Genomic DNA, 230,686 nt, shown 5'->3' with positions numbered 1-230,686 from the left:
GTATTTGTATTCCATCTGAATGGCATGACTCTTAATGGTAATTCCACGCTCGCGCTCCAGATCCATGTTGTCAAGCAATTGTGCTTTTTCTTCACGAGCTGTAACGGTTTGTGTTGCGCCTAGTAATCTGTCCGCCAATGTACTTTTACCGTGGTCAATGTGTGCAATAATGCAAAAGTTACGTATCTTCTTCATTTTAATATATCGGTTCTCTAATCGATTTTAAGTCTTTTTTCGGGAATAATATGCCTCAAAGCAATTGCTTTAAAGCATGTTATTAAGGCGCAAAGATAGCGCAAAGTTTTGGATTCTGGAATGCTGATCTTAGATAGTTGAAAGATGTGAATTAAAATTGGCGTTAAAATTCAAAATTAAACCCTTTTTCAGTTAATTTTTTGTACATCTGATCGTCAAATTTATAAAGTTTAGCAGCTCGATGCGAAACGTCTTTTTGCTTTTCATCCAGCTCTGTCAGGAGTTTCATGTGAAGAATTTTTCGTCTGAAATTGGATTTGTCCAATTCGATTCCAAGAATTTCTTCATACAAATGCATCAACTGCAGTAAAGTAAACTTTTCTGGAAGAAGATTAAACCCAATTGGCGCCTGACGCACACGGTTTCGAAGCTGTAATAAACTGAAATTTAAAATTTCATTGTGGTCAAAAATCAGCTCAGGAATTTCATTTATCTTAAACCATTTTGCTTCAAAAACCTTTAAGCTGGCTTTAATATTATAATCTTCTCTATTGACCAAAGTATAATAACCAATAGTAACCACGCGTCTTTCCAGAACACGCTGCGGATCTGTAAAGGCTTTTAACTGTTCCAAATAGATGTTTTCAAGACCAGTAAGTTCTTGTAAAATGCGTTGGGCAGCATTATCTGCACTTTCGTCTATTTGAAGCCATCCGCCGAGAAGTCCCCATTTGCCTTTACTTTCGCCTTCGGCGTGCTGCACCAAGAGCACTTCGAGACTTTCTTTGTTAAATCCGAAGAAAACACAGTCAATCGTGATGCCGTCTACGGCTGGTTTGTGGTGGTTAGTAGTTATTTCAGTCAATTTGTTGTTGTCGTGTTATTGTTGTGTAATGAAAATCAGAATTCAAAATTGAATCCTTTTTCAGTTAATTTCTCATAGATTTCAGGATCAAATTTATATAGTTGAGCCGCTCTGTGCGATACATCTTGTTGTTTTTCGTCTAAAGCAACCAGCAGTTTCATGTGTAGAATTTTTCTTCTAAAGTTGGGCTTGTCCATTTCGATTCCTAAAATTTCTTCATACAGTTGCATTAACTGCAATAAGGTAAATTTTTCGGGAAGTAGATTGAATCCGATTGGTGTTTGGCGAACTTTATTTCTAAGATGTTTGATGCTATACTCTAAAATCTCATTATGGTCATAAATCAAATTCGGAATACTATCAATTTTATACCATTGGGCATCTGAAGCTGTAAAACCTGCTTTAATGTTATAATCTTCTCTTTTTACAAGAGCATAATATCCGATTGTGATAACACGTCGAAGCGGAAAACGATCTGGATCTCCAAATGCTTTCAGCTGTTCCAAATAAATATTATCAAGACCAGTAAGCTCATTCAATAAGCGGTGAGCCGCATTGTCTGTGCTTTCTTTTTTATAAATCCATCCACCCGGAAGTCCCCATTTTCCTTTACTGATACCTTCAGCGTGCTGCACCAAAAGTACCTCAAGACTGCCTTTGTCAAAACCAAAAATAACACAGTCAATCGTGATGGCATTCATCGCGCTGTTTTCGTTTTTTTGGGCAGTTTTGTCGTCTACATTTTCAACCATATATGAGATAAATTTTGACAAATTAAATAAATAAAATGATTATTAGCCTTTTTGAAAGCCTTATATTTTTTTTAACGAAACAAAAATTTGATAATCAGTCTTTTATAAATAAGTAAGAAAAGCTCTTTAATTCAGATAATTTCTTAAACGACTGATTGTCAATTTTATAAATCCTTGATTTTTCTATATTTTTTATTTCAATTCTGCTTCAGATTTTACAACATTAATAAAAATGGATTATGATTAATCAGAATCAAAAAAAAATAACCCTAATATTTTGTTAATATAGAAAATTTGTTTTACACTTGTAGTCAAATTTACCATAAGATAAATTCAAATTGACCATAAGCAAAAAAAGAACAAACTTACACTTAACTTAAACTTACCACAAATGTTTTTTCTAAAAATTGATTTAAATAGCTTTTTGATGAGATTACCATCGTCAAATTTTGCCAAAAGAATTGATTTTGAAGTTTTAGAAATGCTTGTTTTTAAAACGCCTGTTTATAGTCAGCAAGTACTAAATGTTGGAAATGAGATTCAGGCCCTCATTTTTGGCATGACCTGCTTGGGAAGTTTTCCAGATTTCTCTTAGGGTAAGAAACACTAACTATAACTTAAACTTAATCAATTCTTATTATGAAAAGCAAAAATTGTATTAAAACAACAAAGCTTCCATATTTTATGGCGGTGCTGCTTAGCGTATTTATGATGCAGTTTGGATTTGCTCAAGAATCTAAAACTGTAAGTGGGACAATTACCTCTTCCGAAGACGGATTTGGAGTTCCAGGTGCAACTGTACAAGTACAGGGAACAAAATCGAGTACTGTTACCGATTTTGACGGAAAATACAAAGTTGAGGCTAAAACAGGAGATGTTTTGGTAATCACTTTTGTAGGTTTCAAGGCGCAAAATATTACGGTTGGAACTCAAAAAGTAGTCAACGTGGTTTTGCAGCCAGAAACGGCAGAACTTAAAGAAATTGTAGTAATCGGTTACGGTACTCAAAAGAAGAAAGTAAATACTGCGGCAACTTCTTTGGTGTCTGGAAAAGACATTCAGCAGGTTGCGAGTCTTGATGTTGTAAATGCTTTACAAGGTCAGGCTTCTGGGGTTTCTGTAACTTCATCTTCTGGACAGCCAGGTGCGAATATGGTGGTAAATATTCGTGGAGCAGGTACAGCAGGAAACAGTGATCCGCTTTATGTGGTTGATGGTGTAGTGGTTGATAACGGAATCGGATATCTTGATCCATCTGTTATTGAAAGGGTTGACGTTTTGAAAGATGCTTCTGCAGCTTCTATCTACGGAGCAAGAGCAGCAAATGGGGTTATCTTGGTTACTACAAAAAAAGGAAAAGACGGTAAAATGAATGTGTCTTTCAGTTCTTATACAGGTTTTCAGCAGATTGCTAAAAAACTGGATTTGATGAATACACAAGAATATACTACAATCATGAACGAAGCTCGTGTAAATTCTGGATATGCACCATTATATACAAAAGAGCAAATTGCTTCATTTCCTGATCATGACTGGCAAAAAGATTTATTCAACGAAGGTGCAATGAAACAAAATCACTCTCTTTTGATTACTGGAGGTGACGAAAAATCTACCATTGCAACTGGTTTATCTTACTACGGACAAGAAGGTATGATTGGAGGTTCTACAAACCAATCTCAATACGATCGTGTTACTTTTACAGTAAACTCTACTTCAGAAGTAATTAAAGGATATTTAAAAATTGGTGAAAACTTCACTTTATCAAACATCAAATCTAGCGGTGTTGCAGATGATGGTATTTACAGCAACGCAATTAGAAGTTTCTTAAACGCGGCTCCAATCGATCAGGCGTATGACGAAAATGGAGATTTTGCACATTCAATTATTTCTCAAGATATCAGCAATCCAGTTGGATCTTTATATTACAACAACTTCAATCAGACAAAAACAAATCGTTATGTAGGTAACATTTTTGCTGAATTAAAATTTGCAAAAAACTTTACTTTCAGAACTAGTTATGGTGTTGATATGACAGATAGCAATTACCGTTCTTTCAGACCAGTTTATTCGCTTTCTTCAAATGATAACAATACAGTTTCTAGCGTAACTCAAAGCGCAACAAAATCTTTAGGATGGATTTTTGAGAATACACTTCAATATAAATTCAACATCGCCGATGCTCATAACTTTGATGTATTAGTGGGTACTTCTGCTAAAAAGAATACTTCTGATTATATGGAAGGGCAAGGAAGAAACTTAATTTTTGATGATTTCGAACATGCTTATTTAGATAACGCAAAAGACCCGACATCAAATGTGGTAAAAGGAAATCGTAAAGATTACTCAATCCAGTCTTACTTCGGACGTTTATTGTACGATTACAACAATAAATACTTATTCTCTGCAACAGTTCGTCGTGACGGTTCATCAGAGTTTGGTCCAGATAACAAATATGCTATTTTCCCATCGTTCTCTGCAGGATGGAATTTAGATAAAGAAGCTTTCTTCAAGGAAAATAAAGTTTTAAATACTTTCAAATTAAGAGCAAGCTGGGGACAAAATGGTAATGACCAATTTGCTAGAAGATTTGCTTATATGTCAACTGTTAACTCAACAGACAAAACATACCATTTCGGAACTGGCGACGAAACTCTTTTAGTAGGTTCAAGCCCAGATCAATTAGCAAACCGTAACTTAAAATGGGAAACTTCTGAGCAGTTAGACTTAGGTTTTGATGCTACTTTGTTTACCAACTTTACTTTGACTTTTGATTACTATGACAAGAAAACCAAAGATTGGTTAGTATTGGCATCTATCCCAACGTATGCTGGAGCAACTGCACCTTACATTAATGGTGGTGACGTAAGCAATAAAGGTTTTGAAATTGGGTTATCTTACCGCACGCGTTTTGGAAAAGATTGGAATTTTGCCATCAATGCAAACCTTTCTCGTAACCAAAACGAAGTGTTGAAAATTGCTAACAACGAAGGAATCATTCACGGAGAATCAAACGTATTGTTCCAAGGTTTAGACGAGATGAACCGTGTTGAGGTTGGAAAACCAATGGGTTATTTCTACGGATTAAAAACAGACGGAATTTTCCAAAATGCTACTGAAGTTGCAGCAGGTGTTCAGCCAAATGCACAGCCAGGAGACGTTCGTTTCGTAGACTTAAATAATGACGGAAAAATCGATGCAAACGATAAAACACAAATTGGAGATCCAAACCCAGATATTAACTATGGTGTTAATTTAGAATTATCATACAAAGCTTTTGATTTCTCTATCAATACTTACGGTATCGCAGGAGGACAAAACGTTTTTGGAGTTCACGATTATACTCGTGCTTACACAAACAACACTACAGAAGTGTTAGGAAGATGGACAACTGAAGGAACTTCTAACAAAATTCCTAGAGTAACTTACGGAACTGATGCAAACGGGAATTACACTAAATTCTCAGATTTATATATTCAGGATTCAGATTTCTTCAGAATTAAAAATGCTACAATCGGATGTGATTTAACGAAGCTAACAACAAAACTTAGTTTCTTCAGTAAATTCAGATTATATGTTGCAGGAAACAACCTTTATACATTCACAAAATACAAAGGAATGGATCCAGAAATTGGTTTCGGAAACGTAAATCAGTCTTGGGCTAAAGGAATTGATGTTGGATATTATCCTCAGCCAAGAACCTATTTAATGGGTCTGAATGTTAACTTTTAAAATTTGAAAATCATGAAAAGATATATAAAATTATTTGCGCTTTCAAGCTTACTTACTTTAGGTGCTTGCTCGCAGGATTTCTTGGAAAACGAACCATATACAGATAAGGTAACTGACAATTTTTATAAAACACCTTCTGATGCTTTTGAAGGTCTTGTAGCAGTTTACGATGTTTTGCAGCGCGAGGCTTACGGCGGACCTTTATTAATTAGTGAACAAGCTTCTGATGATTGTTTTGGAGGTTATGGTATTGCCGATGCTCAGACGGATATTGAGTGGGATCGTTTCTTGTACGTTTCAGACAAAGACATGAACAAAGATGTTTGGGCTAATGCTTACTTAGGAATTTACAGAGCTAATATTTTATTAGAAAATATAGATAAAGTAAACTGGGGTTCTGATACAGCTTTGAAAACTCGTTACGAAGCTGAAGCACGTTTCTTAAGAGCGCACTTCCATTTTACAGCTGCTAAAATGTTTGGAGATATTATTCCGTTAGATCATACTGTAACAACAAGCGAATTTGAATTGCCAAGACAAGCTCCAGAAATTACTTATGCTTTAATTGCAAAAGATTTAAAATTTGCTGCAGATAATTTAGGTCCAGAAAACTATTCACAAGCAGGAAATGCTAATTACGGACGTATTACAAAATGGGCTGCAGAAGCATATTTGGCTAGAACATTCTTGTTTTATACAGGAACTTATGGCAAAGCAGATTTAGCTGGTGTGGTTTCTAAAACAGAAGCAACAGCTTATATTAATGATGCAGTAAACAATAGTGGACATGGTTTAGTGGCTGATTTTGCTAATCTTTGGTTAGCAGCTTCTTTTGAAAACTTTGCTGGAGAAGATAATACAGAAATGGTTTGGGCAGTTCGTTTTAACGGTTCAGGAAAAGGAAATTGGGATCTTCACGAAGGAAACCGTTTCCAAGTAAACATTGCGCCACGTGGAGGTTCAATTGGAAAATATGCAACAGGATGGGGAGGAGCTACAGTTAATCCTGCTTTGGTAAATGCATATGAAGCCGGTGATACTAGAAAAGCAGCTTCATTTATTGACTATGCTGGCGAAGGTTTAAATTTTGATGCACAAGCTAGAGAACAACGCCAGTATACAGGATATTCTTGGAAAAAATATTGTCCAATTACTAACGCGGCAGGAACAGCTGTTGTAGAGGCAAACGGAGGAAATTTCCAAATTGACAACTACCAAGATTATGCTATTATTCGTTTCTCTGATGTATTGCTAATGGCTGCTGAGTTGAATTTATCTTCTAACCCAGCTTTAGCACAAGCAGATTTTGACAGAGTACGTGATCGTGCCTTTAAAAATACTACTCACAGAAAAACAGCTAGTATCGAAAACATCATGAAAGAGCGTCAGTTAGAATTGGCTCTTGAAGGACTTCGTTACTTCGACTTAATCAGACAAGGAATGCCTGCAATGAAAGCAGCTATTGATAACACTGCTGGAGGTTCTCAGTTTGCAGTTACTTTTAGAACAGAGACTCAAGGTTGGTTGCCATTACCGCAATCGCAAATCATTCTTTCAAATGGTACTATAACTCAAAATCCAGGCTGGAATTAATTCAAAACAAAATGACTATGAAACGTATATTATATATTTTAATAGCAGCTGTTACAATTGGTTCGCTGTTATTTTCTTGTGAGGCAATTGAGGATCGCGAAAGCCTTCCGGCAGTTACCTTGACACCAGAGACACTTAAGTTTTCTATCACGCAAGATGCTACAAACAAAAATCTTGTAAATTTTAAAAGTGACGACCCGACTGTTATTCCATTTTGGAAATATGTAGATGCAGCAGGAAATGAATTAGGACATTCTAACAAAAGCAGCGATCAAGTAATTCTTCCTTTTGCCGGAAAATATACTATTTATTACACTGCTTACACAAGAGGAGGTTCTGTAGAAGCTGCTCCAGTTGTGGTTAATGTTGCCGAAAATGACGAAACTTATTTTAGAGATCCAAAATGGCAAATGCTTACAAATGATGTTGACGGAAAAACTTGGGTTTTAGATTTTACAGATCCAGTTGGATGGGCTGGTTTAGACTACCCAGCTACATCTGGCGATTACTGGAGCTGGCTGCCAGATTACGCAAGCAACTCTTGGGTAATGGCTAATAAAAACTGGGGAGAAATGTATTTTGATTTAAATGGAAATTACAATACATCGGTTACTCAAACAGCGATTGCAAACAACAATCAAACAACAAAAAAAGGAACCTATTCATTTGATATTGCAAATAATAAATTGGTTTTTAACGGTGGAGTACAAATGCTTTACGGTGGAGACTATTATGGAGACTGCAGCAACTGGATCAGCGTAAAAGTGGTTGAGCTTACAGCGACATCTTTAAGATTAGCAGTAGTGCGTGACCAAAGTAGAACTGGTGAAGGAGTTTGTCTAATTGTATTCCACTACAAGCCGAAATCGTAAGTTAGTTAGTTTTGAAGTCTCAGTCCTAAAAGCATTTCGTAATGTTCTTTAAGACTGAGACTTAAATTATTTTATGAGGAAATAAATGAAACCGTTTTTTATTTCTATCTTCAAATTCCAAAAAAATAAAAAGTACCTATGCATATTAGAAAAAACATAAAAAATATAAGTTTATGGGCAGTTGCAGCTGGAGTTTTTTTTCTGAATTCCTGCACTAAAAAAGAAGATGCATTTGTAAACCGAAAAGTTTCTTTTAATGCAGATTGGAGCTTTCATCTAAATGATAGTATTGTTGATAAAGATACTATCGGAACTTCAACAAAATGGAGAACTTTAGACGTTCCTCACGATTGGAGCATCGAAGGAAAATTTGATGAAAAAAGCCCTGGCGGTTATGGCGGAGGATCTCTTAACGGAGGTTTAGGCTGGTACAAAAAAACATTTAAAGTTGCTGCAGAAGACAGCACAAAAATAACTTCAATCACTTTTGACGGCGTTTACAAAAACAGTGAAGTTTGGGTAAATGGTCATTACTTAGGAAAACGTCCAAACGGATACATTGGTTTTCAATATGATATGTCACCTTATTTAAATTACGGAGACAAAAACAACGAAATAATTGTTAAGGTTGACAATTCAAAACAACCTAATTCACGCTGGTATTCGGGTTCAGGAATTTTTAGAAATGTCTGGATCGAAACTACAGATAAATTGCATGTAGAACATTGGGGAACTTATATTACAACTCCAAAAGTTACAGTTGAAAAAGCTTCTATAAATATTGAAAATCGAATTCAAAACGATCATTCAGAATCAAAGAAATTCACATTAATAACTACTATTTATAAAGAAGATAAAAAAGTAGGATCAGCTAGTGTTATAGAAATGACTCTCACTCCCAAAAGTGGCACATTGTTAAATGTAAAGGCTGAAATTGAATCGCCAATTTTATGGTCAGTTGAAAAACCGGAACTCTACACTGCAGTTACTGAAATTTCTGTTGATGATAAAATCGTCGATCAATACAAAACCAATTTCGGAATTAGAGATTTTAAATTTGATTTGAACAAAGGTTTTATTTTGAATGGAAAACAAGTCAAAATAAAAGGAGTTTGCATGCATCATGATTTAGGGCCGTTAGGTGCTGCTATAAATACGCGCGCGATTGAACGCCAATTGGAAATTCTAAAAGAAATGGGCGTAAACGGAATCAGAACTTCGCACAATCCTCCCGCTCCAGAACTTTTAGAACTTTGCGACAAAATGGGTTTCATTGTTATGGATGAAGCTTTTGATATGTGGAAACAAAACAAAACCAAATACGATTACGGAAACGATTGGGATAAATGGCACAGAATAGATTTAGCTGATCAACTTCGACGTGACCGTAACCATCCAAGTATTTTTATGTGGAGTATTGGGAATGAAATTCCAGAACAATGGAACGAATCTGGAGTTGAAATTGCAAAGGAATTGGCAGAAATTGTTCGTATAAACGATAAAACGCGTCCATTGACTGCAGGAATGAATCCGCCAGTAAATATGAATATTGATGAAGTGACTTTACAGTTCGAAAAGAAGAATGTTCAGTTTAATGCCATTGCAAAATCTGGAGTTTTAGATTTAATTGGATACAATTATGCACATCAAACTTTTGAGCATCATTTGGAAAACTTCCCAAAAACACCTTTTATCGCGACGGAAACGACTTCAGGTTTGCAGACTAGAGGTTATTATGACGCCGTTTCAGACACAATAAAAAAGTGGCCAGTAAGATGGGATCTTAAATTTACAGAAGGAAATCCAGGAAATACCGTTTCAGCTTACGATCAAGTTCAAACTCCATGGGGATCTACGCACGAAGCCACTTGGAAAATCATTAAAAAACATGATTTCTTAGCAGGCATGTACGTTTGGACAGGTTTCGATTATATCGGAGAACCAACGCCGTACGAATGGCCATCGGTAAGTTCGTATTTCGGAATTGTTGATTTAGCCGGTTTCCCGAAAGACGTCTATTATATGTACCAAAGCGAATGGACAGACAAAACCGTTCTTCACATTTTTCCGCATTGGAATTGGAAAGCAGGACAAACGGTTGACGTTTGGGCATACTACAATAAAGCTGATGAGGTGGAGCTTTTCGTAAACGGAAAATCAGTTGGAAAAAGAAGCAAAAAAGGAGACGATTTACACGTAATGTGGAGAATTCCTTTTGAAGCAGGAACTCTAAAAGCAGTTTCTCGTAAAGACGGAAAAGTAGTTTTAGAAAAAGAAATTAAAACAGCTGGAAATCCTTCTCAATTAAAACTGACTGCGGATAGAAGTACCATTAAAGCAGACAAAAACGATTTGTCATTTATCACAGTTGATATTTTAGATGATAAAGGAACGATTGCACCAAATGCGAATAACGAAATAAATTTCTCTTTAAAAGGAAATGGAAAAATCGTAGGTGTTTGCAGTGGAGATCCAGTTAGCCACGAATCGTATAAAGGAAATAAACATACCGCTTTGGCTGGAAAATGTTTGGTGATTGTACAATCTGGAGATAAATCGGGAAGATTGGAATTGACCGCTAAAGCGAATGGATTGAAACAATCTACAATTGTAATTACAGCTGAATAATGATTATAATACGTTAAATTTTAAACACATAGAAACATAGATTTTTTGTTTGTGAAAAAGAAAATTAAAAGAAACTAGTTTCTAACACATAGCTATGTGAATTTAAACAAGTGAAACGCCTTTTTAAAGACTCCGATGAGCTATGACTCTATGTGTTTAAAAGATTTTAAGATATATAAAGAATAAAACTTACTCATGAAAAACAGACAACTAACCACATTGTTTTCAGCTTTTATGCTTGGATTTGTTTTGATGCCAAAAGTATCAGCTCAAATTCAGAACGCAGACGTGCTGAACGCACCAATAGATATCAGCAAAGATTTTCAGAACTATCTGAACACTTTTTATTTTGCAGACGAATTGGCTTCTTTTGATCCTGCAACAGGAAAAGGAACCATCAAATATTTGAGATACAATTATAAAACTCGTCAGGCTTTCAACAATATGATGATGAAACCAGATGTAGAAAAAGCAAATGAATTCCCGACAACAGAATACGCAGAATCTCCTGTTTTGCCATTCGAAATTCAGTTTGTTTCAGATCGAACAGTTAGAATTAAAACGACTTCTGGACCACAATTTCATCCTCAAAAAGAATCTCTAATGTTGGTTGATGGCGTTGCGCCAAATCATCCTGAATTATGGAAATATTCTAAAATCGAAGGTGGTCACAGTTATACAAGTAAACACGGAAGAGTTGAAATTTTGACAAAACCTTGGCACGTAAAAATCTATGATGAAAAAGGAAAATTGCTGACAAGCACACTTCACGATACTGACTTTAAAAATACCTATACGCCAACACTTCCATTTTCTTATGTTCGCAGAAATAGCGACTATTCTAGAAGTATGGGCGCGGCTTTCAGTTTAGAACCAGACGAAAAAATATTTGGCTGTGGTGAATCATTCACACAATTCAACAAACGCGGTTCAAAAGTAGTTTTATGGACGGATGACGCCAACGGAATCCAAAATGAAACAATGTACAAACCGATTCCGTTTTACATGAGCAGCCGCGGTTACGGAGTTTTCATGCACCACTCTACACCAATTACAGTTGACTTCGGAAAATACTTTTCAAGTGCCAACGAAATGTACATTGGAGACGACGAAGCCGATTTGTTTTTCTTTATCGGAGAACCAAAAGATATCTTGGATCAATATACGAATTTGACTGGAAAAGCTGCAATGCCACCACTTTGGTCATTCGGTTTCTGGATGAGCCGTATTACGTATTTCTCTGAAAAAGAAGGGCGCGAGGTGGCAAGAGATTTGCGTAAATATAAAATCCCAACCGATGTAATTCACTTCGATACAGGTTGGTTTGATGTAGATTGGAGAAACAACTACGAGTTTGCAAAATCTCGTTTTCCAGACGCTACAAAAATGATGTCTGATTTAAAGAAAGATGGTTTCCAAGTTTGTTTATGGCAGTTGCCTTATTTCACGCCAAAGAACACTTTGTTTCCAGAAATCATGGATAAAAACTTGGCTGTAAGAGACAGAAAAGGAAATCTTCCGTATGAAGATGCTGTTTTAGATTTCTCAAACCCAGAAACAATTTCTTGGTACCAAGGAAAATTGAAAAAGTTATTTGATGAAGGCGTAGCAGTTTTCAAAGTAGATTTTGGAGAAGCCGCTCCGCCAGAAGGAATTTATCATTCTGGTAGAACAGGTTTCTACGAACATAATTTATATCCATTACGATACAACAAAGCAGTTGCAGAAATTACTCAGAAAGAAAAAGGATATACTTTAATCTGGGCCAGAAGTACTTGGGCAGGTTCTCAGCGATATCCGTTACATTGGGGAGGAGATTCTGAAACTACCAACGGAGCAATGTCGGCAGAATTACGTGGTGGACTTTCATTAGGTCTTAGCGGATTCAGTTTCTGGAGTCATGACGTTGGAGGTTTCGCAACCAAATCGCCTGAGAATATTTACAGAAGATGGACACCATTCGGAATGTTCACGTCACACGTAAGAAGCCATGGAGAACCTCCTCGTGAACCTTGGTTGTACAGCAAAGAATTCTTAGAAGGATTTAGAAAAGCAGATAATATGCGTTACGAGTTAATGCCATATATCTACGCTCAAGCAAAAGAAAGTTCTCAAAAAGGATTACCAATGATGCGTGCTCTTTTTGTAGAATATCCAAACGATCCAGGAGCTTGGTTAGTGGATAATCAATATTTATTCGGATCAAGTATGTTGGTTGCACCGCTTTTTGAAGAAGTTGAAGAAAGAGACGTTTATCTTCCAGAAGGAACTTGGATTGATTATCAAACTAAAAAAGTATATCAATCGGGCTGGCATAAAATCAAAGCGGGCGAAGTGCCAATCGTAGTTTTAGTAAAAGACGGAACTGCAATTCCGCATATCGGTTTAGCGCAGTCTACAAAAGATATGGATTGGAGCAAATTGACATTAAAAGTTTTTGCTAGCGACAAAACTACTTCGGCTACAGCCAAAGTATTTTTACCAGAAGGCGATGCGGTTCAAGAAATAAAAGTGAACAAAAACGGAAACAATTTCGACTTAGCAGCAAATCCGTTAAACGGAAAAACCACTTTTAAAACCGAGTGGATTAAATAAAAAAAGCAAACACGAATTCCACGAATTGCACGAATTTCCAAGAATTAAATTTGTGATAATTTGCGGAATTTGTGGTGAAAAAAAACAAAATTTTTTAAACACATAGAAACATAGATTTTTGTTTTTGAATAAAAGAAATTGGAAAGAAACTAGTTTCTCACACATAGAAAGCTATGTGAATTTAAACAAGTGAAACGCCTCTTTTAAAGATTCCAATAAACTATGTTTCTATGTGTTAAAAAATATAGCCAGCATTTAGGCAAAAAATATAATACCAAAAAACATGAAAAACTATCTAATTCTCCCAGCCGCATTGTTTTCTATAGCAATAGGCTACAGTCAAAAAACGAAAAACGCTTACGAACTGGCGTCGCCAAATGGAAAGAATACAATCAAATTTGAGTTAGTAAAAAACGCTCCAAAATATGCCGTTTCTCACGGAAAAACTGAAGTAATTTCTCCGTCAGATATGGGATTTGTATTAAAAGGAAACGAAGACTTAAGTTCAAACTTTGAAATAAAAGGAGCAAAAACTTCTACGTTTGATGAAACTTGGGAACAAGTTTGGGGAGAAAAGAAAAATATTAGAAATCACTACAATCAATTGGTAGTTGATTTACAGCAAAAAACTGGAAACAAAAGAAAATTACAAATTCAGTTTCGTGCTTTCGATGACGGAGTGGCTTTTAGATATGTTTATCCAAAACAAAATGTAAAAGACAGTATTTTCATCATGGATGAAAAAACGACTTTCAACTTAAAAGAAGATGGAAAAGCATGGTGGATTCCAGCAAACAGAGAAAACCGTGACGAATATCTTTTCAAAGATGCGCCAGTGAGTACTTTGGATACGGTTTTGACTCCCTTAACAATTGAAAGCAAAAGCGGATTAGCGTTAAGTTTCCACGAAGCAAACTTGATCGATTTTGCAAGTATGACATTGGTAAACACTAAAGGGACAGAGTTAAAATCAGATTTAGTGCCGTGGGCGGACGGAGTAAAAGTTCGTGTAAAAGATTCGTTCACTTCTTCTTGGAGAACGCTTCAAATTGGAGAAAATCCGGGAGAATTGATTACTTCTTATTTGGTTTTAAACCTAAACGAACCAAACAAATTAAAGAATACAAACAGTTATTTCAAACCATACAAATATTTAGGAATCTGGTGGGGAATGCACATCGGGAAATATACTTTCTGGGAAAGCGACAAACAAGGTGCAACTACAAAACACGCCGAAGAATATATCGACTTTACAGCAAAAGAAGGTTTCCACCATTTATTAATAGAAGGTTGGAACAAAGGTTGGACACCGGGTTGGTATGAAAACCGTATGCACATGTTTAGCTTCACGAAAAGTGCTGACAATTTCGATTTAGAAAAAGTAGTGGAATACGGAAAGAAAAAGAACATCGAATTAATCGGATATCATGAAACAGGTTCAAACTTAATCAACTATTTAAAAGAAGTTGACGAAGGTTTTGCTTTATACAAAAAACTTGGAATCCATACCGTAAAAATCGGTCACGTAGGTTCTAAACTGAATATGAAACAAATGCACTTTGGACAATTTGGAGTAAATTATTTCAGATACATTTTAGAAAAAGCGGCGCAATATGATTTAGCGGTTTTATACCACGAATCAATAAAAGATACTGGAGAAAGAAGAACGTATCCAAACATGGTTTCCAGAGAAGCAGCGCGCGGACAAGAATATAATGCTTGGAGTGAAGGAAATCCGCCAAACCATTTAAGTATTATTCCGTTTACAAGATTGCTTTCTGGTCCAATGGATTTTACACCTGGAATTTTTGATGTTGAGGTAAAACAAGGTTATCCAGGAAAAAGAATTCAAGGAACAGTTGGACAGCAATTGGCATTGTATGTTACGATTTATTCTCCAATCCAGATGTTAGCCGATCTTCCAGAAAATTACGAAGGAAAACCAGCGTTGCAATTCTTAAAAGATGTTCCAACAGATTGGGAAGACACTAAAATCTTAGAAGGAAAAATTGGTGAATACATCACAACTGCAAGAAAAGACAGAAATAGTGCCGATTGGTATCTAGGAACTTTAACAAATGAAAAACCAAGAAATGTTGAGGTTTCATTATCATTCTTAGATCCAAGTGCGACTTACGAAGCTCAGATTTATGTTGATGCCGAAGGAACAGATCAAACGCATAATCCGGAAGCAGTAGCAATTTCTAAGAAAACAGTGAAAGCTTCAGATAAATTACAATTGAAATTAGGAGGAGCTGGCGGTGGAGCAGTGAGATTCAAGAAATTATAATCCACAAAGATTTTCCGTAGAGACGCAATTCATTGCGTCTAACATAAAGTTGAAAACAAATTATTTAGCCACAGATTACAAGGATTAAAATGATTATTACTCTCGCAGATTTAGCAGATCATGCAGATTTTTTTAAATTTTTAAATCAGCTTAATCAGCGAGAGAAAAGAAGAAAATCCTTTAGAATCCTTTTATCCCGATAGCTATCGGGAGTGGCAAAAAATAAACAAAACCATTTCCAGATGAAAAAACTTTTAATAGTAGCAGTTTTATTTAGTTCAGTCCATTTGATGGCACAAAACCGAACGATAAAAGTGGATTATAAAAAAGAAGCAGGAAAATTAAACACCATGTTCAAAGAATGCATCGGCGCTGGAAGAGCAAACGAAGGTCTTCGTGCAGATTGGCAGCAGCAATTGGCATTGGTGAAAAAAGAATGCGATTTTAAATACATCCGTTTTCATGGTTTATTGTCTGATGATATGGCCGTTTATCGTGAAGACGAAAAAGGAAATCCAGAATACAATTACCAATATGTAGACGTTTTATTTGATTATATTGTAAGTCTGAAAATGAAACCGTTTGTAGAATTAGGTTTTATGCCGAATGCTTTAGCAAGCGGAAAAGAAACGATTTTTTGGTGGAAAGGAAATGTAACGCCTCCAAAAGATTATAAAAAATGGGAAGATTTAATTAAAAACTTAACCCAGCATTTTAAAGAACGTTACGGAGACGAAGAAGTAAAAACATGGTATTTTGAAGTTTGGAACGAACCGAATTTATCACCAGGTTTTTGGAGCAGCACGCAACAAGAATATTATAAATTATACGATTATGCAGCTCGCGGTGTAAAAGCAGTAAATCCAGCTTACAAAGTCGGCGGACCAGCAACGGCAGGTTCTGCGTGGGTTGCTGAAACGATTGATTTTTGTGCGAAGAATAACGTTCCAATGGATTTTGTTTCAACACATACTTATGGAGTAAAACACGGATATTTGGACGAATTCGGAACTTCGGGAACAATTTTAAATCAGGACGAATGGAGTGTAAGTGGTGAAATTATCAATTCAAGAAAATTGATTACGGAATCGGCTAAATCGAATTTAGAATTGCATTATACAGAATGGAGCACATCGTACACGCCAGCAGATCCAATTCACGACAGTTATCATTCGGCAGCTTATATTTTGCAGAAAATAAAACAAGTTGGCAATGCGGCAAACTCAATGTCATATTGGGTTTTTACCGATATTTTTGAAGAAGCAGGCCCAAGATTTACACCATTTCACGGCGGTTTCGGATTATTGAATACACAGGGAATTAAAAAACCAGCTTATTTCTCTTATTATTTCATGAATAAATTAGGAGAAACAGAACTTCAAAATTCGGATAAAGCTTCTTGGACTTCTAAAAATGCAAAAGGAGATGTTCAGGTTTTATTATGGGATTTTACGAATACGCATCCAGGAGATAAAGAGTTGAATCAAACGTATTATATAAAAGATCTGCCATCAAAAGAAAAAGGAAAAGTGAAAGTGGAAGTTGATGGAATGCAGAAAGGAAATTATCTTTTAGAAATATATAAAGTGGGTTATAAAGTGAATGACGCTTACGCGGATTATCTAGCGATGAATAAGCCTAGTCAGTTAACACGCCAGCAAGTGAATTCGATAAAAGAGAAAAATAACGGCGCACCCATTTCGACAGAAAAAATTACAATTGACGGAAAAGGAACTTTCAGCAGAGAATTTAAAATCAACGAAAATGATGTTTTTTTTCTCAATCTGATTAAACAATAAACTACAAACAAAAAACCACAAACATAAAAAATAGTATTAACGGTATTTGAAGATGATGCGTGAGGAATCAGAAATCTTTAAATCAAAAAACACCTAACTATCTATGAAAAACAAAATGATATTCCTTTCATCAGCTCTTGTTTTTGCATTCTTTACTTCATGTAAAAACGATGCCCAGACAACAGCTTCAAATTCTACGCAGACCGAAGAATACGTCGGAAAAGAAATAAGCACAGATCATGATGCCGAAATCGACAAACTGATTTCGCAAATGACATTAGAAGAAAAAATCGGAATGCTTCACGGGAACAGTATGTTTGCAAACGCAGGCGTAAAACGTTTAGGAATTCCAGAATTAAAAATGGCCGATGGTCCGTTGGGAGTTCGCGAGGAAATCTCAAGAGACAATTGGGCTCCGGCTGGTTGGACAAACGATTTTGCAACGTACTATCCAGCAGGAGGCGCTTTGGCAGCAACTTGGAATGCTGAAATGGCACATACTTTTGGAACCAGTTTAGGAGAAGAATTACGAGCAAGAGACAAAGACATGTTACTTTCGCCTGCTATTAATATGGTGAGAACACCGCTTGGAGGAAGAACTTACGAATACATGTCTGAAGATCCGTTTTTGAATAAAAAAATTGCCGTGCCTTTGATTGTTGGTTTACAAGAAAAAGATGTAATGGCATGTGTAAAACACTACGCAGCAAACAATCAGGAAACGAATCGTGATTTTGTAGATGTACAAATTGATGAACGTACACTTCGTGAAATTTATCTTCCTGCTTTCGAAGCTTCGGTAAAAGAAGCAAAAGCCTATAGCATAATGGGTGCTTACAATAAATTCAGAGGAGAATATTTATGCGAGAACGATTATATGCTGAATAAAATCCTTCGTGACGAATGGGGATTTAAAGGTGTTGTGGTTTCAGATTGGGCTGCCGTACATTCTACAGCAAAATCTTTGAAAAGCGGTTTAGATATTGAAATGGGAACACCAAAACCTTTCAATGAATTTTTCTTAGCCGATAAATTAATCGCTGCAGTTAAATCGGGAGAAGTTTCTGAGAAAGAAATTGATCTTCACGTAAAACGTATTTTAAGAGTTTTATTCCAAGTAAAAGCAATGGGCGGCGGCGAGCGTGCCAAAGGAAGCATCGCAACTGAAGCACATTACCAAGACGCTTACAAAATTGCAGCAGAAGCGATTGTATTGTTGAAAAACGAAAATAATGCGCTTCCGCTAAAAGTGGACGGAGTAAAATCTATCGCTGTAATTGGAAACAACGCAACAAAGAAAAATGCTCTTGGCGGATTTGGAGCGGGAGTTAAAACAAAAAGAGAAGTTACGCCTCTTGAAGGTCTTAAAAATAGATTGCCTTCATCAGTTAAAATCAATTATGCAGAAGGATATTTAGAGCGTTACGATGAGAAAAACAAAGGAAACTTAGGAAATATTACGGCTAATGGTCCTGTTACAATCGACAAATTAGACGATGCAAAAGTTAAAGAAGCAGTTGATGCAGCTAAAAACTCAGATGTTGCGATTATTTTTGCAGGTTCAAACCGTGATTACGAAACTGAAGCTTCAGATCGTAGAGATTTACACTTGCCTTTTGGACAAGAAGAATTAATCAAAAAAGTGTTGGCTGTAAATCCAAAAACAATTGTAGTTTTTGTTGCTGGTGCTCCATTTGATATTAATGAAATAAGCAAAAAATCGCAAGTTGTAGTTTGGTCTTGGTTTAATGGATCAGAAGGAGGAAATGCTTTGGCTGATGTGATTTTAGGAAAAGTAAATCCGTCAGGAAAATTACCTTGGACAATGCCGGTTGCTATAAAAGATTCTCCTGCACATGCGACAAACAGTTTCCCGGGAGACAAAACAGTAAATTACGCAGAAGGACTTTTAATTGGATACCGTTGGTTTGATACTAAAAACGTAGCACCATTATATCCTTTCGGTTACGGATTATCATACACGACTTTCGCACTTGATAATGCCAAAACAGACAAAACTTCTTACGCTCAAAATGAGGTAATCGAAGTTACTGTTGACGTTAAAAACACTGGAAAAGTAGACGGAAAAGAAGTAGTTCAATTATATACTTCAAAATCTGATTCTAAAATTACACGTGCAGCACAAGAATTAAAAGGTTTCAAAAAAGTTGCTGTTAAAACTGGAAGTTCAGAAAAAGTAATCATTAAAGTTCCTGTTAAAGAACTGGCTTACTACGATGTTGCTGCCAAAAAATGGACAGTTGAACCTGGAAAATATACTATTAAGTTAGGAACTTCTTCAAGAGATATTAAAAAAGAAATTCAGGTAACAGTTAAATAAATTGTTATTGCTATAAAATAACCAAACTCTCAACGCCAGCCCATAAAAAGCTGGCGTTGGTTTTAAAAACTTACACTTAACTTAAACCAAACCAAATGAAACAAACAATCAAAGATTATGTCTTGAGCTTTATTTTATGTTTTGTTTTCCTAGGAGTTTCAGCCTGCAGTTCAGACAAAGAAGAAACTCCGGTAAGTATAAAAATGCTTTCTGCGAGTACCAATAAGATCGATTTTGAAAGTAAAGAAAATACAATTGAAGTAACGGTTAATTCCAATGGAGTTGCTTGGACATTGAGTAATTCTGTGAGCTGGATAAAGCTAAGTTCGACTGCTGGAACTTCGGGAAGTACAATCATAAAAATTACAGCTTTAGAAAACACCACTACGGCGCTGCGAAATGCGGTGATTACTTTAACGGGCAGTGAAGTGCCATCCACAACAATTTCAGTTTCTCAAGCTGCAGGAAGTTTATATCCGAGTTATAATACCAATCCGATTGCGGCTGATGCAAGTGGAATGGGAAGTTCTGCTGTTGAATTGGCAGCAAAAATCAAATTAGGCTGGAATATCGGAAATACATTAGAAGCAACCGGAGGCGAAACCGCTTGGGGAAATCCAAAAGTAACCAAAGCATTAATTGATGCTGTAAAAGCAAATGGTTTCAATGCCATTAGAATTCCGTGTTCTTGGAATCAAAATTTAGAAAATACAGCAACAGCAAAAATTAAAACTGATTGGTTAAACCGAGTGAAAGAAGTCGTGCAATATTGTGTTGATAACGATATGTATGTTGTAGTAAACATTCACTGGGACGGCGGGTGGCTAGAGAATAATATTACCGAAGCTAAAAAAGTAGAAAACAACGCCAAACAAAAAGCTTTTTGGGAACAAATCGCAACACATTTAAGAGGTTTCGACGAACATTTGCTTTTCGCAAGTGCCAACGAACCAGCGGTTGAAGATGCAGCGCAAATGGCAGTTTTAACTTCGTATCATCAGACTTTTATCGATGCCGTTCGTTCTACAGGAGGAAAAAACGCAACCCGTGTTTTAGTTGTACAAGGTCCAACAACAGATATTGAAAAAACAAATAAATTAATGACTACATTGCCAGTAGATAAGGTTACAGGTAGAATGATGGTAGAAGTACATTATTATTCTCCATGGAATTTTGCTGGTTTAACCAAAGACGAAACTTGGGGTAAAATGTTCTATTATTGGGGAACAGGATTTCATTCTACAACAGATACAGAACGAAATGCAACTTGGGGAGAAGAAGCCGATTTAGAAAAGAATTTCAAATTGATGAAAACCCAATTTGTTGACAAAGGAATTCCGGTTTTATTGGGAGAATTTGGAGCCATCCGAAGAACCACTTTAACTGGAGATGCGCTGGCTTTGCATTTAAACTCAAGAGCGTATTATTTAAAAACGGTAGTCAAAACAGCAAAAGCAAACGGATTATTACCTTTTTATTGGGACGAAGGAAGCCTAGGAAACAACGGTTTCGGAATCATGAACAGAAGCAATAATACAGTCTTCGACACACAAGCTTTAAACGCTTTAATAGACGGATTAAAGTAAAAAAATGTAGTTAAACCATATAAGTGATATAAGATAATTTAAGTTTAATCTGTTTTAAGAATTTATATTTACTTATATCACTTATATGGTTTCAAAATATTTAAATTAGAAAAAATGAAAAAATCAATAGTTTTTATTTTATTGATATTTAGTGTAATATCTAGCGCTAACGTAAGAATGCCTTTAATATTCTCTGACGGAATGGTGCTCCAAAGAGACAAGCAAATTCCGATTTGGGGTTTTGCTGATGCGAATGAAAGCGTAGAAATTCATTTCAATAAGCAAATCAAGAAAACAACAGCCGATAAAAACGGAAAGTGGACGGTAAATTTGAATGCTGAAAAAGCCGGCGGACCATTCGAATTGATCATTATTGGAAAAAATAAAATCACGATCAAAAATGTTTTGGTTGGTGAAGTTTGGATTTGCAGCGGACAATCGAATATGGAATTTCAGGTTTTCAAAACCATGAATTCAGAAAAAGAAATCAGCAGTGCAGATTATCCAATGATTCGTCATTTTGGTGTTGCCCAAGATTTAAGCGGTACTCCAAAAGATGATTTAAAACAAGGTAAATGGGAAGAAGCTAACAAAGAAAATGTAGGCAATTTTACAGCGGTTGGATATTACTTTGCTAGAAAACTTTATTCAGAATTAAAAATCCCAATTGGAATCATCAATACTTCTTGGGGCGGAACCAATGTTGAGACTTGGACAAGCCGCGAAGCTTTCGAAAACAGCCCCGATTTTAAAGCCATGATTGCCGATGTTCCAACCGTAGATATCAATGCTATTTTTGAAACCTATAAAAAATCGGTTTTAGATAATCTGAAAAAAGTGCAAGGTTTTGATGTTTCGATGGAAAACGAAGAACAATTTAAAAACCCAAATTTCCAAGACAAAAACTGGCCAGAAATAAAAGTGCCATCGCTTTGGGAAAATCAGCAGATTGGCAATATCGACGGAATTGTCTGGATGCGAAAAACCGTTGTTTTAACAGCAGAACAAGCCAAAAAAGAAGCCGTTTTACATCTAGCAAAAGTAGATGACGAAGACAAAACCTTTGTAAACGGAGTAGAAATTGGAACAAACAATCTTTGGGATGCCAAAAGAGTCTACAAAATTCCGGCAAATGTTCTAAAAGAAGGAACAAACGTAATCGCGGTTAGAATTACAGATTACAGCGGCGGTGGTGGAATTTACGGCGATCCGCAAGATTTAAAAATCGACTTTAAAGATTCGAGTCTTCCGTTAGAAGGACTTTGGAAATTCAACGTAGTAAAAGTGAGAATCGAAGTTTCACCAAACAGTTATCCGTCATTATTGTACAATGCTATGGTAAATCCGTTGGTTCCTTATGCGATGCAAGGCGTTTTATGGTATCAGGGAGAAGCAAATGTTTGGAGAGCAGCAGAATACAAAAAGTCATTTCCGTTAATGATTAATGACTGGAGAACGAAATTCAAACAAGGAAATTTCCCTTTTTATTTCGTTCAATTATCCACTTTTGATGAATTTGGAGGAAACAGTCAAAAAGGAAGCCGTTGGGCAGAACTTCGTGAAGCACAATCGGAAACTTTAAAATTGCCAAACACGGGAATGGCGGTTACAACGGATATCGGAAACGCAAAAGACATTCACCCAACCAATAAACAAGACATTGGTTTGCGCTTGGCAGCGATTGCAATGAATAACCTTTACGGCAAAAAACAAGTTCACAGCGGCCCAACTTATAAATCTCAAACAATGAAAGGAAACGAAATTATTCTTACTTTCGATAACGTCGGCAGCGGATTATCAACGCCAAATAATGAGGAATTAAAAGGTTTCGAAATTGCGGGTGCAGACAAAGTTTTTCATTCCGCGAAAGCGATAATTAAAGACAATAAAATAATCGTTTCAAGTGATAAAGTTCAAAATCCCGTAGCAGTTCATTACGGGTGGGCAGACGACGATACGGCAATTAATCTTTTCAATAAAGAAAAATTTCCTGCATCGCCATTTAGAACTGATAATTGGGAAATGCTAACGGCGAATGAGAAATATAAAGTGAGTAAATAGTTTGGGCGTGACCCCGATAAGATAAGTGGGCAAACATACTTTATCTGTATTCGCCCACTTATCTTATCGGGGTCGGGCTATCCGCGCTACTTCGGTAGCTTGCTCCTATCCCTCACGCGCATAAAATGGCTATAAATCTCATTGATGTTTTTTATCCTAACAGGTTTTCAAAACCTGTTAGGTGTCAAATAGTTTTTTTATTAGTTTAGATAAAAAATAAATACCTAACAGGTTTTGAAAACCTGTTAGGATAATATAACCAAATATGATTAAAAAAACATTTTTCATTTTACTTCTCACATCTTACTACACGAACATTTCGGCGCAATCCAAAAATGTTTTATGGTACAAACAGCCCGCAGAATTCTTTGAAGAAAGCTTAGTTTTAGGAAACGGAAAAATGGGAGCAACCGTTTTTGGAGGAGCCAATTCAGATAAAATTTATCTGAATGACATTACACTTTGGTCGGGCGAACCCGTAAATGCCAATATGAGTCCGGAAGCGTATAAAAACATTCCAGCAATTCGTGAAGCTTTACAAAAGGAAAATTACAAACTGGCAGAAGAACTCAATAAAAAAGTTCAAGGAAAAAATTCCGAATCGTATGCGCCTTTAGGAACATTAGAAATCAATAATTCTGAAAAAGGCAAAGCAGTAAATTATCATAGAGAACTGGATCTTTCGAACGCCATTTCGAAAGTAAGTTACGAAATGGCGGGCATAAAATATACGCGTGAATATTTTGTGTCGGCTCCAGATAAAGTTATGATTATCAAATTGACTGCCGATCAAAAAGGAGCTTTAAATTTTGATATCAATCTGAAAAGCCTTTTAAAATCAAATGTTGAGGTAAGAAATAATATTTTGGTTTTAACAGGTTCTGCACCAATTCATGAAAACGCGGGATATAATGTACCTCAAAAATATTTGAGCTTAAAAGATAGAGGAACACGATTTACAGGTTTAGTCCAAATTAAAAAAACAGACGGAACGGTTACAAGCTCTAGAGAAACGTTGACTTTAAAAGACGCAACCGAAGCGATTATTTACGTTTCTGTCGCAACAAGTTTTAACGGTTTTGACAAAAACCCAGCATCGGAAGGTTTAGATGATGTAGCAATTGCAGCCCATAATCTTACTAAAACTTATGCAACACCATTCGATAAATTAAAAGAATCTCATATTGCCGATTATCAAAAATTCTTCAATCGCGTCAATTTAGATTTAGGAAAAACAACCGCTCCAGATTTACCGACCGACGAACGTTTATTACGTTATGCAGACGGAAAAGAAGATAAAAACCTAGAAATTCTATATTTCAATTTCGGACGTTATTTATTAATAAGTTCGTCAAGAACTTTGGGAGTTCCAGCCAATTTGCAAGGACTTTGGAATCCGTATGTGAATCCGCCTTGGAGCAGTAATTATACGATGAATATCAATTTGGAAGAAAATTACTGGCTGGCAGAAAATACCAATCTTTCTGAAATGCATTCGTCACTTTTGAGCTTTATTAAAAATCTTTCGGTAACAGGAAAAGTTACAGCGAAGACTTTTTATGGAGTAGATAAAGGCTGGGCTGCGGCGCACAATTCAGATATTTGGGCCATGACCAATCCGGTGGGACAGTTCGGAAAAGAAGATCCAATGTGGGCATGCTGGCCAATGGCGCAAGCGTGGTTGAGCACTCATATTTGGGAACATTATACTTTTACACAAGATTTAGGGTATTTGAAAAAAGAAGGATATCCGTTAATGAAAGGTGCAGCTGAATTTTGTTTAGGTTGGTTGGTTACCGATAAAAACGGAAACTTAATTACATCGCCTTCAACTTCACCAGAAAATCAATATAAATTGGCAGATGGTTTTGTTGGAGCAACATTATACGGAGGAACTGCAGATTTAGCCATGATTCGCGAATGTTTTGATAAAACCATAAAAGCTTCAAAAGTATTAAATACGGATGCCGATTTTAGAAAAAAACTAGAAACAGCACTTTCAAAACTGCATCCGTATCAAATTGGAAAAAAAGGAAATCTACAGGAATGGTATTTTGATTGGGATGATGATGAACCAAAACATCGTCATCAATCACACTTATTCGGACTTTTCCCTGGCGATCATATTACACCTTTGAAAACTCCTGATTTAGCCGAAGCTTCAAAGAAAACATTAGAAATAAAAGGAGACGAAACCACAGGCTGGTCAAAAGGTTGGAGAATTAATCTTTGGGCAAGACTTTGGGACGGAAATCGTGCGTATAAAATGTATCGAGAATTATTACGCTACGTAGATCCTGACGGAAAGAAAACAGAAAAACCAAGAAGAGGAGGAGGAACGTATCCGAATTTATTTGATGCGCATCCGCCATTTCAAATTGATGGTAATTTTGGGGGTGCCGCTGCTGTTGCTGAAATGTTAGTGCAATCAGACGAAAATGAAATTCGATTACTACCTGCTTTGCCAGACGCTTGGGCAGAAGGTTCTGTGAGCGGCATCTGCGCAAGAGGCGGATTTGAAATTGAAATGAATTGGAGTGATAGAAAAATACAAAGAGTAATTATTTCTTCTAAAAATGGAGGAAAAACAACTTTGATTTATGGAGATAAAAAACAAGAAATTGTTTTAAAGAAAGGAGATAAAAAAGAAATCAATTGGTAAATATAGAAGCCTAACAGCATATTCAAATTTTAGAAATGATTTGCGTCCAGCTTTAGCTGGATGAAAATAAAGGAATAAGGAAAGGGCTTTAGCCAAACAATCGCTGTTTGGCTAAAGCCCTTTCTTAATAGTTCAAATATATCCCCCAGCTAAAGCTGGAGGCAATTCAAAAAACAAACCCGACAAGTTTCAAAAACCTGTCGGGTTTAATTCAATTTTGAACGACCAAAATATTATTTTTCTGTCTGTTCTTTTTCTTCTTCTGGTTTCTCAGAATGTTCCTTTTTAAACGTTTCGTACCATTTTTCAATCGATGGGTATACAAAAGCAGCCACTTTTTTCACCGGATTATAAAAAATATAACTGTCTAAAGTTTCCTTTTTGGCGAATGTATTATTGAAATTGATTTTCTCAAACAAAGCAATAAAAATACTCAGTATTAAAATCGTTTTTAAAATCCTGAAAAATCCACCACCGAGTTTATTCATCCAGCCAAGCATGGCAAAATCGGCAATTCCAGTTAAAATTTTTGCCAAGAAATAAACGCCAATGACAACTAAAATAAAAGTCAGGATAAAAGCCGTAATTTGAATATTGGTCGGATTCCAAGAAACATGTTTTGAAATCCATCCTGTCATTAAAGATGAAAATTTAATGGCAAGATAAATTCCTAACAACAAGGAAATAAAAGAGGCAACTTCTACAAAAAGTCCATTTTTAATGCCTTTATACAAACTGTATCCTAAAAGCGCGGCTACAATAATATCAAAAAAACTCATTTTTTACGGGTGTTTAATAAAGGCGCAAAGATATATCTTTTTTTAAGGTTCAAAGGTGCAGAGAGACAAAGGTTCGTAGGTTTTACAACAGCTGTAATTTTATGGGTTCATTTTTTTTTAGGCACATTGAGTTCGAACTCTGTATCTTTGCAAATCAAAATTTAGAATATAGATTGCGATTCTGCCCCCTCAGAATTGATTTTTAATCAGCAATCTAAAATCTACAATCAAAAAACATAAATTAAATGTCTAGAGATACACAATTAAAAGAGCGATGGGAAAAGCTCGTTGATATACTTTCCAATCAATTTTCGCAAGGCGAAGATTTAGATTTGGATGCTATAATTTACCTAATCGGAGTTCAGGAATACGGAAAAGTGCACCGTGAATACAAGAAAGACGAAAAACTGAATTTAATGCACATTGCAATCTGTCGATTGCTGGAGCCATACGGTTTTTACGAATTCGAATATTTCGACGATGAAGGCTGGCCTCATTACAAAGTAAAAGAAAATTTGCCACCGTTAAAAGCAGGTGAACAATCGGTTTTAATGAAAGAAGCGATTGTGAGTTATTTTTTGGAAAGGAAACTTATTGAATAGATTTTTTTAGTGTTCAGTCTTCAGTTGCCTAGTGTTCAGTGTTGTAAACTGTGACTAAGTAAGCGGAAACTGAACACTAATAACCTGATCACTGACTACTGAAAAAATGTGCAGATACGCCATGACATCTTATAAACCTCATTATGCTTGTTTTAATTGTCGAAAAACATTTAAAAGAAGATTGATGGTTGATATAAAAAAAGGAGAAGCATCGGTTTTTGAAGCCAAATGTCCGCAATGTGGTGAATTTATGGCCAATATGGGACTGGATTTCGAATCGCCTAAAAAAGACGATGTCAAAATGTGGGAACATATTAAAAGTTTGTTTTCTGTTGGTCTTACATTTCACTCTTGCGGATGCAGCGGGCCCGGTTATATTCCGAATTCAAAAGAAAAATTAGTAGAGTATTTTGAAGGCATAAAAAAAACCTATTTTAAAAATATGGATTTTTGGCGCACCAGAATTGAACCTGCTACAAAACAAGAAAAAGAACGGGATTCAAATAAAAACTGGCATGAATTAAATCGTATTTCTTCGAATTTTAGAAAGGAAACCGTAACCAATCAGGAAGGTTTAGATTATTGGCATGTAAAGATTAAACAAATTGAAGAAAAGTTAAATCTGATAAAATAATTTACAGAAAACCGAAAACTGCGACTGTGACCGCACAGTTTCAACTAAAAACACTAAATTTGTACTCTCAATTATCGAAGGAAAATGATAGATAAGATAAAACAGCACATAGAGGAAGCTAAAGCCTTTAATGAGAAGAATAAAGAATCGTTAGAACAATTCCGTATTAAATATTTAGGAAGTAAAGGTTTGCTGAAAGAACTTTTTACTGAATTTAAAAATATTCCAAACGACCAGAAAAAGGATTTTGGACAAGTAATTAATACTTTAAAAGCTGTTGCTGAAGAAAAAGTAAGAGTTATTCAGGAAGAGCTTGAAAGCAAAGAAGAGTCTAAAGGAATTTTTGGAGATTTAACACGTGCTGCAGAACCAGTGATTATTGGTTCGCGCCACCCAATTTCTATCGTTAAAAATCAGATTATAGATATTTTTGCTAATATCGGATTCAACGTTTCTGAAGGACCAGAAATTGAAGACGACTGGCATAACTTTACAGCATTGAACTTACCAGAATATCACCCAGCGCGTGATATGCAAGATACGTTTTTCATTCAGACCAATCCTGATGTGTTGTTGCGTACGCATACATCATCTGTTCAGGTGCGTTATATGGAAAATCATAAACCGCCAATTCGTACGATTTCTCCAGGACGCGTTTTCCGTAATGAAGCTATTTCATCTCGTTCGCACTGTATTTTCCATCAAGTGGAAGGATTATACATTGACAAAGATGTGTCTTTTGCTGATTTGAAACAAACATTGCTTTATTTCACAAAAGAAATGTTCGGAAAATCTAAGATTCGTCTTCGTCCGTCATATTTCCCATTTACAGAGCCAAGTGCCGAAATTGATATTTATTGGGGACTAAAAACAGAAACTGATTACCGTATCACAAAAGGAACGGGTTGGTTAGAAATTGGAGGTTGCGGAATGGTTGATCCAAACGTTTTGAAAAACTGTGATATCAATCCAGATGAATACAATGGTTTTGCTTTCGGAATGGGAGTAGAGCGTATTGCGATGCTTTTATACCAAATTGGAGATATTCGTATGTTCTACGAAAATGATGTTCGTTTCTTAGAGCAGTTTAAAGCAAATATTTAATTTAAGTCATAAAGTTGTAAAGTCGAAAGTCAAAAGTCTCAGAGTGATGGCTTTTGACTTTCGACTTTCGACTTTAAAACTTTTGACTCATATGAAAAAAGATATAATTATTCCAGAAGTTGAAAACGTATTTCTTGCTGCTGTGCAGGAATGGAGCGACGATTTTATGGAAAAAGTGTGGTATGCTTATTTGGTTAATGATAGTGATTTTAACTTAGATAGCGTAATGGTAGTTTCAAAAGCATTTGGAACTATTGATGGAGAAATGAAAAAAACTTCCATTCTGCGTCATGCGTTTGTTGAGGTTCCTTCTGTTTCTGTCGTTAAGATAGAATTGGTAGAAAAAAGCCTTTTAGCGCTTAATAATGAGTTTATGGTGACTTTCTTCATCGGAAATACTTTGTACGATAAGAAGTTTATTTTTAAAGCCAATTCGCTTGACGAAAATAATACGGAAGAGGTGCCGATTTTGTTTGTTGAAGGGATTATGGTGAAATAGTATTCAGTGGTCAGGTATTTAGTGTTCAGTCGCAGTCTCAGTATTCAGCTTACATTTGGAACCTGAAAATATTAAAAAAACAAAAAGTCCGAAAAAATATATTTTTTCGGACTTTTTGTTTTTATTAAAACTGAATACTGAGACTGAACACTAAATACCTGACCACTGGCTACTTAATCTAAAGACTCAGTCAATTTCTTGAAAACTGTTTTAGCGTCTTTTCCTTCATATAAAACAGCGTAAACAGCGTCTATAATTGGCGTTTTTGCTCCGTAACCTTGATTTAGTTTATAAGCACTTTTTGTTGCATAGTAACCTTCAGCAACCATGCTCATTTCCATCATGGCACTTTTTACAGTATATCCTTTTCCGATCATATTTCCGAACATTCTATTTCTAGAGAAAACAGAATATCCTGTAACCAACAAATCGCCCAAATAAGCCGAATCGTTGATGTTACGTTTCATTTTATGCACTTTTCTAATGAACTTCTTCATTTCGCGAATCGCGTTACTCATTAAAACCGACTGGAAGTTGTCTCCATAACCTAGACCATGTGCAATTCCGGCTGCGATTGAATAAATGTTTTTTAGCATTGCGGCATATTCAGTTCCGATAATGTCGTCTGAAATTTTGGCTTTGATATAATTTCCTGAAAGAGTTTTTGCTACAGTACAAGCTTTTTCTGGATCACCACATGCAATTGTTAGGTAAGAAAGTCTTTCTAAAGCAACTTCCTCTGCGTGACAAGGTCCTGTAATAACTCCAATGTTGTAATATGGAATGTCGTATTGAATATGGAAATGTTCGCCGACAATTAAGCTCGTTTTTGGAACGATACCTTTAATAGCAGAAAAAATAATTTTATCTGATAAAGAAACCGTCATGTTTTTTAATTCGGCATCTAAGAAAGCTGAAGGAATAGCAAAAATGATGTAATCTGCATATTCTATTGCTTCGTTTATATTGCTTGTCAGTTTAAGTTTGTTGGTGTCAAATTCAACAGAACTTAAATAGTTCGGATTGTGTTTGTATTTCTGAAGATGTTCAATTGCAGATTCATTACGCATATACCACGCAATTTCTGAAAGATTCACACATAACATTTTGGCAATTGCCGTTGCCCAACTTCCTCCTCCAATTACTGCAAATTTTAACTTTTCGCTCATTATTTTATTAATTTGAAACAAAAGTACTTAATAATGTGCTAATAAAGCAAAATCTGCTTTAAGAAATTTGGCAAACCTCTTTAATTGCAATGACTTTCAAGAAGTTTAAGCGTAAAATATTTTTTTAAAATGCGATACAATAAAAAATAATCACCTTCCGTTATAATAGTTTATAAATTAGAATTTTAATGAATTTAAAAAAAATTGAGTTAGTTAGTTTTGTTTTAGTATTTTGAAAAGGCGTTCCTAAACTTGTTAAGAACGCCTTTTTTATGAAATTCCAAAATTTTAAAAATTAAAATAAAGAAATTCCAAATTCCAATCTTAGACGTATTGGAATTTGGAATTTTTTAAAATTTGGAATTTATTTTTAGTAACTAAGTTCAACAATTGATTTTACTTTATCTAAAGTCACTAATTGATTTTCTCCTAAACCTTTCCAGCCTCTTTCTTCAAAGCGATTTACGATAAAATCTGCTGTTTTAGAATAGTCTTCTGTGTATTGAGAAAGTTTAGTGTCCATTCCCATTGTATGGAAAAATTCAACGGTTTTGTTAATGGCTTCTTTTGCTACTTCTTCATCAGAACCTGTTAAGTTGAAAATTCGTCTTCCGTATTGTGCTAATTTTGCTTTTTTAGTTTCAAACATTACATGGTACAGACTTGGCCCAATTATCGCCAAAGTTCTAGCATGATCAATTTCGTACAGTGCTGTCAATTCGTGACCAATCATGTGAGTCGCCCAATCGCTTGGAACACCTTTCTGAATCAATCCGTTCAAAGCCATTGTACAGCTCCACATAAAATTAGAAGCCAAAGTATAATCGGTTGGGTTTTGTACAACGCCAGGACCAACTTCAATCAATGTTTGTAAAATTCCTTCAGCAATTCTATCTTGAAGAAAAGCATCGGTTGGATACGTTAAATATTGCTCCATAACGTGTGTGTACGCATCTACAACGCCATTTTCGATTTGTCTTTTTGGTAAAGAAGAAATTACAGTTGGGTCACAAATAGAGAATTTTGGAAACAAAGCACTTCCGCCAGAAGATAATTTTTCCTGAGTCGCTTCAATCGTTACTACATATCCTGAGTTCATTTCGCTTCCTGTTGCTGGAAGTGTCAAAACAGTTCCAAACGGCATAGCATTTTCTTTAATTAAAATTCTTTTTTGAAGAATGTCAATCGGATTTCCTTCAAAATGAACTGCGCCCGAAATAAATTTCACGCCGTCAATTACAGATCCACCACCGACAGCCAAAATAAAATCGATTTTTTCTGCCTTAATCACATCAACAGCTTTCATTAAAGTTTCAAATCTTGGGTTTGGTTCTATTCCGCCAAATTCTACGATTTCAAAACCTTTAAGATTATTGATTACTTGGTCGTAAATACCATTTTTAAAAATACTTCCGCCACCGTAAGCCAAAAGAATTTTTGCGTCTTTTGGTACTAAAGTCGAAAGTTTTTCAATTTGTCCTTTTCCGAAAACTAAGTTCGTCGGATTGTATAATTCAAAGTTGAGCATGTTTTTAGAGTTTCTGAGATGCTAAGCTGCTAAGATTCTAAGTTTTTTAGCATCTGGTTAATTTTATTATTTTAATTTTTGATAAAAATCTAAGTTGCTAAAAGAAAACTTAGTCTCTTAGCAACTCAGTCCCGATAGCTATCGGGATAGTACCTTTTAATTCAATTTTTGTAACAATTTATCAGCTACGAGTTTTGATGACGCTGGATTTTGACCTGTAATCAAAAGTCCGTCTTCAACAGCGTATGGCTGCCAGTTTGGTCCTTTAGAAAAAATTCCTCCGTTTGAAGCGAGAGCATCTTCCAATAAAAACGGAACAACTTTTGTTAAACCAACCGCTTCTTCTTCGTCATTTGTAAATCCGGTTATTTTTTTACCTTTTACTAAATATTCGCCGTTTACTTTTACATTTTTTAAAACGGCAGGAGCATGACAAACAAACGCTACTGGTTTATTGTGGGTGTAAAAAGATTCGATTAAAGCGATAGAACTTCTATCTTGGACTAAATCCCAAAGCGGACCGTGGCCTCCTGGATAAAATACAGCATCATAATCTTTTTGGTTTACTGTCGAAAGTTTTAAAGTGTTTTTTAGTTTTTCCTGTAAAACCTTATCAGCATCAAAACGTTTTGTGTCTTCAGTTGCCGATGCCGGATCAGCGCTTTTAGGATCAATTGGTGGCTGACCTCCAAGCGGAGATACAATTGTAATTTCTACTCCTTGATCTAATAATTCGTAATATGGTGCAGCAAATTCTTCTGACCAGAATCCTGTTTTTTCTCCTGTATTGCCCAGTTTATCATTGCTGGTAACAACAAATAATACCTTTTTCATACTCTTCTTGTTTGATTTTTGAGCCTCAGCTGAAATGCTTACAGCTGTAAATGCAGTTATTGCGAATAGCGTTATTTTCTTCATAAATATTAAATTTTGAACAAATTTACGCCGAAAGTGATATCAGTAAAAATAAAATAAACTATGTTTGTTATAAATAAAATTATATCATGGTAAATCTAGAATGGTACAGAACATTTAAAGCGGTTTATAAAAATGGTAATTTTTCGATCGCTGCAAAAGAGTTGTTTATGAGTCAGCCTGCCGTAAGTCAGCAGATTTCAATGCTTGAAGCGCACGTTGGAAATAAATTATTTAATCGGAAGTCAAAAGGGGTAGAGCCAACCGAATACGCTAAGTTACTGAATAATTTGATAATAGATGCGCTTGATCGTCTGGAAAGTGTCGAAACTGGTTTTCGTGCAAAGGCGGAAGATGCTACTCGGTTAATTTCTGTTGGAGTCTCAAAACATCTTTTTGACTGCATTGGAAATCTTTTAATTTCGAAGTTTGATTTAATCGATTTTACTTTTGCAGAAAACGATGAGCTTTTTGCTTTAGTAGACGCTAAAAAATTAGACTTTGCAATTACCACAAAAAGATTTGACACTTTTGATACAACTTATGAAATCGTAGGGAAAATTAAATTGATTCTGGTTGCTCCAACCTCTTTGGACATAACGGAATTCCGCCAGAAATTGAAAGCAGATAATTACAATGAAATAGAGCAATGGCTTAATGCACAAAAATGGTACAGCCATGATGCCCGAATTCCGCATATAAAACTATTTTGGCTACACGCTTTTAATAAAAAAAGACCTTCGATGGTTCCAAACTATATTATTCCTTCAGAATCTGAAATGCTTAGACTTTTAGCTAAAAATGAAGGAATCGCTGCGACTTGGAATTGCAATGCAAGAAATTATATTAAAGAAAATAAGCTGCAACTGGTTTGGAATAGTTTTCATGTTCCCGAAGAATTTGTGTATTTATTGACCCCAAAGAATAATAACTTAAAGTCCTTTTTTGATATTATTGAAAAAGAATTAAAGCTATTTTTCGGAAATAGATTATGATTTAGATCATGTATTTGCGTACCTTAAAAGTGTAATTTTGATATATAAACCACTAAAATTTTCAAAAATGAAAAAGATTGCAACAATGTTAGTTCTTATTGCAGCTGTACTGATAAGTAATTCGTGTAGTAAAAGCGATGATGAAGCGATAGTAGATTGTCTTGCAGAATCTATTTACGTTAAACTACATAATTCTACAGATCCTAATAATCCGAAATTGATGAATTATTCAGTTGAGTATTCAGGAACAGGAACTTTGGTTTCTGTAAAATGGACTTTTGGAGATGGAACTTCAGGCACAGGAACAACAGTTACACATACTTATGCTGCAGCAGGTACATATGAAGCTAAAGCTGAAGTTACGGTTAAAAAAGATGGTGGAGAATGTACTTCAGTTCCTAAAAGAACTGTAACAGTAAATTAGAGGAAGAAATAGCAAATAATATTTGAGAGTCAATTTTATAATTTAAGCTTTTGCATTAGATTATAAAATTGGCTCTCATTCGTTATATTTGTTTGATAGGATTTAGGATTATGGAAAAATTGCAAAATATTAGAATTGCTGTAGATGCAATTGTTTTCGGATATAAAAACAATGGTTTATATGCGCTTTTGATTGAACAGAAATTTGGTTCGGCAGAAAAATATTGGGCATTGCCTGGAGGTTTAGTTCAAAATGATGAATCTTTGAGTGATGCTGTTATTCGCGAATTGCATGAAGAAACCAATGTACAATTGACTTTTATGGAACAGTTGTACACTTTTGGAGATGATATTTACAGAGATTCTAGAAACCGAGTTATTTCAGTGGCATATTATGCTTTAGTTGATGCCTCGAATTTGGAGATTAAAGCTGATACAGATGCCGAACGAGTACAGTGGTTTAAGATAGATGAAATTCCACCTTTGGCATTCGACCATAATTTGATCTTAGAAAAAGGAATAGAAAGGCTCAAAGCCAAATTGACATACGAACCAATTGGTTTCGATTTACTTCCAGAAGAATTCTTGTTTTCAGATCTTGAAAACCTTTACTGCACGATTTTAGAAAAAGAAATCGACCGCAGAAACTTTAGAAAAAAAATACTGAGCTATGGTATTTTAGAAGAAACAGAAAAATTTTCACCAATTAAAACAGGCCGTCCGGCAAAGCTTTTTAAGTTTAATAAATTGAAATATAATGAGTTAATTGATAAAGGCTTTCACTTCGAAATAAAGTTTGCGTAATTTTTACACAAAACAAATTGTTTATTTAAAATTTAATTCTACATTTGCGTATAATTAACGCAAACTAAAAAGCTATGATACTAAATCTCGATCCAAAATTCGCTCCATTTCAAAATCAGGAAGAAATCAAATTTCAAAGTTTTACATTTTCTGGCGGAGAACCACACATTAAAATTGCTCCAGATTTTGATGCCAATAGAAAAGTGACTATTACACATAGACTAAATTCATTCAACGATTTAGGTTTGTTGTGTGTTACAGTAGATGCGTTACGTAGAATGGATGTTAAAATCATAGATCTTTTTATTCCGTATTTTCCAGCTGCTAGACAAGATCGTGTTATGATTCCTGGCGAACCGTTATCTGTAAAAGTGTATGCTGATATTATAAATGCAATGCAGTTGAACAAAGTTTTTGTTTTTGATGCGCACTCTGAAGTTACTCCGGCTTTGTTGAATAATAGTACAGTGATTCCGAATTATACTTTTATAAAAGCAGTTTTAGAAAACATTGGAAATGATGTGAAACTAATTTCTCCAGATGGAGGCGCTTTGAAGAAAATCTACAAAGTATCTGAGTTTTTAGGAGGTGTTGAGGTTGTAGAATGCAGTAAAAGCCGTGATGTAAAAACAGGGAAATTATCTGGTTTTAAAGTTTACAATGATGATTTGCAAGGAATGGATTGTTTGATTGTAGACGATATCTGCGATGGAGGAGGAACTTTCGTAGGATTAGCGGAAGAATTGAAAAAGAAAAACGCTGGTAAATTATACTTAGCCGTAAGCCACGGAATTTTCAATAAAGGGTTTGAAGTTTTAAACTGTTTCGACGGAATTTATACTACGAATTCTTTTAAAGATTTTGAAGGAGAAAGCGTTAAGGTGATTGGATTGGATCAATTAGTTTAAATGTTTCAAGTTTAAACAAAAACACTAACAAAATGAAATACAATATAGATACTATAGCTCCAGAAAGTAAATTTTTACTTTTCTGGGGACATCAGCCAAGTAAAGACGGAACAGTTACTAAAACATGTTTCAGCCAATGGTGGTTAAGTTCTTTTGAAGTTGATGGCGTGACTTATAAAACAGCTGAACATTGGATGATGGCAAAAAAGGCTGAATTGTTTAATGATCGAGAAATTTTAGAAAAAATCATAAAGTGTAATTCTCCTGCCGAAGCCAAAAAATTAGGTCGTAAAGTGAGAAACTACGATGATAAAATCTGGTTAGAAAACCGATTTGAAATCGTAAAAGAAGGAAACTTTCACAAATTCAGTCAAAATCCAGATTTGAAAACCTTTCTTTTAAGCACAAACGATAGAGTGATTGTAGAAGCAAGTCCTGTAGATCCAATTTGGGGAATCGGAATGGCTAGCGATCATACAGATGCATCAAATCCTAAGAAATGGAAAGGTTTGAATCTTTTAGGTTTTGCTTTGATGGAGGTTAGAGATGAATTGAGATAAATTTTGAGAAATGAAAATAGAACTTCTAAAAGCAGATATAACAGAAATTGAAGTTGATGCGATTGTTAATGCGGCAAATACTTCCCTGTTAGGTGGAGGAGGAGTTGACGGAGCAATTCATAGAAAGGGAGGAAAAGCTATTTTAGAGGAATGCATCCAAATCCGAAATAAACAAGGAGGATGTAAAACAGGTGAAGCCGTTATAACAACCGCGGGAAATTTGCCATCTAAATATGTTATTCATACTGTTGGTCCTGTTTGGAATGGCGATAAAGAAGAAAAATCTAAATTACTGGTTGATTGTTATAAAAACAGCTTGAAACTTGCTATTGAAAATGGAGTAAAATCTATTGCTTTTCCGAATATCAGTACTGGAATTTATCATTTTCCAAAAAATAAAGCAGCAGAAATTGCTGTAAAAACCATAAAAGATTTTGAAAAATCTGTTGAAATAGAAAAAGTGATATTTGTCTGTTTCGATGATGAAAATTATAAGATTTACAAAAGTCTTTTGCAGATCGAAGATGTTCCGTAGGAACATTTCATCGGTAGAAAAAAAATATTAATTATGAATGAAAATATAGCAAAGAGCGTCAGCAAATTTTTGAGTTTGGTGCTCAGACATTCGCCAGAAAAAATCGGATTGAAATTAGACGAAAACGGTTGGGCAGATGTCAATGAATTAATAGAAAAATGTACTAAAAAAGGGAATCGTCTCGATGCCGAACTTTTAGATTACGTAGTAGAAAATAACGATAAAAAGCGTTTTGCTTATAACGAAGATAAAACTAGAATCCGTGCAAGTCAGGGGCATTCGATTTCGGTGGAATTGAATTTAGCCGAAACAGAACCTCTAGAATATCTGTATCACGGAACTGTTGGGAAATTCATGGAAAGTATTCAGAAAGAAGGCTTAAAGAAAATGAGCCGTCAGCATGTGCATCTTTCCAAAGACAAAGAGACCGCAACAAAAGTGGGAAGTAGAAGAGGAGTTCCGCAAATTTTGACCGTTAGAAGCGGTGCTATGCATAGAGACGGATTTAAATTTTATTTGTCTGAAAACAATGTTTGGTTGACAGATGAAGTTCCAGCAAAGTATATCGAATTTAAATCTTAAATAATCAAACACAACAATTATGATTTTAGAAGCAGCAATAGGCGACGCATACGGTGCAGGTTTTGAATTTAGAGATTTAGATTTTATTTCTAAAAACAATAATCTGACTCAGTATGATAAACACGGAATGTATACAGAGATTTATAAAAAATATACTGATGATACTCAAATGGCAATTGCGATTTCAGAATTGCTGCTTGAAGATGATAATTGGAACGAGATAAAAGTAGCAGATAAGTTTGTTGAGGTATTTCATAGAGATAAAAGACGCGGTTATTCAGACCGAGTTTACAATGCTTTAGATGCCAGTAAAAATGGCTCCGATTTTATCAAAATAATTGATAATGGAAGCAGCGGAAATGGCTCTGCAATGAGAGCATATTCAATTGGACATTTAAAAGATATCAAACAAATACTCGAGTTCTGTGAGATTCAGGCAAAAACTTCTCATAATACGGTTGAAGGAATAAGCTGTGCGAAACGCATTGCTTTGGCAGTTCATTATTTTAAGTATAATCTTGGTGATGGATCTACTTTGACAGATTTTTTGAACGAGACTTTAAAAGAAAATGAAAACTATAGAATAACTTCTCCAATTGATATGCATGGCTATCCAACCACGCAAGCTGTAATTAAAATGGTTTCTGAAGCTGTTTCGATGAAAGATTGCCTAAAAACAGGAATTGGTTATGGTGGAGACACTGATACAGTTGCAGCATTGTCTATGGCAATTTTAAGTCAGAAACAGAATTGTGAGAAGACATTGCCTTTGTTTCTATATGAAGAATTGGAAAATGATAAATTCGGAAAAGATTTTCTCATAAAACTGGATGTAGCTCTGAACAACAAGTTTAGTTAATCATGAAAAGAACCTTAGTTTTTGGAGATATTCACGGCGGATTAAAAGCCTTAATTCAGTTATTGGAAAGAATTGATTATTCAGAAAATGATCGTTTTATTTTTCTGGGAGATTATGTTGACGGTTGGAGTGAATCGAAACAATTGATTGATTTTCTTATTGATTTATCTCAAAAGCAGGAATGTGTTTTTATAAAAGGAAATCATGATGCCTGGTGTCAGGAATGGTTAGAGAATGATGTTGTAAATGATATTTGGTTTTTGCACGGAGGAAAATCGACTATAGAAAGTTATAAAGGAATTGATTCTTTAGATAAAGAAAAGCATCTCGAATTCTTCAACGGAATGAAAGATTACTTTGTAGACGAAAACAATAATTTGTTTATTCACGCTGGTTTTTCATCCATGCATGGTCCAGAAAAAGAACATTACAAAACCAATTATTCCTGGGATAGAACACTTTGGGAAATGGCTTTGACGATGGATAAAAGAATCCAAAAAGATTCACTTTCTTATCCAAAGCGATTATTGCTTTTTAATGAAATTTATATCGGCCATACGCCAACACTTCATTATGATGTCGAAATTCCGATGCAAGGTTGCAATGTTTGGAATATTGATACAGGAGCAGGTTTTTATGGTAAATTAACTTGTTTGGATGTTCAAACAAAAGTCTTTTGGCAAAGTGATGTTGTGCAAACATTTTATCCAAATGAAAAAGGAAGAAATAAATAGTCATGAAGAAAATTTATAAAGCGCCGGAAGAAATTCCCTTGCAAATTGATTTAAAAACCATTTTCTTAGCAGGTTCTATAGAAATGGATAAAGCGGTTGATTGGCAGAAAAAATGCGAAGAATTGCTGCAAGATCAATATGTTGTTTTTAATCCAAGAAGAAATGAATGGGATAGCAGCTGGTCACAAACCATAGAAAATATTCATTTTAAGGAACAGGTAAATTGGGAACTTGATGCACTTGAAAAAGCAGATATTGTTATCATGTATTTTGCAGAAAATACAATGTCGCCAATATCGTTGCTAGAGTTTGGACTTTATGCGCAATCGAATAAAATGAAAGTAGTTGTTGAAGAGAATTTCTGGCGAAAAGGCAATATTGATATTGTTTGCGAAAGATATTCAGTACAACAATTTAAAACATTAGAAGAGTTGATTCAAAATTTATTAAATAAAAATATATGAACCCACTATTATTAACCGATGGTTACAAAGTTGACCACAGAAGACAATATCCAGACGGAACAACATTAGTATATTCTAACTGGACTCCTCGTAAATCTAGATTAGAAGAAGTTGATGAAGTTGTGTTTTTCGGATTACAGTATTTCATCAAAAAATATATTATTCATGACTTTGAAGAGTATTTCTTTAAAAAATCAAAAGAAGAAGTTGTTGCAAAGTATGCTCGCAGAATCAATAATTATTTAGGCGAAAACCAAGTTGGAACTAAACATATTGAAGATTTGCATGATTTAGGATACATTCCGATGGTTTTTAAAGCTTTGCCAGAAGGAGCAAGCGTTCCTTTGAGAGTGCCAATGTTTACAATGTATAATACCATTCCAGAATTTTTCTGGCTGACAAATTATTTCGAAACTTTGCTTTCTGCTGTAATCTGGCTTCCTTGTAACTCGGCTACAATTGCAAAAGAATATAGAAAAGTTTTAGATAAATACGCAGATCAGACTTCATCTGTTCCAGAATTTGTAGATTGGCAGGCGCACGATTTCTCAATGAGAGGAATGGGCGGAATCGAAGCTGCTGTAACTTCTGCTGCTGGGCATTTATTAAACTTCACAGGTTCTGATACTATTCCAGCAATAGATTTCTTAGAAGAATATTACAATGCCAACTCAGATCAAGAATTAGTTGCAGGTTCAGTAGCCGCGACAGAACATTCTGTTATGTGCATGGGAACTACGGAAGGCGAATATGAGACTTTTAAAAGATTAATTACAGAAGTTTATCCAAAAGGAATTGTTTCTATCGTGTCTGATACTTGGGATTTATGGAAAGTTTTAACGGATTATCTTCCAAGATTAAGAGAAGATATCGTTTCAAGAGAAGGAAAGGTCGTAATTCGTCCTGACAGTGGTGATCCTGTTGATATTATCTGCGGAAATCCAAACGGAAAAACAGAACAGGAGAAAAAAGGAGTTATCGAATTGCTTTGGGATGTTTTTGGCGGAACAACAAATGCGAAAGGATTCAAAGAATTGGTGCCGCAAATTGGCGCTATTTACGGAGATAGTATTACGGTAGCAAGAGCCACTCAAATTTGCGAAAGATTAAAAGAAAAAGGTTTTGCTTCTACCAATGTGGTTTTAGGAATCGGATCTTTTACTTATCAATATAATACCAGAGATACTTTCGGATTTGCGATGAAAGCAACTTACGGAGAAGTAAACGGAGAAGGAAGAGCGATCTTCAAAGATCCAATTACAGATGACGGAACCAAAAAATCGGCTAAAGGATTAATGAAAATTGATTTAATAGACGGCAAGTATCATTTAACTGATAATGTTTCTTGGGAAGAAGAAAAACAAGGCGAATTGAAAGAAATTTTCAGAGATGGAAAACTTTTGATTGATCAATCGCTGAGTGAAATCAGAACTAGAGTAAAAAGTGAAGTGAGTATCGAAGCTTAATTATAAAACGAAAGCCTGAATTTTTAAATTCAGGCTTTTTTTGTGATTTGAGTTTTTTACGTTCTGTTTGTCATTTCTCCCTTTGGTAGAAATGACAAGATTGTGTTTAATTACTTCTTATAAAAATTATTATGATCAATATATTCCCAAACCTTTGGCGGCAATAAAGGCTGAATGTTTTTACCTTCTTTAATGCTGTTTCGAATAAAAGTCGAAGAAATCTCAACAATAGGCGCATCAATTACATGAATTTTTGGATGCGATTTTAATTCGACATTTTCGGGTTCATCAGATATTCTTGGATACACATAAATATCATGATTTTCTAGAATCACTTCGTAGTTTCTCCATTTATGAAGCGTTTTCAAATTATCTTCTCCCATAATTAAAGAGAATTCATGGGTTGGGTATTTTTCTTTAAGATGAGCAAGTGTAATTATGGTGTAACTAGGCTGAGGTAGCTTAAACTCGATATCTGATGGTTTTATCTTCGTGTAATCTTCTGTTGCCAGATAAACCATTTGCAAACGCTGCTGATCGTCTAATAATGTCGATTTCTTTTTTAACGGATTATGTGGTGTCACAACCATCCAAATCTGATCTAAATCTGCAAACTCTGCCATATGATTGGCAATGATCAAATGACCAACATGAATGGGATTGTAAGTTCCGAAATATAAACCTATTTTCATTTTCTAGAGTTTCATAGGGAGTTGCTAAGATAGCACAAAGATTCGCAAAGTTTTATTTCAACTTGGCGAATCTTTGCGTTTTTCTTTGTGTATCTCTGCGGAATAAAATTATTTACTTATGAAGTCCTTAACCAATTGATGAGCTTCTTCCAAAGCTACAGGTAAATCATAATTTTTGATAATTACATCAAATTGGGGAGCAGTTGCCAATTCAACAGATGCTTTTGCGATACGCATATTGATTTTGTCATCGCTTTCTGTAGAACGCTGCTTCAATCTGCGCTTTAGTTCGTCAACACTTGGTGGTTTTACGAAAACGGCTAAAGTTTGTTCTGGAAATTTATGTTTAATACGTAATCCTCCAGCGACATCAATATCAAAAATTACATTTTTGCCCATAGCCCAGATTCTTTCAATTTCAGATTTTAAAGTACCGTAGAAGTTATCTCGATACACTTCTTCCCATTCCAAGAAATCCTCTGCCTTAATGTGTTTTTTGAATTCTTCCAACGAAATGAAATAATAATCCTTTCCGTGTACTTCTTCTCCACGTGGTGCACGTGATGCTGCCGAAATCGAAAATTCAAGATTTAAATCTTCTTGACCTAATAAATGTTTTACGATAGTTGTTTTTCCCGAGCCTGAGGGTGCTGAAAAAACAATTAATTTTCCTTTGTTCATTATTGTGTGCTTTAGGCTTTAAGCAGTATGCTCTAAGCTTTTTTTATGCTCTAAGCTTTAGGCGGCATGCCTTAGGCTTTAATTTGATTTCGTTTTTAGCTTATTGCCTATAGCTTAAAGCTTATGGCGTTTTTATAAAACGTTTAAAACTTGTTCTTTAATCTTCTCCAATTCATCCTTCATCATTACGACCAATTTCTGCATTTGTGCGTGATTTGATTTAGATCCCATTGTATTGATTTCACGCCCCATTTCTTGAGTGATAAAGCCAAGTTTTCTTCCGTTAGCTTCGGTTCCATTTAGGGTTTCTATAAAGTAATCTAAGTGATTGCCTAAACGAACTTTTTCTTCGGTAATATCTAATTTCTCTAAATAATAGATTAATTCTTGTTCAAAGCGGTTTTCATCAACATTAACCTGTAATTCTGAAATTGCAGTCTGGAGACGATCTTTAATGGCTTGTACGCGTTCTGGATCAAGAGCCAATGTATCGTTCATGAATTGACGAATGTTTCCAATTCTTAAGTTGAATTCTTTTTCAAGAGATTCTCCTTCGTCTTTACGGAAATTTAAAATATTTTGAAGCGCTTCATCAATGATAACTTGAATCTGCTCCCAGTCATTCTCGTCAATTTCTTCGCGTTCTGTTTTTAATGTGTCAGGCATACGAACAGCCATTTTCATTAATTCAGTTTCATCGGCATCTGGATTTACCTCTTTTAACTGTGCGATATAATTTTTTACAACAGGTACGTTTACTTTAGTTGAAGTTTGTTCTGCAGTACTTTCTACATAGATTGCAAAATCAATTTTTCCTCTTTCCAGCTTAGTCGAAATAAGAGTACGTAATCCAAGTTCCATCTCGCGGTAAACCGATGGCATTCTTACATTCAAATCTAAACCTTTACTGTTTAGGGATTTTACTTCAACGGTAATTTTTTTTGTAGGCAATTGCAAAGAAGCTTTGCCAAACCCTGTCATAGATTGTATCATATAATTGAGTATAAAGGCGCAAAGATAAATAAAAGTTTGCTCTATTTACTTGGAAATTAGTATTCAGTCGCAGTTTTCAGTTTAACAGAAAAGAAAATAGCTTTTTAGCTTAAAGCATTTATCACTTCGGCTACATTTTTTTGGCTGTTGCCGATGTAAATTTTACCATCAATGATAAAAACTGGACGGCTTAAGAACGTGTAATGTTCTAAAATGTATTTTTTATAATCGGCTTCTGTTAGAGTTTGATCTTTAAGTCCCATTGATTTGTATAACTGTGCTTTTCTGCTGAATAAAGCCTCGTAGCTTCCAGCAAGTTTGTGCATTTCTTCCAATTGTTCTTCTGTAATTGGATCTTGTCTGATGTCTTGAAAGACTAAATTGTTTTCAGGTAAACTTTTGATGATTTTTCTACAAGTGTCGCAAGACGATAAATAGTATATTTTGTTCATTATTTTATGAATTTGTTAGAATGCAAAGAAAATTCATTTGAAACTTAAAAATGACTAATTTTAGAAAAAAAATAAAATTATGAGTTCAGTTTTTGATGTACAAAAAACAATAAGAGAAATTCTCTTGAAAATTTTAGATGGTCATTCTTTAGAACAATTAAACAAAGTTCCGGATGGTTTCAGTAACAATATTATTTGGAATATAGGCCATTGTATTTCTTCACAACAGCTTTTGGTTTACAAGCTATCAGGTCTTCCAACAATGGTTTCTGAAGAGTTCATTAACAAATACAGAAAAGGAACCAAACCAGAAGGAGATGTTTCTCAAGCTGAGGTTGATGAGATAAGAACATTACTTTCAACAACTCTAGAAAAAACAAAAAATGATTTTGAAAGTGGTTTATTTGTTGACTACAATGAGTATACTACAAGCGTAGGTTTTACGCTTCGTCATGTTCAGGGAGCCTTAGATTTTAATAATTATCATGAAGGACTTCATACAGGAGTTGCAATGGCATTACGAAAATTGGTTTAAATAAAAAAATCCCGCTTAAAGCGGGATTTTTTTTATTCGATTATGGTTTCGATGGTAACCTTCATTGCTCCGGCACCTTTACTTTTTGTAATGTCCATAAAAGCTCTTTTAGACAAATCGATTTCGCGGGTTTTTACAAATGGACCGCGATCTGTAATTTTTACGATGACAAATTTGCCATTAGCTTCATTGGTTACTTTTACTCTTGTTCCAAAAGGAAGCTTTTTGTGAGCTGCTGTGTAGCTGTTGTTGTTGAATCGGCTTCCGTTAGCGGTTCTTTTTCCATTAAAACGATCTGCATAGTAGGAGGCATGAGCGTTTTTCTTGTATGGTCTAAGTTTTAAACCTTTGTCTGTAAAAACTGAATCCGGCAATGGGATAATAGTTGGTTTTACATTTTTAACAGTATCTTGAATGATTTTAGGTTCTGTTGTAGGTTTGGTCTGGCTTATCATGTAGGTAAAGCCGCTAATTAAGGTTAAAGCGATTGTGGCGAATAAAATGTTTTTTTTATTTCTCATGGGTTATTCTTTTTCAGACTTGGGGGGAGTTTGTACAAATAATATGCCGAGATAAAAAAAGCCCCGATATAGGGCTTTTAATTGGTATTTTTTAGAACCAAAGGTTCCATGGAATTCTACTTAAAATAAGCAATAATCCTAATGTGTAAAAAATAGCAAAGGTTTTAAATTTAGCTTCGCTATTAGCTAATTTTTTATGTTTAGACCATCCAATAGTAATTAGGATGATAGCAATAATGTTAATTAGAGGGTGCTCTAATGATGTTAATCTTAATGCTGCATTAGACATTTGTCCAAAAGCATCTTTTCCAAGCGGAGAAACAAAATATAAGATTAAACCAATCAATAATTGAGTGTGTGTTCCAATTAAAGCAAATAAAGCGATTTTACGATCTTTGGCTGTAAATTCTTTTTTTGAAGTTACTCCAATAATGGCATTAACAACAGCTACTAGTAGAAGAAGCAATGCTAAGTATGCCCAGCCAGAGTGAAATTTTTGTAGAAAATTATACATAAGGGGTGTTTTTTGTTCAAAAACAAATATAACAAAAAAGGCTATAAAAAAACGGCATTAAACTTAAAAGTCAATGCCGTTTTTATTATTTATTTAGATTCTAAATTTTAGAAATCGTAACGTAAACTAAAGTTCCAAGTTCTTCCGTAACCAAAGTAAACTCTGTTTGCAGTAGCAACTCCGTTGTAAACTTCTCCAGCTTGTGCATAAGTTACACCAGCAGGGTTTGCTGTAGTAGGAGCAGTTTTGTAATCACTTGTAAAGATGTTTGTAAATGATTCGTTGATGAAAATTTTATCAAAAACGTTGTTTACATTTAATCTAAAGTTTAATGCACCGATCTTAGGAGAGATGTTCCATTTGTATGATACACCAGCATCTGTAGTTGCGAAACCTGGCAATTCCATTGCTCCTTTGTTGTTTGCAGCTGAAAATTTAGATACATCGATGTTTCCAAATAACTTCTCAGAATAGTTAAGGTTTGCATCAACATTAAGACCGTTTAAGATTTCGTAAGCAGCTCCAATTGCCATTGTAGTTTGAGCATTGTTTCCAACTTTAACTCCGTCTAGGTATAAAGGTTGGTCTCCACTAATTGGGTTGTTAGCAACATCAAAACGGCTACTTGTAGCATTTCCGCTGTATTTCCAGTCACCAATAGAGATCATCCCGTTTAATTTTAACTTGTCAATTGGTTTCGCTGTAACATCTAACTCTACACCTTTATGTATTTCATTAACACCTTGGAAAGTGTAGTATCCGCTTGGGTTAGTTGGTGCTTGATCTATTGCAGTTGTAAATCTGTCATCCCAAGTTGTGTAATAAGCATTTAAGTTTGCATTGAAGATTCCAGAACGGAAACCGTAACCAACTTCAACTGCTTTGATTTTTTCGTTTGTAAGGTTAGGGTTAACAATTGAAGCATTGTTAGGGTATACTGCATTGAAAAACGGTTGTTTTGAGTATATACCTCCATTTACAAATACATTGTGGTGCTCATTAATGTTGTAGTTAGCTCCAGCTTTAATATCTCCACCAGTAATAGTTTTGAAACCTGTTTTAGCAAGAGGGCTATCATAAGTATACTTGAAATGGTCAATTCTTTGGTAAGCTTGTTGAGAAATAGCTCCTTGAAGGAAAGCAGTAAAGTTACCAGTAGTATATTCTAATTGGGTAAATGCTCCGTAGTAATTAACTTTACTGTCATTCCAGTAGTTAATTCTATCTTGATAGTCTGTGCTAACAAATGGATTTCCATTTGGTCTTGGAGCATAAGTAGTGCTAAAATAACCAGGATTGTTATTTACGTCAGCAACGTTTTTGTAAACATCAGCTCCAAGTAAATCAATTAAGTTTTGGAAGTGGATACCTTGGTACATTCTTCCCTCAACTCCAAAATCAAATGTAAGGTTTTCAGAGAATTTTTTATCTAAATTGATTACTGCACCATACCAGTTGTGTGAGTTAACAGAAGCAATTTGAGATAAACCATTTGTTAAGTTTGTTGCGTTACCAGTTGATGCAACGTTCTCATATCTACCATTAACAGGAGTTCTTGTTCCTAATGTTGTTGGTTGTCCAGAGTTCCAGTTTTCAATTAAGTCAAAATTGATTGTTCCGTCAGCAGCATTTCTTAAAGTATTACCATTGTATGGTGTGCTACCTTTAATACCACCTGTTGAAGTAGTTCCTCCTCCACGTCCCCATGAAGCATAACCTACTGTAGATAATTTTGTAGTAGAGTTGATATCGTAATCCCAGTTAAGAGACATTACAGGTTTGTGGTAATAATTTGTTTTTAAATTATATTCCTCACCATTTCTCATACCCCAATCAGAGTTGTATTTAATGTTTGGGTCACCATTACTTCCGTATTTTAAGAAATCGCTTAAAAGAGGAGATTGAGATCTTTGGTCGTGCCATTGAGGTGCTCCTGTAAATGTAAATTGGAAGTTATGTTTGTCGCTAGCTTTGTAACCTAAAGCGATGAAATAGTTGTATCCTTCAAATTGAGTACCGTTAACGTATCCGTCTCCAGCTGTTCTACTAAATAAAACAGAAGCAGAAAGTCCGTTTTTCATAATTCCTGTATTGTAAGAAGCTTGTGCTTTTAAGTAATTATTGTTACCAAAGCTTGAAGAAACAGATCCACCTTCTTTCATATCAGATGTTTTTGTAACGATATTGATTGTTCCTCCAACAGAAGAAATAGCCAATTTAGAAGCTCCAAGACCTCTTTGAACTTGCATTGCAGAAGTTACATCAGAAATACCTGCCCAGTTACTCCAGTAAACAGAGCTGTTTTCCATATCATTGATTGGCACACCGTTGATCATAACGGCAATGTTTTTTTGGTCAAATCCACGAATCGCAATTCTTGAATCTCCATATCCACCACCTGCTTTTGAAGCATATACAGATGGAGTGCTTTTTAAGATTTCAGGAAACTCCTGAGATCCTAATTTTGCTTGAATTTCAGCGGCTTTAATTGTAGAAACTGCAACAGGAGTTTTTCTGTCCTTTGCAACGTCAATAATGCTGCTTGTAACTACAACTTCACTTAATTCGTTAGAATTTGAAGCTACCAAAGTGATAGTTCCTAAGTTTGCAGTAGAGCCATTTGTTACTGTAAATTTTACAGTTTGGTTGTCATAACCTAAAAAAGAGATTACAATCTCTCCTGTGCTTGATGTTGAGGTAAGGGAAAAATTACCATCAAAGTCTGTTGAAGTTCCTGTAGTAGACCCTTTGATCACTACATTTGCTCCTGGTAATCCGCCTGTTCCGTCGGTAATTTTACCAGTAACCTTTCCTTGAGAAAATACGGTCGAAACTATCATAAAAAATAGTCCAGTCAGTAACCAATTTTTCATTTTCTTCATTTTGTTATTGAGTTTATTGTTTTTGGCAAAATTATAACAAATAACTCAGATAATGTTATCGAAATGTTAAGAAAAAACAGTTTTGTCTTTTGTGTTGCGCATTAAAATGAATATTTCTTTTTTCGTTAAAAAAAATATTGTTTTCTTGAATTTATACGAAGCTTTTTTGTTAAAAATGTAATTATTTGAATAACGTTGTAAGTGTAAACAGGCAAATTGGCGAATAATTCTGCTTTTTGTCGGTATTTTATGTAAAAAACGTCCTAATTTTACTAGAAATTAGGACGTTTCAAAAGTTATAGAATATTTAAATAAATGTTTCTATTTATTTTTTAAGAAATGATTTAACAAAAATGAAGTTGAACTATCATGACTCTTAACAGTCTTAGAATTGATTTCGTTTAAGATAGAATTTGCCAATTGTTTGCCTAACTCAACTCCCCATTGATCAAAACTGAAAATGTTCCAGATAACACCTTGAACGAAAATTTTGTGTTCGTATAATGCAATTAATGATCCTAAGCTTTTTGGTGTAAGTTTTTGAATCAAAATAGTATTCGTTGGTTTGTTTCCTGTAAAAACTTTAAACGGTCTTAAGTAAGATGCTTTGTCAGCAGAAAGTCCTTGTTTGTCAAACTCTGCCTGAACTTGCGCCTCTGTTTTCCCATTCATTAAAGCTTCGGTCTGAGCAAAGAAGTTAGACATTAATTTATCGTGATGATCTTCGTTACCATAAAGAGGTTTTACAAATCCTACGAAATCTGTTGGGATTCTTTTTGTTCCTTGGTGAATTAATTGGAAGAAAGCATGTTGTGAGTTTGTTCCTGGTTCTCCCCAAATGATTGTTCCAGTTTGATAGTTAACAGGTTTTCCATCACGTCCAACACTTTTTCCGTTACTTTCCATAAAAGCTTGTTGTAAATAAGGAGCAAGTTTGTGTAAATATTGTGTGTATGGAATCAAAGCTTCGCTCTCAGCGCCATAAAAATTATTGTACCAAACACTTAACAAAGCTAAAATAACTGGAATGTTTTCATCAAATTCTGCCGATTTGAAATGTTCATCCATTTCATAGGCACCACTTAATAAATCATTATAATTGTCAAATCCAACAGCCAAAGCAATGCTTAAACCAACTGCACTCCAAAGAGAAAATCTTCCTCCAACCCAGTCCCACATTGGGAAAACGTTGTCTGGATTAATTCCGAATTCTGTTACATTTTTAATGTTTGTAGAAACCGCTACGAAGTGTTTTGCAATGTCTTCTTGAGAAGCCGATTTTAAAAACCATTCTTTTATAGTTTCTGAATTCGAAAGCGTTTCCTGAGTAGTAAAAGTTTTAGAAACAATCACGAAAAGTGTCGTTTCAGGATTTAGCTTTTTGATAACTTCATTTACGTGGTCACCGTCAACATTTGAAACGAAATGTGTGTTTAGGTGATTTTTGTAAAATTGCAAAGCTTCAACAGCCATAACAGGACCAAGGTCAGAACCGCCAATACCAATATTGACAACATCAGTAAAAGCTTTTCCGGTATATCCTTTTCTTTGTCCAGAAATAACTTCTTCAGTAAAATTTTTGATTTTATTTTTTACTGCGAATACTTCTGGAATTACATTTTCTCCGTCTACTTTAATAACTGCCGATTCTGGAGCACGTAATGCTGTATGTAAAACTGCACGGTTTTCTGTCTGATTGATTAATTCTCCTCCAAAATATTGTGCAATTGCATCTTTCAATCCAATTGAGTTTGCTAATTCTAGCAAAAGAGAAACCGTTTCCTGACTAATATTATTTTTTGAATAATCTACTAAAAAATCATTCCATTGTAAATTGAATTTTTCTGCACGGGCACTATCTTGTTGAAACAATTCTTGTATTGTGGTTTCGTGAATTGCGTTATAGTGGTTTTGTAGATTTTTCCACGCTTCAGTCCCAGTTGGGTTTGTTGTGTTTAAAGCCATTTTTATCTATAATTGAGTTTGTTTTCTGAAACACAAAAATACTGAAATAACTTTTAAAAGGGGAGCGGTTTGCAATTATATAACAATTAGTTACGAAAACGTTTTATGAAAACTTCATCATAACTTTTTCCAGACAACTTCAGCTGTTACCGATTTTCCGCCTTGCGTAGTATTGGTTACAGCATATTTAAGTTCGTTCTTTGCAAAAGTGTACGACCTCTTTTGAATTGTTCCTTCCCAGTTTGGAAAAGATGCCGTTTTTATTTTAAAAGTTATTGTCTTATTTGTTTCGTCAATTTGATATTCGCCAAAATGCGAATTGCTTCCTTGTACAATTGCAGCGTTTTCTTCGGGAGTGCATTTGTTTTTATCTCCAGATGCAATTTTTGCCCTTTTATCTTTATAAATCTGAATCGCATAGTTTCCTTTTTCATCAAAGAATAAAAAGCCCTTTGGATTTGTATCGTAAGGAAGATTTTTTGTCCCGTCAGAATTGGTGTTTTCAACCGAAATCAAAGTCCATGAACCTGTAAATTCAGATTTTTTTTGAGCATTGATTGAATTTAAAATCAAAAGCAATATCATCAAAATTGCGTTTTTCATCTTTTAAAAATTTAATAGTTTACTTTAATAATTTCTCCATTTATAGTTTCTTCAATACTCTTCGCATAAGCGTTTATTAAATCTTCAGTCGGAATATCTGCGACTTTTGCCGGACTAATAGCATTAAGTCTAATTCCTCTTTCCAGTTCCAGAGAAGCTGCAAGAATAAAACTGTTGATTCCGCCATTTACAATAGCTTTACTTATATTATTCTTAACCGGTTTATCGCCCATTTTTCCTGAAGTGAGTGTAAATGATCCGTTGTCGTTTAAGTATTTTTGCCCAATTAAAACCAGATTAATTTGTCCAAGCAATTTGTTCTGAATGCCAATATTTAGTTTTTTTTCGTCAAGCGAAAGCAAATCTCCTGTGTAACAGTCACCCGCAACACAAATACAAGCATCGATGTTTTTGACTTCTTCGAATAATTTTTCAATCGAATTTGAATCTGATAAGTCGATTCGGAAATCTCCGCTGTTTCTTCCAGCCGAAATTATTTCATGATTTTTTGCGAAAGCAGGAAGCAGTATTTTGCCAATTTCTCCATTTGCTCCAATTAAAAGTATTTTCATTTTGCAGAATTTTAATTTGTTATCTGAAACAAAATTAAGAAGTTAGCTTTCGTTGAAAATTGTACTTATTGGTACTAAAATTGTATTTTTACATAATGACAAACAAGAATTTATATCTTCCTTTTGAAGTTGATTTTAAAGAATTGGAGCAGTTTCCGAAAACAGTTCGGAAAAACAATTTCTTTGAATTGATTTATATTGTTGATGGAACAGGAATTCAAGTTATTAATGACAATAAGTTTCAATATCGAAACGGAAATTTATTTTTGGTGACGCCGCAAGATGTGCATTCATTTGAAATTACGACACCAACAAAATTCTTTTTTCTTCGATTTAATGAATATTACGTAAAAACAGGTTCTCAAAATGGACAATCTGAAGCAGTTTTGCGAATGGAGTATATTCTGCAAAATGCAAGTCATCGCCCAGGTTGCATTTTGAAAAATCAAATTGACAAACCTTTAATTGCTTCATTAATTGGCAACATAATCAGTGAGCAAAACAATCAGCAGATTTACCATCAAAAGATTATTGAACAGATTGTAAATACTATTATTACAATTGTGGCGAGAAACATTGCTTTGAAGCTCCCAAAGAAAATCAAAGAAACAACTGGAGAAATGGTTCTTGAAATTCTACATTATATTCAAGAGAATATTTACAATCCAAAAGAGTTGAAATCAGAAAAAATAAGCGACCATTTCAATATCGCGCTTAATTATTTGGGTAAATATTTTAAAAAGCAAACGGGTGAAACACTGCAAGAATATATTGCAAACTATAAATTGAGATTAATTGAAGCGAGACTTTTGAATAGTGATATGCGAATTAATGAAATTGCAGATGAATTAAACTTTTCTGACGAAAGCCATTTAAATAAAGTCTTTAAAAAACATAAAGGAATGAATCCTTCGGAATTTAGAAAAAAATATTCCTAGTAATTAAGAGGTTTAATTACCAAAACTTCCACCAAGGTTTTTTATTAATCTCTATGATTTTCTTCGAAACATCGACATCAATTCTTTTTGGAGATTCAGCTTTAATTTTAGAATCATCAAAAAAAAGTTCGCCATTATCACTCATTCCGAGTGGAGATTTTGTTCTTTCTTTCCAATTTTCGGTCTGTAATTCCGGAATTAAGTCAACATCAATTTTTTCGCGAAAGCGTTTTTGAGCTTTTTCTATAATTTCTTCTTCTAAGTTTGAAGACGAATTTTTGAAAAGTGAAATCGAATTGTCTGGAATATTTAAAAGAAAAATTTGGGTTTTATCACCGATTTTCTGAATGTCCAATACTTTAAAATAAGCAATTGAATCTAAAAGAAAATGTCCAATTTTTGCCGAATCAGGATTAAATTTCGACAAATCTTTGGCATGCGCGCTTGCAATCAAATATCTCAAATTTCCCGAAAGTCCTCCACCAATCGAACTCATGTCGGTAAATCCTTTTTCTTGAATAATCTGTCCGACTTTATAATTTAAAATGAAACTTTCAGAGAGATTAGTATCTCTATAAAATAATTTTAGACCAGAAAAAGTTTCATGGTAAATGGTTTTGAGGCGTTCATTTTTCATGACTTTCAATTCAAAAAGATGATTTACAGATTTCCAATACTGTCCAGCTCTCTTTTCAGAGGTTCAATCTGTGTCATAAAACGAGTTCTGTCGCTTCCTGCTAAAGATTCTCCAGTCGGAAGATTCAAACGAAGCGCATCAACTTGTACGCCGTTTTTCCAGAAACGATAGCAAACATGCGGGCCAGAAGCTAAACCTGTACTTCCAACTAAACCAATTGTCTGACCTTGAGTAACGCGTTGTCCGCGGCGAACCAAGATTTTAGACATGTGTAAATATTGAGTAGAGTAGGTTCCGTTGTGTTTTACTTTTACAAAGTTTCCGTTTCCAGCAGTATATCCTGTCGTTTCGACAACTCCAGAAGCAGTAGTAGAAATTGGTGTTCCTGTTGGAGCCGCATAATCGGTTCCTTTATGTGCTTTCCAAGTATGCTGTACTGGATGAAATCTATTCATGGTAAATCTAGAAGTGATTCGACTGAATTTGATTGGCGTTTTTAGGAAGAAGTTTTTAAGCGTTTTTCCTTGATCGTCATAATATTCAATCTTTCCAGAAGTAGTGTCTCTTTCAAAAGGAAAAGCATAAACGATTTTACCTTTATATTCAAAAAATGCCGCTTCGAGTTCTTCAACTCCATCGTAAGTTTTTCCGTTGATGAATCGTTCTTTGAAAATTAATCCGTAACGATCTCCTTTTTTAAGTTTGAAGAAGTCAATAGACCAAGAAAATACTTTTGTAATTCTGCTGGCCAAGGCGGCTTCGACACTTTCGTTTCCTAAAGTTTCAGAAAGTGAACTTTTTAAAACGCCACCAATCATTTTTCTTTTTAAAGTAACAGGTTTTATTTTTTTATATGCTTTTGCAATGCTGTCTCTTAGATCAATAACATAATAGCTTAAGGCATCTGGCTGATAAATAAAAACCTCCAAATTGTTGGTTTTATTTTTGGCGCGAAGTAAAGTAAAAGGTTTACCGTAACGAATGCTTCTAACATTGAAAGAATCTTTTACCTGCTCAACAATATCATGCACTTTTTTGTCTCCAATATTTTGGCTTTGAATGATTGAGCCAAAAGAATCTCCTTTTGAAATAGTATCATTAACAACATTAAAGTCTGCGTAATTAAAACCGAATTCTATTTTTTTGGTTGCTGGTTTAGTAATTTTTGCTTCTATTTTTTCTTCTTCTTTTTTACATGAAAAAATAGAAAACAAGACAATTAAAATTACGACTGCTTTTTTCAAACTTTATAAAATTTTTGTGGTGAAATTAAACTTCGGTTTCATTTCCCCAATTGGACAATTCTTCTTCGGTCCACAATTTAGGAAAAAAGATGCGTCTTTGGTATTTTGGGTGCATATATTTTTGCCAGTCGCTTCCGCCTGTAGCTTCTCCATTACCTTTTCCACTTTCCAAAATGTATTTTCTGGCAGTATTAAGGTGTTGCATTACCCAAGTAATATTTACTGTTTTGTCGTAATGGCGCATAGCAGCGATCAGTTCTGTATTTTGCTGATCTTCAACTGGTAATTGAGTGAATTTTTGCCAAATATTTTTCGTTTTAAACGAAGCCATTTGTCTTAAAAACTGCTCTTTGTATTTCTTTTCAAACTCATTTAATAAATATGATTTTTCGCCAGTGTGATAATCTTTTCCGGCAGCTTGCCAATAAAGGTGTTCAAAACTGGTTTCCAGATCGGTATTTTCGTCAAAATTTGCTTTGTATCTGCGGTCTGTCAAATTGATAACATCAGTCGAAGCAAATTCTATCATTCTATATTGAGCGCTTTGGAATCCGCTTGCCGGAGTAAGAGTATTTCTAAATTTCATGTATTGATCTACTTCCATTCCGTTTTCCATAATACTGAACGAATTGGTAAGCATGTCAAAATATCTGGTGATTCTTGATAATCTTTCGCTGAAAAAATCAACCTGAATGTTTTCTGTTTCGGCAATCTGGTCAATTTCCCACAAGATCATTTTAAAGATTAATTCGTTTACCTGATGATACATGATAAAAACCATTTCGTCAGGAAGTGTAGTGCGCTGAATTTGTAAATTTAATAAGGCGTCTGTTTGAATGTAATCCCAATAAGTAATTGGTTTAGCCCAAAGCAATCCTTCTAACTGAACATCAGTTTTTTGATTTATGGCTTGAAATTTTAGGCCAATTTCTTTTAAAATTGCTTCAGAATGATCTGTAGGGTTCATTATTTTTTTGCTTTTAGTGGACTTTTTAATCCTTTATATTCATCGAGATCGGCTTTAAGGGATCCTACCGCCAAATCTGCTTTAATTCTAATTGGAACTTTGTTTACATCGTCTGTTATCCAGAGCGTTAAGCTTTCTTTTTCTTTAAATACTCTGCCTGTCTGCACCAATGGTTTGAAGACCATCGTAGAAACCGTTCCAAATTTAGTCGTAATATCTTGACGACCTACATATTTTAACTTAAATTTTGTGATTTCGTCATCAAAAAACATGTCGATTGTGATGGCTTCACCCGATTTAAGTTTGTTGATATTTGGATGGTTTCTCAGAAAATAAAATGAAGAAACAATATCCTGCACTTCTTCTGAAACCATGATGGTTTTTTCTGATTTGCGTTTGTAGTCTTTTACTAAAACTTTATTTTCCGCTTGATTAAAAAAACCTTCTTGATTTTTGGTGTAACCGCCTTCATCAATTTTTCTAACATATCGGTATGGTTTTCCTGTTTCTTTGTCAAAATAACTTTCATATAAATCTTCTACTTTAAAGAAAAATTTGGACATTCCAGTTGTGTAACCTTTTCCAACAGAGTGATATACCTTTTTGTTATTTATGACAGCATCTTTAACTTCAAGAGTAGCATAACCTGCGTTTACAAAACCGTAATGTATTCTAAATTTGAAATATTCTCCTGTGTCGAAAGCATCTTCTTTTTGAGGGCTGAAAGCAAATAGAGTTAGTGCTAATATAATGAGGATGAGCTTTTTCATAGTACAATCTTTACATTTAATTATAAAGGTAGATAAATGCAAATTCTATTCCAAATGTACCAAAACAAAAAAACTCAGTCAAAGATGACTGAGTTTTTATGCTATTAACTAACCAAAAAACTATAAATTATGAAATTTATATCAATTCGGAAGGAAACCACCCCTTCCTGATTTGCGAGTGCAAAGATAGATAGAAAGTTCAAAAATCAAATAGCGAAAGTCAAGTTTAACATAACATTTGCAAAAAAATCATCGTTTTTTGGAGAATTATGCGGTTTTCTATATGAAAATTAACAATTTACAGCGTTCCTCTCAATTCTTGCTCTCTTTCGATAGACTCAAAAAGGGCTTTAAAGTTACCTGCACCAAACCCTTTTGCACCCATTCTTTGAATAATTTCGAAGAAAAGCGTCGGTCTGTCTTGAACTGGCTTTGTAAAAATCTGTAATAAGTAGCCATCTTCATCGGCATCAACCATGATAGCTAGTTTTTCGATTTCATTCAAATCTTCTTTCATCATATCCATGTGAACTCCTAATCTTTCAGGAATTGCTTCATAATATGTATGCGGAGGAGCCGATAAAAATTCAACACCGCGAGCTCTTAATTGTGATACTGTTTTAATAATATCATCTGTAGCGATAGCGATATGCTGAATTCCAGGTCCGCCGTAGAAGTCTAAATATTCTTCAATTTGAGATTTTTTCTTTCCTTCTGCTGGTTCGTTGATTGGGAATTTAATTCTTCCGTTTCCGTTTGACATTACTTTACTCATCAAAGCAGAATACTCTGTGGTAATTTGTTTGTCATCAAAAGATAGAAAATTCACAAATCCCATAACTTCTTCGTAGAATTTTACCCAAGTGTTCATTTCGTTCCAACCCACATTTCCAACCATGTGATCAATGTATTTTAATCCTGTTGGTTCTGGATTGTAGTCCGATTTCCATTCTCTATAACCTGGTAAGAAAACGCCATTATAGTTTTTTCTTTCTACAAAAATGTGAACTGTTTCTCCGTAAGTATAAATTCCAGAACGAACTACTTGACCAAATTCATCTTCTTCAACGGTTGGTTCCATAAAAGAACGCGCTCCACGTTTCATAGTTTCTTCGTAAGATTTTGTAGCATCTTCAACCCAAAGAGCTGCAACTTTTACTCCGTCTCCATGTTTTTTCAAATGTTCGTTGATTGGAGAATCTGCTGTTAAAGGAGTCGTTAAAACAATTCTGATTTTGTCTTGTTTCAAAACATAAGACGCTCTGTCTCTTACTCCAGTTTCCAATCCGGCGTAAGCCAATGATTGATATCCAAATGCAGATTTATAGTAGTGTGCCGCTTGTTTTGCATTACCTACATAAAATTCTACATAATCTGTTCCTAATAATGGAAGGAAATCTTGTGCTCCTTCAAATATTTTTTCTAATCCGTATTCTACTGATTTTACTTCTTTACTCATAATTAGATAATTTGATAATGAGAAAATGAGATAATTCTTGAAATGCGTTAATTTTCTAATTGACACATTTTCTAATTTTCTAATTCCTCCTTGATGTTGATATTATTTTATTTAAAATTTTTAAAATTTCTGAAAGATCATTTAATAAACGTTTGCAATTTGGATATTCTCTATGAGCATCACATAAAAACAGCCAATACTCTGTTTCGTCTGCTTCCTTGATTGCAATTTTTAGTTTATGAATAAAATCAGCTTTGCTTTCTGCATTTTGTGACTCTTTAGAATTTGCTCCAATAGATGTTCCGCTTTTTAATAACTGATTTGCAATTACGAATTTCTTTTGATCTTGAAGTTCTGTTGTGTAATCAATTATGTTTAGTGCGAAATTGAAAGTTTTAATTAAAAGAGCGTTGTCTTTGTATTTTTCGTTAAAAGTCATTTTGGGCAATTAGATAATTAGTCAATGTGTTAATGAGATAATTTTTATTTTGTAAGTTTAAAATTACAATAATTATTTGAATTATTTAATTTATGCGCTTTGCAAAGTATTATCTAATTGACAAATTGCCACATTTTCTAATTATTCAGTCCAAGATTTGTAGTACTGACCGTCATCAAGTCCCATCGCTTCTTCAGTAACCATTAACGGACGGAAAGTATCCACCATAACGGCTAATTCCTGAGTTTCTTTGTGACCGATACTGCGTTCCATTGCTCCCGGCGCTGGTCCGTGTGGAATTCCTTTTGGGTGTAAAGTGATATGACCTTGCTCGATATTATTACGGCTCATAAAATCACCATCTACATAATACAGAACTTCGTCAGAATCTATATTGCTGTGATTGTATGGTGCTGGAATAGCTTTTGGATGATAATCGTAAAGTCTTGGGCAGAATGAACAAACTACAAAAGTAGCTGTTTCAAAAGTTTGGTGTACTGGTGGCGGTTGGTGAACACGTCCAGTTATAGGTTCGAAATTGTGAATTGAAAATCCGTAAGGGAAATTGTAGCCGTCCCAGCCTACAACATCAAACGGATGTGTGGCATAAACCACTTCGTGCATCATGCCTTCTTTTTTGATTTTAATTAAAAAATCGCCTTTTTCGTCATGTGTTTCCAATTCGTTTGGCAGAATAAAATCACGCTCGCAAAATGGAGAATGCTCTAAATGCTGCCCAGATTGGTTTTTATAACGTTTAGGAGTATAAAAAGGAGAGTATGATTCTACATAAAATAGTCGGTTATCTTCGGTTTCGAAATCGATCTGATAAATAATGCCGCGTGGAATAATCAAATAATCGCCATATTCAAACGGAATATTTCCTAACATGGTTCTTAATTTTCCTTTTCCTCTATGGATGAAAAGCATTTCATCGGCGTCGGCATTTTTATAGAAATAATTTCGAAGCGATTCTTTCGGCGCAGCCAAACCAATAATACAGTCTTTATTGATTAACATTGCTTTTCGGCTGTCTAGAAAATCATTTTCAGGTTTTAATTCGAAACCTTTAAAAAGAAGTGATTTTATATTTTTTCCGATTGCAATTTTTGGTTCAACCGAATAAGAGTTTAAAATTTCTTTAACCTGTGTTGGTCTATGTACATGGTATGATAGCGACGAATGTCCGTGAAAACCTTCGGTTCCGAACAATTGTTCGTAGTAAAAACCTCCATTTGGTTTTTCAAATTGGGTGTGTCGCTTTTGAGGAAAATCCCCAAGTTTATGATATAGTGGCATGGCTTTTTCAATTAGATAATTAGTAAATTAGATAATTCGAAAATTTGAATTGCAGAGATAATAATCAGTTCAATTTTTGCAATTGACTGATTATTTCAATTCGATAGAGCCATTACTCAGGATTTCTCTTAATGAGGAATTGAAGATACTCTAATAAACCTGTCCAATTTGTTTTCATTATAACAAATGTCGTAATTTTTTCGGAGTAAAAATAAAAATTATATTATTTATAACTATAAAATAACTTAGTTTTTTTGATATAATTTTTATGATGTAAAAAAATAGGCAGAATTTATTGAAGTATTCTCGATTATAGTACTAAAATTGAAACCCAATGCTAAACCACGTAAAGCTTTTTGACATTTCTGGAGACCAAGATTGTTTTACTTCGATAGGACCAATGATGGTTTCTAAGCCATAGCCAACTGCATATCCTGTATATTTTGGCATAGAAATCCAATCGACAGAAGAGAAAATATCATCTCCCAAATTGGCAAAATTTGCTGATACATTGATGTGGTTTTTTTTGAAGATTTCGTAATCAATATTAATATCAGTTTTAATATAACTGTTGCCAGCAATGCTTAGAAAGTCGTATCCGTAGAAATAATTAAAATTGTTTATTTTGTTGTAGCCATACCCTCCAAATATAAAATCAAAAAACGGAACGCTATCGCTGCCAATATTAAATCCCGCATCGGTTCCAAATTTTATAGTTGCTTTTCTAAATAGTGGCCTTACAATTGATATTTCGGCTTTCGCAATTGAGAAAGGTTTAAATTGTTTCGTATAATCTGATGATGCCATATAGGTTTGCAAATCTGTAGAAAAATATAATCCAGAATTTGGGTAGTATTTTTCGTCTAGCGAATCGTATTTTAAATAAGCAAAGGCACTAAAATAATTGCTTTTCTCAATTATGTTATCTTCATTGGCGAGTGTAGGCGAATTGATTTTTAAATATTTGTATTCTAATCCGCCACCCATTAAAAATTTCTGTACAAAAATAGTCTGGAAATAGGCCTGATTGGTTATATCCATGAAGTCAACATTAATAAGGTTAACATTTGGATTCTCTTTGAGAACGCCACTCAAACTAGTAGTTACATTTCGATTAAATTGATTCAATCTCGAGCGGAAACCAAAACTGATGTTAAAACCATTTTCAACATAATAGTTAAAATCATATCTGAAATTATCTCCCAAAATGATATCGAGAGAAGTAACATCGTTTTTTAAGAAAGTCTTTTTATGAGTTAGGTTTAATAAAACCGCACTTTTGTAGAGACCATCATAATGAAGTCCAAGTTTTAGATAAGTCTGAGTTGGGTTTTCTCTTAAAACTAAGTCCAAGTCGTCTTTATCGCCATCTGGTTGAAGGCAATATGAAATTGTACTAAAGTTTTGTGTTGCGTTTAAGTTGTTTATTCCAGCTTTAAGGCCATCATAAGTTATAGTGCTTCCTGGTTTAAAACGAAGTTTACCTCGAATATATTCTTTGGTGTAATTTTCTAATTTGTCAGTATTTATATCTTGAATATGAAGAGTATCTGAAGCCAGTTTTAGTTTTGGTTTTTTGTAGAAATTATTTTCATCTGTCAAGGTTTTGAGTTTTTCATAAACGGCAAAAGATGCTTCTTCGCCTTTTCTGATGATTTCTTCTCCTCGATCAAATGAAATAACACCAAAGTCACGAATATCTGGTTTGATATAAACATCGGTATCTTTTCTTTTGTTTTTCATTTTTTCGATAGATTGCAGATTGGTAATCTGAACCAAAATTCTCGTGGCATTTTTTAGGTTTTTTCTTTTTAGCAAGTCGTCTTGAACGTCAACCCCAATAATAATATCAGCACCAAGATTGCGAACTTCCTGTATTGGGTAATTATTTACCACGCCACCATCAACCAATAAATTTCCATCAATTTCTACAGGAGTAAATAGGGAAGGAAAAGCCGCACTTGCCATCATGGCTTGAACGAGATTTCCTTTGTTTAATAAAACTTCTTCGCCCGTTTCGATATTAGTTCCGATGCATAAAAATGGAGTTGGCAGTTTGTTGAAATCACGAATATGACGCACATTTCTAGTTAAACTGCTTAACAAATTATAATTGTACATTCCTTTTGAAAGAGCTTCTGGAATGCCAATTCTGAAATTACTAAAAGGTAAAACAATCGCATATAATTCGTCATTCTTTTTGCCGTAGAAGTTTTTGGATGAACGCGGAATATAATCGTTTATTAATTCGTCAAAATTGGTTTGTTTGAAAATAGAATCGATTTGCGAGGCATTATAACCAGAAGCATAAAGTCCGCCAATTACAGATCCCATACTGGTCCCGCCGATATAATCAATTTTGATTCCAGCTTCTTCCAATACTTTTAAAACTCCGATATGTGCAAAACCTTTGGCACCTCCACCGCTTAAAACCAATCCGATTTTGGGTCTTTTAACACTGTCTTTTTTTATTTCCTGCGAAAATGCTTCCTGCGAAAATAAAAATGCCATTATGAAAATGAGTGTTGACACGCCCCAGATGGAAATGGAAAACTGCGAGAGGCAAAAGGTTATTTTTTCCTGCCAAAAAAGAGCGACCCAAGAAGCTCCTTTTTTGGGATTGGAAAAAAATCCTTTTGACCGAGTATTTGAAATGGACAGCTGGTTTAGGCGCATAAACTATTAGCTAATTGTTTTTGTAAAAGTCGGCAATTTTTTGACTTTAATATGTTGTATTACTCTTATTTACTTTTTAGAAGTGTTAACTTATTGTTTTTGTCAAATTTCCATCTGTCAGTGTGCCATCTTGCGGCGCCTCTGCAGGTAGATTCAAATGTTTTATCTTTCTTATTTATTTCTACATCACAAAATTCACTGCATTCAGGACTAGAGTCTGATGGTATCTGTGCTTCTTTAAACAAGCCATTTGTCGGATTGTAAATAAAGATTTGGTAAACCCTATAAACTCCCATTCCATCATCTGTATGGTAAACGGAAAAATCTTTGTAACCATCAAAATTATAATCTTCTATTATGATATTTGTTTCTTTACCTGTAATCGAACCTGAAATTTCGATGTTAAGTATAACTTGCGACTTATTGTTTTTAGAAGTGTGCACTTCTAATTTTTCAGAATCTTTTGGTAGATTTATTTTTATTTTTGTTTGATCTTTTTGATAAAACTCAATATTCTTTTGACTGAAACAATTTGCAGAAACTAAAATAAGGATGTACAATATTGCTGTTTTCATTCTTAAGATTGATTATTGTGATAAAATTCGACAATTTTTTTGGCTTTAGAAACACCTACAACGGCTGAAATTTCTTTTTCTGTAGCCAATTTCAATCTTTTAACACTTTTGAAATGTTGTATTAATGCTGTCATGGTTTTTTCGCCAATTCCAGGAATGCTTTCAACCGAAGAATTAAGTGCCGATTTACTTCGTTTATCTCTATGAAATGTGATTCCGAATCTGTGTGCTTCGTTTCGTAAATGCTGAATTACTTTTAAGGTTTCTGATTTTTTGTCGAGATATAACGGAATCGAATCGCCAGGATAGAACAGTTCTTCCAAACGTTTTGCAATTCCGATAATAGCCACTTTTCCGCGTAAGCCTAAATCATCAATACTTTTTAATGCTGCCGAAAGCTGTCCTTTTCCACCATCAATAATAATCAATTGCGGAAGCGGTTCATTTTCGTCCAATAATCTTTTGTAACGGCGATATACGATTTCGGTCATCGAAGCAAAGTCGTTTGGACCTTCAACAGTTTTGACATTAAAATGGCGATAATCTTTTTTGCTTGGTTTCCCATCTTTGAAAACGACACAAGCCGCAACAGGATTTGTCCCTTGAATGTTCGAGTTATCAAAACATTCTATATGTCTTGGTTCAGACGGAAGACGTAAATCTTTTTGCATCTGTGCCATAATTCTATTCACATGACGATCGGGATCTACAATCTGCAATTGTTTTAATTGTTCGATTCGATAGAATTTCGCATTTCGAATCGATAAATCCAGAATCTGTTTTTTGTCTCCAAGCTGGGGAACAGTGATTTTGATATTTTCGCCCAAATCCATTTCAAAAGGAACAATAATTTCTTTTGATAATAATTGAAAACGCTCACGAAGTTCTACAATAGCTAATTCTAATAATTCTTCATCACTTTCGTCCAATTTTTTCTTCATTTCTAAAGTATGCGAACGAATAATTGAACCATGAGAAATCTGTAGAAAATTGACATACGCGGCACTTTCGTCAGAAATAATCGAGAAAACGTCAATATTGGTAATTTTCGGATTGATGATTGTCGATTTTGATTGATAGTTTTCTAAAACCTCAATTTTCTCTTTTATTTTCTGCGCTTCTTCAAATTGTAGATTCTGAGCATAGTTGTTCATCAATTTCTTAAAATCCTTTAAACTTTCTTTGAAGTTTCCTTTCAGGATTTCGCGAATAGCATTGACTTGTTTTTGGTATTCTTCCAGGGGTTCCAAACCTTCACAAGGTCCTTTGCAGTTGCCAATGTGATATTCAAGACAAACTTTAAATTTTCCTGAATTAATATTCGATTCGCTCAAATCGTAATTGCAAGTTCGAAGCGGATATAATTCTTTAATTAAATCTAAAATAGTATGTACTGTTTTGAAACTGGTGTATGGACCAAAATATTCAGAGCCATCTTTTACCATGTTTCGAGTTGAAAATATTCTCGAAAAAGGTTCTTTTTTAATACAAATCCAAGGGTACGTTTTGTCATCGCGAAGCAAAACGTTGTATCTCGGCTGAAGTGTTTTAATTAAATTGTTTTCTAATAAAAGCGCATCGGTTTCGGTTGGAACTACGATGTGTTTTATCGTCACGATTTTTTTTACCAGAACGTTAGTTTTGGCAGTATCGTGAATTTTATTGAAATAGGATGAAACCCTTTTTTTTAAATTTTTGGCTTTTCCGACATACAAGATTTTCCCGTCTTTATCATAATATTGATAAACGCCAGGATTATCGGGTAAGGTAATAATTTGAAGTTCAAGAGGACTCTGCATAATTACAAAATTAAACTATTGAGCTTAAAGTTTAAAATTCTTTTGAGTTTCTTCTTCAAAAAAAAAGAGCCCTTTATATTGTAAAAGGGCTCTTCTGTAAAACATATTTTATTTGATCGAAAAATATTCTGTTTGCAGTAAATGTGTTCTTTCGTCAAAAGTAAAATCTACATATTTAGCATCATCTTTTTTAATGTCGACTTTTAATCGGCTTCTTCCAATTTCTTTTTTATCAGCATTGAAAGCTTTTAAAATTAGATCGCCTTTAAAGTCATTTTTAGCTATTAAATAAATAGTTACTTTTTTTTCTTTGTCTTCGCTAGAAGCATAAATTTTTTCGGCTTTGCAATCTTCAAAATTTGTTTTAAAAGAGGCTTCAGCAATTACATCAGATTGATTTATGCTTTCATTCATTCCAGAATTTATTCCTTTTATCACATCTCCAATACCTTTGGAAGCGCTTTTTGCCGCTGCTTTCCCTTCATCTTGAAGCGCTTTTCCAGCACCTTCAATTAATTTAGATTTTACAGCAATTGCTTCATTTCCATCTTCTTCCGCTTCTTTCATTTTTTCTTCCTTGCTCATGCATGAAACCATTAGCATCAGTGCGCTAAGTAATATTAAAGTCTTTTTCATTCTTTTGGTAAATAGGTTATTGTTTTGTTTATATAGGAATTTGTGTATTAAATCCAAAAGTATGAATTTAAAATATAATTTCTATATTTAGATTTTATAATTCACATGAAAAATAATGCTCCATTGGTTATTTTCGGCGAATCGATTTTGCCGGGAGAACACAGAACCATAAACGTCGAAATTGCCCGACTGCATACTACAACTAAGTTGAATATTCCTGTTATTGTTCGTCGTTCAAAACACGAAGGGCCGACTGTTTTATTTTCTGCTGGAATTCATGGTGACGAAATTAACGGAGTTGAAATCGTTCGTCAGATTATCAGTAAAAAAATAAATAGACCTGCACGTGGCACAATAATTTGCATTCCAGTAATCAATATGTACGGTTTTGTGAACAAATCTAGAGAGTTTCCAGATGGTCGTGATTTAAACCGCGTTTTTCCAGGAAGTAAAAAAGGTTCGCTTGCTAGCCGATTTGCTTATCATATTGTCGAAGAGATTTTACCAATTTTAGATTACGCAGTCGATTTTCATGCAGGTGGCGCAAGCCGTTTTAATGCTCCACAAATTAGAATTACCGAGAATAATCCCGAACTGAAAGTTTTAGCCGATATTTTTAATGCGCCATTTACATTGTATTCTAAAAACATAAACGGTTCTTTTAGAAAAACTTCTGAAAGTGCCAATGTGAAAATGCTGCTTTTTGAAGGCGGAAAATCATTAGATATCAATAACGAAATTGCCAATCAAGGTGTTTTAGGGACAAAACGTTTGCTTCATTATTTAGGAATGCTGGATTCGAAACAAATTATGGAACCTGCATTAACACCTTCAATTTACATTAAACAATCAGTTTGGCTTCGTGCGAAATGTTCTGGACTGCTGCATGATTTTAATTTGGTTGGAAAGTTCGTAACCAAAGGCACAATCTTGGCCATAATTACAGATCCGTTTGGGAAATTTGAACAAAAAATCAAAGCACCACATGATGGTTATGTAATTAATGCCAACCATTCGCCGATTGTTTACGAAGGTGATGCTATTTATCATTTATCTAAAACTCCAGACAATGCCGACGAGTAAAAAAGAACTTCGCACAGAATATAAAAACTTTCGCAAAGCGCTTTCTTTTGATGAAATAGAAGAGAAAAGTCTGGAAATTGCCAATCAACTGATTCAAATGCCAATTTGGGATAAAACGTATTATCATGTTTTTCTTCCAATTGAAGAGCATAAAGAAGTAAATACTGAATTTATCCTGCATTTGCTTTCTGGAAAAGACAAAGAAATTCTGATTTCGAAAAGTGATTTTGAAACCAGAAAAATGACTCATTTTCTTTTAACAGACAATACCAAAATCAAAAAAAACGAATATAATATTCCAGAACCAGTTGACGGAATCGAAGTGCCTTCTTCTAAAGTGGAAGTGGTCTTTGTACCGCTTTTGGCTTTTGATATTCATGGAAATCGAATTGGTTACGGAAAAGGTTTCTACGATAAATTCCTTGTCGAATGCAAACCTGAAACCTTAAAAATTGGGCTTTCATTTTTTAAAGCCGTAAATCAGATTGATGATGTTTTCGAATCAGATATTAAATTAGATTATTGCGTTACGCCTGAGAGAATTTATCAGTTTTAATTTTACATTCCGGTATTCTGTAGAGACGCACTGCAGTGCGTCTAACACATAGAATATAAATTACTGCCACAGATTACAAGATTAGAAAGGATTAATCTTTTAAAATCATTTAATCTGTGGCAAAAAATAAATATTCATTCCAGTGCATCTGACACAATGTTTGTCGATATGCTTGACGTAGACGCACTGCAGTGCGTCTCTACAATTCTGTATGGACAAAAGATAGAATTGCATTTCACTTCTCACATTTCTCATTTTACAAAAAAACAAAAAAATATTTTCAGCTAAAAATCCCTTTAAAAATAAGGGTTTCTCATTTTATTTTCACGTAAGAAAAATATTTGTAAAAAATTTGGCACGATTTTGATACTCGAAAAATTGCAAATAATCGCCTCTAGTAAATCCGGAATGCTAGTCCTTATTTGAAGCCTATAACCTTTTATTAATTTTTTAAAAACTTACTTTATGAGAAATCTTAATTTCTTTATGATGGCATTCCTCGCACTTACTATTTTCGGCTGTAAGAAAGCTGATTACTCTGCCGCGGAGGCTGTAGATTCTACCGCAGTTGCGGTTGCGACGACCGATTTAATTGAAGAGGAAAATTATATTCCTGATGCAAATACAGAAAGCTATGCAGGATTAGAAGAAAATCCGTTTGAATCTCCACTAAAAGAACCACTATCCACTTTTTCTATCGATGTTGATAATGCATCGTATACCAATATTCGCCGATTTATAAACGAAGGACAGAAAGTTCCAAAAGACGCAGTTCGCGTGGAAGAAATGATAAACTTCTTTAAATACAAATATCCACAGCCTGATGGCGAGCATCCGTTTGCGATTAATACAGAATATAGTGATTGTCCTTGGAATAAAAACAGCCGACTGCTTAAGATTGGTTTGCAGGGAAAAAATATTCCAATGGCAAATTTGCCGGCTATTAATCTGGTTTTTTTAGTGGATGTTTCGGGTTCTATGGATGAACCAAACAAATTGCCATTGCTGAAAGAATCTATGAAGGTTTTAGTGAAAGAGCTAAGAAGCACTGACAAAGTTTCGATCGTAGTTTATGCGGGATCTGCAGGAGTAGTTTTGGAGCCAACTTCTGGAGATAATAAAGACGAAATTATGGATGCTTTTGACGATTTGCACGCAGGCGGAAGCACGGCAGGCGGAGAAGGAATCGAATTGGCGTATAAACTAGCACAGCAAAATTTTATTAAAGACGGCAACAATAGAGTAGTAATAGCTACAGATGGTGATTTTAATGTTGGCGCTTCTTCTGATGATGATATGCTGAAATTGATTGAACAAAAAAGAGAGTCTGGTGTTTTCTTAACTGTTTTAGGATTTGGAATGGGAAATTACAAAGACAGCAAAATGGAAATTTTGGCTGATAAAGGAAATGGAAATTATGCTTATATCGACAACATTCAAGAAGCGAATCGTTTTCTTGGAAAAGAATTTAAAGGATCAATGTTTGCTATCGCGAAAGATGTAAAAATTCAAATTGAGTTTAATCCAAATCATGTTCAAGCATATCGATTGATTGGTTATGAAAACCGAAAATTGAATGCAGAAGATTTTAAAAATGATAAAATTGATGCAGGAGAATTAGGTAGCGGACATTCGGTTACGGCTTTGTATGAGATTGTTCCAGTAGGTGTGGAAAGCGATTATGTTCCTTCAGATTTAAAATATACTAAAACGCAGAAAGTTGCTGAAAATCATAGTGATGAACTAGCAACAGTAAAATTTAGATATAAAAAACCTGATGGCAATAAAAGCATTGAAATCGTAAATGTTATAGCAGATAAGAAAACTGACTTAGAAAATAGCTCTCAAGATTTCAAATTTACAACTGCGGTTTCTTGGTTCGGACTAAAATTACGCGAATCAAAATATATTGCAAACAGCTCAAGTTCTGATATTAAAAGATTAGCAAAATCTGGTTTGTCAAATGACGAAGACGGTTACAGATCTGAGTTTGTACGATTGGTTGATGCGGTGAATTAATTATTAAATTCCAAATAATTTAAATTCCCAAATTCCAAAACAGTAATTGGAATTTGGGATTTTTTATTTGAATATAAATTATTGCAATTTAAAATATTGTAATTTTTGATTGCCACAGACCAATTCTGATATTCCGTCTTCATATTCTTCTCCAATATAAAAAGCGACCAAATTACCTGAAGTTTCATCAATATAATAACGCCAAACTTGTTTATTTGAGTAGACTATTAACAACGGATCGGAAGTTAAACTTTTTTTATCTGAAAAGATGATTTTTTCTGTTTTGGCTAAGTTCCATTTTTTTGCTTTATCATAAAGTTCATAAAACAATATTTGGTCAGGATCAATAGTAATCATTTTTCCAACGATAGTATCAGAAGGATCTCTCATTGCCCAAGAGTCAGGAATAAGCAGTTTCCAATTGCCAATAATTTCTTGTTTTTGTTCTGCTCTTACAATGACTTTTAAAGAATCAGTCTTTTTTCTCGATTTGGCTATAATTTCTTTGTCTGGACAAAAACCAGTTTGAGCTAAGGAGAAAAAACCATGGGCGCGGTAAAAATTCTTTTCTTTTAGAGCTTTTTGTCCTTCTTCAAAGAAATATTTTTGTCCTTTCTCCAGATTTAATTTTTCTTCTTGAGAATAGATTGAAGAAGATAAAGTTAAAAGTATAATTAAAAGTTGTTTTTTGATCATTTGAATGTGATTTTAAATTATTTCCAATTCGCATTCTAATAAAAAAAACTATTTCACCTCTTTAATAGTTGAAGAATCAATCCAGCCTTGAGTTCCGTCTGTTAGTTCGATTTTTTTCCAGCCAGCAACAGTTTCTAAGACATAAACTTTTGCTCCTTCATGCAATAAAATAATTCCATTCGAAGATTTTTGAGGTTCATGTCTCACTTGGCTTAATTCAGAAAAAACAATGGCAACACGATCGTTTTCAAAATGACTTTTTTCAGACATTCCAGCTGAAATGCTTAAGGCAAAAGCAACTAGAACAATAAACATTCCGACAAAATAAATTCTTTTTGCAATTGTAGCGCTCGAAAAATAATATCCAATAAAACTCAATAAAAACACAAAACCAAGTGTAACAGAGATTTTAGCCCACACATTATAGTCAAAAATTGAAGTAAAGTTCTGAATCAGTTTGGCAAAACCTACTTTAGGAACTTCTTTGATTTCGTCAATTGTCAGTTTTTTGGCAAACTTTAAATTGTTTAAAGTCTCCGGATCGTTTGGTTTAAGAACCAAAGCTTTTTCATAATTATAAATCGAAGGTGCAACCTGATTTAGTTTGTAATAACAGTTTCCAAGATTAAAATACACTTCGGCAGAATGTAATTTATCTTCTTTTATAATGTTCTCATAAACTTGCGCAGCTTCTTTATATTGCCCTTTTTGGTACAATGCATTAGCCGATTCAAAACGACCTTGCGCAAAGAAAACCTGCGAGATGAATAAAAAGAGATATAGTATGTTTTTCATCTTATTTTGTTTAAACCTAACAGGTTTTTAAAACCTGTCAGGTTTGTTTTATTACGTTTAAACAATCTGTTTTTCTAATTCAGAAATAATCATAACCGCTTTATCATAATCCTGCTGAATCGAAGCGCTCGATGCTGGTGCATAACGTGCAAACTCGCAGTTTTCAGTCAAAGCAATAAAATTCTGAACCGTTTCTGCATTGGCATTTCTAGACAATAACAATTCTCTAATATTGTCTTTGCTCATTTCTGAAGTTTCAATATGCAGTTTTGCTTTCAAGAAATTATGCATTGCTTTTTCTAATGCGATATAGAAAGGCTCTTTGTTGTTAAGATGTTTCTTCGCTTGCGATAAATATTTCTTAGCCAGCTTATTGTTCATTCTAATTCTATTTCCAGTAACATCACTATCCATAGCCTCTTTTTTCTTTCTAGCTAAAATGATGATCGGAATAATGATAAATGGAGCAAACAGTAATCCTAAATACAGATTTGAATCATAAAAATCTTTTTTCGTAATAGGAATTAATGCTGTTTTAGATTTAATATTTTTAAATTGATCCGCTTTGGCCACAACATTTTTAGTAGCCGTTCCCGTATTTGCTTCTGCAGGCGTTGGTCCATCTAAAACATCAATCATAATTTCTTTTGAAGTGATGGTTTTATATGTACCCGTGCTCAAATCAAAATATGAAAACTGCATTGGCTTGATGGCATATTTTCCTCTGTACTGTGGTACAATCGTATATTTATCTGTAATTCTTCCAGACATACCTGTCAAAGAAGTGGTTACGTTTTCATCATGAACAGGATCATACATTTCTAATGCATTTGGTACAACTGGTTTTGGAAGTGTGAATAGCTTCATGTTTCCAGTTCCTTGTGCACTCACGATTAGATCAAGACCTTCACCATTTTTAAGCGTTGTTTTTGATGGAGTAACAGTAAAATTGAATCTTCCGACAGCGCCAGTAAATCCTTCTGGTTTATTGGCTTCAGGAAGCGGTCGCACATTGATAGTTTTGGCGCCAGCAGAAACCACTTTATTGTCTTCTGTAATGATCATTTGACCAAACATATCACGACGATTTGTTGGCAATTGTACGCCAATATCTAAAGAAAGAGGTTCAATAGTAAGTCTTCCTGATTTCTGAGGATATAAAATGGTCTTTTTTAAGATTACGTAGTAAGCCTGCTGACCTTGATATGATCCTTGTTGTACAGAAAGTTGTTTTACATCAATATTCTGATTCCAGAAATCATTGTATTTAGGTTTTGCCAATTCTTTAAAACCAGTAACGCCAATGTTATTAAAATACAGTTTATAAACTACTGTAATAGGTTCGTTTAAGTATGGATTTGTTTTTGAGATTTCGGCAATGAGTTCCAATAATTCATTTCCAGATCCTTGAGGTCTGTCATTTGGATCTCTTTCTTGAGCAACTGCATTGGTTACTGTAACCTTTATCGGATTGGTTTTGTAAACCTGCCCATTGAATTCTATAGCTGCCTGTTTTATTGTTAAGGCACCTTTTCTCTCAGGCTGTAAGATATAAGAATAGATTTTTTGAAAAGAACTGCGTCCATTTATCCACGACTGGCTAATCTGTTGGCTTGGTCCCGCAACCATTTTAAATCCATCAAAAGAAGGTTGCTCGAAATTATCTCCGTCCACATTCATGATGAAGTCAATGCGGAGTCTTTCATTTATTCCAAGCGAGTTTTTGCTGACTCTGGCTTCAAATTGTACTTGAGCCATAAGTCCTTGAAAAGTGATTAGAAATAGAATTAAATATCTTTTCATTACTTGTTTTAGTCGTTGTTTGTTTAACTGTTTAATCGTCTAACCGTTTTGTGTACTAACAAATAAACGATTAAACGATTCAACTTATTTTACCAGTCTTTTTCTGTTTTCTTAGGACTACCTTTTACTTTTTGAGCGTTTACTTTGTCCTGAATTTTCTTTTCTTCATTATTAACAGCATCTAATAAATTCTGAACACGTTCTTTTGATATTCCTCCAGGCTGTGGTTTTGGCTGGCCTTGATTGTCTGATTTATCGTCTTTTTTAGGATCATTTTGGCCATCTTTTTTGTCTTTGTCTTGATCGCCTTTATCGTCTTTTTTATCCTTGTCCTTATCTTTATTTTTGTCCTTGTCTTTATCTTTGTTTTTATCCTTATCCTTGTCTTTGTCCTTATTTTTATCTTTCTGATCGTTTTTAGGAGGATTCTCTTTTAGCTTTTGTTTAGCGTAAGCATAGTTGTAGCGCGTTTCTTCATCTGTTGGATCGTTACGAAGTGCTTGCTTATAAGCTTCAACTGCTTGCGTATAATCTTTCTCTTTCATGAAAGTATTTCCAAGATTATGATAAGCCTTGTGTTTTTCAGGTCTCGTTTTGGCATTTTTTATCGCTTTCGCGTAAGCAAATTTAGCTTCCGAAATCTGATTTTGTCTATAAATGGTATTTCCTAAATTATAAGGCGCTGCTGATTTTTTAGGAAATTTTGATTCCGAAATTCTATAGTTTGCCTCAGCATCAGTAAATTTATTCTGCTTATATTCTTCATTCCCAACAGGCAATGATTTGTCTTTTTCTTGTGCAGCAACTGCAAAAGAAACGGTTAGTAAAATATAAAGAAGTAAATTTTTCATTCTAGTTTTATTTTTTTTCGCCACGAATTTGCTTCGCCTGTTCACTATCGTTCGGGTCACAAATTGGCACTAATTTTTTTATCATTATTTTTGAATTTCACAAATTAAATAATTGTCTTTCGTGTAAATTCGAGTAATTAGTGGCTGACTTTTTTATTTCTTTTCATTAAATAAATCCAACTCTTTGATCCAGTTTGTTTTTCTTTCTAATAAGAAAATATCTAGGAAAAGCAGTAAAAATGCAAATCCGATAAACCATTGAAACTGCGATTGAAATTCTGCCATTTGCGTAGCTTCAAATTCTGTTTTCTGAATATTGTTTAAAGCATTTTTTACATATTCTAAAACCTCTTTTGTGCTTCCGCCGTAAACATAACCACCTTTTGTTGCTTTTGCAATTGTTTTTAAACCTTCTTGATTTAATTTGGTGATTACTGTTTCTCCGTTTTGATCTTTCTGATAGCCTCTTACAACACCATTTTCTTTTAACGGAATTGTTCCTCCTCGTTCTGTTCCAACACCAATTGTGATAATTTTCATTCCTAGTTTATTGGCCTCTTCTGCCGCAGCAGTCGCACCTTCAGAATGGTCTTCACCATCAGAAATAAGAATTAATAATTTGCTGGTTTTACTTTTTTCATCAAAATAAGTCGAAGATAATTTAATCGCTTCATCTAAAGATGTTCCTTGAGAAGAAACCATTCCTGGACTCATGCTTTGCAGGAACATTTTGGCAACACTATAATCTGATGTGATTGGTAAAACAGGAAAAGCACTTCCTGCATAAGCTACGATTCCGATTCTATCACTTCCTAAATTGTTGATTATCTGCGAAACCAACTGTTTGCTTTTATCCAAACGGCTAGGAACAACGTCTTCTGCCAACATACTTTTAGAAACGTCGACTGCAAAAACAATATCGATACCTTCTCGTTTTACGGTTTCCATTTTGGTTCCAATCTTCGGATTTACCAAACCAATAATCAAACAGGTAAGAGCTAGAAGAATTACTACAATTTTTAAAACAGGTTTAAAAACCGATTTCTCCGGACTCAATCTTTTCACCATTTCCAAATCGCCAAATTCACGCTGTGTTCTCCTTTTCCAATACATGTTGAAAAGAAAAATACACACCACAATCGGGATGAGTAATAAGAGATATAAATATTTTTTTTCGTCTAATTCCATAAATATTTTTAAAATTCCAATCTCAAATGACTGTTGAGATAAATTCCAAATTCCAAACTTGTTTTAAACTCCAATTCTAAAAATTCCAAATTCCAATTTGTTATTTGGAATTTCATTTTTGGAATTTTTTAATTTTTTCAAAATTAAATGAAGCTTCTATAAACCGTATTTCTTAATCCAACTTCTAGTAACAGTAAAAAGCCTGCAAATAAAACAAAAAACCTGTATTTTTCGTCATAATCGTAGAATTTCAATTCTTGAATTTCTGTTGTTTCTAGTTTATTGATTGAGTTGTATATTTCTGCTAATTTATCATTGCTTGTTGCTCTAAAATAAGTCCCATCGGTTTTTCTGGCGATGTTTCTCATTAGTTTTTCATCGATTTCAACTTTCTGCATTTTGAATAAGAAACCGCCATTTGGAGCATATGCGTATGGAGATTCTGCCATTCCGTTTGTTCCAAGACCAATTGTGTAAACTTTAATTCCGTATTGTTTTGCAATATCAGATGCCGTTTCTGGCTCAATAAAACCAGCATTATTTACACCATCGGTAAGTAAAATGATAACACGGCTTTTTGCTTTACTGTCTTTCAAACGATTTACAGCAGTTGCCAATCCCATTCCGATTCCAGTTCCGTCTTGTAAAACATTATCATATTTAATGCCTTTTATAGCTTCAAGAATAATGGCTTTGTCACTTGTAACCGGAGTTTTGGTATAGGCTTCAGAAGCATACAAAACCAATCCGATTCTATCATTTGGTCTTTCTTCGACGAAATCTGCAGCAACTCTTTTTAAAGCTTCCATACGGTTTGGCTTTAAATCTTTTGCCAACATAGATCCAGAAACGTCAATTGCCATTACAATATCAATTCCTTTTGTTGTTTTAGTCTGGTTACTAATGTCTACTGTTCTTGGTCGAGCCAAAGCTATAATCAAAGAACATAAAGCAAGAATTCTAAAAACGTATAAAGCAGGTTTGAATTTTGTCCAAAACGATTCGCTATTTTGGAATCCCGCAGTCGAACTCATTTTTAAGGTAGCCGATTGCTGGTTGCGTTTCCAGAAAAACCAGATTATCGCAATCGGAATTAATAGAAACAACCAAAGAAATTCTGGATTTAAAAAAGTGATCTTGCTCATTAGTTGTTTGCTCTTTGAAGTTCAACAGAATTTAGTATTCGGGTCGTGATTTCATTGGCATATGTATCGCCTTCTTCGTGTAGAATCATGATTTGCTGTAAACCTTGATCTTGTTTGAATAATAACAATTCATAGTATGCTTTTGTACTCGTTTTGGTTGCCGGATTCAAAACAGTCATTGTTCCGTAACCTTTTATTCCCTGAATACCTTCGTTTGTTTGAAAATCTTCTTGTTTTACAATAATATTTTGTCCGCCTTGAGCTTCAATAATTTTTAGTGTCCCTTCAAGCGTTTTGTTTAAATCAATATCAGTTGGCTGTTTAAATTTTGATGTTGAAACGGTTACATAGAAATTGTCAATCATGCTTCCGTATGTAAAAAGCTGCATTTCTTTGATAAGTGCCATTGCTTCTTTTGGCAACACTTTTTGTGCGTCCATTCTTTTTAAAACCTTTGGAGTTTCAATAAGAACAGCTGGACTTCCGTAAGCGCTTTTTACCCATTCGCCTTCCAATAATTCTTTTGAAGGATGACCAAGTATATTGTCTTTTACGTAATTGAACCCTTTGGTAACCACAAAGAAAGTTGTTGTAGCAAACAATAAAAGTATGATAGCTGCAACTGCATAACCAATTCTTGCATTGCGCTGTTTTTTAAGCTGTGCCTGAATTTGTTTTTGTCTTTGCGCTTCGTTTAATAATTGATCTTCGATATCCTCAGGAACTTCAGTAGGAATAGCATTGTCAAGCGTCAAAATTACTTTCTGAATTTTGTTTCGGTCATCTGTAATTTCAAAATCAAGTGGTTTAGATTTTGCAAATTTTACTAAATCGGCCTGACGTAAAACGCGCTCCAGATTTTCAACCGTTTCTGGCGTAAGCGTCATTTTCTTTTGTGTTGATGCTATTCTAATTGCTTGAATTAACTCGGAAGTTGTACTTTCCATTGCTGGAATATGAATCGCTTCTTCGATATAATTTCTAGCGATATCAGTTAATTCACTATAGTATTCTTTAATTTCACCTTTTTGAACCAGTTCTTTTTGCTCTAGATTATTTAGTAAACTAGTCGCTTTTTCGATAGGTGTTTTATAAACTTCTTCTTCGATTTTTTTCAGCTGACGCTTTTTAACATACCAATAAACAAAAGCTCCGATTCCGATAATAGCTAAAGCAATTAAAACATAAATCCACAAATTGCCGATTCCTTCGTCAACAGTGGAAATATCTTTAATGTCGTACATTTTTTGCTGTAAAGTGTCCACTTTTACATTGGCAACTTCAACTTTAATCGAATCGCTGTAAAAAGGCTTTTTATCTATTAAAATCTTAACACTTGGAATTGTATAACGGCCAGAATCAAACTGCGTTAAACCATATTTTTTTATAAGTTCGTAATTAGTAGCATCTTTCTTAACCGTATCAATTGGATACGATTGAATAACTTCTAACGGACCAATGTTTTTAAGTTTCGGAAATTCAACTTTTGCTGTTGAAGTTACAACTGTTTTCAAGGTCAGTTTGAACTCGGCACCAATTTTATTTTTGGTAGTATCAATACTTGTTTCCACTTGTTTCTGCTGAGCAAAAATCATAGTAGAAAAAAGCAATAAAAATATATAAAGTTTAAATTTCATTTGATTAACGATTGTTGATTTTAGATTAACGATTTTTGATGGTTAATCAAAACTGCCAAATTTTTATCGTGATTTAAAATAGCCTAATAGTTTAGTAACGTAATTTTCGTCTACTCTGGTATTTACAATTCCTGCTCCAGATTTACGGAAGGTATCTTTAAAGTAATTTAATTTCTCCTGATAGTGCTTCTCATAATTCATTCGAACTGCTTTAGAGCTAGTGTCAACCAATTGTATTTTTCCTGTTTCAGAATCCAGCATAGAGACCATTCCTAAATTTGGAATTTTTTCTTCGCGCATATCATAAACACGAACTCCAGTAATATCATGTTTTTTAGAAGCAATTTTTAAAGTATGCTCGTAAGAATCAGACATAAAATCGGAGATCATAAAAACGATGGCTTTCTTTTTTTGAGTTCCAGATAAAAACTTCAAAGCTTGAGCGATATCTGTTTTGTAGCTTTTTGGTTCAAATTCAATCAATTCACGAATAATTCTAAGTACGTGAGAACGCCCTTTTTTTGGCGGAATATATAATTCTACTGTATCAGAAAATAAGATTAAACCAATTTTGTCATTATTCTGTGTAGCCGAAAAAGCCATCGTTGCCGCAATTTCGGTTACGATGTCTTTCTTGAATTGATTTTTTGAACCAAAAGATTCCGAACCCGAAATATCAACCATTAAAACCATGGTTAATTCGCGTTCTTCTTCAAATACCTTAACGTGAGCTTCGTTGTAGCGTGCGGTTACATTCCAATCGATGTTACGAATATCATCTCCGTATTGGTATTGACGCACCTCGCTAAACGTCATTCCTCGTCCTTTAAATGAAGAGTGGTATTCTCCCGAAAAGATATGATTACTCAGTCTTTTCGTCTTGATTTCTATTTTCCGTACTTTTTTTAAAAGCTCTTTTGTATCCATTTTTTTTAGTGTTCAGTGATCAGTTAGAAAGTGATCAGTCAAGTCCAAATTCCAACAGGTCTTTCTGTCTTTATTAGTGTTCAGTTAAAAGTATTAGTAGGGAACTGAATACTAAAAATCTGAACACTGAGCACTTTTTTTAAGGTACTTCAATCTCGTTAACGATTTTGTTGATAATGTCTACAGAAGTAATGTTTTCTGCTTCTGCTTCGTAAGTGATTCCAACTCTGTGACGTAAAACATCGTGGACAACTGCACGAACGTCTTCAGGAATTACATAGCCACGACGTTTGATGAAAGCATAGCATTTTGCAGCATTAGCCAAGTTGATACTTCCACGAGGAGAAGCTCCAAAACTGATAAGCGGTTTTAAATCGGCTAATTTGTATTTTTCTGGGTAACGCGTAGCGAAAATAATATCTAAGATGTATTTCTCGATTTTTTCATCCATATAAACTTCACGAACAGCTTCTTGCGCACGTAAAATCTGATCTACAGAAACTACAGGATTTACTTTTTCGAAAGATCCTTTTAAGTTTTGACGAATTACGAAGCGCTCTTCATCAATTTTTGGATAATCGATAACAGTTTTAAGCATAAAACGGTCAACTTGCGCTTCAGGAAGTGCATAAGTACCTTCTTGCTCAACTGGGTTTTGTGTTGCTAATACTAAAAACGGACGATCTAATTTGAAAGTTGAGTCACCAATTGTAACTTGTTTCTCCTGCATCGCCTCCAAAAGTGCTGACTGAACTTTTGCAGGAGCACGGTTAATCTCATCGGCAAGTACGAAATTGGCGAAAATCGGTCCTTTTTTAATTGAAAACTCGTTTGCTTTAATGTTGTAAATCATGGTTCCGATAACATCGGCTGGCAATAAATCTGGTGTAAACTGGATACGGCTGAAAGAACCTTGAACCGCTTGAGAAAGCGTATTGATGGCTAAAGTTTTTGCCAGACCAGGAACTCCCTCCAATAAAATATGCCCTTGTCCAAGTAATCCGATCAATAGACGCTCGACCATATGTTTCTGACCCACAATAACTTTGTTCATTTCCATTGTAAGAAGGTCTATAAAAGCACTTTCTCTTTCAATTTTTTCATTTATCGCTCTAATGTCTAAAGTCGTTGTATTTTCTTCCATATAAATATTTTTAAAACCTTGATTTTTACGCCTAATTTTTGAGAGTGCAAATTGAATATTTTTTGATAAGTAAGATGTTAAAGAATGGTTAAAACTTCGACCAATGACTTAATTTTAAGGACTAATTGTGAATCTATTTTTATATTTTTAAGAACTTTGATGATTATGTTTTATAAAAGCATAATTATTACCAAAAATAACGCATAATTATTATGAGCAAAACAGTCTTATCGCCTATAATTTCGGGCACTATGAATTGGGGAGTTTGGGATAAAAACCTTACAACCAAAGAAATGGAAAACATGATACAGGTAAGTATCGAAAACAAAATTACGACTTTTGATCACGCGGATATTTACGGTTCGTATACGACCGAAGCCGATTTTGGAAAAGCCTTTCACGCAAGTAAAATTGATCGTGAAAAATTACAACTAATTACCAAGTGCGGAATTCAGATGATTGCTGAAAAACGCCCTGAAAACAAAATCAAACATTATGATTATTCTAAAGACTATATTATTAAGTCTGTAGAAACTTCTTTGAAGAATTTAAAAACAGATTATGTAGATGTTTTTTTACTTCACAGACCAAGTCCTTTAATGCAGGCTGACGAAATCGCAGAAGCAGTTGAAAAGTTAAAAGGTGAAGGGAAAATTATCGATTTTGGTCTTTCAAACTTTACAAGTTCTCAAACCGAATTAATCCGCAGTAAAACAGAAGTAAGCTATAATCAGGTACAGTTTTCGGCAACGCATTATGAAGCAATGACAGATGGAAGTTTAGATTATATGCAGACGCATGGAATTCGTCCGTTGTCTTGGAATCCGCTTGGAACTGTTTTTAGAGAAGACACCAAAAAAACACGTCGTCTGAAAAAACTGTTCTCTGAGTTGGTAGAAAAATACCATTTAGGTTCTGACACTTTATTATTGGCTTGGATTTTAAAACACCCAGCAAAAATAATTCCGATTGCAGGAACAGTGAACATTGCCAGAATTCAATCTTTAATGAAAGCCGTAGAATTGGAAATGGATAACCAAGACTGGTTTGCTATCTGGACAGAAAGTATGGGCGACGATGTGCCTTAATTTATACTATTCTGAAAAATGATATACCTAGAAAATTTTGAAAAAAAAGATTATTCAGAATTGATCGATTCTGTCAAAAATGCCAAAGATTTAATGCAATTTGGCGGACCAGAATTTGCTTTTCCTTTAACAGAAGAGCAGATCGATAAAACGCTTTCTGATAAAAATAGAATTGCTTTTAGAGTTGCAAATATTTCTAATGGTAATACTATTGGACATTGTGAGATTTATTTTTACGATGGTTTTGCAAAATTAGGTCGAATCTTGATTATGGATCAAAACCAAAGAGGAAAAGGAATTGGCGAGCAGATGGTGACTTTATTGCTGCAATATATTTTTGAAAACAGAAAAGAAAGAAATATTGAGTTGAATGTTTTTGATTTTAATATCGGAGCTCAAAAGTGTTATGAAAAAGTTGGGTTTACTTTAAATCCCGATAAAAAATATTTAAGGGAGGTAGATGGAGAAACTTGGACGGCGCTCAATATGGTATTGAATTTAGAGGAATGGAAAAATAAGAATTAAAATATTTTACAGATTTAGAAGTAATTTTTTAATTCCTTAAAAGAATAAACATAAAAAAAACAGCTATTCTACTTTTTAGAATAGCTGTTTTTTATGTTTTAAGGAGTCTTTATTTTAAAACGAGAGTGTTCATGTTTGTGATTTGCCCGTTTACGACCACCACATTAGGAACAATTAAAGCAGGCAATTGTGAACTTACATCAGGTGTAATGGTTACAGAATAAGTTCCCGCCGGAATACCATTTAGCTGAAACACTCCTAGTTCATCTGTATAAGCTGAAACAGTTGTGTCTCCTATTTGAACTGATACTAAAGATTGGAAAGTAAAAGGTGTTACAATTCCTTTGATTATTCCAGATGTTGCATTTGTAGAAACTCTAATTACAGGATGTAAATTGAAGTTGCCAGAATTACCAGCTTCTACAACTACAGAATGCTCTACATCAAAATCTAATAAAAAGTCATAAGTTGCACCAGCTGTCAATGTTTGGTTAACTTTTAATTTTAAACCCGATTGTTGGGCGCTTGGTGTTTTTAAAGGATAAGTTGTACCGTCTTTAACAACAGTATTGTGTTCTCCAAGAATTAATCGAATTTGACCTAAATATCCAGATGGCACTTCGTTATCTGCCAAAAGCACATTTACGCCACCAGTTAAATCCAATAAATTATATACTCCAGGTTTAATATTTCCTATACTAACCCATCCATCTTCGCCAGTTTCAGAATTGCTTTTAATTTTAACGTCTAAAACTTCAACGTTTACCTGATCGTAATCACCCGGTGCATCTGTCATTCGTACACTTACTTTTGAAGTTTGTGAACCATCATTACTATCACTACTGCTACAGCTTGCTAGAAATAGAGTAGATAATGACGCCAAGAGAAAAATTCTAAATTTGAGGTTTACAGCTTTCATAAGTTTCTTTGTTTTTAAATTAGTAAATTTATAACGCAGAACGAACTTCATTTAGTGTTTTTATGCCGTAATTTTGTGTTGAATTAATTAAACCTTAAGGAAGAGGTAGGTTGATTAAACACGATTTTAATCCTAAAAAAATGATGCATTATTTTAATCTGTATCAAAAAAATAAATAGTTTAAAATGAAAAAGACAGTTTTAATTACTGGAGCAACAAGCGGAATTGGAAAAGCGACTGCTCAGATTTTAGCAAAAAACAATTATAAAGTGGTTCTCTGCGGAAGACGTACAGACCGCTTAGAAGAACTTCAAAAAGAACTTTCAGCTTTTACTGAAGTGCATTCTTTAGCATTTGATGTTCGAAACAAAGAAGAAGTTTTAGAAAAAATAGGTTCTCTGCCAAACGATTTTTCTACAATCGATGTTTTAATTAATAACGCTGGAAATGCTCACGGTTTAGATCCAATTCAAAATGGAAATTTGGACGATTGGGATGCCATGATTGATATTAATGTGAAAGGACTTTTATATGTGTCAAAAGCAATAATTCCGCAAATGGTCGAAAGACAATTGGGGCATATTATTAATATAGGTTCAACAGCGGCAAAAGAAGTTTACCCGAACGGAAATGTATACTGCGGTTCTAAGCACGCCGTTGATGCCATTACAGCAGGAATGCGAATTGACTTGAATCCGTTTGGAATTAGAGTTGGCGGTATTCATCCAGGAATGGTAGCAACAGAATTTAGCGAAGTCCGTTTTAAAGGAGATGTTGAAAGAGCGGCAAATGTTTATAAAGGATTTGATCCGCTGCAGGCAGAAGATATTGCGGATATTATTCACTTCGTGGTTTCAAGACCTTATCATGTAAATATTGCCGATTTGGTTGTTATGAGTACGGCACAGGCGTCTTCGACTATTGTAAAGAAAAATATTTAAATAAAATCGAATGTATAGACGCACAGTAGTGCGTCTTTTTTTTAATTTTAAGTTTTAATAAATTAAATTAGTGCGAATTAGTGCAATTCGTGGCAAAATAAAACCGACATGATTAATAAGCGCCTTTTAATTAAAAATCTCCTCGCTCATAATGACGAAAGCAGTTTTTATGATAAGAAAAGGCAATTGAATCTTCATTCCAGAGAAGGAAAAGGAAAGTTCTTAAAGCACATTTGCGCATTATCCAATTCAAATCCAAACAATAATTCTTATATCGTAGTTGGAGTAGAAGATCAGGATAACGAAATTGTCGGTGATGACTTCTTTGATGATAGCCGAATTCAAAATCTGGTCAACGCTTTCTTAGAAAATCCACCGAAAATTCAATATGAAAACGTTCCTTTTCCCAATCTTCCAAAAGACAAAGTAATCGGTCTGGTTACCATCAAACCTAAAAGCAAAATCTCTTACTTTAAAAAAGGAATTCACACTATTCTTGCCAACAGCATTTTTATAAGACGTGGCAGTAATTCGATCCCTCTAGAAGAACACGAAGAAATCGAAAAAAGCAATCAGAATACGGAAACGGTAATCGGGATTGAAAATAGTTCTCGAAATAGTATTCAATATACTTTAGACGGAGTTATCGATTTTATGAATTTCCGACATAAAGATATGTCTCCGAAATATCATGTTTTTAAAGAATTGTTTGTAATCTGCTGGGCTGGAGTTCCTAAAAAACTGCGTGATAAAACATATCTTTCAAGAGTTGACATCGAATTGATAAACGAACAGATTAAACTTTTTTATTCTGCACAAGATGTGGTTACGATCGATTATAATGATGATACTTTTACCATAACAGAATATGTTCCTTTAGGCTTAAATGACAAAACGAGTTATTATCCGCTAGAAGAGCAAACGATTTATTTTTTTGATAACGGATATTATAAAATTGATCGACAAATGCTTTTTCAGCCACCTGAGTTTAACCGAAAAATGCTGCATCATATTTATAATTCTAATATAGCGCTGCTTAGAAAACTGGAGAAAGAAATTTCTCTATCTGAACGCGAAATGAAAGATCTGGAAAACCTTCCTTCTACTTTTATGATTTGTTATTTGAATGGTTTTGAAGATGCCAGACAGAAGTTAATTGATGCAAAATTATTACTGAAACCTTATAAAAATATCTATTCTTCTTTTAAAGAGGCTTTGAGAGTTTTGCGTAAGATGAAGTATGATGTTCAATAGAAAGGTGCAAAGGTTCAGAGAAACAAAGTGACAAAGGTTTTCCAGTAGAGACGCACTGCAGTGCGTCTAACTCATGTTGAAATTATTATTGAAAATTCAAATACTTTTTTACTTCTTCATACGGAAATACAAGTTCTTTTGGGCCGTCTGCGTAAGATGCGGCTTCGTATGAGTTATAGTATAAAAGTAAACCTTGAGAAGTATAAAAAATGTTTTGAGGCAACTGAAATTTATCATTTTCAAACATTAAACCCGTAGCATTAATATTGGCTTTTTCTGGAATTTTATATTTTGATCTAAAAGTTTTTTCGGCGAAAGCTTTAAACTCATTTTCGTTTTTAAATAACTGTTTGTTGAAAATGGTTTTTCCTGTTTTTTTATCAAACAATAATGATCGGTAGCCTTGATAGCCGTGAGCGCCGCCAGTAAATGTATAATGGTCGATTTTAAGGTTTAAAACTTGATCGGATTCAAATTCGACATTTCCAATAATTTTTGCTTCCCATCCAAAAGTGTCATTTGGGAATTTTTGATGCATTTCTTCGTATGAGGTAATAAACGATTTTGCCAACGATTTATAATCATCAACTTTTACTGAATCTTCTTCGAAAAATACAATCTCTTTTATAACAGCAAAAACTTTTTTATTAATGCTGTCTGATGTTACTTTAATATTTTTAGCAATTGGAACTTCTATCGTGATTTTCGGGCAGTCATTTGCACACGGGATAGTAGATTTCTCTTCAAACGTTTCATTTTCAAATGAAAGCTCTTTTTTGCAACTTGTAAAAATCAAACACAAAAAGATTATAAATAAGTAATTTTTCATATCAAAAAGTGTTAATTATCTACAAAGGTAAGAAGTTGTGTCGCGATAAAATAAATTAAGCGGTAAATTTGTAAAAGAATTAAGGAATTTAAATTTATAACTATATGAAATTCAATACAAAAGTAATACACGGCGGGCAGCATCATGATCCAAGTACAGGTGCAGTTATGCCGCCAGTATATCAAACTTCAACATTTGTGCAAACAAGCCCAGGGAAGCCTTTGGCAGATTACGAATATAGTAGAGCTTCAAATCCGACGCGTACTGCTTTAGAAGACGCTTTGGCAAGTATTGAAAACGGAACCCGCGGATTGGCATTTTCGTCTGGTCTTGCAGCTACAGATTGCGTTTTAAGATCGTTTAAAGCGGGAGACGAAATCATTGCAATGGATGATTTGTACGGAGGAACTTACAGAATGTTTTCTCGTGTTTACAAAGATTCAGGTATTAAATTTCATTTTGTTGATATGACGAATATCGAAAAATTGAAAAGTTTAATCAATGAAAATACTAAACTGATTTGGGTAGAAACACCAACCAATCCGTTGATGAAATTGGCAGATATTCAGGAAATAGCTAAAATCACTCAAGAGAAAAAAATTCTTCTTGCTGTAGATAATACTTTTGCAACTCCTTATTTACAGAAACCTCTTGATTTAGGAGCTGATATTGTAATGCACTCTGCTACAAAATATTTAGGAGGTCATTCTGATGTTATTGCTGGAGCTTTAATTGTAAAAGACGCAGCCCTTGGAGATCAATTGCATTTTCAACAATTTGCAACAGGAGCAACTCTTGGGCCAATGGATAGTTTTTTGGTTTTAAGAGGAATTAAAACTTTGGCTTTAAGAGTTCAGAGACACTGTGAAAATGGAGAAAAGGTGGTAGAATACTTAAGTAATCACCCAAAGATTAAAACAGTTTATTATCCAGGTTTAAAAAACCATCCGTTTCACGAAATTGCAAAGAAACAAATGAAAGCTTTTGGAGGAATGGTTTCGTTTGATTTCAAATCTGGTAAAAAAGAAGATTCTATTGCGTTTTTAGAAAAACTGAAAGTATTTACATTGGCTGAATCTTTAGGCGGAGTAGAATCATTGGCCAATCACCCGGCATTAATGACACACGCGTCAATTCCTGCAGATAAAAGAGCAGAGGTTGGTATAACTGATGATTTGGTTCGATTGAGTGTTGGTATCGAAGATGCAGAAGATTTAATCGCAGATTTAGAGCAAGCGCTTTCTTAAAAAAGAAATTCCAATAAACTAAAATCCCAAATTCCAATTTTGATTACTTTGGAATTTGGGATTTTTATATTTTAGGATTTAAAATTTTTTAGAATATTCAGATACTAAATATGTCTAATGAAAAATCCCAAATTCCAGTTTAATAGTTTTGGAATTTGGGATTTCATATCTTGGTTTTTAATTCTTTTTAGAATTCTAAATAGTAGATGTATCCAAAGTTAAACCAAACCTGCCAGTCGTTAGCTTTGTTTTCTTTGTAAATATCTTTATTTGGGTTTAATCCGTCGATCCAATCTGTGCTGTACATATGAAAACGAGTTTCAAACATTAAATCACTCATGTCAGTCAGTTTGTAATGTACACCAACTGCTGCTGTTGCTGCTAAAGCCACGCCAGTTTCAGTAGAAAATCCGTGTGCACGTCCATCAGAAGGAGTTAAATATTTTCCTGGAGTATTAGCAGGAAGCGTCATGTCTCCTAAACGAGATCCAATCTTTGCAGAATAATAGCTTGCTTGGATACCTAAAGCTCCGTACGGACTGAAGCTACCAACTGTGTTTTCAAAATCGTGAATTTTCATAAAAGGAGAAAATTCAATCTGTGCTCCCAAACTTACTATACTTGAGCTTGCGTGCATGTTTCTTAATTGCGTAGCAAATAATCCATTAGGTTTATGTTCAACCCATTGGCCATGATGCTTTAAAGTAGTTTTGCTATAAGACAGATCAGATCTTACTTTAAAATGTTCTGTGAAAAAGTTTTCTCTATTGTTATTGGCAGAGAAGTTAATAAAGTGCATGACTCCAATGCCAAAACCTGTGTTTCCAACATTATTATCAAAGTTGTTTCTCTCTCCAAAATCGGACTGTAAAGTTACTGGTCCTGCATAGATTCCGATCTCTTGGGCTATTCCTTGTGCTGATACAGCAGTTGAGATGCCCAATAAGGCAAATAATGTGATAAATAGGTGCTTAGGCATTTTTTTGGGGCTTACAAATCGAGGCAAATATATAAAAAACCTAATCGATTCAAAATATTAAATTGCTGTATTGAAAAATAAGTAACAAAATACTTAATTTACTAACTTTTAAAAGGTGATTTGCATGTAAACACCTACATGAAAAATGTGTTTTTTTTGGAATGTTTGAAAAAACCACAAATCGTTTCAAAAAAGTGAAAAATGTAACATCGAATCATTATTTGCTATATCTTTGTCAGTTAAAACGAAAACGTTTTCTTAAACGGGTTTTCTTATTTTTATAAGAGTAAAAATTAAATCTAAATTATCTGAAAATTTATTTCAAAGATGGAACAAAAAATAAATGAGTTTATGGCTCTTGTTGAGTCAAAAAATCCAAATGAGCCAGAATTTCTTCAAGCAGTTAGAGAATTTGCAGAAACTGTAATTCCGTTTATATCTGAGCGTAAAAAATATGATGGAAAGAATATTCTTTTAAGAATCGCTGAACCAGAAAGATCAATAATATTCAGAGTTCCGTGGGTAGACGATAAAGGAGAAATTATTGTAAATAGAGGTTTTAGAATTCAGATGAACTCTGCAATCGGACCTTATAAAGGAGGAATTAGATTTCACCATACAGTAAATCTATCAGTTTTAAAATTCCTTGCTTTCGAACAAGTTTTCAAAAACAGTTTAACAACTCTTCCAATGGGTGGAGGTAAAGGTGGTTCTGATTTTGATCCAGAAGGAAAATCTGATGCAGAAATTATGCGTTTCTGCCAGTCATTCATGACAGAATTATGCCGTCATATTGGTCCAGATCTTGACGTTCCAGCTGGAGATATTGGTGTTGGAGCAAGAGAAATTGGTTATTTGTTCGGACAATATAAAAGAATTAGAAATGAATTTACTGGAGTTTTAACTGGAAAAGGTTTGGCTTACGGAGGTTCATTAATCAGACCTGAAGCTACAGGATATGGAGTGGTTTATTTTACAGATCAAATGCTTCGTACTATCGGACATGAGATTAAAGGTAAAAGAGTAGCTATTTCAGGATTCGGAAATGTAGCTTGGGGAGTAGCTTTAAAAGTAAATGAATTAGGAGGTAAAGTAGTTACAATCTCTGGACCTGACGGATACATTTATGACGAAGAAGGTATCTCTGGAGAAAAAATTGACCATATGGTTGAAATGAGAGCTACTGGAGATAATAGAGCAGAAAGATATTTAGAGAAATATCCAAACGCGATATTCCATAAAGGGAAAAGCCCTTGGGAAGTAAAAGTAGATATCGCTATTCCATGTGCTACTCAAAACGAATTAAACGGAGAGGATGCTAAGAAATTAATCGATAATGGTGTTTTATGTGTGACTGAAGCTGCAAACATGCCTTCTACATTAGATGCTATTAAACTTTTCTTAGATAATAAAGTATTATTCGCGCCAGGAAAAGCTGCAAATGCTGGTGGTGTTGCCGCTTCTGGATTAGAAATGACTCAAAACTCAATCCGTTTAAACTGGACAAGTGAAGAAGTTGACTTGAGATTGAAGGAAATCATGATCGGAATTCATAACCAATGTAAAAAATACGGTGCTGAAGAAGACGGATATGTGAACTACGTAAAAGGAGCAAACATTGCCGGATTTGTGAAAGTTGCCGATGCGATGCTTGCACAAGGTGTTGTTTAAGATTTACTTACTACTATAAAAAATACCCTCGATTATCGTCATAAGATATCGAGGGTATTTTATTTGTGCTAAAAATTAAATAAAATCTTGTTTGTAGTATATTTGCCCTAATCGAATACATTAAATGATGAAAAAAGTATTTTTCTGCAGTTTGTTTTTACTTCTCATTCAGTTGTGCGAGGCACAAGGCAAACTGTCTTGGCAGGGATATTTTTCATTTAATGAAATAAAAGATATTTCTGAGTCGGCTACGAGTGTATTTGCTGCTTCAGAAAATGCATTGTTTGCAAAAAATACGGCGACAAATATTCTTAAAACCACGACCACCGTTGACGGGCTATCAGGTCAGACCATTTCTGCGGTTTATTATAGTGAGACATTCAAAAAAACAATAATCGGCTACGAAAATGGCTTGATGATTTTGATTAATGATGTTGACGGAAGTATTCTAAAAGTAGTTGATATAATTAATAAACAACTGCCAGCAAACACAAAAAAGATCAATCATTTTATGGAAGATCATGGGCTGGTTTATGTTTCTTGTGATTTTGGAATTGTGCAATTTAATTTGAAAACTTCTCAGTTTGGTGATACTTATTTTATTGGTGATAACGGCGCTGAAATAAGCGTTAAACAAACCACTATATTTAACGGATTTATTTTTGCAGCAACATCGAGTGGTATTAGAAAAGCAGATAAGACGAATGGCAATCTTATAGATTACAAGCAATGGTCGGTTGTAAATGGCGGAAATTGGTCTAGTGTAGAGGCTTTAGATACTGAGCTTATTGCGATAAATGATTCTGGATATATTCATAGATTCAATGCAAATACATTTGTTGGGTTTTTGCAATTGCCTCAGACAGCTGTAGATACAAGAGCAAAAAATCATAGTTTATTTGTTACCACTGCCAATACGGTTTATGTTTATAATAATCAGATGGTACTGAACCGACAAATTACAAATTCTCAGGTTTTAGATAATACTTTAAATTTTAGCTGTGCAACGGCAGTTGGAAATCAGATTTTTATTGGAACAAAAGAAAAAGGATTGTTTGTCTCTTCTCTCAATACTATTGCCGCTTTTGAGAATAATACGCCTGCGGGGCCTGTTCGAAACAATATTTTTGCCATAGATGCAGGTTCAAGTGTTTTATGGGCGGTTTATGGCGATTATGATGTTTCCTATAATCCTTATCCTTTAGATAATTACGGAATCAGTAAGTATAATGCTTCAGGATGGCTGAATATTCCGTATTCTGAAGTGTATGATGCAAAATCAATTGCAAAGGTTCTTATTAACCCAAACAATGAAAAACAAGTTTATGCAAGTTCATTTTTTTCTGGTTTGGTGAAAGTTGAAAATGATGTTCCGACTTTTTTATACAACGAAAAAAATAGCGGTTTAGAATCCTTAACAACAGGAGATCCAAATTATATTGATATCCGTATCAATGCAACAGCATTTGATAAATCTGCAAATCTTTGGGTAACAAACAGCCGAATTAAAAATGGGCTCAAAGTTTTAAAGGCAAATGGACAATGGGGAAGTTATGCTATGACTGCTATTTTAGACAATGCTGGGGAAAGTAATTATTCGAGTTTGGTTATTGACCGTAATAATGTAAAATGGATTGGAACCAATAAAGATGGAGTTGTTGGTTTTAATGAAAGTGGTAATGTCTTCAAAAAAATGACTTTTGGAGTTGATACAGGAAATCTGCCTATTGCAGATATTAGAGCTTTAGCTTTAGACACAAAAAATCAGCTTTGGATTGGGACAACAAAAGGTTTGAGAGTTTTATCAAATATCGGAAGTTTTCAGTCGGAAAGTCAGCTAAAAGCAAATGCAATTATTATTACAGAAGACGATTTGGCTCAAGAGTTATTATATGAGCAGTTTATTACTTCTATTGTAGTTGATGGCGCAAACAATAAATGGATTGGAACTGCCGATTCTGGAGTTTTTATGGTTTCGCCAAATGGTCAGGAAACCAAATATCATTTTACCATAAATAATTCTCCGTTACCAAGCAATTATGTAAACGATATCAAGATAAATGCTAAAACGGGAGAAGTTTTTATTGCAACCAATAAAGGATTAGTTTCATTTAACGGAATTGCAACAGATGCAAACGATGATTTGAGTAATGTATATGTTTATCCAAATCCGGTTCGCCCAAATTATAACGGAACAGTAAAAGTTGCTGGATTAATTGATAAAGCAAATGTTAAAATTACTGACATTGCAGGCAATTTAGTTTACGAAACAACTTCGGAAGGCGGAACGATCGAGTGGGATACAACTGCTTTTGGAAAATACAAAGTAGCTTCTGGAGTTTATATGGTTTTTATTTCTGCAGAAGATGGTGGGGAAACTAAGGTTAAAAAAATAATGATAATTCGTTAGTATTCAGTCGCAGTTTTCGGTCACAGTCACAGTTTTTAGTTTTGGATAGAAATCTAAAATCTAAAATCTACAATCTAAAATTAAAAATGCTCGTCAAAACAAAAGCCATAGTAATTTCAGCATTAAAATTTCAGGAAAAAAGCTTGATTGTAAAATGCTTTACACTTTCAAGCGGACTGAAATCTTATTTTGTGCGTGATGCTTTTTCTAGCAGAAAGGCAAGTCAGAAGATTGCCTATTTTCAGCCGTTTTCGATTTTAGAAATTGAAGCTGTCCATAAAAATAAAGGCACGCTTGAAAATTTTAAAGAAATAAAAACGGCCGTTCCATTTCAAAGCATTCACACTGACATTGTGAAAAGTACAATGGTAATGTTTCTTTCAGAAATGCTCCATTATTCCATTCAGGAAGAAGAAAAAAACGAACAGCTTTTCTTGTTTTTAGAAACGGCGCTAACTTGGTTAGATCATCATGATGAAATTTCTAACTTTCATTTAATACTCCTCTTAGAAATTACAAAATACCTCGGTTTTTATCCTGATTTGTCAGAGGTTAATCTTCCTTTTTTTGAAATGAATGAAGGGATTTTTACTCTTTTTCAGAATGGGAATGTACTTTCGGAACATGAAACCAATCTGTTTAAAAAACTCCTTGAATTAAAATTTGATAATGATCAAAAAGTTTTTCATGTTTTGGAAAGACAAATTCTACTGAGAATTCTGATTGATTATTACAGTTTACATTTAGAAGGATTCAAAAAACCTAAATCTTTAGAGGTTTTAAAGGAAGTTTTCTCTTAAATCAATAAAAAAGATATTATTTGTTGCGGAATCTACTCAAAATTTCCTTGAATTGGTCTTTTTTACCTTATCTTTTATCTATTTTCCTCAAAATTCCTTACTTTCGCACCTCGTTTAAGAAAAGGATAAAATGAGTACAAAATTTACTGAATACAAAGGACTTGACTTGCCAACTGTAGCGTCTGAAGTTCTTGATTTTTGGAAGAAAGAAAATATATTTGAAAAGAGTGTAACAACTCGCGAAGGTGCTGAGCCTTTCGTATTTTTTGAAGGTCCGCCTTCAGCAAACGGATTGCCTGGTATTCACCACGTAATGGCACGTGCGATTAAAGACATTTTTTGCAGATATAAGACTCAGAAAGGTTTTCAAGTAAAAAGAAAAGCTGGATGGGATACTCACGGTTTGCCTGTGGAATTGGGTACCGAAAAAGAATTAGGAATTACAAAAGAAGATATTGGCAAGACCATTTCTATCGAAGAATATAACGAAGCGTGTAAAAAAACCGTTATGCGTTATACGGACGTATGGAATGATTTGACCGAAAAAATGGGGTATTGGGTTGATATGGATGATCCGTATGTGACTTATAAACCAAAATATATGGAATCTGTTTGGTGGCTTTTGAAACAAATCTACGATAAAGGTTTGTTGTACAAAGGATACACGATTCAACCGTATTCTCCAAAAGCAGGAACTGGATTGTCTTCTCACGAAGTAAATCAGCCTGGAGCTTATAGAGATGTTACGGATACTACAATTGTAGCGCAATTCAAAACTTTATCAGAAACACTGCCGAACTTTTTACAAGGATTTGGAGATATTCACATTTTAGCTTGGACGACAACGCCTTGGACACTTCCGTCAAATACAGCCTTGACAGTTGGGCCAAAAATCGATTATGTTTTAGTTAAAACTTTCAATCAATATACTTTTGAGCCAATCAATGTGATTTTGGCTAAAAACTTAGTTGGAAAACAATTCGGAAAAGGATATTTCGTAAGTGAAGACGATGCTGATTTTGACAATGTAAAAAATGGCGACAAAAAATTGCCATACAAAATCTTAACAGAAGCGAAAGGAGCAGATTTAGTAGAAATCCGTTACGAGCAATTATTGCCATACGTATTGCCATACCAAAATGCTGAAAATGCATTTAGAGTAATTTCTGGAGATTTCGTTACAACAGAAGACGGAACAGGAATCGTGCATACGGCTCCGACTTTTGGTGCAGATGATGCTAAAGTAGCAAAAGAAGCTAAGCCAGAAGTACCGCCAATGTTGGTTTTAGACGAAAACGGAACAGCAGTTCCTTTAGTTGATTTGCAAGGAAAATTCACTTCTCATGTAGGTGATTTGGCTGGTAAATATGTTAAAAACGAATATTACGATGCAGGACAAGCTCCAGAGAAATCTGTAGATGTTGAAATCGCTATTCGTCTTAAAGAAGAAAACAAAGCTTTTAAAGTTGAAAAATACGTGCACAGTTATCCACACAGCTGGAGAACAGACGAGCCGTTATTATACTATCCTCTAGATTCATGGTTCATCAAAGTAACCGATGTAAAAGATAGAATGTTCGATCTGAACGAAACTATCAATTGGAAACCTAAATCTACTGGTGAAGGACGTTTTGGAAATTGGCTTAAAAATGCTAATGATTGGAACTTATCTCGTTCTAGATATTGGGGAATTCCGTTGCCAATTTGGAGAACAGAAGATAAAACAGAAGAAGTTATTATCGGTTCTGTTGAAGAATTGTACAATGCAATCGAAAAGTCAATCGAAGCAGGTTTCCAAAAAGAAAATCCGTTTAAAGGGTTTGAGATTGGAAATATGTCTGAATCAAACTATGATTTAATTGATTTGCACAAAAATGTTGTTGATGCTATCACTTTGGTTTCGGCTTCTGGAAAACCAATGAAGCGCGAAAGTGATCTAATCGACGTTTGGTTTGATTCTGGAGCGATGCCTTATGCACAATGGCACTATCCTTTTGAGAACAAAGATAAAATTGACGGAAACAAAGATTTTCCAGCGAATTTCATTGCCGAAGGAGTAGATCAGACTCGTGGATGGTTCTATACCTTACACGCTATCGGAACTTTAGTTTTTGATAAAATAGCGTACAAAAACGTAGTTTCAAATGGTCTTGTTTTGGATAAAAACGGAATTAAAATGTCTAAGAGTAAAGGAAATACCATAGACCCGTTTAAAACCATTGCAGAAAACGGCCCAGATGCTACACGTTGGTATATGATTATGAATGCAAATCCGTGGGATAACTTGAAGTTTGACCTTGAAGGAATTGCTGAGGTGAAACGTAAATTCTTCGGAACACTTTATAATACCTATTCGTTCTTCTCGTTATATGCAAACATCGACGGATTTAAATATGCTGAAGCCGAAATTCCGTTAAACGAAAGACCTGAAATTGATCAATGGATTATTTCTGAATTACATTCGCTAATCAAATTTGTTGACGAATGCTACGAAGATTATGAACCAACAAAAGCGACAAGAGCCATTTCTGACTTCGTTCAGGAAAACTTAAGTAACTGGTACGTTCGTTTATGCCGTCGTCGTTTCTGGAAAGGAGAATACGCTAAAGATAAAATTGCGGCTTACCAAACGCTTTATACTTGTTTACTTACAATCAGTAAACTTAGCGCTCCAGTAGCTCCATTTTTTATGGATAAATTATACAGAGATTTGACAGCTTCTACGGGAACCGAGGATTTTGCTAGTGTTCACTTGGCAGAATTCCCAAAATTTGTCGAAAACTTTGTTAATAAAACGTTGGAAAGCAAAATGCAGAAGGCGCAAACGATCTCATCTTTGGTGTTGTCACTACGTAAAAAAGAGATGATTAAAGTTCGTCAACCTCTGCAAAAGGTAATGATTCCAGTACTTGACGAGAATCAGCGTGCTGAAATCGAAGCAATTTCGGACCTTGTAAAAGCCGAAGTGAACGTGAAAGAAATTGAACTTTTAGACGATGCTTCAGGTATTTTAGTGAAACAGATTAAGCCTAATTTTAAAGCTCTTGGACCACGTTTTGGTAAAGATATGGGTCTGATTTCTAAGGAGATACAAGGTTTTTCTGCAGATCAGATTAACCAGCTAGACAAGCAAGGGACGCTAGATATTGTTATTGCAGGAAATAGTGTAACTTTATCATTAGAAGATGTGGAAATTACATCACAAGATATCGAAGGATGGTTGGTTGCTAATTCAAACGGAATAACAGTTGCGCTTGATATTACTCTTACCGAAGAATTAAAAAATGAAGGTATCGCTAGAGAATTAGTTAATAGAATACAAAACATTCGTAAAGATTCAGGATTTGAGGTTACGGATAAGATTAAAGTTCAAATAAAACGAGACGGTATTTTAGAAGATGCAGTTTCAAAAAATGAAGACTATATTAAGTCAGAAACATTAACAGACGAACTGGTTTTTGCTGACACGTTAGAAAACGGCACAGAAATTGAGTTTGATGACATTAGAACCATTATATTAATTTCAAAATAGTTAGAAAATGATAGATGAAATTACAAGATACTCTGACGCAGATTTAGCAGAGTTCAAAGAGATAATCCAAGCAAAAATTAAAAAAGCGCAAGAAGATCTTGATTTGATCAAAAGTGCCTATATGAACGATTTGAATAACGGAACTGACGATACTTCTCCAACTTTTAAAGCTTTTGAAGAAGGAAGTGAGACCATGTCAAAAGAAGCGAACTCTCAGTTGGCTATCAGACAAGAGAAATTCATTCGCGATTTAAAAAATGCTTTATTCCGTGTAGAAAACAAAACATACGGTATCTGCAAAGTAACAGGTAAATTAATTAGCAAAGAAAGGCTTAAAATCGTTCCTCATGCAACAATGAGTATCGAAGCTAAAAACTTGCAGAGATAATTATAAAATATCTTTAGATAGAAAGAAAACGCTCCTAAAAAGGGAGCTTTTTTTTTGTTTAATGTTCACTGAAATTCAGATTTGATGATGTAAATTACTATTGAAAGAAATTATTTATAATTAATCAAGATAAGCTAATTTTAAGGTTGTTTTTTTTGTAAGAATTAAGCAGGTGAAATTACCTAAGATTTTTTGCAATAAATAAAAAAAAACCGCCTTGGTTAGGGGCGGTGTTTTTTAAAAGTAAAATTGTTGCATAATTACGCTAGATTTTTTTCAACGTCTGCTTTGTGTTTTCTTAAAATAGCTCTTGTCATACCTAAATTTGCTTTTGAAGCGTCAGCTGCAAGATAGATCATGAATTTTTTGTTAGGAGAAATATCGATAATGTGAATTTGATTCGATAATGTAATCAAAATATCTTCGATGTCCTGGTTTAAATTAAGTGCTTTTACAGCGCTCAATTTAGCTTTTACAACTTCTAAGTTGTACGCAGCGGCTAATTCAGGATCAAAACTAGGATCGACTGTTAGGTTTCCAAAGCTTAATCCAGATTCAATCTCTGTTACTGCTACAGCGATAAAGCCGTTTACGTTAGTTTTCATTTCATTTAAAAACACGTTTAAAAAATCATTGCTCATAGTTCATTTGGGTTATTTGTTAATAGAATTTTATGTTATTTCAATAGAGAATTTTTGCTTAATTCAACAGAAACTTCTTCTGTAGAACGCATTAATAAGGCCAGATTACTTCCTTCTTTAGAAAAAGCAACGATAAAGTTAGAGCCGCTTATTTTGTTTCCAACAATAACGCCTTCAGCACTTTTTAGGTATAATTGTTTTAGAGAGCCTTTTTCTAAATCAATTAAAAATTTTTCGCTCATAGATAAAATAGCTGCACTCATTGCGGCAATACTGTCGCCGTAGTCAAGATTTAAGGAAGTGATAAGTTTTCCTTTTCCGTTCAAAATTAATGCAGCAGTAGATTTTGTGCTGACAAGAAAGTCGTTTAGTGTAGTTGTGATTTCATTCATGATTTTGTAGGATTTTGGGAGGAATGTTAAATTTAGTTTGTGTTGGTATTCGTTTTCAAAAATTAATGCAAGTTATCCTAAACAAGTGTTAATTTTTATTAACAAATATAAATTAAATTATGTATCATTGTAGTACCAAATCAGTAATAATTTTAATTATTTACGACGAAAAACTTACATTATGGCTAAAGTATTGAAATTCAAAGAAGTAAACTCTGATGTAGAACGCAGAATGAAAGAATTTGAAAAACTGCGTGTTAAATTTAAAGCAGATGTAAAAAAGGGTGAAGCTAAGAAACTGGCTGCCGGAAAAGAGAGCAAAGGAATCTTTAAATCGATTTCAGATTTTTTCTCCGACAGTCCGAAAGCGCCAGCAAAAGCAGCTGTAAAAAAGTAAACTTTACTACGTTTAGATTAGCAGATAAACTTGTTTGGTTTGTTGCAAAAGAATTAACGCTCCTTTAGGAGCGTTTTTTTTGATTTAATTGTTATTTTTGCCCATCAAAAAATCATAAAATGTCATTACGAAAAGCGTATTTCCTTATATTTCTAGTTTTAATTGTTGATCAGCTTTCTAAAATTTATGTCAAAACAAATTTTGTTCTTGGTGAAGAAGTTGTAATTGCTGATTGGTTTAGAATTCATTTTATTGAAAATGAAGGAATGGCTTGGGGAACAAAAATACCAGGAGAATACGGAAAACTGATTCTGACGGTTTTCAGAATCTTTGCTGTTGTTGGAATTGGCTGGTGGCTTTCTGATTCTATAAAAAAACGTCACTCTACATATTTAGTGGTTGCTATTGCTTTGATCTTTGCAGGAGCGGCAGGAAATATTATCGATTCTGTTTTCTATGGAGTTATTTTTGATGACAGCACGCACAACCTTGCAACAATTTTTTCTCCAGCTCCTTATGGAACATGGTTTCATGGATTAGTCGTAGATATGTTTTATTTCCCTATTTGGGAAGGAAATCTTCCAGAATGGCTTCCATTATTCGGTGGAAAGCATTTTGCCTTTTTTAATGCTATTTTTAATATAGCCGATGTTGCAATTTCTACAGGTGTAGGGATACTTTTGGTTTTTAACAGAAGAGCTTTTCCTAAACACGCATAAATTCCAAAATTTTCCAAATTCCAAATTCCAATATTTAGAGCATTCGCAATAAATAGATATTGGAATTTGGAATTTTTCATTATTGGCATTTAATATTATTGTATTATTTTTACAATACTAAAAACCAAACTTATGCAAAGTCCGTCTTTTTTCATTTATGATGCTTCTGCGGGATCAGGAAAGACGTATACATTGGTAAAAGAATATTTAAAAATTATTCTTTCTTCTCCAAAAAACGATGCATACAGAAATATCTTAGCCATAACTTTTACCAATAAGGCTGTTCATGAAATGAAAAGCCGTATTGTTGGAAATTTATCTGAATTTGCAAAAGACGATCCGTCTCCAAAAGCGGCTGATTTAATGGAAGATCTTTCACGCGATACTGGACTTTCGATCATTAAAATTAAAACCAAATCGCAGCAAATCATTAAGCACTTAATTCATAATTATGCTGCTTTTGATATTTCTACTATTGATAAATTTACACATAAAGTTATTCGTGCTTTTGCACATGATCTTAATCTTCCAATGACTTTTGAGGTGACTTTGGATACCGAAAACTTATTGGTTGAAGCTGTTGATGCTATTATTGCGCAAGCGGGTGAAGATGAAACTTTAACCAAATTGCTCATCGATTTCACAATGGAAAAAACCGATGACGACAAAAGTTGGGATATTTCTCGTGAAATTCTCGATACAGGTAGATTGGTTTTGAATGAAAACAATCGAAATGAAATTCTGCATTTTCAAAATAAAACAATCGGAGAGTTTGTTGAGATTAAAAAGAAAATGCAAGGGCTTTGTAAAGAATTGGAAGAAACCAATGAGGGTCTTGCGGCTAAGGCAATTGAATTAATTGATAAAAACGGAATCGACCCAAAGTCATTTTCAAGAGGAACTTTTCCGAACCATTTGCAAAGTATTAGTGACGGGAAATTTAATCCGAAAAATAAAACCTTTCATGAGTTTGATGATATTGCGATTAATAAAACGGCTAAAGACCGAGCGTTAATCGAAAATATTATTCCTGAATTACTTCAAATACTGAAAGAGATTTATCAGAATTTCGAAAAAAGAGATTTTTACAAAGCCTTTCTAAAAAATATTACGCCACTTTCTTTGTTGAACACCGTAAGTAATGAACTTGCAAAGATTCAATCAGAACAGAATATCTTATCCATTTCAGAATTCAACGCAATAATTCACCGCGAAATTCAGAATCAGCCAGCGCCGTTTATTTATGAGCGTTTGGGAGAGCGTTATCGAAATTTCTTTATTGATGAATTTCAAGATACATCAGAAATGCAGTGGCAGAACCTGATTCCGCTGATTGATAATTCGCTTTCTGGTTTGGATGATTTTGGAAATAAAGGAACTCTTATGATTGTTGGAGATCCGAAACAATCTATTTATCGCTGGCGCGGAGGAAAAGCAGAGCAATTTATAGAACTGAGTAAAGAAGAGGTGGCTTTTTTTCATCATGAAAAAGTAGTAAAACATCTCGATACAAACTATAGAAGCTATAGCGAAGTCATTGAGTTTAACAACGCTTTTTTTAAATTGATTTCTAGTGAATTTTCAAATGAAGATTATAAAAATCTGTACGAAAATCATAGTTTTCAAAATATAAATTCGAAAAAAGGCGGTTATGTAAACATTTCATTTCTTCCAATTATTGATAAAAATGATTTTGCAGATGAAGACGATGTTGTAGAAAAATCAGATTTGTATGTTTTAGCAACTTTAAATACGATTCAAGAAGTAGTTAAGCAAGGTTTCGAATATAAAGACATTGTAATCCTGACTAGAAAAAGAGATCAAGGAATTGCAATTGCTAACTATTTGACGGAACAGGGAATTCCGTTGCTGTCTTCGGAAACATTAATGATTCAGAATGCGTCAGAAGTTCGTCTGATCATTCATCTTCTTAGATATTTAAATAATAGCTCAGATCTAGAATCAAAAGCTAACTTTTTGCATTTCTTGGCTTCAACGAAAGATTTGTCAATGCCAGTTCATGATTTTATTGCGATGGGAATGAATCATCGATTTGAAAAAGAATTTGAAGAATGGCTTTTAACTTTTGATGTTTCTTTTTCTTTTGAAGATGTTAGAAAGAAATCTCTGTATGAAGCGGTTGAAATTATCATTTCTAAATTCATTCTTCCATCAGAAGGGAATGCTTATGTGCAGTTTTTCTTGGATATTGTTTTGGAAAGGGATATTAGAAATCAGGCAGGAGTTTCAGATTTTTTAGTTTTTTGGGATAAAAATGCGGAAAAATTTAGCATTCCATCTCCTGAAGGAAATAACGCTGTTCGAATCATGACTATTCATAAGTCTAAAGGTTTGGAATTTCCAGTCGTAATTATGCCTTTTGCAGATGAAGATTATAATCGAAAACCAAAAGATAAGTTGTGGCTAGACACAGAAGAAATAGATTTGGGAGTTCCAAAAGCTTTAGTTGATAATAGTAGTGCGGTTGAAAGTTTTGGAGAAAACGCATCGGCAGTTTTTAATTTAAAAAAACAAGAAGAGCTTTTAGATAATATAAATGTGCTTTATGTTGCTCTTACTCGCGCTGAAGAACAATTGTATGTTATTTCTCAATCGCTAAAAGCTAAAAGTGATGGTGAATATCCGAACAATATGGCTTCCTTTTTTATTAAATTTTTGATTCATGAAGGAGTTTATGATGAAGAAAAATTGAATTACGAATTTGGAAATAAGGCTAGATTGTCAAAAGCGTCAAAAATTATTGATATGGTTAAATCTATTCCAATAGTGAAAGAAGTTTTAAATCCTAAAAATATTAAAATTGCTCAGCGCGAGGCTTTAATGTGGGGAACACATCAGCAGGAAGCGATTTCCTATGGAAACATTGTTCATGAGATTTTGGCTTTTGTTAAAGATAAGTCAGATATTGATTTGGCTGTTACAAAATCGCTCGAAAATGGTTTGATAACTTATGATCAAAAGGATCAAGTACTGCAGACTTTGAAAGAAATTGTAAATCATCCAGAGCTCAATATGTGTTTTGATGGAAATCATACGGTTCTCAATGAGCAGACGATCGTTCAGAAAGAAGGAAGAATTTTAAAGCCAGATCGGATTGTGTTTCTGGAAAACAAAGAGGCTTATTTGTTGGATTATAAAACTGGAGTGTCTAATGCTAAATATCTGCAGCAAATTCAGGAATATCAAGATGCAATTGAAGATTTAGGGTACACAGTGTTAAAAAAAGCTCTTGTATATATAGGAGAGGAAATTGAAGTAGTAAATTTGTGAAAAAATTAATCAGATGTTAAAGAAAAAACGAAGCTTAATTTTGGTTAAGTTGTTAATTTTTAACGTTTTAAATAAATAAAAAATGTACGGTAAAATAAAAGAACATCTGCAGAAAGAATTGCAGACGATTGAAGAAAATGGAATTTTCAAAAAAGAGAGAATTATTACTTCTCCACAAGGTGCTGAAATCACAATTTCGACAGGAGAAACAGTATTGAACTTTTGTGCTAACAATTATCTAGGGCTTTCTTCGCATCCAGAAGTGGTGCAAGCGGCAAAAGACGCGATGGATACACATGGTTTTGGAATGTCGTCAGTACGTTTCATTTGTGGAACACAAGATATTCATAAAACATTAGAGAAAAAGATTGCTGATTTTTACGGTACAGAAGACACTATATTATATGCGGCTGCTTTTGATGCAAACGGTGGGGTTTTTGAACCTTTATTAGGAGAGGACGATGCTATTATTTCAGACAGTTTAAATCATGCTTCTATTATTGATGGAGTTCGTTTGTGTAAAGCAGCTCGTTATCGTTATGAAAATAACAATATGGAAGATTTAGAGCAGCAGTTAATTAAAGCAAATGAAGCTGGTGCTCGTTTTAAATTAATTGTAACTGACGGGGTTTTCTCTATGGATGGTTTAGTGGCGCCATTGGATAAGATCTGTGATTTAGCTGATAAATATGATGCAATGGTAATGGTGGACGAATGTCATGCTGCTGGTTTTATTGGAGCGACAGGAAAAGGAACTCTTGAAGCAAAAGGAGTAATGGGAAGAGTAGATATCATTACAGGAACTCTTGGTAAAGCTTTAGGTGGTGCTATGGGAGGATACACCACTGCGAAAAAAGAAATTATAGAATTACTTCGTCAGAGATCTAGACCATATTTGTTTTCAAATTCATTGGCACCTGCAATTGTTGGGGCTTCGATAAAAGTATTTGAATTGTTAGAAAAAGATACAACGCTTCGTGATAAGCTAGAATGGAATACCAACTATTTTAAAGAAGGTATGAAAAAAGCAGGTTTTGATATTATTGACGGAGATTCTGCAATTGTTCCAGTTATGCTGTACGATGCAAAATTATCTCAGACAATGGCAAACGAACTTTTGAAACAAGGAATATATGTTATTGGTTTTTTCTTTCCGGTAGTTCCTAAAGAGAAGGCTAGAATACGTGTACAGCTATCTGCAGCACATGAAAAAGAACACTTAGATAAAGCAATAAATGCCTTTACAGTTGTAGGTAAAATGTTAAAAGTTATATAATTACCACTTTGGTTAAATTTTTGTAGGTTTTTTTTAACATTTCATTTTGTATTTAAAAAATTTGGTGTTACTTTTGCTTGTAATTAACTAAATTGTAATTAAAAAAATTAAGTATGAAACATCTTAACAAACTTTTAGTTGCTGTATTGATGGCGATGGGTTTAAGTTCTCACGCGCAAGACAGTAACAATCCATGGGCGATCTCTTTCGGGGTTAATGCTGTGGATACTAGAACAAGTTCAGGTGCTGGTCATGGTTTCTTTGACCAACACTTTTCTCAGCCATTTGCTGTAAAAGACAACTGGAATATTCTTCCATCTTTATCTTACATTGGAGTAAATAGATATGTAGGGCATGGTTTCTCAGTTGGTTTACAAGGATCTGTAAACAAAATTGATAAAGCGGTTTATTTTAGACCAACTGCTCCAGGGCACGATGGAAGAGGTAATGTGGTAACTAATCCTGGTGATTTAATGTACTACGGAATTGATGCTACTATCAAATACAGCTTCCAAGAATTAATTAAATCTAAAGTAATCGATCCTTCGTTATCTGTTGGTGGAGGTTATACTTTCCTAGGAGATGATAGTTTCGGAACTGTTAATCCAGGTGCTGGAGTTACTTTCTGGTTTACAGATGCAATTGGTCTTGAGCTTGCTACAAGATATAAATGGGCTGTTGCAGCAGGTTCAGGAGATAATCCTGGTAGAAATGATCGTAATGGAGAAATTGATACTCCATCTCATTTCCAACACACTGCTGGTTTGATTTTCAAATTCGGAGGTAAAGATACTGACGGGGACGGAATCTATGACAAAGACGATGCTTGTCCAGATGTTGCAGGTTTAAAACAATTCAACGGATGTCCTGATACTGACGGAGACGGAATCGTTGATGCTTCTGACGCTTGTCCAGATGTATTTGGTTTAGCTGCATTAAACGGATGTCCTGATACTGACGGTGACGGAATCGCTGATAAAGATGATGCTTGTCCAGATGTTGCTGGTTTAGCTGCTTTAAAAGGTTGTCCTGATACTGACGGTGACGGAATCGCTGATAAAGACGATAAATGTCCTACAGTTGCTGGTCCTAAAGAAAACGGTGGTTGCCCATTCTTAGATGCTGATAAAGATGGTGTTGCTGACAAAGATGACGACTGTCCTACAGTTGCAGGTCCTGCTAGTAACAGAGGATGTCCAGAAGTAACTTCTGAGGCATTAGAAGATCTTAAAGTTCAAGCTAGAGCAATCTACTTCAACTCAGGAAAAGCTACTTTCAAAACTGGTGACAAAGAAACTCCAGCTAGATTAGATGCTATTAAAGAAATCCTTAAAAACTATCCAAACGCGAAATTCTCTATCGAAGGACACACAGATAGTACAGGTTCTGCTAAAATCAACCAAAAACTTTCTGAAGAGAGAGCTAAAGCTGTATTAGATGCATTAGTTCAAAGAGGTGTTAACCCAGAGAACTTAGAAGCTAAAGGATTTGGATCTAGCCAACCAGTTGCAAGTAACAAAACTGCTGCAGGTAAAGCACAAAACAGAAGAACTGAAATTAGACACATTGGTTCTAAATACCAAGGTAAACTATAATTAGTTTTCTAAATAAATATGAAAAGCCATTCTTAATTGAATGGCTTTTTTTATTTTTATACTATGATAAATGATTCTTTTCTTCAAAAAATTGCCTCTGTTGTGATTCAGGATTATGTTGGAAAACTTTCTGAAATAACTATAATTCTTCCTAATAAAAGAGCAAAGGTTTTCTTGATTGAAGCACTTAAAAATGCAACTTCAAATACTATAATTGCGCCACAGATTACTAGCATAGAAGATTTTGTTCAAGATGTTGCGTCAATTCGTGCTATAGATTCAATTGAACTATTGTTTGAATTCTACGAGGTATATTTATCTATTACAGAAAAAAATAATCAACAGTCATTTGAATTATTTGCAAATTGGGCAAAAACTCTTCTTCAAGATTTTAATGAAATAGACAGATACCTTTTAGATCCTTCACACATTCTGTCTTATTTAAAAGATATTGAAGATATAAAAAGATGGGGACTTGAAGTGGATCAAAAAACGAAGCTTCTTGAAAATTACATTGATTTCTGGAAATTACTTCCTGTTTATTACGAGTCGTTATATAATCATTTGCTGTTCAAATCGATTGGATATCAAGGGCTGATTTATAGAGAAGCAGTAAATAACTTGAATCATTTTTCAAATACTATCGGAAATCGCACTTTTATTTTTGCAGGATTCAATGCTTTGAATGCCGCCGAAGAAAAAATTGTGCAGCATTTATTAGCGCTAGATCAGGCAAAGATTTATTGGGATGCAGACCAAGCCTTTCTAAATGATCCGTATCATGATGCTGGACTTTTCTTAAGACGATTTAAAGAAAGTTGGAAACACTATAAAGGAAATGTTTTTGAATGGATTGTGGACGATTTTTCGCAGTCCAAAAACATTCAGGTAATTGGAACTCCTAAAACAATCGGCCAAGCCAAATTTGCTGGAAGTATTATTGAGAGTTTAATTGATCAAAATCCGGATGCTTCTTTAGATAAAGTTGCAGTTGTGCTTGGTGAAGAAAATTTATTAGTTCCTGTTTTGTATTCTCTTCCTGCGTCTGTTGGTGCTTTGAATATTACAATGGGATATTCGGGAAAGAACAATCCGTCACAGATTTTTGTTGCTAAATTGTTTAAAATGCATACCAATGCGCTTTCTCGTAAAGGGGGCAGTTATGTTTTTTATTATAAAGATGTGCTTGATATTTTAACGCATCCATTGGTGGAGCCGTATGCCAATGCACAAAAACTGGTAAGGATTATTAAAGAAAACAATTATACTTTTATTACGCATCATAAAATTTTAGAACTCCATCCTGAGTCCTCGAGTTTTTTTAATTTGTTGTTTGAAAAATGGGAAAATGGTTCAATTGCTGTTCTAAAGAATATTTCTACATTGTTAATTACGATTAAAGATCATTTTAGTAATGATAATGAAGAAGAAAAAATCGCAAAAGCATTTGTATACGGAGTTTTTAAAGTAATTAATAAGCTTATTAATTATTATTCGAAACATCATCATATTGATAATATCGATACGCTTTATTCGATTTATAAACAAATTATAGACTTGGCCGAAGTATCTTTTGAAGGTGAACCATTGCACGGTCTTCAGATTATGGGGGTTTTAGAAAGCCGTGTTTTAGATTTTGAAACCGTGATCATAACTTCTATGAATGAAGGGAAATTTCCTGCTGGAAAATCTCAGAATTCGTTTATTCCATATGATGTCAAAAGAGAATTGGGGCTTCCGACATTTAAAGAAAAGGATGCGATCTATACCTATCACTTTTATCATTTGCTTCAGAGGGCTAAAAATATTTATTTGATTTATAATACTGAAAATGACGGATTGGACGCTGGTGAAAGGAGTCGTTTTATTACGCAATTGGAAGTTGAGAAAAAATCAAAGCACAGCATAACGTTTGATATTTATAATCCGGAATTGCCAAATACGGCTTATGAACCCATCTCTGTTTCTAAATCTGAATTGGTAATGGAAAGATTGAAAGAAATTGCTATTAATGGTTTTTCACCTTCTGCTTTGACTAGCTATATACGAAATCCGATTGAGTTTTACTTTCAAAAAATATTGAGAATCCGTGAAGTAGAAGAAGTTGAGGAAAATATCGCTTTGAATACTTTGGGAACAATTATTCACGAAACCTTAAAAGCACTATATGAACCTTTTATTGGGAAATTTATTTCTGAGACCGATCTTCTAAATTGTTTCAAATTGTTGGATGATGAAGTTTTGAAGCAGTTTAAGCTTGTTTATAAGGAAGGAGAAATTAAAAAAGGAAGAAATCTTCTAGCCTTTGAAGTGGCAAAACGAAATGTTTCTAATTTTCTGAAAATGGAGTTGGAATCTGTGAAAAATAATGAAGCGATTCAGATTGTTGCTTTAGAGCAGACTTTTGAGCGCGAATTTACTCATCCAAAACTGCCATTTCCTGTTTTAATTAAAGGTAATGTAGATCGTATAGAACGCAGAGACGGAAGAATTAGAATTATTGATTATAAGACTGGAAAAGTAGAGAAGTCTAATGTAATCTTGAAAACTTGGAACGGATTAACACAGGAGCTTAAAAACGATAAAATTATTCAGGTCTTGGCTTATGCTTTCATGTTTGAGAAAGAAGCAGGGGGACTTCCGATAGAAGCAGGAATCATTTCGTTTAAAAACTTAAAATCTGGATTTTTGCCTTTTGGCTTCAAAGAAGAAAAAGAGTTAGATGTTGTAGTTACATCTCAGGTATTGGATGATTATTTGGAAGAAATTGCCAATTTACTGGGAGAAATTTTTGATGTTAATATTCCTTTCGAGGAAAAAATCTAGACTCTTTCTATCAGAAAATTTCAAAACATATTTGAGTTTTACAAGTCAACTTTGATTGTGAATTTGACGGTCTCTGTTATTGCATTTCTTTTTGGGGGAGTTGATCATTTTTTATTGATGATAGCCACACTAGGTTTTGCATCAAGTATTGGGTTTAAAGAAATGTATCGCCAAAATGAATATTTATTTTATATGAATAATGGTTTTTCGAAAAGAAGGCTTTTGTTTTACTGTTTCTTGCTCAATTTTGCGCTTGTATTTTTGTTTGCTGTCGCGTTAATTTCAATTCAAAAAATATCTTGAAAAAGCATATTCTTGAAATAAGTGGTATTCAAAAAAGTTTTAATGATAAATTATTGCTTTCAGATATTTATTTGAAATTGGAAACGGGTCAAATAATTGGTCTATTTGGTAGAAATGGCTCTGGAAAATCTACATTATTGAAGATTATATTTGGGATAGTGCCTGCTTTAGATAAAAGTATTTTTATTAACGGAATTTCAAAGAATAATTCTTCTGTGTTGTTAAATGAAATTAGTTATCTACATCAAAACCAATTTATTCCAAATCATTTTTCGGTTTTTCAAACCATTCGGTTGTCTGTCGATAAACAAAAAATATTTGTTTTTTGCGAAGATGATTTTTTAAAACCTCTCTTGAATCAAAAAATTAAGGATTTGTCTTTTGGAGAATTACGTTATCTTCAGATTAAATTGATGTTTTTTAATCAATCAAAATTTGTATTGCTGGATGAACCGTTTAGTGGTTTATCTCCAAAAATGATTGAGATTGTAATGCTATTAATTAAAGAAAATTCTGAAGAAAAAGGAATAATCCTTACCGATCATAATTATAAAAGTGTGATAGGAATTGCAACAGATCTAAGAATGTTAAAGGAGGGTAAGTTGCGGGTAATCAATAAAAAAGCCGAACTTATCAGTGAAGGTTATCTGGCAAATTCGACAATTTTTTAGACGCTATTAGCTGAATATTTTCTTGAAAAAACCTTTTTTAGATTTCTCTTCAGAAGCCGTAGTATTAATGTGTCCGTTTTCAATACGAAATCTTCTAAACTTCTCCAATTTTACATTTAAGTCAAAGCGTAATTCGTCAACAGTTTTCATTTTTAGTAAATTTTTTTGCAAAGCTATAGAAAAACTTTTGTGAAATGCAATAATCTGCAAATGTTAATTTTAGAAATGAGTTTTGTTAAGTAAAATGTTACGTTTTTAGTATTATTTGCTTTTTATGTTAATTTTTTTTGCGTTTTTTTTGCAAAAAAATGGGATTAATTAAGTGATAAATAAAAGTGTGCCAGTACGTTATATTGCATCTTTTTTTAACAAGTGTTTATCGCACAATTGCTAATATTAAAATATCTTTGGCGCTTCCAAAAACATGACAAAATAAGAATATGATTGATTTACAAACACTGGTGCAAGAGACTGGCGCAGAGTCTGGGCTAAGTTTTAATATTGATGGCATCTTAAACGAGTCTGTGAATTTAGAATATGACGGAAATGTAGCAGCAATGATCGGAATGATCTTGAAGATGTGCCTTGAAATGTCTGAAGACGTTAACAATGGAGATCTTAAACAAGTTATGATCAAAAATAATGACGGAATTGTTGTGGCAAGCAAAAATCAAGATGATAATTGCGTCGCGTTGCTTTCTAAAGATTTAAGTAAAATGGGGCTATTGCTGAGAAGAATGGATTCTGTTTTTAACAATTAATTTAAAACCAAATATTTTAATACACATGTCAGATTTTTTGCAAAACTTTCAAAACGATTTAAAAGAGAATATTAACGGATTTATTGCTGTTTCTGTTACAGAAGTTGAAACAGGAATGTCTTATTGTTCGTTAACAGTAAAATCAGATTTTGATCCAGAATTAGCTTCTGCTTATAATTTAGAAGTTGTAAAAGCAAAATTAAATGCGATTAAAGCTTTAGGATTAAATCAAAAAATTAATGATATTTTAATTACCCTGACAGATCAGATTCATATTATTGATGTTTCTGAAGACGGAAGATACTTTATCTACTTGGCAGTAGATTCGACTAAAGCAAATCTTGGTTTGACAAGAGCGACTTTATCCAAATACAAAAAAGATATTACTTCAAAGTTATAACGATATTTTGCCCCCAAGAATGAGAAAAAGGCTGTTTCAACCCTAGGTTAGAAATGGCCTTTTTCGATTTTACTATTTAGATTTTTATTCAAAGAAATGTGACAAAGCTGTTTTTAATTCTTCTTTGTTTTCTATTTGGCTCATGTGTCCGTCCTCAAAAGAAATTAATTCTGCAGTTGTGTCCTCGATTTGCGAAAGGCTTTCTTCGTAGTTTAAAACAGGATCTTTTTTGCCTAGAATCAATAAAACTGGAAAACGGTTTTCTTTTAAAAGCCATTCTCTATCTTTTCTGATTTTCATACCTTCTTGAGAAGCAATAATTCCTTGTAAAGGTGTTTTCAAGGCTTCAGTTTTTACTTCTTCTATTTCTTTCGCTAATCGTGTTCTATTATTTTCGCTGAATAAATTAGCAATTGCTAAACTTACAAAGCTAACGTAGTTTTGTTTTACGGCTTTAATTGCTCGAGTTCTGTTTAGTTTTTTCTCCGCGCTGTCTTCTTTTGAAGTTGAATTTAATAAAACCAATTTCTGAATTTTCTGCGGATACAATTCGGCGAAAGCCAAGCCAACATAACCACCCATCGAATGTCCAACAATTGTAGCTTTTTCAATTTTTAAATATTCCAAAACTTCATTTACTGCATTGGCATTATCTTCCATTTCGTGAACATAACCCAATGGTTCAGATTCGCCGTGGCCTAATAAATCGATGGTGACTACTCGATATTTTTCTGAGAAAAAATCAACATAATCTTTCCACATTTTTTTGTTTTCCAGAAAACCATGAAGTAAAACTATTGTGTTTCCAGTTCCCGAATCTGAGTATGATATTTTAGTATTTTTATATAAAAGCGTTTTCAAAATGAAAGATTTTTTGTTCTGAAATACAAAGTTAAGAAAGCTGAACTAAAATATCGTGATGTCTTGATTTAATTGGGAAATCTTTAAAATAGCTATAAATTTATTTATAACAAACTGATGCCTGAAGAATAATAAAAAATGGCTTTCGTCTCTGAAAGCCATTCTAATTAAAATCTATTGTCACCGTCCAAGAGATTTCCTAATCCGCCAAGAAGACTCCCTTCTTCGCGACTGTTTCCGCCAGATCTTGGCGCCGAAGCAATAATTCTGTCAGCCAATCTAGAGAAAGGGAGCGATTGAATGTAAACCGTTCCAGGACCTTTTAAAGTGGCATAAAATAATCCTTCGCCACCAAAAATTGAATTCTTAATTCCTCCAATAAATTCAATATCATAATCTACATCTTTGGTAAAGCCAATAATGCATCCCGTATCTACTTTTAGGACTTCTCCATGAGCCAGTTCTTTTTTGGCCATTGTTCCTCCAGAATGTACAAATGCCATTCCGTCTCCTTCAATTTTTTGCATGATAAAACCTTCACCGCCAAATAATCCGCGACCTAATTTCTGAGAGAATTCTATTCCGACAGAAACGCCTTTGGCAGCGCATAAAAATGAACTTTTTTGACAGATAAACTTGCCTTGAAATTGGGTTAAATCAATCGGAAGAATTTTTCCAGGATAAGGCGATGCAAATGAAACTTTGCTTTTGGTATTGCCTTGATTTAAAAATGCGGTCATAAACAAACTTTCACCTGTAAGAACTCTTTTTCCTGCATTTAAAAGTTTGCCAAACAAACCTGAGCCTTGTTGCTGAGAACCGTCTCCAAAAATGGTTTCCATTTGGATATTGTTTTCCATCATCATAAAACTGCCGGCTTCGGCAATTACAATTTCTTGTGGATCTAGCTCTATCTCGACATATTGCATTTCCTCTCCAAAAATCTGGTAATCTATTTCGTGCGCTTGCATAATTTCTAATTTTTTTGTTTTTAGAATTAGACTAATAATGCTGAATAATGTTACAATCTTTAGCGTACTTAAGCTGTTTTTAAGAACATTATATGATTTTGTTATTTTAAATTAGTCTTAATTATGTATTTAATTGCTTTAAATTCTATATTTTTGCACCGTTATTATATTTTATCAGAATGGCATTAGTTAGTGATTTGACCACCAAAGTATTATTTGAAACCGAAAAAGGATACAGTTATCAATGTGATTTGACCAATAGTATAATTATCAATTTTGTTGATACAGTGTCAAGTTATAAAATTCAGGATTTTTTGATTTTTCAAAGAAAGGTTAATAGCGTTGACATTCTTAACATGCTTTATGACTTGTCTGATCAGTCAGATGCTCAGTTAATTGAAACTACTAAAAGAAATTTTTCCAGAAATCTTACTATCTGCGAAATAGTGCAGTTAAGAGATTTATTAAACGGAACTAAATTTACCCTTACATTGCATTCTATGCTTTGCAATATTGTTAACGTAGAGCTTATTTAGATTCTTACTTAGATTAAATCCAAATTTTCAGGCAGTTAGAGATGCCGTCTTTAATTTTTGTAATTTTACACGTATAAAAATTAAAGGTTATGAAAGATTTACTAAGAACAAGTACTTCATTAGTTGAAGGAATCGAAAATATATTGAACTTACAGGCAAAAATAGAAAGCGACGCTTCAAACAAATATTTAGCTATGGCAGCATGGTTAGATAGAAACGGTTACGCAAATACAGCGTCTTATTTGTACAAGCAAGCCGAAGAAGAAAGAGAGCATTTTCTAAAAGTTTTCAAATATATTACCGACATGGGAGGGATTGCAATAACACCATCTGTTCCAGAAGTGCAACAAGAATTTGCTTCTTTTAGAGAAGTATTTGAAATTGCCTTGCAAAACGAAATTGCAGTTACTCAAGCAATCAATAAAGTAATCGCAAAATGTAGAGCGGAGAATGATTATGCTACTGAAGACTTTATGATGTGGTATGTAGCTGAGCAAAGAGAAGAAGAGAAAAACGCAAGAAGAGCTTTAGAGCTTTTTGAATTAATCAACGGAAATGAAGCTGATGGAAAGTTCCAATTGGATGTTCAGATTTCAAAAATCGGATAATAAACGATTTATATAATTTTAAAAGGAGCTGTCTACAAAAGGACAGCTCTTTTTTGTTTGTCTTATTGTAATTCTATAAATATTTCACCCCGCAGGGGTTTTTACAGTTAGAATAAATTTTGTAAAAATTTCGTCCAACAAAAAAGCTGTCCTTTTGAGACAGCTTTTTTAAATTTTTATGATTTTAAAAATGAATTAATATCCGAGAAATACTTTTCTCTTGCATCGAGCCATCCGTAATGTTTGGAATGTTCCAATAAAATCAGTTTCGAATTTGGAAAAGTCTGCTTTGCTAATTCTCCAATTTCATTGCTAATAATATCTTCTTTTCCTTGAATAATTAAAACAGGGTTTTTGAAATTCTTCAGTTTAGATTTACAATCAAAATTCATTTTCTGCATATCAGACCATAACAAACTATTAATTGTCGAATTTCCCTGAGTTAATCTTTCGGCTATAATCGGAATAAATTTCTGATCGTAAACATAAGCTGGTGCCATCGCACGTCCGCGTCCTAAACGGGCTTTATGCGAAGTGTCACCTTTTTCAATTTTATCGTTCCAATAATTCATAGAATCTTTTTCGATTTGAGAAAGACTAGATTCAATCAAGTTCGGACCTTTTAATAAAGATAAATCGATACCTCCCGAAGAAGATAAAACCAATTTATTGATACTATTCGGATAGATTGTTGCGTAATATGAACCGAGCATTCCGCCAAAAGAATGTCCGAGAATATTCCATTTTTTAATTTTAAGATGTTTTCTTAAGGATTCAATATCATCGGCCATTATTTTCATAGAAATGGTCTTGGCGTCTAATTTTGAAAGTTTCGATTTTCCGGTTCCTCTTTGGTCGTAAATAATCGTTTGCTGGCTTTCGCCCAGAACTTTCGCCATATCTTCAAAACCATTACTGTTCATTCCAGGGCCTCCATTTATAATTAAAAGCGGTTCGCCTTTTCCGAATGTTTTGTAATAGGTTTTACTTCCATCACTATTCAGCGCAAAACCTTCAGCCTGAGCAAAAATATTTGAAGCAATGAATAAAAAGCCAATAAGAAAAATCTTTTTCATCAGAATATTATTCATTCATCAACGTTTCGATCTCGTCTGCTTCAACAGGAATGTTTCTCATTAAGTTAAACGGCTCTCCTTTTTCTTGAACCACAACATTGTCTTCTAAACGGATTCCGAATTTTTCTGCTGGAATGTAAATTCCTGGCTCAACTGTGAAAACCATATTCGCTTTCATTGGTTCGTGAAGCAATCCGTAATCATGCGTGTCAAGTCCTAAATGGTGAGAAGTTCCATGCATGAAATATTTTTTGTAAGCTGGCCATTCTGGATTTTCGTTCTGAACATCGGCTTTGTCTATTAAACCTAGACCAAGTAATTCAGAAGTCATAATTTTACCTACTTCAACATGATATTGTTTCCAAAGCGTTCCAGGCGTAAGCATTTTTGTAGCTTCGTTTTTTACTCTCAAAACAGCATTATAAACTGCTTTTTGACGATCAGAAAAACGTCCAGAAACTGGAATTGTTCTTGTCATATCGCTTGAATAGTTAGCATATTCTGCAGCAACATCAAGTAAAATCAAGTCGCCTTCTTTACATTGCTGATTGTTTTCGATATAGTGTAAAACATTTGCATTGTTTCCAGAAGCAATAATTGGCGTATAAGCAAAACCTTTAGAACGGTTTCTGATGAATTCGTGAGCCAATTCAGCTTCGATTTCATATTCGGTAACATTTGGTTTTACGAATCCTAACAATCTACGGAAACCTTTTTCTGTAATATCGCAAGCATGCTGAATCAAATCGATTTCTTCGCTTTCTTTTACAGAACGAAGCCTTTGTAAAATCGGGTTGCTTTTTGCAACGTTGTGTGCTGGATAACGTTCTTTCCACCATTTTACAAAACGAGCTTCGCGAGTTTCAGTTTCAACTGTAGCGCGGTAATGTTCGTTGGTATTGATGTACATTGTATCGGCATACGTCATCATTTCATTCAGAACTTTATGAAAATCTTGTAGCCAATAAACCGTTCTAATTCCAGAAACCTGAAAAGCACGTTCTTTAGTTAGTTTTTCACCTTCCCAAACCGCAATGTGATCATTGGTTTCTCTCAAGAAAAGCATTTCTCTTTGGTGCTCGTAAGGAGCATCTGGAAACAAAAGCAAAACGCTTTCTTCCTGATCAACACCACTCAGGTAAAAAATATCTCTGTGTTGTGCAAAAGGCAAAGTACTGTCGGCACTAACTGGATAAATGTCATTTGAGTTGAATACGGCAACAGAGTTAGGTTTCATTTCAGCCATGAACTTTCTGCGGTTTTTTACAAAAAGAGCGCTGTTTATTTGATGATATTTCATAATTATTTCGTTTTTGAACTTCGAATTTCAAAATTAATGATTTTTGAATTAGTGGCGTATAGCAGATTTATTAAAGTTTTCTTATTTGTTGTTTTTGCCACAAAGACTCAAAGGCACAAAATTTTTCATCCTGCTTTGTCTTCCTGAGCGAAGTCGAAGGATCTGCGCAAAGTAGGATTCAAACTTTGAATATAAAAAAATCAGAAGCTTTCAATTCAAAGCTTTTGGTTTTTCTTTTCATAGCATAGATTCTTTTCGTTCTCATAATTATCTACAACGATAAAAAAAATGATTTTCATAGAATACGGTTTCCCGTAATTAAATTGTTTTATAAATAATAATATTTGTAGAAAAAATAAACTAACCTTAAATTTAATGAAAACTAAAATTAATCTCTTTGCAATTTTCTTTTTTGCCTCCCTTTTAATGACATCTTGCGTATCAGAAGCAAGTTTAAGTGGCGATAATACAATTCAATCTTTTAGCATAACAAAAGAAAGTGTTACCAAAGAATTTCCAATTGAAGGCAACTCGATAAATGGTATCGTAGAAAGTACATTCGAACTAGAAAACATAAGTTTAGAAATTTCAATTCCTAAAGGCGCAAATATAAACCCAGATCCAGCAACAATTAAGTCTATTAATGGGCCACTGACTTTTGTAGTTACGGCAGAAAATGGAGATGTAAAAAGTTACTTGGCCGACATAAGAAGAGAGCCAAGTACTGATAATTTTATCTTAGAATTGAATGTGAAAACTCCAAATTTGGTATTGAGTGCTGATATTAATAATGAAAGAGGATTAATAACCAAAAGAATCCCTGAAATTAATGATCTTAAAAATTTGGATGTAGAATTAAAGTTTTCAAAACATGCAACTATAACGCCAGATCCTAAAACGATAAAAGATTATTCTGAGCCAGTAAATTTTACTGTTAAATCAGAATCTGGGGCAGAAAAAATCTACCAAGTAAAATTAGAGTATATGAATAATTACATATCTAGATCATGTTCTGAATCAAATGCATCAAAATGGTTTGGTGGAGATAATAGAACAAATGCTCCAGATATTTTACCTTTCGATAGAAATATTGGAACTGGGCAAACTGTAATAGTTGATAAAAATTTAGTTCCTTCTACTTTTAGAATTCACCTTCAGGAAGGATTTGTATATTATGAAGGTAGACAAAAATATAATAAACCAGTAACTTTGAAATTAATTGTCAAGGATGCAAATCGTAATATTTTAGCCACTACAACTACAGAGGTTTCTGAGTCTTTTAATGGAGGATTTATTCCGTTTGATCTGCAAGCGCTAAATCTTTATTTAGAAGCTAATAAGAAATATAGTTTTTATTGGTATTTAGTTGACGGAGAAAAATTAGGTATTTATGCAGCTAGTTCAGCTAACACTAAAGCTGGAGATGGATTCTGTTTTACCAGTGGTTATTCTGGAGAGTCTAGAATTAGTAAAAAAAATAGTCTAGAAGATGCAAATGTTTGGTTTGACCATGATTGGCATTTTAATATAGAATTGGAAGGAAAAGAATAAATAGAATCTGAAAAAACCGAAGTCAATATAAGGCTTCGGTTTTTTCTTTTAAAGGTTGTAGGTAGCCACAATCTTGTTATTTCGATGAGAAAAAACATTTTATAGATTATGGTGTTTTGTATATTGGTATTCTACTTTAATTTAAAATGATATATGGAAAAAACTAATGATTTGATTTTTGACAGTTTGCTGGAAATTGAAAAAAAAGCAAAAGAAGTTATTATAACAGATTTAAAAGATTCACAAAATGAAGCATATAATTCATTTTATAATTTATGGGAAAGACAAAATAGAGAAGAACATGATAATTTAATGATAGAGGAATTAAAAAATAATATTGAAAAATACTGGCTTGCAGAGAAATATAATAGCGATATTGATAAAAGTTTCAATATGATCTATTTTGAACATGGTGGTTTGTATGGCGGAGAATTAGAAGCTTTTGCCGTTGATTTTAATGATTCAGGTCGAAAAATATCAGAACTTGAAATCGATGACAATCAAATGGAATATTTGGATACTATTTCTTGTCTTCCAGCTTTTCTGTCACCGACTTTATATCATTTAACAGAAAAGATACAAGGGGAAGAGGATAATTTTGATGATTTTCTGGATGTGAATAATATTTATGAACTATTTGAAGCTACAGCATTAATAGAAATGAATAAATTGTTTAAAAGAGCTGATAAAGAAAAAGTATTCCAAAAATTAAATTTGAAAAAACCTTTTTATTTAGCTGTTGCAGAACATGATGCTGGCACTCCTAAATTAATTTATGTTATTGAATAAATTAGAATTCTATTTCAAAAATCAAAAAAATAGGATGAATATGTTCAATAGTACAAGTGGAAATTTAAAAGGCTTTAAAAATGAAAGAATTAGTAATAGAAAGCGAAGGAATAAGAATCAAAGAGTATTTTATACCACCTTTTGAGTTAAGAGAAGGGGAGTTACTTGTTTTATATTTGTATGAAGGGGCTCATTTTCAAGGTATCAAAACGGAATTAGTTAATATTTTTACTGGAAAAATAAAAAATGAAAATGTAACTGTTATTAAGCCATTGACTTATGTAGATTACTTTAGAGAATCAAAATTTAGAAGTTTGTTTTTTCCATTAAGAGTTGGCGAATATTTAAAGAAAAAAGCAAATCTAGAAAGCAAATTTATCCAGAAAATTTATGAAATTCCGTGGATTAATAAAAAGACGAAAATAAATGAACTTCATTGGAATTCTAAAAGACTACTTTCATTGTATGCAACATTCTCTAAAACAAAACATATCGTTTTTGAATTAGCGGGACAAGGACCTGTTGATGCAAAAGAAACATATGATATTGTTAGAAATGAAATTAGAAATGGAGGCTCTGCGATACTTATTGATTGGGTTGCCGATATGAAAAATGATTGTGATAAATTTATAACTTTAGAATGGCTGTCAGTGTAAATTGATGTGGAAAACGTGAAATCAAACCAGAAAATAAGAAAAATAGAACCTAAAGATTTAGACTTCGTCTACAAAGCAATCTGCGAACTCGAAAATGAAATTTTGGATTTTGAAGTTTTCGAAACAATATTCAATGAAAACATTTCAAACCCTAAAAACCTTTATTTGATTGCTGAAAACGAAAATGAAGGTTTAGGTTTTATTAGCTTTCATACTCAAAATTTGCTGCATCATTGTGGATTGGTTGGTGAAATTCAGGAGTTTTTCATTCACAAAAAATATCGCGGTCAAGGCGTTGGAAGATTATTGATAAATGAGATTTTAGATTTTGCTGACAAAAATAGTTTGAAAAGTATTGAAGTGACGACAAATAAAAAGCGTGTAGAGAATGTAGCGATTTATGAGAATCTTGGTTTTACTTTGAGTCATAATAAGTTTACGATTTATAAATTATAAAAGTTGAGAAAACAAACTATGAGTACAAAACAACGTTGCTTGATCGGATTAGTGTTTTTTCTAATCAGTTATTTATTCTTTTCTAAACTTTTACCAAGTTTAAGCGAATCGATAGATTTTGCGCATTGGTTTAATTTAATAGGAGCTTGTTTTTTATTGTCTTTTAATGATGTGTTTCCAAAAACTAAGACAAATAAAGTTGCTTCTGTTTTGACAGCTTTGGGCGTTATTGCACATATTGGTCTTTGCACAATCGATTTTATAATGTCGAGCTACGGAAATAATGAAATCGAAAAAGCCGAATTAAGTCAGCATATCAGCAATTCTCCATTACTTTTTTATCCGTTTGTGGCTGTTGGTCCGTCTTTGCTTTTTCTGGGTTTAGCAGTTCATGCATTTACTTTTATAAAGACGGAAACTTTAAAATCTTTAATGGTAATAATTGGTGCGGTTGCTGTTGGAGTTTCCTTTTTTGCTTTGAAAAACGGAATTTTGATGGTTTTAAGCTGTTTGATTTTTGTTTTAGGATTGGGATTGTTGCTTTATAAAAAAGAAACAGGAAAAGTCTGAAAAGAATAAAAATTGTATTTTCGTTCAATAATTAAAATCAAAAAGATTTGAAAAAACATATAAAATACCTAATTGCACTCTTTCTGACTTTGGTCGTGATTGTGGGCGATGGTGCTTTATATTCTAAATCTGAATCGGCAGAATATTACGAATCTTCATTTGTAATTTTAAGAAGAGAATCAAATCTCAAAAGTTCTCGTTTATATAAATTCGGACAAGTTGTTTCTTGGAATCAAATAAGGTTTTCGATTGTTTTGAGTTTTCTTAAAATCGAAAATGTCTTTACTTTTCAAATCAAAAAACTGCTGAAGCTTCAAAATTTCCTTCATCAGAAACTAACATCATTTATAAATCAATCTGTTTTTATAAATGAAATAATCATTTCAATTCATTTCAGTAAAAGTTTATACAGCGCTTAAGAAAATTTATTTCTAAGCATAGATGATCAATAATGTCTAATCATTTATCATTTTTAAAATGTATAAACAAAATAAAAATTCTCGTTTGGAGCAATCTAAACGACCACTTCTTCATTGGATAAAAAGAAAATTTATAATTATTATAACGGCTTTTATGTTAGGAATGTCTAACGGAATAAATGCCAAAGATCGCTCAATTAATGGAAGTTTTGTGCAAACAGAACAACAGGATAAGAAAGATTGATTTTTTTTGCCAAATGGCAAATCGAGTAAAAATAACTTTAAGTAACTTGCAGTTATGAAAGAGTTTATAGATTATATTTTGCAGTATGGCGATTTGAACCAACAGCAAATTGATTTAATTACCAAAAAAGCGGATGTGCTTGAACTTCCAAAAGATGAATATTTTTCGGAAGCAGGAAAAATTGCGCAACAAGTTGGTTTTGTATTGGATGGTATTGTTCGAGTTTGTTATTACAACAACAAAGGCGATGAAATTACCAAATATTTTATTGATGAAAACAATATGGTAGTTGATTTGGAAAGCTTCAATAATGATATTTGTTCCCATTGTTATGTACAGGCGGTGACAGATTGTAAACTTATCGTTTTTTCTAAAAAAGACTGGAAGGAACTTTTGGATATCATTATTCCGTGGAATACTATTGTAAATAAAATTATTTCAAGAGCCTTAATACAGAAAGTCGAAAGAAGAAGTCCTATGGTTACAGAAGATGCTGCGACACGCTATCTGATGTTTTTGAAAATTTATCCCAATGCAATCAATCGTATTCCGCTTTCTTATGTTGCTTCCTATTTGGGTATGACACAATCTTCGTTGAGCAGAATTAGAAAGAGCATTCGATGAAAATTGCTTTTTGCCAAATGGCAAATGATTTCATTCCTAAACCAATCACCTTTGTGTTATTAATTTTAAATAGTAAAAAATGAAGTCAGTATTAATAACAGGAGCCAACAGGAGTATTGGTTTGGAATTAGTAAAACAGCTTTCTAAAAAAGGATTATTTGTATATTTAGGAAGCCGCGACCTAGAAAAAGGTAAGGCTGTGGTAAAAGAATTAAAGGAAAATGGTTTTGAGAATATTCAGGCTATCGAAATTGATGTTACAAATTCTGATTCAATTTTAGGAGCAAAGAATATTGTTGAAATCGAGCAGGGGAAATTGGATATTCTGATTAATAATGCCGGGATTAGTGGAGTGTTTCCTCAAAAGACTTCAGATGCATCAATAAAAGATATTCAAAATGTTTTTGACACCAATTTCTTTGGTGTAATTAGTGTTACACAAGTGTTTTTAGAATTGCTTAAAAAGTCGGAAAGTCCAAGAATCAGCAATATTACTTCTGGTCTTGGATCTTTAACATTGCACAGTGACCCAAGCTGGAAATATTACGATTACAAGGCGACTAGTTATGTAACTTCGAAAGCGGCCTTAAATACTTACACAATTATATTGGCTTATGAGTTGAAAGATTTACCATTTAAGGTAAATGTAATTGATCCGGGTTATACAGCAACTGATTTTAATCATCATAATGGGCCTGGAACCGTTGAAAGTGCTGCGTCTTTTATTATTAAACACACTTTAACAGATGACAATGCGCCAACTGGAAAATTTTTCAGTAATGATATTGAAGATGAAACGGAAGAAAGTCCTTGGTAAAAAGTAATTCTGGGAAAAGTCAATTTTCAAATTGATTTGCAATAATAAAACAAAAAAACCGAAGCAAATAGCTTCGGTTTTCTATTGGAATTTGGTCCCGATAGCTATCGGGATCAAAAATTAGAATTTAAAAATTTAATCCATCCATTTATAATATCTCGCTCCAATCAGAACAGGAATTTCTTTTTCAATTCGGTCTAAAACCCATTCGTTTTTTGGAGTTCTTATGCTTTGTTTTTGTTCTTTTTTATGAAGATTTTCGTAAGTATTGAAATCAATTTCTACGCTTTCAGCCAGGTTTTCGAAAAGTTTTACGTTTGCTAAAGCTGATTTCCATTCTGGTTGAATCGTTCCTTCAAAAACTTTCGATTTTGATCCGCTTCCATAAGCTAAGAAACCGAATTTAGTTCCAACTACTTCTTTATTAGTGTCATAAAAATGAGCTAGAGTAGATAACAATCCCATGAAAATAGAACCTGTATATAGGTTTCCAATTATTGAAGAAGCCAATTCTGCAGGTTGCAATTTCTCAGTTACAAAACTTCTGTAATCATCAGATTTTGCTACTTCCTTAATTTTTGTCTGATAATCTGCTGGTGCAATATCATCGGCAATAATTTTTTCGGCGCTGTCTAAAGCGTAGATTTCAGATAACATTCTGCGACCTTGGAAAGAATATGGCAAGTGCATTACGATACTGTGCCAAGTGTTATATAAAGTTTCAGTAGTATTTTTTAGTTTTTTGAATGAAAAATAAGCATTTCGCGTACGATCCATATAACATTGATTCGAATATTGTCCATCAAAAACAGGTTGGTCTTTATGGATTTCGATTTCGGCTTCTAAATTGTCAAACCAAGAATCGTTGTTGCTGTTTTTTGTAATTTCTTCCTTAGAAATAGTTCTGTATGGTTTAAAGAAATCGAAAACACCTTTTGTACTCGTTGCCCAATTGTCATTAAAAGCAATGATTTTTGGGTTTGCAGCGATTAACATGGCAACAGCTCCAGCGCCTTGAGTGTATTCTCCGCCTGAGTTTAAATCGTATTTTGCGAAATCAGAAGTAACTACAATTGCTTTTTTAGTCGGATTCAGTTTTACGAAATCTAGGCAGTTTTGCATCGCATCAACTCCGCCAATACAAGCAAAAGTAAAGTCAACAACATCGCATTCTGCAAGAGAATCTTCGCCAAACTTCTGCTCCATTAAACTAATTAAATAAGAAGCGATTGGTTTTGAACTGTCAACACCACTTTCGGTACCAACATAGATTCGGCTTATTTCTTTTAAGTCAATTTTATTATCGATGATAAGCTTGGTTAAAGCATTTGCTCCAAAAACAACTGAGTCCTGGTGAACGTCTGGAAAAGTCATTTTTAGTAATCCAAGACCTTTTTCTAATTTTTCTGGTTCAATATTTCTGGCAATTGCCAAAGTTTTTATGGGTAAATGTATGTTTGCTACATCAAACGAAATAGCATCAATTCCTGTTTTCATTCTTATTTTTTTGAGCCGCTAAAGGTAAAACTATGTTACGGAATGACAATTTTTTACTTAGACAAAATTGCTGCTCAAGAGCACTTTTGAAGAAAATAAATCAAAACTTTGAATAAAATAACAATATGATAAATTTTTGGTAATCTACTTAGAATTGAATTCCCTTGTTATTGGTTAAAAAGCAGTGTTTTGAGATTTGCTATAGTGAATTATTTTTTAGTAGCTTTATTTTTGTACGTAAAAGTACGTAGAACAAGGCTATTTTAAAATCATTATAAATAAGAGCGAAATGGTTGTAGTTCTTTTGTAATTGAATTATTTTTGTGTAATTTTTTAAAACAAACTACTTAACACTTATGGCACAATCTGCACTATTGAATGCTTCCATCTTAAAGAAAGTAGCTATGGCTCTTTCGGGAATATTCTTAATCACGTTTTTAGCGCTGCATGTTTCCTTAAATTTTATTTCTATTATTAGTGAAGACGTTTTCAATGAAGCTTCTCACTTTATGGGATACAATCCGCTGATTCAGTACGTAATGCAGCCAATTTTGGCAATTGGAGTAATTTTCCACTTTGTAATGGGATTTATTCTTACGGCTCAAAACAGCGCAGCACGACCAATCGCGTACGCTAAATACAACGGAGCTGCGAATGCTTCTTGGAGTTCTAGAAATATGATTATTTCTGGATTGGTTATTTTAGCTTTCTTAGGATTGCACTTTTATGATTTCTGGTTTCCTGAAGTTACCTACAAATATATTGCAGGTACAGCGCCAGATGCTACAAGGTATTATGGTGAGTTAGTTCACAAATTTCACGACCCAATTCGTACGGCATTGTACTGTGTGTCTTTCATCCTTTTAGGATTCCACTTATGGCACGGGTTTGCATCTTCTCTTCAATCTGTAGGGATGCACAACAAATACTCAAGATTTTTATCAAAAGTAGGTTACTGGTTTGCAGTTGTAGTTCCAGCGCTTTTCGTAATTATCGCTTTATTTCATCATTTCAATAATTAATATCAATTATAATGGCATTAGATTCAAAAATTCCAAATGGTCCTATAGCGGACAAATGGACAAATTATAAAGATCATATTAATTTAGTAAACCCTGCTAACAAACGTAATTTAGATATTATCGTTGTTGGTACAGGTTTAGCTGGAGGTTCGGCTGCGGCTACTTTGGCTGAGTTAGGATATAACGTAAAAGCATTCTGTTTCCAAGATTCTCCACGTCGTGCGCACTCTATTGCAGCACAAGGGGGTATCAACGCGGCAAAAAACTATAAAGGTGACGGTGACTCTATCTACAGATTGTTTTACGATACTGTAAAAGGTGGTGATTACCGTGCTCGTGAGGCAAACGTTTATCGTTTGGCTGAAGTTTCAGGTAATATTATTGACCAATGTGTGGCTCAAGGGGTGCCATTGGCTCGTGAATACGGCGGACTTTTAGATAACCGTTCTTTTGGAGGAACTTTGGTTTCTCGTACATTTTATGCGCAAGGACAAACTGGACAACAATTATTGTTAGGAGCTTATTCTGCAATGAACCGTCAAATTGGTCGTGGAAAAATTAAAATGTACAACCGTCACGAAATGCTTGACATTGTAATCGTGAACGGAAAAGCGAGAGGTATTATCGCTCGTGACTTGATCACAGGAAAAATAGAAAGACATTCTGCTCACGCGGTAGTAATTGGTTCTGGAGGATACGGAAACGTATTTTTCCTTTCAACAAATGCTATGGGAAGTAACGCAACAGCAGCTTGGAAAATTCATAAAAAAGGAGCATTTTTTGCAAATCCTTGTTACACACAAATTCACCCAACATGTATTCCGGTTTCAGGAGATCATCAGTCAAAATTGACTTTGATGTCTGAGTCTTTACGTAATGACGGTCGTATTTGGGTGCCTAAAAAATTAGAAGATGCTCAGGCTATCCGTGAAGGAAAGAAAAAAGCAACTGATTTATCTGAAGACGAAAGAGATTATTTCTTAGAAAGAAGATATCCTGCGTTTGGTAACTTAGTGCCTCGTGACGTTGCGTCTCGTGCGGCTAAAGAAAGATGTGATGCTGGTTTTGGTGTTAACAAAACTGGAGAAGCAGTTTACTTAGATTTCGCAGCAGCAATTAAACGTTACGGAACTGAAGATGCTTATGTAAAAGGTTTAGATGATAAAGATGCTGCTTTGGTAACTAAATTGGGAGCTGCAATCGTGAAAAGTAAATACGGAAACTTATTCCAGATGTATTACAAAATCGTCGACGAAGATCCTTATACTACACCAATGATGATTTACCCAGCGGTTCACTACACAATGGGTGGAACTTGGGTTGATTATAACTTAATGACGACAATTCCTGGATGTTTCTCAATTGGAGAGTCTAACTTCTCTGACCACGGTGCAAACAGACTTGGAGCTTCTGCTTTAATGCAAGGTTTAGCTGATGGATATTTCGTATTGCCATACACTATCGGAGATTATTTAGCTCCAGATATTAAAATGGGAGAAATTTCTACTGACTTGCCAGAATTCGTTGAAGCTGAAAAAGCGGTTGTAGATCAAATTAATAAATTCATCAATAACAACGGTAAACATTCTGTAGATTATTTCCACAAAAAACTTGGAAAAATTATGTGGAATAAAGTAGGTATGGCTCGTAATGCTAAAGGTTTAACTGAAGCTATCGAAGAAATTGCTGCTTTACGTGAAGAGTTTTATAAAGATGTAAAAGTTCCTGGAGGTGCTTACGAATTTAATCAGGAATTAGAAAAAGCAACTCGTGTTGCCGATTTCTTAGAATTAGGAGAATTGTTCGCGAAAGATGCTTTACACCGTAACGAATCTTGTGGAGGTCACTTCCGTGAGGAATACCAAACAGAAGAAGGAGAAGCACTTCGTGACGACGAAAACTTTGCATACGTTGCAGCTTGGGAATACAAAGGAAAACCAAGTGATGCAGTGTTACACAAAGAACCTCTTAATTACGAAAACATTAAATTAGTTCAAAGAAGTTATAAATAAGAATTTGGTCGAAAGCCCAAAGTCTTAAAGTCAAAAGGCAAAATGTGCCGAGCGACTTGCGACTTTCGACTTTATGACTTTCAAACGAAAAAGGTATGAAACTTACATTAAAAATATGGCGTCAAAAAAACGCTCAAGATAAAGGAGGGATTGTAGAATATCCTATCGATGGAATCGAACCAGACATGTCTTTCCTTGAAATGTTAGACGTTCTTAACGAAGGTTTAATCAATAAAGGAGAAGAGCCTGTAGCATTTGATCACGATTGTCGTGAGGGAATCTGCGGAATGTGTTCTTTATTCATCAACGGTGAAGCGCACGGGCCAGACAGAGGAGTTACAACTTGTCAGTTACACATGCGTATGTTTAAAGATGGTGATACAATTTTTATCGAGCCATTTAGAGCAAAAGCTTTCCCAGTAATTAAAGATTTAGTTGTAGATAGAAGTTCTTTTGACAGAATCCAACATGCAGGAGGATTTATCTCTGTAAACACTTCAGGAAATACAATTGACGCGAATACTATTCCAGTTCCAAAAGACGATGCAGATAAATCATTTGATGCGGCTGCTTGTATTGGTTGTGGAGCTTGTGTTGCAACTTGTAAAAACTCTTCAGCAATGTTATTCGTTTCTGCAAAAGTTTCTCAATATGCACTATTGCCACAAGGTAAAGTTGAGGCAACAGATCGTGTTTTACACATGGTTCACCAAATGGATTTAGAAGGTTTCGGTAACTGTACAAATACAGGAGCTTGTGAAATCGAATGTCCAAAAGGAATTTCGCTTGAAAATATTGCACGTATGAACCGTGAGTATTTAGCAGCGAGCTTAAAAGGATAATACACAATTTAGTATAATTTTAGAAAAACGCATTCATTGATTTGAATGCGTTTTTTTATTTATATGGGCAAGATGCTGTTTTGTCTTCAATTCTTTCTCTAAACAAGCCTAATACGCCTATAAAAAGTCTTTTTTCAGGTTTGATAGCTTCTCAGGCTACATTTAAATTCTTATTTTTGTAAGAAGAAAAAAATAATTGGCATGAGCACTGAAAATGAAGTTTTAAATTACAGCAAAGAAGAACGTAAAAATCATATCCTAAAAGAGATCAACTTGCATACGCGTGTGAGTTTTGAAACTCTTTCGGCTAAACTTGGTGTTTCTGAGGATACCGTTCGACGTGATATAAACGAACTTGATGCCGAAGCACTTATTATTAAAGTAAAAGGTGGTGCTATGACCAAAGGTTATCACTATTCTTCCTTGAATCAGACTTATGCCGTAGAAGCGAAACAAGTTATTGCACAAAAAGCAGTCGATCTTCTTCATGATGGTATGGTTTTAATTGTTGACGGAGGAACCACCATTCGTGAATTTATCCGTTTAATACCAAACGATCTTAATCTGACTGTTTTTACTATTACTGCTTTAACGGCTGTTCAGCTTTTGGATAAACCTAATATTAAAACCATTATGATTGGCGGAAGTATTTCTTCTTACAGTCAAATGTGTGTGAGCGGAGAAGCTTTTCAGCAATTAGCGAGCATAAAAGCAGATCTTTTGGTTTTAGGAACCAATGCTCTTGATGTTGAGGGTGGTTATTCAGATTCTGACTGGGAAACAGTTCAGGTGAAAAAAGCGATGATTAATGCTTCTAGAAAAACAGCGGTTTTGACCATTACTGAAAAATTGAATACGGTTCTTAAAATGAAAATTGCGAATTTATCTGAGGTAAATTATGTAATCACAGAAGTAGAGCCGAATCACGAAAAACTGCAGGCTTATAAAAGTGCTGTTCCAAGTCTTATTGTGGTATAATTTCAAAGTGTTTTTGACTTTCATACAATTATAAAAATGAAAATAGCTTTAATCCAAACCGATCTTTTTTGGCAGAATGCCAGTAAAAACAGAGAAAACTTCGATTCAAAAATTAATGAGATTGATTCGGAAGTAGATTTGATTGTACTTCCAGAAATGTTCTCAACCGGATTTACAATGAATGCTCCTGAAGTTGCTGAAACTATGCAAGGTGAAACAATTGGTTGGATGAAGTTTAAAGCAAAACAAAAAAATACTGCAATTACAGGAAGTGTAGTCATTGCAGAAAATGGGAAGTATTATAATCGAATGATTTTTGTTTTTCCGTCTGGCGAAATTCAATATTACGATAAACGTCATTCATTCTCTCTGGCAGGCGAAGATAAAGTATATACGCGCGGGAATCAAAAAGTGATTATAGATTATCTAGATTGGAAAATTTGCCTTCAGATTTGTTACGATTTGAGATTTCCTGTTTTTGTTAGAAATGCAGAAAATTACGATCTAATTTTGTATGTGGCCAATTGGCCAAAAGTACGTACCAATGCATGGGATGCTTTGCTAAAAGCTCGAGCAATAGAAAATCTTTCTTATGTAATTGGAGTAAACAGAATAGGGAAGGATGCTCACAATTTTGAACATATTGGCCATTCGCAGGCAATAGATTTTTTAGGCAATTATATTTTAGAGCCACAAGAAAAAAATGGTGTCTTTGTCGTAGAACTAGACAAAAACGCCATGTATGAAACGCGTAAAAAGTTAGACTTTTTAAGCGATAGAGATCAGTTTGAAATTAGGCTTTAAAAAGCTTTGCGTTTCTTTTCTGCTTCTTTTCTCTTTTTATCGTCTTGTTTTTTCTCCACCTCTGGATTAAACGGAATGCTTAGGTCAATGGTTTCGTTTCGATCCCAATTGGCACGGACATCAAATTCCTCCTGATTGTAAAATACTTCTTCAGAATATCTTTTTTCTAAGAAACTACCAGTATCATATTGTTTGTTTTTGTTGTCGTCATAAATAATGCGAACGGTAAAAACGTCAGGTTGCAATAAATTGAATTCTAGAGTAGTTGCGCCTTCAGAATATCCTTCGGCTAAAACAACATCACCTTTTTTATTGGTCAATTCGACAATGATAGGAAAACGTTTTACATTTTTCAGATTCAATATAATATTTCCGTAATCGGCATATTCTTTAGTGGCGAGTTTATACGATAAAGTATCGTTTGCTTTTTCATAAAAATCGGTCAAAGCGCCTGGTAAGAAAGTAAAACTATACTTGTCTAAAGGTTCTTTTTTGAAATCAATGTACAGTTTCTGGTCAAATTCGTCATATTCTGTAGTGTAAGGAACGGCAACAGAATCTTTGTTAACCAATCTGATTTTAGATTTATCAAACTTTACTAAAGGAGTTTCGCTTTCCAATGTAAAACGCTCTCTAAAATTAAGCTGGCCATTTTGTACCGCTTTAATGTTTAAAGTGTCTTTTTTGAGAGCTTTAATTTTGAAAGAAAACTTTTTGTTGTAGCTTCCTTTTTCAACTTCCATTGATAACGAGTCAGCTTTGACAGGTTTATACCAAACTTGAAGTGAATCTTTTTTAGGAAATTGAGTTACAATAGTTTCTAAAACCTCATTGCCATTTTTTAGTGTAATTTTTGGTTTTGAATTCTTGAAATTCTGTTTCCCTTCATACGGAAGATACAAACGGTTTCCAGAAGCCTGAATTGGTTTGAAAGTTTTTAGCGGGAGCGTTTCCTTAAACAATTCTAACTCGTAAACAGTATCTGTTGGAATTGTGATATAGCTTTTTAAAAATCCGATTTTATCATCTTTCGGATTAAATTTATTGTTTGATCCTTTGTCTTTTAAAGCAACCAAAAGATATTTTCCTTCTTTTAAATTTTCAAACTGAAAAGTTCGCATACTATCCAAAGTGTTGGTAATATATCGCGGAAACTCTTTGTAAATGGTTGAATCTTTAAATTTATCATTTACTTCGTACAGCATAACAGAAACAAAATTGTCAACATATTTTCCGTAAGAATCTTTTATTCTTCCGCTCAGTTTAAGCGAATCAATGTAGGCTCCTGTAGAAAACACATATTTAAATTGATTTAAAGCATTTCCTTCGTTATTATCCTGAATCGCTTGCCCAAAATTTAAACTGTAAGTAGTGTTTGGCTGTAAAGTATCTCGAATTTCGATCTTTATAAATTTACTAACACTCTGAGGTGAGATTAATGGCTCGTTTTTAAACGGAGGAGAAATGATTAATTGTTTATTGGTGTTTTTCAGTTTGATATATTCGTCAAAATTCAAAGTGATGGTCTTTCCTTTGAAATTTGTACTGTAGTTTTCAGGAAAACTCGAAATTAAAACTGGAGCAAGTGTGTCTTTTAAACCGCCGGTAATGCTGCCTCTTTTGGCGCAGCTTATCATTGATATTAAAATTATAAATGCAATATATTTAAGGGTGTTTTTCAACATAACGGTTTTTCAGTTTGATTGCACAAAATAACGATTATATTTGCTTTAATTGAAATTTTTTATCCATTTATTAGGATTTGCAGTTTTTGCGAATCTTTTAAAATTTTGGTGTTTCAAACATTTTAAAATGATATAATTTCTTACTTTTGAACTAAAATATAATTTTCCTAAGTTTTGTTCAAGCGACTTTTTCCAGTTTTGTTTCTCTTTTTAATGTTGTCATGCACTAAAAATGAAAAACCTGTAATCTCTTTTTATTACTGGAAAACAGTGTTTAAATTTTCTGAAGCAGAAAAAGAAGCTTTGAATGAAAACAATGTCAAAAAACTCTATGTAAGATATTTTGACATTGGACTTCATCCAGAATCAAATTTTCCTATTCCTATAAGCCCCGTGCGTTTTCAAGAAAATCCAAAAGAATACACGATTGTTCCCGTGGTTTTTATTCAGAACAAAGTCATGTTGCAACCCAATCTTGATGTAAAAGATCTGGCTCAAAAAACGTTTGATTTTATAGAACAAATCAATTCGAAAAATAAAATTTCTTGTCAGGAAATTCAAATAGATTGCGATTGGACATTAAAAAGCAAAGAGAATTATTTGAAATTTATAGAGGTTTTTAAAAAACTTTCGAAAAAGAAACTTTCAGCTACCATTCGTTTGCATCAGGTGAAATACTTCAAAAAAACAAAAATCCCAAATGTAGATTCTGGAGTTCTGATGTATTACAATATGGGATCGATTGCTCCAGATTCGCTAAATTCTATTTACGATCAGAAAGTAGCAGAGCGATATCTTAAAAGTTTGAAGAAATATCCGCTGCATCTCGATTTTGCATTTCCAATTTATTCTTGGGGAGTTCACATCAGAGAGAATAAAGTAATTGGGCTTCGTTCTAAAATGAGTATCGCAGCATTAGAAAAGGATTCTAATTTTGAAAAAACAGGTCCGATTTTTTTCAGGGCAAAACATTCCAATTATAAAAATGGTGTTTTTTATGAAGAAAATGATCTTCTGAAAATAGAGGAAATTAAAACAGAAGATTTAAAAGAAATGGCAGAAGATTTGCAAGATAATCTTGTCGAAAAGCCAAACGAAATTATATTTTACGATTTAGACGAATTCAATTTAAATAATTATGAAAAGAATATTTTTAAGCAAGTTGTTTCTTGGTTTTAGTGCCGCATTCCTTTTTGCTTGCGGAATCATTTATGCCTGCGCAGATGGAGATTGGGATTATTTTGGTGCTTATAATTCAAATTTTACTCCAGAAACTTTTGCCGACAAATCATACTCGCCTTTGTTTTTATCAGGTGGAATTTTCTACGGAATTGGTTTTGATACTCAGCACAATTCTCGTTTTAATAAAAATATAAAATCAGATTGGGCAGATTATCTTAAAGGAAAAGCAGATACAACAACAGTCAATTATTTTTTGATTGGTGATGAAAAGCCGAGATATTATTCTGATGAAAAAGATGCTATCAAAAACAAAGAAGAAATTGAGGGTTTGCATGTTTACTATAAAACAAAAAAGGAAAATAAAAGTTCTCAGAAATGGGGCAAAAAGCTGAATTTGAAAGATGAGAAAGTAAAAAACTTTGTCGAATTTTTGTATTTAGCGCAAAAGATAGAAACGGTTTCGATTGGAGATGATTATTGGAGTTATGATCCTGTTGTGGCAAAAACTTTCAATGACGCTAAAATGATTCAATCTATTGAAAATGTGTACAATACTTTGTCAGATCCATTTTTGAAAAACAGATATTGGTTCTTAACCATGAAAGCGCGTTTTTATAGTAACGATAAACAAAAAGCAATTGACTTTTTTAATAAAACCGAAAGTTCTGTTGCAAAGAATACTTTGTATTATCGTGCTTTGGCGTATGTTGCTGGAATTAATTATAAGCAGAAAAAATATGCAACTTCAAACTATTTATACGCTCAAGTTTTTGATAAATGTCCAGAATTAAGAGTGGTCACAGCTTATAGTTTCAAACCAAAAAACGAGTCAGATTGGACTAAAGCTTTGGCAATGGCCAAAACCAACAAAGAAAAAGCAGCGCTTTGGGCAATTCATGGATATTATAAAGATGAAAAACAAGCGATTGAAAAAATCTACGAGTTAGATCCAAAAAGCGAACATTTAAATTATTTAGGGACAAGATTGGTTAATTCGCTGGAACAAAAAATAAACAACTCATTTCAGGTGAGCAGTGGGGATTATAGCAAGCCTCCTACACCGCAGACTGTTGCCGAAAATAAAACAGAAAACAAAGCAAAAGTAGACAATAGCGCTGTTGATTTGATAGCGAAAATTTCTGCCGCAGGAAATACCTATAAACCATATTTATGGGATATTGCACTTGGATATCTTCAGACCTTAAAAGGAGATTATACTAATGCAGATAAGAATTACAGCAAAGCCGAAAAAACACTTCCGAAAACAGAATTGGCAGGAATGCAGCTTCGTTTATTGCGTTTTGTAAACAATTTAAGCAAGATTGATAAGCTGACAGATAAAAATGAGAAAACAATCCTAGCTGATTTGAATTGGCTGTATTATGAACTTCCTAAAAATTATAAAGGAAACGAATTTCGTTACCAAAATGCTTCTTCATGGAGCAGAAGCTATTTGTCACATCTGTATAAAGAAAAAGGAGATCAGGTTATGGCCGAGATTTATGGCGAATCACGCTATAGTTATTGGAACGATGGAAATGCATATTATGACAATGAAAAGAATTTGCTGGCATTAAAAAGCTTTTTGGAAAAATCTAATAAATCTGAAATCGAAAAAATTGGTGCAGGAATTTATAGTTTGAAACTGAAAGATATTAATAATTTTCAGGCGGTTCAGGCGACATTTAAAAATAAAATTCCAGAAGCGATTGAATTTATGAAACAAACTGATTCTGTTCAGTATGTTAAATTCTTAGGAAATCCGTTTAACGGAAATATTAAAGATTGCCACGACTGTGAACATGCGGCGTACCAGAAAAGAAAATATACTTTCATGGATTTCTTAACTACAATAAAAGAAATGCAGGATAAACTGGCTCAGAAAGAAGATGTTTACACGAACAGTCTTTTGTTAGGGAATGCCTTTTATAATATTTCTCATTTTGGAAACGGAAGAACTTTTTATGAAATAAGTATTGTGGGCTATGGTTCAAGTCCTTATTCATTTAGAGATTCGATGAAAGAGATGATTACAAATAATTCGGTTTCTAAAATGTATTACCAAAAAGCATTTGAAGCAGCTTCGAACAAAGAGCAAAAAGCAAAATGTTTGTATTTGATTTCGAAATGCGAAAGAAATGATTACTACAATAAAAAATACAATACCGTAAATAGCTATTGGGAAATTCAAGATGATAAAGTTAATTTTATTGCCTGGAACTCATTCAAAGCTTTAAGAAAAGACTATTCTGATACCAAATATTATCAGGATGTAATTGCAGAGTGTGGTTACTTTAATACTTATATAAATCAATCAAGATAAGAGAAATGGTAAATAAAATAGAGCATATCGGGATTGCAGTAAAAAACATGGATGACGCGAATGTTTTGTTCGAAAAAATGCTTGGCGTTCCGTCTTATAAAATGGAAGCCGTAGAAAGCGAAGGCGTATTGACTTCTTTCTTTCAAACGGGAAATAATAAAATCGAACTTTTGGTGGCAACAAATCCTGAAAGTCCGATTGCTAAGTTTCTAGAGAAAAAAGGAGAAGGAATTCATCACATTGCTTTTGATGTTGATGATATCGAAGCTGAAATTGCTCGTTTAAAAAGTGAAGGTTTTGTCTTGATTAATGAAGTTCCAAAGAGAGGTGCTGATAATAAATTGGTTGTTTTTCTGCATCCGAAGAACACAAATGGTGTTTTGGTCGAGCTTTGCCAAGAAATTAAATAAAAAAATGTCATTTTAATTTTTGAATAAGACGTTGAAAATCAATTTCGTTTTTGAGATTCAAAAAAAGATTTAAAATAAAATACAAATGATGTCTTAAAATATTTGGAGTGAATGAAAAATAGTAGTAATATTGCATCCTCTAAACCGGTCCTATAGCTCAGCTGGTTAGAGCACCTGACTCATAATCAGGTGGTCCCTGGTTCGAGCCCAGGTGGGACCACTTTTAGAATCAAGCCTTTACAGCAATGTAGAGGCTTTTTTAATTTTATGTCTGAAACATATCTGAAACATTTTTAAGTTTTCAGGTCATGTCATAAATTTTTAATAGCCAATTTTCTTGGAGTTTTAGAAAATGGATGTAACTTTGCATCTGATATTCAAAAATCACTACGTTTTATTCGTACCTATTCTTTGGTACATTAATCAACAAATCTTGTTGATTGAGTTTTCTGGTTTTTTATAATTAAAAATAGAAAAAGATGGAAAAAATCACTTTTAACAAAGGTGAAGATTTTCAGAGCGTAGTACTATTACCTCAAAAAGAAATCTTGAGTTTTAACGAAGCAGTTAATTATTTAGATGTATCAAAATCATTTTTGTACAAATTAACTTCATCAAACAAAATTAGTTTTTCAAAACCAAACAACAAGCTAATCTATTTTCAGCGTATTGATTTGGATAATTGGATGCTTCAAAACAGAAATGAAAGCATCGGAGTTTTACAAGAAAATTTAAACAATTATCTAAAATCTAAATGAAATGGAAACAGATAATAAAAAACTTGTTATTCTTAAAAACGAATACATTCCAGAACTGGTATATAAAAATTTACCAAGAGTATTAAAAAATGTTACTGATATATTTTCAGGGAGAGAAAGAGATATTGTATTGCTTTCATCACTTGGTGTACTAAGCTGTAGTATTCCGAATGTATATGGTATTTATGATGGAGATAAAGTTTATCCTAACTTATTTGTTCTAATTATTGCTCCTCCTGCATCTGGCAAAGGAGTAATGAATTTTTCCAAAATATTAGTCCAAAGAATTCATTCTAAAATATTAGAAGATAGTAAACTTCAAAATTCAATTTGTCAGGCTAAAAAGAAAAAAGATAAAGACAAGGATTTTGTGGAATGTCCACAACTTGAATTAAAAATAATTCCTGCAAATATTAGTACTTCAGAAATGTATTCCTATTTGAATGTTTCAAAAAATGGAGTTTTAATTATCGAATCTGAAGCAGATACTTTGTCAAATATGCTTAAAAATGATTGGTCAAATTATAGTGATTTACTACGTAAGGCATTTCATCATGAGAGTATATCATTGAGCAGGCAATTGGATAGTAGGTATATTGAAATTGATGAGCCTAAAATGTCAATGATTGTAAGTGGTACGCCAGATCAGTTACAACCACTAATCAAATCAAAAGGGAATGGGCTTTTTAGTAGATTTTTAATGTATTCGTTTGATGAAGTTTCTGGTTTTAAAAATGTCTTTGCACCTCAAACACACAATTACAAAGAAATTTTTGAAAAATCAGGAAACGTGGTGTATGATCTCTACGGTAAAATGTTTCAATTAAAAGATGAATTATTATTTAAACTGACAGATAATCAATATAAAAGATTTCTTAAAGATTTTATGTTTATTCATAAAGACATTTTAGAAAATCATAGTCATGATGTAATTTCAAGTTTACATAGGCATGGTTTAATTATGTTTAGATTGTGTATGATTTTAACAGTCTTAAGAAATGTAGAAGAAATATCCGAGAAGTCTGAATTAGTATGCTCTAACAGAGATTTTATTACAGCTTTAAAAATAATTAAAGTTGTTTTGAAACATGCAATTATAAATCATAATTCATTAAATGATGGTGGTTTATCAGACCAGGATGAAGAACTATTGTTTTCATTAAATCCGAGTTTTACAAGAAAAGAAGCAATCAAAGTGGGTGAAGAACTTAATATTCCCCAAAGAACTATTGACGATAAATTAAAACAATGGCAAAAAAAGAAAGCCATAAAAAAAGTCGAGCAAGGTAAATATAAAAGATTGTAATATGTAAGGATGTAATTCCTGCAAAACATGTAAAAACTGCCCCTATTCAGGGGTAATTTGCTATTTAAAAATATTGATTATGAAAAGTACAAGCGTAAAAATTGTATTGCAAAATAAGCCTAATGCTGAAGGTCTTCTTTCTGTAGCATTAAGAATAACAAAAGATAGGAAGAAGAAAGAAATAGGTTTGGGGTTTAGAACTAAAGTTGATGAGTTTGAAAATGAACGTTTTAATAAAAAGCATAAGCTACATAAAAAAAGGAATTTAATTCTATCGGAACAAGTTTTAAAAGCTTTGTCAATTATAGATGACTTTGAAGCTAATAAAATAAATTTTTCATTAATTGATTTTGAAAATAAATTTATAGGTAAAACAAAAGAGTATGTTCTTGTTTTTGAATTCTTTGATGAGGTTATTAAAGATGAAATTAAATCTGGGAAAACTGGAAATGCGAGAGTTTATAAAGACACTAAAAATTCAGTATTAAAATTTTCAAAAAATCCGCATTTAAGATTTAATGATATTACAGTGACCTTTTTAGAAAAATATGAAGTTTATTTAAGATCAAATAATAATAATGATGGTGGAATAGCAGTTAAAATGCGTCAATTAAGAGCATTATACAATGATGCACTTAATAGAGGAGTTGCTAGTGAAGAGTTTTATCCTTTTAAGAAATATAAGATCTCTAAATTAAAAGGCAAGGTAACAAAAAGAGCATTGACAAGAGATGAAGTAAAAAAGATTTTGAATGTAAATATGTTAGAATATCCGTATTTGCAGAATTCATTTAATTATTTCGTGTTTTCATATTATTGCAGAGGCATGAATTTTATAGATATAATGAAATTGAAATGGTCAAATATCCTAGGAGAAAATATTTATTATACTAGGAGTAAGACAAATAAGCAATTTGTGATAAAAATACTCGAGCCAGTAAAAAAAGTGTTGATCTACTATAAAGATTTGCAATATAATTCAAATTATGTTTTTCCTATAATTGTCAATTCAAACATGACACCAACACAATTGGAAAATAGAAAGGCAAAAACGTTGAAGAAGTTTAATAAAGATCTTAAGGAGTTAGCAAAAATTGCTGGTGTTGAAAGTAATTTAACAAGTTATGTAATTCGTCATTCTTACGCTACAAACATGAAATTTCTGGGGGTATCATCGGATATTATTTCTCAGTCAATGGGACATTCTAATGTAGAAATTACACAAGCTTATTTAAAGGAATTTGAAAATGAAACGCTGGATAATGAAAATGAAAAATTATTGAATTTATGATGGATTTTAGTAAGCTTAGTTCCAATTTAGATGATATAGTTGGAGAAATGAAATTTTACACTTTTAGTGAGGCTGCTAAAATTATTAATTGTAAAGGTTTAGGTCAAAAGAATCTTTTTAAGTTATTGAGAGAAAAGAATGTCCTTAATGAGTATAATGAGCCATTAGATAATTGGAGGAATGCTGTCTTTTTTAAAGTTGCGGATAACAGATATGAAACTCCTTTAATATCGACTTATGGTATAAACCATATTAAAAAATATTTTTTGTAACTGTCTACAATCCTTTTTTTAGGCTAACCTCTTTTTGAGGTTAGCCTTTTTTTATTTAAAAATTTAAGCGTTCAGAAAAATATTAAATAAATTAAATATTAATATTATGCAATTAAGAAAATCAGAAAGAAAAAAAGCTAAAATAAAAATGGCTGTTCAAGGTAGTAGCGGATCAGGCAAGACATATTCTAGTTTATTATTAGCGCAAGGTTTAACTAATGGAGATTTTAGTAAAGTCGCTGTTATTGATAGCGAAAATGGAAGCGCAGATTTATATGCTCATTTAGGGCAATATAATGTGCTCTCATTAAAACCACCATTTACACCAGAAAATTACATTAAAGCAATTGAAGTGTGCGAAAAGGCAGGTATGGAAGCCATAATTATTGATTCTATTTCTCAGTCATGGGAAGAGTTATTGGATTATCATAGCTCATTAGCAGGGAACTCATTTACTAATTGGGCAAAAGTTACACCAAGACAAAATGCTTTCATTGATAAAATTCTACAAATAGATGCTCACATTATTGCAACTATGAGAACAAAACAGGATTACGTCTTAAATCAAAAAGACGGGAAGTTTATTCCTGAAAAAGTTGGATTAAAAGCCATTCAAAGAAATGATTTAGATTATGAATTTACCTTAGTTTTTGAAATCGACATAAAGCATTTTGCTATCTCAAGTAAAGACAGGACTGGTTTGTTTATGGGAAAACCTGAGTTTATAATAAATTCTAATACAGGTAAAAAGATATTGGATTGGTGTAATAGTGGAACTAATTTACAAGATGCTAGAGAAAGAATTAAAACAACTAGAACAGTTGAGGAATTAAAAGTTCTTTACAATCAATATAGCAATTGGAGAGAATTATTGGAGTATGATTTTAAACTTCAAAAAGATACTATTAACTCAAATGAACTATTGTTAAACCCTAAAACATTTAGTACTAATGGAAGCGCTAATTACAACAATTGAGCAAAACAACAATCAAGAACCATATAGATTAATACCTGTAAAGCATAATGGGGTTACGTTTCCTGGCAATGTTCAATCTGAAAGACATATTATACCAATTGTGACACAATTTCCAAATAAACCTTTTATTGAAGCCAATACTACAGAAATTAACCTAGATCAGTTGAAGAACAACTGCGTTATACCTGTATTTTCAAAAGATAATGAAAGAACAATTGCTCATCAGGAATTTATAGAGATTGCTCAGGAATCGCTTTCAAAAGTGTTTCCAAACACCAATTTTGACAAAACAGAAATTAGAGTAAGCCATCAAATTAAAGGTAGAACACCAGGAGCCATTCATAAAAATGTTAATGATTTATTGGAACATGAGAGAACTCAGTATTTTGAAAGAATGGCTTTCATTATTAGAGTTCCTAGTATTCTAGAAACTATCAATGGTAATGAAATTGCTCTTACTATCGGTGGAGTAAGAAGCTATAATTTGGAGAATTTATACAGCAAAAAGACATTTGAAAAATTCAAGTTTTTCATTGGATTTCAAAATAAAGTTTGTTGTAATTTGTGCGTTTGGAGTGATGGATTTGTGGATGACATGAAAGTTTATTCATGCCAGGAACTGCAAAGCAAGGTTTTATCTGTTATACAAAATTACAATGCTGAAAAACATTTGTTAGGGATGAAAGAGTTATCACAACAGTCTTTGACAGAAAATCAATTCGCTCAATTAATAGGGAGAACAAGATTATATCAACATTTACCAAAAACAGCAAAGTCTTTAATTCCAAATTTAAACTTCACGGATAGTCATATTAATACTATTGTAAAAGATTATTATGAAGATGAAAGTTTTAGTAGAAATCAGCAAGGAGATATAAACTTATGGAATGTATATAATCTCTTTACACAAGCAAACAAAGGCAGTTATATTGATACCTTTCTTGATAGAAATGTGAATGCTTTTGATTTTACTCAGGGTATTCAAAAAGCACTAATTGGTAATGGAGATTATCATTGGTTTTTGAATTGAGAAAAAACCAACTCCTAGTGTGGAGTTGGTTTTTTTAATTCTTGCTTATTATTTTTATCAATATTATTTTTGTGGTCTTTAGATTTTTCCTTGATGTTTTCTTTCTCTATTACGTTTTCCAAAGTCTTCATACTAATAATTAGCAAAATAATTGCAGAAAATAATACGATCCAAGTATTTGCTTTTTTAAAGCCCCGAGTAAATAAAAATATTAAAGAGACCATTAAAAATAATGAGCAACCAATAATACCTGTAAAAAGTAATGCTTGATTAAAATCTTTAACAAACGTAAAAGATGGAATACTTGCTAAAATAAATGCTGTAATAGCAGTAAATATACCAATAATTTCAAGAGTTTTTATTTCATTGGATTTTATATCTTTAATAGTATCAAATTCTTTACCTAATGAAGAGACTGACAATACCAATTGGTTTAATCTTTTGTACTTGTCACTAATGATTTGAAAATTATTTTCACTTTCTTCTAAGGAAAGAGGTAAGACGATTGAAGATGCATAATATATTGATAAATCATTTATACTTGATTCTACTAAGCTTTCTTTGTAAGGAAGTTGATAAAGTAAATTATGATTGTTTTTTGACCATCCTAATTTATGCTTGTAAGATTTTATAGCTGTCTCAAGGTTGTCAAGTTCTGTTTTTTCTTTTGCAAAATCTTCGAATTCTTCTCTTTTTTCAAATTTTTTATTTAATTGATCTAATTTGTAACTAATGTACTTAAAGTCAATAAAAAAGTTGTCAATATTGCATTTGCTTTGAATTTTTTCAATTTCTTCTCTAAGTTCATTGATTTTTAAATCTGTTATTGAATTTTGCATTAACAATAAAGAGAATTGATTGTTAAGTGCATAAAGATATATTTTGTTGTAAATATATCTTTGCTCTGTATGCTCATTTTTGATAAATCGACGATGAAATTCATTAACTACTTCTGATAAGTTATAAATATTAGAATCTACATCTTTATAGAATTTTAACAACTGCAATAATTGTAAAATACATAAAACATCAAATTTTTTATGCTTAAATAAATTGACCTGACTTCTTAAGTTATTCTTCCAATTGTCTAATTCGTAGTAAGATTCAATATATTTTTTCCACTCTTTTATTTTTTCACTTCCTGAATGGAAATTTATTACATCAGTAGTTATGAACAATTCGTTATTTACAATATATGCCTTAATTGAATTTTTATTATAGCTTTTTTGTCTTACTTCCCATTTAAATTTTAAAAAATGTATTTTGTCTTTTATTAGAACAGTATATCTTATTGCGGAAAAATCATTTATGTTTCTTTCTAATTGGAGTAAGTTTTTGTAGACAATATCCGTGTCATTAAAAAAATGATCAAGTTTGAATAAAAAGATAGTTAAATCAAAAAGTCTTATAGAATCTTTGTTGGTTTCATTTATTTTTTCATAATATGACCTCGTGTCATAATCGACATCAAAAAGAATGTCTAGATTTGGATTTTTATTTTGAAGTTCAATTAACTTTATAAAGTTTACGTATAAATTTGAATAAACTTTTATAACATCTGTAAAGCCAACTTTAACATGTTTGATAACCATTTCTTGCGATTCTTCATTCTCTAGAAGAAAAGAAAATTGATCATTTATAAAGTCAGATAAATCTTTTAATTCTTTGATTTTTTTTCCTGTATTAATTATATACTCACCCCTTAGAAGTGACAAGAAAAATGAATCCACAACCTTTTTTAAAGTATTGGAAAAAAGTTTTTTAAAAGCCTTTCTGTTGATGATTTTATCATCTTCACCTAAATAGGCACTAAGCCAATCATTAGGAAATGAATTTTCAATATCACCTTTTAATTTGTGTATCTCAGATGCCAATTTTCTTAAATTTGATAAATTTTATCTTCTTTCTTAATTTCATCAACGGGTATAACAGTGCTTAATTTTCCTTTAGATTTAGCTTCATTAAAATATTTTTGCCAAGAATACCATGAATGACTCAGGTCAACTAAATCAAAAGAGGAGAGGTTTATTAATTCAGGATTTATTTCCTTTAACAACTGTACTGACTTGTCTATTTTATTTCTCACATTACTATCATAGTTTAATATATTAAACGATTCAGACAGTTTTGAAGTGTTGTTATTTATTGAGACATTAGATAGTAATCCATTTTTTATATATTTATATACATCACTTTCTACATGTCCATATGGCATTGCTACAAAATTGTTAAAAATATCATCTAGTAATGTTTCTTTAGAATTTTGATCCGTTCCAGCAGCTGATACAAAAAAAGTAAGTTTTAAAACTTTTAAAATGCCAAGATCATTATTATTTGAATATTGGTTTTTCCAATCAATTAACCGTGATAAAAGATATTCGAAAGCTTCTATTTTAATGTCCTTGCTCATAATTATAATAAATTGCTTTTTTACAAAAGTATATAAAATCTATTTAAATAGAGTTATGTATTTGTTTTGTTGTTCTATAGTTGATTGTTTTAGATATATTATTGGATTTGTCGAAATAATTGAAGAGTTATGTTGTTAAATTATCTTTGTTAAGTATGTAGACACAAATTGTTCGCTAAGAAAGTTGTATGAATTAAATTCAGCTTTGATCTGTTGTTCTGATAAATTATTTAATTGATTTTTTGATAGAAAATCTGTAAATTTTAATAAAGAACTTTTTATCTTCTCTAAACTTGTATTATCTATAGATCGTAATCTTTCGTTTAGGACTACATCTCTTTCTTTTCTTTTATTGTATTGTACTGTAACTCCGTAATATATTATATTGTCATTCAGATACTTTTCATTGAACCAATTTATTGAATTCATTATTTGTCCAATATTATCCTTGCAAATCAAATTTTGATGTAATTTTTCGGACTTTGACTCCATAATTAAACATGTGTTGTTTTCCATTAACCATAAATTATCACAGCCTTCATTTTTTTCTTTTTCAGGCCTGAAAGACGTAAAACCTAAAATTTTTCCAAGGGACTTAATTGCCGCTTCAAATTTTTCTGATGGGTTATTAGGATCAAATCTTAAGTCATTTATGGTTTCATTAATAGAATGAATTGCATCATTTAAAGTTGAAAAAGATTGTAAATATTTTAATGATTTTGAAATTTGGTTGTCAAATTTTAATTGTTTTTTAGCAAATTCTTGCGATAGGAAAGGATCAAAAGTATGTCGAGAGAAATCTCGAGCTTTAATAATCATATCGTTAGATAGATTCTTGTCTATTAAATATGCTATATTAGAGTATAGTGTTGTATAAATCGCTCTTTCTGGAGAAGAAATGTTTTTATTCAATATTTTTTGAATTAGATCTAGTGATTTTTGAATTTTCCCATTAATAAACTCTAAAATGGCTTTCTTTTCTAAATCTTTTATTTCTAATATTTCTTCTCTATTCAAATCTAAATTGTCATTTTCTGTTTCATTCATGAAGTTTTGGTAGGTCACAAGCCAATGATCATCTTGTGAAAGACAGTAATCTGCAGTTTCGCATATTAAATCATTAAATTGCTCACTGGTAAGCTCTTCTTCTTCCTTACCTTGTGTTAATAAATCTAGTCCGATTTCTATTTGCTTCCTTGTGTGTTTATTTAGATATTTGAAATTCTCTTTATATCTTAAAAATCTTAATATATTTTTGCCAAGAAGATAAATGACGCTATAATCATTTCCAGATCTAACCGTTCTACCTAATCCTTGTTCGATAGTTTGGGCTATAATATTAGTGTTAGTTTTATGTAGAATTGTTTCATAATATCTATCCTTAATAAATTTATATTTTGGGTGTTCATGAATAATTAAGACATTACATGAATCTCCTCCTAAATCTATACCATCATATCGATTTGCTAAGACAACAAAATTTCCTTTTGAATTTTTAAGATTATCAATTTCATTCTCAATATTTTCATTGATAATTGTAGCTCCAATATCTTCCCATAATCTTGCTTCTCTGTAAGATGGAACTAATACTAGTACATTCTCACTATTTTTTAAATGGTGATCTACAATTTCTTTTATGTTATCAACACCAAACCCTTGAAAATATCTTTGCGGAGTCAGAATTAATCTTTGTCCATAATCTTTTCTGTCTTTAGGTTCTATAGGATTGTTTATAGCATCTAAAGAGAAATCCAAATCGTATAAGAGGTCAGAATCATTTTCAAATGTGGCAGATAGAGCATATTTATATTTCGCATTTGAATATGTAATAATATTTTGCGTAAAGCATTTAATTGGTGAAATTTCAATTTGTGACCCTTTAATGTATAATTCATATTGGTTATAATTATTGTGAAATAAATCCCATTTAAAAAGTAATGTATCTAATTCTCCTAAATAATTTGAAAAGATTTTAATAACGGATTCTTTATTATCAATCCAACTCCAAAAAGGTAGTTTCATATAGTAATCCGGTTGCTCAGTTTTAATTGCTTCATAAGAACCAGGAGCTTGTCTTTTTAATTCAGCAGAAAAAAGATTGAGCAATGCTTCGTACATTTTGTGCTCTCTAGGTATTTTAATGGTAAAAGACTCTTGGACTTTTTCGATACACTTATGAGCATCGTCTATTACAATTGATTCAACTTCAATTTTATATTTGTCAAAAATATTTTTACCATTAAATAATTTATGAACTGTTGTAATTAAGATGGATTTGTTGTTTAAAAAATCTTCAGGAAACTCATTATCATTTCCTATGCAACATGTAGGTATATTATATTTTTTGGATTGCTCAAAAACTTGGTTTACTAATTGTTTATCAGCGCATAAAAAGATTGATCTTTTTTTTGTTTCAATCATTTTGGAGTATAAAATTAATAACCCTACAAGTGTTTTACCAGCACCTGTATTCATTTTTAATAAAAGATTATTGTTATTTCTTTTACTATGCCAGATTGTTAGTGCTTCTTCTTGAATACCTCTTAGATATGAATATTCTTTTTCCTTTTTGAGACTATAAAATAATTCATTTGGGTCAATAGGAAGTTCTATGTCCTTTTGCTTTTGCTCATTTATTTTCTTAAAAATATTCATATATAATTATTAAGATTAAAAAGTGTTTATAATTGGTATTGATAAAGATATATTTTTTTTGGTAATTTTTTTCTGAAAAAAAAATCAAGAGTCCAAACTTCCTTCTACAAAGCTCCACCCTTACTTATTAATGAGAGTAACCCCGCCCATTTTTATTTGAATGTAACTTCTTTACGCCTGTAGTAAATAATTCGATGAAATTTCAGACTTAATTGTGAGCAAAAAATGAATAATTTTTGTCAATGATTATTATTTCAATTACTGCAATTGTTTGTTAATTATTCTATTCGATATAGTTTGAATATGATAATTTTTAAAACTTTCTTAGACAACTATCTTAAAAACCCTCACTTATTTGGAGCAATGATAATCATTGTGCTAAATAAATAAGGAGTTTGCACAAAATTCAAGGTGATAGCTGAAATCTTTAAGCAATCTTTAAATATCTATTTAGCAAAGATCAATTCAAAAACTCAAAAAAAATGGTAACGATTATTAATTTTAAAGAAAGACAAACTGAAGAAGGAAAAATATTCTTTGTTTTAGAAGCTCAAGGCGGAATTGAAATGATCCAAAGTAAGGTTACAGGAAATTTCTATGCCACAGCAAAAAAAGCTTTTATTCCTGCGACTTTTGATGAAGCTACTTGTAAAGCTCTTATTGGAACTCAAATGCAGGGACAAATCATAAAAGAAGAATGTGATCCTTACGAGTATGTAAATAAAGAATCGGGAGAAGTTATTATGATGTCTCATCGATATGTTTATAAACAAGAAGAAATAGGGTTAAACAGAGGACATGAACCCTTTGGCAGTTTTGGATCTAATCAAGATGTATTTTCTAAGAATGGAAAATTTGAATTAGAACACGCTTAAGAATGGATTAACCTACTTTATATTGAATTTCATTTCAGTACTAAGTAGGTTTTCTTTTTAAAAATTACTTATGGAAATAGCAGAAATAAATGTTAGTTACTCAACTAATCAACCGAAAAAAATCGCTTTAAATAATTGTAGACAAACTTTTGATTTTATATTATCTCAATGGAATTTAGATATTATAGACTTTCAAGAAGAGTGTAAAGTTATTTTGCTAAATAGAATGAATAACGTATTAGGGATTTATAGTCTATCAAAAGGTGGTAGCTCAGGAACTGTAGTTGATATTAGAATCATTTTAGGTATTGCTTTAAAATGTAATGCTTCAGGAATAATTTTAGCGCATAATCATCCAAGTGGAAATCTTAAACCAAGTGAGGCAGATAGAAGAATTACCAGGAGGTTAAAGGATTCTTGCGATTTGTTAGAAATTACTTTACTGGATCATATTATAATTAGTAGATCAAGTTTTTTTAGTTTTACCGAAGATGGAAGTCTTTAATTTTTTTTTGCTTCTTATACTTTCGAAGTTTTGAATAGGTGTACGTGCTTAAATCTTTAGAATACTCCATTGAATTTTAAGCTATAATGAAGTTGCTGATTAGTATTAATAGCTTTTATTTTTCTGAAGTTAAATTAAAATTTAGTAATTCAGATGCTTTTACCTGTAGTTTTTCAGAAATTATATAGAGTAAGTAGCTTGAAGGATTTGTATTTCCTGCTTCAATTCTGTTCATATTAGTCCTTTCAATATTACACAAGAGTCCTAATTCAGTTTGAGAAATATTTCTTTCTTCTCTCAACTGTCTTATTCTATTACCTAATGCTATTTGAAAATCCTTTTTATTCAACCTTTAATTATTATGTAATCAAAAGTTGTGATATTTGATAAATTTATTGTTATCAAATTTGATACTATCTATATTTGTAACTATTAATTAAATCTTATTATTCTATGATAGAAACAAAACAAAGAAAAAAAGTTAGGGATGTTCTGTTTAAAATATTTGCGATAGTTCTTATTACATCCTTTACAGGTATTGTAAATGGATTGATTATTTTCTTAATACTGATGGTATTCTATATTGTTTATGAAATAATATGGAATAATATTAGTTGGGGGAGATTTTCTTGTGATAGTTGTATTATAGACGAGGATGTTACATTTCAACGGAGTAGTGATAAAGAAAGAGATGAAAATAGTATCAAATTTTAATGTGAAGAACAAAAATTATGTATTGTAAAAAAAGATTAAACAGGTTGTTGTGCTTTATTTTGGTTAGTATTTGCAGTATAATGAATGCACAAAGGAGTACAAAAATTGATGTCAGTTTTAGATTGAAGCCTGATAGGAGTATCGCAAAGGAAAATATCAGCTTCTATTTTGATGTTGAGAATGGAAAACTTCTTATTACTGATATTGACATACAATTAAATAATAGTTATTTAATCAGATTTGATAAGACATTTTATGATAATGCAGGTTTATACAATATGGTCTTTTCTACAGACATAGTAAATCATACTTTGGAAAAAAGACCAAAATCAGACATGGGGTTGTTTTCAATTATTTATGATGAGAAAAACGGAAATATAGTCGGAGTAAAAACAGTTTTCCAGAATAGTGATTTGGAAACGTATTTAACACAATACGGTGCAACATTCTTAAATAAAAATTGATTTACTAACAGTGCTCTTCTTTCTATAGATGCTCTGTATAGACTGGTAAACTAAATCTTAATAATATTTATATAGTATAGAATTCAAACTTAATAATAATGAAAAAAATAAAAAAAGCAGTATTAGCTGTATTTATCTGTATTCTACTAACAAGTTGTGTAGTAGGAAGAAAAGTAAAATATAATGACCTTAAATTAGATTTGTTTGATGTTAAAACACAAAAAATAGACTTCGCTCTTTTAGACCATAGAGAGGCTGTCATAGATGGCTCTAGAAAACCAGATTTTGTTGGTTACATGAGAAGTAATGTTGGTATAGCTTATCCAATAAGCACAGAAAGCACAGAAAGCTTTATGAATGATCTGTCAAATAGTATAATCAATTCATTAAAGAGGTATGATATAAAAGCTACAAGCCTTTCGACTAAATGGGAAGATGACGAAAAAACAGTAAAAACAGAGTTGCTAAGCCAAACAGGAGATAAAAAGATTCTTTTAGTATTTGATCAATTAAATACAGATGGTTACATGATTCAATTCTTATACTCTAAGATAAACCTTTATGTTTATGATAAAGAAGGAGTTTTGTTAAAGTACAAATTTTTTGAAGGAAAAGAAAAGTTAGGTGGAAATGTAGCATTTGGTGCGGGTGATTTTAAAACTTACATGCCAGAAGCAATGAAAAAGTTATTTGAAACTATCTTTAAAGATAAAGAAGTAATTGAAGCAATAAATAAAAGCTAGAATAACACAGGAAATTACATGTTTTGCAAGTTTTACATCCTTGCAAGAAAAAGAAAACTTGCAAAGTGGTCTGAAACATATCTGAAACATTTAATCTATAATATGAAATAATATATAAATAAAAGAAAACAGAGTTTTAGCTAATTTGTAGTGTTTCAGTTATAAGAAATAAAAAGAAAAAGAAAGAAAATTAAAAGCCTCGGTCTCATAATCAGGTGGTCCCTGGTTCGAGCCCAGGTGGGACCACTTCTATTTAGAACAGAAGCCTTTACAGAAATGTAGAGGCTTTTTAGTTTTCAGCACTTTTTGAAATGTGAAAATTGAAATTTTTGATACCTAATAATTAAATTCCCGTTTCTGTAAAATACCTTAACTTTATCCATCCAAAACAAATTTAATCTTCAGATGGATAGATTAACTCCCGAACAAAGGAGTAAAACTATGCGGGCAATAAAAAGCACTGCTACAAAAGGCGAAGTAAGACTGGCTAAAGCCTTATGGAAATTGGGCTACAGATATCGAAAAAATAATAAGAAGATATTTGGGAGACCTGATCTTACTTTTGCCAAATATAAAATTGCCATTTTTGTTGACAGCGAATTTTTTCATGGAAAAGATTGGGAAACGCAACAGCTGAGAATTAAATCAAATCGCGAATACTGGATTCCGAAAATTGAAAGAAATATAGAACGAGACGAAGAAGTTAACGCTTTTCTTATTTCTGAAAATTGGACGATTTTGCGGTTCTGGAGTAAAGAAATTGAGAAGAATCTAGAGGTTTGTCTCGCTAGAATTGAAGGGACAATAATGCTTTTGAGTATTTAGACCTTTTCTGCTTTTAATTGTTTGGCTTCGATTTTTTCAATGCATTTGAATATTTCTGAGGCAAGCCTTTCGATAACGGGCATACTTACCGAATTTCCTGCTTGCTTGTAAAGGCTAGAATTGGAAATTTTAGGTAATTTGTAACTGTCAGGAAAACCTTGAAAACGAAAGCATTCTCTTGGAGTTAATTTTCTAAAGCCGAATTCAGTTGTGATAATTGGGACATTGTGTCCGCCAGTTCCCATATTGGCAGTTAAAGTAGGGCAAACTTCTTTTTTGTTTTCTCGTACATATTGTCTCCTAAACTGATAAATTCTGTCTTCTCTCACAACTGCTTCTTTCAGCATGTTGTACATATATTTATCTTCGGTATAATAGAATTTTTTATCGACTTTTTCTTTTGTGATTAAATCGGTAACTTTTTGCGTTAATTCTTCTTTTTCCGGAAAATTGAATTTAAAACCTTTTTTGACGAAATCTTTATTAAAAGCAACCATAAAAATACGTTCCCGATTGTGCGGAATATTTCCAAAATCTTTGGTATTCAGGATTGCGCTGTCAAAAGTGTAATTGCGTTTTTTGATTTCGCGCTGAATTACTTTCATGGTATTTCCTTTGTCGTGTCCTTTAAGATTTTTGACATTTTCAAGGAATACTACTTTCGGTCTCATTTCGTCAATAAAATCCAATATCTTGAAAAAATGATTTCCTCTACTATCATTAAAACCTTTTCTGTGGCCGGCGAGAGAAAAAGGCTGGCATGGGAATCCAGCGGTAAGAATGTCTATTTTGTTGAGTTTTTTTACATCAAGCTGCATTACATCGCCTTCAATAAGTTTGTGCTCGAAATTGTTTCTATAAGTAACACAGGCTTTTTTGTCAAATTCATTTGCCCACTCTAATTTGAATCCTGCATTTTCAAAACCTAAACAGATACCGCCTACGCCTGCATATAAACTTCCGACTGTATATCTGTTTTTCATGTGTTTAATTCTGGTTGTAATAGGTTTGAATTGTGCAAATATATTAATTTGAGGATATTCTATTGCGTGGTTAGAATTGAATATGAAGTTCTTCTTTGATATAAATTGAATGTGTTGGTTTTATGAAAAAAGAAGGGTTTTTAAAATCAGGAAATTCTTACAAGTTTGTGGTTCTTGTAAATAATAATAAAAAGGAAGATTGTCACTTAGGGCGTTTTCTAAAAAGGATTAATGGAATTTGAAAATAAAAATGTTAATATTTGTTTTGTCTTTTTCAAATTAAAAGTTGCTTTTGAGCAAAAAACTTATACTTTTGTTCCAAGATTTTAGAGGTAGAATTTTAGTTGTAGGGAATTTCTATCGAAGAATATTTTGTAAATAATTATTAGACTTGCTGTTTGTAATAGCTTGAAATTATGAAAAATCTAAAAGCCCCATTTTTAGTAATTGCCTTATTGTTATTAAATGTTTCATTGGTTAAAGCGGAAGGTAAAGATATGCCTGTTCCTGGTGATGCCAATAAAACGAACGCACAAGCTAGTGCTCAAGCTTGTCCATCATGTCCAGAAGGTTTTCCTATAAATCAAAATATTGGTTTTCTTCTTGTCGCAGGCTTAGCTTTAGGTGCTGTGGCCATATATAAAAATAAAATAAAAAAAGCTTCAATTTAATATTGAAGCTTTTTTTATGGAAAATCTAGGTGTTATTTGTTTATCGAATAAAGTCGAGAAATATACTTTCCTACTACATCAAATTCAAGGTTGATTTTTGTTCCTACTTTGAAATCTTTAAAATTAGTGTGTTCGTAAGTATACGGAATAATTGAAACGCTAAATTCATTTGTCTTAGAATTAACAACCGTAAGACTAACTCCATTTACTGTTATTGAGCCTTTTTCGATTGTGATGTTGTTTTGGTTTTTATCGTATTCAAAAGTATAATTCCAGCTTCCGTTTGCTTCTTCAATTTTAATGCAAGTTCCAGTTTGGTCTACGTGACCTTGAACGATATGACCGTCTAAGCGGTCTCCAAGCTTCATCCCTCTTTCCAAATTAATTATATCGCCAGTTTTCCAATTGCCGATATTGGTTTTTAAAATTGTTTCGTCAATAGCTGTTACAGTATAAAGAGAATCTTTAATGGCTACAACCGTAAGGCATATTCCATTATGTGAAACGCTTTGATCTATTTTTAATTCGTGTGTTATGGATGAGTCAACTGTTATGTGAAGATTGTTTTGATCTTTTTTGATTTCGTGAATCTTGCCGAGTGTTTCTATAATTCCTGTGAACATTGTGGTTTTATTTTACTAAATTTGCACATCAAAATTAGTAATAAATAAACTGAGCTCATGAATAAAAAAGCAGAAAATATAATTGTTGGAATTTCAGTAGGAGATTTAAACGGTATTGGAAGCGAAGTTATACTGAAAACATTCGAAGATTCTCGTATGTTGGAATTGTGTACGCCGGTTATTTTTGCAAATGCTAAAATCCTTTCTTTCGTTAGAAAAAGCTTTACATCGACAATTCAATTTCACGGAGTTGATAAAATAGATCAAATTATTCCAGGGAAGGTAAATGTTTTGAATCTTTGGAGAGAGGGTGTTGATATCAATTTTGGAGTAAATGATCCTAAAATAGGAGAATATGCAATTAAATCTTTTGCAGCGGGAACAAAAGCGTTGAAAGATGGCGAAATAGATGTTCTAGTTACAGCTCCTATTAATAAATATAATATACAGTCTGAAGATTTTAAATTTCCTGGGCACACCGATTATTTGAATCAGGAATTAGAAGGAGATGCTTTGATGATGATGGTGCAGGATAATTTGCGAGTGGGTCTAATTACAGATCATGTGCCATTAAACGAAGTTGCTTCTCATTTGACAGAGGAACTGATTACTAAAAAAATAGAAACTATTAGAAAATCTTTAATTCAGGATTTTAGTATAGTGAAACCAAAAATTGCAGTTTTAGGATTAAATCCGCATGCTGGTGATGGTGGAGTGATTGGAAAAGAAGATGAATTGGTTTTAAAACCTGTTCTTAAAAAATTATTTGATTCTGGAACTATGGTTTTTGGGCCATTTCCTGCAGATGGTTTTTTTGGAAGCTCTCAATATGAAAAATATGATGCTATCGTGGCAATGTATCACGATCAAGGATTAATTCCGTTTAAGACGCTTTCTTTTGGAAAAGGAGTGAATTATACAGCAGGTCTAAATAAGGTTAGAACCTCTCCAGATCATGGCACAGCTTACGATATTGCAGGAAAAGATATGGCAGATTACAATTCATTTAAAGAAGCAGTCTATCTTGCGATCGATATTTTTCGCTCGCGTAATCAGTATGAGGAGATTAGCCAAAAACCTCTTAAAATAAAAGAAAAACAGTTATAAACAAAAAAAGGTGAATAAGATTATTAGATTTGTAATAATTTTATATCTTTGCACCCCAATTCAGATATCTAGTTTTAGAATTGAATTGATCAAATTGATGTTGAAATGAGCAAAACAAAAGAATTTTTAATTCCTTTCGTAGGATTAAAACTAGGAAAACACCATTTTGAGTATCAAATAAATAACACGTTCTTTAAGGACTTTGAGTACGATGAGTTTCAAAGTTCAGATATTAAAGTCAATTTGCTTTTCGATAAGAAGAGTAATATGTTAGAGTTAGAATTCAAACACAAAGGAACAGTAAATGTGCCTTGTGATCTGACGGGCGAGGATTTTGATTTACCTATAAAAGGGAAAATGAAACTGATTGTTCGCTTTGGAGAAGAATTTAATGATGATAATGAAGAGTTGTTGATTTTGCCACATGGTGAACATGAAATAGATATTGCACAATATATTTATGAAATGATCGCGCTTTCTGTTCCGCAGAAGAGAATTCATCCAGGTGTTAAAGACGGAAGTCTGCAAACAGAAGCTTTGACAAAACTGAATGAGTTAAGTGTAAAAGAACAAAAAGAAGAGAGTAACAAAGAAGAAGATATTGACCCGCGTTGGGAAAAATTAAAGAAACTATTAACGGATAAATAATATAGTAAAATGGCACATCCTAAGAGAAAAACCTCGAAAACAAGAAGAGATAAGAGAAGAACACATTACAAAGCTACTGTAGCTCAAATCGCTACATGTCCTATTACAGGTGAGGCGCATTTATACCACAGAGCTTACTGGCATGAAGGTAAAATGTACTACAGAGGGCAAGTTGTTATCGATAAATCTGAAGCGGTTGCTTAATACGTTTTTGTAAATTATACTAGAACTCTCACATAGTGAGAGTTTTTTTTGTTGGTTATAATTTTCGTTTTTTAGGAAAATATAGACAAATTCGTTACGTTTTTTTTTGTAATTTTCGGGTCTTTTAAAAATTTTTCAAATTAATCACAATTTGAAAAGAAAATAATAGAATATAATGAATACAATCACAGCCGCAATTACCGCTGTTGGAGCTTATGTTCCTGACTTCGTTCTTTCGAACCAAGTACTAGAAACAATGGTTGATACCAATGATGAGTGGATTACCGCTCGAACAGGAATTAAAGAAAGAAGAATTCTTAAAGACGCTGATAAAGGTACATCGTACCTTGCGATACAAGCTGCAAAGGATTTGATTGCAAAAGCAAATATTGATCCGCTAGAGATTGATATGATTATAATGGCAACTGCGACACCAGATATGATGGTGGCTTCTACAGGAGTATATGTTGCTACAGAAATTGGAGCAACAAACGCATTTTCATACGATTTGCAGGCTGCATGTTCAAGTTTCTTGTACGGAATGTCGACTGCTGCAGCGTATGTTCAGTCAGGACGTTATAAAAAAGTACTTTTAATTGGTGCCGATAAAATGTCATCAATTGTAGACTATACAGACAGAGCAACTTGTATTATTTTTGGAGATGGAGCTGGTGCAGTTCTTTTCGAACCAAATTATGAAGGTTTAGGATTGCAGGATGAGTATTTAAGAAGTGACGGTGTAGGGAGAGATTTTCTTAAAATCCCAGCAGGAGGTTCTTTAATTCCACCTTCAGAAGAAACTATAAAAAACAGACAGCACAATATTATGCAAGACGGTAAAACTGTTTTCAAATATGCTGTGACTAATATGGCAGATGCCAGCGAATTGATTTTGCAAAGAAATAATTTGACAAATCAAGATGTTGACTGGTTAGTGCCACACCAAGCTAATAAACGTATTATTGATGCTACTGCTGGAAGATTAGAATTAGACGAATCTAAAGTTCTAGTAAACATCGAAAGATACGGTAATACTACTTCTGGAACTTTGCCATTAGTATTGGCTGATTTTGAAAGTAAACTTAAAAAGGGAGATAACATTATCTTTGCCGCTTTTGGTGGTGGATTCACTTGGGGATCTATCTATTTAAAATGGGCTTACGATAAGAAATAAATTAAAACTAAAAACGAATCATTATGGATTTAAAAGAAATTCAAAACCTAATCAAATTTGTTGCAAATTCGGGCGTTGCAGAAGTGAAGTTAGAAATGGATGATGTAAAAATCACAATCAGAACAACTTTAGAAACTAATGTAACTGAAGCAACTTACGTACAGCAATTACCAGCTCAGGCGGCTTTACCTCAAGCTACAGCTCCACAGGTTACAGCTCCAACAGTTGTAAGTGTAACTCCAGAGGCGCCAGCTGCTAACGATTCTAAATATGTTACTATAAAATCTCCAATCATTGGAACATTCTATAGAAAACCATCTCCAGACAAACCTGTTTTCACAGAAGTAGGAAGCACTGTATCTAAAGGTGATGTTCTTTGCGTAATTGAAGCAATGAAATTATTCAACGAAATCGAATCTGAAGTTTCTGGTAAGATTGTAAAAATTCTAGTTGACGATATGTCTCCAGTAGAATTTGATCAACCTTTATTCTTAGTAGATCCATCATAATTTTTAAAAATTCCAATAGACAAGTCACAAAATCCAATGAGTTGGAATTTGGAGATTGGAATTTGTAATTTTTAATTTAAATAAGATGTTTAAAAAAATATTAATTGCGAATAGAGGAGAAATTGCACTTCGTGTAATTCGTACATGTAAGGAAATGGGAATCAAAACTGTTGCAGTTTACTCTACAGCCGATGCAGAAAGTTTGCATGTTAAATTTGCAGACGAAGCGGTTTGTATAGGCCCTCCTCCGAGTAACTTATCGTATTTGAAAATGTCAAATATTATTGCAGCTGCAGAAATTACAAATGCAGATGCAATTCATCCAGGTTATGGATTTCTTTCTGAGAATGCTAAATTCTCTAAAATCTGTCAAGAGCACGGAATTAAATTTATCGGTGCTGCTCCAGAAATGATCGACCGTATGGGAGATAAAGCTTCTGCAAAAGCTACAATGAAAGCGGCAGGAGTACCATGTGTACCAGGTTCGGACGGATTATTAGAATCTTACGAACATGCACAAAAAGTAGCTAAAGAAATTGGTTATCCAGTTATGATGAAAGCTACTGCTGGTGGTGGTGGAAAAGGTATGCGTGCCATCTGGAAAGAAGAAGAGCTTCAAAAAGCTTGGGAAAGCGCACGTCAAGAAGCTGCTGCAGCATTTGGAAATGACGGAATGTACATGGAGAAACTTATTGAAGAGCCACGTCATATCGAAATTCAAGTTGTTGGAGATTCTTATGGAAAAGCATGCCACCTTTCTGAAAGAGATTGTTCTGTTCAAAGACGTCACCAAAAACTTACTGAAGAAACACCTTCACCTTTCATGACAGATGAACTTCGTACAAGAATGGGAGAGGCTGCTGTAAAAGCTGCTGAATTCATTAAATATGAAGGAGCTGGAACTGTAGAATTTTTAGTGGATAAACACAGAAATTTCTACTTCATGGAAATGAATACTCGTATTCAAGTTGAGCACCCGATCACAGAACAAGTTATCGATTACGATTTGATCCGTGAGCAGATTATGGTTGCAGCTGGAATTCCAATTTCTGGTAAAAACTACCTTCCACAATTACACGCTATTGAAGTTCGTATTAATGCAGAAGATCCTTATAACGATTTTCGCCCTTCACCAGGAAAAATTACTACGCTTCATATGCCAGGAGGACACGGAGTTCGTTTAGATACTCACGTTTACTCAGGATATAGCATTCCGCCAAATTACGATTCTATGATTGCTAAGTTAATTACAACTGCGCAATCTCGTGAAGAAGCTATCAGCAAAATGCGAAGAGCTTTGGATGAATTTGTAATTGAAGGTGTGAAAACTACAATCCCTTTCCACAGACAATTAATGGATGATCCAAAATATATTGCAGGAGATTATACGACTGCATTTATGGATACATTTAAAATGAATAGTCCAGAATAATTATAAAGGCTTCCAGATTTGGAAGCCTTTTTCTTTTATAAGCCTTTATAAAATCCAATATTCAAATTCCAAATTCCAATATTGGAAACCTAAACTTTGGAATTTGGAATTTACAAAAATTGGAATTTCTTCCAAGGTTACACTATAAGTGTTTACTTATTACACACTTATTTTCTCTTTTACACACCTTTCACTGTATTTCTTTTTTTGGTATATTTGATATAAAGTCTTTAAAAACAGGATTTTATGGTCTTTGGCACAGCTCTTTTTCTTTACGGCATAATAATTTCATTACTTCAAGCGTAAACAACTATTAATTAAAATATATACGTTATGAAAAATTTATTTTTATCAGCCGCAATTGTTTTAGGAAGTTTAACTTCATTCGCTTCAACTACACAAGTAACAAATACTACTGTAAAAACGATTTCTATTGAAGACGAATACACAGAAATCAAATTAGAAGAATTACCAGCAGCGATTACTGATGCTTTGAAAAAAGCATATCCAGAAGCGGTAATTACTAAAGCATACAAAAACGAAAAAGCCCAGTATAAACTTGATGTAACTGTTGGTGACAAGGTGGGTAACCTTTTTGCAAATGCAGACGGAACTTGGATTAAACAATAATCTTAAACTAAGGTCTCGTGAAGATCCGGATCAAGAATACTAAGATCAAATTAACTATATTAAAAAACAACTATCATGAAAAATTTATTTTTATCAGCCGCAATCGTTTTGGGAGGTTTAACATCATTTGCTTCAACTTCGCCAATTTCAAATACAATCGTAAAAACAATCTCTATCCAAGATGATTATACAGAAATTAAATTGGAAGAGCTTCCAACAGCTGTAACAGACGCTTTGAAAAAAGCATATCCAGATGCGGTGCTTTCTAAAGCATTTAAAAATACAAAATCTGAATACAAGCTAGAAGTAACTGTTGGAGATAAAACAGGAAATCTTTTTGCTAACGCAGATGGAACTTGGATTAAAAAATAATGAAGTCTAACCCTTAAACTATAACTATGAAAAAGTTAATCTTATCGGCAGCAATTGTCTTAGGCAGTTTGTCGATGCATGCAGAAACCACTGCTGTAACTAGCCGAATGGTACAGACAGTTAATGATCAGGATGGATATAAAGAAGTAGACGGAGTTCCGGCAGCTGTAAAGAAAGGCTTAGATGAAGCTTATCCTGGTGTAGTGCTTGAAAAAGCATGGGTAAATGATAAAAAGGAGTATAAAATTGAGATAACCGTTCGAGGAGAAAAATCGATCGTTTATACAGATGCTTCTGGTAATATTCTTAAAAAATAATTTAAACCACAAATATTATGAAAAAGTTAGTTTTATCAGCAGCGATTGTTTTAGGAAGTCTTTCAGTAAATGCTGCAGTTCTTCCAGCAATCTCAATTACTCAATCAGTAATTTTTCAAGATGCATTTAAAGAGGTGGCTGCAGACCAAATACCGGCAGCTGTGAAGTCTACGGTTGAAAAATCGTTTCCAAACACTAAGCTAGAAAAAGCTTATAAAAACGATAAAAACGAGTATAAACTCGAAATTTCAAGTGGAGACAAGAAGTATACTATTTTTACAGATGCTTCTGGTAACATCATCAAGAAATAATTAAAAATCAGCATCATGAAAAAATTAATCTTATCAGCAATAGTTGTTTTAGGAACGATGTCAATCCATGCAAATGGTTTGCCTATTTCGCAAAACACTAATGCAGCTGTAACTATTCAAACAGAATATACAGAAGTTACGGCAGATGCTGTGCCTGCAGCTGTAAAAACAGCCTTGCAGACCGCTTATCCAGGAGCAAAACTGGACAAAGCATTTGTAAATGAAAAAAAAGAGTATAAACTCGAAATATCAGTTGGAGACCAAAAGGCTACTGTATACTCAGATGTCAATGGTAACTGGTTGAAGATATAAATTAGGTGAATTTAGATTTATGTTTTTGGTGAAAAAGAGATTGCGTCGTGCAATCTCTTTTTTTTTACATATTTTACATATTTTTATGAAATAACAAGTTTAATAATATTATTTTAGCAAAAAGTCCCTAAAAGCAGATGCCGAAGATATTAGTAATAGAAGATGATATTGCGTTTTGTAAATTATTAGAAAAATTTCTAATTAAAAAAGCGTACGATGTAACGATAGCTTTCTCCGCAGCAGAAGCGCGTGAAGCAGTTAAAAATGAATCTTTTGATTTGATTTTGACAGATCTTCGCTTGCCTGATTCTGATGGTATTGGACTTATGTCTGAATTTAAAAACTCGCATCCTCATATTCCTGTTATTTTAATGACGGGCTACTCTGATGTTAACACTGCAGTTAAAGCCATTAAAAACGGAGCGGCTGATTATATTTCTAAACCTTTTAATCCAGATGAAGTTCTTCTGGTTATTACCAATGCGTTGCAAGCTCCAAAAGCAGACGTAGAAGAACAGTTAGAAACTCCGGAAAAAAAGAAAAAAACAGTCAAAAAGCCAGTTGCGACAGAAAACGAATTTGTTAAAGGAATTTCTGTAGCTTCAAAAAAACTTTTAGATCATATTCAATTGGTAAGTCCAACGGATATGTCTGTTCTGATTATTGGCGAAAGCGGAACAGGAAAAGAGATCATAGCCAAAAGCATTCACCAGCAGAGCAGAAGAAAAGACAATAATTTTATTGCCGTAGATTGCGGTGCGATTCCGAAAGAATTGGCGGCGAGTGAATTTTTTGGGCATTTAAAAGGATCTTTTACTGGAGCAATCAGCGATAAAAAAGGATATTTTGAAGCCGCTAATGGTGGAACTTTATTTTTGGACGAAATTGGAAACCTTTCTTACGAGAATCAAATTCAATTGTTGAGAGCACTTCAGGAAAGAAAAATTAAACCTGTTGGAAGCAATAAAGAAATAAACGTCGATATACGCATTATTACAGCTACCAACGAAGATTTGCGCGAGGCAGTAAAAAACGGCGATTTTAGAGAAGATTTATACCATAGAATCAATGAGTTTTCGATTCAGTCACCATCTTTAAAAGATCGCGGAGAAGATTTAATGGTTTTTGCCGATTATTTCCTAGAAAAAGCCAATCAGCAATTAGATAAAGAGGTTATCGGATTTTCTCCAGAAGTAGTTTCTATTTTTCAGAATTACAACTGGCCAGGAAATTTACGAGAATTGCAAAATTGCGTAAAACGTGCCACTCTTTTAACTCGTGGTGAATTTATAGAAAGTGACGTGCTTCCGGCAGAATTCTTTCAGATTCAAAAACAGCAGCCTTCAGCAAATGAAGTTTTTTCATTATCTGAAAATGAAAAAGAAACCATTATTCAGGCGTTATCAAGAACACAGAATAATAAATCTGAAGCGGCAAAACTGCTTAAAATTACGAGAAAAACACTTTACAATAAATTGAAACAATACAACATTGAGTAAAAAAGTACTTTTCTAGAAAGCGGTATTTTAAATTTCTTGCTTCAATTCCTTAAAAAGAATTTTTATTTTTCCTTCTAAATCTGAAAATGTAGTTTTTAGATCAATTGTGTTTAAATCTTCTTTTTCCAGATCTTTTAAAAGTTCACCAATTTCGTTCGACTGAATTTGTTTGAACATGGGAGCAATACGATGTGCAATAGATTTTATTTCGTCGTGATTTTGCTCTTTAACAGCAGTTTTTAAAACCTCGATATTTTCTATAGTAGTGTCTATAAAAGATTTTAAAACTTCTTTCAAGGCAGATTCGTCTTGTCCTAAGAAATCTTTTAAAGTTTCTAAAGAATACAATTGAGAACTGCTTTTATTGACAGTTTCTGTAGATTCGGCTACCAGAACTTCTTCATGATCCAAAATATGCTGAATCGTTTCCAATAGAATTTTTGGAGAATAAGGTTTCTTTATAACTGTTGTAAAACCAGCATTCTTATAAACTGAAAGATCTAGATCTGTGCGGCCAGTAAGTGCAATTACAGGCTGATTTTTAAAGACCGTTTCTGGAAGTTCACGAAGTTTTTCTAAAAATTGAAAACCGTCAATTTCTGGCATTTGGATATCAGTAATGACAAAATCGAAAGGTGTACTTTTGATTGTTTCTAAAGCTTTCGCCGGATTTGTAAACGAAAATACCTGATGCTGTTCCTGTTTTAAAACACCACTTGTTAGATTCAAAAGATTGATGTCGTCATCAACAACAATAAAAGTTTGTTTTTTAGTGTTTTTTGATGGTTTGTCTTTGATTCCGTTTAAAGACATATTTCCTTGGCTACTATCAAATAATAGTGGCAGCTGAATAATAAAGGTGCTTCCTTTTCCAAAAATACTTTCTAAGCTTAAACTTCCGCCCAAAATAGAAATAATCTTTTGACAGATTGATAATCCCAAGCCGGTTCCGCCGTATTTCTTTTCGATGCCTTCATTTGCCTGTGCAAATTCTTCGAAAACCAATTTCTGATTCGCTTTTTCAATTCCAATTCCTGTATCTTGAATCGAAATGGTAAAAAATTGGTCGTCATTCGCGTAAGCGGCAATTCGAATATGACCTTCTTCGGTAAATTTATAAGCATTTCCGATAATGTTGGTTAGAATCTGTTTCAAGCGAAAAGGATCTCCAACAATACGTTGATGAAACTGTTCGTCTACATTTATAATGAGATCAATATCTTTTTGTTTGTAAACCGTTTGAATATTTCGGGCAACGTCTTCAATGATTTCGGGTAATGAAAATGGAACTTTTTCTATAGAAATTTTTCCGGCTTCGATCTGCGAAAAATCTAATAAATCCTGAACGAGTTGCGTAATATATTCAGATGAATTTTTAATGTTTTTAACGAAATACGATTGCTTGGTATTAACATCTGAATTGCCCAAAAGTTCAGAATAGCCAACAATGGTACTCAAAGGTGTTTTCAAATCGTGGCTTACGGTTGAAATTAATTGTTCTCGGCTTTTGAGCAGATTTTTGGTTTTGAAATTGGCAATTTCAAGCTGTTTCTTGTACAATTGAGATTTTGAATAATCGCTGACAATTAGAATCGAGAAAAAGACCGTCAGCAATAAACCAATAACAGCAGAAGCCGTCACAATTTCATTGACTCTTTTTAATGATTTTTCTTTTAATGAATTGTTTTTTATCGAATTGATAATGATTTCTCTTTCAATAATTCGAAGTATTTTTCTAAGCTGATCCGAAATCGCAATTTCATTTTGAAGCAGTTTGTTTTCTTCAAAATTCAAAGATTCTTTCTTTTTTTCAGCTTTTATTTTTACAGAACTCAGAAGCTTTTTAGAATTTGCCAAAATAGAATCTGAAGCTTTTTTGCTCAGCGTATTGGTGCTGTCATCAGGAATATTTGAATTTAAATAATCAACATAACGCTGCAAGACACTTCGCTGATAGCTTCCTAACTGATTTGGATTTTTGGTGAAATCCTGAAGTTCAAGTTTTCTAAGATTAAACTCCATTTTAGTGATTTCGTCAATCGCATTATTTACGGAAGTTTCGTCATCAGCTTTGTTTTTTATTTCTCTTAACTGCTTGATGTTTTCTGTCTTTTCAGCTAAGAAATAGGTAACACTATCCAAAAGTTTTTTTTGGTATTCTGTAGTAACAATCTGTTTTAAAGTGTCAATTCTTTTGCGAAGCGAATCGGTTTCAATTAAATAGTTTTTGAAATCTTTCTCCGAATTATTCTGAATTGTCTGTCTGGCTAAACTCTCAGTTTTATATACATTCGAATAAAGTCGACTGACTCTCAGAATTTTGATTTTTTCTAAAGCAATTTTATCTTCCAGTTTGTTGTAAACTACATTTTCAGAATACAGAAACCATCCAACTGTAACAACCAAAGCCAGTAATGCAACATAGCTGAATAAAACTTTGATTGCGGTGTAACTTCTTTTGGTCTCCATATTTTGCTGAAAGATTTGAGGGAATTGGGTATTATTAAAACATTGCAATTTATCTAAAAAAATCTGTTTTACGAAGAGTAAAACTGTCCAATATGTTACATAATTGTAAGGTCTACAAAGAAAAACAGCCGTAGATTATGTAAATCTACGGCTGTGAATATTGTTTTTTATTTGTTACAAAGTCTCATCTAACCATTTGAAGAATTCACCTTGCCAAACTTGAGCGTTCTGTGGTTTTAAAACCCAGTGATTTTCGTCTGGGAAATACACAAAACGACTTTTGATTCCTCTTAACTGAGCAGCTTGGAAAGCTTCTTGTCCTTGTCCGATTGGCACGCGGAAATCTTTTCCTCCTTGGAAAATCAAAATTGGCTTATTCCAGTTTTGAACCAAAGTTGCAGGATTAAAAGTTGTATATGCTTTTTGCGCTACCGCATTATCTTTTTCCCAATATGGTCCGCCAAAATCCCAGTTGTTAAAGAAAACTTCTTCAGTAGTTCCTAACATAGAAACGGTATTGAAAACACCATCATGAGCGATAAAAGTTTTGAAACGGTTCTTGTGAATTCCAGCTAAATAAAATACAGAATATCCTCCGTAACTAGCGCCAACGCATCCTAAACGGCTTTTGTCAACATAGCTTTCTTTTGCAACATCATCAATTGCAGAAAGGTAATCGTCCATAACTTGTCCACCCCAATCTTTACTGATTTGTTCATTCCATTCAACACCGTGTCCTGGCATTCCGCGACGGTTTGGCGCCACAACTACGTAACCTTTAGCAGCCATTAAAGAGAAATTCCAACGGAAAGAGTACGATTGTGTCAATGCACTTTGTGGTCCGCCTTGGCAGAATAATAAAGTTGGATATTTTTTAGAAGCATCAAAATTTGGAGGCAAGATTACCCAAACCAACATTTTTTTGCCATCAGTTGTAGTAACATAACGTTTTTCTGTTTTGCTTAAAGCTAAAGTTTTGTACGTTTCTGTATTGATGTTTGATAATTGTTTCCAAGTGTTTTTCTTCAAATTGAAAGAAAAAATTTCACCAGCATGATTCATGTCTGTTCTGGTAACGATAATATCATCTCCAGAAAAACCAACTAAATCATTCACATCAAAATCTCCGTTTGTCAATTGACGTACGTTGATTGCAATTTTAGTTAAACCAGGAAAATTAACCGAGAAAAGTTGTTTTGTTCCGTCAATAGGTGCTACAAAAAATACTGTTCTTCCGTCTTTACTCCAGATAAAATTATCTACAGTTCCGTCCCAGTTTGCTGTTAAGTTAGTTTTGATTCCTTTAAACTCAACAATAATATCATTTTTGTCCGACTCGTAACCGTCACGTTTCATTTGCAGCCAAGTTAAATTTCCTGTCGGAGAAAATTGTGGCGCTGTATCGTAACCTAAATTACCTTCGGTTTTATTAGTTGTTTTTTGAGTTTCTAAATTGTACTCATAAATATCTGTGTTGGTAGAAATAGCATAAGCAGTTCCTGCTTTTTTCTTGCAAACGTAAAAAATGCTTTTGCTGTCTGGCGACCAGATATAATCTTCGTCACCACCAAAAGGTTTTTGTGGAGAATCGAAAGTTTCACCTTTCAAGATGTCAATTCCTTTTGCGCCGTCTTTGTTTTCTTTATAAAAAACGTGATTAAATTTTCCTTCGTTCCAAGTATCCCAGTGACGATAATCTAAACCATCATAAATTTGAGCATCAGATTTTGTTAGACTTGGGTAGAAATCTTTACCTAAAACTTTATCAATTTTTACTTCTTCATTGTAAACGACAAATTTTCCGTCAGGCGAAATGTTTTTATCAGCCAAAATTTCTTTAATGTCTTTAATTTCGGTTGCAGTTCCTCCGTTTACAGGAATCGTGTAGATTTTAGAAGTCGATTTGTTATCGGCCACAGAAGGCGTTGAAACTTTAAAAACGACATTTTTCGCATCTTTAGAAATGCCAAGAGGTGTCACTCTTCCTAATTTCCATAACAATTCTGGGGACATTACATTCTGTCCGATAGCATTTAAACTCATCATTATTAAGGTTGTTAATACTAGTTTTTTCATAATTAAATATTCTATTTTTTGTGACGCTAAAAATACAACATTTAAAATCCAAGTTGTTAAATTCCAAATCCCAAATTTTGTTAAAGTTTATTACTGTCACCCTGAGCGAAGTCGAAGGGCGCATCGTTGAGAGGCTTCGACTTCGCTCAGCTTGACAAAGATTTTAAATGAACTTTAATTACTTATATGGTTCAAAAAAATCATTATTTTTATAAAAAACTCTGAAAATGGAACTAAGCTACTGGGAACTTAAAAATTGGTTTACGAATGTAGATTACACAATTGTGGGCAGCGGAATTGTTGGTCTTCATACTGCATTACGCTTACGCGAAAGATTTCCTGCGGCTAAAATTCTGGTTCTCGAACGTGGAATGTTGCCACAAGGTGCAAGTACCAAAAATGCTGGTTTTGCTTGTTTCGGAAGTCTGTCTGAAATTATGGATGACTTAAAAACGCATTCAGAAGAAGATGTTGTGGCACTCATCGAAAAACGCTGGAAAGGTTTACAATTACTTCGAAAAAGATTGGGAGATCAGGCAATCGATTTTAAACCGCATGGTGGATATGAATTGTTTTTAAAAGAAGACGAATTTGGATTTAATGAATGCATTTCTAAAATTCCATTTATTAATGAAGTTTTAAAACCGCTTTTTAAAGCCGATGTTTTTTCGAAAGAAGTAGACCGATTTGGATTTCAAAATATTCAGGACTATTTAATTTTTAATCCGTTTGAAGGACAAATCGATACTGGAAACATGATGCAGGAATTATTGAAGCAAGCTGTTTCGGCAGATATTTTAATCTTAAATCAGCAAACCGTAAAATCGTATGCCGACGCAGGAAATCATGTTGAAGTAGTTTTAAATGATTTTAGTTTTAAAACACAAAAACTACTTTTTGCAACAAACGGTTTTGCGAGCGAACTAACAAAAGGAGCTGTAAAACCTGCAAGAGCGCAAGTGCTTATTACAGAGCCAATTCACAATTTAGACATCAAAGGAACGTTTCATTTAGATCGTGGTTATTATTATTTTAGAAATATAAATGAACGTATTTTGTTAGGCGGAGGAAGAAATCTTGATTTTGAAGGAGAAACAACTACTGAATTTGGACAGACGAAAATTATTCAAAATAGATTGGAAGATTTACTGAAAAATGTAATTTTACCAAATCAGGATTTTCAGATTGCGCACCGATGGAGCGGTATCATGGGAATCGGAAATAGTAAGAATCCTGTCGTAACTCAGCTTTCCGAAAATGTGTTCTGCGGAGTGCGTTTAGGCGGAATGGGCGTAGCGATAGGAAGTTTAATAGGAACAGAATTAGCAGATTTAATATAATGGCAGCAACCAAAAAACCGGCACCAAAAACAACTACAAACAAACCAAAACCGAAGACTTCGTCTTCAAAAAAATCGAATCGTTCTTTTGGAGAAAAAATAAAATGGTTTTTTATCAAAGCGGCTTTATGGTTTTTTGGAATCTCAATCGGGTCGGTTATATTTTTTAAATATGTTCCTGTACCGTTTACGCCATTAATGCTTATTCGTGCCATCGAAAATAAAATGGCTGGAAAAGAAGTTTATTTTGACCACGATTGGGAACCGATTGATAAAATCTCAATGAATTTGCAAAAAGCTGTAATCGCAAGTGAAGACGGAACTTTCCTTACGCATAATGGTTTCGATTTTAAAGCACTTCAAAAAGCATATAAAAGTAATGAACGCGGACGCAGAATTCGTGGCGGAAGTACAATCTCGCAGCAAACAGCCAAAAATGTCTTTTTATGGCAAGGGAAAAGCTATTTCCGTAAAGGGCTTGAGGCGTATTTTACCGTTTTAATTGAAATTATCTGGGGTAAAGAGCGCATCATGGAAGTGTATCTGAACAGTATCGAAATGGGAGACGGAGTTTATGGTGCTTACGCGGCAACAGAACATTGGTATCGTAGAGATGCTTCGAGTTTAACGCCAATGCAGGCCGCTGGAATTGCTGCGATATTACCGAACCCTAGAAAATTTAAAGCTACAGGTTCTTCAAGTTATATTAACAGAAGAAAAGAACGAATTGTACGCGAGATGCGTTACGTTGGAAAAATCAATTATAATGGAAAAGAAGAAAAGAAAAAGTAAAAAACTGCTTTTTGCTTTTCTGATATTGACCGCAACGTTAACTTTTGGACAAGGAAAAACAACAGAAATTGGTTTTATATCAGATAATGATTTATACACATCGTCTAAGTACGATATGTATTATACCAATGGTTTGGAACTTTTTTGCAGGTTTTTATCAAAAAACGATAATCCAAAAATCAATAAAAAAATTACCGAATTTCGTATCGGGCAATATATTTACAACCCTCGATTTTTAAACAAAGAAGCCGTTATTGTAAATGATCGTCCTTTTACAGCTTATCTTTTTGCAGAAGTTGGTAAAAGTTTTTTTTACGAAAGTGAGTCAGTTCTAAAAACCGATTTTCAATTGGGTTTTATGGGACCAAATGCTTTGGGAGAAGAAACTCAGGTTGGTTTTCATAAAATTATAGGCTATAAAAAAGTTTACGGTTGGGAAAACCAGTTGCATAATGCTTTAGGTGTCCAGGCGCATGCTATTTACTCTAAAAAAATGTTTCCTTCAAAGCACAATGATTTTGTAGATCTTCATTGGCAGTCAGAAGGAAATCTTGGAACTATTTTTTCTGGAGTTTCAACAGGATTTATGGCAAGATTTGGATTTAAAAAACTCCTTCCAATTTACGATTCTAATATGTATAATGCTTCTGTAAGTGCACAAGCTCAACCAGACATTAGAGAATTTTATTTCTACGCGGCTCCAAGTGTCAATTATCAGTTTTACGATGCCACAATCGAAGGAAGCATGTTTAATGATACAAGTCCAGTTACTTTCGATTTAGAACCGCTTCGTTTCAATGCCGAAGCTGGTTTAAAATACCGACACAATAACTTCAACATATCGTATTCTTTCCTTTATCGAGGAAGAGAATTGAATGATCCTGGAATTGATACTAATTCGGGATATTTTTATGGGTCTATTAGAATGGGGTTTTTGCTTAAATAATAACCATATCTGGGAGTATGAGTCGATTTATATATAAAATATTATCCTTAATTTTTGCAATTTTTTTTATTTATTGTATGGTGCAATTTATTAGTACTAATGCCTTTCAAATTAGATATTTTAGAGGTTATACAGATATAAAACTTGTATCAATTAGAATACTTATTCTTTTAGTAAGTTTGCTTTTGGCATCAGTTTTTTTACTTATTGATAGGAATAAAAACAAATGATATTTTTAAAAGAAATTGCTTATTTTTTCTGATTGAATGAAAAGAATAATAAATGAAAATACTCATTGATACCAATATATTTCTTGACTTTTATCGTTCTAGCGGTACATCAATTCACATTTTTAGTACTCTGATTGAAAATATTGATCAATTTTGTAACAAAAAAGCCATTTCCGGAAAACAGAAACGGCTTTTTTGTTATAATAAATTGAAAGGCTTATTTTCTCTTCAAAATTTTTTAAATTTCGAAGATTGGTCTTAATGTCGATTGTCGCATTGAATATTAATTTCTTCATTTGATTTGTCGATTACCGAAATACTCGGACAGCCAAAAGAAACATATTCGAAACCAAAAACAACTTCGGGTTTATTTTTAAAAAGTTTTCCTGTCCATTGGTCAATAGAATTCTCTCCATTTTCATAATTTAAAGGAGAAGGAGATGTGCCTTCGCTTTGGCTGAAAAGTTTTTCGATTATAACATCTTTGGTTTTAGAATCAACGACCAAAAGGCGTCTGCCATAAATTGTTTTATTGCTGTCCAGGTAGTCTTGTAAAAAATACTCATAACTATCTGTTTTGTAAAAATACGTATTGCCTGTTACTGTGTTCTTTAGCAAAGCACGATCGTCATTTTTCATTGGTTTTGACGGATAATCCTTTTTTGCGATTTTTTTCCATGAAATTGGTTTCATACGTTCTTTTGAAAACGGATTTTCTTTGCCTACATAGACCAAAGCGTCTCTGTAATATTCACTGAAGCCGTTTAAATATTTTTTATTGATTTCGAACCCAATCATAAAATCATAATTATGATAAGGCCAATCTTCTTCCGAAGAATATCCGTTTAACATTGCAGCAGTTTTCAGATTTTTTACGGCAAAAGTAATCAGTTTGTTTTTTGCATAATCGTAAACAAATAATGAATCGGTTTCAGAGATATTGGTTTTAGACAAAAATCTTTTTCTATAGCTTTTATCGAATGTAAAATATTGCGCATCATATTTTCCTATTTTTTCTATGTTGGGCAAAACGAGCGTATCTTTTTCGTCGTTAACAGGATAAATGTCCGAAAGAGAAACAAAAGCAACATCACTGCTGTCTTTTGGAATAACATTAAATAGATAAATGCTTTCTTTCTTTGAAGCTTCTTCAGTTTGAAGAGTATCGGTTTTAGTTTCTGCGTGTTCTGTTACTTCAGGAAGTGTAGCTGTTGTGGTGTTTTCTTTTTTATTGCAGGCAGATAATAGGATTAAAAAAGTGGTTGATAAAAAGAACGATTTTGTTGTCATTATTTAAGTTTGATTTTGGGTTTCGTTATGTACGAAAGTACTTTAATTTGGTCGAATTTGAAAGTCAAAAGTTTAAGGAATTGATAACTTTTAAAAGCTGTTTTGTCTTTTTTCTTACAAAGTAAAAAGGTGTTTTTATACCATTTGGTATGAATAGAAGTTTAACAGAGATTATATTTTACAATTTTTTTATTGCGATAATATTTCCTGTCTTTTTATTGAAAGTAATGGTTTTGTTCGGTCCGCCGTAAAAGAGTGTCAACGTCAGTGTGCTATCAGTTTCACTTTTAAAAAGAATATCTTTTGCCGTCCTGATTTTGATATCCAAATTATCATCCATAAGCTGAGAATCAGTACATTTTATAATTCTTTTTTCAAATAATCCTTTCTTTTCAATTACTTCCAGCCATGGACGACCCATCGCGCTGTAGCCCACTATTTGCGCTCTGTATTTTTCATTCAAATCTTTGTTTTGGTACAAACCCAATGATGTACTTGAAAGCAATAAGGCGAAAAAAGGCATCATCATGGCCATAATGCTTATTGCAAATGTTATTGTTATTGCTGCCAAAAAAAGTTTTGCCATTAGGTTTTTCCAAAAGGTAATTATAATTACAAAATTACTTATCAGCCAAAGCCATGATAAAATTACATCACTATAATAACCGCGAAGACTAATTTCTTTAAAGTAATATAAAAGGCAGTCCAATACAAAAAGTATGCAGATAATGAAATAAACTCGCAATATTATTTTTTTATTTTGACTCATAATTTTCTTAAGATATAATGTAAAGCAACTAGCATAACAGTTGATAAAACTAGAATAGGGAAGAAGGAAAATGAAAGCGTGTACATAATTTCTTCATTTAGAAGATAAGTACTCCATGCAGATTCGCGATCAACAAAAATGCCATAATCCCATAAAAACCAAACAAAAATTAAGCAGATGAATTCAAGTCCGATTTGTAAATATTTGTTTTTTAGGAGTGTAAAGAGTAAAAAAACAATCGTCAGGAAAACGGTTGAGAATACTGACATTAAATAAGCATCATCAAAAAAAGAACAATCTAAACAGCCACTCGACATTCTTTCAGAAAAGCTTCCCATTGCCCAATAGATTTCTAAGAAAGTAAAAATGAAAAGTATAGTTGCAATTATAAGTGTTTTTTTTATGAATGATAATATTTTGTTTTTTAAGCTTTGATTCATTTTGAAACGTTTGATAAACTAATAAAAATATAGTGTTTTGAATTTTGTATCATACAAAAGTAGAAAACAGTTTTGAAGAAATATCTTTCAAATTATAGAATGCAACTTTTTTGTTCAGTTAGAGTTTATTTTTATTCAGTTTTTTTGAAACTAATATTTAGTATAGTTTAATTATTTGTTGCCATGAAAAATGTTGTCTTTAATGTTTCAAATTCATTATTCTTTTTTGTAGTATTAAAAAGTACAATTAACTTTTTTAGTTCAGTATTAAACTTTAAAAATTCAAATTGTTCAGGTAGTACTTCTTTTGATGTGCCACAAAAAAGATTTTCTAAGCTTTTTGCTTCAATTAAATTTGAATAATCTTTTAATTGTTTGCAATTTGAAATAGAAAAGTCAATAAGTCTTGTTAGAAATTTTAGAGAAGGAATTTGTGTTATTTGATTAAAGTCTGAAATATGAAGATATTTTAAATTTACTAGGTCTGATATAAAATTTAAATTTGGACATTTATAGTTTCTTATAAAATAAGCTTTTTCAAGATTTGGTAGATGTGATAATCCCGAAAAATTTATAATACGGTCAGTACCTCTTAGCCAAACAGTTTCTAAGTTAGAGTTATTGGATAAAAAATCCAAATTACTATTCTTAACAGAATCTAAAGATAGCTTTTTTAATTTTTTGAAGCACGATATTGTTTCAATGTCATCAATATGAGATGAGGCAAAATCTTCGATGTTTTTTAAACTTCTAAGAGGTTTTAAAGTTGCTTTTTTAGATTTAAATTCATTGTAAATCAAAATTTTTTTTAAATGAATCAAATTCGTCAAAGGACTCAAATCTTCTATATGCCATTCTTTAATTGTTATTTGTTGTAAATCGGGTAAATGTTCTAAAAATGATAGGTTCTTCCACTGACCCCAATTTCCATTACTTGTAAGGCTTAATTGTAGAGAAGAATTATATATTTTAATAATTTCATTAATCTTTTTCCAGATCTCGTATGTTTGCTGTACAGTAAATTGAATTGAGAGTTTGTTTTCTTTACTAAGTTCTCTTAGTTTAGAAAGTTCTGGAGGGCTTAGAGTTTTATCAACTAATATAAATATGCAGGTATCTGTGTTTTCTATTTTCATTTTTATCTAAATAAATTTTAAAACGAATATTAATACTTAACTCTTTGATAACATGATAGATATTTTTGATTGTTTACCTTTAATTAAAAATTTTAATTATGGATGTCAATTGGAACATAATAGCGATTGTAGCAATATTGGTAATTATTCTTGTTGTGCTAACAATCAGAAAAAATCAGCGAGAAAAAAAGAAATTGGAAAAAATGTTAAATAACGATTTTAAAAAAGCTGAAAAAAAGAGAGTTGATGCAGATGATGCTGCAAATGAGAAATAAAGAAATAACGAAAACCGTTTTTAACTATTAAGTAAAAACGGTTTTTTTATCATGTACTATTTTGAAATAAACTTTATTTTTTAGTGTAAGTTCCTTTAGAATTACCTGTTGATTCTATTTCTGTATCTGAAATTTTGGTAAACTTGAAATTCTTTTTAGAAGAAGCAGAGTCTTTAAATTGTAAATTGTAAGTTGTTTCAGTTGCTGATTCAACAATTTCTGGGTCTTCATCTTTAATTATATAGTAGGCAATTTCTCCTTTTGCCGAATAAGGATTACCGTTTGGGTCAATAATGAGATCATTTTTTGTGAATTGAATGGTTTTGCCTTTTGCATCACTCCATGTCCCTTGAATCCATGACGGTGGATTAACTCTACCATTTTTACTATTTCCATTTGAAGAATCTTGCTCATCAGATGTACATGAATACATAAAAACCATACATAATAAGACTAATAACTTTTTCATCATCTTTGTGTTTTTCTGCAAAAGTCAGATGGAAAATTTTGTTGTAATGCCTATATAAGTCTTAATAGTAATAGTTTAGGGTATTGTTAAAATTAAAAAACCGTATCACAAGTAAGTAATACGGTTTTTAGTGGAGAATACCGGATTCGAACCGGTCGCCTCTACGCTGCCAGCGTAGCGCTCTAGCCAAATGAGCTAATCCCCCAAAGTCTTAACAAATAAAGTCAATTAATTCTCAAAAAACAAATTTCCAGAAGTTTCGGATGAATTATTTTCAAAAGCGTAACTTTACCTTTAAATGTAATTTTTATGAGCCTAGAAAATACAAATGGAAGCTTAGAAACTTCTTTTCAAAATACGATTGCGACTGTGCAATTTGGTCATCCTGCAAGTAATTCTTTTCCACGTGAATTGTTAAATAGACTTACAGCTGAAATTAATTCTTTAAGTCGAAATGAAGATGTTTCGGTCATTATTTTAAAAAGCGAGGGAGAAAAAACGTTTTGTTCGGGAGCTTCTTTTGATGAACTTTTGAAAGTTGAAAATGAAGAACAAGGTGTAGAATTCTTTTCGGGTTTTGCACATTTGCTGAATGCCATGCGAAATTGCAATAAAATTATAATTGGACGTGTTCAAGGAAAAGCAGTTGGAGGCGGTGTCGGAATTATTTCGGCTTGCGATTATGTTTTTGCAACTTCTCGAAGTGATATAAAATTATCTGAATTAGCTATCGGAATTGGTCCTTTTGTCATTGAACCAGCGGTTTCCCGTAAAATAGGAAAAACAGCTATGACTGAAATGACTTTAGCTGCTCACGAATGGAAATCGGCAGATTGGGCTTTTGAAAAAGGGCTTTTTTCGGTTTTATGTGAAGCAGAAAATCTGGATGCTGAAGTTGAAAGTTTTGCTCAAAAACTAAGTTCTTATAATCCTGAAGCGCTTTACGAAATGAAAAAGATTATTTGGGAAGGAACAGAAATTTGGGAATCGCTCCTTTTTGAACGTGCAGCGATTACAGGCAAACTTGTTTTGTCTGATTTTACTAAAAATGCTTTGCTGCAGTTTAAAAAATAATTTAAGCGAGATCCTGCAAGGTTTTCAAAACCTTGTAGGTTTGATTGATAGAATAGAATATTTCGTAAATACCTACAAGGTTTTGAAAACCTTGCAGGATTAAAAACATTTTTTAAAATGAAATTCATTTCCTTATTCCAAAAAGTTGATATTGCAGAGAAAATTAAAGATGCTCCAGATAGCGGTTATCAAATTGGGGTTGTCATTGGATCTTTTATTCCGTTTCTAGTTTTGGGCGGAATTGCTTTGTGGATGTATCTTAGAGCTAAAAAAAGAGCTAAAAACGGCAATTAATTTGTAAATTTGCAAGCTTAAAATTAAAAATCGATGAGTAATATCAGAATTACAAAACAATTTAGTTTCGAAACCGGTCACGCTTTGTACGGTTACGACGGAAAATGCAAGAACGTTCACGGACACAGTTATAAATTATCGGTAACGGTTATTGGTTCGCCAATTACTGACCGATCGAATGTAAAGTTCGGAATGGTGATTGACTTCTCTGATCTAAAGAAAATTGTAAAAGAAGAAATCGTCGATCAATTTGATCATGCTACTGTTTTTAATCAGACAACTCCGCATATCGAATTGGCAAATGAATTGAAAAACCGCGGACATCACGTTATCTTAGTAGATTATCAGCCAACAAGCGAAAATATGGTGGTTGATTTTGCTGAAAGAATTAAAAGTCGTCTGCCAGAAGGAATTTCTCTTTTCTCATTAAAACTTCAAGAAACAGAATCGTCTTTTGCAGAATGGTACGCATCTGATAATCAGTAAAAGGTTATAAGTTAAACGTTAAAAGTTAGACGTCGAAACGTATAACTTCTAGCTATTAATTTATTCCTCATAACTCCTAACAAAAAACTTCTAACTTCTCTCATGAAAAAAATATATTTTGCTTCAGATCAGCATTTTGGTGCGCCAACTCCAGAATTGAGTTTACCGCGTGAAAAGAAATTCGTGGCGTGGCTTGATGAGGTTAAGGAAGATGCCGAAGCAATTTTTTTATTGGGAGATTTATTTGATTTTTGGTTTGAATATAAAACGGTTGTTCCGAAAGGTTTTGTTCGAATTTTAGGTAAGTTGGCCGAAATTCGTGACAGCGGAATTCCAGTTTATTTTTTTGTCGGAAATCATGATTTGTGGATGAATGATTATTTTGAAACCGAATTGAATATTCCGGTTTATCACGATAACAAAGAATTTACTTTTAATGGAAAAACCTTTCTAATTGGTCACGGAGACGGAAAAGGTCCTGGTGATAAAGGCTACAAGCGAATGAAAAAGGTATTTACAAATCCGTTTTCAAAATGGCTTTTCCGTTGGTTACATCCCGATGTCGGCGTAAGTTTAGCTCAATATTTATCGGTCAAAAATAAACTGATTTCTGGCGATGAAGATGTGAAGTTTTTAGGTGAAGAAAATGAATGGCTTGTTTTATATGCCAAACGAAAACTAGAAACCAAACATTATAACTATTTTATCTTCGGACACCGCCATTTGCCAATGATTATTCCAGTTGGCGAAAATTCCGAATATGTAAATCTTGGCGATTGGATTGGATATTTTACTTACGGTGTTTTTGACGGCGAAAAATTCGAGCTTAAAAAATTCGAAAAATAGTTTAGTCAAAAAGTCGAAAGTCGAAAGTCGAAATTCGAAAAGGGCAAATATTATTGTTGAACTTAATTCGAAGTCCTTTGTCAAAAAAAATAAAACAAAATTTTCATTTTGCGCTTGTTGGGTAAATTCCAATTTTATGCGTTCGCAGAATATATTCTGAAAGCTGTTTGCTGTTTGAAAGCTGAAATTTAATTGCTCCGGATGCTTTTTTCGGCATATGGCATTCTACGCAATTACTGGTCAATAATTTCTCTGGCATTGTTTTTAAAGTGCTTTCTTTGTGCTTTAAACCTTGATGGCAGCTCATACAGATTTTAGAATAGGAAGCCATGTTTTTGGAAGCATTTTCATGTGGATTATGGCAGGTAATACAATCCATTTTATCGCTTTTTATAAAACATTTGCTCTGAGCCATCAATCGATATTGATTGCCGTGAACATCAAAATTTGCTGTATCGGTAATACTTTTGGTCTCACGAAAGAATTCTGATAAATTATTTCCAGGTTTAAACTCAAAACGAGATTTTAATTTCATACCATCATTTCCTGCGTGACATAAAGCGCAAGCATCCAATTTTTGCTGTCTATTTAGAGTTTTAAAACTTGTAATGCTATTGGCAATTTTGACATTTGGATTTTTTAAATGAAACTCAACGTGTTTTTTTGCGGGACCGTGGCAGCGTTCGCAATCAATTCCGTAAACAATTGTTTCTTTTCTAATGATATCTTCAACATCCATAGACATCATATTTCTTTGTTCAGAATTTTGATTCACGCTTCGGCTGCTAGCATTTGAGGCATGGCAAGAATAGCAATCTTTAACCACCATTCGATCAAAATAAGGCTTGTCGGCAGGAAAACCTGGACTTGTTGCCCAATTGTTTATGGAGTGATAAAAAGAAACTGGCAATTCGTATGTATTATTATCTTTCCAGTAAACAGAAGTTTGAGCGTGCTTGGTTCCAAAAACAATTTCAAATTTGTATTTGGCTGTTTCTTTACCATTTTTGTAAACGACTTGATACAAACTATCTCCACGTTTTTCCATGACCAATTTGGTCTCTTTGTCATAAATGAAAGTATGATTTTTAGAATCAAAGTCACCAGAAACATTTCCTAAAATTGCTGGAGCGGTTGCTTTAAAATGCGAACTTTTGAATGCCATGTCAGATTGTACTTTATGGCATTGTATACAACTTTCTGAACCCGCATAATCAGTCCCACGCGGATCAATATATTCCTCTGATTTGTTGTTGCAACTAGCAAAGAGAATTGCCAGAAGTGATAAGGTAAGTAGAAATGCAGCTTTTTTCATTGCTGTAAATATACTTTTTTTTGAATTGAATCAAAATATATTTCAATAATGAAAAAATGCTGTTAAAATATTTAGAATGCTTCTTAATTCATGCCAACTCCATAAACATATTCATCCAGTTCAATTTTAAATAAAGAACCTTCAACCAAATCTTTAATCGATTTTAATTCGGTCATGTTTACAGCCAGATCTATAGAATTGCAAGGTGTTTTCAATAAAAATTTATGACAGGAATATTTCAATTCACATGCTTTGCAACAAGCATTTTCTATCATGCTGTCTTCAATTAAATCGCAAAAATGATTTAATTCCTGAACGGTAAAATAAAAACCAGTTTCTTTAAAAACCAATTGCACTTTATCTGAAATCGTAGTGTTGTGATCTTTCCAGTAAAAAGCTATTCCAAAGTTGTTATGATATATCTGCTCAATTTCTCTCATCTTAAATCCTTTTATTTCAACAAATATAAATATTATTTATATTAATTCTAAATAAAAAAATCATAAAAGTTTGAAAAAGATTTTTTTTGAGTACGCTTTAGTTCATACCCGAACCGTATATATATTCATTAAGGTGAAGTCGAAATAATGAACCATCAACCAAGTCTTTTATAGAATCTAATTCCACTGGTGATATTTCTAAATCTATAGCAACATAAGGAGTTTTCAATAAAAATTTATCGAAGGCGCGTTTTACTCCACGTGCATCATAATCATTGTGGTCGGTTACGCAGTCTTCAATTAAATTGTGAAATTCATTTAATTCCTCAACTGAAAAATAAAATCCCATTTGTTTAAAAAGCAACTGGATTTTATCTGATATAATTTCGTTGCCTTCTTTCCAATAAAATGAAATTCCAAAATCGTTTCGGTATATCTGCTCGATGTCTTTCATGGCAATTTTTTTAGGCTACAAAGATACATACTCTTTGTATTAATACTTGACTAAGAAAAGCATAAAAAAAAGCTAAAAACCAATATTGCTATTTGATTTTTAGCTGTTTATAAAGTGTTCGTGATTTTGTTTTTTTTATGAAATTTTATCTCATAATAAGATTATTTTAGCCAATTTTTTAGCTTAGAAATAAATGCTGCCTGTTGGTCAACAAATAAATAATGCGAGCAGTTATCAAGCAAAGTAAAGTGTTTTTCTCCAGTTATTTCCTTTAGAGAATTGATTTGGTCTAATGAAAAAATGCCATCATCTTTTCCGTAAATTCCATAAATGGGAGCTCCAGCGGTTTTGATTTTCTTTAAAATTGGACGAGTATCGATATTATTTTGCTTTTCGTTTTGATAAAAAAGAAGTGGTGCATTTTTGTTTCGAATATTAGTTTTATAAAATTCACCAGCTTCATAATCGGCATATAGTTTTTTAGAATCTACAGTTGGATTTGGCATTTTAAAAAAGCCATTTTCTCCAGCAAGTTCATAACATCCTTTTCTATATTCGGCTGAATTTTTATTTAGGTTCTCAACAATGCTGATTTTTTTTAATTGTTCAGAATCGTTGCTGTACTTTTTCTTCAGCGTATTTAAAATGTGATCGTAAGTTTCCTGTTGAGAAAATAAAGCGCCAGCCAAAACCAAAGTGCTTACATTTTGCGGATATTTATTTGTATAAAGTGTCGCCACCAAGCCGCCAAAACTATGGCCTAGAATAATAGCTTTCTTTAAATTATATTTTTTATAAAGGGAATTCAAATCCTGAAAAGCTTCTTCATAAGTGAATTTAGCATTTGGATCTGCAGATCTTCCTTCGCCTCTTCGGTCGTAAGCTATAACATAAAAGCCTTGATCGGCTAGTTTTTGAGCCGTTGTTCCTTCAAATAAGGTTGCATTGCCACTTGGTCCTCCGTGAATGAAAATTATGGGTTTGTTCTTTTCATTTCCGTAAGTTTTGATGTAGAGATTTTGCCCTTTGGCGAAAAAGGAAAACACGAGAAAAAAAGAAAGAAAAAATGATTTCACCTATTCTAATTTATGATGTTCATCCATATCTCTCTTTAAATCTAAGTTTCTAAATGTTGGCGATTTTAATGCAGTGAAAATTACAGTTAAGAGTGTAACACTTCCTCCAAAAACAACCGATGTTACAGCGCCCATCATTTTGGCAGTCGCACCACTTTCAAAAGCACCTAATTCATTAGAAGATCCAACAAAAATTGAATTTACAGCACCAACTCGTCCGCGCATGTGGTCTGGAGTTTTAAGCTGTAAAATTGTCTGACGTATCACTACTGAAATTCCATCAGCCAATCCGCTTAAAAATAAGGCGAAAACAGAAAGCCAGAAATAAGTAGAAAGACCAAATAGAATGATCGATAATCCGAAAACAAAGATGGCAATTAAAAGTTTCTTTCCTGCATTTTTGTATAAAGGTACATAAGCCGAAACAATCATTGTAATAAAAGCACCCACAGCAGGAGCCGCTCTTAAAATTCCGAAACCTTCAGACCCTACTTTTAAAATATCTTGAGCAAAAACCGGTAGTAACGCCACGGCGCCTCCAAAAAGAACCGCAATCATATCAAGTGATAATGCACCTAAAACAATTTTGTTTTTAAATACAAAAGTTAGACCTTCAGTAAGACTATCTTTAATTGATTCGCCAATTTTCGGATTTATAATTGGTTTTGCACTAATTTGCGATAAAGCAATTAAGGAAAGAATCGAGAATCCGAAAACGAGACACATTGACCAGTGAACGCCAATCCAGTTGATTGAGAATCCTGCTAATGCTGGTCCCATAACGGCTCCAATCTGCCAAACCGAACTGCTCCAAGTTGCCGCATTTGGGTATACTTTTTTAGGAATAATTAAGGATAAAAGCGAGAAAATAGTTGGTCCCATAAAAGCACGAACCAATCCTCCAAAAAATACTAAAGCGTAAATGGAATACAAGATTACATTTGAAGACCAACCGCCTACTACTTTAGGCCAAGTCAGCAAAAATAGCCCAAAACTGATTACTGAAAATCCTAAAATACATTTTACCAATAATCCTTTCTTTTCTCTTTGGTCTACAATATGTCCTGCAAACAAAGCCATTCCGACGGCAGGAATTACTTCCATTAAACCAATAATTCCTAGCGAAAGCGGGTTTTTAGTTAAACTGTAAACTTCCCATTCGATTACAATAAATTGCATTGACCAGGCAAAAACCATCGCAAAACGCAATAATAAAAATACGTTGAATTCTCTATAACGAAGTGCCTGATACGGATCAGGTTTATTGGATTTAATTTCTTCCATCTGTTCTAATGTCTTTCAGCATAAGCTGAGTTGAAATTGTGCCGTTCCATTCATTTTCGGCAATGCAATATGCCAATTGAAACGGATTTTGATTTTTTACAATATTTAATTTTTTTCCTAAGCCAAAACCTATTGCTGCGATTCCGTCGGAGTTGTTTTGTTTGGCAAAAAGCCTTAAATGCTCTTCTTCTGCACCCAAAGTTTTTGCATAACCTGTATCAATCGCATTTTCAGTCATAAATACAGGCGTCATATTTTGTGGGCCGAAAGGTTCAAATTGTTTTAAAATTCGAATTAATTTAGGTGTTATATCAGAGAAATTGATTTCGGCATCGATCTCAATTTCTGGAGTAAGCATTTCGGGTAAGATCGTTTCAGAAACTTGTTTCTCAAAAGCGTCTTTAAAGGTCTGATAATTTTCTGCTTTTAAAGTCATTCCTGCAGCGTACATGTGGCCTCCAAATTGTTCCAAATGTTCGGCGCAGGCGTCTAATGCATTATAAACATCAAATCCTTTTACAGATCGGGCAGAGGCCGCATATTTGTCACCACTTTTAGTGAAAACTAAAGTTGGGCGATAATAGGTCTCAATCAATCTTGAAGCTACAATTCCGATCACGCCTTTGTGCCAGTCTTCCTGAAAAACAACGGTTGAAAAACGTTCTTCTTCGTTATTTTCTATAATTTGCTGAAAAGCTTCTTTGGTGATTTTTTTATCTAAATCTTTTCGGTCGGCGTTGTATTGTTCAATTTCTGAAGCGAATTGCTGTGCTTGTTCAAAATTAAATTCGGTCAATAATTCTACGGCATGATTTCCGTGTTTGATTCGTCCTGCAGCATTAATTCTTGGTGAAATGATAAAAACAACGTCAGTAATATCTAGAACTTTCTTTTTTACTTGATGCGTTAAAGCTTTAATTCCGGGTCTTGGTTCGCTATTGATCACCTTCAATCCAAAGTAAGCCAAAACACGATTTTCTCCCGTTATCGGAACAATATCAGCAGCAATTGCAGTAGCAACCAAATCCAGATACGGAACTAAATCTTCAATCGTTTCATTTCGGTTTTGTCCCAAAGCCTGAATCAGTTTAAAACCAACTCCGCAACCGCACAATTCATCATAAGGGTAGGAGCAGTCTCCTCTTTTTGGGTCTAAAACAGCAACCGCATCTGGAAGAAATTCTCCGGGACGGTGGTGATCACAAACAATAAAATCGATTTTTTTAGCTTTCGCGTAAGCGATATGATCAATCGATTTGATACCGCAGTCGAGAGCTATAATTAAAGAAATTCCGTTGTCGTCTGCATAATCAATTCCTTTATACGAAATGCCATAACCTTCGTCGTAACGATCCGGAATGTAAGTGGCAACATGAGGATAGTGAGATTTTAAATATGAAGAAACTAAAGAAACCGCCGTTGTCCCGTCTACATCATAATCGCCGAAAACTAGAATGTTTTCTTGATTTTCAATTGCCAATTCAATTCTAGCAACAGCTTTGTCCATATCTTTCATTAAATACGGATCATGCAAATGTTCTAAAGATGGGCGGAAAAAATGTTTGGCTTCGTCAAAAGTTTCAATGCCGCGTTGAATAAGTAATGTTGCTACAAAATCTTCTACATTTAAGGCTTGCGCCAGATGCTTGATTTTATCTTCAGAAGGTTTTGGTTTCAATGTCCAACGCATGGATTGATATTAGATTTTAGATTATTGATTTTAGTCCCGATAGCTATCGGGACGGAAATCGTTTAATCTGATTGGTAATTTTTTTTTAACACATAGAAACATAGTTTATTGGAAACTTAAAAAAGGCGTTTCACTTGCATAAATTCACATAGCTCTATGTGTTAGAAACTAGTTTCTTTTTAATTTCTTTTATTCACAAATAAAAATCTATGTTTCTATGTGTTTAATTTTCTCACGCAGATTTTGCAGATCTAGCAGATTTTTAATTCTCAATTTTTAATCTTTTTAATCTGTGAAATCTGTGGCAAAAATATTCTGTTTCAACTTTGATAAAGTTTTATAGCTTGATTTTTAGAGTGTAGATTTCAGAAATCTAAAATCTACACTCTAAAATCTAAAATATTACTTCGCTTCTAAAGCATTTCCTTCAAACTGAATTCCGTCCCAACCTGAGTTGATGAAATTTCTAATGTTTTGGTGGTTTGTTCCGTTTGGATCTCCTAAAACTTCTTCAAAATAAAAAGCTCCAAAACACGCTAATGTTTCTTCTTTACTTAAGTTTTGCAGTTTCGCGAAAGAAAACAATTTGCAAGAACCTGAATTTTCGCCTGCTGCATTATGTTGTGTTCCGTTTTGAAAAGCAGTTGGTGTAAAATTGTAATTTTCTTCAATTACTGCAATAGTTTCAGGAAATGTGATTTGTGTTGGAGTTTGTTTTACTTTTTCTAAAAAGGCTTGAATGCTCATGATTATGATTTAGTTTTTTTGCCACAGATTAAAGAGATTAAAAAGGATTTTTTTTGCCACGAATTTCGCGAATTTCACTAATTCAATTCGTGCTAATTTGTGAAATTCGTGGCAACCTTATTTTAATCTGTGTTAATCTTTTTAATCTGTGGCTGAAATAATTATTTATTCTTCTTCATCCTTAGAAAACTTGCTTTTCTTAGGCTCTTTTGTTATAGTTTTTCCAGCAACGACAACGACGATTTCGCCGCGTGGTGCTGTTTTTTCGAAATGTGTCAGAACTTCTTTTGCGGTTCCGCGTACATTTTCTTCATGTAATTTTGATAATTCTCTCGAAACGCAAACTTGTCTGTCTTCTCCAAAATATTGTACAAATTCGGCTAGAGTCTTAACGAGTTTATGCGGAGAAACGTATAAAATCATCGTTCGGGTTTCTTCGGCTAAAGTCAAAAAACGAGTCTGACGTCCTTTTTTATCAGGCAGGAAACCTTCAAAAACAAATTTATCATTTGGGAGTCCACTGTTTACCAATGCTGGGACAAAAGCTGTTGCTCCAGGAAGACATTCAACTTCGATTTTATTTTCTACACAAGCTCTCGTCAATAAAAATCCTGGATCTGAAATGGCTGGAGTTCCTGCGTCTGAAATTAAAGCGATAGTTTCACCAGCTTTCAAACGAGCAATTAAGTTTTCAGTTGTTTTGTGTTCGTTGTGCATATGATGGCTGTGCATGTGCGTGCCAATTTCAAAATGCTTCAACAATTTTCCGCTTGTGCGTGTATCTTCCGCCAAAATCAAATCGACTTCTTTCAAAACCCGAATGGCTCTAAAAGTCATGTCTTCAAGATTGCCAATTGGCGTTGGAACGATGTATAATTTTGACATAATTTATTTTAAATATTTAACACGGATTGCACTAATTATCACAGATTTTGAATTCTAGTAAAAATTTTACAAAGAAAAAATCGTCTTAATCTGTGAAATTTGTGTTTTGTTTTACGAGAATTTTTTCTCAATAATTCCCATAAAACGTTCTGCGTAATCGTCTTTTCCTTCCCAATTATTATAATCAGGTTTTACCATGTCTTCGATAAAATCTTTTGCTTCGCTATAAGAATCAAAAGTCATTAATTGGTTTAAAACACGGCTATAATCTTCTGTACTATTTCCGAAAAGATTTTTAGTGAAAGCAATTCTATCATTTAAATCAATATGAAAACCTCTTGCCAGTTTTTCGTTTAAGCTTACCGATTTTGGCTGAACTGGAGTTTCAAGAATAGCAGTTTCGACTTTTTTCTCGTCCTTTTTTTCTTCTTTAAAATCGCTAATCGAAGGAGTTTTTACTGGCGGAACAGCCTCAAAACTATCTACTTTTACGAATTGCGCATCGGCATAATTAATTCCGAAATCTTCAAACAAAATTGTTGGCTGAGCAGAAGTCGCAGCTTTTGGTTCTTCTTTAATTTCTTCTTCTATTGCCTCAGTTTCTAATTCGAAGGCAGGTTTGAAATCCGGAATAGGCTTTAATTCATTTACAGTTGTAAACGAAAATTCTTCAACAGGATTTTTGGTTTCTTCTATTTCAATTTCTGGTTCAATTATTTTTTCAGCAACTGGTTCTATAGTTTCTTCAATAATTGGAGCTTCAATTTCAGCAATGATTGGTTCAATAATTTCTTCTATTATTGGTTCTTCAACTTCAGCGATTGGTTCAGCAACTTCAACAATTTCTGCTGGTTTTTCCTCTGAAATTTCAGGTTCGTACGATTCTTCAAGTGCAATAACTTTTTCTTCAGCTGGTGCTTCAAGTTCAATTACAGCAGGAGTTGTGTCTTCTTCTTTTTCAAAAATCGTTTCCAATTCCGCAACAATATCATTTTGGCCGATTGTTGGTTTTACAGCGTCGAAATTCTCTTCTACAAATTTTAATACCGCTAATTTCTCATATAATTTCTGAGTTTCAAGATACAATTGATTGATATCGGATTTGTTTTTAAGTTTTAAAATTCGATGTGCAATGCTAATTAAATCAGCTTCCAATTTTTTTTTCATAACTGTTGAAAATTATAGTGAATAAGGTATTTTAGTGTATTTGATGTCTGAATGTCTCTATTCTCAAGGAAATTCAAAAGATAATTTTTTATTTCTGTTAATACGCTTTCGCGAATCTAAGGTTTGCTAAAAATTTTCTACTTTTGAAAAAATGTAAAACAGTACATTTTTACATCAATTTATTGCCAGTACAAAGTAATAAAAACTATTCATTTTTAAAGGTAGAAAAATACAAAATGTTTCTCGAAAATACAGTAAATCACAAAGAACAATTTGGTTGGATTGAAGTTATTTGTGGATCAATGTTTTCGGGTAAAACCGAAGAGCTGATCCGAAGATTAAAGCGCGCCCAATTTGCCAAACAAAGAGTCGAAATCTTTAAACCTGCTATTGATACCCGCTATCATGACGAAATGGTGGTGTCTCATGATGCCAACGAAATCCGCTCAACTCCAGTTCCAGCAGCTGCCAATATTTTGATTTTGGCGCAAGGCTGTGATGTGATCGGTATTGACGAAGCGCAGTTTTTTGACGACGAAATTATTACAGTTTGTAACGATTTGGCTAATCAAGGAATTCGTGTAATCGTGGCTGGTTTGGATATGGATTTTAAAGGAAATCCGTTTGGACCAATGCCTGGATTGATGGCGACAGCAGAATATGTAACGAAAGTTCATGCCGTTTGTACTAGAACTGGAAATTTAGCCAATTATAGTTTTAGAAAAACGGATAACGATAAATTGGTTATGCTTGGAGAAACAGAAGAGTACGAACCACTTAGCCGTGCAGCGTATTTTAAAGCAATGAAAAAGAATCACGAAAAATAGATTGTTTTACTTAATTATAAGCCATGACAAAGACATTACAAAATATGAGAAAATCGACTGTTTTATTGTTAGTATTAATTGGAATTGCTGTTGCTTTCGTAGCTTATTTTCAATTTTACCTAGGCGAAAAAGAAGATGAAGTAAATACTGAAGTAGTAGAATTAATTGCAAAATATAATAAAAGCTGTCCTTTGAATATTCAGGAAGGTATTCGTTTGGACAGTGTAAGTCTGCATGAAGAAAAAACAGTTCAGTACAATTTGACATTGCTGAATGTGATGAAAAAAACTGCTGAGGTAAATGTAATTCAAGAAGAAATTAAGAAAAGTCTTTTAAGTACTGCAAAAGCAAATACAGGACTTCAGGTATTCAGAGAAAATGATTATACTCTGGTTTATAGCTACAGTGACAAAAAGAAAGTTTTTTTGTTTGATATAAAAGTATTACCTGATCAGTATAAATAAAGGTTTATAGATGATTTAAAATAATTAAACCCGACAGATTTCTGAAACCTGTCGGGTTTAATTGTGCACGGATGTTTTTTGTATATTTGTACGTATAGAATAAATATAAAAATTATGGATGCGAAATTAACATTGAAACTAGATAAAAACGTTATCGATAGGGCCAAAATATATGCTGCAGAACATAAGCACAGCTTGTCACTTTTGGTCGAAAATTATTTAAAAACAATAATTGAAAAAGATAGTACTTCTGAGAATTGTGAAATAAGCGCTTTTGTGAAAAGTCTTGCAGTTGGAAAAGGCAAAATTGACAATGATTTTGACTATAAAAAAGATAGACAAGACTACTTGTCTGAAAAATATAAGTAATGAAGCTGTTTTTAGATACAAATGTTTTAATTGATTTAATAGGAGAACGAGAACCCTTTTTTAATGATATTGCAATGATAGCCTCACTTGCAGAAAATAAAAATTTTAGGTTAGCAAGCTCATCTTTGTCTTTTGTAAATACGGTTTATGTAATTTCAAAAGTGGTTGAAAAGAAAGTTGTTTTGGAAGCCTTGAGAAAATTTCGTTTTATATGCGAAGTTTCTGCTATTGATGAAATTGTAATTGATAAAAGTCTCATTTCAAACTTTAATGATTTCGAAGATGCTGTCCAGTATTTTAGTGCATTACATCATAAATGTAATGTATTGATAACCAGAAATAAAAAAGATTTTAAAAATTCAGAAATTCCAGTTATGACTCCTTCGGAATTTCTTACTTCAATAAAAAAATAAAACCCGATAGTTAAACTATCGGGTTTGTTGTTTTAAATGAACTTAGAGCTCTTATATGGTTAAAACCTTAAATCTTCTTCCTCATTCTCGCGACGGGAATATCAAGTTGTTCTCGGTATTTAGCAATTGTTCTTCTCGCAATCGGATATCCTTTTTCTTTTAAGATTTCTGCAAGTTGATCATCTGGAAGCGGTTTCCTCTTATCTTCTTCCTCAATTGTGTTTTGAAGAATTTTTTTAATTTCTAAAGTCGAAACATCTTCACCCTGATCATTTTTCATAGCTTCAGAGAAAAACTCTTTAATCAATTTAGTTCCGTATGGTGTTTCAACATATTTGCTGTTTGCCACACGTGAAATTGTCGAAATATCCAAACCAACCATATCTGCAATGTCTTTTAAGATCATTGGTTTTAGCTTGGTTTCGTCGCCGTCTAAGAAATATTCTTCCTGATAATGCATAATTGCATTCATAGTGACAAAAAGTGTTTCCTGGCGCTGTCTGATGGCATCAATAAACCATTTAGCAGAATCTAGTTTTTGTTTGATAAACTGAACCGCATCTTTCTGCGCAGTCGATTTATCGCGAGATTCTTTATACGTCTGCATCATTTCCTGATAATCTTTAGAAACGTGCAGGGAAGGAGCATTTCTTCCGTTTAAGGTTAATTCTAATTCGCCATCTGCAATTCTAATGGCAAAATCAGGAACAATGTTTTCTGTAACTTTATTGTTTCCAGCAAAAGAACCACCCGGTTTTGGGTTTAATCTTTCAATTTCATGAATTGCTTTTTTAAGCTGTTCGTTAGAAATGCTGTATTTCTGTAAAAGTTTATCGTAATGTTTCTTCGTAAAAGCATCAAACTGATTTTCGATAATGTCGATTGCTAAATCAACATATTCAGTTGGTGTTTTGTGTTTTAACTGAAGCAATAAACATTCCTGTAAATCACGCGCACCAACTCCTGAAGGTTCAAGTTCGTGAATTACCGTCAACATTTTTTCAACCATTGCTTCATCAGTGTAGATTCCCTGAGTAAAAGCCATATCGTCTACAATGTCTGGAATACTTCTTCGGATATAACCCATATCATCAATACTTCCAACAAGGAATTCAGCGATTTCGCGTTCCTCATCATTCAAAATAAAAGTATTCAACTGATTGATCAAATCCTGATGGAAACTTATAGGAGCTGCAAATGGCGTTTCGCGTTCCTCGTCATCACTATAATTATTTACCTGAGTTTTATAATCAGGTGTATCGTCGTCGCTTAGATATTCATCAATATTAATGTCGTCTGCTTCGATTCTGTCAGATTCTGCATCATCATAATCGTCATAGTCTTCATTAGCGTATTCATCAGCTTCGTAATCGTCTTCTTTTCCAGCTTCAAGCGCCGGATTTTCGTTCATTTCTTCTAATAAACGCTGTTCAAAAGCTTGCGTAGGCAATTGAATTAACTTCATCAGCTGAATTTGCTGTGGAGATAATTTTTGGGATAATTTTAAATTTAAAAATTGCTTTAGCATTTGATTTTGTTAAAAGTTTCAAGTTTCAAGTTTCAGGTTGAAGAACGTGCCACAACTTGAAACTTGAAACCTGAAACAAATTTTATTATATGTTTAAACCTTAGAATCTTAGTACCTAAGTACCTTAGAACCTCAGATTAAAACTCTGCACTTCCAGGAGTTCTTGGGAAAGGAATTACGTCTCTAATGTTTGTCATTCCTGTTACAAACAATACTAAACGCTCAAATCCTAAACCGAAACCTGCGTGAGTTGCCGATCCAAATCTTCTAGTATCTAAGTACCAGTATAATTCTTCTTTGTCAATTCCAAGCTTTTCCATTTTTTCGACAAGAACATCGTAACGCTCTTCTCTTTCAGAACCACCAACGATTTCTCCAATTCCAGGGAAAAGGATATCCATTGCACGAACTGTTTCTCTTCCTGGTTCTGTGTTGTCGTTCAAACGCATGTAAAACGCTTTAATGTTTGCTGGGTAATCGTATAAAATTACCGGACATTTAAAGTGTTTTTCAACCAAGAATCGCTCGTGTTCTGACTGTAAGTCAGCTCCCCATTCGTTGATTAAATATTGGAATTTCTTCTTTTTATTTGGAGTTGAATCTCTTAAAATGTCAATTGCTTCTGTATAAGAAACACGTTTGAAGTTGTTTTCTAAAACGAAGTTCAATTTCTCTAACAAAGCCATTTCGCTTCTTTCAGTCTGTGGTTTTGATTTTTCTTCTTCAAGAAGTCTTCCTTCTAAGAATTTCAAATCATCTTTACAGTTGTCTAAAGCATATTTAATTACGTATTGAATAAAATCTTCAGCCAAATCCATGTTGTCATCAAGGTCATTGAAAGCAACTTCTGGCTCAATCATCCAGAATTCTGCTAAGTGACGAGAAGTATTTGAGTTTTCTGCTCTGAACGTTGGTCCAAAAGTATAAATCTGACCCAAAGCCATAGCGAAAGTTTCTCCTTCTAATTGTCCAGAAACTGTCAAGTTGGTATGTTTTCCGAAGAAATCTTTTTTGAAATCGATGTTTCCTTCTTCATTTTTAGGAAGGTTATCTAATGGCAAAGAAGTTACTTGGAACATTTCTCCTGCACCTTCAGCATCAGCTCCAGTGATAATTGGCGTGTTTACATAAACGAAACCTTTATCTTGAAAATATTTGTGAACCGCATAAGACAATACCGAACGCACACGCATAATCGCACCAAAAGCATTTGTACGTACACGCAAGTGAGCGTTTTCACGTAAAAATTCTAAAGAGTGTTTTTTAGGCTGCATTGGGAATTTCTCAGCATCAGAATCTCCAAGAATTTCAAGTTTGTTTACTTGAATTTCATATTTCTGACCCGCACCTTTACTTTCAACTAAAGTTCCAATTACAGAAACCGCAGCTCCAGTCGTGATTCTTTTTAAAGTCTCTTCTGGTGTATTTTCAAAATCAACAACACATTGAATATTATTAATTGTAGAACCGTCATTTAAAGCGATGAACTGATTATTTCTAAAAGTTCTCACCCAACCTTTTGCATTCACTTCCTGTAACGTCGTCGTACTGTTTAATAAGTCTCTAACTTTTGTGTGTTTCATTTTTATATATAATTGATATTAAATAATATTCGTTTTGAACAACTGCAAATATAATCGATAATAATTAATTTTTGAAGCTGTTTCCCGCTCTTCGCTATATCTTTCTATTTTTAAAGAAAAAATAGAAAGGATGTCGCTTCGATCGGGGCTAGGGCATTTGGTTCCAAAAGAAGTTTTTGAAATAAATTTGTCATTATCGAGGAATGAGAAATCGAACTAGTAATTCTACAATTAAGAAAACACTAATTGGTCTTTTACTTCCTTAGGAATTTGATCTTTCTCATCTATTTTTTCATAAATGCTTAATGCCTTCTTTTTCATTTTGTCATCTTTCTTTTCTTGAGAGACTTTTAAAAGTGATAGAGAATAATAAACTTTAAAATTGAAATCTTTTTTATACGAAGAATAAACTTTGTCTAAGTTTTCCAAAGCCTCATTATGCCTATTATTCATTGAAAGTAAAATTCCTTGTAAATAAATCACATCATCCTTTAATTTTGGATTTATGATTTTGTATTTTTCAACAGCAATATTTATATTTTCTAATCCTTTTTCGTAATCTCCTAGAATGGGTGAAGTAAGTGCGAATCCGTAATAACCCTCAGGACTTTCTGGAAATAATTTAATTATTTCGGTATATTTTTTTCTGGCAATTTTAATCGTTTTTTCATTGCCATATCTTAAACATTCTGCGGCTAAGTTGGTTTTAAATTCAAACGATTTATGGTAAGAGCTATCAGCAGCAATATAAAGTGCCAACGCATTTTTGTCGTTTAGTAATCTTAGTGTGTATCCTGCAAAAAACAAAGCATCACAAAATGTTGTGTCTTTTTTATATGCATCGAAAAAGATATTTGATGTAATCTTAAGATATTTTTTGTCTAAAGATTTGTTTAGATAAAGAATTTCAATCCCGCCATTGAAAATTTTCATTGCTTCAGGATTCTCAGATTTGCAGTATAAATTTTTACCCTCAAAATAATTTTGAGTTGATGCTAAGTTTAAATTCGCAACATAATTTTGAGAGAATGTTGAGTTTATACTCAATATAAGAATGACCAATATAATCCTTTTCATACTTGATTGACTTTTGTATTCGTGTGAATTTATAAGCCACGAATTCACGAATTTTTTGTTTTTTATTGGTGAATTCGTGGCGGATATTTTTTATATGGAAAGAAAATTACTTCTCCAAACTCTCCAATTCCTCTTTCCTTGTTTTCTTCTTCTCAAAAGTTAAAACCAACGAAGGCAATACCACCAAGTTAGCAAACATTGCAAAAACCAAAGTACAAGAAATTAATCCTCCTAAAGCAATAGTTCCGCTGAAGCTTGATAATGTGAAAGTCGCAAAACCTAAAATCAAAACAACAGAAGTATAGAACGTACTTACTCCAGTTTCTCTCAAGGCGCTGAAAACCGATTTCTTCACTTTTCCTTTGTTTTGCATCAAATCATGTTTGTATTTCGCCATAAACTGAATTGCATTATCCACCGAGATTCCGAAAGCGATACTGAATACCAGAATCGTTGATGGTTTTAATGGAATTCCAAAATAACCCATTAGTCCTGAAGTAATGCAAAGCGGTAAAATATTCGTAATCAAAGAAGCTGCTACCATTTTGAACGAACGGAATAAATACAGCATCAAAATCGCAATAGTTGCAATCGCAAACAATAATGATTCGATTAAGTTATGCGCCAGATAAGTTGTTCCTTTCTGGAAAACTAAAGCTTTTCCTGTAATCGTAACTTCATAACGGTCTTTAGGGAAAATTTCATCAATTTTTTTGCGAAGTTTTCCTTCTACTTTTGCCATTTCATCTGTCCCAATATCTTTCATGAAAGTCGTAATTCTGGCATATTGTCCAGTCGAATCCACATACGCTTTCATTAAGTTTTCTTTGCTGTTTTTGGTTGCATTTTTAGCATAACCCAAAATAAAAGTCTGCTCTTGTGAAGTTGGCAATTGATAATACTCAGGATTTCCGTTATAGAAAGCCTGTTTTGCATATTTAACCAAGTTTACAACAGAAACTGGTTTCGCCAATTCTGGAATTTCAGAAATAGTATTCTGCAATTCATCCATTTTACGAATGGTTGACGGTTTCATAATACCTTTTTTCTTTTTGGTGTCAATCATAATTTCAAGAGGCATTACACCGTTGAATTCTTTTTCGTAAAATAAAATATCTTTAAAGAAAGAAGCGCTTTTTGGCATTTCACCAATTAAACTTCCTGATACTTTCATTTGTCTCACTCCATTTAAACTCACAAGAAATAGAACAGCGTAAATGCAATAAACAATTGTTTTTTTGCCTTTAACGATAGTTGTAACTGTGTTTAAAAGTGTCGAAATGTACGTTTTGTCTAAGTGATATAAGTGCTTTTCTTTTGGCAATGGCATAAAACTGTAAATAATTGGCACGATAAAAAGTGTCAAAGTATAAACAGAAAGCACGTTGATAGAAGTTACTAATCCGAACTCAAAAAGAAGTTCGTTTCCTGTAATCATCAAAGTTGCAAAACCAATCGCAGCGGTCAAATTGGTCATCAAAGTCGAAGATCCAATTTTTGAAATCACACGCTGTAAAGCTTTTGCCTGATTGTTATGCAGTTTTATTTCCTGTTGATATTTATTAATCAGGAAAATACAGTTAGTAATTCCGATTACGATAATCAGCGGTGGAATAATTGCTGTTAAAATCGTGATTTTATAACCAAATAATCCAAGTGTTCCAAACGACCAAGTTACTCCGACAATTAAAATGCAGATCGAAATAAAAGTAGCTCTGAAAGAACGGAAAAAGAAAAAGAAAATCAGAGAAACGGTCAATAAAGACGCTCCAATAAAAAGTCCGATTTCACCTTTCATATTATCCGCATTGATTGTACGGATGTATGGCATTCCCGAAACTTTAAGATCGATTCCAGTTGTTTTTTCGAATTTATCGATTTTAGGAACTAAATCATTTAAGATAAAAGTTTTTCTTTCTGCCGTATTTACTAGGGCTTTGTTCATATAAATAGCAGAGCGAACGCTACCGCTTTCTTTGTTAAACAACAATCCTTCGTAAAAAGGAAGATTGTGAAACAAATCATATTGTACACTTTTTAAATAATTAGCGTCAAGAGCTTTGCTTTCTTCGATAAATGGTGCTAGAACAAACTTCTGATTTACAGTATCTTTTTCAAGTTTCTTTAAATCATTCAAAGAAATTACCAAATCAACTTCTTTGGCTTTTTTCAAACCGTTCATCAATTCGGTCCAAGCCGCATAATTTTTTGGTGTAAAGAATTTAGGATCTTTAAAACCAATAACAATTAAGTTTCCTTCTTCGCCAAATTTGTCTAAGAATTTTTGATAATCTTTATTTGCAATATGATCTTTCGGAAGCAAGTTAGCTTCAGTATAAGTCATAGAAAGATTCTTCCACTGATAACCAAAGAAAAGAGTTAAAGCAGAAAGTATAACCAGAATCGTAATTCGGTTTTTAAGTATAATTCGGGCAAGTTTTTCCCAAAATCCAACTTGGACAGTGTTTTTCATAAAATCTTTAAAAATGGATGCAAATGTAGTGAAAAGTGCTCGAAATCATAAATATTCCGTTCTATTTTACTTAACGTTAACACAAATTTGATAGTGCTGTTTTGGCTATAATTTGCCTTGTTTTATTTGTAAACCGTTAGGTTTTCTCATATTTGCAAACAATTTAGATTTTAGGAAAATTTAGATTGAGTTGTTTTCTTAGTGAAAAAGCTTCACGCAGATTCAACAGATTGAAGCAGATTCAGTAATTTTATTCTTGAATTTGACTTAAATATAAAAACACACAAATGCAGCAAAACAATACAACCACTTTTATTTTTCTGGCAATTCTATTGCTTTTAGTTGTCATCATTTGTTTTATGGTGTATCAATTAATGCAAACCAAAAAAGCAAAAGAAGATGCAGAAAAAAGTTTTTATGCCTTAGAATCTAAAGTCAATGATTTGCAATTGGAAAATTTAGAATCAAAACTGAATCCACATTTGTTTAAGAATATTCTAAATTCGATTCAGTCGCATGCGTATCAGACGTATTTTGCTCTAGATAAGCTGGCAAATGTTTTAGATTATATTTTGTACGAAAGCAAAAAGAAATTTGTAACGGCCAAAGAAGAAATTGATTTTGCGATGAATTTAATCGAAATCAATAAAATTAAAATCAGTCCGCTTTTTGAACTTAAAGTCAAAACCAACATTCATCAGGAAGACAAATTGTACGATCAGCCTTTGCTGGCGCCTTTAATTTCGATTGATTTAATTGAAAATGCTTTTAAACATGCTGACTTACAAAGTGCAGATGCTTTTATTTCGGTAGTTTTTGAATTTAAAAACAATGCTTTTTTTATGACGGTTTCCAATAAAATCTCTGATAAAAAAGTATTAAAAAAAGAACGAAGCGGTTTTGGCCACGCTACTTTAGAACATCGACTGCGAATTATTTACAAGAATAATTTCAAACTTGACAAGTTTATAGAAAATGACGTTTATATTGCTCATCTAAAAATAGATTTACTTGAATACAAAACTGAAATGCTTGCTTCTGGACGATGAAATTCCGGGATTGACTTACCTTAAAATGCTTTGCGAGCAAATTCCAGAATTGGAAATCGTGAAAACATTTAATAATCCTGAAAAACTTTTGTCTGATATTCCCGATTTAGATTTTGATCTGCTGATTTCGGATATCGAAATGCCAGGAATTGACGGATTGCATCTGGCTGAAAAATTGCAAGACAAATTGGTGATTTTCTGTACGGCTTATAAAGAATATGCAGCCGAAGCGTTTAATATTGATGCAGTAGATTATATTACAAAACCAGTAAAATTGGAACGTCTGCAAAAAGCAATTGCAAAAGCTTTTGAACGTTTTGAAAAATCAAATTCAGATAAAAAATTCATACAGCTTAATACAGACAGAGGAAAAACGCTGCTGTATTTTAACAAAATTCAATATATAACAACTGCTATAAGCGATAGTCGCGACAAAACAGTTTTGCTTGCTGATGGAAGTTTTCTGAATTTAAAAAACGTAAAATTTGATACGCTTTTGAAAGAATTGCCCGATGCCGATTTTTGTAGAATTAATAAAAAAGAAATTGTAGCAGTAAAGGCTATAAAATTTTTTAACCATAACGAAATTGTGCTTCATCATTTAGAAGAAAATAATAAAAATATAGCTTTAATCTTAAGCGAAACCTATCGTTCTGATTTTTTGAAAAAGGTAAAATTATAGCCATTTAAAACAAATTGTTTTCTGTCAGGCTGAGCGGAGTCGAAGCCCGATGCAGAGTGTTAAGCCTTCGACTTCGCTCAGGATGACAATCATTTTTATAACTTATTACAAAGTTTTTCCGACTTGTTACATACATTGAAAATTAACAGGAAGTTTGCTTTTTCACTTAAAACTCAGTTCTGATATTTGCTGCAATAAATTAAAAGAACGAGTTATGAATAACATTAAGAACTCTTTATTCTATGTAACAATTATTGGTGGTTTTACAGCACTGATATATTGGGTAATTTCAAAAGGTGTTTCATTAGAAGTGGGACGCAATATTGTAAAAAAGAGTGTTGAAAGCAATCACTGGAAAGACTTTCTTCATTCTATGGTTGATAATTTACAGCATCCGTTGGCCATTTTATTGGCACAGATTATTACCATAATTTTAGTCGCACGATTATTTGGCTGGTTTTTTAGAAAAATAGGACAACCTTCTGTAATTGGTGAAATGATTGCCGGAATTGTGTTAGGGCCATCTTTGGTCGGAATGTATTTTCCGGAATTTTCAGCGGCTTTATTTCCAAAAGAATCTTTAGGCAATCTACAGTTTTTAAGCCAAATCGGTTTAATCCTTTTCATGTTTGTTATTGGAATGGAATTGGATTTGAAAGTGCTAAAAAATAAAGCGCATGATGCAGTTGTCATCAGTCACGCGAGTATTGTTATTCCGTTTGCTTTGGGATTATCATTAGCTTATTTTATTTATGAAATCTATGCTCCAATGGGAGTTGAATTTTCTTCTTTCGGATTGTTTATGGGAATTGCCATGAGTATTACTGCTTTCCCAGTTTTAGCTAGAATTGTCCAAGAACGTGGTATGCAAAAGACTAGACTTGGAACTATTGCCATTACTTGCGCCGCAGCAGACGATATTACGGCTTGGTGTATTTTGGCGGTTGTTATTGCCATTGTAAAAGCAGGTTCGCTTGCGAGCTCATTGTATGTAATTGGAATGGCGATTTTGTATGTCATTATAATGCTTAAAATCGTTCGTCCGTTCTTAAAAAGAGTTGGAGATTTGAATGCAACGCGCGAAAGTTTGAACAAACCTGTTGTTGCGATTTTCTTTATTACACTTTTAATTTCTGCTTATGCATCAGAATTAATCGGAATTCACGCTTTATTTGGAGCTTTTTTGGCTGGAGCAATTATGCCAGAGAACAACAAATTCAGAAATATATTTATTGAAAAAGTTGAAGACGTTTCGATTATTGTTTTGTTGCCACTGTTCTTCGTGTTTACTGGTTTACGTACACAAATCGGATTATTGAATGATCCTGAATTATGGAAAATTACTGGTTTGATCATTTTGGTTGCCGTAGTTGGTAAATTCTTCGGAAGTGCTTTGGCGGCGAAATTTATGGGGCAGAACTGGAAAGACAGCTTGTCTATTGGAGCCTTGATGAACACTAGAGGTTTAATGGAATTGGTGGTTTTAAATATTGGTTATGATTTGGGAGTATTATCTACTGAGATTTTTACTATGATGGTAATTATGGCACTGGTGACTACTTTTATGACAGGTCCTGCATTAGATTTTATCGGATTTATTTTTAAAGATAAAGCGACAGCCGTTCCGGAAGAAATTGGAACCAAAAGCAAGTATAAGATTCTGCTTTCATTTGCTACTCCAGAAAGAGGTAAAAAATTGCTTCAAATTGCAAATAGTTTAGTTAAAAAACAAGGAGACAATTCTATTGTGACAGCAATGCATTTGTCTTTAAGTACAGAAGTGCATTCTTTTGATATTAAAGAACACGAACGCAAAATGCTGGTTCCTGTAATTGAGGAATCACAACGTTTGAATCAGAATGTGGTAAGTTTGTTTAAAGTTTCTAATGATATTGATTCGGATATTATTGATACTGCAAATCAAGGCGAATATGATTTACTGCTAATTGGTTTAGGACAATCTATTTTTGACGGAACATTGCTTGGAAAAATTCTTGGCTTTACAACCAGAATTGTAAATCCAGATCGTTTGATTGATAAGTTTACAGGAAAAGAAGGATTGTTTGAAAATTCTCCATTTGATGAAAGAACGCGACACATTATTGCTAAAGCTAAAATGCCAGTTGGAATTTTTATTGAAAAAGATCTAGAAGAAGTCAATCAAGTTTTTATTCCTGTTTTTAATAAAGAGGATGCTTTTTTAATTGATTATGCTAAAAAACTAATCAATAATAACGGTTCTCAGATTACAGTTTTAGATGCTGGTGGAGAAGTGAAAAATACAAGAGAAATTCAAGAAACCATTCGTTCTATTGAACAGATTGCCCCAAATCACATCATGATTATGAATGACAGAACCTTGAAGAAAGAGTTTTTAGAAAGCCAAGATTTGATGATCATCAGTCTAGAAAGCTGGAAAAAACTTATAGAATCTCAAAGTATTTGGCTAAATAATTCTCCATCAGTTTTGATTCTGAAACCATAAAAGTTGAAATTCTAAAATTTTAAAATCCCAAATTCCAATTGATTGTTGGAGTTTGGGATTTTTTATTTCGTTCCAATATTCTGTAGAGACGCACTGCAGTGCGTCTACGCAACGAATATCATCATGGGTTAGACGCACTGCAGTGCGTCTCTACAGATATACGTCGTGTTAATTTTGCGTTCAGATTGGAATTTGGAATTTCCCAACTTGGAATTTGGAATTTTAAAATTGAGATTTAATTATTATAGTCCTAAATCAAGAACATAAGAAATCTTAACCGCAATATTGTCTTCAAACCTCATTAACTGATTTGGTCCGTATCTGTAGAAACCTCCCAAACCAAAACCTTTAAAAATTCTGTTCAATTCTAATCCCGATTCATAATAACCTTTATCTAAAGTTTTGTAAGCTGGACCAACGTGCTGTTCTGGTTTTTCCATGCTTCCCCAAGCCATTCTTGTAACTAAAACTAACGATGGCCTTACTTTTTTGAAAAGTGTCAATCGGTCAAAACCATGTTTGATTTGAAACATTAAGTATTGACTCGAGAAGAACTCATTAAAATACATGGTTTCAAAAGAATTTCTACCCGCAAAAGTGATACGCTGAACAACAGTTTCCTTTGTTAAGTTGTTTGGAGCCGTATTGTACAAATGAGTAATAGGAACATCTCCCATTGCTAAACCAGCTTGTAAAAGCAAACCTGTTTTCTGACGGTTTAAATATTGTTTTTCGTATTCAGCTTTAAAATCTATTTTGCTAAACGTAAAATCATTTTCAAAAACATTCGGCAGAGATTGAGTATACTGAAAAGTAAACCTCGGGAATTTTTTATCGCTTTCGTTTCTTCCCGTCGGAGTCTGCATATAATTACTGAAAGGCGCCCAAACAATAGAAAGCATTGCTGTGGTCATAATATAATTAGAATACAGTTTTCCGTTTAGATTATAGAGATAATCGAATTTTGGTTCGATATAATTTCTTGAAAGTTCTAAAACAGCCTCGGTTTTCGGAATAAATTTGGTTTGAACATTGGCACGCCATCCAACATATTCATAAAAAGTACTAATGTTGATGGGACGAGGATCATAAATTTTAAAAACACGTTTATCAACGCTAAAAACAGTACTCGCTATCTCTCGAACATCATCGGCATAATAACCATTAAACCAAGTGTTGGTATGTTTGTCTAACAGAACGCCTCCGCCAACGCTGTATTTAAAAACGCCATCTTTTGTTCCGTAAGCACCGTAGCCTTCAACGCGGAAATATTTAGACAAACGGTCGTTTGTAATACCGCCTATACCAAGACGAAAGCCTTCGTAATTGTTATAACTTATGATCTTTTTTAAATCTAAATCGATAGGACCAATTGGGTAGAAGCCGTTAATGATTTTTCGGCCAATTCCTAATCGTTTTTCAATCCTATTTCGAACAGAAAGACTGTCTAATAATAAGTAGGTTTTTTGGCTTTTTAAGTCTAGATTTTCTTTTCGGTAAGCTTCCCAGAAACTTTCAGGTTTTTTGGCCGCATCGTCTTTAATTTCGATATAAAGCGAAGGGCTTTTTATTGGGGTGTCAGTATTTACGCGAATATCAAAACTATTGCTTTCAGAAAGTAGATAGGTAAAGTCTGAAGCCACTTTTTTTCTTCGTTCGAAATTGTCCTCAACATCTCCATCAAATTGAATGGTACCGCCTAAAATACGAATATCATCATCATTTTTTCCTTTTACAATTTTAAAAGTGGTATTGCTCTGAAACCAGATTTTTTCTTTCGGAATATATTCAAATTCATGAATACCGCTGATGTCCAAAACGCCTTTTATTCGCATTACCGCTTTCGCGACAGCGTAATTTTCTTTGTCAATATATAAAACTCCTTCTAACCCAGTTGTTCTGTGTTTTGATTTGTTTTTGAAATAAATCATGTAGGCATCACGGCCTCGTATGCTAACAGTATCTAAAAGTTTGTAGTTATAACTTGAAGGAGCATTTTTGGAAATCGGGTTTTCGTACTTGGTTTCGAATAATTCATAATTAGAATCATAAATCGAAATAGATTGAAGGTTGAAGGCAAGAACTTCGTAAATAGGCTGTTTGAAACCAGCGATTTTTGTTCCTAAAACAGTTTCCTTCAGTTTGTTGTTTCCAAATTGATATTGCGAAACTTTCTCGGTTTGAAATAAGTGTTGTTTGCTTACAATTTCTTTAAACTTATAATCGGAAGAATCGATGTTGATGATTTTTTTGTTTAAATCTTTATAAGCCGCAGAAGTATCAATGCGACCGTCGATCGAATCTGGATTGGCCGTTACAATAAGTTTGTTATAGGTTTTGTATTCAAAATTATTGAGCTTTTTCTGCGGATCGTTTATTGCTTTGCTGGCAATAACTTTTTTTATTATCGTGAGAGCAGGATTTTCATTAGAAACCACAACTTCTTGTAAATCATCGGTCTGCTGTAAAAGCGCTATTGAATAAAAGGTTTTGCTGTTGATTAAAGCAATAGTTTTTGATTGAAAACCTATATAAGAAACCGTAAGTGATGTTGCAGAGGAACTGATTTTAAAAATGAATTTTCCGTCAACATCTGTAATCGTATTATTGTTTTCTGAAGTGGTAATGGTGGCAAACGGAAGTGGTTTGTTGTTTGAATCGGTTACGATTCCGTTTATTTGAATTTGCGCCTGAAGAGTAAGCGTAAAAAACAAAGTCAAAAAACAAAATAGCTTCATACAGAATGATATAGTTTCAAAAACGAAAAGAAATTAATTTTCGTATGCAAAAATAGCAATAAAAAAATCCGTCTGGTGTAATAAACCAGACGGATTTTTATTTTATAACCAAATCTTACTTATACTTTCATGATTTCGGCTTCTTTTGCAGCCAATAACTCATCAATTTTTTTAATGTAAGCATTTGTTAAGTTCTGAACTTCTTCTTCTGCAGATTTACAGATATCTTCTGAAGTTCCTTCTTTTTCTAATTTTTTGATGTCAGTATTAGCATCTTTACGAGAATTACGAATACCAATTTTAGCATCTTCAGCTTCAGATTTTGCTTGTTTTGCTAAATCACGACGACGCTCTTCTGTTAATGGCGGTACGCTAATGATTACCATATCTCCATTATTCATTGGGTTAAAACCAATGTTAGCGATTAAGATTGCTTTTTCAATTGCTTGCAGCATATTTTTTTCAAATGGCTGTAATGTAATTGTTCTAGCATCTGGAACACTAATTTTAGATACTTGAGAAAGCGGTGTTGCAGATCCGTAATAATCAACAAAAACACCTCCAAGCATAGCTGGAGAAGCTTTTCCTGCACGAATATTAAGAAATTCTTTCTCTAAGTGTGCAATAGTACCGTTCATTGATTCCTCAGTACTTTCTAAAATAAAGTCTATTTCTTCAGTCATTTTTTCTTTAGTTTTCAGTTTTCATTCTCAGTTTTCAGTTATAGTCTTGCGCGACTTTAAAACTGTTACTGATGACTATATATTTACTACAGTTCCGATATTTTCGCCTTCGCAAATCTTCAAAAGGTTTCCGATTTTATTCATATCAAAAACAACGATTGGCAATTTATTTTCTTGGCTTAATGTAAACGCAGTAGTGTCCATTACATTCAATCCTTTTTTGATTACATCGTCAAACGAAATAAAATCAAATTTCACTGCAGAAGCATTTTTTTCTGGATCAGAATCGTAAACACCATCAACGCGAGTTCCTTTTAAGATAACATCAGCATTGATTTCGATACCTCTTAAAACTGCAGCAGTATCAGTTGTAAAATATGGATTTCCGGTTCCAGCTCCAAAAATTACAATTCTGCCTTTTTCAAGGTGTCGGTCAGCTCTTCTTTTAATGTATGGTTCTGCAATAGATTCCATTTTTAAAGCAGTTTGCAAACGCGTTTTCATTCCTTTATCTTCAAGAGCGCCCTGCAAAGCCATTCCGTTAATTACAGTTGCAAGCATTCCCATGTAATCTCCTTGCACTCTGTCCATTCCTGAGCTTGCTCCGGCAACGCCTCTAAAAATATTTCCTCCTCCAATAACAATAGCAATTTCTACTCCTTTGTCGTGAATCTGCTTGATTTCATCTGCATATTCGCCTAATCTTTTCGGATCAATACCGTATTGTAAATCACCCATTAGGGCTTCTCCGCTAAGTTTAAGAAGAATTCTTTTATATTTCATGTGTGTGTTGCGTTAATTTGTGCAAATATAGACATATTCTGATTTTTAAAAATAATGTTTGCAAAAAATTAATTCTTGCTCCAATTTTAGGCTTAGAAAGGCTTTACAGTTATTTAAATTAAATGTGATAAATGTCATTTTCTCCGTCTTCCTAAATTTTGTATTTTTATTGTATTCTAAAAATGAAACAAATATGAAAAGCATCGTAGCCAAAGCATTATTCAATAGTCATTCTTATGCTGAATACAGAAAAATTGTAACCGATTTATTGACCGAAGGAAAATCTACAGGGAACGAACAATCTGAAAGTCTTACAAATTATTCTAAATTGAATGAAGCCAGAATGAATAGGCTGGAAAAAACGATAACTATTTCAGATACAATTGCCGAGAAACTTCAAAACTTAGATAATCATTACATCTGGCTAGTGCTTTCAGAAGGCTGGTGCGGAGATGCAGCACAAATTCTTCCAATTTTAAATAAAATGGCTTTGGCTTCTCATAAAAAGATCGATTTGAGAATTGCGTTTCGCGATGAAAATGATGATTTGATGAGCCATTATTTAACAAATGGAGGAAGAGCAATTCCAAAAATAATCGTAATTTGTAAAGAAGCAGGAATTGTACGAGCAGATTGGGGACCAAGACCAAAAGGAGCAACCGAATTAATGGAAAAACATAAAAGAGAAGTCGGTGCTATTGACGAAAAAATAAAAACAGATCTGCAGTTATGGTATCTGGCTGATAAAGGAATTTCTGTTCAGGAAGAACTGGTCGAAATTATGGAAAATATTAAGTATAATCGCCTTTAATCGGATTAATGTGTTGATAAACAGATTATTTGTTAATAAAATTATCTTAAAGTCTTTTTGACTTCAATAGAATTTCGTAACTTAGTAAAACTAATCCCACGTCTATTATAGCTTTCAGATTTACTCTTTTTATTGGTGTTTATTTAATGCTTAACAATTAAAAGTACACTATTATGAAAAAGTTATTCGAAAGATTTTATGACTTCTTTTCTACATTTTTATTTGGAGGAAAGAATGTGCCTCACTATTAATTTGAGATGAGTATGGAACAAAATTACTTGTTTTAGGAGCTTGGCACATTACTTTCAAATTTGTAATGTGCTTTTTTTTGGAACCAAATATTTAGTTTGCTTCTGATGATGAGTAATAAAAGAAATCCTGAAGAGTTATTCCAAAAGAAATCATACCAATGCTTCTTTCATCGTGAAGAGGAAAATCATAATCACAGATTTCTGCAAAAAGAATAAAATCGTCTGAACCAATTCCGAGTTTTAATTTTTTGTACGCTCCATTTAAATCGCCGCGTCCTATGGCAAACCCTTTTCCGTAACCAGCTTGAAGCATAATTCGCGTTTCAGGTCCTACTTTTGGACTTATACCAAGATTTAAAAAGACAGGAACAGCAACAAGTTTGTCATCCCATTTGTAGTCAATACCACTGTGAAGACCTAATGTGAGCCATTTTTTATAGTGAACTCCGTACCCAATTTTTGTACCTAATCCGTTTGGTACAAGAAAAGCATTTGTAGATGTTGATTCTTGATCGTAATATGAATCATTTGTGTTAGGGTTTCCAGTTATAGAAACAGCAAAGTCAAATTGTAGGTATGTGAATTTGGTTGCCTGACTATGTATGAATGAACTAAAAAAGGTTATAAATGCAATAGTCAGTAAAATTCTCTTCATACAAGGTTTTATTTTTTTAGGAGTTCTTCTTCAAACAAAGTAATATCAATCGCATTTTTTACATCGTAATCGCCAATTTTCGTTCGGCGTAACACAGTTAAATGCGAACCAGAATTCATTGCTTTTCCAAAATCATAAGCTAGAGAACGAATGTAAGTTCCTTTAGAACAAACTACTCTAAAATCTACTTCTGGTAATGCAATTCGTGTAATTTCAAATTCGTGAATAGTAGTTTTTCTGCTTGCAATTTCAATAGATTCTCCGGCACGAGCATGTTCATACAAACGAACGCCGTCTTTTTTAATTGCAGAAAAAATTGGCGGTTTCTGATCGATTTCTCCTAAAAACTGTTTTACAGTTTCATGAATCAAAGCTTCATCAATATGTTCGGTTGGAAACGTTTGATCGATTTCGGTTTCTAAATCGTACGATGGAGTAGTAGCTCCAATATAAAATGTACCTGTATATTCTTTTGCCTGACCTTGAAGTTCTGCAATTCTTTTAGTAAATTTTCCGGTGCAGATTAATAAAAGCCCAGTCGCCAAAGGATCTAAAGTTCCTGCGTGACCAATTTTAAACTTTTTCGGAAGTCCGACTTTATTAATTAAAAGGTATTTTAATTTATTGACAGCTTGAAATGAACTCCATTTTAATGGTTTGTCAATCAATAAAACTTGTCCTTCTAAATATTCTTCAGGTGTCATTATATAATCGTAAGCGGATGAATGAAAAAGTGAATCAATAATAAAATGATTCCAGCAATAATTCGGTAATAACCAAAAACTTTAAATCCGTTTTTAGTCAAAAATCCGATGAAAGTTTTAATTGCTAATAATGCTACAGCAAAAGCAACAATATTACCAATAACAAGCATATTAACTTGGTCATGAGATAATTCAAAACCAGCTTTATAATAATCATAGCATTTTTTTGCAGTTGCTCCTAACATTGTTGGAACAGCTAAGAAAAATGAAAATTCTGCAGCAGAAGTTCTAGTCAGTTTTTGCGCCATACCTCCAACAATACTTGCGCCGCTTCGAGAAACTCCAGGAATCATAGCAAGACATTGAAATAATCCAATTTTTAAAGCTTTAGCATAAGTGATTTCAGTAGAAACTTCTGGATCGTTCGGTTTGTTGAACCATTCGTCAACTTTCAATAAAATAACACCTCCAATTAAAAGTGAAACAGCAACTGTTACTGGATTTTCTAATAAACCGTCGATAATATCACTTAATAATAATCCTAAAACAACCGCTGGAATAAAAGCGACTAGAAGTTTAAAGTAAAAATCAAAAGTTTGAAAGAAACGTTTGAAGTATAAAATTACAACCGAAAGTATTGCGCCAAGTTGAATTACAATGGTGAAAAGTTTAGTGAAATCGTCATGAGCGATTCCGAAAAAAGAAGAAGCAATAATCATGTGACCTGTAGAAGAAACAGGCAAAAACTCTGTAATTCCTTCAATAATGGCAAGAACAATAGCTTGTAATGTATTCATTTAGAATTTTAGATTTCAGATTTCAGATTTTAGATTGCCCTTCGACTTCTCTCAGGGTGACAAAAAATCTATAAACCTTTATTATTTAGATTTTTTGAATATAGAATAAATCGTGATTCCAAAACCGATTAAAACAGTTGTTGGTGCTAAACGAATACGTCTAAAGTTGAAAATTTCTTCATTAAAAACATTTGGATCTTTACTTCCTCCACCAGACATTAAAATAAATCCTAGCGCAATTACAGCAATACCAATCAATAAAATTTTATAATTGATGCTGTCAAAAAGGAATTCCTGTTTTTGAACTTGTTGTTCTTCTTTATTATTGTTGTTTTTCATTTTGTCATTGCGAGGAACGAAGCAATCTTATCCTCTTTTTATATGGGTTTATATTTCAATCTAAAATCTAAAGTCTGCAATCTAAAATCAAAAATTAATAAAGATCGTCAGTTCTTAAGTTCAAGAAACGTTGCGTTGCAAAATGTGTACTTACCCAAGTAATTAGAACTCCTAATCCGAAAACGGCAACCAAAACCAAACCAGTTAAAACTTTGTCTTCAAGAATTCCTAAACCAGGGAAATTAGTGTCTACATATAATAAAAGTGCAATTAGAGCAATAATGGCCAAACCAGCACCAAGCATTCCAAGTTTTACGCTACGCATTACAAAAGGCTTACGGATAAAAGCTTTTGTTGCTCCAACCATTTGCATGGTTTTGATAATAAAACGATTTGAATGTATCGATAAACGTAATGAACTATTGATTAATAAAACCGCAATTACTGTCAAGAAACCGCTGATGATCAAAATCCACATACTTACTTTTCTGATGTTGTCATTTACAAGATTTACCAATTGTTTGTCGTAAACAATATCAGAAATCATAGCATTTTTGCGAAAGTTGTTTTCAATCTTAACGATGCTGTCTCTTTCTACGTAATCTGCTTTTAAGTGAATATCGTATGAATTCAATAAAGGATTTTCTCCCAAAAAGGTTAAGAAATCTTCTCCGATAATATCCGTGTGTTCTTTTGCCGCTTTTTCTTTCGATACATAAACAAAAGATTTTGCAAAAGGCGCTCTTTTAAGTTCAGTGTTGAATGCTTTGATAATACTGTCATTCGCTTCATTTTTGAAGAAAACTGTCATGGCAATTTTTTCTTTAAAATCGTCAGCCAATTGTTTAGAATTAATGATGAATAATCCCAGTACTCCCAAAAGGAATAAAACCAAGAATACACTTAAAACTACCGAAAAATAAGAGGAAATTAACCTGCGCTTTTGAAATTTATCAAAGTTAGAACTCATAGATACTTAAATTATGTGGTAAAAATAATAAAGAATTTCTTTATTTAAAGTTAATAACAAACTTTTATACTTAAAAGTACAATTTAAATCTTGAATAAAAGCGGGTTTAATTGTAAAGCAATCAAAGTTTTTATGTAAAAACGTTTTAATCTCGCAAAGTCGCGGAGTTGCAAAGTTTTTAATATATCTTAGAAGAAAAACTTTGCAACTCCGCGACTTTGCGAGCAAAAAAAACTTAGCAACTTAGTATCTCAGAACCTTAGCATCTTTATTCAACCTTATAAACTTCAATGCTTTTTAACCAATAAACATGACGTGGTCCAGTTTTAATATCATTTTTGCAAATCGCGATCATTTCGCCATTTTTAACTGGTTTTCCATTTTCTTCAAAAAGAATATAGGCATTTTCTCCTGTTGGATTATTGAAAAGTTCTGCCCATGAAAAAGTTGCTTTATAATCGTCTGAAGCTCTTGCTACAATGTAAAAGTTTCTGTCTTTATGCCCGTTTTGTTTGATTTTGGCTTTTTCTAAAATATCTTTCAAAAGAACACCTTTGCAAACTTTATTGTCTTTTTTAACTTCACCGCTTTGGCAGACTACTTTAAAATCATCAAGCGTAACGACTTTCATCTTTTTTAAAGAATCAACTGTTAAGTTTAAAGGAAATTCGACATCGCCTTTTACTTCTATCGAGTGGTTAACCATTTTTAAACTGTCTTCGGGAGTTAAGACAGGATGTTTGTCATTGTCTGTTTTTGCGATTTTTTCTGTAGTAACGATTTCTTCTTTATCTTTTTTAGAAGAATTACACATGGCGCATGAAAATGCAATCAGTAAAACGAGAATATAATTTTGTGTTTTCATATAAATATAATTTTTGAATTAGTTGAAATTGAAAAAACGAAGTGTTACGAAGAAATTGCGCCCTTCTTCAGGATAGCCTTCGACTAAGCTATAATTTCTATCGAAGATATTGTTAACTCCGGCGTCTAGACTAAAATTTTTAGAGACTTTTCCTGAGGCATATAAATTTAAAAGTGTATAATCTGGAACTCGCGCACCATAACTTGTACTGAAACGTGGCGAATTAAATTCGGCATTGGCGATCAATCGAAGAATTTTGATTGGGCTATATTCTAAAGTTCCCATCACTTTTGTGTTCGGAACATCTGTAAAATGAATATTCGGGTTTGTTATGTTTTTTCTTTCGATGTACGTATAATTCAAATTCAGCGACAAGTTTTCTAAAACAGCATAATTTAATTGCGCTTCAATCCCTTTATAATCGGCTTCTCCAAAATTTTGCATTTGAGATTTTCCTGGTTCAACATTGCTTACACTCAAAATTGCATCTGAAAGTGAGCTATAGAAAAGTGCTGTTTGGAAAGTGATTTTCTCGAAAAGATTGGCTGTATAATTCAATTCGTAATTGATTGCCTTTTCAGGTTTCAAATCTGGATTAGGAATCGCAGTTCCCATTCTATACGAATATCGATCCTTAATAGTGGCAAATCTTGTTTTTTGAGAAACGGTTGCGCCTAGTTTTTGCTGATTATTTAATTGATAGAAAAATCCAACTTGTGCATTAAAAGCATCACTTGCTCCCGCATCTGGAAAATCTGAAATTACTTTTGTAGTGCTGTTGTAATCTTCGGCTTCATTGTTTTTTCGAATGTTGTAACTAACACCCGGAATTACGGTAAACTTTGAACTTACTTTATAAACATCTTCAATTCCAATTAAAACCGTATTGTCTATAAAATGGCGAACGGGTTCGCCTAAATTGTTCTCACGGTGAACATCTTCTTTAAAATGAAAAGCAATTTTTAAATCATTTTTCGGAATTATTTTGGTGTTGTATTCTAAGTTTCCTCCGAAAGTATAATCATTGTAAATGCTTTCAAAAGCGTAAGGTTTTGTTTGTGTCGAATAAGTAGCATCGTCGTAACTGTCCAAAGTATTTTTAAATCGGTCAAAATATAATCTAGTTTTAAAACTATTTTTATCATCGAAAGAAGAATTCGAAATAAAATAAAAACTTTCTTTATCCCAGTTAGGCCATTGCCAGTAACGAGGTTTTAGTAAAAGCGAATTTTGTGTATCGTAACCCGTATAAACAGGATTTCCTTTTTCGCCCTGCTGATTGATGTAACCAATTGCATATTCGCTTTTTTCAGTTGGCGTCCAGCCAACTTTGAAACTAATTTTTTGATCGGTTCGATACGAATTGTCTCTTTGTCCGCCATTTTCATTTGCTGTCGGAATAAAATTAGAAGACATTCTATAGGAGTTTCTGTCCAAATAAGAGAAACCTCCTTGAACATAGAATTTTCCTAAGTTTGAACCAATATTTACATTTCCTCTGTATCCATTCTCGTTAATCATTCCTAAAGAACCATCATATTCCAACTTTTTAGAAGGTTTTCTAGAAACCAGATTGATTGCGCCTCCAAGCGAATTTGGACCATAAAGTACAGATGAAAATCCTTTTGAAACATCGACAGCTGCCAAATCAAAAGTGGTAAATCTAGCCAAATCGACATAACCGTCATACGGAACATAAACTGGAATTCCGTCCATATAAACGGGAACTTGTCTTAAATCGAAACCACGAACAGAAACCATTGACTCATTTCTTGGTCCAGAAGCAGTTAAACTGACTCCAGGCAGCATATTTAAGGCTTTTGAAACCTCCATTTTATTTTGAGATTCCATTGTTTTTGAGGTTATTCGATTTAAAGTGTCTTTGTTTTGATGATTGGTAATAATGACTTCTCCAAGGTTAAAGACGTTGGAAATTTTGAGTGAATCTGAGGTTTTCGAATTGTTTTGCTGTGCAAATCCGATGAGCGGAAATAACAGAATGATTAATAATTTTGGTTTCATAAAAATAGTTTTTTTCAGTATGTTTTAAAATGAATACTGCTGGTTGAAAATAGATTTTTTGGTTAATTGCTTTTTTAAATTTTATGGGTTTCCCAAACAAGCGACAAATAATATAATCCGCCAATCGATGGTCCGCCAAGAATAGAAGTGTAGGGTTTATTGAGAATATTTGTTCCGCCTAATTTAGCCGAAATGCCTTTTTTGAAACTATAATTTACCTGAGCATCCATTGACCAGTATGCAGGAACAGTTCCGCTGACTAAAAATGAAACATAATCAAAATTGTTTTGATAACGTGCCGTAACGCTTGCGCCAAGACTTTTCCAGATATTTTGTGCGATCAATGTTCCGTTTACGTTAAATTCGGGTGTGTTGAATCCGTCTTCCAAGCCATCTTTATCGTCCGTTCGGTCGAGTTTGGTATAAGTAAGATTGGTTAAAGCACTAAAAGTATTATCAAAACGATATTTCAAACCTAAACTTCCTCCGTAATTGTAAATTTTACTTTTTGAATTGGTCCAAAGTCTGTAGCGATTTTGGGTGTTTTTAGAATATAAAGCAGTCGGAATCAAGTTTGGATCTGTTGTATTCGGAATGCTGGCTTCAACTTGAGCAATGAAGTTTTTATAAGAGTTGTAATAGAAATCGGCGTCAATAAAAAGATTTCTATTTAAAGCCATTCCTCTAAAACCAACTTCAAAAGATTTTACAAATTCTGGTTCGAGATATGTATAAGGATTTTTCTGAATCGTATTTTTATTTTTTTCGATCGCCTGCGCCTGCGTCAAACCATTTGTATTCACATCTGTATTTACCTGCGCCTGAAATTTATCGATTGAAGCTTTTGTATAGGAGTTTTCGAAAATTCCGTCAGACATAATTCGCAATCCGCCAACACGTTTTACACCGCCAGAATTGACATTCGAAAATCCTTCAAAAATACTTGGAAAGCGATAACCGTTTTGATACGAAGCTCTAAAATTCAAACTTTCTTTTGGCGAATAAACCGCTGTAAACTGAGGCGTAAATTTTGCATCAAAATAATCGGCTTTGTCCATTCTAACAGTTGCACCCAAACGTAATTTATCTGAGAAAAAATCTTTTGTCACTTGCGTGAAAGCACCAGTTTTTTGATACGTCAGATTTTCGTCAGCATGAACTGGATTGATAAAATAATTTCCGTCGGGAACAATAATATAATTTCTGTAATCGACACCACTCAAAAGTTTTGCATCAATTTTTTCGAAGAAAGAGACAAAAGCTTTATCCCAATTGATTAATCCTTCGCCATGAACCAATGTCGATTTTACACGCAAAGCTGCACCAATATCCCAATTATTAATATTGATCAATTCGTTTTTCTTTTGTTCGTAAGCTTCTGTTCCAGGCAGAAATCGCCCTGCGTCAGATTGAGTTCTCGCAATTCTGTGTGCATCGGCAACGCTTGCTCCGCCAGCAACAGCATTTTTATAAGCTGTACTATAATCGGCAAACCATTTATCATCAGACTTATAAGCGCGATCCATATTTTCTGCCAAAGAACGCATATTGTATGAATCGCCAGTGTTCTCTGTTGTTGCATAAGCTTTTACCTGAAAAATTGGCGTATGATAATCTGCAGAAAATTGATTTAAAGTATAATTGTCTAATCTAAATCGGTTCGAACGCTGATAAATCGTGTTGATTAAAGCTGTTTTGTAAGTCACAGAAAGTTCATGATCTTTTTTTGGTCGAAAATACAATCCGAAATCTGCTTTGTAATTTTTGATTTCATAATCAGAGATATCCGTTTCTCGATAACCCGTTCTGGCCACAACATAATTTTTGCCATTTAAGTTTAAAGTTTTTCGATTTGCCGATTCATTTCCGTAACCGTTTACTTCGTCGTAAGCTGGATTATCTGCACCAAACAAACCTGTCGAAGCATTGGCGTTTGGAGCCAAATCGGTTCTATCATCTGCAACCCAATCTGTTCCGCCGGTTGTGGATGCATTTATTTTAAAGGCCAATTTTTCATTAAAAGCTTTGGCAATTCTTAAATTAAACTGCGAATACACTTTCGGTGAAAACCGATCAATATTCCCGACATGATTCACTCCGGTTAATTGCTGAACAGCGATTCCCTGATATTCAAAAGGATTTTTGGTTTGAATATTGGCTAAACCGTTAATAGCGTTCATTCCGTACAAAGCGGCTGCCGTTCCAGGAATAATTTCGATTTTATCAATATCGAGATCATTTGCTCCAAGCGCATTGGCAATTGGAGCGCCTAAATGCGGAGCCTGATTGTCGATTCCATCTACCAATTGAGCAAATCGAACATTGGTAGAATTGGCAAAACCTCTTGTATTTATGACTTTAAAACCTAAACTTGGCGTAATAATCTGAACCCCTTTTACATTTTCAAGCGCTTCATAAATACTTGGTGATCCCATTATTTTGGCTTCCGCCGATTTTAACTGCTCGATACTGATGGGAGAATGCATTAATTTTTCAGAACGACGCGATGCCGTAATGACAACTTCGTTCAGTTCTTCTTTTTTAATGCTATCTTGTTTTGTTTTTGAATTTTCAGTTTGAGAAAAGCTTTTTAGACCGAAAAAAAGTAAAAGGAAATATAATTTATGGTTCATGCTTTTGGTTAGTTGTTTTTAGTATGTTTTATAATGAATACTGATGGTTTGTAAATTGATTTTTGGCTAATTGTTTTTTTATTGAAAATTCAGTGTGTTTTTAAATGAATACTGATGACAAAAAAAATCTATTTTTATAATATAAGTTGTGACCGAAATCATATCGATAAAAATTGAAAGGATAAAGTTTTTTAAAATTTCAAATTCTGAGTTTCTTTCAGGGCAAATTCTTTAATACGCTTTTCAACCTCATAAAAAACAGCAATGGCTCTTTCTCCAGCTTCAGTCAATCTAGCACCGCCACCACCTTTTCCTCCAAGAAGTTTTTCGACCAAAGGAGATTCAGCACGTTGATTCATTTCTTCAACCAATTGCCAAGCTTGACGATACGCCATTTTCATTTCTTTGGCAGCATTGGTAATTGATCCCGTTTTTTCGATGTTTTCTAAAAGCCAAATTTTGCCGATTCCAAGAAACGCACCTTCAGCTTCTTCAATCCAAACACGGACTTCTACCGAATATTTTTTATCGTTGCTCATTTTATTCTTTTAATGACTTTGTAAAAATAATTCTTTTTTAATGTAAAAATATTCTTCCAGAATTTAAAATTAAGCTTGAAGAAAATAAACGACTTAAGTATTTTGACTGCAAACATAAGTATTTTTACGTAATTAAAATTAAGTATTTTGTTATTTTATTTGTTTGTCAATGAAATAGCTTTGGTACAATCCGCAATAAATGTAAATTTGTGGCTTAATTAATTTAGTGAAAAGCTTAGAACCTTAGTAACTTAGAATCTTAGTCACTTAGAAATGAAGTACAATCCAAACGAAATTGAAGCCAAATGGCAAAAATATTGGGCAGAAAGTCAAACTTTTGCAGCAAAAAATAACTCTGAAAAACCGAAACATTATGTTCTCGACATGTTTCCTTATCCATCTGGAGCAGGACTGCACGTTGGGCATCCGCTGGGTTATATAGCTTCAGATGTGTATTCTCGTTTCAAAAGACATCAAGGTTTCAATGTTTTGCATCCAATGGGTTACGATAGTTTCGGATTGCCTGCAGAACAATATGCGATTCAGACAGGACAGCGTCCTGAAGATACAACGCGCGTAAATATTGACGGTGGAGTTGACAAAGAAGGAAAACAAATTGCTGGTTACAGAAAACAATTAGACAAAATCGGATTCTCATTTGATTGGGCGCGTGAAGTACGTACTTCAAATCCTGATTACTATAAGCATACACAATGGATTTTTATCCAGTTGTTTAATTCTTGGTATAATAAAACGACAGACAAAGCTGAAGATATTTCGACTTTAATTTCAGTTTTTGAGAAAGAAGGAAATGCAAATGTAAGCGCCGTTTCTGATGATAATATTGCCGTTTTTTCGTCAAGCGAATGGAATGCATTTTCTAAAGATGAACAAGAAAAAATCCTTTTGCAATATAGATTAACCTATTTGGCAGAAACAGAAGTAAACTGGTGTCCAGGCTTAGGAACTGTTTTGGCAAATGACGAAATTGTAAATGGAGTTTCTGAACGTGGAGGCTTTCCTGTTATAAGAAAAAAAATGACACAATGGAGTATGCGAATTTCTGCTTATGCCGAACGCTTGCTTCAAGGTTTAAATGATATTGATTGGAGTGAATCAATTAAAGAATCTCAAAGAAACTGGATCGGGAAATCGGTTGGAGCTTTGGTGACTTTTAATGTGAAAAATCACGATGAAGTAATCGAAGCATTCACAACAAGACCTGATACTATTTTTGGAGTTACTTTTATGACTTTGGCGCCAGAACATGATTTGGTAGCTAAAATTACAACTGCTGAACAAAAAGAAGCTGTTGAAGCGTATATCGAAAAAACAGCAAAACGATCTGAGCGTGAGCGTATGGCCGATGTAAAAACTATTTCTGGTGTATTTACGGGAGCTTATGCTGAACATCCTTTTACAAAAGAATCAATTCCGGTTTGGATTGGGGATTATGTTTTGGCAGGTTACGGAACTGGCGCTGTAATGGCGGTTCCTTGCGGAGACGAAAGAGATTATGCTTTTGCTAATTTCTTTAAAGGTCAGAACGGAATGCAGGAAATCAAAAATATTTTCGCGAATGTTGATATTTCTGAAGCAGCTTACGGATCAAAAGATAACGTTGAAATCGCAAATTCTGATTTCTTAAACGGATTAGATTATAAAAAAGGAACTCAAAAAGCGATTGAAAAATTAGAAGAAATCGGACAAGGAAAAGGTAAAACAAATTACCGTTTACGTGATGCTGTTTTCTCTCGTCAGCGTTATTGGGGTGAACCATTCCCAGTTTATTATGTGAATGGATTACCTAAAATGATCGAAACTCAGCATTTGCCAATTATTTTGCCTGAAGTAGAGAAATATTTACCAACAGAAGACGGTTTGCCTCCATTAGGAAACGCAGCGGTTTGGGCTTGGGACAGTGTTCAGTGTTCAGTAGTTAGTACACAGTTGATTGACAATGTCACTATTTTTCCTCTTGAATTAAACACCATGCCAGGTTGGGCGGGAAGTTCATGGTATTGGATGCGTTATATGGATGCGCACAACGAAACTGAATTTGCTAGCAAAGAAGCATTGGCTTACTGGGAAAATGTAGATTTATACATTGGAGGAAGTGAGCACGCAACAGGTCATTTATTGTATTCTCGTTTCTGGAACAAATTCTTAAAAGACAAAGGTTTCGCTCCTACCGAAGAACCATTCAAAAAACTGATTAATCAGGGAATGATTTTAGGAACGACTGCTTATGTTTATAGAAATTTTTATCAAGTAAATTTCAATACTACTGAATTTGACGAAATTTTGAAAAATGAAGTGGCAAAGTCTCCAATTTTTATTTCGAAGAATATGTTGAATTCATTGAATAATGAAACGACATCAGAATTATTACATTCAGATATTGATAAATTAAAAAATGATTTTAAGAATAGACTAACAGAAATCATTGGAACAAATGAATATATTGATGTGAATATTGATTATAATTTTCAGCCTATCCGTGTTGATGTAAATTTTGTTAATTCTTCGGATGAATTAAATATCGAAAAGTTCAAAGCTTGGAGAGAAGATTTCAATACAGCAGAATTTATTTTAGACGAAAACGGAAAATATATTGTTGGCCGTGAAGTCGAAAAAATGTCGAAGTCATATTATAATGTCGTAACTCCGGATGATATCTGTGCAGAATACGGTGCAGATACATTACGTTTATACGAAATGTTCTTAGGTCCATTAGAGCAGGCAAAACCTTGGAACACTGCCGGAATTTCAGGAGTATTTGGTTTCTTGAAAAAATTATGGAGATTGTATTTTGATGATAATGGTTTAATCGTAAATAACGACGAACCAACAAAAGACAACTTGAAATCATTGCATAAAACCATCAAAAAAGTAGCTGAAGATATCGAGAATTTCTCTTTCAATACTTCGGTTTCTCAGTTTATGATTTGTGTAAACGAATTGTCTTCTCAAAACTGTCATTCAAGAGCGATTTTAGAGCCATTAGCAATTTTGGTTTCGCCTTATGCACCGCATATTGCAGAAGAATTATGGTCGCAATTAGGACATACAACTTCAATTTCAGAAGTTGCTTTCCCAATTTTTGAAGAAAAACATTTAGTTGAAACCAATAAAGAATATCCAGTTTCTTTCAACGGAAAAATGCGTTTCACTATCGAATTGCCTTTGGATTTAACTAAAGAACAAATCGAAGAAATCGTAATGAAAGACGAAAGAACTCAAAAACACTTAGACGGAAGAACACCAAATAAAGTGATTATTGTTCCTGGAAAAATAATTAACCTAGTCGGTTAATTATTTTAAAATTCCAATATTTAAAATTCCAAATTCCAATTTTACGATTGGGGTTTGGGATTTTTTTTGTGCGTAGTTTTTTTGCCACGAATTGCACGAATTTCCACGAATTTTTTATTTTGGTCTTCGACTTCGCTCAGACTGACAATACGTAAAGTTTGTCATTTCGACGAAGGAGAAATCTTCGTAAGTAACTCCGTTCCAATAAGCCAATATTTGTAGAGCTTCTCGCGAAGATTTCTCCTTCGTCGAAATGACAAGATTGTGGAAAAAACTTTGCGGCTTAGTGCCTTTGCGAGAAAAAAAACTCACATTTTTTATCCTTATAAACCCCCGTAAACATTGGGATTTGGAATTTTTTTTATTGAAATTTTAAATTAAGTTGTAACATTTTAATAGTTGCCGTATCAAAAGCATGGATCCGATTTAATTAACAATTTATTGCTATTAGAATTTTAACAACTTAAAACTATTAAAAATGAAAAAGTATATCATCTTAATTATCGCATTCTTATTCTCAGCATTATGTCTAAATGTTTTTGCACAAACAAAACAATATCCTTTTGAAGTAATTAAAACAGGAAAAGGAAAACAATCTATAATCTTCATTCCAGGATTTGCTTCTTCTGGAGACGTTTGGAATGAAACAAAAGCAACATTCGAAAAAGACTTCACTTGCTATACGCTTACCATGTCAGGTTTTGCAGGAGTAAAACCACAGCCAAATCCTTCATTCGAAAATTGGAAAAACGAAATCGCAACTTATATCAAAGACAATAAAATTGAAAAACCAATTGTAATTGGCCACAGTATGGGCGGAGGATTGGCACTTGCTATTGCGGCAGATTATCCAGAATTGATTGGGAAAATTGTGGTTGTGGATGCACTTCCTTGTCTGGCCGCTTTAAGTGATCCTTCTTTTAAATCAAAAGAAAATAACGATTGTACGGCAACTGTAAGTAAAATGACGGGAATGAACGAAACGCAGTTTTACGATATGCAGAAACAAATGATGCCGAGACTTCTACAAGATCAATCTAAATTGGAGACGGTTGTGAGCTGGAGTGTAAAATCTGACCGAAACACTTTTGGGCAAATGTATTGTGATTTTTATAATACCGATTTAAGAGAAAAAATCTCACAGATTAAATGCCCGTCTTTAGTTTTATTAGAATCTTATTTTATAAATTTAAAACCAGCAATTGAAGGTCAGTATAAAAATTTAAAAGCGGCCAATTTTCAATACGCCACAAATGGTCTGCACTTTATTATGTACGATGATACGGCTTGGTACATGGGGCAGTTGAACAATTTTTTAAAAGCTTAAAATGAAATTCGAAGAAATATATAAAACTTATTGGGACAGAATTTTTAGACTTTGCATGGGTTTCGTAAACGATTATGATGCCGCTCAGGATTTGACTCAGGAAACTTTTATAATTGTTTGGCAGAAACTGGAAACTTTCAGAAATGAATCTTCTATAGGTACGTGGATTTTCAGAATCGCTTCTAATAATTGCCTGAGGCAGATAGAAAAACAGAAGCGTTTTCCAAAATCTGAACTTCCCGTTCATCTTTCAGAAGAAAAACAAACCTCATTAGAACCTCAGATTCAATTCTTGTATAAATGTATTGCTGAGCTTCCAGAAACCGATCGTATCATTATTTCGTTAGAATTAGAAGATATCAAACAAAATGAAATTGCTAAAATTGTCGGTCTTTCTGAAGCCAATGTTAGAGTGAAAATTCACAGAATTAAAGAAAAACTGACTCAAAAATTTAAAGAAAATGGACAACGATAATAATATAGATTTTAAAGATTTATGGAAAAAACAATCTGTAAGTCAGTCAGACATGAGCGATTTGCTGGCGCGAATAAATAAGTTTAAGAAAACAAGTTTGCGTTGTTTATGGCTTACAAATATTCTGCTTTTAGCAACTAGTGCTTTCATTGCTTTTATTTGGGTCTCTTATCAGCCTCAATTTGTTTCGACTAAAATCGGAATTGTTTTGGTGATTTTAGCAATGCTGATTTATTTAATGGTTTACAACAAACTATTAGGTAATTATAAAAATATAGACGCAAATCAAACCAATCAGGAATATTTGCAAAACTTGATTTTAATTAAAAAGAAACAAAACTTCATGCAGACAAAACTGATGACTTTGTATTTTGTTTTGTTAACCCTTGGAATTTGCTTGTATATGTACGAATATGCAAGTAGAATGAAACCTTTGATGGCGATTTTGATTTATGGAATGACATTGTTCTGGATGTTGTTTAACTGGTTCTATATTCATCCAAAACAAACTAGAAAACAGCAGGAAAAAATAAATAGTCTAATTGAAAAATTTGAAGAAGTTAATCATCAGTTAGAATCATAAAAAAAAGAAGCTTCGCAATTGCGAAGCTTTCTTTTACCAAAAACAAAAATCTAAAATTTTAAATTTCTATAAACTATAGTGGGAAAATGTAAGTGCCAGGAATCGCAACGATTGTTCCATCAGCTTTTGCTTTCGCAGTTGTTTCCTTTTCTAGTTTTCCTCCAACATAAATTTTTACAGTTAAAGTTTGATCGACAACACCTCCATGACCTGAAACCTGGACTGCAGCACCGGTAGTACCTGCGGAAGCAGTAAATTCTTTAGTCCAAGGTAATTTGGCAATATCAACACTTTGTCCAGCATCTCCAGACTCCATATAAACTGCATCCATCTGTCCAGAAAAGTTTCCTGTTACTTCATATTTAACGTCTCTTGAGTTGTTTCCGCCTTTATCATCATCGCTGCTGCAAGAAACTCCAGTAAAAGCAAGAGTCATTACAATTGCTAAGGTTTTCAAAATTGATTTCATAAGTATATATTTAATTAATAGTAAGATCTACAACAAAATTAGCCCCTTAACTATGGGAGAACAATACCTGATAAAATGTATTTTTTATTACCTGATATCAGGTAAAAGCAAGGAATTTCTTTTCGAAAGTCATTAAGCTTTAATAACTTTGAGTAAATGCCACATTTATGAAGAAAATCTACGCCTTTTTATTTTTTTTATTTTTTACCGCAATTTCCAATTCACAAGTAATTCTTTCATTAGATGATGATACTGTTTACATTGACAGTATTGTTAAAATCACAAAAAATACAAAATCAGATAGCGTTAAAAGTTTGAATAGTTTCAGATTATCAAAACTGTTTTTGATGTCGCAGGATGCAAAAAAATCTAAAGAATATCTTGAACAGGCAAATAAGCTTAAAGTCAAATTTCCTTTTCTAAAAGATGCTTCTATTTTTTATAATGCTTATAGTTTTATAGAAAAAGGCGATTTAGATGGTTTTGAAAAAGCTTTGCTAGAAGCTAACTCTAGACTCAAAAAATACCGTAATAAAGAAGCGTATAAACTTCGCGCTGTGATACTTCAGAATTATGGTATAATGCAGCAGCGTAAGAATAATGAAAATGCTTATATGAAATTGCTGGTAAATGAAGCGATTCCCATTGCCAAAAAAAGTGGTGATTATGAATTAATCAGTGCATTAAATAAAGCAGTTGCCATTATTTTTATGAACAATGATGAACGCGAAAAAGCGGCAGAATATCTGGACCAAGCGCAGAAATATATTGAGAGCGCCACCAAAAAATCTGCGACTTTAGCAGAGTCTAAGATGGAAACGTATATTATAAATGCAGAAAATTTAGTCGAGCTGAAACATTTTTATGATGCCAAAGAAATTCTGGACAAAGCTTTTGAGACTTTAAAAAAATATCCAGAATCAAACTTAAATGATTCTTATTATTATTCTGAAGGGCTTTATTATGCGAAACAAAACAAACACAACGAGGCATTAGTAAGTTTTGAAAAAGGAATTAAATCGGCAGAAAGCCATCAGAATGCAATTGCAGTAAACAGATTGAAATTTGCTGAATATGAAGTGCTTTTTAAACTGAAAAATTACGATAAAGCTAAAAGCAATTTAGAATATCTAATTGCAAAAACGCCTTTTATTGTAGATAAAAAGAATTATTACAAAGAGCTGTCTAAAGTTTATAATGCAACAAAAGAATATTCAAAAGCTTATTATTATTCGAACAAATACAATGTTATAAACGATAGTCTAAACGATGCTAAACTGAAAACTGAAATTGTAGAACTTGAAGCAAAATATAAAAAAGCAGAAAGCGAAAAGAAAATTGGTCTGCTGCAGTCGGAGAATGAAAAAGCGGTTTTGCAGGTTAATAATAACCGTTTGAATATGTTGCTTTTTGCAGTGCTTTCGTTTGTTTTGTTTCTGACGGTTTTGTTTTTGTGGAGCTGGAATAATTATCAGAAAAAGATAAGTTTTCAAAAAGAAGTCAATCATAAACAAGAACTTGAAGCATTAGAGAATCAGCAAAAATTATCCGTTTCAAATGCTTTGATTGAAGGAGAAGAAATTGAACGTAAAAGAATTGCCAGGGATCTGCATGACGGACTTGGAAGTATGCTTTCTGGTCTTAAAATGCATTTAAATCTCGCCGATCGAGAGAATAAAGAAAACGCACCAAACATTAATGTTTTGTTGAATGATTCGATTAAAGAACTTCGCAATATTTCTCAGAATTTAATGCCAGAAAGTTTAATGAAACTTGGGCTTGAACATGCGCTTAGAGATTTATGTGCTTCGCATTCAACGGCCGAAACCACGATCGAATTTCAGTATTTGATTAAAAAAACAACTTTGCCACAGCATTTTAAAATTATGATTTTCAGAATCATTCAGGAACTTCTGAATAATTCTTTGAAATATGCCAAATCATCGCAGATTCTGGTTTCCTGCTCGCAGAACAAAGATGTGTTTTTTATTACGGTTGAAGATAACGGAATTGGCTTTAACGTAGAATACGCAGAAAAAAGAGATGGAATGGGCTTGCGAAATATTAAAAATCGTGTGGCTTTCTTAAACGGAAAATTGGAAATAGATTCTGTTCTGGATAAAGGAACTTCAACTTATATTGAACTAAAATATAACCCAAATCATGATTATGAAGTATAAAACGGTAATAGTAGACGATCATCCGATTGTGATTTCTGGAATTTCAGGTTTGCTGTCGGATTTAGATAATATTGAAATTGTAGATAAATTCGAATCGGGAATTGCGCTTTTAGATTATATAGAAGACAATAAAGTCGATTTGATTTTAATGGATATTTTTCTTCCGGTAATAAATGGAGTTGATTTGTGCAAAACAATCAAGCAAAAGCATCCTAGAATTGTAATTATAGGTATGAGCAGCCAGTCTGAAAGAAGCCTAGTTATGCAGTTTATCCAAAACGGTGGAAACGGATATATTCTTAAAAACGCTTCTTTTGATGAGTTTAAAGAATGTATTTACAAAGCTATTGAAGGCGAAATTGTTTTTAGCGAAGAAGTAAAAACTATAATTAGTCAGCCTTTGTCTGAAGATTTGGAAAGGATTCCGGGTTTGAGTAGAAGAGAACGCGATATTGCCTTATTGCTCTCGCAAGGAAAATCGACTCAAGAAATAGCAGACGATTTGTTTTTGAGTTTTCTAACCGTTCAAACACACCGACGCAATATTCTTCAGAAGTATAAAATGAAGAATGTGGCAGAATTAATTGCTTTTCTACTCAAAAATAACATGTTGAATTAAGTCAAAAGTGGTAAAATGATGTCAAAATGACATTTTGTTAAAGTGGTTCACATTTTGCAGTTTGTTTTGTAAATTTAAAATCAATCTAAAAACACAAAAAAATGGGATCAGGATATTTAATTATTGCTGGAGCTATAATGTTGTTCAGCTGGCTAGTAAGTTCGCAGCTGAAGAGCAAATTTGAATTATATTCGAAATTGCAATTGAGAAACGGAATGAGCGGAAGAGAAATTGCTGAAAAAATGCTTGCCGATAACGGAATTACAGATGTTCGTGTTATTTCAGTGCCAGGTCAGTTAACAGATCATTATAATCCATCAGATAAAACAGTAAATTTAAGTGAGGCAGTTTATAACCATCGCAGCGCAGCCGCGGCAGCCGTTGCAGCACACGAATGCGGTCACGCAGTGCAGCATGCAATTGGCTACGAATGGCTTACAATGCGTTCTAAATTAGTGCCGATTGTAAGTGTAGCTTCAAATTTTGTACAATGGATTTTAATTGCAGGAATTTTAATGATTAAAGTTTTTCCAGGATTATTATTAGTCGGAATTATCATTTTTGCGGCAACAACTTTGTTTTCTATTATAACACTTCCAGTAGAATATGATGCGAGTAACCGTGCATTGGCTTGGTTAGAAAACAAACATATGCTTACGCAAGAAGAACAAGCAGGGGCAAAAGATGCTTTAAAATGGGCAGCAAGAACGTATGTCGTAGCTGCAATTGGTTCGATAGCAACGTTGTTGTACTATATATCAATTTATTCTGGAAGTAGAAGGAATTAATTGGATAATTGAGATAATTAGTCAATTAGATAATTTATAGCAAACCCGACAGGTTTTAAAAACCTGTCGGGTTTTGTGTTTTATGAAGTTTGTCAAGCTGAGCGGAGTCGAAGCCTTTATAGGTAATTAAGCCTTTCAAATTCGCTAAAGGTGACAGCTCGAGTGGAAATTATCTAATTATCGAATTGACACATTTTCTAATTAAAGTTGAATTTGCCTATCAATCTGCTGATCAAGTGAAATAAAAGTTTCGGTTCTTGAAACTCCTTCAATTGCTTGGATTTTTGTGTTAAGAAGCTGCATTAAATGTTCGTTATCACGACAGATAATTTTAATCAAAACAGACCAGTTTCCTGTCGTATAATGGCATTCTAAAACTTCTGGAATTTTTCTAAGTTCTTTTACGGCTTCAGAGTTTCTAGAAGCTTTGTCGAGATAAACTCCAACAAAAGCCATGGTGTTATAGCCTAGAACTTTTGGGTTTACAGTAAATTTAGAACCAGAAATAACACCAGATTGCTCTAGTTTTTTTAGTCTCTGGTGAATGGCTGCGCCTGAAATTCCTATTTTATTAGCGATTTGCAAGATTGGTTTTCGGGCATCGTCCATGAGATAGCGAAGTATTTCTTTGTCGATTCCGTCAATTTCAATTAAAAGGGAGTTGATTTTCATAACTTATAATTTGAAACTATTTTTAAGATTTGGGTTATCAATAGAAATCAAATGTAGTCAAAATGAAGGGGAAATGGAAATTCTAATATTGAAATCCCAAATTCCAAATTCCAAATTCCAAATTCCAATCATTTCCCGTGGTTTCAACCACGGGAAATGTATAGAATAAAACCTAAAAACAAAAATTCCAAATTTCAAGCGGTTAACTTGGAATTTGGAATTTTAAAAATTGTATATTTTATAAGAGATTATTTCCCTTTGTTTGCTTCTGCAACGTATTTTTCTAAAGCCATTGTCATAGAAGGCGTTTCAGGAGTTGGAGCAAGAATATCAATTCTTAAACCATGATCTAAAGCTTCTTTTTGAGTTGTGCTTCCGAATACGGCGATTCTGGTGTCGTTTTGTTTAAAATCTGGGAAATTTTTAAACAATGATTTAATTCCTGTCGGACTGAAAAAAGCTAAGACATCATAATAAACATCTGCTAAATCAGATAAATCACTCATTACAGTTCTGTAGAAAATTGCTTGTGCCCAATCTACTTTTAAACCGTTTAATGTAACAGGAGCATCTGCATTTAATTGGTCAGATGCAGGAAGTAAAAACTTCTCGTCTTTGTACTTCTTAATTAACGGAGATAAATCTGCAAAATCTTTTGCTCCAACGTAAATCTTACGTTTTCTGTACACAACATACTTTTGAAGGTAAAACGCAACAGCCTCAGATTGACAAAAATACTTCAACCCTTCAGGAACTTTGTAACGCATTTCATCAGCCACTCTAAAAAAATGATCTACAGCATTTCTACTTGTTAAAATGATCGCAGTGTAATGATTAAGATCGATTTTTTGTAATCGAATCTCTTTTGCGCTAACCCCTTCTACATGAATAAATGGTCTGAAATCAATTTTTATTTTGTGTTTTTGTTGGAGCTCAAAGTAAGGAGAATTCTCCACTTTAGGTTCAGGCTGTGACACCAAAATTGTTTTCACTTTCATATTATAAATATTTTCTAAGCACTCCCTTTTGTTATCCAATAATAGAGAAAATAATAAGGGGCTATTTCAAGAGCGCAAAGATACAAAATAAAATAAAATAACTTACCGATAATTACGTTTTGATACGTTTTAATTGAAATAAAGTAAGAGTATACGCTAATACACAGCGAAATGCCTATGATTGCTAGCGGTATAATTTGTGGAATATTGTTGTAATAGAACAAAATGGCATTGATAGGGAGGATTAAAACACCTATATACGTTCTGTAGGTTACTTTTTGTAAGTTAAAAAGTTCTACAAATTCATCAATATTGAAAGAAGCAGCTACAATTTTCTCAATCAAATATTTTCCTAAAATGAAATAAAGTAGAAAAGTTGCAATTCGGATAAATAAAAGCCAGTCAGTTTTTTGAATAGTATAGGCTCCAGTTTTTTGGTCTAGTGAAAATATATGCATCGTTAGCAGAATGAAAAAGGCAAACGATACAATCTGCACAAAAAATAAACCAACCGTAAAGCTGTTTTTCATGTGACTATTGTCTCGATAAATTTTGGCGTATTTATCAGAAAAAATAAGTTTACTAAACTCACTAAATCTTGTTTCGTAAGCCGATTTTGTCATGGCAACAACAGCAAAGGTCAGCACAAATAAAAGTGTTGCCCAGTCTTTGTTTTCAAGAATTCGAGGGTGTAATTGTTCAATCATAGCGTTACAAAATTAGTAATTTTTTGATGCAATACTTTTATTATATATTTATTATGAATCAAATGCTATAAAAAGTTTACTTTTGCGGTGAAATTACCGAGAAAAAAATGAATGATAGCATTGTCATAATTCCCACTTATAACGAAATTGAAAATATAGAAAGTATAGTTAGAGCTGTACTTTCACAACATAAATCTTTTCATCTGCTGATTATCGATGATAATTCTCCTGATCATACTGCGAAGAAAGTAATTGCATTGCAGGAAGAATATCCAGGAAAACTGTTTTTGGAGCAGAGAACTAAAAAATCAGGTTTGGGAACAGCTTATGTTCATGGCTTTAAATGGGCTTTGGAGCGCGACTATCAATTTATTTTTGAGATGGATGCCGATTTTTCTCATAATCCAAATGATTTAGAAAAATTATACGATGCTTGTCATTTCGGCGGAGCTGACCTTGCAATTGGATCTCGTTATGTAAAAGGGGTAAATGTGGTAAACTGGCCACTTAGCCGAGTTCTGATGTCTTATTTTGCTTCTGTTTATGTGAAATTTATCACCGGAATGAAAATTCACGATGCCACTGCAGGTTTTGTATGTTACAAAAGAGAAGTTCTAGAGAAAATCAACTTAAATAAAATAAAGTTTGTCGGGTACGCGTTTCAAATTGAAATGAAGTACAGAACGTACTGTGCTAAATTCCAAATTACGGAAGTCCCAATTATTTTTACAGACAGAACAAAAGGAGTTTCTAAAATGAGTAATGCTATTATCAAAGAAGCTATACTTGGAGTGATTTCGCTTAGATTAAGAAAATTAGTCAATTCATTATAAACCAACCGAGATGAACAGGATTTTAATAAAAAATGCCAAAATTGTAAACGAAGGGACAATTTTTGAAGGTGATGTTTTAATTGAAAACGATCTGATTGTTGAAATTGCAGACAGCATTTCGCTAAAAACTTCAGATTGTATTGTCATCGATGCCGAAGGAAATTATTTAATGCCAGGCGCGATCGATGATCAAGTTCATTTTAGAGAACCAGGTTTAACGCATAAAGGCGACATTGAATCAGAATCTCGTGCAGCTGTTGCGGGCGGGATTACTTCTTTTATAGAACAGCCGAATACGGTTCCGAATGCGGTTACTCAAGAAATTTTAGAAGATAAATATCAAATTGCGTCAAAAAAATCATTTGCGAATTACTCGTTTATGATGGGAGCAACAAACGATAATTTGGAAGAGGTTTTAAAAACGAATCCAAAAAATGTTGCGGGAATTAAGATTTTCTTAGGTTCGTCTACAGGAAATATGTTGGTTGATAATGAAGCGGTTTTAGAAAAAATATTTTCAAGCACTCCAATGTTAATTGCAGTTCACTGTGAAGACGAAACTACAATTAAAAATAATCTTGTTGCTTTTAAAGAGCAATATGGAGACGATGTTCCGGTTACGGCACACAATTTAATTAGAAGTGCTGAAGCTTGTTATATTTCTTCTTCAAAAGCTGTTGCTTTAGCTAAAAGAACTGGCGCAAGGTTGCATATTTTTCATCTTTCTACTGCGAAAGAAATGGAATTGTTTACCAATAAAATTCCATTAGAAGAGAAAAAAATTACTGCTGAGGTTTGTGTGCATCATCTTTGGTTTACAGATGAAGATTATAAAACAAAAGGAAATTTCATTAAATGGAATCCTGCGGTTAAAACAGCGGAAGATCGTGCTGAACTTTGGAAAGCTCTTAACGACGGAAGAATTGACGTAATCGCGACAGATCACGCCCCGCATACCAAAGAAGAAAAACAGCAATCTTATCTAAATGCGCCTTCTGGAGGCCCGTTGGTACAGCACGCTGTTGTAGCTATGTTTGAAGCGCATCATCAAGGAAAAATTAGTGTGGAGAAAATTGTGGAGAAAATGTGCCACAATCCAGCTAAGCTTTTCAAGATTGAAAAAAGAGGATTTATCAAAGAAGGTTATCACGCCGATTTAGTAATCATAAATCCAAGTCTGCCTTGGAGCGTTAAACCAGAAAACATTTTATACAAATGCGGATGGTCGCCGTTTGAAGGTTATACTTTCAAATCAAGAATTACGCATACTTTTGTAAACGGAGAATTGGTTTACAATAATTTCAAAGTAAAAGATACTAGAGCGGGTAAAAGATTATTGTTTGACAGATAAAAAGCAACTATGAAGAATTTTATAGTAATAATATTGGTTTTGTTTCTTTCTATCAGCTGTAAAAAGGATGTGGTAAAACAGCCTGCAAAGCTTATTGAGAAAGATAAAATGATTGATATTATGTATGATTTGTCTCTTTTGGAAGCAATGAGATATCAGAAACCATTGTCTTTGGATTCGATAGATAATGATCCGAAAAGGTTTATTTTTAAAAAATACAAAGTAGACAGTCTTCAGTTTGCACAGAACAACATGTATTATGCTTCTGATTATGATAGTTATAAAGACATGTTTGATCAGGTCAATAAAAGAATTGAAGTCAATCAAAGAGCAGCTGATTCTTTAGTTAAAATTGATGAGAAAAAAGCAGCGAAGCAAGCGAGAAATAAATTGAAAGAAATGTCAAAAGATTCTGTTCAGAAAACAACTCCAAAAGTTAATATTGATTCTATACAACAAGCTCACAGAAATAGAAGAAAACTATAATTTTGAGCTATCAATAATATATTGATGAATATCTGTAAAAACCGTTCCTAGAGCGGTTTTTATTTTTTCATTACTATACAGATTTTTTGAGTACGAAGCTTTTGCTGTTGCTTTTGTGATGCTTCTTTTTCTGAAAAATAAGGTCGAAAATATTCCGTCAGTAATCCACAATAAATTCATTAAAAATGGTGTGGCATGAATATGCGGTCTTTTTACTTTTAAAGCGTCAGCAACAGTGTCTAAAAGATCTTTAAAAACAATGTTGTCTGCAATTAGTGTAAAACGTTCGTTTTTTATATCGCTTTTCATCAACTCAAAACTGGTTTTGACAACATCATCAACAGAGATAAAACCAGTGCTTCCCAATGTGTAGAATGGAAGTCCTTTAGAAACTTTACGATATATTTCACTACTACCTTCATCAAAAATATCCATCATTTTTGGCGGACCTAGAATTACACCTGGATTTACAATAATAACATTTAAACCTTCTTGGTGTCCGCGCCAAACTTCCATCTCGGCACCATATTTAGAAATGGCATAATCGCTGTGTGGTTTTTCAGGGTTCCAATCTGTTTCTTCGGTAATGTGTGTTTCATGCGCTGCAATATCTCCTAAAGCGGCAATCGAACTGATATAGCAAAACTTTTCTACTTCTTTGGCGATAGCAAAATTGACCATATTTGCAGTTCCTTCGATATTGGTTTTTCTAAGGGTTTCTTCGTCTTTTGGTTCGAAAGAAATAAAAGCTGCGGAATGATATACTTTTGTGATGCCGATAAAAGCAGTTTCAAGAGAAGGTATGTCCAAAATATCGGCTTCAAGCCAATTAATTTTTTCAAACAAATCTGTTTTTTTATAAAGATCAAAAACCGATTTTGTTTTCTGAATATTCTTTTCGGTTCTGTAAATTGCCCGAACATTTTCTCCATTTTCAATTAAATGAAGCAATAAATGTGCGCCTACTAAACCAGTTCCTCCAGTTACTAATATCATGTTGTAAAGATAAGTTTTTGGTTGGAAGGAGCAAAGTTGCAGAGGAACAAAGTTGCAAAGGATTTTTTATAAAGTTTCAGAGTTTCAAAGAGTTTTTTGTTTTTTGTCATTGCGATCAATATTGATTGCATTTGCACAAATTATTTAAAACACTAAAGCAAAGGATAAATGTTTGTCCTTTGCTTTAGTTTTTTTTGTGAAGTTCCTGTTGTGTACTAGAAGATAGAATAGGCAAATACCAAATCAATTGCTTTGTAGTCAACAGAAATGGTGTTGTAATCTCCTAATAGCTGTTTTTTTGTATTTGTTCTAATTTCAGCACTGAATTTGTTTTTAAAGTTGTAACCTACTCCAAAAGTAAAATTAGATCCCGTTTTACTTTCAAGCTCTGCATTTTTATCAAAGGATAAACTTGCTTTTCCATTTATATCAAAAGAGTAAGCAGCATTTATGAAAACTTTTGAATTATTATTAATAAGAAAATAATAACGTAATCCTATTGGAACTTGGATGCTTGTGTATTTAACTTCTATGTTACGAGTTATAGGGGGAGATCCCGCAAAAAGACCTGGTCTGCTATATTGTTTGGTGGTTTCGTATTTTTGATAAGCAGGATTTAAAAAGAGGCTCCATTTGTTTTTATTAAAAGGAAGAAGATATTCTGCTTCCAAGCCTATTTTAAAATTAGTATTGCTATCTAAATTTACATCTATTGATGGACTGTCTCCATCATTCATAGATCCTGAGATAAAGCTAAGTTCAGGTGTTATTTTTAAATGAAAATGACCTTCACTAGATTTAGATATTACACTGTTTTTTGTTTTGTTGTCGGTATTATTGTGTTTTAAAAAGTATCTGGTAAGATCAGCTTTTTTATATTTTAGATTCGTAATCTCGCTGTCGGTTGTATTTGCAGATCTTACATTGTTGTTTAATTGTTGTTTGTAGGAATCATTTTCTCTTAATTCTCCGGTTGATTTATCTCCTTTTGTCAGAGTGTATTTTAAATATATAAGTTGTTCTAACGGGGTACTTTTTGTTTCGTAAAAATATCGAATAAGATTTCCTTCGGTATACGAGTATAGTGTTGCTTCTCCCTGAACTAATAACCTTAGAAAAAGAGTATTTTCTTCCCATACAGGTTGTCCAGTTTCTGATAGTTTGTCTAAATTATCACTGGAACGATCCATTTTTACTTTGGCTCTTTTGAAAGTTACAGTATTGTCGATTCCAAATTCTTGAACATTAGCAAGGGTTTCTGTTTTGTAATCGTTGTCATTAATCTGGGATTTGTATTTGAAATCGGTTGGATTGTTTTTCCAGTCTAAGTTTCGGATGAAACATTCTGTTCGTGTTCCATTGTTGGAAATAAAGTATCCTTTTTCAAAAGATATCTGTGCATTGATAAAGGTGCAGTAAAGAAAAAGAATAAGTAAAAAGGTATTTTTCATTTTGGTAGTTTTTGGTGGGCGAATCTAAACAAAAAATAAAATAGATTTTTACGTGTTTCCGTAAAGTGATTTATTAAATATCCTTTGCCCTTTTGTATTAGAAAAGTGAGTTTTTAAATAAATCTCATTATCATGTTTTTAGTTTAAATGATTAAAATTTATATTGAAAGGGCTTTTTATTGTTGATAATGAAATTGCTTTTTGTGATTGCCATCGACATTGATTACATTTGCGCAAATTATTTAAAAAATGAAGAATCTAGTTGAAGAATTAAAATGGCGCGGGTTATACCATGATAGTATGCCTGGAACGGAAGAACAATTGCTAAAAGAAGCAACCACTGCCTATATCGGTTTTGATCCAACGGCAGATTCACTGCACATCGGAAGTATGGTACAGATCATTTTATTGGTTCACTTAAAGAATTTCGGACATAGACCGATTGCCTTAGTAGGTGGAGCAACAGGAATGATTGGGGATCCTTCTGGTAAATCTGATGAAAGAAACTTGCTTGACGAAGAGGCTCTAGCTAAAAACGTAGCTGGAATCAAAAGCGTTTTGTCTCGTTTCTTAGATTTTAATTCAACCGAAGTAAATGCACCTGTAATGGTGAATAACTACGATTGGATGAAAGAATTCTCTTTTATCGATTTTGCACGTGAAGTTGGAAAAAGAATTACTGTAAACTATATGATGGCTAAAGATTCTGTAAAAAAGAGATTTAGCGGCGAAGGTGAGGGAATGTCTTTTACAGAATTTACATATCAGTTAATTCAAGGTTACGATTTCTATCATTTATATAAAAACAACAACTGTATTCTGCAAATGGGTGGTTCTGACCAATGGGGTAATATTACCACAGGGACAGAATTAGTGCGTAGAATGGGAGGTGAAAATGCTAAAGCTTACGCTTTAACAACTCCTTTGATTACAAAAGCTGACGGATCTAAATTCGGAAAATCTGAAGGTGGAAACGTTTGGTTGGATGCTGATAAAACTTCTGTATACAAATTCTACCAATTTTGGATTAATACAACTGATGCAGATGCAGAAAAATATATTAAGATTTTTACTTTCCTAGATGAAGGAAATATAGAATCTTTAATCGCTATTCATCGTGCAGAACCACATTTAAGAATTTTACAGAATGCATTGGCTAAAGAAATTACAACTTTTGTTCATGGTGAAGAAGAATTAGAAAAAGCGATTCAGGCTTCAAATGTATTATTTGGAAAATCTACTACTGAAGATTTGAAAAATCTGGATGAATCGACTTTCTTGGAAGTTTTTGACGGAGTTCCGCAAGCTGAAATTGCAAAATCTGATTTAGAAAACGGATTGGAAATTATCACGGTTTTAAACGAAAAAACTGGTTTCTTTAAATCAAACGGAGAAGCGAGACGTGCTTTAACTGCAAACTCAATTTCTGTAAATAGAGAAAAAATAAAAGAAGATTTTGTTTTAACAGCAAATGATTTAATCAACAATCAATTCGTTTTATTGCAAAGCGGAAAGAAGAATTATTTTGTGATTCGTGTTGTTTAAAAAGGTTTAACTGTTTAATCGGTTAATTGTTTAATCGATTCATGAAAATCTTAAATTGATATATAAATCCCAATGTTCAAAAGAATATTGGGATTTTTTTATTGAAAAAAAACATTCCGTAGGAATGTCTGGTCGGTAGTTAAAATTTAGTTTGCAGTTATACGTTCCGTAGGAACGTTTGAACAATGCGATGAATATCGATTAACCGATTAAACAAATCAACGATTAAACCTATAAGACCATCAAATTACACCCGCGAATATCAGAATTATCAAAACGTCCCAACACTTCAAAAGAGTTGTTGGAGTATTTTTTGCCTAAATCCTGCGTAGCTATAAAAGAACATGAATTGATATTGGCTAAATCTATCACATTGATTCCGCCAGTTTTCCCATCATTCACGTAAGTAAGAGCATCTTCTGGATCTCGAACTAAAATATGCATCCAAGATGGACATTCAAAAACACCTTCGCCCAAAGAATAGGCTTGTGCTAAAAGTTCAGTCATTCCGTATTCTGAATGAATGGATGAAACGCCAAAACCTTTACATAAAATTTCGTGTAATTCTTCGCGAATCATTTCTTTTCTTTTTCCTTTCATTCCTCCAGTTTCCATAATAATGGTATTTTGAAGATTGAATTCGTGTTTTTCAATTAAATCTAATAAAGCGTAAGTAACCCCAATTAAGATTACATTTTGGCCTGCCTCGTCCAATTCAAGAAGCTTTTTGATAAGGTCGTCATGATTGTGCAAATAAAACCCACTTTCAGGCTGATTAGAGAGTTTTATCAAATCTTCGACCATATAGATTAACGAAGAGCCTTCGCGTTCTAAATAAGACGGCAAAAGGGCTAAAACAACATAATCTTCTATGTTGCCATAAAACTGAGAAAAACCTTTGCGGTAACTTTCCTCATATAGGGAAACATCGGTCACTAAATGTCTACTGGTAATCATTCCGGTTGTGCCACTACTGGTAAAAGTTACTTGTGCCGGATCTGTATTAGAAACGACATCATGACTTTTAAAAAACTGAATGGGTAAAAAAGGAATTTGCTGTAGTGATTTTACCTGCTGTGGATTTACTTTTAAAAAATCACAGAAATCGCGATAAACTTTATTGTTTTCATGCTGAAAACGGAACACTTTTAGTGCTATTTTTTCAAATTGCTTCTGACTTGAAATGGTAAAGATATCGCTGGATGTAATCAAAACTTTTTTTTGCAAAGATATTGTT

Annotated in this window: 215 protein-coding genes and 2 tRNA genes (1 of these 217 running past the window's edge); 122 read left to right on the top strand and 95 right to left on the bottom strand. The window is 33.3% G+C overall.

Annotated elements, in window-relative coordinates; translation table 11 throughout:
- The 3 genes from lepA to PQ463_RS16960 form a co-directional block, all read right to left on the bottom strand.
- Positions 1 to 195 carry the 5' portion of a translation elongation factor 4 gene (gene lepA, locus PQ463_RS16970; RefSeq protein ID WP_274254687.1) on the bottom strand. 1,602 nt of this gene lie to the left of the window's left edge, so the window shows 195 of its 1,797 coding nt (coding positions 1-195); the start codon lies at positions 193 to 195; its stop codon lies beyond the left edge, outside the window.
- 163 nt (positions 196 to 358) lie between these two features.
- Complete coding sequence (locus tag PQ463_RS16965) at positions 359 to 1,060, bottom strand: NUDIX hydrolase (protein WP_274254686.1); 702 nt, start codon at positions 1,058 to 1,060, stop codon at positions 359 to 361.
- Positions 1,061 to 1,095: 35 nt separating this feature from the next.
- Positions 1,096 to 1,812, bottom strand: coding sequence for an NUDIX hydrolase (locus tag PQ463_RS16960; RefSeq protein WP_274254685.1), 717 nt, complete (start codon positions 1,810 to 1,812; stop codon positions 1,096 to 1,098).
- 427 nt (positions 1,813 to 2,239) lie between these two features.
- On the opposite strand from PQ463_RS16960, the gene PQ463_RS16955 reads away from it, so the two are divergent.
- The 12 genes from PQ463_RS16955 to PQ463_RS16900 all read left to right on the top strand — a co-directional run bounded on the left by PQ463_RS16955 (position 2,240) and on the right by PQ463_RS16900 (position 25,968).
- Entirely contained in the window at positions 2,240 to 2,407 is a 168-nt protein-coding gene (locus PQ463_RS16955) for a hypothetical protein (protein WP_274254684.1), read from the top strand.
- A gap of 44 nt (positions 2,408 to 2,451) precedes the next feature.
- Positions 2,452 to 5,541, top strand: coding sequence for a SusC/RagA family TonB-linked outer membrane protein (locus PQ463_RS16950; protein WP_274254683.1), 3,090 nt, complete (start codon positions 2,452 to 2,454; stop codon positions 5,539 to 5,541).
- A gap of 12 nt (positions 5,542 to 5,553) precedes the next feature.
- Complete coding sequence (locus PQ463_RS16945) at positions 5,554 to 7,134, top strand: RagB/SusD family nutrient uptake outer membrane protein (protein WP_274254682.1); 1,581 nt, start codon at positions 5,554 to 5,556, stop codon at positions 7,132 to 7,134.
- A gap of 17 nt (positions 7,135 to 7,151) precedes the next feature.
- Positions 7,152 to 8,006: a hypothetical protein gene (locus PQ463_RS16940; RefSeq protein ID WP_274254680.1), complete on the top strand. Its 855-nt coding sequence runs from the start codon at positions 7,152 to 7,154 to the stop codon at positions 8,004 to 8,006.
- Positions 8,007 to 8,144: 138 nt separating this feature from the next.
- Positions 8,145 to 10,634, top strand: a complete 2,490-nt coding sequence (locus PQ463_RS16935) for a glycoside hydrolase family 2 TIM barrel-domain containing protein (RefSeq protein WP_274254678.1) — start codon at positions 8,145 to 8,147, stop codon at positions 10,632 to 10,634.
- Between the two features lie 195 nt (positions 10,635 to 10,829).
- Positions 10,830 to 13,229 carry a glycoside hydrolase family 31 protein gene (locus PQ463_RS16930; protein WP_274254677.1) on the top strand — a complete coding sequence of 800 codons (2,400 nt, stop codon included), beginning with the start codon at positions 10,830 to 10,832 and terminating at the stop codon, positions 13,227 to 13,229.
- A 283-nt stretch (positions 13,230 to 13,512) separates the two neighbouring features.
- Positions 13,513 to 15,519, top strand: a complete 2,007-nt coding sequence (locus tag PQ463_RS16925; protein ID WP_274254676.1) for a glycoside hydrolase family 97 protein — start codon at positions 13,513 to 13,515, stop codon at positions 15,517 to 15,519.
- A gap of 242 nt (positions 15,520 to 15,761) precedes the next feature.
- Entirely contained in the window at positions 15,762 to 17,318 is a 1,557-nt protein-coding gene (locus PQ463_RS16920; RefSeq protein ID WP_274254675.1) for a GH39 family glycosyl hydrolase, read from the top strand.
- A gap of 103 nt (positions 17,319 to 17,421) precedes the next feature.
- Entirely contained in the window at positions 17,422 to 19,659 is a 2,238-nt protein-coding gene (locus tag PQ463_RS16915; protein ID WP_274254674.1) for a glycoside hydrolase family 3 C-terminal domain-containing protein, read from the top strand.
- 95 nt (positions 19,660 to 19,754) lie between these two features.
- The gene (locus tag PQ463_RS16910) at positions 19,755 to 21,245 is read left to right on the top strand and encodes a cellulase family glycosylhydrolase (RefSeq protein WP_274254673.1); all 1,491 of its coding nucleotides are present in this window, start codon (positions 19,755 to 19,757) and stop codon (positions 21,243 to 21,245) included.
- 114 nt (positions 21,246 to 21,359) lie between these two features.
- Positions 21,360 to 23,306: a sialate O-acetylesterase gene (locus PQ463_RS16905; protein ID WP_274254672.1), complete on the top strand. Its 1,947-nt coding sequence runs from the start codon at positions 21,360 to 21,362 to the stop codon at positions 23,304 to 23,306.
- Between the two features lie 265 nt (positions 23,307 to 23,571).
- A complete protein-coding gene (locus PQ463_RS16900) occupies positions 23,572 to 25,968 on the top strand; it encodes a glycoside hydrolase family 95 protein (protein WP_274254671.1) in 2,397 nt (798 codons plus the stop codon).
- A gap of 233 nt (positions 25,969 to 26,201) precedes the next feature.
- Here PQ463_RS16900 and PQ463_RS16895 read toward each other — a convergent pair whose 3' ends face one another.
- On the bottom strand, positions 26,202 to 26,747 hold the full coding sequence (locus PQ463_RS16895; protein ID WP_274254670.1) for a CvpA family protein: 546 nt from the start codon (positions 26,745 to 26,747) through the stop codon (positions 26,202 to 26,204).
- Between the two features lie 245 nt (positions 26,748 to 26,992).
- Between PQ463_RS16895 and PQ463_RS16890 the strand changes: the two genes are divergently transcribed.
- The 4 genes from PQ463_RS16890 (at position 26,993) to PQ463_RS16875 (ending at position 29,586) form a co-directional block, all read left to right on the top strand.
- Positions 26,993 to 27,349, top strand: a complete 357-nt coding sequence (locus PQ463_RS16890) for a hypothetical protein (protein ID WP_111377556.1) — start codon at positions 26,993 to 26,995, stop codon at positions 27,347 to 27,349.
- A gap of 184 nt (positions 27,350 to 27,533) precedes the next feature.
- Positions 27,534 to 27,983: a hypothetical protein gene (locus tag PQ463_RS16885; protein WP_274254669.1), complete on the top strand. Its 450-nt coding sequence runs from the start codon at positions 27,534 to 27,536 to the stop codon at positions 27,981 to 27,983.
- Between the two features lie 84 nt (positions 27,984 to 28,067).
- Entirely contained in the window at positions 28,068 to 29,087 is a 1,020-nt protein-coding gene (locus PQ463_RS16880; protein ID WP_198855280.1) for a phenylalanine--tRNA ligase subunit alpha, read from the top strand.
- A 91-nt stretch (positions 29,088 to 29,178) separates the two neighbouring features.
- The gene (locus PQ463_RS16875; protein WP_111365565.1) at positions 29,179 to 29,586 is read left to right on the top strand and encodes a hypothetical protein; all 408 of its coding nucleotides are present in this window, start codon (positions 29,179 to 29,181) and stop codon (positions 29,584 to 29,586) included.
- A 173-nt stretch (positions 29,587 to 29,759) separates the two neighbouring features.
- Here the strand turns inward: PQ463_RS16875 and PQ463_RS16870 are convergent, their stop codons facing one another.
- From PQ463_RS16870 to PQ463_RS16860, 3 genes are all read right to left on the bottom strand, one after another.
- The gene (locus tag PQ463_RS16870; protein WP_274254668.1) at positions 29,760 to 30,755 is read right to left on the bottom strand and encodes an NAD(P)H-dependent glycerol-3-phosphate dehydrogenase; all 996 of its coding nucleotides are present in this window, start codon (positions 30,753 to 30,755) and stop codon (positions 29,760 to 29,762) included.
- 370 nt (positions 30,756 to 31,125) lie between these two features.
- Entirely contained in the window at positions 31,126 to 32,283 is a 1,158-nt protein-coding gene (locus PQ463_RS16865; RefSeq protein WP_274254667.1) for an iron-containing alcohol dehydrogenase, read from the bottom strand.
- A 156-nt stretch (positions 32,284 to 32,439) separates the two neighbouring features.
- Positions 32,440 to 33,201 carry a type 1 glutamine amidotransferase domain-containing protein gene (locus PQ463_RS16860; protein WP_274254666.1) on the bottom strand — a complete coding sequence of 254 codons (762 nt, stop codon included), beginning with the start codon at positions 33,199 to 33,201 and terminating at the stop codon, positions 32,440 to 32,442.
- An 86-nt stretch (positions 33,202 to 33,287) separates the two neighbouring features.
- On the opposite strand from PQ463_RS16860, the gene PQ463_RS16855 reads away from it, so the two are divergent.
- The 11 genes from PQ463_RS16855 (at position 33,288) to PQ463_RS16805 (ending at position 41,528) form a co-directional block, all read left to right on the top strand.
- Positions 33,288 to 34,193: a LysR family transcriptional regulator gene (locus tag PQ463_RS16855; protein ID WP_274254665.1), complete on the top strand. Its 906-nt coding sequence runs from the start codon at positions 33,288 to 33,290 to the stop codon at positions 34,191 to 34,193.
- A gap of 67 nt (positions 34,194 to 34,260) precedes the next feature.
- Positions 34,261 to 34,617 (top strand): PKD domain-containing protein, encoded by a 357-nt coding sequence (locus PQ463_RS16850; protein WP_274254664.1) that lies wholly within the window; start codon positions 34,261 to 34,263, stop codon positions 34,615 to 34,617.
- Positions 34,618 to 34,727: 110 nt separating this feature from the next.
- Positions 34,728 to 35,420: an NUDIX hydrolase gene (locus PQ463_RS16845; RefSeq protein WP_274254663.1), complete on the top strand. Its 693-nt coding sequence runs from the start codon at positions 34,728 to 34,730 to the stop codon at positions 35,418 to 35,420.
- A gap of 74 nt (positions 35,421 to 35,494) precedes the next feature.
- A complete protein-coding gene (prs, locus tag PQ463_RS16840; protein ID WP_274254662.1) occupies positions 35,495 to 36,328 on the top strand; it encodes a ribose-phosphate diphosphokinase in 834 nt (277 codons plus the stop codon).
- 32 nt (positions 36,329 to 36,360) lie between these two features.
- A complete protein-coding gene (gene ybiA / locus PQ463_RS16835; protein WP_274254661.1) occupies positions 36,361 to 36,888 on the top strand; it encodes a riboflavin biosynthesis intermediates N-glycosidase in 528 nt (175 codons plus the stop codon).
- A 10-nt stretch (positions 36,889 to 36,898) separates the two neighbouring features.
- Positions 36,899 to 37,423 carry an O-acetyl-ADP-ribose deacetylase gene (locus PQ463_RS16830; RefSeq protein WP_274254660.1) on the top strand — a complete coding sequence of 175 codons (525 nt, stop codon included), beginning with the start codon at positions 36,899 to 36,901 and terminating at the stop codon, positions 37,421 to 37,423.
- A 33-nt stretch (positions 37,424 to 37,456) separates the two neighbouring features.
- Positions 37,457 to 38,005, top strand: coding sequence for an RNA 2'-phosphotransferase (locus tag PQ463_RS16825; protein ID WP_274254659.1), 549 nt, complete (start codon positions 37,457 to 37,459; stop codon positions 38,003 to 38,005).
- Between the two features lie 19 nt (positions 38,006 to 38,024).
- The gene (locus PQ463_RS16820) at positions 38,025 to 38,864 is read left to right on the top strand and encodes an ADP-ribosylglycohydrolase family protein (protein ID WP_274254658.1); all 840 of its coding nucleotides are present in this window, start codon (positions 38,025 to 38,027) and stop codon (positions 38,862 to 38,864) included.
- A 2-nt stretch (positions 38,865 to 38,866) separates the two neighbouring features.
- Positions 38,867 to 39,598: a metallophosphoesterase family protein gene (locus tag PQ463_RS16815; RefSeq protein ID WP_274254657.1), complete on the top strand. Its 732-nt coding sequence runs from the start codon at positions 38,867 to 38,869 to the stop codon at positions 39,596 to 39,598.
- Positions 39,599 to 39,600: 2 nt separating this feature from the next.
- Positions 39,601 to 40,062 (top strand): nucleoside 2-deoxyribosyltransferase domain-containing protein, encoded by a 462-nt coding sequence (locus PQ463_RS16810; protein ID WP_274254656.1) that lies wholly within the window; start codon positions 39,601 to 39,603, stop codon positions 40,060 to 40,062.
- Positions 40,059 to 41,528: a nicotinate phosphoribosyltransferase gene (locus PQ463_RS16805; RefSeq protein WP_274254655.1), complete on the top strand. Its 1,470-nt coding sequence runs from the start codon at positions 40,059 to 40,061 to the stop codon at positions 41,526 to 41,528. Before PQ463_RS16810 ends, PQ463_RS16805 begins: the two co-directional genes overlap by 4 nt.
- A gap of 110 nt (positions 41,529 to 41,638) precedes the next feature.
- Here the strand turns inward: PQ463_RS16805 and nadD are convergent, their stop codons facing one another.
- From nadD to PQ463_RS16785, 4 genes are all read right to left on the bottom strand, one after another.
- Entirely contained in the window at positions 41,639 to 42,220 is a 582-nt protein-coding gene (gene nadD / locus PQ463_RS16800) for a nicotinate (nicotinamide) nucleotide adenylyltransferase (RefSeq protein ID WP_111425237.1), read from the bottom strand.
- A 108-nt stretch (positions 42,221 to 42,328) separates the two neighbouring features.
- Positions 42,329 to 42,901, bottom strand: a complete 573-nt coding sequence (gene gmk / locus PQ463_RS16795) for a guanylate kinase (protein ID WP_274254654.1) — start codon at positions 42,899 to 42,901, stop codon at positions 42,329 to 42,331.
- 132 nt (positions 42,902 to 43,033) lie between these two features.
- Positions 43,034 to 43,894, bottom strand: a complete 861-nt coding sequence (locus tag PQ463_RS16790; RefSeq protein ID WP_111425235.1) for a YicC/YloC family endoribonuclease — start codon at positions 43,892 to 43,894, stop codon at positions 43,034 to 43,036.
- A 104-nt stretch (positions 43,895 to 43,998) separates the two neighbouring features.
- Positions 43,999 to 44,346, bottom strand: coding sequence for an arsenate reductase family protein (locus PQ463_RS16785; RefSeq protein WP_274254653.1), 348 nt, complete (start codon positions 44,344 to 44,346; stop codon positions 43,999 to 44,001).
- Positions 44,347 to 44,425: 79 nt separating this feature from the next.
- Here PQ463_RS16785 and PQ463_RS16780 point away from each other — a divergent pair, with 79 nt between their 5' ends.
- Positions 44,426 to 44,881, top strand: coding sequence for a DinB family protein (locus tag PQ463_RS16780; protein WP_274254652.1), 456 nt, complete (start codon positions 44,426 to 44,428; stop codon positions 44,879 to 44,881).
- 32 nt (positions 44,882 to 44,913) lie between these two features.
- Here PQ463_RS16780 and PQ463_RS16775 read toward each other — a convergent pair whose 3' ends face one another.
- The 6 genes from PQ463_RS16775 to PQ463_RS16750 form a co-directional block, all read right to left on the bottom strand.
- Complete coding sequence (locus PQ463_RS16775) at positions 44,914 to 45,402, bottom strand: septal ring lytic transglycosylase RlpA family protein (RefSeq protein ID WP_111365603.1); 489 nt, start codon at positions 45,400 to 45,402, stop codon at positions 44,914 to 44,916.
- Between the two features lie 91 nt (positions 45,403 to 45,493).
- Positions 45,494 to 45,916 carry a hypothetical protein gene (locus PQ463_RS16770; protein ID WP_274254651.1) on the bottom strand — a complete coding sequence of 141 codons (423 nt, stop codon included), beginning with the start codon at positions 45,914 to 45,916 and terminating at the stop codon, positions 45,494 to 45,496.
- Between the two features lie 107 nt (positions 45,917 to 46,023).
- Complete coding sequence (locus tag PQ463_RS16765) at positions 46,024 to 48,789, bottom strand: TonB-dependent receptor (protein WP_337992871.1); 2,766 nt, start codon at positions 48,787 to 48,789, stop codon at positions 46,024 to 46,026.
- A 330-nt stretch (positions 48,790 to 49,119) separates the two neighbouring features.
- A complete protein-coding gene (gene pgi / locus PQ463_RS16760; RefSeq protein WP_274254649.1) occupies positions 49,120 to 50,763 on the bottom strand; it encodes a glucose-6-phosphate isomerase in 1,644 nt (547 codons plus the stop codon).
- A 117-nt stretch (positions 50,764 to 50,880) separates the two neighbouring features.
- Positions 50,881 to 51,366 carry a lipocalin-like domain-containing protein gene (locus PQ463_RS16755; protein ID WP_274254648.1) on the bottom strand — a complete coding sequence of 162 codons (486 nt, stop codon included), beginning with the start codon at positions 51,364 to 51,366 and terminating at the stop codon, positions 50,881 to 50,883.
- Between the two features lie 11 nt (positions 51,367 to 51,377).
- Positions 51,378 to 51,938, bottom strand: coding sequence for a short chain dehydrogenase (locus PQ463_RS16750; protein ID WP_274254647.1), 561 nt, complete (start codon positions 51,936 to 51,938; stop codon positions 51,378 to 51,380).
- Positions 51,939 to 52,033: 95 nt separating this feature from the next.
- Between PQ463_RS16750 and PQ463_RS16745 the strand changes: the two genes are divergently transcribed.
- Positions 52,034 to 52,876 carry an AraC family transcriptional regulator gene (locus PQ463_RS16745; RefSeq protein WP_274254646.1) on the top strand — a complete coding sequence of 281 codons (843 nt, stop codon included), beginning with the start codon at positions 52,034 to 52,036 and terminating at the stop codon, positions 52,874 to 52,876.
- Positions 52,877 to 52,892: 16 nt separating this feature from the next.
- On the opposite strand, the gene PQ463_RS16740 is transcribed toward PQ463_RS16745, so the two are convergent.
- From PQ463_RS16740 to PQ463_RS16690, 11 genes are all read right to left on the bottom strand, one after another.
- Entirely contained in the window at positions 52,893 to 53,513 is a 621-nt protein-coding gene (locus PQ463_RS16740; protein WP_274254645.1) for a hypothetical protein, read from the bottom strand.
- A 23-nt stretch (positions 53,514 to 53,536) separates the two neighbouring features.
- Positions 53,537 to 54,757 (bottom strand): peptidoglycan DD-metalloendopeptidase family protein, encoded by a 1,221-nt coding sequence (locus PQ463_RS16735; RefSeq protein WP_274254644.1) that lies wholly within the window; start codon positions 54,755 to 54,757, stop codon positions 53,537 to 53,539.
- 25 nt (positions 54,758 to 54,782) lie between these two features.
- Complete coding sequence (locus PQ463_RS16730) at positions 54,783 to 55,724, bottom strand: tryptophan 2,3-dioxygenase family protein (protein ID WP_274254643.1); 942 nt, start codon at positions 55,722 to 55,724, stop codon at positions 54,783 to 54,785.
- Positions 55,724 to 56,494 carry a DUF3108 domain-containing protein gene (locus PQ463_RS16725; protein WP_274254642.1) on the bottom strand — a complete coding sequence of 257 codons (771 nt, stop codon included), beginning with the start codon at positions 56,492 to 56,494 and terminating at the stop codon, positions 55,724 to 55,726. Before PQ463_RS16725 ends, PQ463_RS16730 begins: the two co-directional genes overlap by 1 nt.
- Positions 56,495 to 56,792: 298 nt before the next feature.
- Positions 56,793 to 57,953: a 4-hydroxyphenylpyruvate dioxygenase gene (gene hppD, locus PQ463_RS16720; protein ID WP_274254641.1), complete on the bottom strand. Its 1,161-nt coding sequence runs from the start codon at positions 57,951 to 57,953 to the stop codon at positions 56,793 to 56,795.
- A gap of 79 nt (positions 57,954 to 58,032) precedes the next feature.
- Positions 58,033 to 58,392 carry a four helix bundle protein gene (locus PQ463_RS16715; RefSeq protein WP_274254640.1) on the bottom strand — a complete coding sequence of 120 codons (360 nt, stop codon included), beginning with the start codon at positions 58,390 to 58,392 and terminating at the stop codon, positions 58,033 to 58,035.
- A gap of 141 nt (positions 58,393 to 58,533) precedes the next feature.
- A complete protein-coding gene (locus PQ463_RS16710; protein ID WP_274254639.1) occupies positions 58,534 to 59,691 on the bottom strand; it encodes a homogentisate 1,2-dioxygenase in 1,158 nt (385 codons plus the stop codon).
- A gap of 318 nt (positions 59,692 to 60,009) precedes the next feature.
- On the bottom strand, positions 60,010 to 62,202 hold the full coding sequence (locus PQ463_RS16705) for a patatin-like phospholipase family protein (protein ID WP_274254638.1): 2,193 nt from the start codon (positions 62,200 to 62,202) through the stop codon (positions 60,010 to 60,012).
- Between the two features lie 230 nt (positions 62,203 to 62,432).
- The gene (locus PQ463_RS16700) at positions 62,433 to 62,942 is read right to left on the bottom strand and encodes an XAC2610-related protein (protein ID WP_274254636.1); all 510 of its coding nucleotides are present in this window, start codon (positions 62,940 to 62,942) and stop codon (positions 62,433 to 62,435) included.
- 2 nt (positions 62,943 to 62,944) lie between these two features.
- Positions 62,945 to 64,741: an excinuclease ABC subunit UvrC gene (uvrC, locus tag PQ463_RS16695; RefSeq protein WP_274254635.1), complete on the bottom strand. Its 1,797-nt coding sequence runs from the start codon at positions 64,739 to 64,741 to the stop codon at positions 62,945 to 62,947.
- A 108-nt stretch (positions 64,742 to 64,849) separates the two neighbouring features.
- The gene (locus PQ463_RS16690) at positions 64,850 to 65,377 is read right to left on the bottom strand and encodes a hypothetical protein (RefSeq protein WP_274254633.1); all 528 of its coding nucleotides are present in this window, start codon (positions 65,375 to 65,377) and stop codon (positions 64,850 to 64,852) included.
- Positions 65,378 to 65,482: 105 nt separating this feature from the next.
- Between PQ463_RS16690 and PQ463_RS16685 the strand changes: the two genes are divergently transcribed.
- The 3 genes from PQ463_RS16685 to PQ463_RS16675 all read left to right on the top strand — a co-directional run bounded on the left by PQ463_RS16685 (position 65,483) and on the right by PQ463_RS16675 (position 69,035).
- Positions 65,483 to 66,460 (top strand): succinylglutamate desuccinylase/aspartoacylase family protein, encoded by a 978-nt coding sequence (locus PQ463_RS16685; RefSeq protein ID WP_111377522.1) that lies wholly within the window; start codon positions 65,483 to 65,485, stop codon positions 66,458 to 66,460.
- A complete protein-coding gene (locus PQ463_RS16680; protein ID WP_274254632.1) occupies positions 66,447 to 67,016 on the top strand; it encodes a 5-formyltetrahydrofolate cyclo-ligase in 570 nt (189 codons plus the stop codon). Before PQ463_RS16685 ends, PQ463_RS16680 begins: the two co-directional genes overlap by 14 nt.
- 465 nt (positions 67,017 to 67,481) lie before the next feature.
- Positions 67,482 to 69,035 carry a vWA domain-containing protein gene (locus PQ463_RS16675; protein ID WP_337992870.1) on the top strand — a complete coding sequence of 518 codons (1,554 nt, stop codon included), beginning with the start codon at positions 67,482 to 67,484 and terminating at the stop codon, positions 69,033 to 69,035.
- 78 nt (positions 69,036 to 69,113) lie between these two features.
- On the opposite strand, the gene PQ463_RS16670 is transcribed toward PQ463_RS16675, so the two are convergent.
- The 9 genes from PQ463_RS16670 to PQ463_RS16630 form a co-directional block, all read right to left on the bottom strand.
- Positions 69,114 to 69,731: a hypothetical protein gene (locus tag PQ463_RS16670; RefSeq protein ID WP_274254631.1), complete on the bottom strand. Its 618-nt coding sequence runs from the start codon at positions 69,729 to 69,731 to the stop codon at positions 69,114 to 69,116.
- Positions 69,732 to 69,779: 48 nt separating this feature from the next.
- Positions 69,780 to 70,526: a tetratricopeptide repeat protein gene (locus tag PQ463_RS16665; RefSeq protein WP_274254630.1), complete on the bottom strand. Its 747-nt coding sequence runs from the start codon at positions 70,524 to 70,526 to the stop codon at positions 69,780 to 69,782.
- 57 nt (positions 70,527 to 70,583) lie between these two features.
- Positions 70,584 to 72,329: a BatD family protein gene (locus tag PQ463_RS16660; RefSeq protein ID WP_274254628.1), complete on the bottom strand. Its 1,746-nt coding sequence runs from the start codon at positions 72,327 to 72,329 to the stop codon at positions 70,584 to 70,586.
- Between the two features lie 89 nt (positions 72,330 to 72,418).
- Positions 72,419 to 73,180, bottom strand: coding sequence for a tetratricopeptide repeat protein (locus PQ463_RS16655; protein WP_274254627.1), 762 nt, complete (start codon positions 73,178 to 73,180; stop codon positions 72,419 to 72,421).
- A gap of 153 nt (positions 73,181 to 73,333) precedes the next feature.
- Positions 73,334 to 74,368 carry a vWA domain-containing protein gene (locus tag PQ463_RS16650; protein ID WP_274254626.1) on the bottom strand — a complete coding sequence of 345 codons (1,035 nt, stop codon included), beginning with the start codon at positions 74,366 to 74,368 and terminating at the stop codon, positions 73,334 to 73,336.
- Between the two features lie 143 nt (positions 74,369 to 74,511).
- Complete coding sequence (locus PQ463_RS16645; protein ID WP_274254625.1) at positions 74,512 to 75,513, bottom strand: vWA domain-containing protein; 1,002 nt, start codon at positions 75,511 to 75,513, stop codon at positions 74,512 to 74,514.
- On the bottom strand, positions 75,513 to 77,150 hold the full coding sequence (locus tag PQ463_RS16640; RefSeq protein ID WP_274254623.1) for a hypothetical protein: 1,638 nt from the start codon (positions 77,148 to 77,150) through the stop codon (positions 75,513 to 75,515). The genes PQ463_RS16645 and PQ463_RS16640 overlap by 1 nt, the downstream gene beginning before the upstream one ends.
- A 63-nt stretch (positions 77,151 to 77,213) precedes the next feature.
- A complete protein-coding gene (locus PQ463_RS16635) occupies positions 77,214 to 78,077 on the bottom strand; it encodes a DUF58 domain-containing protein (protein ID WP_111425208.1) in 864 nt (287 codons plus the stop codon).
- A gap of 139 nt (positions 78,078 to 78,216) precedes the next feature.
- Positions 78,217 to 79,221 (bottom strand): AAA family ATPase, encoded by a 1,005-nt coding sequence (locus PQ463_RS16630; protein ID WP_008465328.1) that lies wholly within the window; start codon positions 79,219 to 79,221, stop codon positions 78,217 to 78,219.
- 212 nt (positions 79,222 to 79,433) lie between these two features.
- Here PQ463_RS16630 and PQ463_RS16625 point away from each other — a divergent pair, with 212 nt between their 5' ends.
- Together PQ463_RS16625 and PQ463_RS16620 are read left to right on the top strand one after the other, a co-directional pair.
- On the top strand, positions 79,434 to 80,309 hold the full coding sequence (locus PQ463_RS16625; protein ID WP_111425206.1) for an aldo/keto reductase: 876 nt from the start codon (positions 79,434 to 79,436) through the stop codon (positions 80,307 to 80,309).
- Positions 80,310 to 80,327: 18 nt separating this feature from the next.
- Positions 80,328 to 80,834: a GNAT family N-acetyltransferase gene (locus PQ463_RS16620; protein WP_274254621.1), complete on the top strand. Its 507-nt coding sequence runs from the start codon at positions 80,328 to 80,330 to the stop codon at positions 80,832 to 80,834.
- Between the two features lie 109 nt (positions 80,835 to 80,943).
- Here the strand turns inward: PQ463_RS16620 and PQ463_RS16615 are convergent, their stop codons facing one another.
- Positions 80,944 to 81,753 carry a DUF4382 domain-containing protein gene (locus tag PQ463_RS16615; RefSeq protein WP_274254620.1) on the bottom strand — a complete coding sequence of 270 codons (810 nt, stop codon included), beginning with the start codon at positions 81,751 to 81,753 and terminating at the stop codon, positions 80,944 to 80,946.
- Between the two features lie 185 nt (positions 81,754 to 81,938).
- Here PQ463_RS16615 and PQ463_RS16610 point away from each other — a divergent pair, with 185 nt between their 5' ends.
- Together PQ463_RS16610 and PQ463_RS16605 are read left to right on the top strand one after the other, a co-directional pair.
- On the top strand, positions 81,939 to 82,694 hold the full coding sequence (locus PQ463_RS16610; RefSeq protein ID WP_274254619.1) for an SDR family NAD(P)-dependent oxidoreductase: 756 nt from the start codon (positions 81,939 to 81,941) through the stop codon (positions 82,692 to 82,694).
- Positions 82,695 to 82,802: 108 nt separating this feature from the next.
- Positions 82,803 to 83,948, top strand: a complete 1,146-nt coding sequence (locus PQ463_RS16605; RefSeq protein WP_274254618.1) for an ATP-binding protein — start codon at positions 82,803 to 82,805, stop codon at positions 83,946 to 83,948.
- Between the two features lie 85 nt (positions 83,949 to 84,033).
- On the opposite strand, the gene PQ463_RS16600 is transcribed toward PQ463_RS16605, so the two are convergent.
- On the bottom strand, positions 84,034 to 84,777 hold the full coding sequence (locus PQ463_RS16600) for a DUF3298 and DUF4163 domain-containing protein (protein ID WP_274254617.1): 744 nt from the start codon (positions 84,775 to 84,777) through the stop codon (positions 84,034 to 84,036).
- A 104-nt stretch (positions 84,778 to 84,881) separates the two neighbouring features.
- Here PQ463_RS16600 and PQ463_RS16595 point away from each other — a divergent pair, with 104 nt between their 5' ends.
- On the top strand, positions 84,882 to 86,024 hold the full coding sequence (locus tag PQ463_RS16595) for a cystathionine gamma-synthase (protein ID WP_111377507.1): 1,143 nt from the start codon (positions 84,882 to 84,884) through the stop codon (positions 86,022 to 86,024).
- A gap of 187 nt (positions 86,025 to 86,211) precedes the next feature.
- Here PQ463_RS16595 and PQ463_RS16590 read toward each other — a convergent pair whose 3' ends face one another.
- Positions 86,212 to 87,003: a THC0290_0291 family protein gene (locus PQ463_RS16590; protein WP_274254616.1), complete on the bottom strand. Its 792-nt coding sequence runs from the start codon at positions 87,001 to 87,003 to the stop codon at positions 86,212 to 86,214.
- Between the two features lie 327 nt (positions 87,004 to 87,330).
- Between PQ463_RS16590 and gdhA the strand changes: the two genes are divergently transcribed.
- The 5 genes from gdhA to PQ463_RS16565 all read left to right on the top strand — a co-directional run bounded on the left by gdhA (position 87,331) and on the right by PQ463_RS16565 (position 95,804).
- Positions 87,331 to 88,674, top strand: coding sequence for an NADP-specific glutamate dehydrogenase (gene gdhA / locus PQ463_RS16585; protein ID WP_111377505.1), 1,344 nt, complete (start codon positions 87,331 to 87,333; stop codon positions 88,672 to 88,674).
- Positions 88,675 to 88,801: 127 nt separating this feature from the next.
- Positions 88,802 to 91,084, top strand: coding sequence for a type IX secretion system anionic LPS delivery protein PorZ (gene porZ, locus PQ463_RS16580; protein ID WP_274257968.1), 2,283 nt, complete (start codon positions 88,802 to 88,804; stop codon positions 91,082 to 91,084).
- Between the two features lie 86 nt (positions 91,085 to 91,170).
- Positions 91,171 to 91,884 (top strand): DNA repair protein RecO, encoded by a 714-nt coding sequence (gene recO, locus PQ463_RS16575; protein WP_274254615.1) that lies wholly within the window; start codon positions 91,171 to 91,173, stop codon positions 91,882 to 91,884.
- 130 nt (positions 91,885 to 92,014) lie between these two features.
- Positions 92,015 to 95,416 (top strand): isoleucine--tRNA ligase, encoded by a 3,402-nt coding sequence (ileS, locus tag PQ463_RS16570; RefSeq protein ID WP_274254614.1) that lies wholly within the window; start codon positions 92,015 to 92,017, stop codon positions 95,414 to 95,416.
- A gap of 7 nt (positions 95,417 to 95,423) precedes the next feature.
- On the top strand, positions 95,424 to 95,804 hold the full coding sequence (locus PQ463_RS16565; protein WP_012022792.1) for a TraR/DksA family transcriptional regulator: 381 nt from the start codon (positions 95,424 to 95,426) through the stop codon (positions 95,802 to 95,804).
- 260 nt (positions 95,805 to 96,064) lie between these two features.
- Here the strand turns inward: PQ463_RS16565 and PQ463_RS16560 are convergent, their stop codons facing one another.
- Complete coding sequence (locus PQ463_RS16560) at positions 96,065 to 96,445, bottom strand: hypothetical protein (protein ID WP_274254613.1); 381 nt, start codon at positions 96,443 to 96,445, stop codon at positions 96,065 to 96,067.
- A 35-nt stretch (positions 96,446 to 96,480) separates the two neighbouring features.
- The gene (locus tag PQ463_RS16555; RefSeq protein WP_109190909.1) at positions 96,481 to 96,837 is read right to left on the bottom strand and encodes a roadblock/LC7 domain-containing protein; all 357 of its coding nucleotides are present in this window, start codon (positions 96,835 to 96,837) and stop codon (positions 96,481 to 96,483) included.
- Positions 96,838 to 97,018: 181 nt separating this feature from the next.
- On the opposite strand from PQ463_RS16555, the gene PQ463_RS16550 reads away from it, so the two are divergent.
- The 7 genes from PQ463_RS16550 to PQ463_RS16520 all read left to right on the top strand — a co-directional run bounded on the left by PQ463_RS16550 (position 97,019) and on the right by PQ463_RS16520 (position 107,915).
- Complete coding sequence (locus tag PQ463_RS16550) at positions 97,019 to 97,234, top strand: hypothetical protein (protein WP_111365665.1); 216 nt, start codon at positions 97,019 to 97,021, stop codon at positions 97,232 to 97,234.
- A 119-nt stretch (positions 97,235 to 97,353) separates the two neighbouring features.
- Positions 97,354 to 97,953 (top strand): lipoprotein signal peptidase, encoded by a 600-nt coding sequence (locus PQ463_RS16545; protein ID WP_274254612.1) that lies wholly within the window; start codon positions 97,354 to 97,356, stop codon positions 97,951 to 97,953.
- 132 nt (positions 97,954 to 98,085) lie between these two features.
- Positions 98,086 to 101,244, top strand: coding sequence for a UvrD-helicase domain-containing protein (locus PQ463_RS16540; protein WP_274254611.1), 3,159 nt, complete (start codon positions 98,086 to 98,088; stop codon positions 101,242 to 101,244).
- 82 nt (positions 101,245 to 101,326) lie between these two features.
- Entirely contained in the window at positions 101,327 to 102,520 is a 1,194-nt protein-coding gene (gene kbl, locus PQ463_RS16535) for a glycine C-acetyltransferase (protein WP_274254610.1), read from the top strand.
- 113 nt (positions 102,521 to 102,633) lie between these two features.
- Positions 102,634 to 104,115, top strand: coding sequence for an OmpA family protein (locus tag PQ463_RS16530; protein ID WP_274254609.1), 1,482 nt, complete (start codon positions 102,634 to 102,636; stop codon positions 104,113 to 104,115).
- A 63-nt stretch (positions 104,116 to 104,178) separates the two neighbouring features.
- On the top strand, positions 104,179 to 106,941 hold the full coding sequence (locus PQ463_RS16525; protein WP_274254608.1) for a PD-(D/E)XK nuclease family protein: 2,763 nt from the start codon (positions 104,179 to 104,181) through the stop codon (positions 106,939 to 106,941).
- A 299-nt stretch (positions 106,942 to 107,240) separates the two neighbouring features.
- The gene (locus PQ463_RS16520) at positions 107,241 to 107,915 is read left to right on the top strand and encodes an ATP-binding cassette domain-containing protein (RefSeq protein WP_274254607.1); all 675 of its coding nucleotides are present in this window, start codon (positions 107,241 to 107,243) and stop codon (positions 107,913 to 107,915) included.
- Between the two features lie 6 nt (positions 107,916 to 107,921).
- On the opposite strand, the gene PQ463_RS16515 is transcribed toward PQ463_RS16520, so the two are convergent.
- Positions 107,922 to 108,065, bottom strand: a complete 144-nt coding sequence (locus PQ463_RS16515) for a hypothetical protein (RefSeq protein WP_162615477.1) — start codon at positions 108,063 to 108,065, stop codon at positions 107,922 to 107,924.
- A gap of 290 nt (positions 108,066 to 108,355) precedes the next feature.
- Here PQ463_RS16515 and PQ463_RS16510 point away from each other — a divergent pair, with 290 nt between their 5' ends.
- Both PQ463_RS16510 and PQ463_RS16505 read left to right on the top strand, forming a co-directional pair.
- Positions 108,356 to 108,676: a roadblock/LC7 domain-containing protein gene (locus PQ463_RS16510; protein ID WP_111377494.1), complete on the top strand. Its 321-nt coding sequence runs from the start codon at positions 108,356 to 108,358 to the stop codon at positions 108,674 to 108,676.
- 25 nt (positions 108,677 to 108,701) lie between these two features.
- A complete protein-coding gene (locus PQ463_RS16505; RefSeq protein WP_111377493.1) occupies positions 108,702 to 109,076 on the top strand; it encodes a hypothetical protein in 375 nt (124 codons plus the stop codon).
- A gap of 84 nt (positions 109,077 to 109,160) precedes the next feature.
- Here PQ463_RS16505 and PQ463_RS16500 read toward each other — a convergent pair whose 3' ends face one another.
- Positions 109,161 to 109,937 carry an alpha/beta fold hydrolase gene (locus PQ463_RS16500; RefSeq protein ID WP_274254605.1) on the bottom strand — a complete coding sequence of 259 codons (777 nt, stop codon included), beginning with the start codon at positions 109,935 to 109,937 and terminating at the stop codon, positions 109,161 to 109,163.
- Between the two features lie 167 nt (positions 109,938 to 110,104).
- Complete coding sequence (locus PQ463_RS16495) at positions 110,105 to 110,908, bottom strand: TIGR00266 family protein (protein WP_274254604.1); 804 nt, start codon at positions 110,906 to 110,908, stop codon at positions 110,105 to 110,107.
- 179 nt (positions 110,909 to 111,087) lie between these two features.
- On the opposite strand from PQ463_RS16495, the gene PQ463_RS16490 reads away from it, so the two are divergent.
- Positions 111,088 to 111,444 carry a hypothetical protein gene (locus PQ463_RS16490; RefSeq protein WP_274254603.1) on the top strand — a complete coding sequence of 119 codons (357 nt, stop codon included), beginning with the start codon at positions 111,088 to 111,090 and terminating at the stop codon, positions 111,442 to 111,444.
- Between the two features lie 89 nt (positions 111,445 to 111,533).
- Positions 111,534 to 112,052 (top strand): ferritin, encoded by a 519-nt coding sequence (locus PQ463_RS16485; protein ID WP_111425183.1) that lies wholly within the window; start codon positions 111,534 to 111,536, stop codon positions 112,050 to 112,052.
- 176 nt (positions 112,053 to 112,228) lie between these two features.
- Here the strand turns inward: PQ463_RS16485 and PQ463_RS16480 are convergent, their stop codons facing one another.
- Entirely contained in the window at positions 112,229 to 113,128 is a 900-nt protein-coding gene (locus PQ463_RS16480; protein ID WP_274254602.1) for an alpha/beta fold hydrolase, read from the bottom strand.
- A gap of 7 nt (positions 113,129 to 113,135) precedes the next feature.
- The gene (locus tag PQ463_RS16475; protein ID WP_111425181.1) at positions 113,136 to 114,428 is read right to left on the bottom strand and encodes an aminopeptidase P family protein; all 1,293 of its coding nucleotides are present in this window, start codon (positions 114,426 to 114,428) and stop codon (positions 113,136 to 113,138) included.
- Positions 114,429 to 114,803: 375 nt separating this feature from the next.
- Between PQ463_RS16475 and PQ463_RS16470 the strand changes: the two genes are divergently transcribed.
- The 9 genes from PQ463_RS16470 (at position 114,804) to PQ463_RS16430 (ending at position 120,554) form a co-directional block, all read left to right on the top strand.
- Positions 114,804 to 115,979 (top strand): SGBP N-terminal domain-containing protein, encoded by a 1,176-nt coding sequence (locus tag PQ463_RS16470; protein WP_274254601.1) that lies wholly within the window; start codon positions 114,804 to 114,806, stop codon positions 115,977 to 115,979.
- A gap of 153 nt (positions 115,980 to 116,132) precedes the next feature.
- Positions 116,133 to 116,768: a hypothetical protein gene (locus tag PQ463_RS16465; protein ID WP_274254600.1), complete on the top strand. Its 636-nt coding sequence runs from the start codon at positions 116,133 to 116,135 to the stop codon at positions 116,766 to 116,768.
- Between the two features lie 80 nt (positions 116,769 to 116,848).
- A complete protein-coding gene (locus PQ463_RS16460) occupies positions 116,849 to 117,424 on the top strand; it encodes a hypothetical protein (RefSeq protein ID WP_274254599.1) in 576 nt (191 codons plus the stop codon).
- A gap of 15 nt (positions 117,425 to 117,439) precedes the next feature.
- Positions 117,440 to 117,880 carry a GNAT family N-acetyltransferase gene (locus PQ463_RS16455; protein ID WP_274254598.1) on the top strand — a complete coding sequence of 147 codons (441 nt, stop codon included), beginning with the start codon at positions 117,440 to 117,442 and terminating at the stop codon, positions 117,878 to 117,880.
- 18 nt (positions 117,881 to 117,898) lie between these two features.
- Positions 117,899 to 118,450 (top strand): hypothetical protein, encoded by a 552-nt coding sequence (locus PQ463_RS16450; RefSeq protein WP_274254597.1) that lies wholly within the window; start codon positions 117,899 to 117,901, stop codon positions 118,448 to 118,450.
- A 47-nt stretch (positions 118,451 to 118,497) separates the two neighbouring features.
- Positions 118,498 to 118,869 (top strand): hypothetical protein, encoded by a 372-nt coding sequence (locus PQ463_RS16445; protein ID WP_274254596.1) that lies wholly within the window; start codon positions 118,498 to 118,500, stop codon positions 118,867 to 118,869.
- A gap of 58 nt (positions 118,870 to 118,927) precedes the next feature.
- Complete coding sequence (locus PQ463_RS16440) at positions 118,928 to 119,113, top strand: hypothetical protein (RefSeq protein ID WP_274254595.1); 186 nt, start codon at positions 118,928 to 118,930, stop codon at positions 119,111 to 119,113.
- Positions 119,114 to 119,167: 54 nt separating this feature from the next.
- Positions 119,168 to 119,737, top strand: a complete 570-nt coding sequence (locus PQ463_RS16435; protein WP_274254594.1) for a Crp/Fnr family transcriptional regulator — start codon at positions 119,168 to 119,170, stop codon at positions 119,735 to 119,737.
- A gap of 79 nt (positions 119,738 to 119,816) precedes the next feature.
- Positions 119,817 to 120,554 (top strand): SDR family NAD(P)-dependent oxidoreductase, encoded by a 738-nt coding sequence (locus PQ463_RS16430; RefSeq protein ID WP_274254593.1) that lies wholly within the window; start codon positions 119,817 to 119,819, stop codon positions 120,552 to 120,554.
- A 135-nt stretch (positions 120,555 to 120,689) separates the two neighbouring features.
- Here PQ463_RS16430 and PQ463_RS16425 read toward each other — a convergent pair whose 3' ends face one another.
- Positions 120,690 to 122,051: a hydroxymethylglutaryl-CoA synthase family protein gene (locus PQ463_RS16425; protein WP_274254592.1), complete on the bottom strand. Its 1,362-nt coding sequence runs from the start codon at positions 122,049 to 122,051 to the stop codon at positions 120,690 to 120,692.
- Positions 122,052 to 122,407: 356 nt separating this feature from the next.
- Here PQ463_RS16425 and PQ463_RS16420 point away from each other — a divergent pair, with 356 nt between their 5' ends.
- From PQ463_RS16420 to PQ463_RS16400, 5 genes are all read left to right on the top strand, one after another.
- Positions 122,408 to 123,073, top strand: coding sequence for a succinate dehydrogenase cytochrome b subunit (locus PQ463_RS16420; protein ID WP_111425173.1), 666 nt, complete (start codon positions 122,408 to 122,410; stop codon positions 123,071 to 123,073).
- Between the two features lie 11 nt (positions 123,074 to 123,084).
- Positions 123,085 to 125,085: a fumarate reductase/succinate dehydrogenase flavoprotein subunit gene (locus tag PQ463_RS16415; protein WP_274254591.1), complete on the top strand. Its 2,001-nt coding sequence runs from the start codon at positions 123,085 to 123,087 to the stop codon at positions 125,083 to 125,085.
- A gap of 95 nt (positions 125,086 to 125,180) precedes the next feature.
- The gene (locus PQ463_RS16410; RefSeq protein ID WP_177211807.1) at positions 125,181 to 125,927 is read left to right on the top strand and encodes a succinate dehydrogenase/fumarate reductase iron-sulfur subunit; all 747 of its coding nucleotides are present in this window, start codon (positions 125,181 to 125,183) and stop codon (positions 125,925 to 125,927) included.
- A 201-nt stretch (positions 125,928 to 126,128) separates the two neighbouring features.
- Entirely contained in the window at positions 126,129 to 126,905 is a 777-nt protein-coding gene (locus tag PQ463_RS16405) for a DeoR/GlpR family DNA-binding transcription regulator (RefSeq protein WP_111377477.1), read from the top strand.
- A gap of 36 nt (positions 126,906 to 126,941) precedes the next feature.
- Positions 126,942 to 127,709 (top strand): nitrilase family protein, encoded by a 768-nt coding sequence (locus PQ463_RS16400; protein WP_274254589.1) that lies wholly within the window; start codon positions 126,942 to 126,944, stop codon positions 127,707 to 127,709.
- Here PQ463_RS16400 and PQ463_RS16395 read toward each other — a convergent pair.
- On the bottom strand, positions 127,706 to 129,394 hold the full coding sequence (locus PQ463_RS16395; RefSeq protein WP_274254588.1) for an Ig-like domain-containing domain: 1,689 nt from the start codon (positions 129,392 to 129,394) through the stop codon (positions 127,706 to 127,708). The two genes, PQ463_RS16400 and PQ463_RS16395, sit on opposite strands and share 4 nt — an antisense overlap.
- 270 nt (positions 129,395 to 129,664) lie before the next feature.
- Between PQ463_RS16395 and PQ463_RS16390 the strand changes: the two genes are divergently transcribed.
- The 10 genes from PQ463_RS16390 to PQ463_RS16345 all read left to right on the top strand — a co-directional run bounded on the left by PQ463_RS16390 (position 129,665) and on the right by PQ463_RS16345 (position 138,942).
- Positions 129,665 to 130,573: a hypothetical protein gene (locus PQ463_RS16390; RefSeq protein WP_274254587.1), complete on the top strand. Its 909-nt coding sequence runs from the start codon at positions 129,665 to 129,667 to the stop codon at positions 130,571 to 130,573.
- Positions 130,533 to 132,899, top strand: a complete 2,367-nt coding sequence (locus PQ463_RS16385) for a hypothetical protein (protein WP_274254586.1) — start codon at positions 130,533 to 130,535, stop codon at positions 132,897 to 132,899. Before PQ463_RS16390 ends, PQ463_RS16385 begins: the two co-directional genes overlap by 41 nt.
- 5 nt (positions 132,900 to 132,904) lie before the next feature.
- Positions 132,905 to 133,309: a methylmalonyl-CoA epimerase gene (gene mce, locus PQ463_RS16380; protein WP_274254585.1), complete on the top strand. Its 405-nt coding sequence runs from the start codon at positions 132,905 to 132,907 to the stop codon at positions 133,307 to 133,309.
- 146 nt (positions 133,310 to 133,455) lie between these two features.
- Positions 133,456 to 133,529 (top strand) — tRNA-Ile (locus PQ463_RS16375).
- Positions 133,530 to 133,788: 259 nt separating this feature from the next.
- The gene (locus PQ463_RS16370; RefSeq protein WP_274254584.1) at positions 133,789 to 134,067 is read left to right on the top strand and encodes a helix-turn-helix domain-containing protein; all 279 of its coding nucleotides are present in this window, start codon (positions 133,789 to 133,791) and stop codon (positions 134,065 to 134,067) included.
- A 1-nt stretch (position 134,068) separates the two neighbouring features.
- Positions 134,069 to 135,373 (top strand): DUF3987 domain-containing protein, encoded by a 1,305-nt coding sequence (locus tag PQ463_RS16365; protein ID WP_274254583.1) that lies wholly within the window; start codon positions 134,069 to 134,071, stop codon positions 135,371 to 135,373.
- Positions 135,374 to 135,452: 79 nt separating this feature from the next.
- Positions 135,453 to 136,664 carry a site-specific integrase gene (locus tag PQ463_RS16360; RefSeq protein WP_274254582.1) on the top strand — a complete coding sequence of 404 codons (1,212 nt, stop codon included), beginning with the start codon at positions 135,453 to 135,455 and terminating at the stop codon, positions 136,662 to 136,664.
- The gene (locus PQ463_RS16355) at positions 136,661 to 136,936 is read left to right on the top strand and encodes a phage antirepressor KilAC domain-containing protein (protein ID WP_274254580.1); all 276 of its coding nucleotides are present in this window, start codon (positions 136,661 to 136,663) and stop codon (positions 136,934 to 136,936) included. Before PQ463_RS16360 ends, PQ463_RS16355 begins: the two co-directional genes overlap by 4 nt.
- 106 nt (positions 136,937 to 137,042) lie before the next feature.
- Positions 137,043 to 137,912, top strand: coding sequence for an AAA family ATPase (locus PQ463_RS16350; protein WP_274254579.1), 870 nt, complete (start codon positions 137,043 to 137,045; stop codon positions 137,910 to 137,912).
- Entirely contained in the window at positions 137,887 to 138,942 is a 1,056-nt protein-coding gene (locus PQ463_RS16345) for a DUF3871 family protein (protein ID WP_274254578.1), read from the top strand. The genes PQ463_RS16350 and PQ463_RS16345 overlap by 26 nt, the downstream gene beginning before the upstream one ends.
- Positions 138,943 to 138,956: 14 nt before the next feature.
- On the opposite strand, the gene PQ463_RS16340 is transcribed toward PQ463_RS16345, so the two are convergent.
- From PQ463_RS16340 to PQ463_RS16330, 3 genes are all read right to left on the bottom strand, one after another.
- Positions 138,957 to 140,816: a hypothetical protein gene (locus PQ463_RS16340; RefSeq protein ID WP_274254577.1), complete on the bottom strand. Its 1,860-nt coding sequence runs from the start codon at positions 140,814 to 140,816 to the stop codon at positions 138,957 to 138,959.
- A 5-nt stretch (positions 140,817 to 140,821) separates the two neighbouring features.
- Positions 140,822 to 141,352 (bottom strand): type II toxin-antitoxin system antitoxin SocA domain-containing protein, encoded by a 531-nt coding sequence (locus PQ463_RS16335; protein WP_274254576.1) that lies wholly within the window; start codon positions 141,350 to 141,352, stop codon positions 140,822 to 140,824.
- 135 nt (positions 141,353 to 141,487) lie between these two features.
- Positions 141,488 to 144,007: a DEAD/DEAH box helicase gene (locus PQ463_RS16330; RefSeq protein ID WP_274254575.1), complete on the bottom strand. Its 2,520-nt coding sequence runs from the start codon at positions 144,005 to 144,007 to the stop codon at positions 141,488 to 141,490.
- 482 nt (positions 144,008 to 144,489) lie between these two features.
- On the opposite strand from PQ463_RS16330, the gene PQ463_RS16325 reads away from it, so the two are divergent.
- Together PQ463_RS16325 and PQ463_RS16320 are read left to right on the top strand one after the other, a co-directional pair.
- The gene (locus PQ463_RS16325; RefSeq protein WP_274254574.1) at positions 144,490 to 144,882 is read left to right on the top strand and encodes a hypothetical protein; all 393 of its coding nucleotides are present in this window, start codon (positions 144,490 to 144,492) and stop codon (positions 144,880 to 144,882) included.
- Between the two features lie 70 nt (positions 144,883 to 144,952).
- On the top strand, positions 144,953 to 145,387 hold the full coding sequence (locus PQ463_RS16320) for a JAB domain-containing protein (RefSeq protein WP_274254573.1): 435 nt from the start codon (positions 144,953 to 144,955) through the stop codon (positions 145,385 to 145,387).
- A gap of 115 nt (positions 145,388 to 145,502) precedes the next feature.
- On the opposite strand, the gene PQ463_RS16315 is transcribed toward PQ463_RS16320, so the two are convergent.
- Positions 145,503 to 145,688 carry a helix-turn-helix domain-containing protein gene (locus PQ463_RS16315; RefSeq protein WP_443135200.1) on the bottom strand — a complete coding sequence of 62 codons (186 nt, stop codon included), beginning with the start codon at positions 145,686 to 145,688 and terminating at the stop codon, positions 145,503 to 145,505.
- 493 nt (positions 145,689 to 146,181) lie between these two features.
- Between PQ463_RS16315 and PQ463_RS16310 the strand changes: the two genes are divergently transcribed.
- From PQ463_RS16310 to PQ463_RS16300, 3 genes are all read left to right on the top strand, one after another.
- A complete protein-coding gene (locus PQ463_RS16310; RefSeq protein ID WP_274254571.1) occupies positions 146,182 to 146,565 on the top strand; it encodes a hypothetical protein in 384 nt (127 codons plus the stop codon).
- A 98-nt stretch (positions 146,566 to 146,663) separates the two neighbouring features.
- The gene (locus PQ463_RS16305) at positions 146,664 to 147,308 is read left to right on the top strand and encodes a hypothetical protein (RefSeq protein ID WP_274254569.1); all 645 of its coding nucleotides are present in this window, start codon (positions 146,664 to 146,666) and stop codon (positions 147,306 to 147,308) included.
- Between the two features lie 441 nt (positions 147,309 to 147,749).
- Complete coding sequence (locus tag PQ463_RS16300) at positions 147,750 to 148,133, top strand: very short patch repair endonuclease (protein WP_443135187.1); 384 nt, start codon at positions 147,750 to 147,752, stop codon at positions 148,131 to 148,133.
- Here the strand turns inward: PQ463_RS16300 and dcm are convergent.
- On the bottom strand, positions 148,130 to 149,116 hold the full coding sequence (gene dcm, locus PQ463_RS16295) for a DNA (cytosine-5-)-methyltransferase (protein WP_274254567.1): 987 nt from the start codon (positions 149,114 to 149,116) through the stop codon (positions 148,130 to 148,132). The genes PQ463_RS16300 and dcm overlap by 4 nt on opposite strands.
- 416 nt (positions 149,117 to 149,532) lie before the next feature.
- Between dcm and PQ463_RS16290 the strand changes: the two genes are divergently transcribed.
- On the top strand, positions 149,533 to 149,787 hold the full coding sequence (locus PQ463_RS16290) for an Fjoh_0651 family PID-CTERM protein (RefSeq protein WP_274254566.1): 255 nt from the start codon (positions 149,533 to 149,535) through the stop codon (positions 149,785 to 149,787).
- Between the two features lie 32 nt (positions 149,788 to 149,819).
- On the opposite strand, the gene PQ463_RS16285 is transcribed toward PQ463_RS16290, so the two are convergent.
- Entirely contained in the window at positions 149,820 to 150,410 is a 591-nt protein-coding gene (locus PQ463_RS16285; protein WP_274254565.1) for a riboflavin synthase, read from the bottom strand.
- Positions 150,411 to 150,467: 57 nt separating this feature from the next.
- Here PQ463_RS16285 and pdxA point away from each other — a divergent pair, with 57 nt between their 5' ends.
- From pdxA to PQ463_RS16225, 12 genes are all read left to right on the top strand, one after another.
- The gene (gene pdxA, locus PQ463_RS16280) at positions 150,468 to 151,517 is read left to right on the top strand and encodes a 4-hydroxythreonine-4-phosphate dehydrogenase PdxA (protein ID WP_274254564.1); all 1,050 of its coding nucleotides are present in this window, start codon (positions 150,468 to 150,470) and stop codon (positions 151,515 to 151,517) included.
- 105 nt (positions 151,518 to 151,622) lie between these two features.
- On the top strand, positions 151,623 to 152,165 hold the full coding sequence (locus PQ463_RS16275) for a YceD family protein (RefSeq protein ID WP_111425161.1): 543 nt from the start codon (positions 151,623 to 151,625) through the stop codon (positions 152,163 to 152,165).
- A 9-nt stretch (positions 152,166 to 152,174) separates the two neighbouring features.
- On the top strand, positions 152,175 to 152,369 hold the full coding sequence (gene rpmF, locus PQ463_RS16270) for a 50S ribosomal protein L32 (protein WP_008465217.1): 195 nt from the start codon (positions 152,175 to 152,177) through the stop codon (positions 152,367 to 152,369).
- A gap of 175 nt (positions 152,370 to 152,544) precedes the next feature.
- Positions 152,545 to 153,543 carry a beta-ketoacyl-ACP synthase III gene (locus PQ463_RS16265; protein WP_111377464.1) on the top strand — a complete coding sequence of 333 codons (999 nt, stop codon included), beginning with the start codon at positions 152,545 to 152,547 and terminating at the stop codon, positions 153,541 to 153,543.
- Positions 153,544 to 153,566: 23 nt separating this feature from the next.
- Positions 153,567 to 154,052 carry an acetyl-CoA carboxylase biotin carboxyl carrier protein gene (accB, locus tag PQ463_RS16260; protein ID WP_111377463.1) on the top strand — a complete coding sequence of 162 codons (486 nt, stop codon included), beginning with the start codon at positions 153,567 to 153,569 and terminating at the stop codon, positions 154,050 to 154,052.
- An 85-nt stretch (positions 154,053 to 154,137) separates the two neighbouring features.
- Positions 154,138 to 155,484: an acetyl-CoA carboxylase biotin carboxylase subunit gene (gene accC / locus PQ463_RS16255; RefSeq protein WP_274254562.1), complete on the top strand. Its 1,347-nt coding sequence runs from the start codon at positions 154,138 to 154,140 to the stop codon at positions 155,482 to 155,484.
- A 333-nt stretch (positions 155,485 to 155,817) separates the two neighbouring features.
- Entirely contained in the window at positions 155,818 to 156,114 is a 297-nt protein-coding gene (locus PQ463_RS16250; RefSeq protein ID WP_274254561.1) for a hypothetical protein, read from the top strand.
- 75 nt (positions 156,115 to 156,189) lie between these two features.
- Entirely contained in the window at positions 156,190 to 156,486 is a 297-nt protein-coding gene (locus PQ463_RS16245) for a hypothetical protein (protein ID WP_111365738.1), read from the top strand.
- Between the two features lie 26 nt (positions 156,487 to 156,512).
- Positions 156,513 to 156,803, top strand: coding sequence for a hypothetical protein (locus tag PQ463_RS16240; protein WP_274254560.1), 291 nt, complete (start codon positions 156,513 to 156,515; stop codon positions 156,801 to 156,803).
- Positions 156,804 to 156,820: 17 nt separating this feature from the next.
- Positions 156,821 to 157,114: a PepSY-like domain-containing protein gene (locus PQ463_RS16235; protein ID WP_274254559.1), complete on the top strand. Its 294-nt coding sequence runs from the start codon at positions 156,821 to 156,823 to the stop codon at positions 157,112 to 157,114.
- A 15-nt stretch (positions 157,115 to 157,129) separates the two neighbouring features.
- Positions 157,130 to 157,426: a PepSY-like domain-containing protein gene (locus PQ463_RS16230; protein ID WP_274254558.1), complete on the top strand. Its 297-nt coding sequence runs from the start codon at positions 157,130 to 157,132 to the stop codon at positions 157,424 to 157,426.
- 137 nt (positions 157,427 to 157,563) lie between these two features.
- Positions 157,564 to 158,925 (top strand): sigma-54-dependent transcriptional regulator, encoded by a 1,362-nt coding sequence (locus tag PQ463_RS16225; RefSeq protein WP_274254557.1) that lies wholly within the window; start codon positions 157,564 to 157,566, stop codon positions 158,923 to 158,925.
- A gap of 27 nt (positions 158,926 to 158,952) precedes the next feature.
- Here PQ463_RS16225 and PQ463_RS16220 read toward each other — a convergent pair whose 3' ends face one another.
- Together PQ463_RS16220 and PQ463_RS16215 are read right to left on the bottom strand one after the other, a co-directional pair.
- Positions 158,953 to 161,394, bottom strand: a complete 2,442-nt coding sequence (locus PQ463_RS16220) for a hybrid sensor histidine kinase/response regulator (RefSeq protein WP_274254556.1) — start codon at positions 161,392 to 161,394, stop codon at positions 158,953 to 158,955.
- A 174-nt stretch (positions 161,395 to 161,568) separates the two neighbouring features.
- Positions 161,569 to 163,470: a S9 family peptidase gene (locus PQ463_RS16215; RefSeq protein WP_274254555.1), complete on the bottom strand. Its 1,902-nt coding sequence runs from the start codon at positions 163,468 to 163,470 to the stop codon at positions 161,569 to 161,571.
- Positions 163,471 to 163,697: 227 nt separating this feature from the next.
- On the opposite strand from PQ463_RS16215, the gene PQ463_RS16210 reads away from it, so the two are divergent.
- The 3 genes from PQ463_RS16210 to PQ463_RS16200 are packed head-to-tail and all read left to right on the top strand — an operon-like array spanning position 163,698 to position 166,547.
- On the top strand, positions 163,698 to 164,810 hold the full coding sequence (locus PQ463_RS16210; RefSeq protein ID WP_274254554.1) for an NAD(P)/FAD-dependent oxidoreductase: 1,113 nt from the start codon (positions 163,698 to 163,700) through the stop codon (positions 164,808 to 164,810).
- Complete coding sequence (gene mtgA / locus PQ463_RS16205; protein ID WP_274254553.1) at positions 164,810 to 165,601, top strand: monofunctional biosynthetic peptidoglycan transglycosylase; 792 nt, start codon at positions 164,810 to 164,812, stop codon at positions 165,599 to 165,601. Before PQ463_RS16210 ends, mtgA begins: the two co-directional genes overlap by 1 nt.
- Positions 165,576 to 166,547: a lipid A deacylase LpxR family protein gene (locus PQ463_RS16200; RefSeq protein WP_274254552.1), complete on the top strand. Its 972-nt coding sequence runs from the start codon at positions 165,576 to 165,578 to the stop codon at positions 166,545 to 166,547. Before mtgA ends, PQ463_RS16200 begins: the two co-directional genes overlap by 26 nt.
- A 488-nt stretch (positions 166,548 to 167,035) precedes the next feature.
- On the opposite strand, the gene PQ463_RS16195 is transcribed toward PQ463_RS16200, so the two are convergent.
- The 4 genes from PQ463_RS16195 to PQ463_RS16180 form a co-directional block, all read right to left on the bottom strand.
- Positions 167,036 to 168,067, bottom strand: coding sequence for an oxidoreductase (locus PQ463_RS16195; RefSeq protein WP_274254551.1), 1,032 nt, complete (start codon positions 168,065 to 168,067; stop codon positions 167,036 to 167,038).
- 178 nt (positions 168,068 to 168,245) lie between these two features.
- Positions 168,246 to 168,836, bottom strand: a complete 591-nt coding sequence (locus tag PQ463_RS16190; protein ID WP_274254550.1) for a hypothetical protein — start codon at positions 168,834 to 168,836, stop codon at positions 168,246 to 168,248.
- Positions 168,833 to 169,276, bottom strand: coding sequence for a hypothetical protein (locus PQ463_RS16185; RefSeq protein ID WP_274254549.1), 444 nt, complete (start codon positions 169,274 to 169,276; stop codon positions 168,833 to 168,835). The genes PQ463_RS16190 and PQ463_RS16185 overlap by 4 nt, the downstream gene beginning before the upstream one ends.
- Positions 169,277 to 169,443: 167 nt before the next feature.
- Entirely contained in the window at positions 169,444 to 170,412 is a 969-nt protein-coding gene (locus tag PQ463_RS16180) for a leucine-rich repeat domain-containing protein (protein WP_274254548.1), read from the bottom strand.
- A 98-nt stretch (positions 170,413 to 170,510) separates the two neighbouring features.
- Between PQ463_RS16180 and PQ463_RS16175 the strand changes: the two genes are divergently transcribed.
- Entirely contained in the window at positions 170,511 to 170,687 is a 177-nt protein-coding gene (locus tag PQ463_RS16175) for a hypothetical protein (protein ID WP_274254547.1), read from the top strand.
- A gap of 73 nt (positions 170,688 to 170,760) precedes the next feature.
- On the opposite strand, the gene PQ463_RS16170 is transcribed toward PQ463_RS16175, so the two are convergent.
- Positions 170,761 to 171,159: a hypothetical protein gene (locus PQ463_RS16170; protein ID WP_274254546.1), complete on the bottom strand. Its 399-nt coding sequence runs from the start codon at positions 171,157 to 171,159 to the stop codon at positions 170,761 to 170,763.
- 128 nt (positions 171,160 to 171,287) lie between these two features.
- Positions 171,288 to 171,361 (bottom strand) — tRNA-Ala (locus PQ463_RS16165).
- Between the two features lie 104 nt (positions 171,362 to 171,465).
- On the opposite strand from PQ463_RS16165, the gene PQ463_RS16160 reads away from it, so the two are divergent.
- The 4 genes from PQ463_RS16160 to PQ463_RS16145 all read left to right on the top strand — a co-directional run bounded on the left by PQ463_RS16160 (position 171,466) and on the right by PQ463_RS16145 (position 173,856).
- The gene (locus PQ463_RS16160) at positions 171,466 to 172,230 is read left to right on the top strand and encodes an enoyl-CoA hydratase/isomerase family protein (protein ID WP_274254545.1); all 765 of its coding nucleotides are present in this window, start codon (positions 171,466 to 171,468) and stop codon (positions 172,228 to 172,230) included.
- Between the two features lie 117 nt (positions 172,231 to 172,347).
- The gene (locus PQ463_RS16155) at positions 172,348 to 172,524 is read left to right on the top strand and encodes a hypothetical protein (RefSeq protein WP_274254544.1); all 177 of its coding nucleotides are present in this window, start codon (positions 172,348 to 172,350) and stop codon (positions 172,522 to 172,524) included.
- Between the two features lie 33 nt (positions 172,525 to 172,557).
- Positions 172,558 to 173,010 carry a 6-pyruvoyl trahydropterin synthase family protein gene (locus PQ463_RS16150; protein WP_274254543.1) on the top strand — a complete coding sequence of 151 codons (453 nt, stop codon included), beginning with the start codon at positions 172,558 to 172,560 and terminating at the stop codon, positions 173,008 to 173,010.
- 102 nt (positions 173,011 to 173,112) lie between these two features.
- Positions 173,113 to 173,856 carry a UDP-2,3-diacylglucosamine diphosphatase gene (locus PQ463_RS16145; RefSeq protein WP_201999536.1) on the top strand — a complete coding sequence of 248 codons (744 nt, stop codon included), beginning with the start codon at positions 173,113 to 173,115 and terminating at the stop codon, positions 173,854 to 173,856.
- A 103-nt stretch (positions 173,857 to 173,959) separates the two neighbouring features.
- Here PQ463_RS16145 and PQ463_RS16140 read toward each other — a convergent pair whose 3' ends face one another.
- From PQ463_RS16140 to PQ463_RS16100, 9 genes are all read right to left on the bottom strand, one after another.
- Entirely contained in the window at positions 173,960 to 175,171 is a 1,212-nt protein-coding gene (locus tag PQ463_RS16140; protein ID WP_274254542.1) for a cytochrome c3 family protein, read from the bottom strand.
- Between the two features lie 83 nt (positions 175,172 to 175,254).
- Complete coding sequence (locus PQ463_RS16135; RefSeq protein ID WP_274254541.1) at positions 175,255 to 175,611, bottom strand: hypothetical protein; 357 nt, start codon at positions 175,609 to 175,611, stop codon at positions 175,255 to 175,257.
- Positions 175,612 to 175,708: 97 nt separating this feature from the next.
- The gene (locus PQ463_RS16130) at positions 175,709 to 176,065 is read right to left on the bottom strand and encodes a hypothetical protein (protein ID WP_274254540.1); all 357 of its coding nucleotides are present in this window, start codon (positions 176,063 to 176,065) and stop codon (positions 175,709 to 175,711) included.
- Positions 176,066 to 176,226: 161 nt separating this feature from the next.
- Positions 176,227 to 177,141 carry an alpha/beta fold hydrolase gene (locus tag PQ463_RS16125; RefSeq protein WP_274254539.1) on the bottom strand — a complete coding sequence of 305 codons (915 nt, stop codon included), beginning with the start codon at positions 177,139 to 177,141 and terminating at the stop codon, positions 176,227 to 176,229.
- Positions 177,142 to 178,425 carry an MFS transporter gene (locus tag PQ463_RS16120; RefSeq protein ID WP_274254538.1) on the bottom strand — a complete coding sequence of 428 codons (1,284 nt, stop codon included), beginning with the start codon at positions 178,423 to 178,425 and terminating at the stop codon, positions 177,142 to 177,144.
- Positions 178,412 to 180,115: a single-stranded-DNA-specific exonuclease RecJ gene (gene recJ / locus PQ463_RS16115; RefSeq protein ID WP_274254537.1), complete on the bottom strand. Its 1,704-nt coding sequence runs from the start codon at positions 180,113 to 180,115 to the stop codon at positions 178,412 to 178,414. Before recJ ends, PQ463_RS16120 begins: the two co-directional genes overlap by 14 nt.
- A gap of 402 nt (positions 180,116 to 180,517) precedes the next feature.
- Complete coding sequence (locus PQ463_RS16110; protein ID WP_274254536.1) at positions 180,518 to 180,862, bottom strand: HopJ type III effector protein; 345 nt, start codon at positions 180,860 to 180,862, stop codon at positions 180,518 to 180,520.
- Between the two features lie 165 nt (positions 180,863 to 181,027).
- The gene (gene rsmI / locus PQ463_RS16105; protein WP_274254535.1) at positions 181,028 to 181,747 is read right to left on the bottom strand and encodes a 16S rRNA (cytidine(1402)-2'-O)-methyltransferase; all 720 of its coding nucleotides are present in this window, start codon (positions 181,745 to 181,747) and stop codon (positions 181,028 to 181,030) included.
- Between the two features lie 111 nt (positions 181,748 to 181,858).
- Positions 181,859 to 182,914 (bottom strand): DUF8457 domain-containing protein, encoded by a 1,056-nt coding sequence (locus tag PQ463_RS16100; RefSeq protein ID WP_274254534.1) that lies wholly within the window; start codon positions 182,912 to 182,914, stop codon positions 181,859 to 181,861.
- A 236-nt stretch (positions 182,915 to 183,150) separates the two neighbouring features.
- Between PQ463_RS16100 and PQ463_RS16095 the strand changes: the two genes are divergently transcribed.
- The 4 genes from PQ463_RS16095 to PQ463_RS16080 all read left to right on the top strand — a co-directional run bounded on the left by PQ463_RS16095 (position 183,151) and on the right by PQ463_RS16080 (position 184,987).
- On the top strand, positions 183,151 to 183,741 hold the full coding sequence (locus PQ463_RS16095) for a thymidine kinase (RefSeq protein WP_066033411.1): 591 nt from the start codon (positions 183,151 to 183,153) through the stop codon (positions 183,739 to 183,741).
- Positions 183,742 to 183,764: 23 nt separating this feature from the next.
- Entirely contained in the window at positions 183,765 to 184,205 is a 441-nt protein-coding gene (locus tag PQ463_RS16090; protein WP_274254533.1) for a DUF8479 domain-containing protein, read from the top strand.
- 114 nt (positions 184,206 to 184,319) lie between these two features.
- Positions 184,320 to 184,574, top strand: a complete 255-nt coding sequence (locus PQ463_RS16085) for a DUF6364 family protein (RefSeq protein WP_274254532.1) — start codon at positions 184,320 to 184,322, stop codon at positions 184,572 to 184,574.
- Entirely contained in the window at positions 184,574 to 184,987 is a 414-nt protein-coding gene (locus tag PQ463_RS16080; protein WP_274254531.1) for a type II toxin-antitoxin system VapC family toxin, read from the top strand. The genes PQ463_RS16085 and PQ463_RS16080 overlap by 1 nt, the downstream gene beginning before the upstream one ends.
- Before the next feature lie 67 nt (positions 184,988 to 185,054).
- Here PQ463_RS16080 and rpoN read toward each other — a convergent pair whose 3' ends face one another.
- The 4 genes from rpoN to PQ463_RS16060 all read right to left on the bottom strand — a co-directional run bounded on the left by rpoN (position 185,055) and on the right by PQ463_RS16060 (position 191,648).
- Entirely contained in the window at positions 185,055 to 186,515 is a 1,461-nt protein-coding gene (rpoN, locus tag PQ463_RS16075; protein WP_274254530.1) for an RNA polymerase factor sigma-54, read from the bottom strand.
- Between the two features lie 137 nt (positions 186,516 to 186,652).
- Positions 186,653 to 188,098 carry an asparagine--tRNA ligase gene (asnS, locus tag PQ463_RS16070; RefSeq protein ID WP_274254529.1) on the bottom strand — a complete coding sequence of 482 codons (1,446 nt, stop codon included), beginning with the start codon at positions 188,096 to 188,098 and terminating at the stop codon, positions 186,653 to 186,655.
- A 231-nt stretch (positions 188,099 to 188,329) separates the two neighbouring features.
- Positions 188,330 to 189,175, bottom strand: a complete 846-nt coding sequence (locus PQ463_RS16065; RefSeq protein ID WP_274254528.1) for a tetratricopeptide repeat protein — start codon at positions 189,173 to 189,175, stop codon at positions 188,330 to 188,332.
- Between the two features lie 106 nt (positions 189,176 to 189,281).
- A complete protein-coding gene (locus tag PQ463_RS16060; protein ID WP_274254527.1) occupies positions 189,282 to 191,648 on the bottom strand; it encodes an efflux RND transporter permease subunit in 2,367 nt (788 codons plus the stop codon).
- 287 nt (positions 191,649 to 191,935) lie between these two features.
- Here PQ463_RS16060 and PQ463_RS16055 point away from each other — a divergent pair, with 287 nt between their 5' ends.
- From PQ463_RS16055 to PQ463_RS16045, 3 genes are all read left to right on the top strand, one after another.
- A complete protein-coding gene (locus tag PQ463_RS16055; RefSeq protein WP_111377428.1) occupies positions 191,936 to 192,697 on the top strand; it encodes a sensor histidine kinase in 762 nt (253 codons plus the stop codon).
- Complete coding sequence (locus tag PQ463_RS16050; protein WP_274254526.1) at positions 192,660 to 193,379, top strand: LytR/AlgR family response regulator transcription factor; 720 nt, start codon at positions 192,660 to 192,662, stop codon at positions 193,377 to 193,379. The genes PQ463_RS16055 and PQ463_RS16050 overlap by 38 nt, the downstream gene beginning before the upstream one ends.
- A gap of 214 nt (positions 193,380 to 193,593) precedes the next feature.
- Entirely contained in the window at positions 193,594 to 195,864 is a 2,271-nt protein-coding gene (locus PQ463_RS16045; protein WP_274254525.1) for a cation:proton antiporter, read from the top strand.
- 242 nt (positions 195,865 to 196,106) lie between these two features.
- Here the strand turns inward: PQ463_RS16045 and PQ463_RS16040 are convergent, their stop codons facing one another.
- From PQ463_RS16040 to pyrH, 3 genes are all read right to left on the bottom strand, one after another.
- Positions 196,107 to 198,602 carry a DUF5686 family protein gene (locus PQ463_RS16040; RefSeq protein ID WP_274254524.1) on the bottom strand — a complete coding sequence of 832 codons (2,496 nt, stop codon included), beginning with the start codon at positions 198,600 to 198,602 and terminating at the stop codon, positions 196,107 to 196,109.
- A 119-nt stretch (positions 198,603 to 198,721) separates the two neighbouring features.
- Complete coding sequence (gene frr / locus PQ463_RS16035) at positions 198,722 to 199,285, bottom strand: ribosome recycling factor (protein ID WP_111425131.1); 564 nt, start codon at positions 199,283 to 199,285, stop codon at positions 198,722 to 198,724.
- Between the two features lie 75 nt (positions 199,286 to 199,360).
- Entirely contained in the window at positions 199,361 to 200,068 is a 708-nt protein-coding gene (gene pyrH / locus PQ463_RS16030) for a UMP kinase (protein ID WP_008465141.1), read from the bottom strand.
- Positions 200,069 to 200,261: 193 nt separating this feature from the next.
- Here pyrH and PQ463_RS16025 point away from each other — a divergent pair, with 193 nt between their 5' ends.
- A complete protein-coding gene (locus tag PQ463_RS16025; protein WP_274254522.1) occupies positions 200,262 to 200,879 on the top strand; it encodes a thioredoxin family protein in 618 nt (205 codons plus the stop codon).
- Positions 200,880 to 201,221: 342 nt separating this feature from the next.
- Here PQ463_RS16025 and PQ463_RS16020 read toward each other — a convergent pair whose 3' ends face one another.
- The 9 genes from PQ463_RS16020 to PQ463_RS15980 form a co-directional block, all read right to left on the bottom strand.
- Positions 201,222 to 201,785, bottom strand: a complete 564-nt coding sequence (locus PQ463_RS16020) for a hypothetical protein (RefSeq protein ID WP_274254520.1) — start codon at positions 201,783 to 201,785, stop codon at positions 201,222 to 201,224.
- 8 nt (positions 201,786 to 201,793) lie between these two features.
- Entirely contained in the window at positions 201,794 to 202,489 is a 696-nt protein-coding gene (truB, locus tag PQ463_RS16015; protein WP_274254519.1) for a tRNA pseudouridine(55) synthase TruB, read from the bottom strand.
- Positions 202,489 to 203,286, bottom strand: a complete 798-nt coding sequence (locus tag PQ463_RS16010; RefSeq protein ID WP_274254518.1) for an undecaprenyl-diphosphate phosphatase — start codon at positions 203,284 to 203,286, stop codon at positions 202,489 to 202,491. Before PQ463_RS16010 ends, truB begins: the two co-directional genes overlap by 1 nt.
- Positions 203,287 to 203,367: 81 nt before the next feature.
- Positions 203,368 to 203,625: a DUF3098 domain-containing protein gene (locus PQ463_RS16005; RefSeq protein ID WP_111376481.1), complete on the bottom strand. Its 258-nt coding sequence runs from the start codon at positions 203,623 to 203,625 to the stop codon at positions 203,368 to 203,370.
- 94 nt (positions 203,626 to 203,719) lie between these two features.
- Positions 203,720 to 204,595 carry a cell division protein FtsX gene (locus PQ463_RS16000; protein WP_274254517.1) on the bottom strand — a complete coding sequence of 292 codons (876 nt, stop codon included), beginning with the start codon at positions 204,593 to 204,595 and terminating at the stop codon, positions 203,720 to 203,722.
- Between the two features lie 268 nt (positions 204,596 to 204,863).
- Positions 204,864 to 205,460 (bottom strand): molybdopterin-dependent oxidoreductase, encoded by a 597-nt coding sequence (locus PQ463_RS15995; RefSeq protein WP_274254516.1) that lies wholly within the window; start codon positions 205,458 to 205,460, stop codon positions 204,864 to 204,866.
- Positions 205,461 to 205,478: 18 nt separating this feature from the next.
- Entirely contained in the window at positions 205,479 to 207,482 is a 2,004-nt protein-coding gene (locus tag PQ463_RS15990; RefSeq protein WP_274254515.1) for a TonB-dependent receptor plug domain-containing protein, read from the bottom strand.
- A gap of 74 nt (positions 207,483 to 207,556) precedes the next feature.
- Complete coding sequence (locus PQ463_RS15985; protein WP_274254514.1) at positions 207,557 to 210,115, bottom strand: TonB-dependent receptor; 2,559 nt, start codon at positions 210,113 to 210,115, stop codon at positions 207,557 to 207,559.
- Between the two features lie 191 nt (positions 210,116 to 210,306).
- The gene (locus tag PQ463_RS15980) at positions 210,307 to 210,654 is read right to left on the bottom strand and encodes a winged helix-turn-helix domain-containing protein (protein ID WP_274254513.1); all 348 of its coding nucleotides are present in this window, start codon (positions 210,652 to 210,654) and stop codon (positions 210,307 to 210,309) included.
- A 273-nt stretch (positions 210,655 to 210,927) separates the two neighbouring features.
- Between PQ463_RS15980 and PQ463_RS15975 the strand changes: the two genes are divergently transcribed.
- The 4 genes from PQ463_RS15975 to PQ463_RS15960 all read left to right on the top strand — a co-directional run bounded on the left by PQ463_RS15975 (position 210,928) and on the right by PQ463_RS15960 (position 216,354).
- Complete coding sequence (locus PQ463_RS15975) at positions 210,928 to 213,969, top strand: leucine--tRNA ligase (RefSeq protein WP_274254512.1); 3,042 nt, start codon at positions 210,928 to 210,930, stop codon at positions 213,967 to 213,969.
- A gap of 478 nt (positions 213,970 to 214,447) precedes the next feature.
- Positions 214,448 to 215,296 (top strand): alpha/beta fold hydrolase, encoded by an 849-nt coding sequence (locus PQ463_RS15970; RefSeq protein ID WP_274254511.1) that lies wholly within the window; start codon positions 214,448 to 214,450, stop codon positions 215,294 to 215,296.
- A gap of 1 nt (position 215,297) precedes the next feature.
- Positions 215,298 to 215,771 carry an RNA polymerase sigma factor gene (locus PQ463_RS15965; RefSeq protein ID WP_111376487.1) on the top strand — a complete coding sequence of 158 codons (474 nt, stop codon included), beginning with the start codon at positions 215,298 to 215,300 and terminating at the stop codon, positions 215,769 to 215,771.
- A complete protein-coding gene (locus PQ463_RS15960; protein ID WP_274254510.1) occupies positions 215,758 to 216,354 on the top strand; it encodes a hypothetical protein in 597 nt (198 codons plus the stop codon). Before PQ463_RS15965 ends, PQ463_RS15960 begins: the two co-directional genes overlap by 14 nt.
- Before the next feature lie 73 nt (positions 216,355 to 216,427).
- Here the strand turns inward: PQ463_RS15960 and PQ463_RS15955 are convergent, their stop codons facing one another.
- On the bottom strand, positions 216,428 to 216,823 hold the full coding sequence (locus tag PQ463_RS15955) for an MmpS family transport accessory protein (protein ID WP_274254509.1): 396 nt from the start codon (positions 216,821 to 216,823) through the stop codon (positions 216,428 to 216,430).
- 167 nt (positions 216,824 to 216,990) lie between these two features.
- Here PQ463_RS15955 and PQ463_RS15950 point away from each other — a divergent pair, with 167 nt between their 5' ends.
- The 3 genes from PQ463_RS15950 to PQ463_RS15940 all read left to right on the top strand — a co-directional run bounded on the left by PQ463_RS15950 (position 216,991) and on the right by PQ463_RS15940 (position 220,410).
- The gene (locus PQ463_RS15950; RefSeq protein ID WP_274254508.1) at positions 216,991 to 219,003 is read left to right on the top strand and encodes an ATP-binding protein; all 2,013 of its coding nucleotides are present in this window, start codon (positions 216,991 to 216,993) and stop codon (positions 219,001 to 219,003) included.
- On the top strand, positions 218,993 to 219,622 hold the full coding sequence (locus PQ463_RS15945) for a response regulator (RefSeq protein ID WP_238989970.1): 630 nt from the start codon (positions 218,993 to 218,995) through the stop codon (positions 219,620 to 219,622). The genes PQ463_RS15950 and PQ463_RS15945 overlap by 11 nt, the downstream gene beginning before the upstream one ends.
- Positions 219,623 to 219,723: 101 nt before the next feature.
- The gene (locus PQ463_RS15940; protein ID WP_274254507.1) at positions 219,724 to 220,410 is read left to right on the top strand and encodes a zinc metallopeptidase; all 687 of its coding nucleotides are present in this window, start codon (positions 219,724 to 219,726) and stop codon (positions 220,408 to 220,410) included.
- A gap of 201 nt (positions 220,411 to 220,611) precedes the next feature.
- On the opposite strand, the gene PQ463_RS15935 is transcribed toward PQ463_RS15940, so the two are convergent.
- The 3 genes from PQ463_RS15935 to PQ463_RS15925 all read right to left on the bottom strand — a co-directional run bounded on the left by PQ463_RS15935 (position 220,612) and on the right by PQ463_RS15925 (position 222,787).
- Complete coding sequence (locus PQ463_RS15935) at positions 220,612 to 221,082, bottom strand: Lrp/AsnC family transcriptional regulator (protein WP_008465121.1); 471 nt, start codon at positions 221,080 to 221,082, stop codon at positions 220,612 to 220,614.
- Between the two features lie 248 nt (positions 221,083 to 221,330).
- Positions 221,331 to 222,080, bottom strand: coding sequence for a uroporphyrinogen-III synthase (locus PQ463_RS15930; RefSeq protein WP_111365823.1), 750 nt, complete (start codon positions 222,078 to 222,080; stop codon positions 221,331 to 221,333).
- 14 nt (positions 222,081 to 222,094) lie between these two features.
- Positions 222,095 to 222,787, bottom strand: a complete 693-nt coding sequence (locus tag PQ463_RS15925) for a DUF4271 domain-containing protein (protein ID WP_274254506.1) — start codon at positions 222,785 to 222,787, stop codon at positions 222,095 to 222,097.
- Between the two features lie 107 nt (positions 222,788 to 222,894).
- Between PQ463_RS15925 and PQ463_RS15920 the strand changes: the two genes are divergently transcribed.
- Genes PQ463_RS15920 through PQ463_RS15910 form a run of 3 tightly spaced genes read left to right on the top strand, consistent with a single transcriptional unit; the run spans position 222,895 to position 225,457 of the window.
- Complete coding sequence (locus PQ463_RS15920; protein ID WP_008465116.1) at positions 222,895 to 223,620, top strand: polyprenol monophosphomannose synthase; 726 nt, start codon at positions 222,895 to 222,897, stop codon at positions 223,618 to 223,620.
- A 10-nt stretch (positions 223,621 to 223,630) separates the two neighbouring features.
- Complete coding sequence (locus PQ463_RS15915; protein ID WP_274254505.1) at positions 223,631 to 224,971, top strand: dihydroorotase; 1,341 nt, start codon at positions 223,631 to 223,633, stop codon at positions 224,969 to 224,971.
- Positions 224,972 to 224,980: 9 nt separating this feature from the next.
- Positions 224,981 to 225,457 (top strand): DUF4296 domain-containing protein, encoded by a 477-nt coding sequence (locus PQ463_RS15910; protein ID WP_274254503.1) that lies wholly within the window; start codon positions 224,981 to 224,983, stop codon positions 225,455 to 225,457.
- Here the strand turns inward: PQ463_RS15910 and PQ463_RS15905 are convergent.
- Both PQ463_RS15905 and PQ463_RS15900 read right to left on the bottom strand, forming a co-directional pair.
- Positions 225,452 to 226,453 carry an NAD-dependent epimerase/dehydratase family protein gene (locus tag PQ463_RS15905; protein ID WP_274254502.1) on the bottom strand — a complete coding sequence of 334 codons (1,002 nt, stop codon included), beginning with the start codon at positions 226,451 to 226,453 and terminating at the stop codon, positions 225,452 to 225,454. The genes PQ463_RS15910 and PQ463_RS15905 overlap by 6 nt on opposite strands.
- A 215-nt stretch (positions 226,454 to 226,668) precedes the next feature.
- Positions 226,669 to 227,904, bottom strand: a complete 1,236-nt coding sequence (locus tag PQ463_RS15900) for an outer membrane beta-barrel protein (protein WP_274254501.1) — start codon at positions 227,902 to 227,904, stop codon at positions 226,669 to 226,671.
- A gap of 249 nt (positions 227,905 to 228,153) precedes the next feature.
- Between PQ463_RS15900 and tyrS the strand changes: the two genes are divergently transcribed.
- A complete protein-coding gene (gene tyrS / locus PQ463_RS15895) occupies positions 228,154 to 229,449 on the top strand; it encodes a tyrosine--tRNA ligase (protein ID WP_274254500.1) in 1,296 nt (431 codons plus the stop codon).
- A gap of 231 nt (positions 229,450 to 229,680) precedes the next feature.
- On the opposite strand, the gene PQ463_RS15890 is transcribed toward tyrS, so the two are convergent.
- Positions 229,681 to 230,661, bottom strand: coding sequence for a LuxE/PaaK family acyltransferase (locus PQ463_RS15890; protein ID WP_274257965.1), 981 nt, complete (start codon positions 230,659 to 230,661; stop codon positions 229,681 to 229,683).
- Between the last annotated feature and the right edge of the window lie 25 nt (positions 230,662 to 230,686).

Origin of the sequence: Flavobacterium sp. KACC 22763, from assembly GCF_028736155.1 — a bacterium.
GTDB lineage: Bacteria > Bacteroidota > Bacteroidia > Flavobacteriales > Flavobacteriaceae > Flavobacterium.
This window is presented reverse-complemented; position numbering and strand designations above follow the sequence as displayed.

Bases quoted from the DNA above. Each gene is read 5' to 3' on its own strand.
- PQ463_RS16960 (WP_274254685.1), bottom strand. From the start codon at position 1,812: ATGGTTGAAAATGTAGACGACAAAACTGCCCAAAAAAACGAAAACAGC.
- PQ463_RS16955 (WP_274254684.1), top strand. From the start codon at position 2,240: ATGAGATTACCATCGTCAAATTTTGCCAAAAGAATTGATTTTGAAGTT.
- PQ463_RS16950 (WP_274254683.1), top strand. From the start codon at position 2,452: ATGAAAAGCAAAAATTGTATTAAAACAACAAAGCTTCCATATTTTATG.
- PQ463_RS16945 (WP_274254682.1), top strand. From the start codon at position 5,554: ATGAAAAGATATATAAAATTATTTGCGCTTTCAAGCTTACTTACTTTA.
- PQ463_RS16940 (WP_274254680.1), top strand. From the start codon at position 7,152: ATGAAACGTATATTATATATTTTAATAGCAGCTGTTACAATTGGTTCG.
- PQ463_RS16935 (WP_274254678.1), top strand. From the start codon at position 8,145: ATGCATATTAGAAAAAACATAAAAAATATAAGTTTATGGGCAGTTGCA.
- PQ463_RS16930 (WP_274254677.1), top strand. From the start codon at position 10,830: ATGAAAAACAGACAACTAACCACATTGTTTTCAGCTTTTATGCTTGGA.
- PQ463_RS16925 (WP_274254676.1), top strand. From the start codon at position 13,513: ATGAAAAACTATCTAATTCTCCCAGCCGCATTGTTTTCTATAGCAATA.
- PQ463_RS16920 (WP_274254675.1), top strand. From the start codon at position 15,762: ATGAAAAAACTTTTAATAGTAGCAGTTTTATTTAGTTCAGTCCATTTG.
- PQ463_RS16915 (WP_274254674.1), top strand. From the start codon at position 17,422: ATGAAAAACAAAATGATATTCCTTTCATCAGCTCTTGTTTTTGCATTC.
- PQ463_RS16910 (WP_274254673.1), top strand. From the start codon at position 19,755: ATGAAACAAACAATCAAAGATTATGTCTTGAGCTTTATTTTATGTTTT.
- PQ463_RS16905 (WP_274254672.1), top strand. From the start codon at position 21,360: ATGAAAAAATCAATAGTTTTTATTTTATTGATATTTAGTGTAATATCT.
- PQ463_RS16900 (WP_274254671.1), top strand. From the start codon at position 23,572: ATGATTAAAAAAACATTTTTCATTTTACTTCTCACATCTTACTACACG.
- PQ463_RS16895 (WP_274254670.1), bottom strand. From the start codon at position 26,747: ATGAGTTTTTTTGATATTATTGTAGCCGCGCTTTTAGGATACAGTTTG.
- PQ463_RS16890 (WP_111377556.1), top strand. From the start codon at position 26,993: ATGTCTAGAGATACACAATTAAAAGAGCGATGGGAAAAGCTCGTTGAT.
- PQ463_RS16885 (WP_274254669.1), top strand. From the start codon at position 27,534: ATGGTTGATATAAAAAAAGGAGAAGCATCGGTTTTTGAAGCCAAATGT.
- PQ463_RS16880 (WP_198855280.1), top strand. From the start codon at position 28,068: ATGATAGATAAGATAAAACAGCACATAGAGGAAGCTAAAGCCTTTAAT.
- PQ463_RS16875 (WP_111365565.1), top strand. From the start codon at position 29,179: ATGAAAAAAGATATAATTATTCCAGAAGTTGAAAACGTATTTCTTGCT.
- PQ463_RS16870 (WP_274254668.1), bottom strand. From the start codon at position 30,755: ATGAGCGAAAAGTTAAAATTTGCAGTAATTGGAGGAGGAAGTTGGGCA.
- PQ463_RS16865 (WP_274254667.1), bottom strand. From the start codon at position 32,283: ATGCTCAACTTTGAATTATACAATCCGACGAACTTAGTTTTCGGAAAA.
- PQ463_RS16860 (WP_274254666.1), bottom strand. From the start codon at position 33,201: ATGAAGAAAATAACGCTATTCGCAATAACTGCATTTACAGCTGTAAGC.
- PQ463_RS16855 (WP_274254665.1), top strand. From the start codon at position 33,288: ATGGTAAATCTAGAATGGTACAGAACATTTAAAGCGGTTTATAAAAAT.
- PQ463_RS16850 (WP_274254664.1), top strand. From the start codon at position 34,261: ATGAAAAAGATTGCAACAATGTTAGTTCTTATTGCAGCTGTACTGATA.
- PQ463_RS16845 (WP_274254663.1), top strand. From the start codon at position 34,728: ATGGAAAAATTGCAAAATATTAGAATTGCTGTAGATGCAATTGTTTTC.
- prs (WP_274254662.1), top strand. From the start codon at position 35,495: ATGATACTAAATCTCGATCCAAAATTCGCTCCATTTCAAAATCAGGAA.
- ybiA (WP_274254661.1), top strand. From the start codon at position 36,361: ATGAAATACAATATAGATACTATAGCTCCAGAAAGTAAATTTTTACTT.
- PQ463_RS16830 (WP_274254660.1), top strand. From the start codon at position 36,899: ATGAAAATAGAACTTCTAAAAGCAGATATAACAGAAATTGAAGTTGAT.
- PQ463_RS16825 (WP_274254659.1), top strand. From the start codon at position 37,457: ATGAATGAAAATATAGCAAAGAGCGTCAGCAAATTTTTGAGTTTGGTG.
- PQ463_RS16820 (WP_274254658.1), top strand. From the start codon at position 38,025: ATGATTTTAGAAGCAGCAATAGGCGACGCATACGGTGCAGGTTTTGAA.
- PQ463_RS16815 (WP_274254657.1), top strand. From the start codon at position 38,867: ATGAAAAGAACCTTAGTTTTTGGAGATATTCACGGCGGATTAAAAGCC.
- PQ463_RS16810 (WP_274254656.1), top strand. From the start codon at position 39,601: ATGAAGAAAATTTATAAAGCGCCGGAAGAAATTCCCTTGCAAATTGAT.
- PQ463_RS16805 (WP_274254655.1), top strand. From the start codon at position 40,059: ATGAACCCACTATTATTAACCGATGGTTACAAAGTTGACCACAGAAGA.
- nadD (WP_111425237.1), bottom strand. From the start codon at position 42,220: ATGAAAATAGGTTTATATTTCGGAACTTACAATCCCATTCATGTTGGT.
- gmk (WP_274254654.1), bottom strand. From the start codon at position 42,901: ATGAACAAAGGAAAATTAATTGTTTTTTCAGCACCCTCAGGCTCGGGA.
- PQ463_RS16790 (WP_111425235.1), bottom strand. From the start codon at position 43,894: ATGATACAATCTATGACAGGGTTTGGCAAAGCTTCTTTGCAATTGCCT.
- PQ463_RS16785 (WP_274254653.1), bottom strand. From the start codon at position 44,346: ATGAACAAAATATACTATTTATCGTCTTGCGACACTTGTAGAAAAATC.
- PQ463_RS16780 (WP_274254652.1), top strand. From the start codon at position 44,426: ATGAGTTCAGTTTTTGATGTACAAAAAACAATAAGAGAAATTCTCTTG.
- PQ463_RS16775 (WP_111365603.1), bottom strand. From the start codon at position 45,402: ATGAGAAATAAAAAAAACATTTTATTCGCCACAATCGCTTTAACCTTA.
- PQ463_RS16770 (WP_274254651.1), bottom strand. From the start codon at position 45,916: ATGTATAATTTTCTACAAAAATTTCACTCTGGCTGGGCATACTTAGCA.
- PQ463_RS16765 (WP_337992871.1), bottom strand. From the start codon at position 48,789: ATGAAAAATTGGTTACTGACTGGACTATTTTTTATGATAGTTTCGACC.
- pgi (WP_274254649.1), bottom strand. From the start codon at position 50,763: ATGGCTTTAAACACAACAAACCCAACTGGGACTGAAGCGTGGAAAAAT.
- PQ463_RS16755 (WP_274254648.1), bottom strand. From the start codon at position 51,366: ATGAAAAACGCAATTTTGATGATATTGCTTTTGATTTTAAATTCAATC.
- PQ463_RS16750 (WP_274254647.1), bottom strand. From the start codon at position 51,938: ATGAAAATACTTTTAATTGGAGCAAATGGAGAAATTGGCAAAATACTG.
- PQ463_RS16745 (WP_274254646.1), top strand. From the start codon at position 52,034: ATGACAAACAAGAATTTATATCTTCCTTTTGAAGTTGATTTTAAAGAA.
- PQ463_RS16740 (WP_274254645.1), bottom strand. From the start codon at position 53,513: ATGAAAAATGAACGCCTCAAAACCATTTACCATGAAACTTTTTCTGGT.
- PQ463_RS16730 (WP_274254643.1), bottom strand. From the start codon at position 55,724: ATGAACCCTACAGATCATTCTGAAGCAATTTTAAAAGAAATTGGCCTA.
- PQ463_RS16725 (WP_274254642.1), bottom strand. From the start codon at position 56,494: ATGAAAAAGCTCATCCTCATTATATTAGCACTAACTCTATTTGCTTTC.
- hppD (WP_274254641.1), bottom strand. From the start codon at position 57,953: ATGAGTAAAGAAGTAAAATCAGTAGAATACGGATTAGAAAAAATATTT.
- PQ463_RS16715 (WP_274254640.1), bottom strand. From the start codon at position 58,392: ATGACTTTTAACGAAAAATACAAAGACAACGCTCTTTTAATTAAAACT.
- PQ463_RS16710 (WP_274254639.1), bottom strand. From the start codon at position 59,691: ATGCCACTATATCATAAACTTGGGGATTTTCCTCAAAAGCGACACACC.
- PQ463_RS16705 (WP_274254638.1), bottom strand. From the start codon at position 62,202: ATGGCATTTTTATTTTCGCAGGAAGCATTTTCGCAGGAAATAAAAAAA.
- PQ463_RS16700 (WP_274254636.1), bottom strand. From the start codon at position 62,942: ATGAAAACAGCAATATTGTACATCCTTATTTTAGTTTCTGCAAATTGT.
- uvrC (WP_274254635.1), bottom strand. From the start codon at position 64,741: ATGCAGAGTCCTCTTGAACTTCAAATTATTACCTTACCCGATAATCCT.
- PQ463_RS16690 (WP_274254633.1), bottom strand. From the start codon at position 65,377: ATGAAAAAGACTTTAATATTACTTAGCGCACTGATGCTAATGGTTTCA.
- PQ463_RS16685 (WP_111377522.1), top strand. From the start codon at position 65,483: ATGAAAAATAATGCTCCATTGGTTATTTTCGGCGAATCGATTTTGCCG.
- PQ463_RS16680 (WP_274254632.1), top strand. From the start codon at position 66,447: ATGCCGACGAGTAAAAAAGAACTTCGCACAGAATATAAAAACTTTCGC.
- PQ463_RS16675 (WP_337992870.1), top strand. From the start codon at position 67,482: ATGAGAAATCTTAATTTCTTTATGATGGCATTCCTCGCACTTACTATT.
- PQ463_RS16670 (WP_274254631.1), bottom strand. From the start codon at position 69,731: ATGATCAAAAAACAACTTTTAATTATACTTTTAACTTTATCTTCTTCA.
- PQ463_RS16665 (WP_274254630.1), bottom strand. From the start codon at position 70,526: ATGAAAAACATACTATATCTCTTTTTATTCATCTCGCAGGTTTTCTTT.
- PQ463_RS16660 (WP_274254628.1), bottom strand. From the start codon at position 72,329: ATGAAAAGATATTTAATTCTATTTCTAATCACTTTTCAAGGACTTATG.
- PQ463_RS16655 (WP_274254627.1), bottom strand. From the start codon at position 73,180: ATGAAAAATTTACTTCTTTATATTTTACTAACCGTTTCTTTTGCAGTT.
- PQ463_RS16650 (WP_274254626.1), bottom strand. From the start codon at position 74,368: ATGGAATTAGACGAAAAAAAATATTTATATCTCTTATTACTCATCCCG.
- PQ463_RS16645 (WP_274254625.1), bottom strand. From the start codon at position 75,513: ATGAGCAAGATCACTTTTTTAAATCCAGAATTTCTTTGGTTGTTTCTA.
- PQ463_RS16640 (WP_274254623.1), bottom strand. From the start codon at position 77,150: ATGAAATTTAAACTTTATATATTTTTATTGCTTTTTTCTACTATGATT.
- PQ463_RS16635 (WP_111425208.1), bottom strand. From the start codon at position 78,077: ATGGATACAAAAGAGCTTTTAAAAAAAGTACGGAAAATAGAAATCAAG.
- PQ463_RS16630 (WP_008465328.1), bottom strand. From the start codon at position 79,221: ATGGAAGAAAATACAACGACTTTAGACATTAGAGCGATAAATGAAAAA.
- PQ463_RS16625 (WP_111425206.1), top strand. From the start codon at position 79,434: ATGAGCAAAACAGTCTTATCGCCTATAATTTCGGGCACTATGAATTGG.
- PQ463_RS16620 (WP_274254621.1), top strand. From the start codon at position 80,328: ATGATATACCTAGAAAATTTTGAAAAAAAAGATTATTCAGAATTGATC.
- PQ463_RS16615 (WP_274254620.1), bottom strand. From the start codon at position 81,753: ATGAAAGCTGTAAACCTCAAATTTAGAATTTTTCTCTTGGCGTCATTA.
- PQ463_RS16610 (WP_274254619.1), top strand. From the start codon at position 81,939: ATGAAAAAGACAGTTTTAATTACTGGAGCAACAAGCGGAATTGGAAAA.
- PQ463_RS16605 (WP_274254618.1), top strand. From the start codon at position 82,803: ATGATTAATAAGCGCCTTTTAATTAAAAATCTCCTCGCTCATAATGAC.
- PQ463_RS16600 (WP_274254617.1), bottom strand. From the start codon at position 84,777: ATGAAAAATTACTTATTTATAATCTTTTTGTGTTTGATTTTTACAAGT.
- PQ463_RS16595 (WP_111377507.1), top strand. From the start codon at position 84,882: ATGAAATTCAATACAAAAGTAATACACGGCGGGCAGCATCATGATCCA.
- PQ463_RS16590 (WP_274254616.1), bottom strand. From the start codon at position 87,003: ATGCCTAAGCACCTATTTATCACATTATTTGCCTTATTGGGCATCTCA.
- gdhA (WP_111377505.1), top strand. From the start codon at position 87,331: ATGGAACAAAAAATAAATGAGTTTATGGCTCTTGTTGAGTCAAAAAAT.
- porZ (WP_274257968.1), top strand. From the start codon at position 88,802: ATGAAAAAAGTATTTTTCTGCAGTTTGTTTTTACTTCTCATTCAGTTG.
- recO (WP_274254615.1), top strand. From the start codon at position 91,171: ATGCTCGTCAAAACAAAAGCCATAGTAATTTCAGCATTAAAATTTCAG.
- ileS (WP_274254614.1), top strand. From the start codon at position 92,015: ATGAGTACAAAATTTACTGAATACAAAGGACTTGACTTGCCAACTGTA.
- PQ463_RS16565 (WP_012022792.1), top strand. From the start codon at position 95,424: ATGATAGATGAAATTACAAGATACTCTGACGCAGATTTAGCAGAGTTC.
- PQ463_RS16560 (WP_274254613.1), bottom strand. From the start codon at position 96,445: ATGAGCAATGATTTTTTAAACGTGTTTTTAAATGAAATGAAAACTAAC.
- PQ463_RS16555 (WP_109190909.1), bottom strand. From the start codon at position 96,837: ATGAATGAAATCACAACTACACTAAACGACTTTCTTGTCAGCACAAAA.
- PQ463_RS16550 (WP_111365665.1), top strand. From the start codon at position 97,019: ATGGCTAAAGTATTGAAATTCAAAGAAGTAAACTCTGATGTAGAACGC.
- PQ463_RS16545 (WP_274254612.1), top strand. From the start codon at position 97,354: ATGTCATTACGAAAAGCGTATTTCCTTATATTTCTAGTTTTAATTGTT.
- PQ463_RS16540 (WP_274254611.1), top strand. From the start codon at position 98,086: ATGCAAAGTCCGTCTTTTTTCATTTATGATGCTTCTGCGGGATCAGGA.
- kbl (WP_274254610.1), top strand. From the start codon at position 101,327: ATGTACGGTAAAATAAAAGAACATCTGCAGAAAGAATTGCAGACGATT.
- PQ463_RS16530 (WP_274254609.1), top strand. From the start codon at position 102,634: ATGAAACATCTTAACAAACTTTTAGTTGCTGTATTGATGGCGATGGGT.
- PQ463_RS16525 (WP_274254608.1), top strand. From the start codon at position 104,179: ATGATAAATGATTCTTTTCTTCAAAAAATTGCCTCTGTTGTGATTCAG.
- PQ463_RS16515 (WP_162615477.1), bottom strand. From the start codon at position 108,065: ATGAAAACTGTTGACGAATTACGCTTTGACTTAAATGTAAAATTGGAG.
- PQ463_RS16510 (WP_111377494.1), top strand. From the start codon at position 108,356: ATGATTGATTTACAAACACTGGTGCAAGAGACTGGCGCAGAGTCTGGG.
- PQ463_RS16505 (WP_111377493.1), top strand. From the start codon at position 108,702: ATGTCAGATTTTTTGCAAAACTTTCAAAACGATTTAAAAGAGAATATT.
- PQ463_RS16495 (WP_274254604.1), bottom strand. From the start codon at position 110,908: ATGCAAGCGCACGAAATAGATTACCAGATTTTTGGAGAGGAAATGCAA.
- PQ463_RS16490 (WP_274254603.1), top strand. From the start codon at position 111,088: ATGGCATTAGTTAGTGATTTGACCACCAAAGTATTATTTGAAACCGAA.
- PQ463_RS16485 (WP_111425183.1), top strand. From the start codon at position 111,534: ATGAAAGATTTACTAAGAACAAGTACTTCATTAGTTGAAGGAATCGAA.
- PQ463_RS16480 (WP_274254602.1), bottom strand. From the start codon at position 113,128: ATGAAAAAGATTTTTCTTATTGGCTTTTTATTCATTGCTTCAAATATT.
- PQ463_RS16475 (WP_111425181.1), bottom strand. From the start codon at position 114,428: ATGAAATATCATCAAATAAACAGCGCTCTTTTTGTAAAAAACCGCAGA.
- PQ463_RS16470 (WP_274254601.1), top strand. From the start codon at position 114,804: ATGAAAACTAAAATTAATCTCTTTGCAATTTTCTTTTTTGCCTCCCTT.
- PQ463_RS16465 (WP_274254600.1), top strand. From the start codon at position 116,133: ATGGAAAAAACTAATGATTTGATTTTTGACAGTTTGCTGGAAATTGAA.
- PQ463_RS16460 (WP_274254599.1), top strand. From the start codon at position 116,849: ATGAAAGAATTAGTAATAGAAAGCGAAGGAATAAGAATCAAAGAGTAT.
- PQ463_RS16450 (WP_274254597.1), top strand. From the start codon at position 117,899: ATGAGTACAAAACAACGTTGCTTGATCGGATTAGTGTTTTTTCTAATC.
- PQ463_RS16440 (WP_274254595.1), top strand. From the start codon at position 118,928: ATGTATAAACAAAATAAAAATTCTCGTTTGGAGCAATCTAAACGACCA.
- PQ463_RS16435 (WP_274254594.1), top strand. From the start codon at position 119,168: ATGAAAGAGTTTATAGATTATATTTTGCAGTATGGCGATTTGAACCAA.
- PQ463_RS16430 (WP_274254593.1), top strand. From the start codon at position 119,817: ATGAAGTCAGTATTAATAACAGGAGCCAACAGGAGTATTGGTTTGGAA.
- PQ463_RS16425 (WP_274254592.1), bottom strand. From the start codon at position 122,051: ATGAAAACAGGAATTGATGCTATTTCGTTTGATGTAGCAAACATACAT.
- PQ463_RS16420 (WP_111425173.1), top strand. From the start codon at position 122,408: ATGGCACAATCTGCACTATTGAATGCTTCCATCTTAAAGAAAGTAGCT.
- PQ463_RS16415 (WP_274254591.1), top strand. From the start codon at position 123,085: ATGGCATTAGATTCAAAAATTCCAAATGGTCCTATAGCGGACAAATGG.
- PQ463_RS16410 (WP_177211807.1), top strand. From the start codon at position 125,181: ATGAAACTTACATTAAAAATATGGCGTCAAAAAAACGCTCAAGATAAA.
- PQ463_RS16405 (WP_111377477.1), top strand. From the start codon at position 126,129: ATGAGCACTGAAAATGAAGTTTTAAATTACAGCAAAGAAGAACGTAAA.
- PQ463_RS16400 (WP_274254589.1), top strand. From the start codon at position 126,942: ATGAAAATAGCTTTAATCCAAACCGATCTTTTTTGGCAGAATGCCAGT.
- PQ463_RS16395 (WP_274254588.1), bottom strand. From the start codon at position 129,394: ATGTTGAAAAACACCCTTAAATATATTGCATTTATAATTTTAATATCA.
- PQ463_RS16385 (WP_274254586.1), top strand. From the start codon at position 130,533: ATGAAAAGAATATTTTTAAGCAAGTTGTTTCTTGGTTTTAGTGCCGCA.
- mce (WP_274254585.1), top strand. From the start codon at position 132,905: ATGGTAAATAAAATAGAGCATATCGGGATTGCAGTAAAAAACATGGAT.
- PQ463_RS16370 (WP_274254584.1), top strand. From the start codon at position 133,789: ATGGAAAAAATCACTTTTAACAAAGGTGAAGATTTTCAGAGCGTAGTA.
- PQ463_RS16365 (WP_274254583.1), top strand. From the start codon at position 134,069: ATGGAAACAGATAATAAAAAACTTGTTATTCTTAAAAACGAATACATT.
- PQ463_RS16360 (WP_274254582.1), top strand. From the start codon at position 135,453: ATGAAAAGTACAAGCGTAAAAATTGTATTGCAAAATAAGCCTAATGCT.
- PQ463_RS16355 (WP_274254580.1), top strand. From the start codon at position 136,661: ATGATGGATTTTAGTAAGCTTAGTTCCAATTTAGATGATATAGTTGGA.
- PQ463_RS16350 (WP_274254579.1), top strand. From the start codon at position 137,043: ATGCAATTAAGAAAATCAGAAAGAAAAAAAGCTAAAATAAAAATGGCT.
- PQ463_RS16345 (WP_274254578.1), top strand. From the start codon at position 137,887: ATGGAAGCGCTAATTACAACAATTGAGCAAAACAACAATCAAGAACCA.
- PQ463_RS16335 (WP_274254576.1), bottom strand. From the start codon at position 141,352: ATGAGCAAGGACATTAAAATAGAAGCTTTCGAATATCTTTTATCACGG.
- PQ463_RS16330 (WP_274254575.1), bottom strand. From the start codon at position 144,007: ATGAATATTTTTAAGAAAATAAATGAGCAAAAGCAAAAGGACATAGAA.
- PQ463_RS16325 (WP_274254574.1), top strand. From the start codon at position 144,490: ATGGTAACGATTATTAATTTTAAAGAAAGACAAACTGAAGAAGGAAAA.
- PQ463_RS16320 (WP_274254573.1), top strand. From the start codon at position 144,953: ATGGAAATAGCAGAAATAAATGTTAGTTACTCAACTAATCAACCGAAA.
- PQ463_RS16310 (WP_274254571.1), top strand. From the start codon at position 146,182: ATGAATGCACAAAGGAGTACAAAAATTGATGTCAGTTTTAGATTGAAG.
- PQ463_RS16305 (WP_274254569.1), top strand. From the start codon at position 146,664: ATGAAAAAAATAAAAAAAGCAGTATTAGCTGTATTTATCTGTATTCTA.
- PQ463_RS16300 (WP_443135187.1), top strand. From the start codon at position 147,750: ATGCGGGCAATAAAAAGCACTGCTACAAAAGGCGAAGTAAGACTGGCT.
- dcm (WP_274254567.1), bottom strand. From the start codon at position 149,116: ATGAAAAACAGATATACAGTCGGAAGTTTATATGCAGGCGTAGGCGGT.
- PQ463_RS16290 (WP_274254566.1), top strand. From the start codon at position 149,533: ATGAAAAATCTAAAAGCCCCATTTTTAGTAATTGCCTTATTGTTATTA.
- PQ463_RS16285 (WP_274254565.1), bottom strand. From the start codon at position 150,410: ATGTTCACAGGAATTATAGAAACACTCGGCAAGATTCACGAAATCAAA.
- pdxA (WP_274254564.1), top strand. From the start codon at position 150,468: ATGAATAAAAAAGCAGAAAATATAATTGTTGGAATTTCAGTAGGAGAT.
- PQ463_RS16275 (WP_111425161.1), top strand. From the start codon at position 151,623: ATGAGCAAAACAAAAGAATTTTTAATTCCTTTCGTAGGATTAAAACTA.
- rpmF (WP_008465217.1), top strand. From the start codon at position 152,175: ATGGCACATCCTAAGAGAAAAACCTCGAAAACAAGAAGAGATAAGAGA.
- PQ463_RS16265 (WP_111377464.1), top strand. From the start codon at position 152,545: ATGAATACAATCACAGCCGCAATTACCGCTGTTGGAGCTTATGTTCCT.
- accB (WP_111377463.1), top strand. From the start codon at position 153,567: ATGGATTTAAAAGAAATTCAAAACCTAATCAAATTTGTTGCAAATTCG.
- accC (WP_274254562.1), top strand. From the start codon at position 154,138: ATGTTTAAAAAAATATTAATTGCGAATAGAGGAGAAATTGCACTTCGT.
- PQ463_RS16250 (WP_274254561.1), top strand. From the start codon at position 155,818: ATGAAAAATTTATTTTTATCAGCCGCAATTGTTTTAGGAAGTTTAACT.
- PQ463_RS16245 (WP_111365738.1), top strand. From the start codon at position 156,190: ATGAAAAATTTATTTTTATCAGCCGCAATCGTTTTGGGAGGTTTAACA.
- PQ463_RS16240 (WP_274254560.1), top strand. From the start codon at position 156,513: ATGAAAAAGTTAATCTTATCGGCAGCAATTGTCTTAGGCAGTTTGTCG.
- PQ463_RS16235 (WP_274254559.1), top strand. From the start codon at position 156,821: ATGAAAAAGTTAGTTTTATCAGCAGCGATTGTTTTAGGAAGTCTTTCA.
- PQ463_RS16230 (WP_274254558.1), top strand. From the start codon at position 157,130: ATGAAAAAATTAATCTTATCAGCAATAGTTGTTTTAGGAACGATGTCA.
- PQ463_RS16225 (WP_274254557.1), top strand. From the start codon at position 157,564: ATGCCGAAGATATTAGTAATAGAAGATGATATTGCGTTTTGTAAATTA.
- PQ463_RS16220 (WP_274254556.1), bottom strand. From the start codon at position 161,394: ATGGAGACCAAAAGAAGTTACACCGCAATCAAAGTTTTATTCAGCTAT.
- PQ463_RS16215 (WP_274254555.1), bottom strand. From the start codon at position 163,470: ATGAAAAAACTAGTATTAACAACCTTAATAATGATGAGTTTAAATGCT.
- PQ463_RS16210 (WP_274254554.1), top strand. From the start codon at position 163,698: ATGGAACTAAGCTACTGGGAACTTAAAAATTGGTTTACGAATGTAGAT.
- mtgA (WP_274254553.1), top strand. From the start codon at position 164,810: ATGGCAGCAACCAAAAAACCGGCACCAAAAACAACTACAAACAAACCA.
- PQ463_RS16200 (WP_274254552.1), top strand. From the start codon at position 165,576: ATGGAAAAGAAGAAAAGAAAAAGTAAAAAACTGCTTTTTGCTTTTCTG.
- PQ463_RS16195 (WP_274254551.1), bottom strand. From the start codon at position 168,067: ATGACAACAAAATCGTTCTTTTTATCAACCACTTTTTTAATCCTATTA.
- PQ463_RS16190 (WP_274254550.1), bottom strand. From the start codon at position 168,836: ATGAGTCAAAATAAAAAAATAATATTGCGAGTTTATTTCATTATCTGC.
- PQ463_RS16185 (WP_274254549.1), bottom strand. From the start codon at position 169,276: ATGAATCAAAGCTTAAAAAACAAAATATTATCATTCATAAAAAAAACA.
- PQ463_RS16180 (WP_274254548.1), bottom strand. From the start codon at position 170,412: ATGAAAATAGAAAACACAGATACCTGCATATTTATATTAGTTGATAAA.
- PQ463_RS16175 (WP_274254547.1), top strand. From the start codon at position 170,511: ATGGATGTCAATTGGAACATAATAGCGATTGTAGCAATATTGGTAATT.
- PQ463_RS16170 (WP_274254546.1), bottom strand. From the start codon at position 171,159: ATGATGAAAAAGTTATTAGTCTTATTATGTATGGTTTTTATGTATTCA.
- PQ463_RS16160 (WP_274254545.1), top strand. From the start codon at position 171,466: ATGAGCCTAGAAAATACAAATGGAAGCTTAGAAACTTCTTTTCAAAAT.
- PQ463_RS16155 (WP_274254544.1), top strand. From the start codon at position 172,348: ATGAAATTCATTTCCTTATTCCAAAAAGTTGATATTGCAGAGAAAATT.
- PQ463_RS16150 (WP_274254543.1), top strand. From the start codon at position 172,558: ATGAGTAATATCAGAATTACAAAACAATTTAGTTTCGAAACCGGTCAC.
- PQ463_RS16145 (WP_201999536.1), top strand. From the start codon at position 173,113: ATGAAAAAAATATATTTTGCTTCAGATCAGCATTTTGGTGCGCCAACT.
- PQ463_RS16140 (WP_274254542.1), bottom strand. From the start codon at position 175,171: ATGAAAAAAGCTGCATTTCTACTTACCTTATCACTTCTGGCAATTCTC.
- PQ463_RS16135 (WP_274254541.1), bottom strand. From the start codon at position 175,611: ATGAGAGAAATTGAGCAGATATATCATAACAACTTTGGAATAGCTTTT.
- PQ463_RS16130 (WP_274254540.1), bottom strand. From the start codon at position 176,065: ATGAAAGACATCGAGCAGATATACCGAAACGATTTTGGAATTTCATTT.
- PQ463_RS16120 (WP_274254538.1), bottom strand. From the start codon at position 178,425: ATGGAAGAAATTAAATCCAATAAACCTGATCCGTATCAGGCACTTCGT.
- recJ (WP_274254537.1), bottom strand. From the start codon at position 180,115: ATGCGTTGGACATTGAAACCAAAACCTTCTGAAGATAAAATCAAGCAT.
- PQ463_RS16110 (WP_274254536.1), bottom strand. From the start codon at position 180,862: ATGAGCATTCAAGCCTTTTTAGAAAAAGTAAAACAAACTCCAACACAA.
- rsmI (WP_274254535.1), bottom strand. From the start codon at position 181,747: ATGTCAAAATTATACATCGTTCCAACGCCAATTGGCAATCTTGAAGAC.
- PQ463_RS16100 (WP_274254534.1), bottom strand. From the start codon at position 182,914: ATGAAAAAAAAATTGGAAGCTGATTTAATTAGCATTGCACATCGAATT.
- PQ463_RS16095 (WP_066033411.1), top strand. From the start codon at position 183,151: ATGTTTCTCGAAAATACAGTAAATCACAAAGAACAATTTGGTTGGATT.
- PQ463_RS16090 (WP_274254533.1), top strand. From the start codon at position 183,765: ATGACAAAGACATTACAAAATATGAGAAAATCGACTGTTTTATTGTTA.
- PQ463_RS16085 (WP_274254532.1), top strand. From the start codon at position 184,320: ATGGATGCGAAATTAACATTGAAACTAGATAAAAACGTTATCGATAGG.
- PQ463_RS16080 (WP_274254531.1), top strand. From the start codon at position 184,574: ATGAAGCTGTTTTTAGATACAAATGTTTTAATTGATTTAATAGGAGAA.
- rpoN (WP_274254530.1), bottom strand. From the start codon at position 186,515: ATGCTAAAGCAATTTTTAAATTTAAAATTATCCCAAAAATTATCTCCA.
- asnS (WP_274254529.1), bottom strand. From the start codon at position 188,098: ATGAAACACACAAAAGTTAGAGACTTATTAAACAGTACGACGACGTTA.
- PQ463_RS16065 (WP_274254528.1), bottom strand. From the start codon at position 189,175: ATGAAAAGGATTATATTGGTCATTCTTATATTGAGTATAAACTCAACA.
- PQ463_RS16060 (WP_274254527.1), bottom strand. From the start codon at position 191,648: ATGAAAAACACTGTCCAAGTTGGATTTTGGGAAAAACTTGCCCGAATT.
- PQ463_RS16055 (WP_111377428.1), top strand. From the start codon at position 191,936: ATGCAGCAAAACAATACAACCACTTTTATTTTTCTGGCAATTCTATTG.
- PQ463_RS16045 (WP_274254525.1), top strand. From the start codon at position 193,594: ATGAATAACATTAAGAACTCTTTATTCTATGTAACAATTATTGGTGGT.
- PQ463_RS16040 (WP_274254524.1), bottom strand. From the start codon at position 198,602: ATGAAGCTATTTTGTTTTTTGACTTTGTTTTTTACGCTTACTCTTCAG.
- frr (WP_111425131.1), bottom strand. From the start codon at position 199,285: ATGACTGAAGAAATAGACTTTATTTTAGAAAGTACTGAGGAATCAATG.
- pyrH (WP_008465141.1), bottom strand. From the start codon at position 200,068: ATGAAATATAAAAGAATTCTTCTTAAACTTAGCGGAGAAGCCCTAATG.
- PQ463_RS16025 (WP_274254522.1), top strand. From the start codon at position 200,262: ATGAAAAGCATCGTAGCCAAAGCATTATTCAATAGTCATTCTTATGCT.
- PQ463_RS16020 (WP_274254520.1), bottom strand. From the start codon at position 201,785: ATGAAGAGAATTTTACTGACTATTGCATTTATAACCTTTTTTAGTTCA.
- truB (WP_274254519.1), bottom strand. From the start codon at position 202,489: ATGACACCTGAAGAATATTTAGAAGGACAAGTTTTATTGATTGACAAA.
- PQ463_RS16010 (WP_274254518.1), bottom strand. From the start codon at position 203,286: ATGAATACATTACAAGCTATTGTTCTTGCCATTATTGAAGGAATTACA.
- PQ463_RS16005 (WP_111376481.1), bottom strand. From the start codon at position 203,625: ATGAAAAACAACAATAATAAAGAAGAACAACAAGTTCAAAAACAGGAA.
- PQ463_RS16000 (WP_274254517.1), bottom strand. From the start codon at position 204,595: ATGAGTTCTAACTTTGATAAATTTCAAAAGCGCAGGTTAATTTCCTCT.
- PQ463_RS15995 (WP_274254516.1), bottom strand. From the start codon at position 205,460: ATGAAAACACAAAATTATATTCTCGTTTTACTGATTGCATTTTCATGC.
- PQ463_RS15990 (WP_274254515.1), bottom strand. From the start codon at position 207,482: ATGAAACCAAAATTATTAATCATTCTGTTATTTCCGCTCATCGGATTT.
- PQ463_RS15985 (WP_274254514.1), bottom strand. From the start codon at position 210,115: ATGAACCATAAATTATATTTCCTTTTACTTTTTTTCGGTCTAAAAAGC.
- PQ463_RS15980 (WP_274254513.1), bottom strand. From the start codon at position 210,654: ATGAGCAACGATAAAAAATATTCGGTAGAAGTCCGTGTTTGGATTGAA.
- PQ463_RS15975 (WP_274254512.1), top strand. From the start codon at position 210,928: ATGAAGTACAATCCAAACGAAATTGAAGCCAAATGGCAAAAATATTGG.
- PQ463_RS15970 (WP_274254511.1), top strand. From the start codon at position 214,448: ATGAAAAAGTATATCATCTTAATTATCGCATTCTTATTCTCAGCATTA.
- PQ463_RS15965 (WP_111376487.1), top strand. From the start codon at position 215,298: ATGAAATTCGAAGAAATATATAAAACTTATTGGGACAGAATTTTTAGA.
- PQ463_RS15960 (WP_274254510.1), top strand. From the start codon at position 215,758: ATGGACAACGATAATAATATAGATTTTAAAGATTTATGGAAAAAACAA.
- PQ463_RS15955 (WP_274254509.1), bottom strand. From the start codon at position 216,823: ATGAAATCAATTTTGAAAACCTTAGCAATTGTAATGACTCTTGCTTTT.
- PQ463_RS15950 (WP_274254508.1), top strand. From the start codon at position 216,991: ATGAAGAAAATCTACGCCTTTTTATTTTTTTTATTTTTTACCGCAATT.
- PQ463_RS15945 (WP_238989970.1), top strand. From the start codon at position 218,993: ATGAAGTATAAAACGGTAATAGTAGACGATCATCCGATTGTGATTTCT.
- PQ463_RS15940 (WP_274254507.1), top strand. From the start codon at position 219,724: ATGGGATCAGGATATTTAATTATTGCTGGAGCTATAATGTTGTTCAGC.
- PQ463_RS15935 (WP_008465121.1), bottom strand. From the start codon at position 221,082: ATGAAAATCAACTCCCTTTTAATTGAAATTGACGGAATCGACAAAGAA.
- PQ463_RS15930 (WP_111365823.1), bottom strand. From the start codon at position 222,080: ATGAAAGTGAAAACAATTTTGGTGTCACAGCCTGAACCTAAAGTGGAG.
- PQ463_RS15925 (WP_274254506.1), bottom strand. From the start codon at position 222,787: ATGATTGAACAATTACACCCTCGAATTCTTGAAAACAAAGACTGGGCA.
- PQ463_RS15920 (WP_008465116.1), top strand. From the start codon at position 222,895: ATGAATGATAGCATTGTCATAATTCCCACTTATAACGAAATTGAAAAT.
- PQ463_RS15915 (WP_274254505.1), top strand. From the start codon at position 223,631: ATGAACAGGATTTTAATAAAAAATGCCAAAATTGTAAACGAAGGGACA.
- PQ463_RS15910 (WP_274254503.1), top strand. From the start codon at position 224,981: ATGAAGAATTTTATAGTAATAATATTGGTTTTGTTTCTTTCTATCAGC.
- PQ463_RS15905 (WP_274254502.1), bottom strand. From the start codon at position 226,453: ATGATATTAGTAACTGGAGGAACTGGTTTAGTAGGCGCACATTTATTG.
- PQ463_RS15900 (WP_274254501.1), bottom strand. From the start codon at position 227,904: ATGAAAAATACCTTTTTACTTATTCTTTTTCTTTACTGCACCTTTATC.
- tyrS (WP_274254500.1), top strand. From the start codon at position 228,154: ATGAAGAATCTAGTTGAAGAATTAAAATGGCGCGGGTTATACCATGAT.